This is a genomic window from Streptomyces tauricus, from assembly GCF_014650955.1.
Lineage (GTDB): Bacteria > Actinomycetota > Actinomycetes > Streptomycetales > Streptomycetaceae > Streptomyces > Streptomyces tauricus.
Window position 1 is genome coordinate 1 of sequence record NZ_BMVY01000018.1, and the last position, 165883, is coordinate 165883.

The 165883-nt window shown below is 68.6% G+C and carries 130 protein-coding genes and 21 pseudogenes; 74 read left to right on the plus strand and 77 right to left on the minus strand.

The genetic code is table 11. The features are described 5' to 3' along the window. Nucleotides 1–11394 (minus strand): non-ribosomal peptide synthetase (locus IE278_RS24880; protein ID WP_189775484.1); only part of this gene is annotated, 11394 nt, incomplete at its 3' end. A 373-nt stretch (nt 11395–11767) separates the two neighbouring features. Between IE278_RS24880 and IE278_RS24885 the strand changes: the two genes are divergently transcribed. The 10 genes and pseudogenes from IE278_RS24885 (at nt 11768) to IE278_RS24930 (ending at nt 22384) form a co-directional block, all read left to right on the plus strand. Continuing rightward, nucleotides 11768–11986 (plus strand): MbtH family protein, encoded by a 219-nt coding sequence (locus IE278_RS24885; RefSeq protein ID WP_281403190.1) that lies wholly within the window; start codon nt 11768–11770, stop codon nt 11984–11986. A gap of 104 nt (nt 11987–12090) precedes the next feature. Further along, a complete protein-coding gene (locus IE278_RS24890; protein ID WP_189775485.1) occupies nt 12091–13128 on the plus strand; it encodes a TauD/TfdA family dioxygenase in 1038 nt (345 codons plus the stop codon). A gap of 1 nt (nt 13129) precedes the next feature. Then, the gene (locus tag IE278_RS24895; protein WP_189775486.1) at nt 13130–14860 is read left to right on the plus strand and encodes a non-ribosomal peptide synthetase; all 1731 of its coding nucleotides are present in this window, start codon (nt 13130–13132) and stop codon (nt 14858–14860) included. A 10-nt stretch (nt 14861–14870) separates the two neighbouring features. Then, nucleotides 14871–15680 (plus strand): thioesterase II family protein, encoded by an 810-nt coding sequence (locus IE278_RS24900; protein WP_189775487.1) that lies wholly within the window; start codon nt 14871–14873, stop codon nt 15678–15680. After that, nucleotides 15677–16924 (plus strand): MFS transporter, encoded by a 1248-nt coding sequence (locus IE278_RS24905; protein ID WP_189775488.1) that lies wholly within the window; start codon nt 15677–15679, stop codon nt 16922–16924. The genes IE278_RS24900 and IE278_RS24905 overlap by 4 nt, the downstream gene beginning before the upstream one ends. Before the next feature lie 66 nt (nt 16925–16990). Beyond that, a complete protein-coding gene (alr, locus tag IE278_RS24910) occupies nt 16991–18247 on the plus strand; it encodes an alanine racemase (protein ID WP_189775489.1) in 1257 nt (418 codons plus the stop codon). 224 nt (nt 18248–18471) lie between these two features. Beyond that, nucleotides 18472–18618: pseudogene (locus IE278_RS24915) on the plus strand (IS256 family transposase); the annotation flags it as partial. A 220-nt stretch (nt 18619–18838) separates the two neighbouring features. Further along, nucleotides 18839–19837 carry an STM4015 family protein gene (locus IE278_RS24920; protein WP_189775490.1) on the plus strand — a complete coding sequence of 333 codons (999 nt, stop codon included), beginning with the start codon at nt 18839–18841 and terminating at the stop codon, nt 19835–19837. 169 nt (nt 19838–20006) lie between these two features. Beyond that, entirely contained in the window at nt 20007–20366 is a 360-nt protein-coding gene (locus IE278_RS24925; protein ID WP_189775491.1) for a hypothetical protein, read from the plus strand. Nucleotides 20367–21556: 1190 nt separating this feature from the next. Next, nucleotides 21557–22384: a septum formation family protein gene (locus IE278_RS24930; protein WP_246570585.1), complete on the plus strand. Its 828-nt coding sequence runs from the start codon at nt 21557–21559 to the stop codon at nt 22382–22384. Nucleotides 22385–22496: 112 nt separating this feature from the next. On the opposite strand, the gene IE278_RS24935 is transcribed toward IE278_RS24930, so the two are convergent. Further along, nucleotides 22497–23441, minus strand: a complete 945-nt coding sequence (locus IE278_RS24935) for an AraC family transcriptional regulator (protein ID WP_189775492.1) — start codon at nt 23439–23441, stop codon at nt 22497–22499. A gap of 80 nt (nt 23442–23521) precedes the next feature. On the opposite strand from IE278_RS24935, the gene IE278_RS24940 reads away from it, so the two are divergent. From IE278_RS24940 to IE278_RS24950, 3 genes and pseudogenes are all read left to right on the plus strand, one after another. Continuing rightward, nucleotides 23522–24367, plus strand: a complete 846-nt coding sequence (locus IE278_RS24940; protein ID WP_189775493.1) for an SDR family oxidoreductase — start codon at nt 23522–23524, stop codon at nt 24365–24367. Nucleotides 24368–25048: 681 nt separating this feature from the next. Further along, nucleotides 25049–25480: a DUF5980 family protein gene (locus IE278_RS24945; protein WP_189775494.1), complete on the plus strand. Its 432-nt coding sequence runs from the start codon at nt 25049–25051 to the stop codon at nt 25478–25480. Nucleotides 25481–26100: 620 nt separating this feature from the next. Continuing rightward, a pseudogene (locus tag IE278_RS24950) lies at nt 26101–27291 on the plus strand (SMI1/KNR4 family protein); the annotation flags it as partial. A gap of 195 nt (nt 27292–27486) precedes the next feature. Here the strand turns inward: IE278_RS24950 and IE278_RS24955 are convergent. Next, entirely contained in the window at nt 27487–28134 is a 648-nt protein-coding gene (locus IE278_RS24955; protein ID WP_189775593.1) for a TetR/AcrR family transcriptional regulator, read from the minus strand. Nucleotides 28135–28347: 213 nt separating this feature from the next. On the opposite strand from IE278_RS24955, the gene IE278_RS24960 reads away from it, so the two are divergent. After that, nucleotides 28348–29802, plus strand: coding sequence for an MFS transporter (locus IE278_RS24960; RefSeq protein ID WP_189775496.1), 1455 nt, complete (start codon nt 28348–28350; stop codon nt 29800–29802). Between the two features lie 616 nt (nt 29803–30418). Then, on the plus strand, nt 30419–32332 hold the full coding sequence (gene htpG / locus IE278_RS24965; RefSeq protein WP_189775497.1) for a molecular chaperone HtpG: 1914 nt from the start codon (nt 30419–30421) through the stop codon (nt 32330–32332). 145 nt (nt 32333–32477) lie between these two features. Here htpG and IE278_RS24970 read toward each other — a convergent pair whose 3' ends face one another. Beyond that, nucleotides 32478–33155: a class I SAM-dependent methyltransferase gene (locus IE278_RS24970; protein ID WP_189775498.1), complete on the minus strand. Its 678-nt coding sequence runs from the start codon at nt 33153–33155 to the stop codon at nt 32478–32480. Nucleotides 33156–34215: 1060 nt separating this feature from the next. On the opposite strand from IE278_RS24970, the gene IE278_RS24975 reads away from it, so the two are divergent. Then, nucleotides 34216–34554, plus strand: coding sequence for a helix-turn-helix domain-containing protein (locus tag IE278_RS24975; RefSeq protein WP_189775499.1), 339 nt, complete (start codon nt 34216–34218; stop codon nt 34552–34554). 207 nt (nt 34555–34761) lie between these two features. Here IE278_RS24975 and IE278_RS24980 read toward each other — a convergent pair whose 3' ends face one another. After that, a complete protein-coding gene (locus IE278_RS24980) occupies nt 34762–35304 on the minus strand; it encodes a phosphatase PAP2 family protein (RefSeq protein WP_246570587.1) in 543 nt (180 codons plus the stop codon). A gap of 225 nt (nt 35305–35529) precedes the next feature. Then, complete coding sequence (locus tag IE278_RS24985) at nt 35530–36345, minus strand: NAD(P)H-binding protein (RefSeq protein WP_189775501.1); 816 nt, start codon at nt 36343–36345, stop codon at nt 35530–35532. An 88-nt stretch (nt 36346–36433) separates the two neighbouring features. Between IE278_RS24985 and IE278_RS24990 the strand changes: the two genes are divergently transcribed. Next, nucleotides 36434–36856 carry a winged helix-turn-helix transcriptional regulator gene (locus IE278_RS24990; protein ID WP_189775502.1) on the plus strand — a complete coding sequence of 141 codons (423 nt, stop codon included), beginning with the start codon at nt 36434–36436 and terminating at the stop codon, nt 36854–36856. Nucleotides 36857–36969: 113 nt separating this feature from the next. Here the strand turns inward: IE278_RS24990 and IE278_RS24995 are convergent, their stop codons facing one another. The 6 genes and pseudogenes from IE278_RS24995 to IE278_RS25020 form a co-directional block, all read right to left on the minus strand. Continuing rightward, nucleotides 36970–37350: a nuclear transport factor 2 family protein gene (locus tag IE278_RS24995; protein ID WP_189775503.1), complete on the minus strand. Its 381-nt coding sequence runs from the start codon at nt 37348–37350 to the stop codon at nt 36970–36972. Continuing rightward, complete coding sequence (locus IE278_RS25000; RefSeq protein WP_189775504.1) at nt 37347–38240, minus strand: SIR2 family NAD-dependent protein deacylase; 894 nt, start codon at nt 38238–38240, stop codon at nt 37347–37349. The genes IE278_RS24995 and IE278_RS25000 overlap by 4 nt, the downstream gene beginning before the upstream one ends. Beyond that, a complete protein-coding gene (locus IE278_RS25005) occupies nt 38237–39226 on the minus strand; it encodes a protein-ADP-ribose hydrolase (RefSeq protein ID WP_189775505.1) in 990 nt (329 codons plus the stop codon). Before IE278_RS25005 ends, IE278_RS25000 begins: the two co-directional genes overlap by 4 nt. A 118-nt stretch (nt 39227–39344) precedes the next feature. Beyond that, nucleotides 39345–39557 (minus strand): annotated as a pseudogene (locus IE278_RS25010) (MoaF-related domain-containing protein); the annotation flags it as partial. A 36-nt stretch (nt 39558–39593) separates the two neighbouring features. After that, nucleotides 39594–40355 carry a nuclear transport factor 2 family protein gene (locus tag IE278_RS25015; RefSeq protein ID WP_189775507.1) on the minus strand — a complete coding sequence of 254 codons (762 nt, stop codon included), beginning with the start codon at nt 40353–40355 and terminating at the stop codon, nt 39594–39596. After that, nucleotides 40352–41041 carry a DsbA family protein gene (locus IE278_RS25020; protein WP_189775508.1) on the minus strand — a complete coding sequence of 230 codons (690 nt, stop codon included), beginning with the start codon at nt 41039–41041 and terminating at the stop codon, nt 40352–40354. The genes IE278_RS25015 and IE278_RS25020 overlap by 4 nt, the downstream gene beginning before the upstream one ends. A gap of 120 nt (nt 41042–41161) precedes the next feature. Between IE278_RS25020 and IE278_RS25025 the strand changes: the two genes are divergently transcribed. Further along, nucleotides 41162–42061, plus strand: coding sequence for a helix-turn-helix transcriptional regulator (locus IE278_RS25025; RefSeq protein WP_189775594.1), 900 nt, complete (start codon nt 41162–41164; stop codon nt 42059–42061). Between the two features lie 356 nt (nt 42062–42417). Then, complete coding sequence (locus tag IE278_RS42975) at nt 42418–42768, plus strand: transposase (protein WP_373312077.1); 351 nt, start codon at nt 42418–42420, stop codon at nt 42766–42768. A gap of 98 nt (nt 42769–42866) precedes the next feature. Here the strand turns inward: IE278_RS42975 and IE278_RS25035 are convergent, their stop codons facing one another. Both IE278_RS25035 and IE278_RS25040 read right to left on the minus strand, forming a co-directional pair. Beyond that, entirely contained in the window at nt 42867–43262 is a 396-nt protein-coding gene (locus IE278_RS25035; protein WP_189775509.1) for a PPOX class F420-dependent oxidoreductase, read from the minus strand. A gap of 217 nt (nt 43263–43479) precedes the next feature. Further along, a complete protein-coding gene (locus IE278_RS25040; RefSeq protein ID WP_189775510.1) occupies nt 43480–44634 on the minus strand; it encodes an epoxide hydrolase family protein in 1155 nt (384 codons plus the stop codon). Nucleotides 44635–44733: 99 nt separating this feature from the next. Here IE278_RS25040 and IE278_RS25045 point away from each other — a divergent pair, with 99 nt between their 5' ends. Next, complete coding sequence (locus IE278_RS25045; RefSeq protein ID WP_189775511.1) at nt 44734–45333, plus strand: TetR/AcrR family transcriptional regulator; 600 nt, start codon at nt 44734–44736, stop codon at nt 45331–45333. Nucleotides 45334–45900: 567 nt separating this feature from the next. Here IE278_RS25045 and IE278_RS25050 read toward each other — a convergent pair. The 3 genes from IE278_RS25050 to IE278_RS25060 form a co-directional block, all read right to left on the minus strand. Further along, nucleotides 45901–47010: an epoxide hydrolase family protein gene (locus IE278_RS25050; protein WP_189775512.1), complete on the minus strand. Its 1110-nt coding sequence runs from the start codon at nt 47008–47010 to the stop codon at nt 45901–45903. A 276-nt stretch (nt 47011–47286) separates the two neighbouring features. After that, nucleotides 47287–49041, minus strand: a complete 1755-nt coding sequence (locus IE278_RS25055) for an endo-1,4-beta-xylanase (RefSeq protein WP_189775513.1) — start codon at nt 49039–49041, stop codon at nt 47287–47289. Between the two features lie 228 nt (nt 49042–49269). Then, nucleotides 49270–50064 carry a MerR family transcriptional regulator gene (locus tag IE278_RS25060; protein WP_189775514.1) on the minus strand — a complete coding sequence of 265 codons (795 nt, stop codon included), beginning with the start codon at nt 50062–50064 and terminating at the stop codon, nt 49270–49272. Between the two features lie 78 nt (nt 50065–50142). Between IE278_RS25060 and IE278_RS25065 the strand changes: the two genes are divergently transcribed. Next, entirely contained in the window at nt 50143–50505 is a 363-nt protein-coding gene (locus IE278_RS25065) for a nuclear transport factor 2 family protein (protein WP_189775515.1), read from the plus strand. After that, entirely contained in the window at nt 50462–51298 is an 837-nt protein-coding gene (locus IE278_RS25070; RefSeq protein WP_189775516.1) for an SDR family oxidoreductase, read from the plus strand. The genes IE278_RS25065 and IE278_RS25070 overlap by 44 nt, the downstream gene beginning before the upstream one ends. A 411-nt stretch (nt 51299–51709) precedes the next feature. On the opposite strand, the gene IE278_RS25075 is transcribed toward IE278_RS25070, so the two are convergent. Next, a complete protein-coding gene (locus tag IE278_RS25075; protein ID WP_189775517.1) occupies nt 51710–52003 on the minus strand; it encodes a hypothetical protein in 294 nt (97 codons plus the stop codon). Between the two features lie 39 nt (nt 52004–52042). Next, nucleotides 52043–52525: a hypothetical protein gene (locus IE278_RS25080; protein ID WP_213089740.1), complete on the minus strand. Its 483-nt coding sequence runs from the start codon at nt 52523–52525 to the stop codon at nt 52043–52045. Between the two features lie 1202 nt (nt 52526–53727). On the opposite strand from IE278_RS25080, the pseudogene IE278_RS25085 reads away from it, so the two are divergent. Then, a pseudogene (locus IE278_RS25085) lies at nt 53728–54180 on the plus strand (transposase); the annotation flags it as partial. 157 nt (nt 54181–54337) lie between these two features. Next, on the plus strand, nt 54338–55009 hold the full coding sequence (locus tag IE278_RS25090) for a lytic polysaccharide monooxygenase auxiliary activity family 9 protein (protein WP_490859897.1): 672 nt from the start codon (nt 54338–54340) through the stop codon (nt 55007–55009). A 550-nt stretch (nt 55010–55559) separates the two neighbouring features. Here IE278_RS25090 and IE278_RS43235 read toward each other — a convergent pair. The 3 genes and pseudogenes from IE278_RS43235 to IE278_RS25100 form a co-directional block, all read right to left on the minus strand. After that, nucleotides 55560–55887: pseudogene (locus IE278_RS43235) on the minus strand (P-loop NTPase family protein); the annotation flags it as partial. A gap of 82 nt (nt 55888–55969) precedes the next feature. After that, on the minus strand, nt 55970–56197 hold the full coding sequence (locus IE278_RS25095; RefSeq protein WP_189775519.1) for a hypothetical protein: 228 nt from the start codon (nt 56195–56197) through the stop codon (nt 55970–55972). Between the two features lie 79 nt (nt 56198–56276). Next, nucleotides 56277–56603: a plasmid stabilization protein gene (locus tag IE278_RS25100; protein ID WP_189774761.1), complete on the minus strand. Its 327-nt coding sequence runs from the start codon at nt 56601–56603 to the stop codon at nt 56277–56279. A 903-nt stretch (nt 56604–57506) separates the two neighbouring features. On the opposite strand from IE278_RS25100, the gene IE278_RS25105 reads away from it, so the two are divergent. Further along, entirely contained in the window at nt 57507–58181 is a 675-nt protein-coding gene (locus tag IE278_RS25105) for a DUF6766 family protein (protein ID WP_189775597.1), read from the plus strand. 33 nt (nt 58182–58214) lie between these two features. Here IE278_RS25105 and IE278_RS43090 read toward each other — a convergent pair whose 3' ends face one another. Further along, entirely contained in the window at nt 58215–58553 is a 339-nt protein-coding gene (locus IE278_RS43090; RefSeq protein WP_308434936.1) for a transposase, read from the minus strand. Between the two features lie 1390 nt (nt 58554–59943). Between IE278_RS43090 and IE278_RS25115 the strand changes: the two genes are divergently transcribed. The 4 genes from IE278_RS25115 to IE278_RS25130 all read left to right on the plus strand — a co-directional run bounded on the left by IE278_RS25115 (nt 59944) and on the right by IE278_RS25130 (nt 71912). Then, nucleotides 59944–67494 (plus strand): non-ribosomal peptide synthetase, encoded by a 7551-nt coding sequence (locus tag IE278_RS25115; protein ID WP_189775520.1) that lies wholly within the window; start codon nt 59944–59946, stop codon nt 67492–67494. 127 nt (nt 67495–67621) lie between these two features. Beyond that, a complete protein-coding gene (locus tag IE278_RS25120) occupies nt 67622–69913 on the plus strand; it encodes an ABC transporter ATP-binding protein (RefSeq protein WP_246570599.1) in 2292 nt (763 codons plus the stop codon). 325 nt (nt 69914–70238) lie between these two features. Then, nucleotides 70239–70460, plus strand: coding sequence for an MbtH family protein (locus IE278_RS25125; protein ID WP_189775598.1), 222 nt, complete (start codon nt 70239–70241; stop codon nt 70458–70460). 165 nt (nt 70461–70625) lie between these two features. Next, nucleotides 70626–71912 carry an acyl-CoA dehydrogenase family protein gene (locus IE278_RS25130; protein WP_189775522.1) on the plus strand — a complete coding sequence of 429 codons (1287 nt, stop codon included), beginning with the start codon at nt 70626–70628 and terminating at the stop codon, nt 71910–71912. A 99-nt stretch (nt 71913–72011) separates the two neighbouring features. Here the strand turns inward: IE278_RS25130 and IE278_RS25135 are convergent, their stop codons facing one another. Further along, on the minus strand, nt 72012–72224 hold the full coding sequence (locus tag IE278_RS25135) for a hypothetical protein (protein WP_189775523.1): 213 nt from the start codon (nt 72222–72224) through the stop codon (nt 72012–72014). Nucleotides 72225–72420: 196 nt separating this feature from the next. Here IE278_RS25135 and IE278_RS25140 point away from each other — a divergent pair, with 196 nt between their 5' ends. Beyond that, nucleotides 72421–72705, plus strand: coding sequence for a DUF5132 domain-containing protein (locus IE278_RS25140; protein WP_246570606.1), 285 nt, complete (start codon nt 72421–72423; stop codon nt 72703–72705). A 191-nt stretch (nt 72706–72896) separates the two neighbouring features. Beyond that, nucleotides 72897–73466 carry a 2'-5' RNA ligase family protein gene (locus tag IE278_RS25145; protein WP_189775524.1) on the plus strand — a complete coding sequence of 190 codons (570 nt, stop codon included), beginning with the start codon at nt 72897–72899 and terminating at the stop codon, nt 73464–73466. Between the two features lie 279 nt (nt 73467–73745). Here IE278_RS25145 and IE278_RS25150 read toward each other — a convergent pair whose 3' ends face one another. The 4 genes from IE278_RS25150 to IE278_RS25165 form a co-directional block, all read right to left on the minus strand. Next, complete coding sequence (locus IE278_RS25150; protein ID WP_189775525.1) at nt 73746–74099, minus strand: DNA ligase-like domain-containing protein; 354 nt, start codon at nt 74097–74099, stop codon at nt 73746–73748. Nucleotides 74100–74249: 150 nt separating this feature from the next. After that, nucleotides 74250–75950: a tryptophan 2-C-methyltransferase gene (tsrT, locus tag IE278_RS25155; protein ID WP_189775526.1), complete on the minus strand. Its 1701-nt coding sequence runs from the start codon at nt 75948–75950 to the stop codon at nt 74250–74252. Then, on the minus strand, nt 75947–77311 hold the full coding sequence (locus IE278_RS25160; protein WP_189775527.1) for a tryptophanase: 1365 nt from the start codon (nt 77309–77311) through the stop codon (nt 75947–75949). The genes tsrT and IE278_RS25160 overlap by 4 nt, the downstream gene beginning before the upstream one ends. Nucleotides 77312–77490: 179 nt before the next feature. Next, nucleotides 77491–78810, minus strand: a complete 1320-nt coding sequence (locus IE278_RS25165; RefSeq protein WP_189775528.1) for an APC family permease — start codon at nt 78808–78810, stop codon at nt 77491–77493. A 57-nt stretch (nt 78811–78867) separates the two neighbouring features. Here IE278_RS25165 and IE278_RS42405 point away from each other — a divergent pair. Then, nucleotides 78868–79181: pseudogene (locus IE278_RS42405) on the plus strand (ATP-binding protein); the annotation flags it as partial. Here IE278_RS42405 and IE278_RS25170 read toward each other — a convergent pair. Both IE278_RS25170 and IE278_RS25175 read right to left on the minus strand, forming a co-directional pair. After that, complete coding sequence (locus IE278_RS25170; RefSeq protein WP_189775529.1) at nt 79126–79293, minus strand: acyl carrier protein; 168 nt, start codon at nt 79291–79293, stop codon at nt 79126–79128. The pseudogene IE278_RS42405 and the gene IE278_RS25170 overlap by 56 nt on opposite strands. 377 nt (nt 79294–79670) lie before the next feature. Further along, nucleotides 79671–80891 (minus strand): PP2C family protein-serine/threonine phosphatase, encoded by a 1221-nt coding sequence (locus IE278_RS25175; protein ID WP_189775600.1) that lies wholly within the window; start codon nt 80889–80891, stop codon nt 79671–79673. A 738-nt stretch (nt 80892–81629) separates the two neighbouring features. On the opposite strand from IE278_RS25175, the gene IE278_RS25180 reads away from it, so the two are divergent. Beyond that, on the plus strand, nt 81630–82085 hold the full coding sequence (locus tag IE278_RS25180; protein ID WP_189775530.1) for a hypothetical protein: 456 nt from the start codon (nt 81630–81632) through the stop codon (nt 82083–82085). Nucleotides 82086–82253: 168 nt separating this feature from the next. Then, nucleotides 82254–83048, plus strand: a complete 795-nt coding sequence (locus IE278_RS25185; RefSeq protein WP_246570608.1) for a hypothetical protein — start codon at nt 82254–82256, stop codon at nt 83046–83048. A gap of 116 nt (nt 83049–83164) precedes the next feature. On the opposite strand, the gene IE278_RS25190 is transcribed toward IE278_RS25185, so the two are convergent. The 4 genes from IE278_RS25190 to IE278_RS25205 form a co-directional block, all read right to left on the minus strand. Continuing rightward, nucleotides 83165–83518, minus strand: a complete 354-nt coding sequence (locus IE278_RS25190) for an STAS domain-containing protein (protein ID WP_189775531.1) — start codon at nt 83516–83518, stop codon at nt 83165–83167. Next, nucleotides 83515–84801: a PP2C family protein-serine/threonine phosphatase gene (locus tag IE278_RS25195; protein ID WP_189775532.1), complete on the minus strand. Its 1287-nt coding sequence runs from the start codon at nt 84799–84801 to the stop codon at nt 83515–83517. Before IE278_RS25195 ends, IE278_RS25190 begins: the two co-directional genes overlap by 4 nt. Next, the gene (locus tag IE278_RS25200) at nt 84801–85604 is read right to left on the minus strand and encodes an alpha/beta fold hydrolase (protein WP_189775533.1); all 804 of its coding nucleotides are present in this window, start codon (nt 85602–85604) and stop codon (nt 84801–84803) included. Before IE278_RS25200 ends, IE278_RS25195 begins: the two co-directional genes overlap by 1 nt. 351 nt (nt 85605–85955) lie before the next feature. Further along, the gene (locus tag IE278_RS25205; RefSeq protein WP_189775534.1) at nt 85956–86111 is read right to left on the minus strand and encodes a hypothetical protein; all 156 of its coding nucleotides are present in this window, start codon (nt 86109–86111) and stop codon (nt 85956–85958) included. An 82-nt stretch (nt 86112–86193) separates the two neighbouring features. Between IE278_RS25205 and IE278_RS25210 the strand changes: the two genes are divergently transcribed. Beyond that, nucleotides 86194–86349, plus strand: coding sequence for a hypothetical protein (locus IE278_RS25210; RefSeq protein WP_189775612.1), 156 nt, complete (start codon nt 86194–86196; stop codon nt 86347–86349). 468 nt (nt 86350–86817) lie between these two features. Here IE278_RS25210 and IE278_RS25215 read toward each other — a convergent pair whose 3' ends face one another. Next, nucleotides 86818–87183, minus strand: a complete 366-nt coding sequence (locus IE278_RS25215) for an STAS domain-containing protein (protein ID WP_246570610.1) — start codon at nt 87181–87183, stop codon at nt 86818–86820. 164 nt (nt 87184–87347) lie between these two features. On the opposite strand from IE278_RS25215, the pseudogene IE278_RS42410 reads away from it, so the two are divergent. Then, nucleotides 87348–87761 (plus strand): annotated as a pseudogene (locus IE278_RS42410) (ATP-binding protein); the annotation flags it as partial. 3 nt (nt 87762–87764) lie between these two features. On the opposite strand, the gene IE278_RS25225 reads toward IE278_RS42410, so the two are convergent. Further along, the gene (locus tag IE278_RS25225; RefSeq protein ID WP_189775613.1) at nt 87765–87953 is read right to left on the minus strand and encodes a hypothetical protein; all 189 of its coding nucleotides are present in this window, start codon (nt 87951–87953) and stop codon (nt 87765–87767) included. Between the two features lie 155 nt (nt 87954–88108). Next, the gene (locus IE278_RS25230) at nt 88109–88834 is read right to left on the minus strand and encodes a hypothetical protein (RefSeq protein WP_189775535.1); all 726 of its coding nucleotides are present in this window, start codon (nt 88832–88834) and stop codon (nt 88109–88111) included. Between the two features lie 661 nt (nt 88835–89495). On the opposite strand from IE278_RS25230, the gene IE278_RS25240 reads away from it, so the two are divergent. The 4 genes from IE278_RS25240 to IE278_RS25255 all read left to right on the plus strand — a co-directional run bounded on the left by IE278_RS25240 (nt 89496) and on the right by IE278_RS25255 (nt 93555). Beyond that, the gene (locus IE278_RS25240; RefSeq protein WP_189775602.1) at nt 89496–90251 is read left to right on the plus strand and encodes a response regulator transcription factor; all 756 of its coding nucleotides are present in this window, start codon (nt 89496–89498) and stop codon (nt 90249–90251) included. Next, nucleotides 90238–92313 (plus strand): sensor histidine kinase, encoded by a 2076-nt coding sequence (locus IE278_RS25245; protein WP_189775537.1) that lies wholly within the window; start codon nt 90238–90240, stop codon nt 92311–92313. The genes IE278_RS25240 and IE278_RS25245 overlap by 14 nt, the downstream gene beginning before the upstream one ends. Nucleotides 92314–92437: 124 nt before the next feature. Continuing rightward, a complete protein-coding gene (locus tag IE278_RS25250; RefSeq protein ID WP_189775538.1) occupies nt 92438–92830 on the plus strand; it encodes a hypothetical protein in 393 nt (130 codons plus the stop codon). Nucleotides 92831–92931: 101 nt separating this feature from the next. Next, the gene (locus IE278_RS25255) at nt 92932–93555 is read left to right on the plus strand and encodes a class F sortase (RefSeq protein WP_189775539.1); all 624 of its coding nucleotides are present in this window, start codon (nt 92932–92934) and stop codon (nt 93553–93555) included. Between the two features lie 726 nt (nt 93556–94281). Here IE278_RS25255 and IE278_RS25260 read toward each other — a convergent pair. After that, nucleotides 94282–95238 carry a quinone oxidoreductase family protein gene (locus IE278_RS25260; RefSeq protein ID WP_189775540.1) on the minus strand — a complete coding sequence of 319 codons (957 nt, stop codon included), beginning with the start codon at nt 95236–95238 and terminating at the stop codon, nt 94282–94284. 50 nt (nt 95239–95288) lie between these two features. On the opposite strand from IE278_RS25260, the gene IE278_RS25265 reads away from it, so the two are divergent. Next, on the plus strand, nt 95289–95870 hold the full coding sequence (locus tag IE278_RS25265; RefSeq protein WP_189775541.1) for a TetR/AcrR family transcriptional regulator: 582 nt from the start codon (nt 95289–95291) through the stop codon (nt 95868–95870). A 286-nt stretch (nt 95871–96156) separates the two neighbouring features. On the opposite strand, the gene IE278_RS25270 is transcribed toward IE278_RS25265, so the two are convergent. Next, complete coding sequence (locus IE278_RS25270; protein WP_246570612.1) at nt 96157–96486, minus strand: EthD domain-containing protein; 330 nt, start codon at nt 96484–96486, stop codon at nt 96157–96159. A 265-nt stretch (nt 96487–96751) separates the two neighbouring features. Here IE278_RS25270 and IE278_RS25275 point away from each other — a divergent pair, with 265 nt between their 5' ends. Beyond that, nucleotides 96752–97603, plus strand: coding sequence for a helix-turn-helix transcriptional regulator (locus tag IE278_RS25275; protein WP_189775543.1), 852 nt, complete (start codon nt 96752–96754; stop codon nt 97601–97603). Between the two features lie 713 nt (nt 97604–98316). Here the strand turns inward: IE278_RS25275 and IE278_RS25280 are convergent. Both IE278_RS25280 and IE278_RS25285 read right to left on the minus strand, forming a co-directional pair. Further along, nucleotides 98317–99123, minus strand: coding sequence for an SDR family NAD(P)-dependent oxidoreductase (locus IE278_RS25280; RefSeq protein ID WP_189775544.1), 807 nt, complete (start codon nt 99121–99123; stop codon nt 98317–98319). A gap of 126 nt (nt 99124–99249) precedes the next feature. Further along, nucleotides 99250–99999, minus strand: a complete 750-nt coding sequence (locus tag IE278_RS25285; protein ID WP_189775545.1) for an SDR family NAD(P)-dependent oxidoreductase — start codon at nt 99997–99999, stop codon at nt 99250–99252. A gap of 129 nt (nt 100000–100128) precedes the next feature. Here IE278_RS25285 and IE278_RS25290 point away from each other — a divergent pair, with 129 nt between their 5' ends. Continuing rightward, nucleotides 100129–101001, plus strand: a complete 873-nt coding sequence (locus IE278_RS25290) for a LysR family transcriptional regulator (protein WP_189775546.1) — start codon at nt 100129–100131, stop codon at nt 100999–101001. Nucleotides 101002–101157: 156 nt separating this feature from the next. On the opposite strand, the pseudogene IE278_RS43405 reads toward IE278_RS25290, so the two are convergent. The 5 genes and pseudogenes from IE278_RS43405 to IE278_RS25310 form a co-directional block, all read right to left on the minus strand. After that, nucleotides 101158–101320: pseudogene (locus IE278_RS43405) on the minus strand (IS701 family transposase); the annotation flags it as partial. Between the two features lie 60 nt (nt 101321–101380). Next, nucleotides 101381–101803: pseudogene (locus IE278_RS25295) on the minus strand (transposase); the annotation flags it as partial. Nucleotides 101804–102319: 516 nt separating this feature from the next. Further along, nucleotides 102320–102802: a hypothetical protein gene (locus IE278_RS25300; protein ID WP_189775547.1), complete on the minus strand. Its 483-nt coding sequence runs from the start codon at nt 102800–102802 to the stop codon at nt 102320–102322. Between the two features lie 181 nt (nt 102803–102983). Continuing rightward, nucleotides 102984–103256, minus strand: a pseudogene (locus tag IE278_RS25305) (ATP-dependent DNA ligase); the annotation flags it as partial. A gap of 252 nt (nt 103257–103508) precedes the next feature. Further along, complete coding sequence (locus tag IE278_RS25310) at nt 103509–103907, minus strand: hypothetical protein (protein ID WP_246570613.1); 399 nt, start codon at nt 103905–103907, stop codon at nt 103509–103511. 131 nt (nt 103908–104038) lie between these two features. Between IE278_RS25310 and IE278_RS25315 the strand changes: the two genes are divergently transcribed. After that, a complete protein-coding gene (locus IE278_RS25315; RefSeq protein ID WP_189775549.1) occupies nt 104039–105055 on the plus strand; it encodes an ArsR family transcriptional regulator in 1017 nt (338 codons plus the stop codon). Nucleotides 105056–105359: 304 nt separating this feature from the next. On the opposite strand, the pseudogene IE278_RS25320 reads toward IE278_RS25315, so the two are convergent. Next, nucleotides 105360–105622 (minus strand): annotated as a pseudogene (locus tag IE278_RS25320) (transposase); the annotation flags it as partial. Between IE278_RS25320 and IE278_RS42415 the strand changes: the two are divergent. Further along, nucleotides 105576–105914: pseudogene (locus IE278_RS42415) on the plus strand (hypothetical protein); the annotation flags it as partial. The pseudogenes IE278_RS25320 and IE278_RS42415 sit on opposite strands and share 47 nt — an antisense overlap. A 199-nt stretch (nt 105915–106113) precedes the next feature. Then, a complete protein-coding gene (locus tag IE278_RS25325) occupies nt 106114–106560 on the plus strand; it encodes a hypothetical protein (RefSeq protein ID WP_246570615.1) in 447 nt (148 codons plus the stop codon). A 1216-nt stretch (nt 106561–107776) separates the two neighbouring features. Here IE278_RS25325 and IE278_RS25330 read toward each other — a convergent pair. The 3 genes and pseudogenes from IE278_RS25330 to IE278_RS41970 all read right to left on the minus strand — a co-directional run. Beyond that, nucleotides 107777–108028: pseudogene (locus IE278_RS25330) on the minus strand (IS5/IS1182 family transposase); the annotation flags it as partial. A 59-nt stretch (nt 108029–108087) separates the two neighbouring features. After that, complete coding sequence (locus tag IE278_RS25335; protein WP_189775550.1) at nt 108088–108576, minus strand: NUDIX hydrolase; 489 nt, start codon at nt 108574–108576, stop codon at nt 108088–108090. Nucleotides 108577–108816: 240 nt separating this feature from the next. Continuing rightward, nucleotides 108817–109323: a DUF6193 family natural product biosynthesis protein gene (locus IE278_RS41970; protein ID WP_308434937.1), complete on the minus strand. Its 507-nt coding sequence runs from the start codon at nt 109321–109323 to the stop codon at nt 108817–108819. Between IE278_RS41970 and IE278_RS25340 the strand changes: the two are divergent. Both IE278_RS25340 and IE278_RS43410 read left to right on the plus strand, forming a co-directional pair. Continuing rightward, nucleotides 109208–109501: pseudogene (locus tag IE278_RS25340) on the plus strand (transposase); the annotation flags it as partial. The gene IE278_RS41970 and the pseudogene IE278_RS25340 sit on opposite strands and share 116 nt — an antisense overlap. After that, nucleotides 109501–110152: pseudogene (locus IE278_RS43410) on the plus strand (IS701 family transposase); the annotation flags it as partial. The pseudogenes IE278_RS25340 and IE278_RS43410, both read left to right, overlap by 1 nt. Before the next feature lie 131 nt (nt 110153–110283). Here IE278_RS43410 and IE278_RS25345 read toward each other — a convergent pair. Then, nucleotides 110284–110604, minus strand: coding sequence for a peptidase inhibitor family I36 protein (locus IE278_RS25345; protein ID WP_189775605.1), 321 nt, complete (start codon nt 110602–110604; stop codon nt 110284–110286). Between the two features lie 469 nt (nt 110605–111073). Between IE278_RS25345 and IE278_RS25350 the strand changes: the two genes are divergently transcribed. Continuing rightward, a complete protein-coding gene (locus tag IE278_RS25350; RefSeq protein WP_189775551.1) occupies nt 111074–111241 on the plus strand; it encodes a hypothetical protein in 168 nt (55 codons plus the stop codon). 110 nt (nt 111242–111351) lie between these two features. Here IE278_RS25350 and IE278_RS25355 read toward each other — a convergent pair whose 3' ends face one another. Then, nucleotides 111352–111633, minus strand: coding sequence for a transposase (locus tag IE278_RS25355; RefSeq protein ID WP_189775552.1), 282 nt, complete (start codon nt 111631–111633; stop codon nt 111352–111354). Nucleotides 111634–111685: 52 nt separating this feature from the next. Between IE278_RS25355 and IE278_RS25360 the strand changes: the two genes are divergently transcribed. Then, nucleotides 111686–111901 carry a hypothetical protein gene (locus IE278_RS25360; RefSeq protein ID WP_189775553.1) on the plus strand — a complete coding sequence of 72 codons (216 nt, stop codon included), beginning with the start codon at nt 111686–111688 and terminating at the stop codon, nt 111899–111901. Nucleotides 111902–111981: 80 nt separating this feature from the next. Here IE278_RS25360 and IE278_RS25365 read toward each other — a convergent pair whose 3' ends face one another. Beyond that, nucleotides 111982–112308, minus strand: a complete 327-nt coding sequence (locus tag IE278_RS25365; protein ID WP_189775554.1) for a hypothetical protein — start codon at nt 112306–112308, stop codon at nt 111982–111984. A gap of 170 nt (nt 112309–112478) precedes the next feature. After that, complete coding sequence (locus tag IE278_RS25370) at nt 112479–112631, minus strand: hypothetical protein (protein ID WP_189775555.1); 153 nt, start codon at nt 112629–112631, stop codon at nt 112479–112481. A gap of 762 nt (nt 112632–113393) precedes the next feature. Here IE278_RS25370 and IE278_RS43415 point away from each other — a divergent pair. Continuing rightward, nucleotides 113394–113613 (plus strand): annotated as a pseudogene (locus tag IE278_RS43415) (ATP-binding protein); the annotation flags it as partial. Between the two features lie 80 nt (nt 113614–113693). Continuing rightward, nucleotides 113694–114173 carry a hypothetical protein gene (locus tag IE278_RS25375; RefSeq protein ID WP_189775556.1) on the plus strand — a complete coding sequence of 160 codons (480 nt, stop codon included), beginning with the start codon at nt 113694–113696 and terminating at the stop codon, nt 114171–114173. 628 nt (nt 114174–114801) lie between these two features. Here the strand turns inward: IE278_RS25375 and IE278_RS25380 are convergent. After that, entirely contained in the window at nt 114802–116877 is a 2076-nt protein-coding gene (locus tag IE278_RS25380; RefSeq protein WP_189775557.1) for a glycoside hydrolase family 36 protein, read from the minus strand. A 427-nt stretch (nt 116878–117304) separates the two neighbouring features. Here IE278_RS25380 and IE278_RS25385 point away from each other — a divergent pair, with 427 nt between their 5' ends. The 7 genes from IE278_RS25385 (at nt 117305) to IE278_RS25415 (ending at nt 124970) form a co-directional block, all read left to right on the plus strand. Continuing rightward, nucleotides 117305–118093 (plus strand): GntR family transcriptional regulator, encoded by a 789-nt coding sequence (locus tag IE278_RS25385; protein ID WP_213089741.1) that lies wholly within the window; start codon nt 117305–117307, stop codon nt 118091–118093. Nucleotides 118094–118268: 175 nt separating this feature from the next. Further along, a complete protein-coding gene (locus tag IE278_RS25390; protein WP_189775558.1) occupies nt 118269–119564 on the plus strand; it encodes a D-tagatose-bisphosphate aldolase, class II, non-catalytic subunit in 1296 nt (431 codons plus the stop codon). After that, nucleotides 119561–120724 (plus strand): SIS domain-containing protein, encoded by a 1164-nt coding sequence (locus IE278_RS25395; protein WP_189775559.1) that lies wholly within the window; start codon nt 119561–119563, stop codon nt 120722–120724. Before IE278_RS25390 ends, IE278_RS25395 begins: the two co-directional genes overlap by 4 nt. Before the next feature lie 49 nt (nt 120725–120773). Further along, complete coding sequence (locus IE278_RS25400; protein ID WP_189775560.1) at nt 120774–121766, plus strand: BadF/BadG/BcrA/BcrD ATPase family protein; 993 nt, start codon at nt 120774–120776, stop codon at nt 121764–121766. Further along, nucleotides 121763–122713: a DMT family transporter gene (locus IE278_RS25405; RefSeq protein WP_189775561.1), complete on the plus strand. Its 951-nt coding sequence runs from the start codon at nt 121763–121765 to the stop codon at nt 122711–122713. Before IE278_RS25400 ends, IE278_RS25405 begins: the two co-directional genes overlap by 4 nt. A 95-nt stretch (nt 122714–122808) precedes the next feature. Further along, the gene (locus IE278_RS25410) at nt 122809–123660 is read left to right on the plus strand and encodes a class II fructose-bisphosphate aldolase (protein ID WP_189775562.1); all 852 of its coding nucleotides are present in this window, start codon (nt 122809–122811) and stop codon (nt 123658–123660) included. A 1148-nt stretch (nt 123661–124808) separates the two neighbouring features. Continuing rightward, the gene (locus tag IE278_RS25415; RefSeq protein WP_189775563.1) at nt 124809–124970 is read left to right on the plus strand and encodes a hypothetical protein; all 162 of its coding nucleotides are present in this window, start codon (nt 124809–124811) and stop codon (nt 124968–124970) included. A gap of 1133 nt (nt 124971–126103) precedes the next feature. On the opposite strand, the gene IE278_RS25420 is transcribed toward IE278_RS25415, so the two are convergent. Next, the gene (locus IE278_RS25420) at nt 126104–126691 is read right to left on the minus strand and encodes a TetR/AcrR family transcriptional regulator (protein ID WP_189775564.1); all 588 of its coding nucleotides are present in this window, start codon (nt 126689–126691) and stop codon (nt 126104–126106) included. Nucleotides 126692–126852: 161 nt separating this feature from the next. Between IE278_RS25420 and IE278_RS25425 the strand changes: the two genes are divergently transcribed. Next, nucleotides 126853–126993, plus strand: coding sequence for a hypothetical protein (locus tag IE278_RS25425; RefSeq protein ID WP_213089742.1), 141 nt, complete (start codon nt 126853–126855; stop codon nt 126991–126993). A gap of 650 nt (nt 126994–127643) precedes the next feature. On the opposite strand, the gene IE278_RS25430 is transcribed toward IE278_RS25425, so the two are convergent. The 8 genes from IE278_RS25430 to IE278_RS25465 form a co-directional block, all read right to left on the minus strand. Next, nucleotides 127644–128510, minus strand: coding sequence for an alpha/beta fold hydrolase (locus IE278_RS25430; protein WP_189775565.1), 867 nt, complete (start codon nt 128508–128510; stop codon nt 127644–127646). Between the two features lie 66 nt (nt 128511–128576). Beyond that, complete coding sequence (locus tag IE278_RS25435) at nt 128577–129572, minus strand: NADP-dependent oxidoreductase (RefSeq protein WP_189775566.1); 996 nt, start codon at nt 129570–129572, stop codon at nt 128577–128579. Nucleotides 129573–129856: 284 nt separating this feature from the next. Further along, nucleotides 129857–130174 (minus strand): SDR family oxidoreductase, encoded by a 318-nt coding sequence (locus tag IE278_RS25440; protein WP_308434938.1) that lies wholly within the window; start codon nt 130172–130174, stop codon nt 129857–129859. A gap of 140 nt (nt 130175–130314) precedes the next feature. Continuing rightward, nucleotides 130315–131361: a porin PorA family protein gene (locus IE278_RS25445; RefSeq protein WP_189775567.1), complete on the minus strand. Its 1047-nt coding sequence runs from the start codon at nt 131359–131361 to the stop codon at nt 130315–130317. 35 nt (nt 131362–131396) lie between these two features. After that, on the minus strand, nt 131397–131873 hold the full coding sequence (locus tag IE278_RS25450; protein WP_189775568.1) for a (2Fe-2S)-binding protein: 477 nt from the start codon (nt 131871–131873) through the stop codon (nt 131397–131399). A 24-nt stretch (nt 131874–131897) separates the two neighbouring features. Then, nucleotides 131898–134204, minus strand: coding sequence for a molybdopterin cofactor-binding domain-containing protein (locus IE278_RS25455; RefSeq protein ID WP_189775569.1), 2307 nt, complete (start codon nt 134202–134204; stop codon nt 131898–131900). Between the two features lie 250 nt (nt 134205–134454). Further along, a complete protein-coding gene (locus IE278_RS25460) occupies nt 134455–135678 on the minus strand; it encodes an oxygenase MpaB family protein (RefSeq protein WP_189775570.1) in 1224 nt (407 codons plus the stop codon). 309 nt (nt 135679–135987) lie between these two features. Next, complete coding sequence (locus IE278_RS25465; RefSeq protein ID WP_189775571.1) at nt 135988–137217, minus strand: oxygenase MpaB family protein; 1230 nt, start codon at nt 137215–137217, stop codon at nt 135988–135990. A 138-nt stretch (nt 137218–137355) separates the two neighbouring features. Between IE278_RS25465 and IE278_RS25470 the strand changes: the two genes are divergently transcribed. Beyond that, entirely contained in the window at nt 137356–138039 is a 684-nt protein-coding gene (locus IE278_RS25470; protein WP_189775572.1) for a TetR/AcrR family transcriptional regulator, read from the plus strand. Here IE278_RS25470 and IE278_RS43420 read toward each other — a convergent pair. Both IE278_RS43420 and IE278_RS41850 read right to left on the minus strand, forming a co-directional pair. Beyond that, a pseudogene (locus tag IE278_RS43420) lies at nt 138030–139545 on the minus strand (3-hydroxyacyl-CoA dehydrogenase family protein); the annotation flags it as partial. The gene IE278_RS25470 and the pseudogene IE278_RS43420 overlap by 10 nt on opposite strands. After that, nucleotides 139538–140361, minus strand: a pseudogene (locus tag IE278_RS41850) (thiolase family protein); the annotation flags it as partial. The pseudogenes IE278_RS43420 and IE278_RS41850, both read right to left, overlap by 8 nt. 278 nt (nt 140362–140639) lie before the next feature. On the opposite strand from IE278_RS41850, the gene IE278_RS25485 reads away from it, so the two are divergent. The 4 genes from IE278_RS25485 to IE278_RS25500 all read left to right on the plus strand — a co-directional run bounded on the left by IE278_RS25485 (nt 140640) and on the right by IE278_RS25500 (nt 145225). Next, nucleotides 140640–142457: an AMP-dependent synthetase/ligase gene (locus tag IE278_RS25485; RefSeq protein ID WP_189775574.1), complete on the plus strand. Its 1818-nt coding sequence runs from the start codon at nt 140640–140642 to the stop codon at nt 142455–142457. Between the two features lie 34 nt (nt 142458–142491). Then, nucleotides 142492–143112: a TetR/AcrR family transcriptional regulator gene (locus IE278_RS25490; protein WP_194709345.1), complete on the plus strand. Its 621-nt coding sequence runs from the start codon at nt 142492–142494 to the stop codon at nt 143110–143112. A gap of 212 nt (nt 143113–143324) precedes the next feature. Then, entirely contained in the window at nt 143325–143924 is a 600-nt protein-coding gene (locus tag IE278_RS42430; RefSeq protein ID WP_246570635.1) for an acyl-CoA dehydrogenase family protein, read from the plus strand. Between the two features lie 614 nt (nt 143925–144538). Further along, the gene (locus IE278_RS25500) at nt 144539–145225 is read left to right on the plus strand and encodes a hypothetical protein (protein ID WP_189775575.1); all 687 of its coding nucleotides are present in this window, start codon (nt 144539–144541) and stop codon (nt 145223–145225) included. Between the two features lie 35 nt (nt 145226–145260). On the opposite strand, the pseudogene IE278_RS25505 reads toward IE278_RS25500, so the two are convergent. The 7 genes and pseudogenes from IE278_RS25505 to IE278_RS25535 form a co-directional block, all read right to left on the minus strand. Then, nucleotides 145261–145679 (minus strand): annotated as a pseudogene (locus IE278_RS25505) (transposase); the annotation flags it as partial. 203 nt (nt 145680–145882) lie between these two features. Continuing rightward, the gene (locus IE278_RS25510; protein ID WP_189775577.1) at nt 145883–147142 is read right to left on the minus strand and encodes a cytochrome P450; all 1260 of its coding nucleotides are present in this window, start codon (nt 147140–147142) and stop codon (nt 145883–145885) included. Continuing rightward, nucleotides 147132–148262, minus strand: a complete 1131-nt coding sequence (locus IE278_RS25515; RefSeq protein WP_189775578.1) for a radical SAM family protein — start codon at nt 148260–148262, stop codon at nt 147132–147134. Before IE278_RS25515 ends, IE278_RS25510 begins: the two co-directional genes overlap by 11 nt. Nucleotides 148263–148305: 43 nt before the next feature. Then, a complete protein-coding gene (locus IE278_RS25520) occupies nt 148306–149013 on the minus strand; it encodes a WS/DGAT domain-containing protein (RefSeq protein ID WP_189775579.1) in 708 nt (235 codons plus the stop codon). Next, a complete protein-coding gene (locus tag IE278_RS43255) occupies nt 149010–149738 on the minus strand; it encodes a wax ester/triacylglycerol synthase domain-containing protein (RefSeq protein ID WP_189775580.1) in 729 nt (242 codons plus the stop codon). Before IE278_RS43255 ends, IE278_RS25520 begins: the two co-directional genes overlap by 4 nt. A 46-nt stretch (nt 149739–149784) precedes the next feature. Next, the gene (locus tag IE278_RS25530; protein ID WP_189775581.1) at nt 149785–150027 is read right to left on the minus strand and encodes a hypothetical protein; all 243 of its coding nucleotides are present in this window, start codon (nt 150025–150027) and stop codon (nt 149785–149787) included. Then, nucleotides 150024–150935, minus strand: a complete 912-nt coding sequence (locus IE278_RS25535) for an alpha/beta fold hydrolase (RefSeq protein WP_189775582.1) — start codon at nt 150933–150935, stop codon at nt 150024–150026. Before IE278_RS25535 ends, IE278_RS25530 begins: the two co-directional genes overlap by 4 nt. 832 nt (nt 150936–151767) lie before the next feature. Here IE278_RS25535 and IE278_RS25540 point away from each other — a divergent pair. From IE278_RS25540 to IE278_RS25550, 3 genes are all read left to right on the plus strand, one after another. Next, complete coding sequence (locus IE278_RS25540; protein WP_246570619.1) at nt 151768–153546, plus strand: fatty acyl-AMP ligase; 1779 nt, start codon at nt 151768–151770, stop codon at nt 153544–153546. Between the two features lie 180 nt (nt 153547–153726). After that, entirely contained in the window at nt 153727–154533 is an 807-nt protein-coding gene (locus IE278_RS25545; RefSeq protein WP_246570627.1) for a beta-ketoacyl-ACP synthase 3, read from the plus strand. 21 nt (nt 154534–154554) lie between these two features. Next, nucleotides 154555–154821 carry a hypothetical protein gene (locus IE278_RS25550; RefSeq protein ID WP_189775584.1) on the plus strand — a complete coding sequence of 89 codons (267 nt, stop codon included), beginning with the start codon at nt 154555–154557 and terminating at the stop codon, nt 154819–154821. A 342-nt stretch (nt 154822–155163) separates the two neighbouring features. Here IE278_RS25550 and IE278_RS25555 read toward each other — a convergent pair whose 3' ends face one another. Beyond that, nucleotides 155164–155538: an STAS domain-containing protein gene (locus tag IE278_RS25555; protein WP_189775585.1), complete on the minus strand. Its 375-nt coding sequence runs from the start codon at nt 155536–155538 to the stop codon at nt 155164–155166. A 524-nt stretch (nt 155539–156062) separates the two neighbouring features. Between IE278_RS25555 and IE278_RS43260 the strand changes: the two genes are divergently transcribed. The 5 genes from IE278_RS43260 (at nt 156063) to IE278_RS25580 (ending at nt 162491) form a co-directional block, all read left to right on the plus strand. Further along, the gene (locus tag IE278_RS43260; RefSeq protein WP_189775609.1) at nt 156063–156203 is read left to right on the plus strand and encodes a DUF418 domain-containing protein; all 141 of its coding nucleotides are present in this window, start codon (nt 156063–156065) and stop codon (nt 156201–156203) included. 192 nt (nt 156204–156395) lie between these two features. After that, nucleotides 156396–157409, plus strand: a complete 1014-nt coding sequence (locus tag IE278_RS25565; RefSeq protein WP_189775586.1) for a CHRD domain-containing protein — start codon at nt 156396–156398, stop codon at nt 157407–157409. 52 nt (nt 157410–157461) lie between these two features. Then, complete coding sequence (locus IE278_RS25570) at nt 157462–158433, plus strand: SCO0930 family lipoprotein (protein WP_189775587.1); 972 nt, start codon at nt 157462–157464, stop codon at nt 158431–158433. A 180-nt stretch (nt 158434–158613) separates the two neighbouring features. Beyond that, the gene (locus IE278_RS25575) at nt 158614–159144 is read left to right on the plus strand and encodes a sigma-70 family RNA polymerase sigma factor (RefSeq protein ID WP_189775588.1); all 531 of its coding nucleotides are present in this window, start codon (nt 158614–158616) and stop codon (nt 159142–159144) included. 392 nt (nt 159145–159536) lie between these two features. Next, the gene (locus IE278_RS25580; protein WP_246570629.1) at nt 159537–162491 is read left to right on the plus strand and encodes an AfsR/SARP family transcriptional regulator; all 2955 of its coding nucleotides are present in this window, start codon (nt 159537–159539) and stop codon (nt 162489–162491) included. Nucleotides 162492–162567: 76 nt separating this feature from the next. Here the strand turns inward: IE278_RS25580 and IE278_RS42435 are convergent. Continuing rightward, nucleotides 162568–162711, minus strand: a pseudogene (locus IE278_RS42435) (Rieske 2Fe-2S domain-containing protein); the annotation flags it as partial. Nucleotides 162712–163452: 741 nt separating this feature from the next. Here IE278_RS42435 and IE278_RS25590 point away from each other — a divergent pair. Then, nucleotides 163453–163746: a DUF1330 domain-containing protein gene (locus tag IE278_RS25590; RefSeq protein ID WP_189775589.1), complete on the plus strand. Its 294-nt coding sequence runs from the start codon at nt 163453–163455 to the stop codon at nt 163744–163746. Here the strand turns inward: IE278_RS25590 and IE278_RS43265 are convergent. Then, nucleotides 163727–164161, minus strand: a pseudogene (locus IE278_RS43265) (hypothetical protein); the annotation flags it as partial. The gene IE278_RS25590 and the pseudogene IE278_RS43265 sit on opposite strands and share 20 nt — an antisense overlap. Nucleotides 164162–164760: 599 nt before the next feature. Next, complete coding sequence (gene chvE / locus IE278_RS25600) at nt 164761–165882, minus strand: multiple monosaccharide ABC transporter substrate-binding protein (protein ID WP_373312079.1); 1122 nt, start codon at nt 165880–165882, stop codon at nt 164761–164763. Nucleotide 165883: the final 1 nt, after the last annotated feature.

Below are 165883 nucleotides of genomic sequence, written 5' to 3' on the forward strand. Positions count from 1 at the left end.
ACCACCGCGGTCGGCCGGGCGGCCGGGCGCGGGCAGCGCGCGCCGGTCGAGCTTGCCGTTCCGGGTGACGGGGATCGCCGGGATCTCAACCAGCGCCGACGGCACCAGGTGCGCCGGCAGCCGCCGCTCCAGCGACCGCCGCAGCGTGACCGTGTCGATCGCCCCGCCCGGTGGCGGGACGACGTAGCCGACCAGCCGGCGGTCGCCCGGCTCGTCCTCGCGGACGGTCACCGCGGCTGCGGTCACCCCCGGCTCCTCGCGCAGAGCCACCTCGACCTCGCCCGGCTCGATCCGGAACCCGCGGATCTTCACCTGGTCGTCCGTCCGGCCCAGGAACTCCAGCTCGGCGGCGGCGTTCCAGCGCACCAGGTCGCCGGTGCGGTACATCCGCGACCCGGGCGGCCCGTACGGGTCGGCGACGAACCGGGACGCGCTCAGTCCTTGCTGCCCCACATATCCGTTGGCCACCGTGGTGCCCGCCAGGTACAGCTCGCCGGTCACCCCGTCGGCCACCGGGCCCAGCCACTGGTCCAGGACGTACACGCGCACGTTCGCCATCGGCCGGCCGATCGGTACCTCGGGGGAGGACGGCGGCAGCTCTCGCCCGCGCCAGGCGATGACGACGATGCCGGTCTCGGTCGGTCCGTACTCGTTGTGCACGGTCAGGGCGCGGTTGCGGGCCAGCGCGCGGCGCAGCGACGCCGAGTGGGCCATGGCCTCGCCGGCCTGGACGATGTGTGTCAGCGGGGCCAGGTCGTCCTCGGTGCCGGGCAGCGCGTCGAGCAGTGCCTGCAGCGCGATGTTGGGCAGGTGCAGCTCGGTGACGGACCGGCGGCCGATCCAGGCGGCCAGCGCCTGTGGGTCGCGCCGTACTTCGTCGGGGCAGAGCACCAGGGTCGCGCCGGACACCAGCGCCGTGCACATCTCCTGGAGGGAGACGTCGAAGCCGGCGGCGGCGAACTGGGCGACCCGCCGCTCGCGCGGCATCAGGGCGCGGTACTCCTGGGCGAGCTTGTGCAGGGCGCGGTGCGGCACCAGGACGCCTTTGGGGCGGCCGGTAGAGCCCGAGGTGTAGATGATGTACGCGCTCTGCTCAGGGTGGCACGGCGCCGCGTCCTGGTCCTGGTCCGACTGTGCGGCCAGCGCCGCCGCCGTCCCGTCGTCGTCCAGCGCGATGCTCGGCACGCCGTTGAGCACCTGCGCGGGCCGCCCGGCGGTCAGGCAGAGCCGGGGCCGGGCGTCGTCGAGCAGGTACGCCAGCCGGTCGTCCGGGTACGCCGGGTCGAGCGGCAGGTAGGTGGCGCCGAGCTTCAGCAGCGCCGTCAGCGCCACGACCAGGTCCGGCGTGCGGGCCAGGTGGACACCGACCCGGTCCTCCGGCCGGATTCCGCGCTCGGCCAGCAGGCTCGCCAACCGGTTGGATCGGGCGTTGAGTTGACGGTACGTCAGGACGGTGGACTCGTCCTCGACCGCCGGCGCGTCGGGCGTCGTCCGGGCGCACTCCTCGATCATCGAGGCGACGGTCTGCTCCGGGTACACCGCCTCCGTGGCGTTGCGCTTGCCGAGCAGCTCGGCCCGCTCGTCCGGCGAGATGATGTCGATCTTCGACAGGGCGGCCTCGGGGTGCGCCAGGACGAAGTCGAGCACGGCCGTCCAGCGGGAGGTGATCCGCTCCACGGTCGCCGCGTCGAACAGCTCGGTGCGGTACTGGACCATCACGTCCAGGCCGCCCCGGTCCGGCCGCTCGCAGACGCTGAAGAACAGGTCGAACACCGAGTTCCCGGTGGGCGCCTCCTGCACCTCCAGCTCCATCCCGGGCAGCGTGAACCGCTCCACCGGACTGTTCTGCAGGAAGAACGCCACCTGGAACAGCGGGTGCCCCGACGCCGAGCGCTCCGGGTTCAGGCGCTCCACCACCTGGTGGAACGGCAGGTCCTGGTGCTCGTACGCGGCGATGCCGGTCTCCCGCGCCTGCGCGACCAGGTCGACGAACCGCGGGTCGCCCGAGGTGTCGGTCCGCATCACCAGGGTGTTGACGAAGAACCCGACCAGTTCCTCCAGTGCCTCGTCCGTGCGGCCCGCGATGCCGGTACCGATCGCGATGTCGGTGCCCGCGCCGTAGCGGGTGAGCAGCGCCGCCATGGCCGCCTGCAGCACCATGAACGTCGTCGCGCCCTGACTGCGGGCCAGCTCCGCCAGCCCCCGGTGCACCCGGGCGGGCACCTCCAGCCAGGTGGTTGCGCCCAGCTGCGAGGTCGCCGTATGCCGCGGCCGGTCGGTGGGGAAGCCCACCCCGTCCGGGAGCTCCGCAAGCTGCACCGCCCAGTACTCTAGCTGCCGGGTGTACTCGCTGTGCGGGTCGGAAGGATCGCCCAGCAACTGCCGCTGCCACAGCGTGTAGTCGGCGTACTCGACCGGCAGCGCCTCCCAGGCCGGCGCGATGCCGGAGCGCCGGGCCGTGTACGCCGTCACCAGGTCGCGGGCCAGCGGGCCCATCGACCAGCCGTCGGCGGCGATGTGGTGGATCAGGATCAGCAGCACGTGCTCGTGCGGACCGGTCCGGAAAAGCCACGTCCGGATCGGGATCTCGGCCGCCAGGTCGAAGGGGTGCCGGGCCGCCGCGGCGAGCCGGGCCGCGGACTGCGCGGCCGGCACCGTCTCCTCGGTGAAAGGCGCCGCGGCCTCGGCGGCCGGCCGCACATGCTGCTCGGGAACGCCGTCCAGCACCGGGAAGACCGTGCGCAGTGGCTCGTGCCGGGCCACCAGGTCGTCCACCGCTGCGCGCAGTGCCGCCGTGTCCAGGTCGCCGGTCATCCGGAACGCGAACGGCATGTTGTAGGTCGGCGACGGGCCTTCCAGGCTGTGCTCGAACCAGATGCGCTGCTGCGCGTGCGACAGCGGCAGCGTCGCCGGCCGCACCGCCTGCTCCAGCGCCGGCCTGGCTCGCGTCCTGCTGGTCAGGCGCTGGGCCAGGTCGGCGACGCTCGGTGCCTCGAACAGGGTCCGGACGGGGAGCTCCACGCCCAGCGCGGTGCGGACCCGGCTGACCAGCCGGGTGGCGAGCAGCGAGTGGCCGCCCAGGTCGAAGAAGCTGTCGTCGATGGTGATCCGGTCGACGCCCAGCACCTCCGTGAACAGGTCGCACAGCAGCGCTTCGCGGTCGTCGCGCGGGCTGCGCCCCGAGCCGTCGCCGGTGTATGTGGGTGCGGGCAGTGCCTGGCGGTCGACCTTGCCGTTGGTGGTCATCGGGATGGTGTCGATCAGCATCAGCACCGAGGGCACCAGGTACTGCGGCAGCCGCTCGGCGAGCCCGGCGCGCAGCGCCTTGATCAGTCGGCCCGCTGCCATCGTCCGGGTCGGTGTGTTGACCAGCGCGTCCGGGCGGGATTCGGCCTGCCACAGTCCGTCGAGCGGGGCGGTGGCCAGTTCGGCCGACAGCACCACCGCGTCGAACAGGTCGGCGCGGCCCCCGCAGTAGGTGGTGGCCACCGTCCGGCCGTTGGCGTCGCCCCAGGCGTGCAGCGACTCGGGGTCGAGCGCCTGCCCGGTGTCGGCCTGCGGGAGGTCCGCGAGCCGGGCCCCGGGCGCAGCGTCCTGCAGTGCCCGCAGGGTGTGCCACTCCGCCGCGGTCCGCTCGTTGAGCAGGCCGCGGATCCGGACGCCGCCGGTGTGCGCCGCGACGATCTCCTCGACGGCTGCCAGGCCGCCGCCCGGCCACCCCACCTCGGGCAGCCGCGCCAGCGGGTGCGAGGGCACGGGCGCCTTGTGCAGCGTCACGTCGTAGCGGTGCAGGGACATCTCGTTGCGGCCCAGGCCCCGCTTCAGCCGGACGTCGACCCCGGCGACGTCCGCGCGCCCGGTCAGTGCCGCGAAGAACCCGGGATCGACGACGAGTTCCCGCTCCAGGCGCAACGCCGCGTCGGCCGCCTCCAGTACCCGTGCCGCCTCGGCGTCCGCTCCGAAGCGCCCGGTTTGGAGCGCGACGTGGAAGGCGCGCAGCGACATCCGGTTGCGCACGTCGCCGACGAAGATCCGCCCGCCGGGCCGCAGCAGCGCCAGCGCGCCCTCCAGCACCCGCGTCAGGTAGTCGCCGGACGGGAAGTACTGGATCACGGAGTTGATCACGACGGTGTCGAAGTGTCCGGCGGGCAGGCCCTCGAAGTCGTCCGCGCCGCGGGTGGACAGGTGGGTGCGCCCGGCCCACTCGGTGTCGCGCAGCTGAAAGGTGAGCCGGTCGATCACCGAGGCGGAGAAGTCGGTGGCCCAGTAGGACTCCACGTGCGGCAGCAGTTCGCTGAGCAGCAGGCCGGTGCCGACGCCGATCTCCAGCACGTTGCCCGGCTCCAGTGCGAGGATCCGGCCGACGGTGGCGGCCTGCCATTCGCGCATCTCGGCCAGCGGGATCGGTGCGCCGGTGTAGGAGCTGTTCCAGCCGGAGAAGTCCGCGCCGAACCCGACGGCGTCCTCGTGCCCGTACAGCGACTCGTACGTCGCCTCCCAGTCGGCCACGAAGTCGCCCGGGTCGGTGTCCGCGTCCGGCATCGGCACCACGTAGCCGACCAGGCGGCGGTCGCCGGGGACGTCCTCGCGCACCACCACGGTGGCGGCCAGCACCGCCGGGTCCTCCCGCAGCACCGCCTCGACCTCGCCGGGCTCGATCCGGTGGCCGCGCAGCTTCACCTGGTCGTCGGCGCGGCCGATGAACTCCAGCTGCCCCCGCGCGGACCAGCGGACCACGTCCCCGGTCCGGTACATCCGTGACCCGGGCGGCCCGAACGGGTTCGCGACGAAGCGCTCGGCGGTCAGCGCGGCCCGCCCCAGGTAGCCGCGGGCCTGGCCCGCACCCGCGACGTACAGCTCGCCCGCGACGCCGTCGGCCACCGGCTCCAGCGCCCCGTCCAGGACATAGGCCCGGGTGTTGGCCAGCGGCCGGCCGACCGGGACGCCGGCATCGAGGTCGGCGTCCGCGTCGATGGGGAAGTGCAGGACGAACGTGGTGGTCTCGGTCGGCCCGTAGCCGTCGACGATCCGGACCTCGGGCGCCGCCGCCCGCACCAGTGCCACCGCCGAGGCAGGCACCACGTCGCCGCCCGACCAGATCTCGGTCAGGGTACGCAGCCGCTGCGGGTACTGCGCGGCGACCACCGTGAACAGCGCCGCCGTCATCCACGCGGCCGTCACACCGTACTCCTCGATGCACCCCGTCAGCACGGCCGGGTCGGCCGCGCCGGGCGGAGCGAGCACCACCGTGCCGCCCGAGCACAGCGGCACCCACAGCTCGTACGTGGAGGCGTCGAACACGTGCGGGGAGTGCGCCAGCACCCGGCTGTGCCCGCTGCCCCACGCCGGGTCCTGCACCAGCTCGGCGACGTTGCGGTGGGTCGTCGCGATGCCCTTGGGGCGGCCGGTGGAGCCGGAGGTGTACATCACGTAGGCCAGCTGGTCCGGCCGCACGACGGGCAGCGCGGCACCTGCGGCGGGGCCCTCCAGCGCCGAGACCAGGTCGGCGACCTGCGCGCCGGGTGCCAGCGCGGCGAGCCGCTCGACCGCGTCGGCGCCGGTGACGACGCACACCGGGCGCGCGTCGGCCATCACGTAGCCGATGTGGGCGTCCGGATGGCCGAGGTCGACCGGCAGGTACGCGGCCCCCGCCTTGAGGACGCCGAGCAGGACGGCGAGCAGCTCCGGCGAGCGGGGCAGGGCGACGGCGACCGGGTCCTCCGGCCGGGTGCCCCGGGCGAGCAGCCAGTTCGCCACCCGGTCGGCCCGCTCGTCCAGCTGCCGGTACGTCCACTGCCCGCCCTGAAAGACCAGCGCGACCGCGTCCGGGGCCCTGCGGACCTGCGCGGCGAACAGCTCGGTCAGCGGGGCGTCGCGCACCGGGTGGGCGGTGTCGTTGCGCGCGACCAGCAGCTCGGCGCGCTCGGCGGGGGCGAGCAGCGGCAGGCGGCTGAGCCGGGTCTGCGGCGCGGCCGCCGCCCCGGCCAGCATCCGCTGCCAGCGCTCGAACAGCCGGACCACGCCGGCCGCGTCGTACAGGTCGGTCGCGTAGTCGATGTTGCAGGTCACACCGGCCGGCCGGCCGGCCTCGTCGAACCGTTCGAACAGGTCGACGTGCAGGTCGAACTGGGTGCGGCCGGTCGGCGGCGCGTCGTAGGCGACGTCCAGGTCGGCCAGGGCGAAGTCGGGGGCCTTGTTGTTCTGCACCGCCAGGATGATCTGGAACAGCGGGTGGTGGGCGGCCGAGCGGCGCGGGTTGACCCGCTCCACCAGGTGGTCGAACGGCACATCCTGGTGCTCGTAGGCCACCAGGCAGGTTTCCCGGACCCGCCGCAGCAGTTCCGCGAAGGTCGGGTCGCCGCTGGTGTCGGTCCTGATCACCAGGGTGTTGACGAAAAACCCGACCAGGTCGTCCAGGCCGTTGTCGAGCCGGCCCGCGATCGGCGCGCCGACCGCGGTGTCCGTGCCCGCGCCCATCCTGGTCAGCAGCGCCGCCATCGCGGCCTGCACCACCATGAAGAGCGTCGCGCCCGCGCCCTGCGCCAGCGCCACCAGCTCCCGGTGCAGCTCGGCGGACAGCTCGAAGGTCTCCATCGAGCCCCGGTAGGAGGCCACCGCGGGCCGCGGCCGGCCGGTCGGGTAGGACACCACTTCCGGTAGCCCCGCCAGGTGCTCCGTCCAGTAGTTGACCTGCCGGGACATCACACTCGCCGGGTCGTCGCCGGCCCCCAGCGTCGCCAGTTGCCACAGCGTGTAGTCCGCGTACTGCACGGGCAGCGGGGCCCAGTCCGGCTCGCCGCCCGAGCGCCGCGCCGCGTACGCCGCCATCAGGTCCTCGGCCAGCGGCACCAGCGACCAGCCGTCGCCGGCGATGTGGTGGACGATCACCAGCAGCACGTGTCGCTGCGGCGCCACCTCGAACAGCCAGGCGCGCAAGGGGAGGTCGCGCGCCAGGTCGAAGGTGTGGGTGGAGACCGCCAGCAGTTCGCCCTCCAGGTCCGCGGCGTCCACCCGGCGGCGGTCGAGCTCGACGGACGCCTCCGCGGCCGGGACGATGCGTTGCTCCGCAGTGCCCTCGACGTCCGGGTAGACCGTCCGCAGCGACTCGTGACGGCGCACCAGGTCGCCGAGCGCGCTCTCCAGCGCGGCGCTGTCGAGCCGCCCGTCCAGGCGCAGCGCGAGCGGCATGTTGTACGTCGCCGACGGGCCCTGCAGGCGGTCCTGGAACCATAGGCGGCGCTGCGCGTACGACAGCGGGATGCGCTCCGGGCGGACCTGCGGAGTCAGTGGCTCGCGCGGCGGGGCGCTGTCGCGCAGCCGCTGGACGAGTTCGGCGACGGTCGGCGCCTCGAAGAGTTGACGCACTCGCAGTCTGGCGCCGGTGGTGGCGCGGATCCGGCTCAGCAGCCGGGTGGCGAGCAGCGAATGGCCGCCCATCGCGAAGAAGTTGTCGTCGATCGACACCCGGTCGGCGCCGAGCACCTCACCGAACAGCTGGCTCAGCAGCGCCTCCTGGCCGTCGCGCGGGGCCCGGCTGTCGCCCGTGAGGGCGTCCTGCGGTTGCGGCACGAACGCACCGGCCTCCGGGCCGGCGCCCGCGCCGGTGCGCGCCAGCAGCGCCGCCGGCTCCCACCCGCCGGGCGTGGGGAACGCGCCGACCCGGGTCGCCGGGTCGTCGGCGGCCTGCGCCAGGACCGCGACCCAGCCCTCCAGCAGGGAGCGGACGGACTGCGCCTCGAACAGGTCCAGGGCGTAGTGCGCCACCAGGCGGATGCCACCGGGCCGGCCGTCGTCGGTCCACGACTCGGTGACGTCGAAGTGCACGTCGGTCAGCAGCTTCCCGGTGGACAGGATCTGCGCGCAGACCTCAGCGCCCGCCACCCCGATCCGCGCGTCCGGTGTGTTCTGGAGCGTCAGACTGACCTGGTACAGCGGGTGGTGCGCGGTCGAGCGCACCGGGTTGAGCGCCTCCACCAACCGGTCGAACGGCAGGTCCTGGTGCTCGTCGGCGCCGATGCAGGTCTCCCGCACCCGCGCCAGCAGGTCGGTGAAGCGCGGGTCGTCCGCGGTGCTGGTGCGGATGACGAGGGTGTTGACGAAGAAGCCGACCAGGTCGTCGAGTTCGTCCTCGGTGCGGCCGGCCGCCATCGTGCCCACCGCCAGGTCGGTGCCTGCGCCGGCGCGGGTGAGCAGCACCGCCAGGCTCGCGTGCAGCACCATGAACAAGGTGGTGCCGGTGTGGCGGCCCAGCTCCGTCAGCCGCTCGTGCAGGTCGGTGGGGACGGTCAGCGGCAGCGTTGCGCTGTTCTGCGAGGCGACGGCCGGACGTGGACGGTCGGCGGGGAAGCCGACCCGGTCCGGCAGGTGGGCCAATTGTTCCTGCCAGTAACGCACTTGGCGGTGCAGCGGGGTGTCCGGCGCGTCCACCGCGCCGAGCCGGTCGCGCTGCCACAGCGTGTAGTCGGCGTACTGGACCGGCAGCGGCGCCCACTCGGGCGTCCGGCCCGCGCACCTGGCGGCGTAGGCGGCCGTCAGGTCGTCGGCGAGCGGCCGCATCGACCAGCCGTCGCCCGCGATGTGGTGGACCACCATCAGCAGCTGGCGCAGCTGCGGACCGGTCTCGAACAGCCAGGCCCGGAACGGGATCTGGGTGGCCAGGTCGAACTCCTGCCGGGCCGCGTACCGGACGGCCGCGTCCAGCTCGGCGGCCGGCAGGCGCATCTGCCGGACCAGGTCCTCGGCCGCCGGAGTGGCCACGATCCGCTGCTGCGGCATCCCGCTGTCGGCCACGAACACGGTGCGCAGGGCCTCGTGCCGCTCCACCACGTCACGCAGCGCCCCGATCAGCGCTGCGGTGTCGACCGGGCCGGTGATCCGGAAGCTGAACGGGATGTTGTACAGCGCCGACGGCCCGTTGAGCTGTTCGACGAACCACAGCCTCTGCTGCGCCAGGGACAGCGGCAGCGGGTCGGGGCGCTCCAGCGGTGTCAGCGGCGCGCGCCGCTGGCCGGCTCGTCCCCTGACCCGGGCGGCCAGCTCCGCGGCGGTGGGTGCGTCGAACAGGGTCCTGATCGATAGGTCCGCGTCGTACCGGGCCCGCAGCCGTCGCACCAGCCTGATGCCGTGCAGCGAGTTGCCGCCGAGGTCGAAGAAGCTGTCGTCGATACTCACTCGCTCCACGCCGAGCAGCTCGGCGAAGAGCGCGCACAGCTCCCGCTCGGCGGCGTCCCTCGGATCCCGGCCGCCCGCAACCGTGTACGTGGGCGCCGGCAGCGCCTTGCGGTCGACCTTCCCGTTCGGGCTGATCGGCAGCTCGTCCAGGACCACGATCGCGGAGGGCACCATCTGCTCGGGCAGCCAGGTGCGGATCCGCCGCCGCAGCGCCGCCGGATCGATCCCGGCGCCGGCCCGCGCGACCACGTAGCCCACCAGCCGCTGGTCGCCGGCGGCGTCCTTGCGGGCGAGGGCCACCGCCCGGGCCACCGACGGGTCCTCGCGCAGCACGGACTCGATCTCGCCGAGCTCGACCCGCACGCCGCGGATCTTGACCTGGTGGTCGATGCGTCCGACCAGCTCCACCAGCCCGTCGGGGTGGAACCTGGCCAGGTCGCCGGTGGCGTACAGGCGCTCCGCACGCACCGGGCCGTGCGACCACTCGAAGAACTTCGCCGCCGTCAGTTCCGGGTCGCCGTAGTACCCCTGGGCGACGCCCAGGCCCGCCATGTGGATCTCGCCCACCACGCCGACCGGGACCGGCTGCTTGGCCGCGTCCAGCACGTACAGCCGCTGGCCGGCCATCGGCCGTCCGAACGGGATGCTCGACCAGCCCGGCAGCGGCTTGCCCGCCAGGAACCAGGTGGAGGAGATGGACACCTCGGCGAACCCGCCGAAGACGTGCACCCGGATGCCCGGGGAGAGGGCCTCCAGGCGCTCGGGGAGGTCCGGCAGGCTCCAGTCGCCGCCCAGAATCACGGTGCGGATGCCGGTCCGGTCGCCGAGCGCGCGCACGTGCTCGACGTAGAGCTCCAGCAGGGCGGGCGCGGAGTTCCACACCGTGACGCCGTGCTGTCGCACCAGGTCGTGCCAGTGCGCCGGATCCTTGCTGCGGCCCGGGTCGGGGAAGACCACCGAGCCTCCGGCCACGGCGAGACCCAGCAGCTCGTAGACCGACATGTCGAAACTCGGCGAGGACAGCGCGATCACCCGGTCCGCGGGGCCGACCCCTGCGGTGGCACTGATGTCGGGCAGGTTGTTGACGACGCCCCGGTGCCGGATGGCGATGCCCTTGGGCCGGCCGGTGGAGCCGGAGGTGAAGATGATGTAGCAGAGGTCGTCCGGGCCGGTGACGTCCTCGGGGGCGTGGTCCGGCAGCCGCTCCAGCTCCGCGGCGTCCCGGTCCGTCAGTACCACCGGGATGTCGGTGCGCGGCAGCCGCGGCACCAGCGGCGTCTCGGTGACCAGGGCGTGGCAGTCGGCGGCGTTCATCATGTACGCCAGACGTTCCACGGGGTAGTCGGCGTCCATCGGGACGTACGCGGCGCCCGCCTTGAGGATGCCCAGGATCGCCACCATCAGGTCCGGTCCCCGCTCCAGGCACAACGCGACCCGGCCGCCCCGGCCGACGCCGAGTGCCCGCAGTCGGTGGGCGAGCCGGTTGGCGGCCCTGTCGACCCGGCCGGCGCTCCAGGCCGTGCCGCGGTGGATCAGCAGCACCCCGTCGGGGTCGGCCGCGACCCGTTCGGCGACGCACGCGTGAAGGGTGCGGTCGTGGTCGAACCCGGTCGGGGTGTCGTTCCAGTCGACCAGCATCCGCTGCTGCTCCGCGGCCGTGAGCAGCGGGACCTCGGTGAGCGGGCGCAGGCCCGGGTCGGCGACGCAGGCGGCCAGCAGGGTCGTCAGGTGCCCAAGGAGCCGCTCGACGGTTGCGTGGTCGAACGCGTCGGCGTCGAAGGCCACGTCCAGGTGGACCTGTGCGGCGGACTCCCGCACCTCGACCACCAGTTGGTGCTTCGACGGCTCGGCGGTCGCCGGTCGCAACACCGCGTCGGCGGCCAGGTGGCGCTCCTCGTCGACCTGCCGGCGCCCGGTCAGGCGGACGGTGCGCAGGAGGTCGGCGAAGGTGTCCTGGCGCCCGGGTGTGATCGCCAGCAGCTCGCCGGGCGCGCCGCCGAGCTCGATCAGCTCGGGGCCGTCGTACCGGGCCAGCACCGCCGCGAAGGCGGTTGTCAGCACGGAGAACAGGTCGGTTTCGTGGTCGGCAGCCAACGAGCGGGCGGCGTCGAGCAGTTCGGGGGCCAGTGCGCGGGTGGTGCTTCCCTCCCCGGAGGGCGGATTCGGTCCGTCCGCCCCCCTGGTGTCCTGCAGTGCGCGCGGAAGCCTCGGCAACCTGGGCATACGCCTCTTTCCGTCCTTCCCCGAAGTAGCGGCACAGGGCACGGCGCACCGACTCCGGGCACGCGCGACCGGCGTCACCGGGGCGTGGGGTCGGCGGCTGTCACCCGTCAGAAGTAAGTGGTCCGGCGTCAGAAGTAGGTGGTCCGGCCCCGGGCGCCGATGGGCACGCCACAGGCAGGTTCCGGCTGCCACGACCATTTCAAAGTAGGTGCCGGGTTCAAGATAATCAACACCCCATTTCACGCCCGACCAAACAGATCAAGCCGATCTCGGCACGGAGCCCCCGCCGCCTCCGAGAGGCGGTTGCCAGGCGATCAAAGCTGTGGTTATGGTGATGATCGAAAAGCAATATGCCGCTATGAGGACGGTTAATTTGACGAATCCTTTCGACAATGCGGAAGGCCAATACCTCGTGCTGACCAACACCGAGGGACAGCATTCGCTATGGCCCGCATTCGCCGACGTTCCCGCTGGCTGGAGCCTGGTTCACGGGCCGGAAGCGCGGGAGGAGTGCCTCGAATACATCGAGCGGAACTGGACCGACTTGCGCCCGAAATCGCTGATCGAGGCGCTACGCGGCGACGGCCGGTAATATGCGGCCGTTCGGATCGATGAACCCCGCACGTAAAGCGTCCACCAGCAATTCCACGCTCTCTTCATGCGATTTTCACAACTCCGGAAGAGGTTCGGCGTCAGATGACGAATGCCACCGGTCAAGGAATCGCGAGTCAGTTCGACAGCAGGCTCGACATCCAGCTCGAAGCCGGGGCCCCGCCGCTGGTGGTCACCCCTGAGCTGCCCGCACTCGCCGACGCGCTGGACTGGCTGCGCTCGGTCGACGACGATCTCCGCGCCGCCACCCGTACCCACGGGTCGCTGTACCTGCGCGGTCTGCCGGTGCGCGACGTGCAGGACTTCGGCGCCGTCCGCAACCTCCTCGTCCCGCAGCGCACCCCGTACCGGGAGAAGGCCACACCGCGGCACAGCTACGGCGACGACGTGTTCTCCTCCACCGACCTGCCGCCGGCCCAGCCCATCCGCATGCACAACGAGAACAGCTACACCCTGGACTTCCCGGGAACGCTGGTCTTCTGCTGCCTCACCGCCCCGGCGCAGGGCGGCGCCACTCCGGTCGCCGACTGCCGGGCGGTCCTGCGCGAACTGCCCGACCACCTGGTGCGCCGGATGCGTGCCACCGGCTGGGCGCTGCGGCGCAACTACTCCGACCTGGTCTCGCTGGACTGGCGCACCGCCTTCGCCGCCGACCACGCCGAACAGGTGGAGGCCTACTGCGCCGAGAACCTGATCGCCGCCCGCTGGAGCGGCGACGACCTGAGCACCAGTCAGGTCCGGGCCGGCATCATCACGCACCCGCACACCGGTGACGAAGTCTGGTTCAACCACATGGCGTTCTGGAACTCGTGGTCCCTGGACGAGGAGATCCGCGCATCCCTGGTCGACGAGTTCGGACCCGACGGCCTGCCCTTCGAGACGTCCTTCGGCGACGGCGAATCACTCACCGAGGACGACCTCGCCACCCTCAACGCCGCCTACGCCGCCGCCACCGTCCGGCGCTCCTGGCAGCCCGGCGACGTCATGGTCGTCGACAACATCCTCACCGCCCACGGCCGGGAGCCGTTCCGGGGCGAGCGCCGCATCGTCGTCGCCATGGGCGGTCCGGTCTCCGTCCGGGACTGCCTGCCCACCGTCGACGCCGAGGCGAGGTTCGTCTGAGATGACAGGCCGTCAGCACGTCACCGGTCACGACCCACTGGCCCGGTTCCTGCGGGCCGCCGCCGCCACGCCGGACCGCCCCGCCGTCCGCTTCCGCGGCGCCGGCGTCACCTTCGCCCAGCTCGCCGGCCGCGTCACCGCACTGGCAGGCGCCCTGCGCGAGCGCGGCGTACGCCGCGGCGACCACGTCGGCGTCTGCCTGGAGCGCGGCGTCGACCTCGTCACCGCGCTGCTCGCCGCCTGGAGCGCGGGCGCGGCCTACGTACCGCTCGACCCGCGCCACCCCGACGAGCGGATCGCCTTCCTGATCCGCGACTGCGGCCCGCGGCTGGTCGTCGCGGCCGACGACCGCCCGACCCGGCTCGCCGGCGTCGAGGTGATCGCCCCCTGCGCCGCCGGCCCCGCCACTGCGCCGGTGCCCGTGACCCCCGCCGACGCCGCCTACGTCATCTACACCTCCGGCTCCACCGGGGTGCCCAAGGGCGTCGTCGCGACCCGGGGCGGCGTGGCCTCCCTGCTGCACCGGCTCGAAGCCGTCGGCGCCTACCCCGACGAACACCGCGTGGTCGGCTGGAACGCCAGCGCGTCCTTCGACGCCTCCGTCCAGCAGTGGGCACGGATCTGCCGCGGCGACACCATCGTGGTCCTCGACGAGGAGGAGCGGCGCGACCCCGCCCGCTTCGGCGCCGCACTGGCCGCGTACGGGATCACCGACGTCGACGCCACCCCGTCCCACTGGGAGGCCGTGGAGTCCGGGATCACCAGCCCGTCACTGCGCCTGTTCCTCGGCGGCGAGCCGGTCTCCCCCGCGCTGTGGCGGCGACTGGCCGAGGCCGGGCGGCAGGGCCGCGTCGAGGCGTACAACCTGTACGGGCCGACCGAGTGCACCGTCGATTCCACCATCGCCCCGATCGAGGGCGACGAGCCGCACATCGGCCCGCCGCTGCCTGACGTCGAGGCCCACGTGCTGGACGACCGCCTGGTGAAGGTCCCGGTGGGCGTCACCGGCGAGCTTTACCTCGCCGGTGACGCCGTCGCCCGCGGCTACGCCGGCCGTCCCGGCCTGACCGCCGAACGCTTCGTCGCCGACCCGTTCGCCGGCGGCGGAGGCCGGATGTACCGCACCGGCGACGAAGTCCGGTGGCGGGCCGACGGCGCACTGGAGTTCGTCGGCCGGGCCGACCGCCAGGTCAAGGTGCGCGGCTTCCGGATCGAACCCGGCGAGATCGAGGCCGCCGTCGCCGCCTACCGGGAAGGCTGCGCCGCCGTCGTGGTCGCCCGCGCCGACGACCTGGTCGCGTACTGCGTCGGCGACGTCGACCTCGACGCGCTGCGCGCGCACCTGGCCGCACGGCTGCCGGCCCACCTGGTCCCCGCACGCCTGGTCCCGATCGCCGCGTTCCCGCTGACCGTCAACGGCAAAATCGACCTCGCCGGGCTGCCCGACCCCGACGCCGGCCGGACCGACGGGCGGCAGCCGGAGGGCAGGTACGAGGAGCTGGTCGCCGACGTGTGGGCGGACGTCCTCGGCCGGGACCGGGTCTTCGCCGACGACGACTTCTTCGCCCTCGGCGCCCACTCCCTGATGGCGATCCGCGTCGTGGCCCGGGTCAAGAAGGAGCTCGACACGGCCCTGTCCATCCGCGACGTCTACCGGCGGCCGCTGTTGCGGGACTTCGCCGAGTTCGTCCGGGCCACCCACGTCGGCGCGGCCGCGACGGCCGAGCGCTAGAGGAGAACACATGGCCAACCGCCCGGGGGCGGCCCGGCAAAACACCGCCGTGATCCGCCCGAAACAGCTCGACGACGCCGCCACCACCCTGGTCTGCCTGGGCTTCTGCGGCGGCGGCATCGGGCCCTACCACCCATGGGCCGGGGTCGTCGCACCGGACGTGGACCTCGCGCTGGTCTGCTACCCCGGCCGCGACGGCCGCTTCATGGAGGACTTCGCCACCACCTGGGACGAGCTCGCCGAGGACGCCACCCGCACCGTCGTCTCCGCCGTCGGCGACCGCCCCTACGTCCTGTTCGGCCACAGCATGGGCGGGTGGATGGCTTTCGACGTCGCCACCCGGCTGGAGGCCCGGGGCAGCTGCGTCCCCGACGCCCTGGTGGTGTCCTCGTGCAACGCCCCGGCCCGTGGCCTCACCCCGCGCGACATGTTCCCGGCCCGCCAGGACAGCGACGAGGACCTGATGACCTGGATGCGCACCCACGGGCTGGTCGCCGACCACGTGCTCGGCGACCCGGACCTGCTGGAGATGGCGGTGGAGATCATGCGCGCCGACATCGCCGTGCGCGACACCTTCCACCACAACGGCGCCCCGGGCGTCACCATGCCGGTGCAGTTCCTCGCCGGCGCCGACGACGCGGTGATCGAGGCCGACGCACCCGCACAGTGGAAGGAGCTGGCCCTTGGCTCCTACCGGCACGACCAGCTGCCCGGCGGACACTTCTACACCCCCGAGGTGTGGCGGACCCTGCCCACCCGCATCAGTGCGATCAACCTGGAGAAACGACCCAGGAAGGCCCCGGGAGTGCCCAGCCCATGACCGATCAGTTCACCGTGAAGGCCACCTACGGCCAGGTCTTCGCGGTCGCCCAGTTCCGTGCCGTCTTCGCCGGCCGGCTGCTCGGCGTCATGTCCGACACCCTGCGGGCCGTGGCACTCGCGGTGCTGGTGTACGACCGGACCGGCTCACCGCTGCTCACCGCGGTGACGATGACCATCAACTTCCTGCCGCAGGCCGCCGGCGGCCTGTTCCTCGCCGCGCTGGCGGACCGGTTCACCCCGCGCACCCTCATCAGCACCGGCTACGCCCTCCAGTGCGCGGTCGGGCTGCTGCTCGCGTTCGGGCACCTCCCGGTCGCCGCCAGCCTGGTCCTGGTCGCCGGCGTGGCCTGCCTGACCCCGGTCACCACCGGGGCCACGGCCAGGGTCCTCGCGGAAGCCCTCGCCGGCGACACCTACGTCCTGGGGCGCTCACTGTCCTACATCGTCGCGGTCTGCGCGCAGATGGTGGGCATGGCCGCCGGCGGGACGCTGGTGGTCTGGCTGGGCGTGGAGCGCACGATGCTGGTCACCGCCGGCGCGCACCTGGTCGCCGCGGTGATCAGCCGCCTGTTCCTGTCGCCCGCCCGGGCCGCCCCCGCGAACGCGCCGGCGAAGGCGCCCGCGACGGACGGCGGGTCGATCGTGCGCCGGACCCTGCGGGGCAACGCCGCGCTGGTCGCCAGCCCCGGTGTACTCAAGCTGATCATGGCGCAGTGCCTGCCCGCCGCCTACCTGGCCGCGGCGGGCAGCCTGATCATCCCCTACAGCGCACACCGCGGGTTCAGCCCCCAGCAGACCGGTGTCCTGCTGGCCACCACCTCGGTCGGCATGCTGATCGGTGACGTCGTCATCGGCCGGGCGTTCGCGCCCGCCACCCGGGAACGGCTGGTCCTGCCGCTGCTGCTGGTGATGGGCGCCCCCTCGCTCACGCTCGCCCTGGACCTGCCCTATCCGGCGGTCGCCGCCGCCTACGTCGTCACCGGCACCGGCTCCGCCTACCTGCTGGGCCTGCAGCGACGCTTCCTGGAAGCCGTTCCCACCGAACTCCAGGGCCAAGGCTTCGCGTTGCTGAACACCACCACCATGAGCATCCAAGGTGTCGGCCCCCTGGTGTTCGGCGTCTTCGCCGAGTTCGTGCCGGTCGGCGTCGCGATCGCGCTGACCGGAGTGGGCAGCGTGGCCACCACCCTGCTGCTGCGCGAAGCGGTCCGGCCGAGGCCGGTTGCGGCCGAGGCCGCCTGAGCACGCGCGACGCGGCGAAGGCAGAACAGCAGTCCGCCGACCGCTACCAATGCAATGGATGTGCCTATGGAGGCCCGGTCGACCGTTCCGCGTCGCCACCTCAGCGTGCTGGTGGACCTGTCGGCCGTCGCACACAACACACGCGTCGTGCGCCAGGCCGTCAACCGGCCTGCCACCGCCGTGATGGCCGTCGTCAAGGCCGACGCCTACGGGCACGGCGCGATCGACGTCGCCCGCACGGCGCTCGGCGCCGGGGCGACCTGGCTGGGCGTGTGCACCACGGCCGAAGCACTCGAACTGCGCCGGGCCGGCCTCGACGCCCCGATCCTCGCCTGGCAGCACAACTCGGCGCAGAGCATGCGCCTGGCCACGGCGGCCGGCGTGGACGTCTCGGCGCAGTCCGCCCGCACCCTGGCCTTCGCGGTCGACGCCGCACGAAGCACCGGACGCCCGGCCAGGGTCCACCTGGAGGTCGACACCGGGCTCGCCCGCGGCGGGGCGGCGCTCCAGCACTCGGCGGCCCTGCTGGACGCCGCAAAGGCCGCCCAGGACCGGGGCCTGATCAAGGTGGTCTCGGTGTGGTCGCACCTCTCCCACGGCGAAGTCCCGGGCCATCCCACGCTGGACGACCAGGCGAGGCTGCTCGACGACGTCCGGCGGCAGGCCGTCGACACCGGTCTCGACGTCCGACGCCACCTCGCCGGATCACTGCCGGCGCTCACCAGGCCCGACCTCCACCTCGACATGATCCGGACCGGCTCGGCCCTGTACGGCCTGCTGCCGTACACCGAGCGCCACCGTTTCGGCCTCCGGCCCGCCATGCGGGTCACCAGCCATGTCGCGCTGACCAAGCGGGTCGAAGCCGGGCAGGGCGTCTCCTACGAACACGACTGGGTCGCGCCGAGCGCGCTCAACCTGGCCCTGGTACCGGTCGGCTACGCCGACGGAATCCCGCGCTCCCTCAGCGGACGCCTCGCGGTCTGCATCCGCGGCCGCCGCTACCCCGTCGTCGGGCGCATCTGCATGGACCAGATGATGGTCAACTGCGGCGACGAGAAAATGGAGGAAGGAGAGGAGGTGGTCCTCATCGGCAGCGAGTCGGACGGCGACCCCACCATCCACGAATGGGCGCTCGCCATGAGCACCACCCCGTGCGAGGTCGCCACCTACTTCGATCGCCCGCACGTCAACCGGCAGACCGTGCCGGCGCCCGACCCTGGACGGGCTGAACCTGCCCACGAGGTGCGGGACGGTGCGTTCCGCCCTCCCGCCGGCAGCGTGTGCGGGGGCCCGGCCACGGCCGGGCCGGAACGGAAGAAGTAGGCCGTGGCACGTGGATCTGCCCAACCGGCCAGCTCCCGCGCCTGCTCCTCGCCCGGGTCCGCGAGCTCGGCCAGTTCCAGGACACGCGCTGCGCGACCGGGCAGCAGCACCAGCAACCCCCGGGCCGCCGACAGGACCTGCCGGTACAGCGCGGCGGCGCGGGCCGGGCCGGCGCCGTGCAGAGTGCCCGACGTCTTCCCGTACACCTCTCGAAGGTCGCGTAGCAGGCGGCATTGAAGTGCGTCTACATGGCGATCATGTCCCTCGACCCCACCGGCAAAGACCAGGCCCGCTGGACCATGCGCTGGAAGACCGCGCTGAACGCCTTCGACATCACCTTCGACGGCCGCCTCTCCGGAGCCCGTCAGTAGCCTCAACTAGCCCACCTTACGCTCGTTTGACAGTCCCCCGGTGCGTCCTGCTCGCGTGCCTGTACGCGCGGCTCGAAGCCGTCACCGTAGGGCCCTCAGGGGTGACCGGCGCCCTGGGAGGGTGAGCCTCGGCGTTGTCAGTTGCGGCTGGTAGAACTGCCGTGCAGAGCAAGGGCGCTGGACGCGCCGGATACCTCGTACGGCGGGAGCAGGCAGGCACATGCGAGTCAAGGACGACCACCTCACCGAGCTCTACGGGCTCCCCGCCTTCACGTTCCCCGAGGAGCGGGACGCGGCCGGCGTCGCGCTGCCCGAGGCCGACGCCGTGGCCTGGCGGATCGGATACGAGCGATGGACCAGCGGCGAGCGGTGGACGGACACCTTCGAGCGGCTGTGCGCGGCCGTGGACAGCGCGCGCATCCGCGCGCTGATCGTCGGCATCTGGGGAGACCCGGAGGACATCGAACCCGACGAGGTCATGAGGGCGTTCCTGGGCGCGCGGGACCGGCTGACCGGGCTGCGATCCCTCTATTTCGGCGACATCACCGACGAGGAGTGCCGGCTCTCCCAGATCGGCCAGACCGACGTCACGCCGCTGCTCGCGAGCTATCCGGCCCTGGAGGAGTTCTCGGTCCGGGCCGGCGAGTCCTACAACATGGAGGGGTTGCACCCGCTCAGGTTTCCCCGCATACGCCACGATGCGCTGCGCAGGCTCGTCGTCGAGAGCGCGGGGCTGCGCGGCCACGTCCTGCGCGGGGTGGGCGAGAGCGAGCTGCCCGCGCTGGAGCATCTCGAACTGTGGCTGGGGGCGCGCGAGGACGGGGGTGACGGCGAGATCGCCGACCTCGCGGGGATCCTGTCCGGACACCGGCTGCCGCGGCTGCGGAGCCTCGCCCTGCGTAACAGCGAGATGCAGGACGAGATAGCGGCGGCCGTGGGGGCCGCGCCCGTCGTAGCCGGCCTCGACGTGCTCGACCTGTCGCTCGGCACACTGACCGATACCGGCGCCGAGGCGCTCCTCGGCGGGCAGCCGCTGACCCATCTCAGGAAGCTCGACCTGCACCACAACTACCTGAGCGAGCCGATGAGACAACGTGTCCGGGACGCACTCGAACCGGCCGGCGTCGAAGTCGACCTCGACCCGTCCGACGCCGAGGCGGAAGAGGACGAGAACGGCGTGCCGGTGCCCAGCATCAGTGTGGGCCCGCTCACCTACTGACCATCCTCCCGGGCGCGCTACCGGCCCAGATCCGTCCGGCACCGCCCTGGCGTTCCGGCCAGTCCGGGCACCCCCGCCGGTTGCCAGCCGGTTCGGGTGGCCGCCCACCGGACGCTGCAGCTCTCCGTCGGGATCGCGGCGCTCAGGCTCAGGCAATCCGGAGCGTGCGGTGGCCAGCTATACGGAGCTTCAGGCATCTCTGCTCCTGGGGGACGTCATGCGGGTGCTCGACGAGCGCCCCGACACTCGTCGAGCAGGCCTTGAGGCGCTCGCCACGCACGATGCCGAGCAGGGATCCGAACTCTCACGGTCCTTGCTGGGCTACCTCTACAGATTCGGAGACGTGGCACGAGGACGGTCGAAGCGCTCAACGTTCACCCCGATACCCTCCGCTACCGGGTCCCGTAAGTCGATCGTTCTGAGTGGGATCAGCATCGACGACCGGGATCAGCGACTCGTCGCCATGCTCCAACTGCGCCTGGCCCTGAACGGCAAGGCCCTCACGAAGGCCCCCTTTCCGACCCTGTGAACAACACCGTGTCCTACATGGTCAGTTCAAGAAGACGGTTTGTAGCAGCAGAGGCTTGCGGCGAGACCGACGAAGGCCTGGGCGGGAGAGGTCGACCAGGCCCTGACCGGCGGGCAACTCAAGGATCTTCTGGTGCAGTCGGCCAAACGCCCGCCTACGACCAGATAGGGCTGAGTGAGTCGCGGTTGTCTGAAGACCGCATCCGAGGACTGCTCCATTGCCACCAGCTGTGTTCTCGTCGGAATCAGGCTTCGTATTCCACAAAACTGCTCAAGTCTGGCACCGGGTGCGGCAACCCGGTAGGAATGTTTCATGGCCGACCTGGACAGTTGGCCGCCTGAATGTCTGCAGACAGCGGGGGGCGTGATGCAGTGGTGGCAGTTTGCTGTGTTCGGGGCTGCCGGAGGTTTGAGTGTCGAACTGCTGGCCGTTTTTCGCGGATGCGCACAATGGCAGGCGGCGCGCCGTACCGCCAGCGGTCGCCGACGAGCCAGGCCGCCCGCCTTACGCAGGTATTTGGACACCACCGCTCACGGGTGCCTGGCGGTCCTGCGTTCCGCCATAGGAGCCGGTGCAGCCTTGCTCTTCGGAACCAGCGGGCAGATCAGTGGGGCCTACGCGGCGGTGGCCTTGGGAGTCTGTGCTCCGGCCATGCTCGCGCAACTAGGCGCCTCCCCGCAGATCGCAAGCCTCGTGGCGGGGCCCGTGGCACCCCCGTCCGCCGGCGGAGGCTCCGAGCAGGGCGGGACCACTGCACTAGAGGCGACCTCTGGCCGAGGCAGCCAGTGAAACCGAAACTGCAACGCCGAGTGCTGAGGCGCCTTCTTGGAGTTCCTGACATTCCCGGAGGCGACTGCCGCCCGCCCGCCCCCGCGCGGCAGTTTGAGCAATTCCCTTTGTATCGCCGGGTAGTAGCAGGTCTTTTCGGCGTCGATCTGAGTCGCCCTTTTGTTCGAGCGGGGAGTCGTCTGCCTCTCAGAACTGACCATCCGGCGGAGCCCGAAGAAACCCTGTTCGCGGAACTGCCGATTCCAAACCCGGATGGAATCGCGCTTCTCTCGAAGGGCGCTCACACAGAATCCAAGACCCCTGGCCCCCCTCTGGTGCCGGAGATTCTTCCGACCTCGCACCCCGAGATCGCGGAGGATGCTCCGTACAGCGGCCCTGAGATCGTGGAGCCCCCACGCGCTTTGCTTCTTCTTCCCCTCGGCGGGGCCGACGTACGGCGGGCCGTGGCGACAGGTGCGTTCGCGCTGGCCCTGGCGCTCGCAGGGGTCTTCACCGCTCTTTCAATGCATCGGTCGGACGAGGTGAAACCGTACGGACCGGCCCTCTCCCTCAACAGGCCTCTCACGAACGGTGACTGCGTCCACGTCAAGTGGCCGGGCACCCCGTTCACCGGCGAACCCGAACTCAAGATCGTGAAGTGCCTGAGCGGGAAGACCTACGGACAGGTGATGACAACCGTCATGGCCGCGACCGCCGCACAGGCCCGATCCGCCGGCCCCGGGCAGTGCGAGCGGCAGACCGAGAGGACCCGGGCCAAACTTGCCGACGTGCGCTCCTACGCCGTGGTCCCGACCAGGGCCGGTTTCGAGGCCGCAGGCCGGCGCACGGCGTGCCTGATCCTCGACGCTCGCGGCGCACCGCTGTACGGTCCGATCGGAAAGTTCCGCCCGCTCGGCATGCTGTTCAAAGACACCGCCACCATGCAGAAGCAGGACTGTCTCAGTAGGGTCTCCCCGAATGCCGCCAGGTTGGTCGCGTGCGCGGGTCCGCACGACGAGCAGGTGCTCGGGTTCCACCGCATGAGCGCGGACACGACCCATGCGCAGGCGCGAGAGCAGGCTACCGAGGCCTGTCAGGAGCACATGCCGCCCAGCGACTACGGCTACGACCCGACGCTCTACACGAGCTCCTCCTGGGTGGGCAGCAGCAGTTGGAACACCGGCGCTCACTTCGTGGTCTGCACGGTGACACGCAAGGACGGCGGCACCATGACGAAGAATGAACCCTAGGAGGTGCAAGGTCGCGGCAGTCAGCGGCTCTACGCAGCGGACGCGTTTCGGTTGAGGTGTTCACGGATCTGTTCGTCTCGCCTTCACGCTTTGCGGGACAGAACGGCGGGACTCATCCGGCCCGCCACTGCGTGGGTTCCGGGCTCCGGTGATCACTGGGGCGGGTGCCGCGCAGGCGTTTGAACGCCACGCTCAGCGCGAAGGCGTTGGCGTAGCCCACCTTCCTCGCGATCGTGTCCACCGTGTGGTCGGTGTTCCGCAGCAGGTCCGCGGCCAAGGTGATCCGCCAGTGCGCGAGGTAGGCCATCGGTGGTTCGCCGACCAGCGCGGTGAACCGCCGGGCGATTGCCGCTCGCGATACTCCCACCTCGCCTGCCAGGCCCGCCACTGTCCACGGCCGGGCGGGGGTGCCGTGCAGCAGCCGCAGCGCGGCACCCACGACCGGATCGTCCAGTGCGCGCCACCAGGCCGGGGCATCGGCCTGCGGGTTGTCGAACCAGCTGCGCAGCGCGGAGACCAGCATCAGGTCGAGCAGCCGGTCCAGCACCATCTGTTGTCCCGGTCGGTCTCCGGCGACCTCCTCGGCAACCATCTCCACCGACGGGTAAGGGCTGTGCTCGGCCGTCACCACCAGCACGGCGGGCAGGGCCTGCAGCAATCGTTCGCTGAGCTCTCCCCGGCGTTCGAAAGCCCCGCTGACCAGCACGGGAGCCCCCTCCGTTGGCGTTCCGCAGGTCCGGGCCGGCCCGGAGGAGTGCTCGATTCCCTCGGCCCTTGGGCAGTAGTCGGCGCTGGTCACCACCAGCGAGGGTACGGTCGCGGGGTTGTCGGCCACCGCGTAGGGCGTGTCACCGCGGACGACGGCGATGTCGCCGACGCCGATCGGCACCGGCTCGTGCCGGTCGGGAACGATCCAGGCTTGGCCGCGCAGCATCGTGGCCAGCGTCAGCGGGGCGCCACTGGCCATCCTCAGGGCCCAGGGCGGACGCATGACGGTCTGCCGGAACACGGCGCCACGCGCCCGTACCTCTGCCAACATCTCCGACACGGCGTCCATGCCCTCAGCGTAGACGCCTAGACATCAAGTGGAGCTTCCCAGCCATGGATCGTCTCTGCGCCCGCCGGTTGGCTGGAGTCATGTCTGAACTTCCAATTCTGGTAACCGGCGCAACAGGTAAGTCCGGCCGCCGCGTCGTCAGTCAACTACGGGCCAAGGGGCTGCCGGTTCGCGCGGCGGCCCGTCACGGCGAGTACATCTTCGACTGGACCGACAGCGGCACCTGGGATGCCGCTCTGGAGGGGGTGCGATCCATCTACATCGTGCAGTTGGACGGCACGAAGCTCGTTCGTCCGTTCATCGAGCGGGCGGCGCAGCATGGGGTGCGGCGGATCGTGCTGGCTTCGGGGCGTGGGATCGACGATCCGCACTACGCGAAGGACAGCAGCGGTGTCTTCGAGGGCATCGTCGACAGTGAGGCCGCCGTGCGGGGGAGTGGTCTGGAGTGGACTATCAGCAGGCCGGGCTGGTTTGCGCAGAACTTCAGTGAGGGCTTCTTCGCCGATGCCATCCACACCGGCGAGCTGCGGCTGCCCGCCGGCGACGGGGCCGCCAGTTTCGTCGATGCCGAGGACATCGCCGCAGTGGTGGTCGCTGCGCTGACCGAGGACCAGCACGCGGGCCAGATCTATGAGTTGTCCGGTCCCCGGGCGGTGACGCTGACCGAAGCGGTCGCCACGATCTCCGAGGCCACCGGCCGCGACATCCGCTACGTCCCGCTCTCCGTCGAGGGTTACGTCGCGGAACTTGTTCAGCAGGGGTTGCCGCGTACGGACGCCGAAGCCTTCGCGGACGTCATTGAGCCACTCAGGGAGGGGAGGGACGAATACGTCTCCGACGGCGTACAGCGTGCCCTTGGCCGCCCGCCGCGGACCTTCGTCGAATTCGCCAAGTCCACTGCTGCCGCCGGTGGTTGGCCAGCATGAACGTCTTACCGCAACCGGCGTGACCGGGCAGAGCCTGCAGTCGCCCAAGGCCGTCACCGCCCCTGCGCGGCTGCGGCCGTCGCCGCCTGAGCATCGCGCGCAGGGACAATCGCGCAGCACATGGCGACGAACCAGCAGATCGGCGAGCGGGGCTGGGCCGGCTGGACCCGGCGGACAACGGCATCGTCACAGTGACCACAGGTGTACCGGACGGAGCACGCTGGGAACTTCGTGATCGTCGCGGGTATGGAGGTATGGAACCGGATCCGGCGGAGGGGCCCCACTCGTACGACCGTGAGTTCCTCATCGATCGGCGGATATCGGCCAACGGTCAGCGGTGCCAGGACCGTTTTGGGTGACCGACGCTTCGCGGCCGGGCCCACAGACAGAATGAACGCCGGTTGGCGGTACGTGCGGTCGGCGGCGACCGCACTCATCGACGCGCCCGCGGCTGAGAGGGCGAGGCCCTGGTCGCCTTTGCTGCGCCGTACCTCCGGGCGGCGTTCCAGGTCAGTCCGAGCACGGCCGTGGGCACGGCCCGCTGCAGCATGGGTATTTGAGAGTGAAACCACCCTTGTTCGAAGCTGCTGCCCGGGTAACACTCGTGGGCGGCTGCCGGTCGACGAGTCGGCCGACAGACCCTTTCGTACTACCTCAGGCGCCCCCAACCAGGAGGTATCGATGAAGAAAAACCATCATGGGGCCGGGTTGCTCCTTGGTCTGTTATCGGCTCTCACCTTGATGCTCGTCGGCTCGTCCCCCGCCTCGGCCTCAACCTCGGCCTGGACGTTGGAGGCCGAAGGTCAGCGGATATGTGTCTCTCCGCAGTACGGGTGGCCCAACACCTACGCGTTCGCCCCCGTCACCGGAAGCTGGTCGAGTGTGATCCACCTTGAGGTCAGGAACCTGCCCTCAGGCTCGTCCAGCACGGGCGGCGCCATCTACCCCGGTACCAACCACCACCTCCCCGACGGCTCCCTCGTCATCAACGGCCTCGTCGGGCTGTCGTTCGCACCGGCACCGGCAGGCGAGTACACCGCCGAGATCTGGGCCACCGACGGCCGGCACACCGAGTCCGACCCCCTGCTGCTCGTCTTCCGCGACGGATGCTGAACCCCACGACACGGACATGAGCCATGGCGCCCGGACGGCCGGCACCGACGACCGGGCGCCACACCGTGGGTGCGGCTGAATCCGGTGCTGACCGGGCAGCCATCGATGAGTTCGGGATGACGCTGGCCGCGGCGCAGACCGCGGCCCAGGTGTACTGCGCCGCAGCGTTGTTCACACCGCTGAGGGGTGGCTGGCCGCCGAGTACACAAGCGCAGCGAAATGTCGTCGGCCGGCAGCGGATACAGGCAGATGTGCAGCTCGCTGCGCCCCTGCCGGAGCAGCTGGTTGCCGCGTACGGCAGCCGCCCGCCTCGGCGGCGCAAGCGGGCTGCGCGTTGGCGGGTGCGCTCGAGGACAGGCTGCTGCGATGGGCGGTGGTCACGGCGGTGCCCGCCCGGATCGCCGGCGGCAGCGGTGAAGGCATCGAGCCCGCGCTGCACACTCTCGCTTCAGGCAGCAGTTTGTGGGGTCCGCAGTGAACCCAGCTCGGGACGAGCCCGTCAAGGAACACTCGCCAGGTCGTACCTGTCGACGGTGCCGGTGCGAGCTGCACAGTGGCGCGTTGTCCTCCTGGTGGCGGCCCGCACGGCACTGTCAGTGGCGGATGGCAGCATCGGACGCATGACAGTCCCCGTAGCATTCGACTGGCGTCCCTTTCTGCTCAGATGGAGCGGAGAGTGGGCGGATTCCGTGCCGAGCGGCAAGGCGCTGAGCGCGGGCGACGAGGCCGCACGGCAGGGACGGTGGCTGGGATTCCCGCCCGCGTCCGAGGAGCTCATCGCGGCCATGGAGGAGCGTCTGGGACGACGAATGCCCCCTTCGTACCGGGAGTTCCTCAAGGTGAGCGACGGGTGGCGGCATGCCGGCGGCTTCGTGTCCCTGCTGGCGGGGACGACCGACGCGCACTGGCACGACAACGAGTCGGGCCTCGCCGAGATGTTCGAGGAATACCAGGACGAGGACGCCGGCCCTGAGGAACGGCAGGAGGCCGACATCTGGCGGCGCGGGCTGCAACTCGACGTTGAATCCGACATCACGTACGTCCTCCTGGACCCCGAGGACGTGGGGGAGGACGGTGAGTGGGCCGTGTACACGTGGGCGAGCTGGCGAGCGGAAGCGCCCGAACGATACACGAGCTTTTACGAGTTCATGCGCGACATGTTCCGGGAGTTCCACAGCCTGCACGCGCCGCCGGCCGACGAGGCCCCGGTGTTCGCCAATGACACCACACGAGAGATGGACGCCGTCGTGGAGCAGGCCCGTCTCGATGCGCTACGCGGCGACTGGGAACGAGCCGTGAAAGCACTGGATGAGGCCAGGGCGTACGGCAGACCCCGCGCCACCGGTCTGGGAGATCAGATACGCCGACTCCTCGGGCAGACCTACACCTTGTACTTCCAGGATTTGGTGACGGATCCGCAGTACGCGCCCGAGTTGCTGCCGGTGCTGGTGGCCGAGCATGCGGAGCATTCGTACCGGGACGACTCCACGCTGATGTTTCACCTGCGGGGGGCCGACGAAGAACTGGTGTCACTGGCGTACGCGACGTTGGAACAGGTGCGGGACGGTACGTACCGGTACAGGGCGGCCGGGCCGTTCGGGGAGGCGGTCGAGCGGGCACGGGAGCAGGCGCGACGGGCGGACACCGGCGCGGCATGGAACACGCTGCGGGACGCGCTGCCCTTGTGGGAGCCGCTGGGGCCGGATCATCTCGCGCCACTGGGCTGGGTGGCCGATCCCCTCCTCCGTCCGCTGCTGACACCGGAGCGGGGCCGCGAACTGCTGTCGATTCCACGCGGCCGGGAAAACGGGTGAAGCCCTGAAGCCCCGAACCTGGGCGGCGAGGCCCAGCTGGGCGTAGGCGTGCGCCAGGATGACGCAGTCGTCCGCCCCCCCCGTTGCGTGGAGCGTGCTCGGGTGCTGTCGGATGGGGCCCCGAGCTTCACTGCCCCAGCGCTGCGCGATGTGCGGCGGATGACTGGAGCGGCTGGTTCAGCAGTTTCGAGGTCAGCTTCCGGCTTGAAGGCGGAGGCCATCAAGGGTCAGGTCCAGAGCGGCGATGAACTGGTCTCGGTCGTCGTGCTCCGCGAACTCGTCGGCGATCTGGTGCACGAACGGGAAGTTCGTGGCGTCGAGTGAGCGCCATGTCTCGGCGAAGCGCTGGAGGAACGCGTCGCGGTCCACGGAACCGTCGAGCAGCTCCTGCGGTACTTCCATGCCCAGGTCCGCTGCCGTGCCGACCACGACGCCCGTGATCGCCGAGACGGCGTGGAACCGCTGCCGGGGTGTGAGGTCCAGGCGGAGGGTCTGCTCACCGAGCTTCTCGTACAACCGCAACGAATTGCCTTGGATGTCGGTGTTACGCATGAAGTAGGCCGACAGCCACGGCCGATCCGCGATCGCGTCGAACAGGGTGATGGCCATCGCGCGCAGGTCAGCGATCGGATCCTCGCTGTCGGGCTGTCCCTCGACGGCGGTCAGGACCCCGCCGATCGCGTGGTCGGTGGCGCGGTCGAGGAGTTCGTCCTTGTTCGAGACGTACCAGTAGATGGTGCCGACGCCCGTGCCGAGCCGGGTGGCGAGGGCGCGGAACGTCAGCGCCGATCCGCCTGCCTCGTCGAGCAGGGCCACGGCCGCGGTGAGGACGGCCTCCATCGAGTGCGAAGCGCGTCTGCGTCCTCGGGGAGGTCCTTCGGCGGAGCGTGTTCGCGGGGGTGTCATGGCTCTCATCCAATCACAGCTTGCGTGACATCGAACGGCGTTCTACGGTAGAACAACGTTCCATCATCGAACGACGTTCGTTCATCGAATCGCGTTCCACATCGGGCGTCGCCCGATGTGCGGCGACGCTCTGCAAGGAGGCCAGTCATGACCGCGACCACTGAGCCCGCAATCTCCCGTACCTATCCGTCGCTCCGCGCGGCATGGATCCCGCTGGCCGCACTCTGCCTGGCCTTCTTCGTCGAAATGGTCGACAACACGCTGCTGTCGATCGCGCTGCCCACGATCGGCCGTGATCTGGGCAGTGGCACCACCGCCCTGCAATGGGTCACCGGCGCCTATTCGCTGACGTTCGGCGGCCTCCTGCTGACGGCGGGATCCATAGCCGATCGCTTCGGACGCCGACGCGTGCTGCTGATCGGCCTCGCCGTGTTCGGCCTGCTGAGCCTGTGTGTCGTCGCCGTCGACTCCGCCGGGCAGCTCATCGCCCTGAGGGCCGGACTCGGCATCGCCGCCGCGGCCATGGCGCCCATCACCAACTCGCTCGTCTTCAGGTTGTTCGACGACCAGGCGCTGCGCATGCGTGCGATGACCTTGATGATCGTCGTCGGCATGTCCGGGTTCGTCCTCGGTCCTCTGCTGGGTGGTACCGCGCTCGCCCACGCCGGCTGGCAGTGGCTCCTGCTCGTCAACGCGCCGATCGCCTTGATCGCGGCCATCGGCGTGCGACTCGGCGTCGCCGCCGACAGGTCCGACGACCTGACCAAGGACCGGCTCGACCTGCCGGCCGCCGTCCTGAGCGTGCTCGCCATCGGCCTGGCGTGTTACACGCTGACCAGCGGTGTCGAGCACGGGTGGCTCTCCACCACCACGATCGTGTCGGGCCTCGGCGCCGTCGCTGCGGGTATCGCGTTCGTCCGGCACGAGCGCCGCAGCAAAGCACCCATGCTGGACCTCAAGATCTTTTCCAGTGGAACTGTCCGCGGCGCGGCCATCGCGCAGATCGGTACGTCCATCGCGATGGCGGGCGTGATGTTCGGGCTCATCCTCCACTTCCAGTACGCCTATGGGTGGAGCCCCGTTCGGGCAGGACTGGCGAACCTGCCGATCATCGTGACCATGATCGCCTCGACACCTCTGTCGGAGTGGCTCGCGAAGAGGTTCGGTCACCGGATCGCCTGCCTGGTCGGCGCGGCCTGTCTGGCCGGTGCGCTGGCCGGCCTCGCCTGGGGCGTCGACCACGGGTACGCGGCCATCGCCGTGTGCATGGTTGTGATGACCATCGGGCTGCGCACCGTCATGACGATCTGCGCCATCGCCCTGGTCGAGGCGATGCCGGAGAACCGCACCTCGATCGGCACGGCGCTCAACGACACCGCCCAGGAGGTCGGAACCAGCGTCGGCACGGCCGTGGTCGGCACCATGATCGCCGCCCTGGTCACCACCCGGCTGCCCGCAGGCGTGTGGAGCAGCAGCCTCGTGCACTCGTTCTTCCACGGCGAGCGGATCACCTACGCCGTACTGGCAGTGATCGTCGGTCTGGTCGCGGCGGGAGGCGCCGCCACCCTCACCGACTCGCGCTCCGCCGAAGAACCCGCCTGAGCAACCATCGGCGAAACCACTCAGAGCGGCAGAACCAGACAGCCCGAACCGGCGGACGCGGCGCGCGGACGGCGTGCGCCGCCTGAAGGCGAGCCCACGCACATCGCCGGAGCGGTGGTCTTGGTCTGGAGCCTCAGCCGGCATCGGCGCCGTGCCAGCCCGGGCGATCGCGCGCGGGTGTCCGAGTCCTCCGGCCGCCTCCAACGGAGGGAGGATCAAGGAGTCGGCCGCGGAACTCTCGGGCGCGATCGCGGTGCATTGCGCCGTCACCGACCGCGATCAGGTTGCTCACCCGACTCGCGCCCGAAGCGCACCCGGCCCGGGCCGCCCTGCACGCCCCTCTGTACGCCACCGACGCTGCCGAGCTCATCGGCACCTCGCGGGCTTCCGCCCCTGTCTCGATGACCGCCGCACAGCCCCGGGTACGTCCCGGACGCCCTCGACGACCCGCTCACAGCGTCAGTGACGGACGATGCCTGACCCCCATCACCGAGAGTTACCGGCACGCATGCGGCAGGGCCGGCTGCGAACCACGCCGCCGAGGCGGTGCGATCCACCCCGGCAGCGTCCCGTATTTTCATGAGGTTCCTGTTGATTCCCATGGAGAGGTCCCCGCATGGACAGCAGTGTCGAGACGCTGGAATTCCAGGCCGAGACACGCCAGTTGCTCCGACTGGTCATTCATTCGATCTACTCGAACAAGGACATCTTCCTGCGCGAGCTGATCTCGAACGCCTCGGACGCACTGGACAAGCTGCGGCTGGAATCGCTGACCGACTCCAGCCTCACCGACGTCGGCCCCGCCGACCTGCACATCTCGCTGGAGGCAGACAAGGACGCCCGCACACTCACCGTCCGTGACAACGGGATCGGCATGAGCCGGGACGATCTCGTGGAACTGATCGGCACGATCGCCAAGTCCGGCACCGCCGGCCTGATGGAGAAGATCAAGCAGTCCAAGGACGCGGCCACCGCCGAAAGCCTGATCGGGCAGTTCGGTGTCGGCTTCTACTCCGCCTTCATGGTCGCCGACAAGGTCACCCTGCTCACCCGGCGGGCAGGCACCGATATCGGCACCCGGTGGGAGTCCGACGGCGAGGGCGCCTACACGATCCAGAGTGTCGACGGCCTTCCCGTGGGCACCGCCGTCACCGTGCACCTCAAGTCCGCCGACAGCGAGGACGAGCTAGCCGACTACCTGTCCGAGGCGAAGATCCGCCAGATCGTCAAGCGGTACTCGGACTTCATCCGCTGGCCGATCCGGATGGCCGGCGAGCGCACTGACCCCGACGGATCCGCCGCCCCCGGTGGCGACACCCTCAACTCGATGAAGGCCCTGTGGGCGCGACCGCGCGCCGAGGTAACGCAGGAGGAGTACAACGAGTTCTACAAGCAGATCAGCCAGGACTGGCTCGACCCTGCCGAAACCATCCACATGCGCGCCGAAGGAACCTTCGAGTACGAGGCGCTCCTGTTCCTCCCCTCCCAGGCACCGTTCGACCTGTTCTCCCAGGAGACCAAGCGTGGGGTGCAGCTGTACGTCAAACGTGTGTTCATCATGGACGACTGCGAAGCGCTGATGCCGAACTACCTGCGCTTCGTCAAGGGCGTCGTGGACGCCCACGACCTGTCGTTGAACATCTCCCGCGAAATTCTGCAGCAGGACCGCCAGATCCGCGGCGTACGTCGACGCCTGGTCAAGAAGGTCCTCGGCGCGATCAAAACCATGCAGGCGAACGACGGCGAGCGCTACACGAAACTCTGGACGCAGTTCGGACGGGTGCTGAAGGAAGGACTGATCGAGGACACGGACAACATCGAGACGCTGCTGGAACTGGTGTCGGCCGCCTCCACGGACGATCCGCAGAAGACCACCACCCTGCGCGAGTACGTCGAGCGCATGAAGGACGGCCAGGAGGCGATCTACTACCTGACGGGCGAGACCCGCGCGGCGGTGGAGAACTCCCCCCACATGGAGGCTCTCGCAGCCAAGGGCTACGAGGTCCTGATCCTCACCGACCCCGTCGACGAGGTCTGGGCCGACCGGGTTCCGGCCTTCGACGGGCACCCTCTCCAGTCCATCGCCAAGGGCCAGGTAGACCTCGACGAGCCGGCCGAAGGGGACAGGTCCGCCGAACAGGCCCAGCGCGAGCAGGAGTACGCCGCCCTGCTGCCATGGCTGACCACCACGTTGTCCGAGTACGTCAAGCAGGTGCGCCTGTCGTCGCGTCTGACCACCTCGGCGGCCTGCATCGTCGGGGACGCCCACGACATGACCCCGACTCTGGAGAAGATGTACCGCGCGATGGGACAGCAGTTGCCTCCCGTCAAGCGGACCCTGGAACTCAATCCCGCACATCCGCTGATCACCGCTCTGCGTACGGCGCACGAGGCCAACGCCGACGATCCCGCGTTGGCGGAGATCGCCGAGGTCATCTACGGCAGCGCACTGCTCGCCGAAGGCGGCGATCTGCCCGATCCGGCGCGCTTCACCCGCCTGTTGAACGACCGACTGACCCACGCTCTGTAGCCCACGGACACGGCCGGGCGCAGTCCGCCGCCCGCTTCCTGCCTGTCGGCCCAGCACCCCGGCAAGGGGTGCTGGGCCGCGCAACGCTGTTATCCCATGCTCCATGCTGACCGGCGGGGCCGGATCGTCCCCGCGTACGGGGTCGTCAGCGCATTCGACGCGCCCGGAGCACCACGTCGTCGGTGTGGTGAGCGCCGGCGCCACCGTCAGGTGCCGTCCGTGGCCGCTGTTCGTCCACCTCCACCTTCCAGTCATCGTCGAACAGGGCGGCGACCATCGAGGGCCAGACGTAGTCGGCCGGGTCGAACTCGCTGTTGTCCGCCTGCGGGGCGTCCATCCCCGCATGATGCACGAGCAGCAGCACGCCGCCCGGGGCGACAGCCGCGAGCAGGGCTCGCTCGGCTGCGGCGTCGGGGGTGCGCAACAAGGCCGGGTACTGCGCGGAGACCAGGTCGAAGGAGGCCGACGGCAGCGCCGCTTCCTCCAGCGCGCCATGGACCCAGCGAATGGTGAGGCCCGCGTCCCGTGCGTGCCCCGCTGCCCGCTCCAGCGCCACTCCCGAGACTTCGAGCGCGGTGACGTCCCAGCCCTGGCGTGCCAGCCAGACGGCGTCCGCGCCCTCGCCGCAACCTACGTCGAGTACACGTCCGGGCGTGAGTGAGGCCACCTCAGTCACGAGTGCGCCGTTGGGCTGGCCGCTCCACAACTGCTGGCGGTCGGAGTACCGCTTGTCCCACTCCGCCCGTACCGCAGGATCTCCGGCGTATCCGTCGGAGGAGAAGGGAGTGTCGGACGCGGGCGATCGAGGGGTGTTGTCAGCCATGGCCCCACCGTCGTCCATCGCGTTCCGCTCACGCCACTGTTGTTGCCGTTCCGGCAAAGCGCTGTCCACGAGGCCGGCGTCAGGTCGGCCGTGTCTCTCCCTGGCCTGCCGGACGCGGGCATGGGGTGACGTCCAGCGTCTCGCGTGTGCCCCGCCTCGCGGAGTGACGCGGACAGGGCCGCTGGAACGGTGTGGCATTGGTGTCCCCAGCCCCGCGTCAGCGCTGCCGGTCTACCGGTCGGGGGGATCTCCAAGCTCGGGCTCTCGCCTCCGTCACTGTTCGAGGCCGATTAATCACCTACCGGATACACGAAAATCTACTCTGGCAAGAGTAGACATTGGGGTGTGGTCTGGGTATGGTTCTTCTCGTAGCCCAGAGAGACAGCAGGGCCTGGCAGAGATGAACTGCCGGTCAGCGGTATGTAGTTGCAGGATGCAGGACGGTACGGCGGTGGAGTTCCGAAGCCAGAGCGGTTGCAGGACGGTGACGGGACTGACGGCCGGACCGGGTGGCCCGCAGTGATCAGGGGTCACCGCGAGCAGGACCGCAGTCCGCGGTAGCAGTACCCGCAAGTGCGGGTCGCATGATCCAGCAGCGCAACAGCAGAGCAGTACCTCGGTAAAGGCGTCGGCTGCGGGCGCGCGTACCGGGAGGTTCGGCAGTGGGGTTCCAAGCCCAGAGTGGACGCAGGGCGGGCGACGGGGCTGGCTGCCGAAGGTGTGGCGCTGGTACAGGCCACCAGTAGTACGCAGTACCGGTAGGTCAGGTAGTTGATGCAGAGGGACGAACGGAGGAGCGAAGCGCCATCAGGATCGCCCGGGCGGACATCTTGAACCCGGGTACCGCAGGACATCGACAGTGAGGTGGTCTCCGGTCAAGCAACCGCGATCCGAGCATCCCCGGCAGCATGCAGGCCGGGCGTGCGGACACAGAAGGCCGGCGCAGAACCAGGGCCGGCAGATGGTGTAGCAGTAGTTCCTTCGGGGCCCTGGTGCCGTACGGCACCAGGGCCCCTCCACGCGTTCCGCAGCTTCCATGACTTTCGCAGATGAGGTGCATGTGACAGCAGATGAGTCCTTCGGCCGTCTCGATGACGACGACTACCCCGCCTACACCATGGGCCGGGCGGCCGACATACTCGGCACCACCCCCGGCTTCCTGCGCGCCCTCGGTGACGCCCGACTGATCACCCCGCTGCGCTCCGAGGGCGGCCACCGCCGCTACTCCCGCTACCAGTTGCGCATCGCCGCCCGCGCCCGGAAGCTCGTCGACCAGGGCACCCCCGTCGAAGCCGCCTGCCGCATCGTCATCCTTGAGGACCAGCTCGAAGAAGCCCGCCGTATCAACGCCGAACATCACCGTGCGGCACGCGAACCGCACACGGGGAAAGCGGCCTGAGCTCTCAAGCCGGCGCCTGTTCCTTCTAGAGCGGCTGCGGGCGCCAGGACGGCCTTGCGGGCTTTGGCTTGGTGCCGGGCTGTGAGCAGTGCGTCCTTTCGCCCTCGCCCGGCACCGTGGCTGTTGCAGCTGGCCGGACCGGTACCCTTCCCTCTTCCGCACCGTGTCCCTGCCGGAAGCTGTTCACCGTCATGCGGGACCTGCCGGTCAGCTCCACCAGCCCAGCACGAGCCGCGGAGCGCGGCGTACCAGCATGGCGACGGCCAGACCGATGGCGGCGCCGGCGGCGACGTCGCTGGGATAGTGCGCGCCGGACTGCACCCGCTCCACGGCCACCAGAGCGGTAGGCACCGCACACACCGCCCCGGCAGCAGGCCAGACAGCTGCGGTGGCCGCGGTGAACGCGACGGCGGCCGCGGTGTGCCCGGAAGGAAACGACGACGACTCGGGCCGGTCCTTGGCCTCGTCGTGCGGGAACCACTGCTCGGGGGGCCGTTCCCGGTCGACGAGTTGTTTGCACAGCCCATTGGAAACCAGCTGCGCCAGCACCATGGCCGACACTCCTGCTGTCGCCGCCGTCCGGCCGCGCCACCCACCGGCCGCCGCCATCACCGCCGCTGCACCGCACCACAGTTTCGTGCTCTCCGCAGCCTCTTCCACCGCTGACAGTGTCCGGTGCAGGAGGGGCGGGGTGCCGGCGGCGAGCCCTTTGGCCAGCTGCCGGTCTGTACTGCGGATTGCTGCCAGCATGCTCATAGCCTGCGAGTATCCCGAAGATCACCGCTCATGCCTGCCGGCCGACGGGCCAGATCCCGTACAGGCGGCGCACGTCCTTCGGGCGTCGTCACCGACGTCGGCACCACGTCTCACTGCGGCGATGGACGGCGACGTGCGAGATCGGTCGGGTGCGCCGCCGTTCGATCAGGCGCCGGCGGCCTTCTATGGACAGTGGCGCGTTGTGGTGAACCATCGGTGTCAGCGGGCGTCGGGGCGCAGCGCGGCCGCCGTGTCGGTGATGACAGTGAGTGGGTCGGCGAGCGGTCGGCCGAGCAGTTGGACGAGGTCGGGGGTGGTGTTGCCGAGGAATCCGTGGCGGACACCGGAGGCGATCGAGGCGAGCATGGGCGGTTGGAACGGCAGCAGGGTGTCATCGGCGAGGAGCCGGCCCCGGTACTCGCTGAGCCCGATCGAACGGTGAGTGACTCCGAGGCTTTCGGCGATGTCGGGCGCGGTGATCGGTTCGCCGACCAGGTCGTAGATCCTGCCTGCGTGCGCGGTCGGATCGCCGGCCACGACGGCTGCGGCTGCGGCCAGGTCTGCCCGCGCGACCGCGGAGAGCGCGCCGTCGCCGAACGCTGATTCCAGGCCGTCGGGGGTCCAGGTCAGCAGTGCGGCGAAGAGTTCGGCGTAGAGCCCGTTGCGCAGGATCGTCCAGTTGAGCCCGCTGGCCTTGATCAGGTGCTCGGTGGCCCGGTGGGCGAGCGCGAAGCCGAGGTGGTCACCGTCGCCGGTGAGGCTCGTGTAGACCACGTGGGTCACGCCGTCGCGCACCGCGGCGTCAAGCACTCGCTGGTGACGAGCGATGACCTGGTCGTCCTCGGCATACCCCGCCGAGACGAGGACCAGCGTCGAAACGCTCGTGAGGTCGTGAGTTGCAGGGTCGTCGAAGTCGAGGCGCCGTTGACCTTCGGCGGGTGATCGACTGGCGCCCAAGGCGGGCACGTTGTGCTCGGCCAGCTCCTGGAGGGTGAGGGAGGCGAGCTGTCCGTTCGCACCGGTAACCATGATCATTGTGGTTCTGTCTCCTACCGTGGTTCTCTTCAGTAACTACGGTGAGGATCCTCAACCGACTGCGGTCGGCTCACAAGGAGGCAGTTTCGTGTCACTGACGCACACCGAGGTAACCACTGGAGCCGCCGAGCTTGAGCCGTGCGGACAGCCGGACCACCCCGACTGCGGGATCAGAGACGTCCTCGACCGGGTCGGTGACAAGTGGTCGGTCCTGGTCATCGTGGAACTCGCCGGCGGCCCGCGACGCTTTCGGCAGCTCCAGCGCGCCATCGATGGAATCTCCCAGCGAATGCTGACCCTGACGGTGCGCAGGCTGGAGCGGGACGGACTGGTCCTTCGGACCGTCTATCCGACCGTGCCGGCCCAGGTCGACTACCGACTCACGGAGACCGGCGAGAGCCTCACCCACCTCGTCAAGGCGCTTGCCGACTGGTCGCTCGAACACCGGGCGGGCATCGCACGGGCACGCGAGTCCTACGACAGTGACCACCCTGAGAACGAGATCCGATGACCAGCGAAACGTCGTCAACCTCCTGACCCGCGACAGCTGGCGTTCTCCGCCCTTGTGTGGGGGTTTGCTGGTTGCGGGTGAGCGTTGCCGTGCGGCGCGGGCGAGGGCGAGGGTCAGAACATGGTGTTGTCGTTCTTGGAGGTGGGTGGGATCACCTGGAGGACGTCCCAGTGTTCGACGATCTTGCCGTTTGCGTCGAAGCGGAAGATGTCGATGCCGGCGTACTCCTCGTCGGGCCAGGTCTGGTGGCAGTGCAGGATCACGTGGTCGCCTTCGGCGAAGGCGCGCTTGACCTCCACCCGCTTGCCGGGGTACTCGGCGGCCATGCGCTCGAAGTAGTCGATGAACGCCTGCTTGCCGTCGCCGACGTGGGGGTTGTGCTGGATGTAGGTGTCGCCCGCGTACTGGTCGATGGCCTCGGCGGGTCGGCACTGGTTGAACATCAGGTCGTAGAAGGCCTGAGCCGTGGTCTTGTTCTTCGCCAGGTCGCTCATGATGCCGCCGTAGGGTCGGGTGCCGGGTGCGGCACGGTGAGTCGGTCGATGAGTCGGTCGAGCAGCCGGTCGGCCTCGGCCGGGACGGACAGGGTCCGGCCGGTGAGGTCGGCGGGGGTCTCGGGGTGGGTGGGGTTGACGCGTATGAGGCGTGCGCGGGGGAGCTGGCGGGTGAGGTTCTCGCCCGGCCATCGGATGACGCCAGGGGTGTTGAATCCGGCGCCGAACTCAAGGATGAGCAGACGGGTGTCCGCCGCGGTCACCAGCCAGTCCTGGAGGCGGCGGCCCGACGGGAGATAGGGGTCGTCGACGAACTCGGGGCCGATACGGACGTTGATCTCGACCTCGCCGCCGCAGTTCGGGCAGCTGGGCAGGGGACCGGTGACGGCGCCGGTGGCAGGGTCGTACGCGGCGAGGAGCTGTGCGACGAGGGGGCGGCTGTCGAAGGTGGTCGGGGTGCAGGGGGTCGTGCACTGGTAGCGGCCGTAGTCGCCCTGCGGGGTGAAGATCCGGTCGGGGTCGAAGCCGCCCCGGGTGAAGAGGGCGTCCACGTTGGACGTCATCACCCAGTGGTCCTTGTCGCCGACCAGGGACCACAGCTGCTGGTAGAGGGGGTTGGGTTCCGGGGAGAAGCGGATGTCGTCTATGTGGACGGCCCAGTAGCCCCACCACAGCTCGGGCGGCAGGGGGACGCCGACGAGGTAGCGGGAGCGCAGGCCGAGGCGGTGCAGGGCGGGGAAGAGTTCCCGGAAGCGGTCTTCGTCGCCGTAGTCGTACCCGGCGGCGGCGCTGAGTCCGGCGCCGGCGGTGATCAGGACGCGGTCGGCCTCGCCGAGCCAGGTGCGTACCGTTTCGGCGGCGGCTTCCAGGTCGAACGCGGGCTGGGTCATCGGGGCCGGGTCCCTTCGGTCAGTGCCTGGACGTAGGCGGCGAGATCGTCGTCCGCGTACACGTTGAAGATCACGCGGTCGAGCCGCCCGGGGTGCAGGTCGAGCCATTCGGCCACGGTGTCCAGGGCGATGCGGGCGGCGGGCGTCTTGGGGTAGCCGAAGACGCCGGTGCTGATGCCGCAGAACGCGACGCCGCGTATGCCGCCCACTTCGGCGGCGAGGTCGAGGCAGGCTCGGTAGGAGGCCGCCAGCGCCTGTTGGTGCTGCGGGAGCACGGGACCGTCGATGATCGGGCCGACGGTGTGCAGGACGTATCGGGCGGGCAGGTGGTAGCCGCGGGTGATCTTGGCGGTGCCGGTCGGTTCCGGATGGCCCTGCAGGGACATGATCGCGTGGCAGTCGTCGCGCAGGCGGGGGCCGGCCGCGGCGTGGAGGGCGTTGTCGATGCACGGGTGCATCGGCTGGAAGCATCCGAGCAGGGCACTGTTGGCGGCGTTCACGACGGCGTCCGCGCCGAGGGTGGTGAGGTCGCCCTGCCACAGCACCGTACGGTCTGCTGCCCGGTACGCGGCGTGGGGGAGTGTGTCGCGGACGGTGGGCAGCGAGGCCGCGTCGGTGGTGTCGCGTGCCAGGCGTTCACCGGCCAGAAGCGCGTCCAGGACGCGGGCGGCCCGAGTGGGCAGCGGGGCCGGTTGCCGGACCGTCAGCACGGCGCGCAGGAGCCGCCGGGCGGCGGCGTCGTCGATCCGGTCCGCCGAGCCGGGACGCAGCCCGGCCCTTGCTGCCGTCGGTTCGTCGGCCAACAGCCCGAGTGCCTCGCGGACCAGGTCGGCTGCCCGGTGGTCCGTGTCGTAGCCGGCATCGGGCGGGAACGGCTCGTCCAAGGCGATGGCGGCGCGGTAGGCGGGGAGCGGCAGCGAGGTCGGGGCCGGGGCCGGGGTCGGGGTCGGGGTCGGGGTCGGGGTCGGGGTCGGGGTCGGGTACACGGTGGCCCTCCGGACAGTGGGTACGTGGCGGGTCGAAGCTGAGACGGATCTGCTGAACGGCACGCCGCCGTGCCCCTCACCCGCAGTCGGCGGGGGCAGGGCGGCAGGTGAGGGCCCCTCAGGTGGCTTCGAGGGTTCCGGTGTGCAGTACGGCGACGCGGCCGTCGCCCGTCTCGTGGGCCCGGAAGGTGTGGACGGTCCGGGCGTTGAGGTTCATGAGGTGGGTGACCGTCATGCCGGAGTTCCCGGCCCGGCCGAGCATGAACGGGCCGGGGGCCACCTCGGCGGTGTGGAGGGTGACGGTCACCTCGGCGCCCTTGGCCGGGCTTTCTGGGGTCTCGAGGTTCCTGCTGGCGGTGCGCGACTCTCAGAACAGGTCGTTGCCGTGGGGCAGCTCGGCCGGGATGGGGGAGATGACGTCCCAGTGCTCGACGATCTTGCCGCCGTGGACGCGGAAGAGGTCGTAGTACGCGACGGGGACGCCGAACTCGCCCTCGGACTGGAGCAGAACGAACTCGCCCTCGGCGATGACCTTGTGGACGGTCTTGTAGACGAGGTTCTTACCCTGCTCGGCCCACTTCGCGGCAGCGGCGCCGAAGCCGTCGAGGCCGTCGGCGGCCTCCGGGTTGTGCTGGTTGTACGTCTCGGTGGAGATGTACTCGGTGAGCACCGAGTAGTCGGCGCCGACCAGGACCTTCTGCGCGAACTCGGCGACCAGGGCCCGGTTGGCCTCGGTCTGTTCGGGCGCGGTGACCTCGGCGGGGCCATCGGTCTGCGAGCGCCCGGAGGCGGTGCCGGTGACCATCGGGGTCAGCGCGTCCCAGTGCTCGGCAAGCTTGCCGTCGGCGTCGACGCGGAAGATGTCGAAGGCGACCAGCGGGTCGGGCCCGAAGCCGTGATACGTGCCGTGCAGGGCGACCAGGTCGCCGTCGGCGATCACTCGGGCGCTTTCGTAGCGGAAGCCTTCCGGCAGGCCCGCGACCAGCCGGCGCAAGGCCTCGGGGCCGTCGGCGGCCAGAGTGCTGTGCTGGGTGTAGCCGGCGGCGACCCAGCGGTCCACCGCGCCCGGGTCCTTCTGGCCGAACAGTTCGCCGGCCGCGGTCAGGACGGTGTTCTTGGCGTTGCTCATGACGATTCTCCTCGCAAGGGCATTTCATGGATGGGGACTTGGGGGATGGGCGTGGTCAGCCGCTGGTCGAGTGCGGAGGTCAGGGAGGCGGCGGTGGAGGCTGCGCCACCCAGCTGGTCGGCACCGTGCGCGGTGGCCAGCAGCAGTGTCGGGTAGCAGAGGACGCGCAGGCGGCGCACCGTGCGGAAGTCGGCGCGCGCCTGCGTCCGGCCGGCGGGGGAGGTGTATGCCGCGGTCACCGCGTCCACGTCCAGGCCGAGCTCGCCGGCTATGCCCCGGTAGACCTCTACGTCGGACAGGCTGCGGCCGTCGACGAACCACGCCCGCTGCAAGGCCTCGGCCGCGTCCAGTTCGCTGATTCCTGCCTGCTCGCGCAGCGCGGCCAGCCCCGCCGCCGCGTCGGTGGAGTCGAGCACGGTCGTCCCCCGCGACACGGCACGGTCGTAGCCCGTGCCGAAGGCGACTCCGGTCAGCCGCGTGATGGTGCCGCGTTCGGCCGGCAGGTGCGGATAGGCCGCCACCGGCAGCGCGCGGGCGCCGGTGTAGAGGCCGGCCGACACGACGCTGAGCCGGATGCGGTGAGCGTTGTCCTCGGCGAAGGCCCGCACAACGGGGCCGAAGCCGTAGCACCAGGCGCAGTACGCGTCGAAGGCGTACGTCAGGCAGGCCCGCTCCGACGAAAGCATCACACTCCTCCTCTCCTACCGCTCTCTTACTGCTTTCCGACATCGACCTGTGCCGGATGAGCTGACAGCTCCACGCTAGAGTCGCTGAACAGGCCGAATCGGATACGCTGGCGACTGATGATGGTCAAAAACCGACATGATGCCGACCGCCGCGGGATCAAGGAGATCTCCTTCGCGGCGCCCGTCGGCACCCCCGCCGGCGTCGAAGTGCTGCCCCTTGCCGACCTGCGCCACCGCGTATCGGTCGAGCGGCTCATGGCCCCCCAGCGTCCGGACTTCCACCACCTGATCACCCTCACCGGCGGAACCCTCTGGCACACGGTCGACTTCACCGCTTACGCCCTCGAACCCGGCTCCTGGCTGTGGGTCCGCCCCGGCCAGGTGCAGCAGTGGGGCGACCTCACCCACGCCGAGGGCACCCTGATCCTGTTCCGCCAGGACTTCCTCGATCCGGCCACCACCGCCGGCGCCCACGTGGAGGACCCGCACGCGCCGATCCTGCGCCGACCTCTGCCCGAGGACGCCCGGGCCCTTCGCCTGGCCGCCGACCATCTCGCCGCCGAGTTCCATGCCCTCGGACGCCTGCCCCTGGAGATCCACACCGCGGCCCTGCGCCACCTGCTGGCCGTCCTGGTCCTGCGCCTGGCCCACCTCACCGCACCGGTCGGCAGCCCCGCTCCCGAACCCGACACCATCTACCTGCGCTTCCGTGACGCGGTGGAAAGGGACTTCGCCCGCACCCGTCGGGTCGAGGACTACGCCGACGCGCTCGGCTACTCGGCCCGCACCCTCGCGCGCGCCACCCTCGCCTCAGTCGGCCTGGGCGCCAAGGAGTTCATCGACCGCCGCGTCGTCCTCGAAGCCAAGCGCCTCCTGGCCCACAGCGATCACAGTGCCGCCCGAATCGCCGACCGCCTCGGCTTCTCCAGCGCCACCCACTTCAGCAAGTACTTCCACCAGCGCACCGGCCAGACCCCGATCACTTTCCGCGAAACGGTCCGCGGGCACACCCCGAGGTGAGGCATCTGTCCGGCCGTGGCACCCCGCACGTTCCCGGCGAGGTAGACGACGTACAGACAGACCCTCCGGCCCGGCCGCCGTCCACGCCAGTCACTGCGCGGCGATGGCCGCGTCGGTGGTCGACGGGCACGGCGTCAGCGGCGCGGCCAGGCCGCGCTCGACAAAGAGCGCTTCAAGCGCTGTGCGCCGCCGCCGGCAGGCCCAGCCCGTCAGGTCGGTGTCGCCGTGGTGGAGCAGGGCGGGGGCGATGCAGTGCGCCGGTCACTGGCGCGCTGCCTCGGCCGCACCCTTTCCGCGGCGGGCCTGGCGCTGTTGCGGCCGAGCGAACGCCGGCCGTTCCGACTCCCGCGGCCATCGTGGACAGTCAGAGTGTGAGGGCCGGCGAACGCGGTGGCCCGCACGGGTACGACGGCGGCAAGAAGGTCAGCGGCATCAAGCGCCACCTGCTCGTCGATACCCGCTGCACCATCATGGAGGCCTGCGTGAGCCCGGCGGGCGTTGGCGATGATGGCGCGGCAGTGCTGTTCTCCTGGGCTGCCACCGGCATCATCGTGCAGGTCGTGCAGGTCGTGCAGGTCGTGCAGCGTCGCGACGGCGGATTCCGCTCGACTTGGACGAAGAGCCGCCTGTACGGCTGGACGGTCGAGCACAGCGACCACGTCCTGACGGCGCAGCACGCATACGACACGTGGTCGTCGGGACGGTAAGCCGTTTCTACCTGCGGTGCCGGTCCGGTAATTGGCGTGAGAGGCGAGTGAAGCCCCTGGGATGCCCGACACCGACGACCACCGGGGACACCGATGAATCAACGACGGGGTGTGTGCAGTTTGTCGACGCCGATGATCAGAGTGACACGCTGTTGGCTGCTGCCGCCGAACCCCGGATAAGGACGGCCCAGGTACTTGTGGGCCAGCTTGTCGATGTGCTCCCGGGCGCCCTCCGTGTCAGAGGCCGTGACATGGCCCCGGACCGCCCAGTAGCGGGACGGGGTGGTCGGGTCGGCCACAGCCACGGCGACACGAGGATCACGCTCGACATTGCGCATCTTCTGATGGGTGCTCACCGTGTTGATGACGATGTTCTCCCCATCCGTGTCCACCCAGGTCTGCGTGATCTGAGGAGAGCCGTCCGGCATGAGGGTGGTCAGGAAACACAGGGCTGGGGAGCGCAGCACCTCGAGCAGGTCATTCGGCAGAGGCATGATGAAGACGCCGCCTTCTCATTCATGGGTGTGGGTTCATGGGTGGGGAATCGCGTGACTGATCAACGGCTCTTGATCTGCCGTTCGGTATGACGTGTGGAAATCCGCGCGGGGCTGTCGGTTGCCGGCTGCGGTTGCCCGGACGGACCGCGCGGTGGATCGGCCGGGGCGCGGTGGCGCCGCCGCATGCCTCGCGGAGGGCGAGGGCCGGGCTGATTCATGCGCGGCGCAATGAGCGGAAGGTGGTGCGGATCTCGTCGGTCAGCACGGCAGGCTGTTCAAGAGCCGCGAAGTGTCCTCCGCGATCGAGTCGGCGGTAGTGCAGGACATGGGAGTAACGCTGCTCGATCCAACGGCGCGATGCCTGCACGGCCTCGCCGGGGAAGATGCTGAACCCGGCCGGCGTGGGGTTGGGCTCGGGTACGTCTCCCGGTTCACGGCGTGCCTCCCAGTACAGGCGTGCGGAGGAGGGGCCCGCGTTGGGCAGCCAGTACATCATGATGTCGTCCAGGATCTCGTCGCGCGGGACGACCGCCTCGGGGTTGCCCTCGCTGTCGGTGACGTCCTGGAAGAGGGTGTAGATCCGGGCGGCCAGTCCGACGGGTGAGTCGGCAAGGGAGTAACCGATGGACTGCGGCCGGGTGGCCTGCTCACGGGAGTAGCCGTCGAGCACGTTCCGGTAGTGCTCCGCCTTGTCCAGCATGAGTTGCTCGTCGGGTGTCGCCTCCTGGATCTCCTGGGCGGTGGGGAAGACCAGCGGCAGGTTGACGTGCATGCCGAGGAACCCCTCGGGTGCCTTGCGGCTGATCGCCTCGACGACCGCCGATCCCCAGTCGCCGCCCTGGGCGGCCCACTCGCGGTAGCCGAGGCGGTCCATGAGCTCGATCCAGGCAGCGGCTGTACGGGAAACACCCCACCCGGTGGCGGTCGGCTTGTCGGAGAAGCCGAAGCCGGGCATGGAGGGGATCACGACGTGGAAGGCGTCCTCGGCCCGGGCGCCGTGCGCGACGGGATCGGTCAGCCGCCCGACCATGTGGCGGAACTCCAGGACGGACCCGGGCCAGCCGTGGCACAGCAGGAGCGGCATTGCCGACGGCTCGGGCGAACGGGCGTGCAGGAAGTGCACGCCGACGCCGTCCAGCACGGTATGGAAGGACCCGATGTCGTTGATGTCCTTCTCGCAGCGGCGCCAGTCGTAGTCGGTGGCCCAGTGTGCGCAGAGTGCGCGGATGCGCTCCAGTTCCGGGCCCTGGTCGGGGCCGGTCTCGCGGTCCGGCCAGCGTGTATCGGCCAGCCGGCGGGCGAGTTGGTCGAGTTCCCGCTCGTCGACGGCGATCGGGAAGGCTTCGACCGCCGTGGGCAGCGTGGACATGAGGGTCTCCTTCTGGTGGTGCAGGTGGTGCTACCCAACCATGAAGTGGAATAGTTCTTCAACTTAAGAGGGTGGCTTCCACTTGATAGAGTCGGCCGCATGACCGAACGCCCCTTGCGCCGTGACGCCGAGCGCAACCGGCAGCGCCTGCTGGAGACGGCACGTGAGCTCATGGCCCGCGACGGGCTGCGGGTGCCGTACGAGGAGATCGCCCGCGCGGCCGGAAGCGGGATGGGCACCCTGTACCGCCGCTTCCCCGACCGCCAGGATCTCGTGGACGCCCTGTTCGCCGAGCACGTCGATGCCGTGGTCGCCCTTGCCCAGCAGGCGTGCCGGAGTGACGACCCGTGGAGCGGCCTCACCTGGTTCATGGAGCGGCAGTTCGAACTCGAAGCCGGCAACCGCGCCTTGGGTGAACTGCTGCGCGGCGACCAGCAGGGGACCGCCCGCCTGGCCCAGGGCTGTGCCCGCATCGCGGAACTGGCCGCGCAGCTCATCGAACGCGCGGTCGGCGCAGGCCAGTTGCCGCCGGGGGTGACCTCCGACGACCTCGAAGCCGTGCACCTCATGGTGGGCGCCGTGATGGACGCCTCACGGCAACAGGACCCCGACCGGTGGCGGCGCGCCCTGGCCGTGGCGCTGGCCGGACTGCGCCACGCCGACCTGCAACCAGACGGAGAACCCATGCGCTCTGCTTGACGCCGCTTGTCCGCGCTTCGCCACCGACCCGGCACGACACCGGGGTTCAACGGCGGCCGCTGCCGGGGTGAGTACGGCTTCCGGTGCGTGATACCGGCGGTCGTCAGGTAGCGGTGGGGAACTCCCGCCGGTCGGCCATCGACACCACAACCGTGAGCGATCGCGCGGCCTGTCCGCGCGATCGCAGGGCGGCCGCGCACTCCGTGGCCGGCCGCAGGGCCGCAGCGCGTACGTTCCTGCAGCCCGTCGGCCCCCCCGGGTCCAGGATGCGCACGGCGGCCTCTGCGGGCAGACCAGCCAGTTGTCCGCCGACGGCGTCAGGCTGGTGGGCGCCACCGAGATCGCCACCGGCATGGCCGCGTCGCAGGCCTGGAGCCCCGGCCCCGGCGCCACCAACACGCAGAGCGTCACCAGTGACCCGGACACCACCGGCCAAGTACGCAACTACACGACTGGCCCCTGGACCCAGGTCGACGACGACATGCGCTCCCGCACCGACGGCGAGATCATCGCGGACGCCGGACACCGGACACCCCGATGCCGGACCTCGTCACCGAGGAAGTGGAGTCATCCCGCGAAGCGGGCGAGATCGACTGCTGTTCGCACACCTGCCGCGTACTCTTTCGGGCGCTCCCACGCCGCGAAGTGGCCGCCGGCGGAGTACTCGGTCCAGGATCGGACGTCGAAGAACCGGGCCGCGAACTCACGAGGCGCGTTGACGAGATCCTTCGGGAAGATGGTGAAGGCAGTCGGCGCGCTGATACGGCCTGGTGGTTTCAGCCCGCTCTCCGCATACGGCGTGAATGAGGTGCCGATGGCGCCGGTGACCCAATACGCGGTGATCCAGGTGAGCAACTCATCACGGGTGAAGACGCTCTCCACGTTGCCACCGCAATCGGTCCACGTGTGCAGTTTCTCCAGGATCCACGCAGCCAGAGCCATGGGGGAGTCGCCGAGCCCGACTGCGAGTGTGGTGGGCTTGGTCGACTGTTCGTGCATGTAACCGCCTTCGGACGCTTGCCAGTGTCGGCCGTGCTGAATGTAGGCACGTTCCGCGTCGGTCAGGTCTTGCGGCGGATCAACCAGGAAGTGGTACTGGGAGACGTCGGTCAGGTGCAGGGCCGCGACCCGCTCAGGATAAGCAGCAGCCAGTGCCTCGGCCACGTCACACCCGACGTCACCGGCGGAGATCACGTAGCGGTTGTACCCCAGTTCTGCCATCGCATCGGCGATTACTTCCGCCATCGCGGGCGACGACATCCCGAGTTGCTCAACTGGTGCGGCGAAGGGGAAGCCGGGCAGAGCGGGGATGATCAGATTCAGGTCGGACAAGAGCGGAAGGAGCTTCCTGAACCGCAGAACCGAATCAGGCCAGCCATGGAGCAGCAGCACCGCGACCGGGTCGCTGCCGGCCGCTGTCAGATGCACGGCTCGAACGGGCGTCCTTTCCGCGCCCGTGAGCACCCAGGGCAGCGCGCGGATCTCGGCTTCATGTTCTCGCCAGTCATAGGAATCGGCCCAGTGATGGGCCAGTTCGGCCAGATACTCCAGGTCGACTCCACGCTGCCATCCATTGGCGAACGGGAGGGCCACCGGCCGAAATGCACGGAGTCGTGCGCGCAGGTCATCGAGAACCGCTGGTCCAACGGCGGCTGGGCTGTGTTCGGCGCTGGCCATGGAACCCTTTCCCTTTCGTAGGTCCTGTGTCTTGAGTAGCTCGACGGGTAGATCGTGACGGCACCGGTGTTGTCAACGCTGTCCTTCGTGAGAAAGCTGAAACCCGTCTGGACATCGCCGCCCCCGAGAGCTGCGACAGCCTCGTCGACCGCGTACTGACGACCGATCCGATAGCGCTGTTGCACTACGAGAGTTTGCACGCTCCCGTTCTTGAGATCATTGAATGGGTTCGGAGCCGGAACGTGACAGCCGCCCGTCATGCAGCTCCCCGATTCCTCACACCTCGTCAAAAGCCTCGAGCAGGCGCTCGTACGCCGGCTTCGGCCGCAGGGCCGCGTCCCACGGCAGGGAATCGGCCGTGCGCGGAGGATAGACCTTGGTGTCGGCGGTGGAACCGTACCGGTCGGTGAATCCCCATGTGGAGAACGATGTGCAGTTCGGCTCCTCCAGGCAGACCCGCAGCTTGCCCGCCATCTCATCAGCCTGGGTCTGCCGTCCGTCCTCCTCGTCCTCACCTATGGGGACGTCCATCTCCGACACCCGTGCCTGAACCCCGAGCCCCGCCAGATCCCGCACATGGCTGCGGAAGGTCTCCGGGTCGATGCGGTCGCCGGGTTCGTACTCATGGTTCTGGAAACCCACGCCGTCGATCGGTACGCCGCGTTCCTTGAGCCGCGTGACCAGATCGTAAAGGGCGTCCCACCGCTCGCCTTCCTCCTCGACCCCGTACTCGTTGAGGAACAGCCGTGCCTTCGGATCGGCCCGGTGGGCGGCCCTGAACGCCTCGTCGATGTACTCCTCGCCCATGGCCTCGAACCACGGGCTCTGCTCGGAGCGCAGACCGAGATCCCCGTTGGTGTAACTCTCCTCGTCGTCGGACATGGGCTCGTTGACCACATCCCATTCCGCGACCTTTCCCTTGAAGTGCCCGGCGACCATGGCGATGTGCCGGAGCATGGTCCGGCGCACCTCCTCGGGGTCGTCGTTCTCCCGCATCCAGTTGGGCAGAGCCTCGTGCCAGACGAGGGTGTGCGCGTGCACCTTCATGTCGTTCGCGCGGGCGAAGCGTACGAGTAGGTCCGCGTCGCGGAAGTCGTAGACGCCCCGGCGTGGGTGGAGGAACTGCGGCTTGAACGCGTTCTCCGGAGTGAGCATGGAGAACTGGCTCCCCGCGAGCGCCCGGTAGCGTGAGTCGGTGAGCAGCGGGTTCTCGGCCAGGGCGGTGCCGACGTCGAACGGCCGCCCCACGTCTGCGGCCCGCGCACGCAGCGAGTCGTCGGACTGCTCCTGGCGTAGCTGCGGCGCCTTGATCACGCGGAGCGAGTCACCGCTCTCTGCCCGCGCGGTCAGCCGCGTCAGACGCCATCCCTCGCGGCGCTCGTCTTCGCCCGCGTCCGCCTCCGCGTCCGCCTCCAGACCGAACCAGACAGTGCCCTCGGCGAACACCCCCGGGTCCTGCACGGTTCCCAGCCGCCGCCCGTCGGCTTCCACGCGGAAGGTGTCACCGATGCTCGACAAGGCGAGCGTTACCGTCCCGGAGCAGTCGCAGTCGAAATCCTTGGAGGTGGCCGGCTCATCGCCCTCGCCGTCCCATATCTGTACCTTCACTTGTCCGTCGGCGGTCACGCCGACGCGGAGTGAGGGACGCTCCTGCCGCCACTCGTCGTAGATGACCGGTACCCGTCCGTACAGCCGCAGCCATGAGCCGCCGGCATCGTCACCCACACCGGACATGCGCGCGGTGACGGTGAAGTCGCCACCGGACCTGAGATGCGGGCCGGCCAGGTTCAGCGGGGGGTTGGGCCGGCCGCCGGAGGAGTCCTGCTCCACGATGTGCCGATCCAATGCGCTGACCCGAAGGATGTCGTTCCGCGCGGTGGTGCCCGGCATCTGTGTCCAGTCGTGGTTCCGCAGCAGGTCTTCGTCGTTTCCGCCGCCCGCGCCTTCGCCCTGCCCCGTACACCCGGCCGCCACCGCCATGACGAGCGCCACGGCGGCCAGCCGCTGCCACGTCCCCCCACCAAGGTCCACGATCTCTCCCACTCTCTTGTTCGAGACGAGGTCAACGTCTCGAAACCGGGCCACAGTTCATCACACATGAGGTACGGCGGCCTTGTCAGCGATCATTCGCAGTTCTTAACGGTTCCCCACGACCAGACCAACGAGCAGACACGCCAACAGTCGGATGATCAACAACTTTTGTGGAGCCGGCAAGGCGTCGGCCCCGTCGTTGCAACACTCAGCACCGCACTGACCGCCTCAGGTGACGCGAAAGACCGGCCAGCCGATCTCGGTGCGCCAGGCAGCGGGATCGCTTGTGTCACGAGGGCCGACGACGTAGACCTCCCGCACCGGCCCGGCCACCGACATGGCGTTCTCCATCACCCAGGTCCCGAGTTTGCCGTACGTGACCTCGATGCCGTCGTGCTCGCCGGCGTGGGTGGTGACGACCAGTTCCGCGGCCGGCAGAGTCGCGGGGTGTACGCGTCCGCTGCGAGGTGGCGCAGCGGTCGGCAGGTAGACGACCGCGTGACCGCGCTCCTGCTCGAAGAGGGCGTTGTCGTAGCTGCCGCCCGGCGGTCCGGTCGCGGCGGCGCCGATGACCGCCTCCAATTCGGCCATCGCGCCCGCGTACCAGGTCGGGACGTCGCGATGCTCGACCACGGCCTCCACCGCCGCGACCGTCTGGGCGGGCTCCGCACGCAGCTCGACGTCGATCGGTGCGGGGTCGGGCTGGAGCAGCCGGCGCAGCGACACGACCGCAGCACGGGTGCGGTCGAGCACGTCCTCGAGGCGTTGCAGGTGGTCCGCGACCAGGGCCGCCCGGACACCGGGGTCGGGGGTTCGCAGGATCCGCTGCACATCGCTCAGGGGGACGTCGAGCTCGCGGAGCCGGTGGATGACCTGCGCGGTCGGAATCTGGTCGACGCCGTAGTAGCGGTAACCGGTGGTCTCGTCCACCACAGCAGGTTCCAGCAAGGCCGTCTCGTGATACCGACGCAGGGTCCGCACGCTCAAGTGGGTCAGCCGCGAGAACTCCCCGATGGTCAGCACGTTCTCATGCTAGACGCTCCCCCTGGGGGAGAGTTCACGGCTTGACCCTCCCGCGCCGTGAGGTCACACGGTGGACTCATGACACAGCACACCGATCTCCCGTCCGATCTGCTCCCGACCACCGTGCGTGAGTTCCTCGCCGCCCACGTCGTCCGTGACGCCGACACGGCCTCGTCGTTCCTCGCCGAGGATGCGGTGGTCGTCGACCAGGGCGAGACCGTCCGCGGCCGAGAGGAGGCCCACGCGTTCCTGCGGGACGCCGGGTCCGAGTTCGAGTACACCACCGAGCAGATCGGCGCTCACCGCGTCGATGACGCCCACTGGGTGGTGACCGTGCGGCTCGAGGGCACCTTCCCGGGGGGCGTCGCCGAGCTCGACTATCGGTTCGCGTTGCGGGATGACCTCGTCGCCGAACTCGTCATCGCCAACCACTCGGCCTGACCGAACCCGCGTCACCGACCGCGATCGCCTCGACGGTCGCCGGGCGCTGGTCACGGGCGGTTCGAAGGGCTCGGGCAAGGCCGTCGTGGAGAGACTGCGAGAGATGGGTGCCGACGTCTACGTGACGGCACGAACGATGCCCGACGGCTACGAGCAACCTGACCGATTCATCGAAGCGGACATATTGACGACAGAAGGCACCAACGCCGTGGCCGCTCGCATCGCAGAGGACGGCGGCACACTCGACATCCTGGTGCACGTCGTCGGAGGGGCGTCGACGCCGTCTGGTGGATTCGCGGTCATCACCAATGACCAGTGGCTCACCGAGCTGAACCTCAACCTCCTTGGAGCGGTGCGGCTGGACCGAGCTCTTCTCCCGGCAATGATCGGGTCCGGGTCGGGCGTGGTGCTGCACTTCACCTCGATCCAGCGTGAGCTGCCCCAATACGACGCGTCCTTGGCTTACGCGGCAGCGAAGGCCGCGCTGCGCACATACAGCAAGGGACTTGCCAATGAGCTCGCGCCGCGCGGCGTACGGGTCAACGCAATCAGCCCCGGCGGAATCGAAACCGAAGCGTACGAAAGATTCGTGGACCGGATCGCCGAGGGCAACGGACTCACCCGTGAATCAGCCAAGCAGACCATCTACGACTCCCTCGGAGGGGTACCCCTGGGACGATTCGCGAACACCGAGGAAATCGCGGACCTGGTCGGGTTCCTGGTCTCGGACCGCGCGTCGGCAATCGTAGGTGCCGAGTTCGTGATTGACGGCGGCACCGTCCCGACCGTCTGAGCCAGGCACCGGTTCCGATTAGCCACTCGCGAACAGCTCGATCTGACGACGGAACCCCTTCCTCACAAGGAGAATGCTCAGACGCTGCTTGACAACACCAAAAAGCGCGTCGACGACATCGTCGACGCGCTTCCGGCGCTCGTCCGGTCGTCGAGATCGCGCCACGCACCTCCAGACGCGTCATTTGCGTGCGCGCGCTCAGGCTGCCCCGCCGGATGGCGGGCCGCATGGGCCACGTGACGTGTATCGATGACCCGTGAGCTGGGGCAGGCAGACACTGAACCGTTTTCAACCTGGCGACGGGCCTGAGGCCGCCGGACCGTGGATCAGCGGGGCCGCAACTAAGCGAGTTACTCCGCTCACTTGGCTCCTCCAAGGTTTTCGTAGGTGTTGATCGTGCGCTGTGGGACGTCAGATGCGCAGGACGAGTTGGTGAAGAAGTCCGTGTCCGGCCCGGCCGTATGTCAGCCGCTCGAGTAACTTGATCTTGGTGTTGGCGCCTTCGGTGCGGGCCGGTGTGGTGGAACAGGATGAGGGCGGCGTCGACTGCGGCGCGGTCGCGCTCCAGATCGTTCGCGAAAGAGCATAGAAAGGGCAGGTCGGCAGCCCGGTTCGGGTGATCCAGGCCGTCAACTGTTCCGCGTTGGTCCGCTCGGGCGTGAACAGTGCGGCGAAGGCAGTGACCTGCACGGCCAGGGCGGTCATTTCGGGACAGGCGGCGGCGAGCTGCTCGCGCAGGAGGGATCACCTGTCGTCAAGACGGTTGGGGTGGCGGGTGAACAGCCCACTTACCTTGCGGGGCGACGAGGCGGCGTGAGCGGACTCCACGCCGCCCTGGTTGCTGTAGCGGACGAGAAGGTTGGCGCTGCCGGTGTAACCCTGCTCGCGAAGCTCTGCCAGCAGGTGCGTGACGGGAATGGCCGGGTCTTCGGTACGGCGTTGTCGAAGATGGTCGCGGTAGGGATCGACGAGGCAGGACCGAGAGACGGGGGCACGGATTACGCGGTCGGGCTCGCTGCGCCGTGCGGAACGCTTGACCGTGTTCCGTGTTACGTCCAGGCGGCGTGCGCACTCGAGCGTGCTGACGGCCCGGCCGAGCAGGCTATGGACCTGCTGCCACCGCTCGCGTATGGCCGGGTCTGCCTCGCGGATGGCCTGGGCGAAGCCGCCGGAGCCGTCCCGGCACACCGTCAGCAAACGGGCCCCGGCAGAGCCCGCGAGCGCCATCGCGACAGCTTCTACGAGCCGTTGCAGAGCTGCAGCCCTGCGCTGGTAGCGCTCCGGCACCCCTCGACCTGCTCGACGAACGTTGTCCGAATGCAGGCTGAGGTCTCCCAGTACAGGCGGCACACGGACACGACAATCGCCACCGGACTACCACCGATTTCCACGTCGGCGACACACTGGACATATCGACTGTGTTCCCAAACCGACTCGTGCCCACAGCTCGCGCGTCGGCGGGCGTCCGTGTGTCTCCGTCTACCCATCGCGATCTGACCGCTCTTGTCAGTCTGGGTGAAATGGCATGCTCATGGAACGGGGTTTTCACTGGGAATGACGAAGACATGAGTAACTGCCGTGAAGGAGGCTTTTCCTGGTAGCCGTCCACTACGGAGACGGCCATCGGGAGGGAGAACAGATGAGGTTACAGATAACCCGGCTGCGCGGGGCCATGGTGGCGGTCGTCGCTCTGGTCTGCGGACTCGTGTTCCAGGTCTGTATGGCAGGGGGCGCCAGCGCCGCGGGCACCGCCCAGGCACCGGCCACGGCGGCTGAAGTGTCGGCTTCGCTTTCGTCGGACGTGTCCCCCGCCTACTTGTCCTGTACGGTTCCGGCCGGCTACACCTACACCTCGGTTACGAACACCACGACCTGCTCCACCAGCGGCTTTGCCCCGCTCTACAACGTAGTGCAGCCCAGGACAGGCCTGTGGGCCTGCACCGTCCCACGGGGCTTCACTTACACCGCAACATCGAGCACCATCGTCTGCTCCACCAGCGGACTCAGCACCAGTTACCTTCTCCGGGCAGTCTGAGCGGCTGTTGTCGTTCCGAGCTTGAGGAGTGTTCGTCGAACGGGAGTCTCGGTCCGGTGATCGCTGCTGGCCGCGGGCATGAAGGCAGGGTCTCTTGGTAGCTCGGGGTTGCGAAGCCGACCGAGATCCAGGAGACCCTGCTGCCGCAGTGGTGCGTGCTCGCGCCGTGGAGTTCAACTCGGCGTCTGCGTCGTGTGATTGTGTGGCCCACGGATTCGGAAACGCAGCCAGTCATCCGGAGCGTGTTCGGCGGTATCCGTTGGACATGACGGACGCGCAGTGGGGCCAGGTCCGGTCGCTGTTACCGGTGCCCGGCCGGCTGCGCGGGCAGCCGGAGGTGCACCGTCACCGTGCGGTGTTGGACGCGATCCGCTACCTCGTCGACAAGCGTTGGGGGACGTTCATCGTCTTTGAGGACGAGGCCTGGTTCGGGATGACTGCGGCACGAGCTCGGACCTGGGGCCGACGCGGGCAGACACTGATGGTGCGGGTGCGCGGCCGGTCCTGGCGCCGTTACTCGGTCGCCGCTCTGTGCTGCTACCGGCCCGGCGAGTCCTCCCGGCTGCTCTACCGGCCGCGTCGCCATCACAAGTACCGCCAGGAGGTACGCAACAGTTTCGCCTGGACCGATCACCGCGACCTGATCGTGCGCGCCCACATCCAGCTCAAGGCCCCCATCGTCCTCATCTGGGACAATCTCAACACCCACCGAGCTGTCGGAATGCGCCAGTACGCCGTCGAGCACGACTGGCTCACCGTCGTGCAACTGCCCTCCCATGCACCGGAGCTGAACCTGGTGGAAGGCGTGTGGTCTCTGCTACGGCGCGGCCCGCTGGCCAACTTCGCTTCCGGCCCGAGCGGTTTGGACTCCCGGCTCCCAGTGGACTCCTTGCTCGCCGCCCGCCCCTGTCATCAACTCCGTTCGCTTCATTGACATTTCGCTCCGCATATGTACCGTTGGGAGCGCTCCCATGACAGTCTTGTAACTGGAAGGAGTCCCCCACATGCGCAACCAGAGTCCGTTAACCGGGCGTTCGCGGTCCCTCCGCCGGCCTCTCCAGGCGCTCGTCATGCTGTTCGCCTTGGTTGTTGGCGCACTGACCTGGTCGGCGCCCGCCCAGGCTCACGGCACCATCGTCGACCCCGCCTCCCGCGCGTACCAGTGCTGGAAGACGTGGGGCAGCAACCACACGAACCCGGCCATGCAGACCGAAGACCCCATGTGTTGGCAGGCCTTCCAGGCCAACCCTGACACCATGTGGAACTGGATGAGCGCGCTTCGCGACGGCCTCGGCGGCCAGTTCCAGGCGCAGACCCCCGACGGGACGCTCTGTAGCAACAACCTGTCGAGGAACGCCAGCCTGAACACGCCCGGGCAGTGGAAGACCACCACGGTCAGCAACAATTTCTCGGTCCACCTGTACGACCAGGCATCCCACGGTGCCGACTACTTCAAGGTCTACGTGAGCAAGCAGGGCTTCAACCCCCAGACCCAGACTCTGGGCTGGGGCAACCTCGACTTCATCACGCAGACCGGCCGCTTCGCCCCGGCGCAGGACATCACGTTCCCCATCCAGACCTCTGGCTACACCGGACACCACATCCTGTTCGTGATCTGGCAGGCATCGCACCTCGATCAGGCCTACATGTGGTGCAGCGACGTGAACTTCGGCTGAGCCGGGGAGCGCCACACAAGGTATCGGCCTTTGCTGGGCACCGGTAACCCACCGCCCGGCAGACCGAGCTCCGTCGGGGCAGGGACCCATTTGATCACCCTGCCCCCACGGAGCTTCCTGCACTTCCAGGGCGCATTTGAAGTGAGGTCACAGCGACTGCCATAGCAAGTTGAGTTGAACGGATGCGCTCAACCGACTCCGTGACCAGCCAGTCAACTCCCGTCGACAAGGTACGGTCGAGGACCATCTCGAAGAGATCGTCGAGAACGACACCGAGTTCGCGAACACGCTCACCGGGCTACTCCGGACTATTGACGAGGCGGGCGGTACCGCCCCCCCCGACGCGAGTGGAGGACTCGGGCGCCCTGACGCCGGGGCGCCGGCTGTACGTCGCCGCGCTCGCCTTCTCGCCGGACGGACGCACCCGGGCGCCAGGAGCGACGACCGCACGGTCGCCCTGTGGAACGTCCGCACCGGCGAGCGCCAGGGCACTCCGTTGACCGGACACACCGATACGGTCCGGGCCCTGACCTGCCGATTCGTTCAGGGTAATGTCGGCGGCGCCGATGACGGGTTCGAGGCCGCCGGCCAGCAGGTCAAGCTCCCGGTACCAGTCGCGCAACTGCGGCTCGCCGACACCGTTGGCGATCGGCTTGGTGAGGGAGGGTCTGCTTTCGGGCCGCGGTGGTCGGTCCGAAACGGGCGATCATCTCGCCGTAGTGGTCGGCGTACAGGATGCCTTCGACCACAACGTGGTAGCCACATCGAGGGCGTAACGGGTCGTCAGGTCGGTCAAACCGATGTTCGCTGCGCCGGGCCGGGCCAGGCCGGTCCCGCGCGCGCAGCACGATGCGGCGAAGATCGTCCTGGCCGGCCAGAGCCGGGCCGCGGCCGGACTTCTCGCGGATGCCCCCGCTGCCATCTCACCGAGTCGGCGCTGGAACTCGCGGCGAATGGTGGTCAGGACTCGTGCCGCTGGACGTCGTCCTGGGCGTTCTCGTTGGGGGTCAGGGCGTCGGCCGCCTCGCGGTCCTTGCCACGTCGCTCTCCGTCGTCCACTGTGGTCGTCTCGGCTTCCTCCACCGCGTGGAGAACCTCACCGGCCGCCGTCCTGGGCTGGTGGTGCTTCTTGTGCTCGTCCTGTGCCGGTTGGTGCCGGTGCCCGGCGTCGTGGTCATGGGTGGTCATGTGGTGGCTCCTCTCTGACGGCGCGTCCGCCGCCGGGGGCGGCGGGCTTGCCTGCGTGCTTCCTGATGACCGGTTTCGCTCAGCGGCCGAGGGCCTTGGACAGTTGCTGTTTGTTCATCGTCGAACGGCCGTCGATGCCGCGCTTCTTCGCCTCCGCGTACAACTGGTCCTTCGTCGGCCCCTGGGCACCGCTGTGGGAGCGCTCGCCGCCGCGCTGCGGGGCGGACTTCTTGTCCTGCGTGGATGTCTTGCTCGCCGTCTTCGACTCGCCGGAGCGTGCCCTCTCCTTGTTCACGGTGCGTGCCGCGATCTCCTTCGCGCGGCCGGTGGAGGTGCCGCGCTTCTCGGCGCTCTCCTTGATGTGCTCGTACTGACGCTCACGCTTCGCGTTGGAACCCTGCGGCATGACGTTCTCCTCACCGGACGCGGGTGCTTCGGACCGCATCCTCTCCTCGTTTCGATGGCCTTCCGCGTACCCGCGGTGCCACTTCTCATCCCGGGACGCGGATCGCTTCCATCAGATGCCGTGTTTCGGCGGGTGCGCCAGCAGATGGCAACCGAACGGATGAGAACGCCTTGAGCACGTCATCGTCATGGCGAGCCGAGACGCGGTCCCCGGGCTGTGCCCCACGGTCCACGGTCGCGTCCTGCCGGTGAGGCGTGTCTGACACCGTTTGGGGAAGGTGCGCCGCACGATGAACATCAGTCGTATCTCGCGAGAGGGGCTCAAGATGAGCGGACCCCGAAGGCACGTCGGACGAGTGTCGCTCCTTCTGGTCGCGCTGACGTGTCCTCTGGCTGCGTGCGGCAGTACCGACGGGCGTGAGGCGGACGTCTCCGCGGCGGCCACCTCCTTCGAACGAGCCCTGCGTGGCGGTGACCCGACAGCGGTGTGCGCGGCCCTGGCTCCACAGACACGGCGCGAGACGGAGGAGTCCGAGAGGAAGCCGTGCGCCGACGCGGTCGCGGGGCTGAACCTCCCGGCCGGAGAGCCTCTGGACGGCGTGGATGTCTACGGGCGTCAGGCGCGGGCTGTACTGGCTTCGGACACGCTGTTCCTGTCGCAGTTCCCGGACGGCTGGAAGATCGTGGCGGCAGGGTGCCGGCCCCGTTCTGGTCAGCCGTATCAGTGTGCAGTGAAGGGAGGCTGACGGATGCGCACCATGTTCACGTTGTGTCTGACCCTTGTGCTGGGCGGCCTGGCCTACTTCATCGTGGTGGGACTGATGCGGCGATGACAGGCTCCCCGCCGATGCCCGCACGCGAGGAACCCGATGACAATGAGCAGGCCACCGCGGGAAGACACGGCATGCGCCGGTTCCTGCGTGACAACGGCATAAGCCTCGGGTTCGGTGTCGCCTTCCTGCTGGCTCTTGCAGGACAAGCCATGGCAGGCTGGACGGAGTTCAACAATCAGCTCGCCACTGACGGACTCGCACAGATCGGCTTCCTCGGCTACCTGGCGTCGTCCGACTTCGCCGTGGACGTGACGGAGAACTGGCAGTCGGAATACCTGCAGTTCTTCCTCTACATCTTTGCCACGGTCTGGCTGCTGCAACGCGGCTCGCCCGAATCCAAGGAAATGGGCAAGGTGGGTCCCGAATCGGACCGCGACCAACGGATGGGCGCACACGCGGGCCCGGACTCACCCGGTTGGGCTGGTGTGGGCGGAGTGCGTCAGGTGCTGTTCTCCCGCTCGCTGGGTCTGATGATGGCGGCGCTCTTCCTTTTGTCCTGGTTGGCTCAGTCCATCGCGGGCGTGGCCGCCTACAACGAGCAGCAGCTGCGGCAGTTGCAGGCTCCGATCAGCTGGACGCAGTACATCGCGTCGGCGGACTTCTGGAGCCGCAGCCTGCAGAACTGGCAGTCCGAGCTTCTGGCCGTGGCCTCGATGGCCATCCTCTCCGTCTACCTCCGCCAGCGCGGCTCCCCGGAATCCAAACCCGTCGGAACTCCGCACACATCCACCGGTACCGAAGGATGAAATGCAGCAGGCCGTCGACAGGAGTGCCACAGGTCATACTTCCGCGGTGGGTGGAAGTCCGCTGAGGCGTTCGATGGTGACGGCGATGGACGTCAGAACGTGCTGGACGTCTGCCTTTTCCTGTCCGTGGTAGCGGCAGTGGGGCATGCCGTGTCCATGAGCGAACTCGTTGACCGTGCTCTCCACTCCGGAGCGGACCGCGCAACGGGCTTTCCACTGGGACGTCCGCTGCCCGTGCGGACGCGGAGTTGTAGGTCGCGGAGTTCGCGTGGGGGGAAACCCACGGTGCGGGTGCTGTGGACGGTAGGCGTGCAGCCGGATCGGGCGGGGCAGGGGCGGCCCTGGCTCTTGGTGAACCGGGCCACGACCCACGGCCGCGGTAGGGGAGGAGGCCGGGTAGAGGCCATCCCGGCCCTGGCTGACTTGTCCCTGGGGGGAGGTGACCTACTGGCGGTCGTAGTCGATGTGGAAGTCGTCCGGGCGAAGCCCTCGTTCCGGCGGTGCTGACGGGCGAGTTCGCTCCGCAGCGGCCCGGAGACGATGACCTGGTGTTCACGGGTGGCTTGTTCCCGTCCTGCCCCCGACATCGCCCGGGCGGCGCAGGCCAGGCGGCGCCTGGCCGTCCTCTGCCGCCGGGTCCTGAACAACACCGGACGCCGCCGACCACGTCGACCGCCTCGCCCAGGACCTCAGGCATACCCCCGAAGACCATCTGGACGTCGACGGCGCCTTGGTCTTCACCTGCCTGCTGCTTTTTGACCGATCACCCCGAAGGCGCCGGGTTCTGGTGGCAACTGGCCGCTGGAGCCGGCAACCGGGAGGTCGGCTACCACCTGCACCACCTGGCCCTCGGCGAGCATCGCGAAGCCCGGCACTGGCTCCACGAGGCCACCCACACCGTCCTCGACTCCGGAGCACCCGACAGACACTTCCTGACCTGCCTGGATGCGGTGGCGCACTACGTACGCAAGAACGGCTCCGCGGCTCCGGCCCCACGGGCGGCCTGGAGACAGAAGGCGACCACCTGGCCACACTCGCCCGCCGGGGCCACTCCCGTTCGCCTCGCACGCCGGCGCCGGCCACCTGCGCGGCCGGGCATGTGCTTCTGCGCGGGCCGCCCGAAACGGACGGGACGCCGGCGCTCAGAGTCCGCGACAGCCATGCTCGCGGCGGCCGGCGAGGAACGCTCGCAGGCGCGGCCGACACCTGTCGCCGAGGGCGTCGGACGAACCCTCCAGCGGTGTCATCGCCGTCCCGCCCGGGGCCGTGACCGGTGCGAGGAGGACATCACCGACGACCTCGGGGCCGCTCACGGCGACAGCAGGGTTCCCCCGCCGCCCGAAGCGGTACCGGGCCCGCCGACGGCTGACCACGTCCTCACCCGGGAAAGCCCGCATCCGATCCGGTTCCCTTGCTGTTCCGGCGCGGGGAAGAGCACACGTTCCCCGTGCTGCACGGGTCGTGCAGCCCAGCGCCCCGGGCCGGCCCGGCCCGGCCCGGCCCGGCAAGAGATGTACATGGTCTGACATGTCATTCCTTCGGGTGGCTCTCTTGCCCCAGGCGGTGGAATATGCCCACCGAATGGCACGATGGGAATCCGACACCGGCCCCGGCCAGGCCGATACGTCGTCCCCCACTGCACGCGGTGCCTTCCCGCGCCCCTATCCGGTCCCGCCCTTCACGCCGACTCCCTCAGCCACCGCGAGGGGCCGGTGGTCCGGGGCTGTGATCAAGGGGCCCTGGCACTACAGGAGGTTCCTCGTTGTCCCGTCATCAGCTGCCCGCCCAGCAGGGCTCCGGCCATGTGCCGGCCCTCGACGACGTGGCCGACCCGTCGGTCGAGATCCTGCCGCTGACCGCCGGCCAGCGCGAGGTCTGGCTCGCCGACCGGCACTCGCCCGACAGACGACCGGCGTTGCGTCTGGGGGAGTACCTGGAGATCCGCGGACCGGTCGAACCCGCCCCGTTCGAGGCGGCGCTGCGTCAGGTCGTGAGCGAGACCGACGCCCTGCGCGTGCGTCTCGTCCCCGGCGAGGACAAGCCTGTCCAAGTCCTGGACCCGGACCTGCCCTGGACGCTGTCCCTCGTCGACGTCGGAGACGAGGACGATCCCGAGGCAGCCGCCCGCGCATGGGTCCATGCCGATCTCGCCAGGCCCATGGACCTGGCCTCCGGGCCGTTGTTCAGCTACGCGCTGCTCCAGCTGGCACCGGACCGCTTCTGGTGGTACCACACCTACCACCACGGGGCCGTGGACGCCTTCGGATACGCCCTCGTGGCCCGGCGGGTGGCCGAGGTCTACACGGCACTGGTCCAGGGCCGGGAGGCCGCCCCCCGTTCCTTCGGGCCGCTGTCGGAGCTGGTCCAGGCCGACCGCGACTACCGTGCCTCTCCGGAACGGGACACCGACCGGGCCTACTGGACGCGGCAGTTGACCGGATGGACACGGGGCGACGAGCCGTCCCCCCGCCCCGGGGGCGCGGCCCACAGCGTCCCACCGATGCGGCGCGAGGCGTCCGCCGCCGGTCCGGTCCCCGTCCCGAGGACCGAGCTGCTCCCGCTGCTGGACCCGCAGCTGCTGAGGACCGCGGCCTCGCGCGCCGGCGTCTCCCGGTTCCGTTTCGTGTTCGCCGCCGTGGCGCTGTACACACACCGGCTGACGGGCGCGCGGGACGTCGTCATCGGACTGACCGTGGCCGGCCGGGTGGACCCCGTCTCCCGCACGACGCCGGGAATGCTGGCCAACGCTGTTCCCGTCCGGCTGGCGGTCCGGCCCGACATGCCGCTGAAAGAGCTGCTGGCGCAGGTCGACGTCCGGATGCGGGAAGCGGTGGAGCACCAGCGCTACCGCGGCGAGGACCTGCACCGGGACCTCGGCCTCACCCGCGGTGCGGGATCGGTGTTCTCGCCCGTGGTCAACCTCATCGGGTTCGACTACGACATCACGTTCGCCGGCCACCGCTGCGTCCCCCACAACCTCTCCTTCCCGCTCGGCTCCGATCTGATGATCATGGTCTGGGACCGCCGGGACGGCTCCGGCCCGCACATGCGACTCCACGCGGCACCCGGTGCGTACGACGAGACACACCTCGCGGACACCCAGCGGCGTCTGTCGCGCTTCCTGCGGGACATGGCGGACCTCGACCCCGAGTGCCGGGTCGCAGCGCTCGACGTGCTCTCGGAGGACGAGCGGCAGTCCCTCCTGAACAGGGGCGACCGGACCGACTCGGGTGTCCCCGGCGTTCCCCTGCCGACCCTGTTCGAGAACCAGGTACGCCGCACACCGGACGCCGACGCGGTCGTGGCCGGGAAGACCCGACTGAGCTACCGGGAATTGAACGTACGCGCGAACCGGTTCGCGCACGCACTGGCCGCCCGGGACATCGGGGCGGAGGACATCGTTGCCATCGCCCTGCCGCGGACACCGGAGTACGTCGTCGCCGTCCTCGGCGTACTCAAGGCCGGCGCCGCCTACCTCCCGGTGGACCCGGCATACCCGGCGGCGCGGAAGGAGTACATGCTCGCCGACGCGCGGCCCGCCCTGGTGCTGGACGACCCGCGGACCGTGGCGGTGCTGTCGCAGGGGCAACCGGACACCGACCCGGACAGGGCCGCGGACCCGCGCCTTCCGGCGTACGTCATCTACACCTCCGGCTCGACCGGACGGCCCAAGGGCGTGGTGGTGACCCACACCGGTATCGCCTCCATGGCCAAGGCACAGGTGGAGCGTTGGGGCATCCGCTCCGACAGCCGAATCCTCCAGTTCGCCTCACCCAGCTTTGACGCCTCCGTATGGGAGCTGTGCGCCGCCCTGCTGAACGGAGCCGCCCTGGTCCTCGTCCCCGGAGCCGACCCGCTGTCGGCGCTCAGCGACCCCGAAGCCGGCATCACCCACGCGACCGTCCCGCCGTCGGCACTGGCCGTCGTCACCGAGGTGGCCGACACCGTCTCGACACTGGTGGCGGCCGGCGAGGCGTGCCCGCCGGGGCTGGTGACGCGGTGGGCGCCGAACCGGCGCATGCTCAACGCCTACGGGCCGACGGAAACCACGATCTGCGCCACCGTGAGCGGGCCACTGACCCCCTCGGAACAGGTGCCGCCGATCGGTCGGCCGATCTGCGGCATGCGCGTCCACGTGCTCAACGACCTGCTGCAGCCGGTGCCCACCGGCGCGGCGGGAGAGCTGTACGTCGCCGGTACGGCACTGGCGCGCGGCTACCTGCGCCGCCCGGCGCTGACGGCCGCCCGGTTCGTGGCCGACCCCTACGGCCCGCCCGGGACACGCATGTACCGCACGGGTGACGTGGTGCGGTGGCGGGCGGACGGCGAGCTGGAGTACATCGGCCGCGCCGACCACCAGGTCAAGGTCCGCGGCTTCCGCATTGAGCCCGGAGAGGTGGAGGCCGCACTGGCCGGGTGCCCGGACGTGGTGCAGGCCGTGGTGCTCGCCCGGCCGGACCGGCGCCACGGGGATCTCCGGCTCATCGCCTACGTCGTGGCCGACGGGGACCGCGCACGGCCACGACCACTGCGCGAACGACTGCGCGGCAAGCTGCCCGACCACCTGGTGCCCTCGGCCTTCGTGATGCTCGACGAACTGCCGCTCACCCCGAACGGAAAACTGGACCGCGACGGGCTGCCCGATCCGGACGACGAGCCCGACGCCTCCGTCGCGCGGGCACCGCGCACCCCGCAGGAACAACTGCTGTGCGAGCTGTTCGCGGAAGTGCTGGGTCTGACCCGCATCGGTCCCGACGCGAACTTCTTCGACACCGGCGGACACTCGCTGCTCGCGATCCGCCTGGTGTCCCGGATCCGCGCCGTGCTCGGGGCGGACCTCGACCTGAGCCTGCTGTTCGAGGCTCCCACGGCCGCCCGCCTCGCGGCCCGCCTGGACGACGTGGAACTGCGACGCCCGCCCCTGACCGCGCAGGAACGACCGGACCCCGCGCCGGTGTCCTCCGCCCAGCGACGGCTGTGGTTCCTGCACCGTCTGGAAGGCCCGAGCGCCACCTACAACATTCCCCTGGTACACCGGCTGACCGGCGAACTCGACCGAGCGGCGCTGGAGGAGGCCCTGAGCGATCTGGTGGACCGGCACGAAAGCCTGCGCACGGTGTTCACCGACATCGACGGTGAGCCCTTCCAACGGATCATCGACTCGCCGTCGGCACGCCCGGCACTGCCCGTCGCGGAGGTGGACGACGAGGAGGCACTGCACGCCCGGCTGCTGGACACCGTCCGTTACCCGTTCGACCTGAGCCTCGAAACGCCGCTGCGTGCGGAGCTGTTCGCCCTGCGGCCCACCGAGCACATCCTGGCGGTCGCGATCCACCACATCGCCGCCGACGGCTGGTCCGTGGCCACCCTGGCCCGCGACCTGGCCACCGCATACGCCGCCCGGTGCGACGGCAAGCGGCCCACCTGGGAAGCCCTGCCGGTGCGGTACACCGATTACGCCCTGTGGCAGCGCCGACTGCTGGGCGACCCCGGCGACCCCGATGGACTCCTGCACCGCCAACTCGCCCACTGGACCTCCGCGCTGGCGAACCTCCCCGAGGAACTCCCGCTCCCCTACGACCGACCCCGCCCCGCCCTCGCCTCGTACAGCGGCGCACGTGTTTCCCTGCGGATCGACGCCGAACTGCACACCGCGCTCTCGGAGCTGGCACGCGGCTCGGGAGCAAGCCTCTTCATGGTGCTGCACGCAGGGCTGGCGGCACTGCTGACCAAGATGGGCGCGGGCACCGACATCCCCGTCGGCAGCGTGATCGCCGGACGCACCGACCAGGCCCTGGACGACGTGGTCGGGTTCTTCGTCAACACCCTCGTACTGCGCACCGACACCTCCGAGGACCCGGACTTCACGGAGCTGCTGAAACGGGTCCGTGGTACCGCACTGGAGGCGTACGCCCACCAGGACGTGCCCTTCGAACAGCTGGTGGAGACCCTCAACCCGCCCCGGTCGCCGGCCCGCCACCCGCTGTTCCAGGTCGCCCTCTCCCTCGACGTCGACGAAGCCGCGGTACTGGCGCTGCCCGGGCTGCGGACGTCCAGACTGCGCATCCCGACCGCCACAGCCAAGTTCGACCTGGACATCGGCGTCCACGAACAACGCTCCGCACAGGGCGATTGCCTCGGTCTGGACATCACCGTCGACTACGCCACCGACCTGTTCGACCCCGGCACCGTCGAGGACCTGGCAGCGCGCTGGGTGCGGCTGCTGGAAGCGGCCGTCCGCGACCCGTCCCGTCCGATGAGCCGCCTCGACGTGCTGACCGACGACGAGCGCCGCCTCCTCGCGGACCCCGACCACAGCACGAACACACAGCCGGCCGCGCGCACCGTCCCCGAGCTGTTCCACGAACAAGTGCGCGCCACCCCCGACGCCGTCGCCGTGGTGGCCGGCGACACCACGCTCACCTACGCCGAGCTGGACAGCCGGACCAACCGGCTCGCGCAGGCGCTGGCCGCTCGCGGCGTCGGCGCCGAGGACATCGTTGCCATCGCCCTGCCACGCTCCCGCGACCTCGTCCCGGCCCTCCTCGCCGTCCTCAAGGCCGGAGCCGCCTACCTGCCACTGGACCCCGACTACCCGGCCCGGCGCATCGAGGCCATGGTGGAGGACGCCCGGCCCGTGCTGCTCCTCACGGACTCCATCACCAGCGCGTCCGGCGGCTTCGGCACAGGGTTGCCCCGCCTGCTGCTGGACGCACCGGACACCGTGCGCGAACTGACGCGGCTGCCGGACACCGCCCCCGCGACGATGCTGTCTCCCGACCACCCGGCCTACGTGATCTACACCTCGGGGTCGACCGGCACACCCAAGGGAGTCGTCGCCCGGCACGCCGGCGTCGCCAACATCGCCACGCAGTACCGCAGCGAGGTGTTCGGACCGGCCGCCGAGCGCCTCGACGGGCGCCCCCTGCGCGTCGCCCTGACCGCCTCCGTCTCCTTCGACGCCTCCTGGGGCCAGCTGGCGGCCCTGATGCACGGCCACGAACTACACGTACCCGACGCCGCCACCTGGACGGACGCTGACCGGTTCGCGGCATGGCTCATCGACCACCGGATCGACACGGTCGACGTCACACCCTCGTACATGCGCGCGCTGGTCGACCGCTGCCTCTTCACCAACGGGCGATGGCGGCCCGGCGTGGCCGTGCTCGGCGGCGAGGAACTGCCCGAGCGGCTGTGGCGGGAACTACGCGCGGTGGACGGCCTGGCGGCCCACAACATGTACGGGCCGACCGAATGCACCGTGGACGCGGTACAGGCACGGCTGGACACCGCCGCGACCCCCGTCATCGGGCGGCCCGTCCCCGCCACCCGTGCCCATGTGCTGGATGCCGCACTGCGGCCGGTGCCACCCGGTGTGGCCGGCGAACTGTACGTCGCCGGTGTCGGACTGGCGCGCGGCTACCTGCGGCGCCCGGGCCTGACGGCCCAGCGCTTCGTGGCCGACCCGTACGGTCCGCCGGGGACGAGGATGTACCGCACCGGCGACCTGGCCCGCCGTCGCGCCGACGGACAACTCGTCTTCGTCGGGCGGGCGGACAGCCAGGTGAAGATCCGCGGGCACCGCATCGAACCGGGCGAGGTCGAAGCGGTCCTCGCCTCCCACCCCCGCATCGCACAGGCTGCGGTGATGCCCCACGTCCACCGGGGGGAGACCCACCTGGCCGCGTACGCCGTCCCGGCCGCCGGGGCCGAGAAGGCCGACCCGGGCGAACTGCGTTCCTTCCTCCGCGAACGCCTTCCCGCCTACCTGGTCCCTTCCGTGTTCCTGGTCCTGGACTCCCTGCCCCTGACCCCCAACGGCAAGCTGGACCGCGACGCACTGCCCGTCCCGGACCTCACCCCGGCCGCCGCAGCAGGCCGCGCGCCCAGCACACCCGAGGAACGGACGCTGTGCGAACTGTTCGCCGAAGTGCTGGACCTGCCCGCAGTGGGCCCGGACGACGACTTCTTCGCGCTGGGCGGGCACTCCCTGCTCGCCACCCGCCTGGCCGGCAGGATCGGCGAGACGCTGACCGTCCCCTTCAACCTGTCGGCGCTCCTGGAGGCACCGACACCGGCAGGACTGGCCCGGCGGCTCCACGCGGACGACCCGCACACGGTGACGTCGTACGTGCCGGACACGGAGGCGAAACTCAGTCCCGTCCTGCGCTTCGCCCCCCTCCCGCCCGCCACCGGTGACCCCCGCGACATCCTGCTGACCGGGGCCACGGGGTTCGTCGGGGCCTTCCTCGTGCCCGAGCTGCTGCACCGCACGTCGGCCCGCGTCCACTGCCTCGTCCGCGCGCGGACCGACGCGCAGGCACGCGAGCGGCTGGCCGAGGCCTGGCGCGGCTACGGCCTCACCGCCTCGCCGGACGATCCTCGCCTGGTGATCGTCCGCGGAGACCTGACCGCCTTCCGTCTCGGCCTCGATCCGGCTGGCTGGGACCAGTTGCGGGAGGCGATCGACACGATCGTCCACGGCGGCGCACACGTCCATCACCTCTCGCCGTACCCACGGCTGAAGCCGGCCAACGTAGAGGGCACGCGCACCCTTCTGCACCTGGCGGGTGAAGGACGGCCGAAGTCGTTCCACCACCTCTCGACCCTCGGGGTGTTCCGACTCGGCCCGAACTCCCGCCTGATCACGGAGCGTTCGCCGATCGACAGCGAACGGCACCCCTTCGGCAGGGGGTACGCGGCGAGCAAATGGGTGGCCGACCGGCTGGTGGAGCGTGCCTTCGACCGGGGTGCCGTCGGTGGCATCTACCGGCTCGGCCGTATCTGGGCCCACACCACCACGGGCGCCGTGAACCAGGACGACATGTTCTCCCGGTTGCTCACGAGCTGCGCGGCGCTCGGCTGCCATCCGGCGGACCCCGGACTGGACGAAGCCCTGCTTCCCGTGGACGTCCTCGCCGGCGGCCTGGTGGAACTCCTGCGTGACGGCGGTAGGACCGGGGGCGCACATCATCTCCACCACCCACGCAAGGTCACACCAGGAGCCTTCATGGCGGGGTACGACCGGATGCACGGAAGCCGCTCCGAAGAGGTCACGCTGACCGAGTGGTTGCGACGCCTGCGCCGCGCCGGTGAACGAGGGCACGACCTGCCGATCCTGCCCTACCAGGCACTGCTGGAGGAGTACGACCGGAACGCACCGGGTGTAGGGCAGCAGCCGACCCTCGAGTTCGGGAACGACCGGACCGTCGACCGGCTGCGACACCTGGGGGTGCCCCTCCCCGATATCGACGATGCCGCGATCCGCGGCTACTGGGGCTTCATCGGGCGGCCCCGGACGCCGCAGCAGTAGCCGTGCCAGTAGGGCCGTACGCCGACGGCAGTACGGCCACCGGAAACCAGTGATGGTGACGATGTCCTTGCTCGTAAGCCCACCCGCTCACACCCCGACGACCCGTCGTGCTCGTACGGGAGTGACGATGCGGCCCCGTTCGATCGTTCCCGGCCGCCAACGCTGGGAAGTCGACCATGTCCGCGGCAGCCCCGCCCTGGCCCGGCTGACCGAGGCGTCGCTGCGACGCGTCCCCGGCATCACCGAGGGACGCGTCAGCCCGGTCACCGGCCGGGTGCTGCTACGACACGACCGCACCCTCGGCCCCCGGGAGGCGGCGCAGGCGCTGCGCCGGGCGGTCGAGGCCGCCCGTGCGGCCTTGCGCGCGCACGCCGCGGAGCTGCGGACGGCAGCAAGCCGCCCGGACGCCGGTCCACGCCGCGGCCCAGTCCTGGAACGTCGCACGGCCGGACCCGGAAGCGGACGCTGGCTGCCGAAGGTGCTCGGGGCCGGCGGCGCGGTGGTCGCGGCCATCGCCGGCGGGCCGTTCCTCCTGAAGCTGCTCAGCCGACCGCTGCTCACCTTCGGACTGACGGCCGCGGCCACGGCAGGGATCGTCCGGCGGTCCTGGCGAAGATCCGACAGCGCACAGCGGGCGGCGGACGAGTCGGCGCCCCAAGGCCATGCCCTGCGCCGCATCGTCGGCCCGCACAAGCGGAAGTTCGCGCTGGCGGCGCTGCTGTCCGGGATCTCCCAGTTGGCGGAGATCGCGCTCTTCGCCCTCAGCCCCTCGATCGTGCTGCTGGTGGCCAAGGGGGGCAGCGCCACCCTTGCCGGGCTCGGCCTGGCCACCGTCACCGGACAGTTGTCCCTCCTGGCCGGCGCAGCCGGAGCGGCCTGCCTCGCCATGGCGGCCTCCGGGTACGCGTCCAGCGTCGTCTGGCGTCAGCTGGGGCAGGAGATCGAGGACGACTGGCGCATCCGCACGTACGAGCACATCCAGCGGGTGTCACCGGCCGGCCTGGAGCAGGAGCGGGTCAGTCGCGTCAACGCCGTCCTGTCCGAGGACATCAACCAGATCAGCACGTTCATCACGTCGAACATGAACGACGTGGTGCAGATGGCCACCAGCCTGGGCCTGCTGATCCCCGCGTTCCTGCTGCTGGCTCCGCAGATCGCCTGGGTCGCCTTCGTACCGATCCCGGTCGTGGCCTGGCTGTCCTTCCGCTTCCACGAACGCGCGATCGCCAGTCACGCGGCTTCCGACGAGCAACGGGCGCGGTTGTACGCCCGGTTGACCGAGAACCTCCATGCCCACGCGACGATCAAGTCCACGGTCACCGAACAGCACGAGATCGACCGCATCACGGAGCTGAACAGCGAATACAGCGAGGCCAGCCGCTCCACCGGCCGCACCTCGGCGATCCCGCCCCAGATCCTGCGCCTGGCCGGCGGTTCGGCCCTGGTCGGAACCGTGCTGCTGGGCGGACGGGCCGTGCTGCGGGGGACGCTGCCGACGGCGGCGTTCGGACCGCTGATCGAGTTGCCGGGCATCGCCATGCTGAAGCTGTCCAAACTGGGCAGCACCGCCGACCAGTACCAGCGCACCGTCACCGCCCTGGACCGGGTGGAACGGCTGCAACGCCTGCCTGTGGAGCCCACTGGCGAAGGCCGTCCGGTGTCAGCCCGCGAGGTGAAGGGAGAGATCGAACTGCGAAAAGTGACGTTCGCCTATCCAGGGCGGCCGCCCGCCCTTCGCGAGACGTCCCTGACCATTCCGCCCGGCCGGACCACCGCCATCGTGGGGGCCAGCGGCGCCGGCAAGACCACCATCGCCAAACTGCTCATGCGCTTCCACCACCCCGACCAGGGACAGGTACTGCTGGACGGGACCGACGTCAGCACCCTGGCCCTGCCGGACCTGCGCCGCGCGATCGGATATGTCACCCAGGAACCCTTCCTGTTCGACGCGACGATCGCGGACAACATCCGCTACGGCACCTTCCACGCGACGGACGACGAGCTTGCCGCCGCTGCCCGTACCGCCGGGGCGGACGCATTCATCGAGACCCTGCCCGAGCGTTACGCCACCAGGGTCGGTGAGCGGGGCGCGTCGCTGTCCGGGGGGCAGAAGCAGCGCATCGCGCTGGCAAGGACCATTCTGGCCGATCCACCCGTCATCGTCCTGGACGAAGCCACCTCCGCGATCGACAACGAGACCGAGGCGGTCATCCAGCAGGCCCTCCACGTGTTCGGAGTGGACAGGACCATGGTCGTCATCGCCCACCGGTTGTCCACCGTCCAGAACGCCGACCGCATCTATGCCATGAGTCCCGGGGGTCTGGTGGCCGAACAGGGGACGCACGAGGAACTCGTGGCTCATGGCGGCCTCTACAGCAAGCTGTGGAATCTGCAGGTCGGTCAACCGGTGCCCGCGTGACAGAACAGAAGTTTTGAAACGGTCCATTGATTCACCGTCGACCCGGCGAGCTTCCGACCGGTGAAAGACGTGTAATTCCTTCGGGTGGTGACGACCAGAATGATTTCGGATACGGGCGTCAACCTGCAACGATGGGTATTGAAACGAAATGAATGGAGCATGAGGTATTCCGATGACGATTCCGTATCCTACCGACGCACCGGTAATGATCAATGAAAGGCGATCGGGCTCCTGTGGGAGGTTTCAGGTGGCCGACGTCAATAATGAATCCGCGTATGCGGCAGAACCCGGTCGATGAGAGCGCAGGAGTGCCGATATGGCAGACATGGTCAATCCATTCGACGACGACGCGGCCCGGTTTCTCGTCCTGGTCAATGACGAGGGCCAACACTCGTTGTGGCCTTCCCTGGCAGATGTGCCCGCCGGCTGGGCAGTGGCGCATGCGCAGGGCTCCAGACAGGCATGCCTGGACTACATCGACAGAGCCTGGACGGACATGCGGCCACGCAGCCTCGCGGAAGCGGTGGACGGAGGCGGAGCGCCATAGCGCGCCCCGGCTCCGGTCAGCGGTACCCGCAGCCGAGTGCAGGCGCCGGGCCACCGGCGGCAACAGCGCCGTCACGCCCCCGAACGACGAGTCAGCCGGATCAGCCGGGCACTTCGGCTCGGAGTGCCACCTCACCCCTCAAGCCTTCCAGGACGGACACCAAACATGGATACCTCAGAAATCTGTGCCGTTCTCGCCCGCCATCCCGCTCTCGACGACTTCGCCGGCCAGGTCAGCGCGTTCCTCGACAGCCATCTCCCGGAGCCCATGACGGAGGAGACGCCTCGACCGCCCTGGCTGAGCCTGCGCAAGCACGCGGCGGAGGCCGGGCTGACCGCGCTCGATCTCGGCTGCGTGATCGCCGAATCAGGACGCGGCCCGATCCCTGGAAAACCCACAGAGCCCGCCGCGGTGGTTCCTCCCGGGGCTGAGCGAGTGGCGCAGGGCCTCGCGATGTTCCTGGCGGGACGACAGGACTGCGATGCGCGGGAGGTCTTCAGCTCGGGACACGGGGCCATGGCTCTGCGCTACGGCGGACCTGCCGTGGCGCGGACGGTCCGGGAGCGCGTCGTGCACGGTGGCGAACTGGCGGGCGTGGCCTCCAGCGAACCCCACTCGGGCTCCGACCTGCGTGGTCTGCGGACCGTAGCGGTCGACCACGGCGGCCATCTCGTCCTCTATGGCACGAAGGGGCTGGTCAGTCGGGTGGAGGAGGCCATCGGGTTCGTCGTCTTCTGCAAGGTGGTCGGGTCGGGCCGGGCCTCCCTGCTCCGAGGCGACGCCGACCTGCTGCGCGAGGTGCCGCTCTCGGCGGTCTGGGTCCCGATGGAGAGCGCGGGCATCTCGACCGAGACCGCCGCGCCGCTGGGGCTGCGCGGTTGGAGCCTGGGCTACCTGCACTTCGACGACGTGCGCGTCCCCAAGGACAACCTGCTCGGAGCACTCGGGGACGGCCGCCGGATCTTCGACGCGCATTTCTCGGGCTGGCGTCTGATGATGGCGCTGGTCTGCCTGGGGGCGGCCACCGCCGCCATCGAGGAGACGGTGACGCGTACGCGTCGGCGCAGTGTCGGCCGGACGGCACTGGCCGATGTCCCCTCCGTGGCTTCCCGGCTGGGCGCGGCGGCGGCCGAGGTTCAGGCGGCGACCGCCTGGTGCTTCTCTCTCCTGGAGCGGATGGAGCGGAATCCTACGGCCGCGGACGTGGCAGCGTGCTCCGCCGCCAAGGCCTTCGCCACCGACGCGGCCTACCGGGCCGTAGACATCGCGCTCCAACTCCACGGCAGCGACGGATACACCCTTTGCACCCCCATGGAGAAGCGGCTCCGGGACATCAGGGGACTTCGTATCGCTGACGGCCCCAACGACACCCTCTACAGCGTCCTCGCCCATTCCCTGCTGGCGGGTCCTCGGCAGGGACGGCCGCTGGTGGCGGCGCAGCGGCAGGCCTGACCGCCGCGCGGGGAGCCGAGACCGTCGAGGTTGCCGCGGCGGTCTCGGCCGAGCGCCCGATCACGACGGCGCCGTGCCCGCGGTCGGTGGGTTTCTTGTTCAGGCAATCTTGCTTCTGAGCATGGCGAGGTAGAAGGGAAGCTTTTGCACGGCCTTCCTGGGTACCGTATAGACCTCTACGCTTCCGCGGACGTGATCATTGATGATCAGCGTGGTCTCACCGTCTGCATGACGGACCTCGGCGGAATACAGGACCTCCTCACCGTCGGTAGTGCCATCGGGATTGATTTCCTCGGGCATGGGCTTCTCCACGCGAACTCCTGTCTCGCCTTCGGCCCAGACTTTTGCTATGGCCTACTTGTGATCAACGGTAGGTCAGGTGAAGTTCGGAAAGATCAAGGAAGTTGATGCCCTACCCGAAAGGGTGAACATGGTGTACCGCTCTGGTGGGGCGGTCATCGGGGGCGTTACGCTGAAATTATGAGAGCGATGTCGAAAAATTCGACACGTGATTTCTGGAAAGGTCTCACTGACTATGCTTATTCCCATTTTCCTGCTGGGAGCGGCTTCGGCGCCGCTGCTGAAGAAGGTCGTCCGGGGAACGGTGAAGTCCTCGGTGAAGCTGGCACTGGACGCCAAGCGCGTCGCCCACGGGCTGAACGAAGACCTGAACGACCTTGCCGCCGAGGCGGCAGCCGAGTCATTCGCCTCGGATTTGCAGGAAACCGCGACGGAAGTGCCGCACCAGGCGGTCAAGAAAACCCGTGCGGCGACGGCGACGGCGACTCCGTAACGACGAGTCGGCAGCGCGCCGCGCGCCCGCGGCGCCCCGGTCATCGCCGACGGCGGTCAGCAGGGCACCGGGCCTCGCATCCTGCCCGCGGACGCCCTCACGCCCGGGCGTGGATGCGGGCCGGCGCTCGCGGAGCTGATCGTAGTGACGCCTGGCAGACGTTGAGCCCTACACGGAAGACAGAGCACCTCATGGTCAGTGACAGCACAGCGAACGCCTTCATCTGTCTCAGGGTCCCCGACGGGTTGGTGGACGCCCTTGCCGACCTCCAGCAGCAGTGCCGAGACCGGGTCGACCCGCAGAACCGGGAGCACCTCCACATCACCCTGGGTTTTCTGCACGAGGCCGACGAGCGGAAGCTGGCCGACGCCCGCGCGCTGGTGTCCGACGGTAAGTGGGCGGCTCCGCTCATCCGCCTCACCGGGGAGGTGCGGCACGGCAGTTGGGCGCTGAAGAAGAACCCTGCCTACCGCTACGACGAGGAGACGGTGCAGAAGGGTGAACAGGTCCGCCTTGGCGTCGAGTACAGCGACGAACTGCGCCACATCCAGGAGGAGATCACCCAGGGTCTGGACATCGTCGAGAAAGACTTCTGGCCCCACGTCACCCTCGGGCTGGCCATGGAGGACTTCCCTCCCGCAGCGGTCGGTGACCTGCGGCTGCCCTCGGAGAGCGGGCCGGCTCCGAGCGTGGACGTGCAACAGGAAGCGTCGTCCGTCGAGTTCACCACGCTGATCAGTAAGGAACTACCGAGCAGGTGAAGACGAGCACGCGCGCCTGAAGCAGGGGGCCGTCGATCCGGGCACGCTCGCCAGCCGTTCATGAAGGTGCTGTCCGGGCTGACCCATAGCGCCTCCAAGAGCGGCATCGAGGGCGCGGACGCGCAGGGGACCAGTCTGACGGACCGGGCTGACCAGCGCCCTGATAAGCCCGGTCGGCCCAGCACTTGAGGTCATCGGCGGCGAGGGCAGCGGGAATGCCATGGGTCCGGGCCGCGATCAGGTCGTGCGTGGCTCCCGGCAGCGCGGCCGAGGCCCAGATCAGGCGCCCGGGTGGATCGGCGAGGACCTCAGGACGGTGGCGTCCGGTAGCTGCGCGGCGCCGGTCACGACCTCCGGGAACGTGGGCCTCATCTGGGTGCCGCGGCGTGAGCGCAGCGCGGCCTGGCCGATGTCGACGGACAGGCCGGCTCGGAAGCCGTCCCACTTCGGCTCCGCAGGGGTGTCGGCAAGCGGGGGCTGCCGGTCGGCGGGGTCCTGGTCGGTTTTCGAGCGTTGGTGCGGGCGGTGACGGTGACCAGGAGCGGTGGGCGTCGAGGTTGTTGGCGTAGTGCCTCGCGCCGGGCCGCCGTCCAGGCGCGGGCGCCGGAGTCCCAGGCTTCGGCGGGGGACCATGTGATCGATGACAGGCTGCCCGGCGTGGTGAGGGTGACGCCGTCGTAGTAGGGATCCCACTCACCCACCACGGCTTTGCAGCCTGCCTCGATGGCCGGTTCCACACGGGATGTGGCGATCAGCGCTCCGGAGCGCGTGGCCGGCGGAAGGTCAGACGATGCCGTGTCTGTCGGCTTCGGCGAGGATGGCGTCGCGTTCCCTCCACTTCGCCCAGAACGCGCCGTGGTATCCCATGGCGGTGAGCGTGGTGAGGAAGGGGTTGTCGGCGTAGTTGTTGTCGTCTTTGGAACTGCCGGGAGCGGTCGGCAGCATGACACGGGGGTAGTCGGCGGGGTCGATGTGGTCCCACATCAGCTCGACGGTGTGCAGCCAGCGTCCGGCGGGGTCGGCCATGGTGGCGGGGTCCTCGGGGAGACCGGTCGAGAAGTAGCACACCGGTCGGACGGTGCCGTCGGACTGGAACATGAACTGCCGCTCGTACTCCACGGGGGAGTGGCACTGGTCGGCGGTGCGCAGCACGATGGGTTCGGTGGCGCTGTCGGACTGCGTCCCGAGGACGTGCCGTACACCCGCGCTCTCGCGGGCGAGCCACTGGCCCAGCGGCTGGTAGGGGAAACAGCGCAACCCCAGACTGAACCCGGCCACGGTCGCGTCCAGTGCCAGTGTGCGGTCGATGGCCTCACGAAGGGTTTCCCAGGTCTCCCCTGGCATTCCGGCCAGGACCTCCACCATGGAGGCCATGCCGTACTGGTGGCACAGTTTCACCAGTTGCTCGGTGTCCGACCAGGTGTAGTAGCGAGTCCCCTTCTTGGTGACCTTCCAGCCCTCCAGCATGTCGTCGCGCACGTGGTCGGGTGCCACGTTCACGCCGGCGCATCCGGCCGCCGCCAGTAATTCGGCGAACTCCTCGTCGAAGGGCTTGGGCTGGGCGTAGATCCACAGCCGCAGTTTGTGCAGTGGGGAGTCGGGGGCGTTGTCCTTGCGGCGTACTACCTCGCGCAGTACGGCCTTGGTGTTCGCGATGGCGAGGTTGAACTCGGAGTCGGCGGTGTGCACGTCGCACACGCCCTGCTCCACCAGTTCGGTCAGCTCGTCGACGACCGCGGTAACGGACCGTTTGGCGAACGCCGTGCCCTTGGCGTCGGGTTCGACGCAGTGCGCGCAGGCGTAGGGACAGCCGCTCTTGGTGAGGATGTTGCCCAGGCCTCCGCGTTCGTAGTAGCCGAGGTTGTCGACTTTGAACCGGTTGCCCGAACGGCGTGTGTAGGCGGAGGCGGTATCGACCTGCCAGGCGCGCGGCTGTCCGGCGCCGACCTCACCCACCTTGCCCAGGGCGGGGTCGGGGTCGGGGGTGGGGACGCGGGTCACCCGGCCGTCGCCCTGGTTGATGAGCAGGCCCGCGACCGTGGCCGGGTCACCGCCGTGGGACAACCGGTGGGCGAGGTCCACCAGGATGAGTTCGCCCGGGCCTTTGACGCCGAAGTCCAGCCCGAAGTAGTCCACGCAGGCGAACGGCATGGTGGAGAACCCCACCCCGCCGCCCACCACGGGTGCCGGGGTCAGCGACCGGATCTTCCGTACGATCTGCCGGTGCTCGGGGAGGAAGACGCGCTGCTGCTGGGCGTAGAGGGTGTCGGTGTTGCGCACTGAGATGCCCACCAGCAGCGGCGACGGACGGGAGGTGAAGTACTCCTCGATGACCTGCGGCCAGGCGTCCCGTTCGAAGCACAGGTCCACGATCTCCACGGTGTAGCCGTGCTGCTCCAGCCGGGTGGTGAGGACGTCCAGCGCATACGGGGTGATCGGGGGGTGGACCTTGTTCGGGTTGATCAGGGTGATGAGGGTGCTCACTGGATGTCCCTGCCTTTCCCGAGGGGACTGAGCCTGGCGGTGAAGTGCCGCATCGGTGCCTGCGGTCCGGTGATCTCGAAGCCGGTCAGCTCCTCGGCCCGCCCTACCGCATCGCTGACGGACTCCACCACGTACTCCAGGTGCGAGCGGGTGTAGACGCGGCGGGGCAGCGCGAGTCGTACCAGCTCGTGCGGAGCCGGCTGGTCGTCATGGCCCAACGTGAGGGTGCCGAACTCCACCGTACGCACCCCCGCCGTCCGGTAGAGCTCGCAGACCAGCGCCACACCGGGGAACTCGGCCGGGGGAATGTGGGGCAGGAGCCGTCCGGCGTCGGCGTAGACGGCATGGCAGCCGGCCGGGCGCATTACGGGCAGGCCCGCTTCGGCCAGCGCGTCGGCGAACCACCGTGCGGTGTCGGCCCGGTAGGTGAGATAGGCGGGGTCGGTGACTTCCCGCAGTCCCTGGGCCAGGGCTTCCAGGTCGCGTCCCGCGAGTCCTCCGTATGTGGGGAACCCTTCCCAGGCGATCAGCAGTTCGCGGCAGCGCGCCGCCGTCTCCGTGTCGCGCAGGGCGATGAACCCGCCCGTGTTGGCCAGGCCGTCCTTTTTCAGCGAGGCCCAGCAGCCGTCCGCGAGGTCGAACATCGTACGGGCCACCTCGCGTGGACTGCGGCCTTCCTGACCGGGCTCCCGGGCAATGATCAGGTGGGCGTTCTCCGCGAAACGCGACGCGTCCAGGAGCAGCGGTACCCCGTACTTCTGGCACACCTCCTGCACGGACCGCAGATTGGCCAGCGATACCGGCTGGCCGCCGCCTCCGTTGTTGGTCACGGTCATGATGACCGCGCCCAGTTTCTCGCCGTCCGGGCCGGCCAGCAGTTCCCACAGCCGGTCGAGATCTATATTGCCCTTGAAGGGCGACTGGTCGGTGAGATCGGCGGCTTCGGGGCACGGCAGATCCACTGCCTTGCATTGCAGCATCTCGACGTTGGCGCGTGTGGAGTCGAAGTGCGTGTTCGCGGCGGTGATCTGCCCGGAACTCAGCAGTTCGGTGAAGAGAATCCGCTCGCCCGCGCGGCCCTGGTGAATGGGAATGATCTCCGGGAATCCGGTCAGGTCTTTCGCGGTCTGCTCGAACCGCTCATAGGACGAGGCCCCCGCATAGGACTCGTCCCCCATGAACAGGGATGACCACTGCGCGGACGACATCGCGGTCGTTCCGGAGTCGGTCAGCAGGTCGATCGTCACGTCGGAAGCACGCACCCGGAAGATGTTGTGGTCGGCCTCGTCCAGGATTTGCTGCCGCTTCTCGGGCGTGAGGAACGGAATCGGTTCCACGGCCTTGATGCGAAACGGTTCCATTACCGCACCCCATTCCACCGAATTGGTTCGCCGGAGGGGAGCCCGGACGGTATCAGGGAATTCATGCATACCGGTAAATTCTCCATACGACCGTACCCTCGATCGGTGCCGAGCACCTGTTGAGGAGTCCGCAGCCTGATGAGTCCGGGGCGACAGGCCCGGAGTGCCGGAAGGCAGGACTATGGGCGTCGCCGTGCCCGGGCCGCGGCCCAGGCGAGCAGTGCGCCGACGGCCAGCACGATCAGGCCCCGGACCCATACGTGGCCGTCCATCTGAGTGGCGAGCAGCACACACGATGCCGCGCCGAGCAGGGCGATCGTCGTCGGGGTCGTGAAGTGGTCATGCGCCACCGTGTCCTTGCGCAGTCGTAGAACGGCCGTGTTGACCAGGAAGAAGACGACGAGGAGCAGCAGTACGAGCGTCGAGGCGAGTGAGGCCAGGTCTCCCGTCAGCGCGAGCAGCAGCGAGAGCACGGTGGTCGTCGCGATAGCGGCCCAGGGAGTGCGTCGGCCGGGCAGCACCTTCGTCAGAAAATGTGGCAGCAGTTTGTCGCGGGCCATTCCGTATACCAGCCGGGAGGACATGATGCCGGTCAGCAGCGCGCCGTTGGCGACGGCGATCAGGGCGATCACGCTGAAGACCCGTGTCGGTACGCCGCCCGCCACCTCCACGACGGTGAGCAGCGGTCCGCTGGACTGCACGAGCGAGGTCGTACTCACCGCGGAACTCGCCGCGGCACCGACCAGCGCGTAGACCACGCCGGCGGTGGCCAGTGCGCAGAATAGGGCGCGTGGGTACGACCGCCGGGGATCGCGGGTCTCCTCGGCCACGTTGACGGATGTCTCGAAGCCGACGAAGGAGTAGAAGGCCAGGACGGATCCGCTCAGCATGGCGGCGGCCGGTGAGTTCTGGTCCGTTCCGAGCTGCGTCAGGCGGCCCACATCCCCGTCACCGCGCAGTGCCACCCAGGCACCGAGGCCGATGACCAGCACAAGGCCTCCGACCTCGATGACGGTCGCGGCCACGTTGGCCCGGGTCGATTCGCGGATCCCTCGGGCGTTGAGCAGGGCCAGGGCGCCGAGGAACAACACAGCCACCACGGCTACGGGCAACGAGAAGAAGACACCGAGGTAGTCACCGCCGAACCCGCGGGCGAGGGCGGCCACGGACACGACGCCCGCGGCCAGCATGCAGAAACCCGTGAAGAACCCGGCGAACGGGCCGTAGGCCAAAGTGGTGTAGTGCGAGGCACCGCCGGCCCGTGGGTATTTCGTGACGAGTTCAGCGTAGGAGGAGGCCGTCAACACGGCCAGACCGAGGGCCACGATCAGGGGGGCCCACACCGCGCCCCCGGATTCCGCTGCCACCTGCCCTACGAGCACGTAGACGCCGGCGCCCAGCACGTCACCCAGAATGAAGAAGTAGAGGACCGTCGTGGTCAGTGTGCGTTTGAGTGGTGTCCCGGGGAGTCCCGCATCGTCCTGTGCGCGGCTCTTCATACTCACCTGGCTCCATGTTGCGGTATCCAGAAATACGGTATTAATCCAGGATTATCTCTGTTGGTGGCCGCACGTGCGATGGACCTGACCCGGCTGGTCGTCAGCGAGTTGGTTACCTACGCCCGCAAGTACGCGCCCGGGCCGGTCATGATGGAACTGCGTGTTTCCAGGTCCGTGGTGGAGGTCGCCGTGTGGGACAGCGGTCCCGTCCTGCCGGTGCCAGGGCCGCCGATGCGGGCCGTGTGGGACAGCACGGCCTGGAGATCCTCATGGCCGTCTCCCAGGGGTTCGAGGTCTGGCGGGGGGATTGTTGGCTCAATGAGAATCCTCGACCGGGACATCGACGTCCCAGGGTTGTTCGACAGCGGTGAGGAGTTCGAGGATCTGCAGGGAGTCGCCACCGTTTCGGAAGAAATCGGTGTCCGAGGTGATGGAGTCGGTGTCCAGCATCTGCGCCCACAGCGCGACCAGTTCCTCGCCCACCCCTTCGTGGGCGGGGTGGTGTGAGCGATACCTCTGCGGTGCGGGGATGAAGTATGGCGAGCGCTGTGCGGTCGGTTTTGCCGGCGTCGATGAGGGGGATCGCATCGATCAGCGGAAGATCGAAGGCAGCATGAATGTCGGCAGGGTTTCTGCGAGGAAGTCCCTGAGGTCCGTCGTGGCTGGCTCTGCGGTGTTTTCGGAGTGGACGGGTAGTCGATCATGCCGGTTGTGGGTCCGCCCAGGTCAGGTGGGTCTTTCGTTTCGGACTTTCCTGGCGGGTTTGTGAGAACGGTGGGAGGCCCCGGCTGTCCTGCCCCCGTCTCGCTGCTCGCCGCCCTTCCGAGATGGTTGATGAGGCTGCCGCCACGCTCTGCCGGTCAGGGCGAAACGACACCCGACCCGGATGCGGTGGAGGCATCGGCGGGGCCGAGCCATTGGCAGATGAGGATGGTGGCGTCGTCCTGGAGCTGGCCGTCGTGGTAGTCGCGCAGTGCGTGGATGAGGCGGCGCAGTGTTTCGGGGACGGGTAGTCCGTCGGCGTGGTGGCGGATCAGGAAGTCGGTGAAGCGTTCCACGCCGAGTTCGGTGTCGCCGCTGCCGCGGGCTTCGGTGATGCCGTCGGTGTAGAACACGATGCGGTCGCCGGGTTCCAGCTGTTCCCGGCACAGGGCGGCTTCCAGGCCCAGGGCGGTGCCCATCGGGTGTGCGGGTCTGCAGTTCAGCTGGCTGCTCGAGCGGCCGGCACGGATGAGTACCGGCGGCATGTGGCCCCGGTTGACCCAGGTCAGGACTCCGGTGTCGGTGTCGAGGTCGGCCAGGATGCCGGTGACGTATCGCGTCTGGTGGTACTGCTTGAGCAGCGCGTCCTCGACGGCTTCGCCGATGTCGAGCAGGCTACCGCCCTGGCGGCGTGTGTTGCGGCAGGTACCCATGGCCAGGGCCGCGGTCAGGCCGGCGGCGGTGTCGTGGCCCATCGCGTCGAAGATCGATACGTGCACCACCGGTCCCGCGGTGGCGTAGTCGTAGGCGTCGCCACTGATGTGGTGGGCCGGCTCCATCGCGGCGGAGATCGCCACGCGGCTGTCGGAGTAGGTGGGAGGCGGCATCAGATGCCATTGCATCTCGGCGGCGATGTTCAGCGGTTGGGTGCGCATCAGCCGGGCGTAGGAGTCGCTGCTCTGCCGTTTGCTGACGATGATCAGTGCGATCAGGGAGGCGAGCAGTTCCATGTTCTCCCGCGTGCGCGCGTCATCGGCTCGCGTGGTCAGACGCAGTACGCCGAGGCGCTCGGTGCCGTTGAGCAAGGGCACCCACCACTGCCGTTCTCCAGGACCGGAGCGGCCGCCGCGCAGGATCTGCCCGTACTGGTAGGCGCGGCCGGGCAACGTGCCCTCGATCTTGATACCGGTCTCCTCGCCGCCGGCTTCCCTCGCGGCGTCCAGTCCCTGGCCGGTCAGCAGTTGCAGCACCTCACGCTGCAGGTCTGCCAGATAGATCAGTGCCTGGGTGAAACCCGCGGACGCCGCGTGCTCGGCCGTCTTGGCCGGCAGCCACTCGAGGGGTATCAGCTGGCTCGTGGCCAGCAGGCCGGCCAGCATCTCCCGGCTTCCACGGTCTTGATCATTCACAGGAGCTTCTCCCACCCCACAGCCCCAACCGAACCCCGGCACACCGCTGGGTAGAGGACAGACCTACTCACTCTAGCCGTCCTCGCATCGCAGACCAGCGGTGCCCAAGGGCCTCGCGCAGCCCAAGCTGCCCGGCAAAGGGGCCGCCTGGATCAGGGTGTGTGCCCGCGCCACATCCGCCGCGGTGATCGACGGCGTTGCGTCACCAGTTCACTGACCGCCAACACGACCATGCTCAACACGACCATGCTCACGCGCGGTCGGACAGTGGGGCCCGTACACGAACTGCAGCGTGCCAGGCACGCGCGGACCGCGTCGGCCCCGGCAAGAGGGCGAACGGATCATGCAGGGATAGCGGTGAGTTGCTGCGGTCACGCTCGCGGACGATCCCGCCGCAGACGTCTCCGGCCGCCGGCCCTGGCCGAGGTGGCAGCGAGCAAGGCGGTAGCCGAGCGCTGGACGCCCCTGGGCCCTCATCTCTGCTGCTCACTGTCGCCCTGGCCCTGGGATGGATGGGAGGGGGAGGGAGGCAGGGAACGGCGGTTGGGCGAGGGGACGGGGCGGTTCGCGTGTCCTGCCGGGCGGCACGGCGACCGTGCGGAAGGCCGGAGCCTGGCAGCGTCGTTTCAGAGGCGGTGTACTGGTGAAGAGGCAGTGTGCTGGCACTGCACTATTCATGCGGGGCGCCCAGTTTGCGAGCATGTACTCATGATTCGAGGGCGCATCATCGCGGAAAGCCTTCGGACTGGCGCGGACATCCGGCTGGCCGGACTCAGCCTTGTCCGCCTGGGCCGCCACGAGGTGTCCGTGTCGACTCTGCCGGCAGATGAAGGCGCCGACAGAGACGACCAGCATGGTGTGGTCGACGGTCAGCCCTGCACCTGGACCTTCGTGGACTTCGAGGGCGCCGACTGCCTCGCCGACGCCCTTGCCCATCTTCTCGCGAGATCCCTTGATCCGAACCATGGCTGGTGGGCCGACTTCACCGTCGACGCCAGCGAGCACGTGATCGTTTTCGCTGGGCGTTGGTTCCGCTACCGCATCGGCGATGAAGCAGGCAGAGCCGAAGCAGTTGCCTGGGGTCGAGCGGCGGGGGCTCCTGAGCATCAACGGCCTTCCCGAGGCTGCGCTTTTGACGGTCCTTGTCGTTCTCGAGCGGCTTGAGCGCCTGGGCGGCGGCGGTCCGGGTGGCCTTGGGCACCTCGTAGCCGTACCCGGAGGTGGTCCCGGTCACCGGGTGCCGTGGTGTCACCCGTGTGCCGTAACGCCTCTGCTGGGACCTAGGGTGCGGTGCAGGCTCGGAAGAGAGGGCCGGCCCGGCGCGGGAGGCCCGTGATCGTCGTCGCCCTGCTCGCCCTGTTCGCGGGCCTGGCCGCCAATCGCTGGCTGCGGCCACGTCTGCTGGACGTCGTGGACGACGAGGGCATGGCGGTCAAGGACCTGGTGGGCCCGCTGCTGACGATGACCGTCCTGCTGCTTTCCTTCGTCCTGGTCACCGCCAACGGCTCCTACGGGAAGGCTGAGAGCGCCTCGCGCGGTGAGGCCCGCGCCCTGGACCGCTCGTGGAGACCGCTGAATACGCGCCGCAGGCCGAACGGGCCCGGGTCCAGGCCGCCGCCGTCTGCTACAGCCGCGCGGTCCGCGTCCAGACATGGCCCGCCGTGGCCGACGGCAAAGGTCTTCTGGTTCGTGCTCGCCACCCTCGTCCTGACCGTCACAGCACTGGGAATCTGCGTGCCCAGACGGAAAAACCGCGGCCAGATCCTCACTCTCGTCGTGATCACCGCCCTGCTGACCACAGCCCTCGTCATCATCCGCGACGTCGACCGCCCCTTCGGCGGCGTCATCAACATCACACCCACCGCGATCACCGAAGCCGGACGCCAGGCCGAACGCGACTTCATCGCCAACCCACCCAGCCTCCGAACTCCCCTGCGACGCCGACGGAAACCGCCACCCCGCCTGAGCCCCGAACCGCACCTGGCTGCTCCCGGTGGCACGACTGCTGTCCGGTCTCACCTCCCGCGAGACCGGACACCTGCCAGTGGCTGCGGGCGCTCGGTACTGATCAGCGGGGTTTCCCACCGCAGGATCGGCAGTGTCACGGCGCCGCCGCCGAGCTTGTGAGCGGCGTCCTGTAGAAGTGGTGCTGGACACGGTGTCCGCGGCTTGCTCCCCCTGTCCGCGGGTGAAGCATGAAGGCGTTGTCCTGGCGCTACCTGGCCTACGCCGAGGTGTTTGGCTCAGTGGGCGGCTGAGCTGCGGGTGGTGGCCGTCGCGGCGTCCTGGTGAAGGGCAAAGACCTGGTCGAGGCCGACGATGCGCAGAATACGGGCGGTGTTTGCGGGGACCGCGGCCAGGGCTATGTGGCCGCCGCGTTCGATGGCCAGGCTCCGGGCCGACAGCAGGGCGCTGATCCCGCTGGAGTCGCAGAAGTCCAGATGGGCCAGGTCCAGGACCAGCAGCTGTCCCGCGGCAACAGTCAGGCCGTCTACGGCCTTGCGCAGTTCGGGTGCCGTCTCGTAGTCGAGGTCGCCGGTGATCTCCAGTACGGGACCGGTGTCGGCGTCGCGGGCGGTGATGGTCAGTGCGCTCATGTCAGGTCTGCGCTCGCAGGGGTGGGAGACGGGGCGGGCACGCCGAGGGCGAGCAGTGCGGTGTCGTCGTCGAGGCCGTTGCCGAAGGAGGTCAGCAGTCCGCTGAGGGCGGTGATCAGGTCCTTGGGGCCTGTCGGCGGCTGGGTGGCCGTGAAGGCGCGCAGGGCGTCCTCGCCGTACAGGGCGCGGTCGGGACCGGTACGGGCTTCGGTCAGGCCGTCGGTGTACAGCAGCAGAGTGTCGCCGGGCAGCAGCCGGGTGCGGGCGGCGGTGAAGGGCGCTCGGGGCAGAACGCCGATGAGGAGGCCGCCGGGGGTGGGGAGGTAGCCGGCGCTGCCGTCCGCACGCTGGATCAGCGCGGAAGGATGACCACCGGAAGCCAGATGCAGGTCGACGTGGCCGTCGTCGGCGGGGTGAAGGATGCCGAATATGGCCGTGCAGTACCGCCCGTCGCCGCTGGCGTAGCGCTCGTGCAGCACGGTGTTCAGCGTCGTCAGCACGGTGACCGGGTCGGCGTCGTGCAGGGCGGCAGCCCGCAGCGTGTAGCGGGCCAGCGAGGTGACGGCGGCGGCCTGGGGGCCCTTGCCGCACACGTCACCGAGGAAGAACGCCCACCGTCCGGTATCCAGGGGGAACAGGTCGTAGAAGTCTCCGCCCAGCAGATCCGGGGAGGCCGTGTGGTAGTAGGAGCCGGCTTCCAGGCCCGGCACCACAGGCAGTTCGGCGGGCAGCAGGCTCTGCTGGAGTACGGCGAGGGCCTCCTGGAGGCGGACGCGGTCGGCTTCGGACTGCCGGCGTGCTTCCTCGGCCGCCCGGCGCCCGCGCAGCAGCTCTGCCTCGTAGGCGCGGCGATCGCGGGCGTCGAAGACGGTGGTGCGAATCAGCAGCGGCTCACCGTCCTCGCTGGTCTTGACCTTCGAGGTCACCAGCGCCGGCATCCGCCCACCTGCGGCCTTGATGTCCAGGGCGATGCCGCTGATCTCGCCCTTCATCTGCAGCAGCGGTGCGAAGTGCGTCTCGTGGTAGAGCTTGCCGCCCACCGTGAGCAGATCGGTGAACCGCATCCGCCCCACCACCTCGGACCGGGCCAGGCCCAGCCAGTCCAGCAGCGTGGTGTTGATCTTCGCGATGGTGCCGTCCATCAGCGTCGACAGATACCCGCAGGGGGCCTGCTCGTACAGCTCCTCGGCACTGTCCTCCAGCAGCGAGGTGAACACCGCGTCCGTGGCGTCCGCGTCCTGCTTCCCACCGGGTTCGGGCTCCGACTGATCGATGCGGCACATCATCGGGCCGCTGCGAGGAAGTCGGTGATTGCCCCCGTGGTGGCCTGCGGCGCGCTCAGCTGCGGGCAGTGCCCCGTTGCTTCCAGCGTTACCAGCCGACTGCCCGGGATGACGTCGCGGACGTAGGCGCCGACCTCGCGGGGAGCGATCACGTCCTGCCTGCACTCCAGGATCAGCGTCGGCACCGTGACCGTCTCCAGGTCCTTGCGGCTGTCGGACAGAAACGTCGTGCGGGCGAAGACGCGGGCCATGTCCAGGTCGGTCGCGCAGAACGAGGCGGTCAGTTCCTGGCCCAGTTCCGGCCGGTCCGCATTGCCCATGATGACCGGGGCCATCGCCGCCGACCAGCCCAGATAGTTCGACTCCAGGGACTCCAGCAACTCGTCGATGTCCTCGGCGCTGAACCCGCCCCGGTAGCCGTCGTCGTCGATGTAGCGGGGTGAGGGCGCGACCATCACGAGACGGGAGATGCGCCGCGGTGCCTTCGCAGCCGCCAGAACCCCCACCATCGCGCTGACCGAATGCCCCACGAACGTCACATCTCGCAGGCCCAGCTCTTCACAGATTTCCATCACATCGAGCGCGTACCCCTCCAGGGAGCTGTAACGCCGCTCGTCCCAGGTCGACGGGTCCGCCCGGCCCGAGCCGACGTAGTCGAAGAGCACCACCTGGTAGTGCTCGGCCAGCGCGGGAGCCACCAGGCGCCACATGTTCTGGTCGCAGCCGAAGCCGTGCGCCAGCAGCAGCACCGGGCCGTCCGCACGGCCGGTGACGGTGACATTGTTCCTGCGACGGACATCCATACCCGGTAGTTTCCCATTCCCCAGCTCATGCGAGTCAGGGGCCTGGTGCCCGGCGCCTGCCAGGGCTACGACCGCGGCTCCGGTGCGCCGTGGGGGCCAAGAGACCGCACCGGCCCGGCGGCAGGCCCCGCTTGAGCGGCCGGCAAGCCCGTCCCGGACGGACATGGACGAGCGCCGGGGGAGCAGCCTGTGTGCCGCACCGCCGTCCGGGCGGGCCGTTGTACTTCGAGAAGATCGCCGCAGGCCGGCCCGGTACTCAGAGGTCCCACACGACGACACCCCAGGTCGCGGACATGGTGCCTTGTTCGGGGGCCGATGACGCGCGTTGGGACCTGGGTGGTCCAGGCCCGGTCAGCGGTTGAGGACCGCCTCGGCCGTGACGGCCACGTGCTGGGCCTGGATGTCGCGGCCCTTCTCGTTGGGGTGGCGTACCAGGGGATCGTCTGCGGGACGCCGACGGCGTCCCGCCCGCCCCGCTGTGTTCGAACGTGGCCGGTCCTGCGTCATCGTGCACCACCCTTCCCCTGGGCGTGCCGGGGACCCGTCGCCCATCCCGCCAGCCAGCCCGACCCATCGTGTCTTGAAGGCCGTGGACCCGGTTGACGCCGACCAGGTCGCCAAGCAGATCAGCCTCGACCAGGCACGCGAGGACCGGCTGACCGCGGAGGCGGTCAGCGACCGCATCCCTACGAGGTTCGGGCCCGGCGTGATCGGTCCGGCCGCCGCCCTCCGCCGCGCCTCCTGACCGTTCCCACCCACCGGCCACACCCGTGCCTGGAAGCGAGAAGCTGGTGCTGCTCCACTCGCCCGGCATGCTGGATCCCGCCTCGCTACCGCACTGGCCCTACGCCCACCCGGTGACGTCGTTTCACACGACGAAAGCCGCGATCGCTCGTTGTCTGGTGAAGACAGCGACGTACGGCACCGCTTCACGGCCCGCCCCGCAGACCCAGGGCGTGGTCCCCACAACGGTCCGCTTCGACCCGACCGAGGCTTGGGAGATCGACCACTGGCTCCTGGACCTGCGAGACCAGACCGGCGTCCGCTGGGACAAAGCCGCAGTGATCCGCGAGTTGCTGAGCATGGCCCGCACCCTGGCGCCGCACCTGCCCGGGCCACCTCCTGCACATTCCAGATCACACGCTTCCCTCCCGCAGTCGATGTCGTCCGGGGTTCTGGTGGGTGAGAGCGCTGCGATGGGGCGGCGGCGTGGTCAGTCGTGGAGGGCGTGTTCGAGGGTGGGGTGGCAGTCCATGAGCTGGTCCACGCCGACGATGCGCAGGACGCGCTGGACGGCTTGTTGGGCGCCGGCGATGCGCAGCCATCCCTGTGTGTCGTTCGCTTGCTGGTGGGTGGTGATGAGGATGTTGATGCCGCTGGAGTCCATGAAGGTGACATCGGTGAGGTCGGCCACGATCCGCAGCGGTGTCGTGCCGTCGGGGAAGCTCAGGGCGTCGGTGAGCAGGTGGGTGACGGGGTGGTCGATCTCGCCGTGCAGAGTGACGACTTGGATGCCGTTGATGGTGCTGTGGTCGACCGTCAGCCGGCTGGACGGCGCTGTGTCGTGGATCTCTGCCAAGGGTCTCTCACCTGCATTCGTTCGGGAGTTGGGGCACCGACACGATAGAGCGTCACGAATCTGCCCGGATGCTGCGGGGCACAACCGTTCGCCATCGGCTGGGCGTCCCGGAGAACATGCGAGGCGGGGCGCGGGGTACGCGCGCTGTGAAGATGAGGGAAGGGATGGTGGAGGCGGCGGGATCCGAGGGGGAGTTCGGCGTGGTGCCGGCGCCCGGCAGCGGTCCGAACCAGCAGGCGGTCGTCCTGGAGGGCGGCGGGCCGGTCATCGCTGCAGCTCTTCACCGCGCGGCCGGCTTCCTTGCCCGCGTCCGGGACGTGCACGGCCTTCCGGTGTCCGCGCGCACGATGGATCTGACCCAGCTGGTCGTCAGCGAACTGTTCGCCAACGCATACAAGTAGGCCCCGGGCCCGATCCTGCTGCGGCTGCGCATCGTCGGGAATCCGGTGGAAGTGGCGGTGCGGGACAGCGATCCGGTTCTGCCGGTGGCCCGGGCCGCTGATGGGGGCAGGGTCGGCCAGCACGGTCTGGAGGTCGTCATGGCGGTCGCTCAGGGTCTTGAGGTTCACCGGGAGCCGGCCTCAGTAGCGGCCGGCGGTGCGGAACGCCAGGACGGCGCAGGACGGCTCTTGCGTCCGCCGGGCGCTGTTGTCCGGTGTGAGAGCCGTGTCGGCGAGCACCATCAGGTGGCCGTCGGTCCGTGTGTCGGTGACGTCGTGTCCGAGTCGGGTGAGCAGTCCTGACAGGGCGGCCTTCACCAGCACCCGCATGCTGTTGTGATGTGCGGCGCAGTCGGTGTGCTGGCGCGTCAGTGAGGTGAAACTGGTCCGAGGCCGTCCAGCTGACCGCAACACCCGTAGGCGCTTCGGTCACGGTAGTCCCGGTATGCCGGCGACCGGCGGCGCTCCACGGACCGGCCGCGGAGTCATTCGAGATGCTCCATCCAGACGATCTCGTCGTAGCGCTCCACAGCGGTGTCCTCACGGTGGACCAGCCACAAGTACTCGAAGCCGCTGTCATGGTGGAGATGGGCGAAGAGCCTCCAGGAAGACGCCTTCCGCACTATTTCGTCAGTGAATTTCCAGTCCCAGTCGTCTTCGAGATCGATCATTTCGAGTTCCAACGGACCCGCAGATGCGATGTTGAGCATCACACCTCCGAGCTGCAGGGACCTGTCGGGAGCAAAATAACCGTCAGCCAACAGCTCCATGGGACCGTGACACCGCCGGTACTCGGCCATTGCTTCCTCAAGGGCGGGATGCATCGTCACGGGATGCTCACTGTCCTTGGCGTACGTGTACCACTCCGCGAGTGTCCACGCCGCATACGCGTGCAGCTCCCCGCTCTCCTCCGAATCCGTCAACTCGTCGGCGTAGGAACCCGGGAGCCACCGCGGTGACGCCCCGGGGTCCAGCACCAGAGAACCTGAACCGGGAAGCCCGAGCCCCAGGTCCAGGTGCCGTTCAGGAAGAGCGGCACAGTCGACAAAGACCACCATCTCTTCCTCGCGCTCCCACCTGCCGACCGGCTCACCCACCTTGTCCCTGTTGATCACCACGCATGGCCGCAGGCACCGCAGAATCTCATCGACGGCACCCTGCGAGACCCCGCTCGTGCGCGCGGCTTCCATGAATTCCTCACGACTCAGCATGCGGCACATCCTGGCAGGACCCACTGACAACCAGCCGGACGACCGACTCCCCAAGGGATCCCGGTGATTGGGCGGGACTTCCCCAGGGGGAAGTCCCGCGTCTTTTGGCGGCATGGCCTACGGCCGAGGGAACCTGGAGCCCGGCTGCGTGATCCACGGTGACCGCGGCAGCGAATACACCTCGACCCATTTTCGCGACCGAATAAGGGAGTTGGGACTACGGAACAGCTGCGGACGCACCGGCTCATGCTTCGACAACGCGGCCGCGGAGAGTTTCTGAGCCCTGCCCAAGGAAGAGATCGGCACCCGCATCTGGTCCGACCGGGCCGCCGCCCGCGCCGAAGTCTGCACCTTCACCGAGACCTTCCACAACCGCCGCCGCCTGCGCAAGCACACGACCTTCGGCCACCTCACCTCGGCCGAGACCAGGCAGCGGCATCGACACGCCCCCGCGGCATAACCGACGCGTGTCCAAGACCACGGGGAGACTTCATCGGGTGGGGCGACGCCCTCCTGGCCGAGTTGCTCCTCGACCGCACGGGACGCTTGACGGCAGCCCCGTACTCTCGCCTGTCCACCACCGAACCGCCGTCACGGTATGAACACTTCCGACCTCCTGACGTCGGCGGTCGCTACGATCTGCGGCGTGTGCGCAAACATTGTGGTCGCCGAAGACGACGCGAAGCAGGCCGAACTGGTGCGCCGTTACCTGGAGCACGAGGGTCACGCCGTCACGGTCGTCGAGGACGGCCGGACGGCTCTCGAGACGGTCCGGCACCAGGAACCCGACCTGGTCGTTCTCGACGTGATGATGCCCGGGGCCGACGGTCTCGACGTCGTACGGATCCTGCGCGCCGAACGCCGGGAGGTGCCGGTGCTGATGCTGACGGCCCGCAGCACCGAGGACGATCTGCTGCTCGGCCTCGACCTCGGTGCCGACGACTACATGACCAAGCCGTTCAGTCCGCGTGAACTCACCGCCCGGGTAAGGACTTTGCTTCGCCGCAACCGGTGCGGCCCCGATCTGGCTCCGGCGACCGTACCCGTCCCCGCTCCCGCCTCGGAGCCCGAAGCGGCCCCGGACGACGAGGTGTTGACGGTCGGCGTGCTCAGGGTCGATCCCTTGAGGCACGAGGTGTCGGTCGCCGGGACGCCCGTCGAGTGCACGCCCGGTGAGTTCCGTCTCCTCGCGGCGATGGCGGCCGAGCCCGACCGGGTCTTCACCAGGGCACGGCTTCTGGAAGAGCTGCACGGCTTCGACAAGTACATCAGCGGCCGGACCGTCGACGTGCACGTCATGAACCTGCGCAAGAAGATCGAGCGCGTCCCACGACGGCCGGCCCGCCTCCTCACCGTCTTCGGCGTCGGCTACAAACTCACGGACCCCGCGAAGAGCGTGCGCCATGCGTCGTCCTGACAGGGGAGGTGCGGCGGGGGCCGCCCGGCTGCCGCTGCGCAAGAGTCTGGCGGGGCGGCTGTTGACCGTGACGGCGCTGGTGGCCTCGTGCTCGGTCGCCGCGACCGCCTGGCTGGCCGTGCAGACGACCTCCGTCGCGATCCGCCAGGAGCAGGGGCAGAACCTCAAGTCCGACGCGAAGATCTACAACACCCTCCTCGGCTACGCGGCCACCCACCCCGACTGGGACGGCGTCGACACCACCGTGCGAGATCTGGCCCGGGAGTCCGGGCGCCGGATCGTGCTCACGACGCCGGGCCGACGCCCGTTCGTGGACTCGGCGAACTCGCGCTCAGCGGGCGGCGGTTCGTCCGACGATCTGCTCGCTCAACAGGCCTCGGCGGTCGTGGATCCACGCTCCGTCGACACCGTGCTGGTGCCCGACGCGGCCAAGGCCGGCGCCGACCGCGTCGATCCGCGGGCCGTGGGACCCTTCCGGCTGCCCGCGAAGGAACACGACGCACTGCGCAAGGCCGCCGTCGGGAGGGCGGAGTGCCTCAGCCGGATGGGTATCGCCGCCGACGTCGTCGAGAGCCCGGGCGGACGGCCCCGCGTCCAGTTCGTGAGCGACGAGACCGAGGGTGGGACCGACAGCGTCACCGACCGTGACATGGAGGCCAAGTGCTTTGCGTCCTACCCGGTCGGTCCCACCGCGACCGAGCGGAAGGCCCTGAGCGCCCTCAACCAACTGGCTGACGCCTGTCTGAAACGACAGGGTCGCACCGCCGTGAAACTGAACCTGGACCTGTCCTGGGACCGGAGTTACGCATACGGGCGGGACGACGCGGTCTCCGGCGCCGAGGACGGCCTCAGCGATCGGGAGGCGAAGGCCCTGGCAGCCAAGAAGGCGCAGGACGCCGCGACGGCCGAACGCAAAGCGGCTGCCGGCGGCGCACTCGACTACGCCCCCGCCGAGATCCGCGACAGCGCGTACGACCGGGCCGTGGCCAGCTGTGTCGAAAGCGCCCGCCGGGAACAGCTCACGGGCTATGTCGCCGAGCCCGCACTCCTGTTCATCGAAGGCCCCGGTGCCGCCGGCGTGCCTGGCTTCGACCTCTCCCGCGCCAACACCGCACGCATCGCCGGTGTCACCGCTCTGGTCCTCGCCCTCACCGTCGGCGCCTCGGTGCTCGCCGGAGCCAGGCTCGTACGCCCGTTGCACGCGCTCACCGGCGCCGCCCAGCGCATGCGGGAGGGCCTGGACGCGACGCCGGTGCCCGTGCCCGTCGTCTCCGACAATGAGATCGGACGGCTGACGGCGGCCTTCAACGACATGGCCGCGCACCGGGCCCGCCTGGAGGAGCAGCGCAAGGTGATGGTCAGCGATGTCGCCCATGAGCTGCGAACGCCGCTGAGCAACATCCGGGGCTGGCTGGAGGCGGCCCACGACGGACTGGCCGTGCCGGACCCCGCGTTCGTCTCCTCGCTCCTGGAGGAGGCGGTGCAGCTCCAGCACCTCATCAACGACCTCCAGGACCTGGGCGCGGCCGACGCGGGCGCCCTGCGGCTCCACCGGAAGCCGGTACGGATCGACGAGCTGCTCGGCCAGGTCGCCGCCGCGCACCAGGGGTTGGCGGAGACGGCGGGCGTCACCCTCACGGTCCTGACACCGCCGCCGGGCACCCCTCACCCGCCGCTCCTCGACGCCGACCCCGTACGGCTGCGGCAGACCGTCAGCAACCTGCTCTCCAACGCGGTGCGCCACACCCCGGCCGGCGGCACGGTGACCCTGCGCCGGTACGTCACCGACCCGGGGGACGAGCTGGCCGTGGAGGTGTCCGACACCGGCAGTGGCATTCCGGCGGGCGACCTCCCGTACGTGTTCGACCGTTTCTGGCGGGCGGAGAAGTCCCGCAATCGCAGCACCGGCGGCAGCGGCCTCGGCCTGGCGATCGTCCTCAAGCTCGCCGAGGCCCACGGCGGCACGGTGGACGTGGCCAGCACGGAGGGGGAGGGGGCCACCTTCACCCTGCGGCTGCCGACAGCCGAGTCACGGAAGCCGCAGGGCCCCGGTCGACCCTGATGGGATGACGACAGCGCTCTGACAGTTTCCTCACAAGTGGCCGTCAGGGTGAAGCCATGCCCGGAACCTGGTGCGGATCGGCAAACCAGGAACGACCAAGCCGGGCTGGAACTGGAGCCCTCACATGTCCCGCCGTCTCACCCTGCGCCCGCTGCGTATCGCTGTCCTGACCGGCGTCGCGGCCGGCGCGCTGCTCGTCCCGGCCACCGCGGCCTTCGCCAGCGATCCGACTCCGACGCCGGGCGCGACCGACTCGACCTCGGCCGACAAGGAGGCCCTGGCGAAGAAGAAGGCCGAGGATGCCAGGACGCTCAAGGAGGCCGAGGCCCGGAAGGCCGCTGAAGCCCGGAAGGCCGGAGGCAAGGACTACCCGCGTGGCGGTGTCGCCGCGGGAGAGGCCCCCGCCCAGGACGACAACACCGGCACGCTCATCGGTTCGGCCACCGGCGCGCTGCTGCTCGCGGGGGCCGGCACCTACGTACTGCGCCGCCGCACCACCGCCCGCCGCGAAGGCTGACCCGGCAGCACGACCTCTCGTACGAAACGGTGGCGCCGCCCTTCACCAGGCGGCGCCCTGTGCGTTCCGGCGAACCCTCGCACCCTGTTCTGGAGCCCGAGTTGCCCCCTGCACACCGTCCGGCCCTGCCCCGGGCCCGCCTCGCGACCCTCACCCTGTTGACCCTCGTCACCCTGCTCACCGGCTGTTCGTCCGGCCCCGACCCGACGGTCCGGGCCGCTCCGACCGCCCCCGCCGCCGCGTCGGGTGCTCCGAAGTCCGAGCGGCCTGCGGCCGACGCTCCGGCGGCCCCTGCCGAGGTGGCCGTTCCCTCCGTGGGGATCACCAGTTCGCTGATGGAGTTGGGCCTCAACACGGACCGGACGGTCCAGGTCCCGCCGGCCGAGGAGGGGATGACCGCGGGCTGGTACACGGGCGGTGCGGTGCCCGGTGAGATCGGCGCGGCCGTCATCATCGGCCACAACGACACCCGCTTCGGCGAGGCCGTCTTCCACGACCTGAAGAAGATCAAGGAGGGTGCGGACATCACCGTCACCGACAAGACGGGAAACACCGTCCACTTCACCGTCACGGCCACGGAGAGCGTCGCCAAGAACGCCTTCCCGACGGAGAAGGTCTACGGGCCGACCCAGGAACGTGCTCTACGGCTCATCACGTGCGACGGCGACTTCGACGCGCAGGGGCACCCTGTCGACAACCTCATCGTGTACGCGACAGCGAGCTGAGCGCCGTAGGGCGTGTCCGTTTCGCTCTCTCGTCACGAGTGACGTCCGCAGCTCGATCGTCAGCGGCCGGTTCCAGGAGCGCGCCGCTGAACGGTCGGTACGCGTCAGCCACGGCGCAGGCGAGAGCGGCGACTGCCTGGCGGCCGTCGCCGCTCTCGCCTGCGCCGCCAGCGAGCACCGCCGGGCGATGTGGATGCGTGGCGACGCCGTACTTGAGGAGCCGGCACGGAGCGGATCGAGGTCGTCGTCACTTCAAGGAAAGACCCAGCTCAGGATCGCCTACCCCTCATACTGACCGCCGGGACGACCGGCGGGATCGTCTCGCTCACCGAAGAGCGGCACATGCATCGGATGCAACTCCGCTCGGATACGGTGCCGGCGGGCGGGATGACGCCACCGGCCGGATGCGTCACGGGCGACGTCGACGCCGACTTCCACCACCCGTTCGGGTTGCACCAGCGTGACGGCCAGCTTTCCGGGCTGCCCCACCTGGCGGAGAACGACCAGCCTGTCCACGGATGTTCGTGCCGCTCCGGGGCGAGCAGACCGGCCACCGCGGCACCCGCTGTCCGGGCGAGACGGGCGGTGCGGCCGACGTAGTGACGACGGCCATCGGTGCCGTACCGACCCGAGCAGCAGCGTGTGAGGAGACGCCGGGCGGCCCCGGCGGCCGCCCCGCACCGTGCCTCACACCCCGCGCCCCGTGATGACGGCCTTCGGGCTCGGTCAGGGGACCAACAGTAGTTTCCCGGTGGTCGTACGTGACTCGATGTCTGCGTGGGCCCTCGCTGCATCGGCCAGCGGGTAGCGGCCGCCGATCCGGACGACCAGTTCGCCCCTCTCGACGAGCGCGAACAGCTCGGCCGTGCGCGCCGCGAGTTCCTCGGGGGTGCGGATATGGTCCTCAGTCACGCCGTAGGTGAGGCGGGTGCTGCGGGGGATGTCGTTCATCGCGATGGTCGGTACGTCACCGATCAGCGGCCCGTAGAACACCATCGTGCCGTGCGTGCGCAGTACCTTCAGTGATGCGGCGAAAGTGGTCGCGCCCGCACCGTCGAACACCACGTGCACCCCCTCGCCGCCGGTCAGCTTGCGCACCGGCTCGACGAACGCGTCACCGGAGGAGACCAGGACGTGGTCGGCACCCGCACCCGTGGCGTGCCTGGCCTTCTCCGGTCGCGACACCAGGCCGATCACGGTGCCGCCGCGGGCTTTGACGATCTGAGTGAGCATCATTCCGACCCCGCCGGCTGCCGCGTGCACGAGTGCGATTTCTCCCGCTCGCACCGGGTGGGACACGGTGGCGAAATGATGCGCGGTCAGGCCCTGCATGAGCACGGCCGCGGCCGTCTCGTCGTCAACGGCGTCGGGCACCGGGACGGCACCGCTCGCCGGGAGCACGATCTGCTCGGCATAACTGCCATGGCTATTGATCGTCAACCACGCGACACGATCACCCGGGGCGAACGCGTGCACGCCCTTGCCCGTCTCCGCCACCACGCCGACGCCTTCCGCGCCCGGCACCTCGGCCACCGCTTGTCTACGGATGGCGGTATCGAAGAAATTCACACCCGCCGCGCGGACGTCCACCAGGACTTCTCCCGGGCCCGGACGAGGTGCCGGCCGCTCGCGCAGCTCCAGCACCTCCGGTCCCCCTGCTTCCCTGACAACTATCGCTTTCATGGGGCCGAAGGTAGGTTCCAGAAATTGTACCTGCAAGTACACTTTGCGTGGTGACCACGAAAAAAGGCGCCGCGACCCGCCTGCGTATCGTCGAAGCCGCCGCAGCCGAGATCCGCGAACGCGGCACGAACGCCACCACCCTTGACGACGTGGGCCGGCGCAGCGGCACCGGCAAGGGGCAAATGTTCTATTACTTCCCCGAGGGTCGGGAACAGCTTCTGCTCGCGGTCGCCGAACTTGAAGCCGAGCGCGTCTTCGACGACCAGGAGCCGTACCTGAGCGAACTCACTTCTCGCGCGGCCTGGGAAGCGTGGCGCGACCTGATTGTCGAGCGCTACCGCGACCAAGGGCTGCACTGCCCGCTCGGGGTGCTGATCGCCGATGTAGGCCGGTACAGCCCGGCCGCGAGGGCCGTCACGGCGCAACTGGTGCGACGGTGGCAGGAGTGCGTCCGAACCGGTATCGAGGTCACGCAAGCGGCCGGCGAGGCCGACCCAGGCCTCGACGCCGACCGCACGGCCGCGGCTGTGATCGCTACGGTCCAGGGCGGTGTCACCGTCCTGCTCTCCACAGGTTCCGCGGAACATCTGGAGGCCGGGTTGAACCTCTGCCTCGACCGCCTGCTGTTGTGAACGCACGCTGACCGCCAGCGCGGAGGTCGCGCCCGCCAGAACCGCGCACGCGGTCAGCGCGAGCACGGCAACCAGAGCGTGCCGAGACCGAGGGCACCACGGTCACCGCGCTCATCACCGAGCATGCGCTCAATGCGGTCCGTTCCCCCCCGACGGGACGGTGTCGCGGAGGTCTTCCGTTCGTTTGTCGCCGATCACGCGGCCGCGTTCGACACGGCCTTCCCGGATGATGCGCCGGCCCTGCCCGGCTGTCGGTGGAGGCCGTGTCGAAGCCGGTGCCGGGCCCTCAGCCGACGACGACCTCCTCTTCGCAGATGATGCGTCCAAAGCTGTGCAGGTCGATGAAGTTCTCGTGGTCCGGGTCGACGGTCTTGAGGAAGTTCTCGCAGAAGTAGAACGCGTTGAGGTCGTCCATCGTGTCGAACCATGTCTCGACCACCGAGTCGTAGTCCGGTTCGGGACAGTTCGGCGCGGGGACGGGATACGACACCACGAAGCGGCGGATGCACTGCTTTGCCTCGGGGATGGACGTGAGGAGCGGCCTGTGGATGTTCCGCTGGTAGTGGGTGAACTCGTCATGAGTCATGCCCTCGCGACGCTTCAACGTGATGACCATTTTGATCATGATGCCTGTCCGTTGCTGTTCGATAAGTGAAGATTCGCCGGACCGATATCACCAGCCAGGGAATGCGCTGATACGCGCGCCGCGCGCCGTGACCAGTGGGATGCACACGACCGTTGATGTCAGGCTCCCGGCGGCGGGGACTGCGGTATCGGTGATCTGTGCGTTGTCCATGGCAGCAAGCCTGCGTCCGGTCGTGGAGCCGATCCAGGCACCGGCGGTACCTGGATCGGCTCCACGGCGGGACGCACACTGAGGTATGGACAGACGGGAGCTGGCCGGCTTTCTGCGTGGCAGGCGCGAGCGCATCACCCCTGCCGACGTGGGTCTGCCCGCCCGGCCGCGTCGGCGCACACCAGGGCTGCGCCGCGAGGAGGTGGCGCAGCTGGCGTTCATCTCGACGGAGTACTACACGCGTCTTGAGCAGGCCCGCGGCCCGCGCCCCTCACGCGAGGTACTCGCCGGCCTGGCCCGGGCCCTGCGCCTGTCGAATGCCGAGCGGGACCACCTGCACCACCTCGCCGGCGCGCCGTCCGGTTCGCCGGCCGGGCCCTCACGCGAAGTGCCGCTCAGCATCCTCGACCTGCTGCGGCGGCTGCCGCACACCGCGGCGATCGTACTCTCCGTGACCTACGAGGTGATCGCCTGGAACGATCTGGCCACCGCCCTCCTGGAGGACTTCTCCCCCCTGCCCCGGCGCGAGCGCAACCTCCTGCGCCGTGCCTACCTCGCACCGCCCTCGCGTGAGCGGCCGCTGTACGACCCGTTCGACGCGGAAGCGTTCGCCCGCGCCGCGGCCCGGCGCCTGCGTGCCGCCGCCGCCCGCTGCCCTGACGACGGCGAGGTGGCCACGCTGGTGGGGGACCTCCTGTCCGGCAGCGCGGAGTTCGCCCGCCTGTGGGCCGCGCACGACGTGCACCCCGAGCCCACCCTGCTCAAAACCGTCAACCACCCGCTGATCGGCCCCATCACCCTCAGCTGCACCTTCCTCGACATCCCCGACCAGGACCAGCAGATCGTGCTCTACACGGTCGAGCCCGGCTCTCCCGCAGAGCAGGCACTACGGCTGCTGTCGGTCATCGGAACACAGCGTATGGACATACCCGGCTGAGAAGTCCTGACGGAATGATCTTCGTGTGCCAAGGTGGAGGGGCGGGTGACCTCGTTCCCCAGCGCCTGACACTCAAGACGAGGCCAACGGGCACGCTGCGCCAGCCCGCCCGCCCCTGGGAGGTATCCCGGCAGGAGGGCGACCCGAAGACGTCCCCGGCCATCACCGCGCTCCGGGATGCCCTACAGGCGGCCCGCGCGGCCCGCCCCACGGCATCTTCGACGGACGGCCCCACACCACCGTCCTCGAACCGCAGACCTGCGCGCAGCGCGCCACAGTGATCCTGGCGCGCTTCACTGTGGACACCTGGCGGCGCCTGGTCCCGATGGCCGACCCCGCCCCGAAGCAGCGCCATCCCCAGCCGGGCCACTTCAACGTCGTCCAGCAGAGCGACGCCCATGAGAGGCAGGCGGTCCGGATGACCGACGCCGACGTCGTCAGCCGACCCAGGGGCTGTCCCGTAAATGATCTGCGATGTGGTCGGCGTTCGGCCGACCGTGGGCCTTCCCTCTCGTCCGGCGAGGCCCAGGCGTACACGGGCAATGCCCAGCGACGCGTTCGGGGCACCGGTCCTTTCGCGGTCACCAACCGCAGGATGACTCAGCCCCACCAAGAGGGGAAGACGTCCTCGGCCCGGCCGGTGCGAGTTCGATGCAAGGGATGCGCCCCGCTGGATTTCGCGGCGCGGGCCTATGGCCTCCGTCGAGGGTGTATCAGGTTCGCAGGCCTCCGGAGGCGGTGAGACGCTCTCCGGTGACCCATGCGGCCTCGTCGGAGGCGAAGAAGACCGCCACCTGTGCCAGATCTCTGGGCTGGCCGATACGGCCCAGTGGAGTGCGATCGATCATGCCCGTCTCGGCGTCGCTGCCGATGAAGCCGACCGCGTGGATACCCTCTGTCTCAACACCGCCTGGAGCCAGGGTGTTCACCCGGATACCGCGAGGGCCGAGCTCGGCGGCCAAGACGCGTGTCAAGGCGTCGATGGCCCCCTTCGTCGCGGCATACACCGCCATTCCCGGTACCGCGCGGGCGCTGTCCAGCGATCCGATGTTGATGATGGACCCACCGTCGGGCCCGAAGTACTTGAGAGCCTCTTGGATCGTACGGATCGGCCCGGTCAGGTTGACCGACAGCTGACGGTCGATCTCTTGCTGCGTGACGCTCTCCAGCGGCTGTGGGTAGTACACACCGGCATTGTTGACGAGAATGTCGAAGCGGCCGTAAGCATCCATGGTCTTGGCGAAGAGGCGTTCGACGTCCGCCGGCACCGATACATCCCCCTGCGCGGCGATTGCGCTCGCTCCTCGATCCTGGATGTCCCGCACCACTCGCTCGGCGTCAGCAGGGCTGGAGGCATAGTTGACCACGACCGACGCTCCGGCCGCAGCGAACTCCCGCGCGATACCCGCCCCGATGCCCTTGGACGCGCCCGTGACGAGCGCGACCTTTCCCGCCAGTCTCGCGTCGGCGTTCCTTCGCGGCGCTGCATCACCGTGGCGAACCCCTGGCCTACTTGCCATGCTTGTTGCTCCTGTCCATTGAGCGGATCACGGGTGGTGGCACGAGTCCTCGGTGCTGCCCGGGCAGAGGCAAACTGGTTACGGGCAGCCTCGCGCGCCCCTGATATGGGATGTGCGTGGCGATGGTCATACCTGCCCCATGCCGCCGTCGACGCAGAGTTCGGCCCCTGTCATGAAGCTGCTCTCGTCCGAGGCGAGGAACAGCGCCGCACTGGCGAGTTCCTCGGGGCGCCCGAGGCGTCCCAGGGGAACGTGTGCGGCCATCCCGGCTCGCAGGACCGCCGGGTCCTGCCCGAAGTACTCGGCCTGCCCGTCGATGATGGCTGTGTCGAACGGTCCTGGGGTCAGCACGTTGACCCGAAGGCCGCGGTCGCCGAACTCGGCCGCCCATACGCGCGCGTAGGAGCGCACTGCTGCCTTCGCGGCGCTGTAGGCAGTGGATCCGGGGAGACCCTTGAAGCCCTGGATCGAGCCCACCAGAATGATCGAGCCGCCGACCGGCATGAGGGGGAGCGCCGTCTGGACGGTGAACATCGTCCCGCGCGCGTTGATGCCGAACGTGCGCTCGAAGTGAGCCTCGGTCACGTCGCCGAAGTCAACCCGCTCGATCATGCCCGCGTTGGCGACGAGCACGTCAAGGCGCCCCCGGTCCCTGCGGATCGTCTCGATCAGACCGTCGAGATCGCTCGACGAGGTGGAGTCGGCGGCGACCGCCGTGACACGGCCTGCGATGGAAGCCACCGCGTCGTCGAGGACTTCCTTTCGCCGCCCCGTGATGTAGACGTGGGCACCTTCGGCAGCGAACCTCTCGGCGATCGCCAGGCCGAGGCCTGCTCCTCCGCCCGTGACCAGGGCGACCTTGTCGGCGAGACGCATTTTCTCTCCTTCACGTCGGTACACACATGCCGCTTGCGGTCCAGAAGGTAGTCATGCGCCAGGCATAGGCGCAAAGAGCCTCTTGGTATGTTCCCTATAGGAAGCTTCTATGTGACGAGGCGGTGCTGAATGAACGTGCGGCAGTACGAGTACGCGCTGGCTGTGGCCGAGGAGGGCAGCATCACGGTGGCGGCCGAGCGTCTGGGATTGACCCAGCCCTCTCTGTCTCAACAGATCGGCGCCTTGGAGAAGCAGGTTGGAGTGCGTCTGTTCACGCGGACCCGGCAGGGAATGACGCCGACGGTGGCGGGGCGGGCCTTCCTCGCGGAGGCAGAGATCGCCACCACCGCCTCCCGGCGCGCGTTCAGCGCGGCCCGCGCCGCCGACGGTGACCTGACAGGCGAGATGATCATCGCTGTCCACATGGGGCTCGGGACCCGCCAGCTCCCTCGCGCGCTCGGCGAGCTACGCCGTCGACACCCGCACCTGCAGGTCACGATCCACGAGGAACCCGATCCCGCGGACATGGAGCGGCTCGCACGCCAGGGCACCCTCGACATGCTCCTGGTGCACGACGTTCCACCGGGATGCACCTTCGACATCCACACGCTCGGTACGGAGTCGTACGTCGCCGTCCTACCGCAAGACCACCCGCTCCTTCGCCGGCACGAGCCGCTCCTCCTCCAAGACCTCGCCGCCGAGGGGTGGGTGCGCTATAAACGCACCAGCAAACTCGACGAATATCTGGCCGGCCTGCTCTCCGACCACGGGCTCGCTCCCTCAACGGTCGGCCGGGCCTCGCAGATCTCGACCGCGGTGAGGCTCGCCTCGGAAGGCCTGGGCGTTACCATCGCGCCGTCGTCCGCCGTCCCCGACGGCTTCGAACGGCTGACCCGCCCCCTGCACCCCGCCCTCTCGGCACCGGTGATAGCGGGCGTGCGGCGCACTCCGGGCCGGGCGGAGAGCGCGTTGCTGGACCAGCTGAACCGGCAACACTGGTAGCAACGACTTCATCAGCTGGCGACGCCTGTCCATCGCGGCTCTATGCCCCGGCTTCTCGGCTATGAGCACTCCGTTTTCTCGATGCCGATCACGTGTGAGTACACGATTTGCTCGACCAGTTCATCGAAGTGGTCAGTGCGTTCTGGCCGTAGGATCCTCCGGTGTCACCCGCGCTGCCGGCGAACCTCCGGCCAGGCAACGGGCGACCATCGCTTTTGCGAGGTCGCCCTTGGTGGCGAACTCCCGCAGGTCAGGAATCTTCGCGGCCCGGCAGCGATCCCCGATCTCCGGTCCATGCCTTGGTCAGGTACAACTCCCTGCCCCAATAGGACGGCGGCGGTTACCCGACACCGAGGAGCCGTTGCATGGCCCGTCACCGCTAGAGGTTGTCCCGAGTATGTGGTGAGCGCTGTCCGGTAAGGGCCATGTTGTGAAGGCGTGCGATGCCGAGGATGGCCTGGTGAACGCCGCTGCCCTTGAGGCAGCAGTCCCGCAGGATCTTCCAGATTTTCAGGCGGGACAGGGCGTGCTCGACGCGGGAGTGGGCCTCGCGGTGGATCTTGTTCTCGGCTTCCTGCTGCGGGTTCAGGGCTTCCTGCCCGCGTCGTCGACGGTGAGGAATGAGCAGACCGGTGCCTTGGTAGCCGCCATCGGCGATCACCGGGACGCCTCGGCAGGCGATGTCGACACCTGACTCGGTGAAGGTCCGGCAGTCGCTGCGGCTGCCGGGCAGGGGAGCACCGACGGCCACGATGAGGCGGCTGTTGGTGTCGATGACGACCTGCAGGTTCGTCGAGTAGCGGTAGCTCTCCCGGCAGCCGCTGGACCTCCCACAGACTCATGCCGCGCTCGTAGTGGTGGGTCGCGCACGCGTGGCGCAGCAGATGCGGGAACAGGTTGGTGACCGGCCCCGGCGGATACAGGCGCCCGGCCGCCTTCAGCACGCAGCAGAACGTGGCGGGCACGATCGCCGGCGCGATCGGCATGCTCAGATCCGCGACCATCGAGGGCAGCCGCTCGGAAGGGAACAGGGGCGCCAGCGGGTGTTCGGGATCGTCGCGGAACTGGCCGCGCACGTCCTCGATGTACCACCACAAAAGCTCGCGTCCCTGCTCGAACATGAAACGCCTCCCGCGGGCCCGAGCCGCGAGCACCCTTGCCCTGCCCCACGAAGCGGCCCCACTGACCGGCTTCCCAGTGCACGTCGGCCATGCCCACGCCGCACAGCTCGGCCGCCCGCACCCGGGACAGGTAGGCGAGCTTCGTCATCACATAGTCCCGGCAGGCCACCGCCCACTTACGGGCCTGCGGCAGCGCATCACGCCACCCGCCGAAGAACTCTCGCATCGCCAGCTGGGACGGCGGGATCCTCAGCCCGAAGTCCCCGCGGTGCCGGGGCTTGTTGAACGTATCGACTGGGCGACTCCAGCCGCGCTCCGAAGCGGCGCGCGATCTCACCGGCGAAACGCTGTTCGAGGAAGGTGCAGTACCCGTCGATGTTGTTGATCTTTGTGCGGACGGTGCCCCGAACTCGTTTGCCGGGGCCCGCGAAGTAGTGGTCGACGTGGCGGGATGTCAGTTCCCAGAGCACCAGGTCGTAGTGATCGCAGATCTCGGTCACCGGTTTCACCAGCTGATCGATCGACGACGGCATCAGCGCCTCGGCATGTCGTGCCCACTGGTACTCGGCCAGCGTGTCGAAGAAGTACGCCCGTTGATCCGCCGCACCACGGCCACCGGCTCGCTGCGACTGCAGCGTCAGCACTTCGGCCACGCCATGCACCGCCGAAAGCTTCTCCACGGGCGGATCAGCAGCAGGCAGGACTACGAGGCGCGGGGTTCCCGATTCCTCCACAGCAACGCGGATTACGAGCGTTACTGGCAGAATCTGGGAGTAACCGCTGAAATCTCATACGCTTGCGGTCCCTCGACCATGGGTCTGCGACCTGCTGACATGCTCCCCGAGGCTCCGCAGAGGCCCGTCAGGAACCCGTGCACGATCCGGTGACGAAGTAGGCCGGCCGCTCCTCCGCTGCGTGGGCTGTGTCGGCACCGCGCCGGGTGAGCCGGTTCTGCAACCGCTCGAACGCGAGGCGGCCCGCGGTGTCCCGTACGACCAGTTCGCCGTCCAGCGTGGTCGCGTCCGGCAACTGCGCGCCCCCGGCCGCCACCTCCGGACATGCGGCTGCCCTCTCGGTACCGCGCCTGGAACACAGCACCACCCGGCCCGCGCCGACGCGGACCATCGCCCGGAATCCTTCCCACTTCGGTTATGCGCTGTTGAGCTGTCCGCAGGGCATCGTCCGCCGTCATGTCGATCACAGGCGCCGACCGGATCACCATCAACTCTCGGCCGAGATCCCTGCGCCCCCGGCCCACGATCGGCAAGGACGCACGGCGAGCCCTGTAGAGGCCCGTGCGGAACAGGTCTTCTGCGGCAGATCACCGCATCCACCACCTGCCGGAGCTCCGGCGCAGACGACCGGCACCGGAGCCTCCTGGACGGGTCAGTACGCGGCGACTCCCTGGACGCCGGTGCTGCTGAACAGCAGCCAGAAATTGGTGCCGTCCCTGACGTCGGTGGCGGCCAGCCCCCAGGTGTTGGCATAGACCGTGCGCCAGCCGTTGCAGTAAGGGTCGCCGTTGGTGGGGTCGAAACAGGTCCGCACACTGACCGTCGTGGTCATCTTGACGTTGATGTCGTTGCAGTAGGACGTGGTGTACGTGGAACTGTAGGGAGGCCAGTGGCCGTTGGGGTCGGTGCCGTTGATGCTGTGACTGTGGTCGTAGCAGGCCAGTGCCTTGGCGGGTGCCGCAGCAGCCGGCGTGGCGGTTGCGGTGGTCAGCCCACCAACCGACAAGACGGCGACCGCCAGCACTCCCATGGTGCGCAAACGAGCACGCATACCTTCTCCCTCCCTTGGTGATCGGCAACATGCCGAGATCGACCCGAAACCAGCTTCCGGGCCCGCGCCGGTGCTGTCACCCTCGTTTGAACCAGGTGAAGAGTCGCAGGCAGCAGAGCCGAGGAGGAGGGATGCTGCGCTTCCACTTCACGGCGCAGGACCTGGCCAGGACCCGGGTGGCGGCCGCACCGCATCCGCTGTGGGAGATCGCCGTCAGTCTGCACCGATTCCAGACCCGTAAGGGACGCTGGGCCTACGCACACTGGTACCGGACTGCGTGCGGGCAACTGCGGGAGGCCGGCCTCGGCCCGATGGTGCACCAACTCCTTCTGCCGCTCTTCCCCCGCGCCAGCTACTTTCCCGATTTCCTCACTCCGGCCGAGGGCGCCGAAGGGTTGGAGGCGGGCCTGGACGCCGTGCTCGCAGCCCCTCCCCAGCGGGTGGCCCAGGAGACGAGAAGACTCGCCCGGACGATCCCGTCGCCGGACTGGGTGTCCAGGCTCACCGAGGGGGACATGCGCCGCCAGCTCGTCCAGGCGCTGCGCGCCTACCACCGCACCGTGATCGCCCCCCACGCAGACCACATCGCCGAACGCCTGCAAGCCGAACGGATCCGCCACGCCCAGGCACTGCTCAACCTCGGCACCGAAGCCCTGCTCGGCAACCTCGCGCCCACCCTCCGCTGGCACCACCCGGTACTGGAGATCGCCACCTATCCACATCACCGGGACATTCACCTCAACGGCAGAGGACTGCTCCTCATCCCCTCCTACTTCTGCTGGAAGGACCCCATCACCTTGGCCGACCCCGACCTCCCACCCGTGATCATGTACCCACTCCACCACGCACCCCAGCCAGCCCCGACCGCCAAGGGACAGCCCCTGCACGCCCTTCTCGGCCGAACCCGCGCCACCATCTTGCACGCCACTGCCACCGGAGCCACCACCACCGAAGCCGCCCGGCACGCCGGCGTCTCCACCGGAACCGCGACCCACCACACCACCGCGCTCCGCAACGCCGGACTGATCAGCAGCCACCGCCACGCCAACACAGTCCTGCACGTCCTCACCCCGCTGGGCGCCGCCCTCCTCGCCGGCGTCGCGGACCCTGACCGCAACGCACGGCAACCTCGCATTGCCCAGACTTGAAGCCGCCGGGATCGCACGTTGGAGATCAAGCGCCGCCCCGGACCGCCACGCGTACCCGACCCGGTCACCCTCCAGGGCCTCTCGCCAGCGTGGACAACACCTAGCCTCAGAACCTGAATCGAAAGGTGCTCACACGTAAGCGCTGGCCAGTGGGCGCTGCTGGTCTTTGCTCTCCAGCCGACACCGACATCGGGGGTCTTTGAGCCGGAGACGGCTTGATCTGCACTGTTACTGAAGTGCTGTCCCGTAACTGATCTTCGATGAGGCGTGGACGACATCGACCGTCGTTCGGCCCGATCGTCCATCCGGCGAGGGCGAGGTTGTGCAGGCGGGCGATGCCGCTCATGGCGTGGTGCACGCCGTCACCTCTGAGGCGGCAGTCGCGCAGTATCTTCCAGGACTTCATACGGGCGAAGACATCCTCGATGCGGCACGGGCCCCTTTGTGTAACTTGTTGTGTTCCTGCTTCCAGCCGGGGAGTTCCTCGCCTTTGCGGCGCCGGTGGGGCGTCACCAGGCCGGTGCCAGGGCAGCCACCATCGGCGATCGTCGTGGTGTTGCCGATGGCCCAGGACAGCGGAACTCGAGACGACCACCGCGGACTCTCGGCCCGGCGGCGACCCCTGCGGGTCTGGCTCAACCCGGAACACGCGCGACACCTGCTCCAGCTCGGCTACGAGCTGTGCTGGGCCACCACGTGGATGGACGAAGCCAACCAGTGGATCACCCCGGTGCTCGGCCTTCCCGAACTGCCCTTCGTCGACTTCGGCGCCGCCTTGTTTCATAGAACACCCCGACGGGGTCCACTGGAAGACCGGCCCCCGGGGGACTACGCCGACGGCCGCCCCTTCGCCTGGTTGTCACAAGCAAGGCACGCGGCTTGCCTTGCCACACGTGCTCATTCGGCAACCCTTCTGTCACCAGAAGTGAAGATCGACAGCCTCTGGCTTCCCGAGACGACATGCGGCGTCACTTCACCACAACCGCGTCCTGCTCCTGTGCGTCCTACTACTGAGTGCCGGCAGAAGTCGGCTACCCCGGGGGATCGGGACGCGAGTCATGCAGAAGTACGCGATCGTCCAGCACATCACACGGTTCTTCCGGCCCCCGCGTGGTGCACCACGGCAGCCGCCCACATTCGCCCGGCAATTGGTGGCGCTCTGGCTGTTCGCGCTTGCCTTGGGGGCGGGGCTCATCGCGATCGGCTGGGACGCCGAGTTCGGCATGGCGCTGCTGCTCCTCTTTTATGGCGACATCATCGACGGGGTGCGGTACCGCTGGACGGCCTCACTGGCAGCGGTAACAGTCCTATTGGCTGCCAGCCGGCTCACAGGAGCTGTTCTGCCCGGCTCCCTCAACGATGCCTGGGCGCACAGCGTGGGCTCGGCTGTCGGGATCACGCTCGGGTTGGCAGTGAGCGCCGCGATCACACGGCTTCCGGAACGCCAACCACATCGGCCTGCCGGGGGACACGACTCCGGGTTCAGCGGTCAAGACTCTCCGTAACGGGAGAGGGACCGCCGACCTCGGTGACAACAAGCTCGCCTTCGTGACACCTGTCGCGCTTCAGCTCAGCTCGGAGCCAAGATCTTTGCGGGACAGCCCTAACCTTGCAGCGGCCGCATCACCGACTGGGTTTCCTCATTTCCCACCCGAGTACGGGGCGGGGCGGGCATCCGCGGCACACAGCGGACGTGGCTCCTCCTCTTGTCGCGTTCGAAGCCTGACCGTGAGGAGAAGACATATGAGGTCCTGCCGACACGGCCCTGCGCACTGCTCGCCAGCGCGGTCTCCGTACTGTTCGCCGTCATCTCCGCGGCGAGCCCTCCGCCTTGTCGCCCGTCGGGTGGGGGAGTCGAGGTGATCGTATGATTTCCACGACTCGCAACTGACCGCCCTGTACCTGGCCTGCTCCCGACTCCATCTGGATATGGAGGACAGCACGGGGCCGGCATCACCGAGCCCGTCGTCGTCCGTCACGGAGACGATTGGTCGTACATGGTGCCCGAACAGTGGGACACCGCGGACGCACTGGAGCGGTTGCCCGCGGCGTTCACCGCCTCCCGGCCAGGCATCGCCTGCGAGCTGGCGCGGCTCAGGGAGGCAAAGCGCGCCACCCGGGGCTCCATCGACCAGGCTTTCGATCTGACGCGGTCGGAACTGGCGCCGCTTTTCCGGCCCGATCTGGCCACAGTTCGGGGCTGGGGCTCCGATTGCTCCGGCTTGAAGTGGCCCCGGCTTTCGTCTGCTGCGGCCTGCTTTCGCTGGGACGGCTGTGCTGGGCGACTCACTGTGGCAGAGAATGCTGGGCATGACGACTTGAAGAGCACCGGCCGGACGGCAGCACTGGTGCAAGGTCGGGACCTGGGACACGGTCTCCGACGGGGACCGTCGGCTCTGTGCCGCTGCGGAACGCCCGTCTGCTCGTACCAGTACCGACTCCATCCGCCAGAGTCCTCCATGTTCGAGCGGTGCATCGGACTCGCCTGGTGTTCCAGCTGCCGGATCTACTCCGGCAACATGGCGCATGTTCCGCGAAAGCGAGTTCTGGTCGATGTCCTTGCTTCGCTTCCTGGCGAACAACGGGAGAGGCTTGCACGTTCGGAGACACGGCTGATCGGGTTCCTGGACCGCCAGACCCGAAGCAGCGCGGATCATGGCCGCTCCCGTAACGATCTTCGAGTTGGGCGAGGGGGCGCCGGTTGACGTCCTTTCGGTTCGTCTATCCGGCGAGGGTGAGGTTGTGCAGTCGGGCGATTCCTAGGATGGCGTGGTGGACGCCGTCCCCCGTGAGCCAGCAGTCGCGTGGGACCTTCCCGCTCTTCATGCGGGCGAAGGTGCGCTCGACGCGGGCCCCGACCTGCTTGTGGGAGCGGTTGTCTTCCTCTTTCCAAGCCGGGGGTTCCTCGCCCTCGCGTCGACGGTGCGGAATGACGAGTCCGGTCCTTTGGCGGCCTCCGTCGGCGATGGTCATGACCATGACCACATCAACCACCGAACTGGCCAACGATCACGGCAAGCACCGTTGCAGTACTAGAGCCCGAACTCGCGCGTGAGCTGGGCGAGATAGGAGTCCAGGCGTTGAACACGCCCCGGGATGATTTCCCGGAGGTTCCACCAGCGGATGGCCTCTATCTCCTCGTTGGCCTGGAACTTTCGAATATCGGTGGTACGGCCTGCGAACAACGCCGCGTACTCAGCTCGCCGGTCGGGCGCGAGTACGAAGCCCGCGTAGCCGATGAACCGTAACGGTCCGTCGGGCTCTTGGCTGCTTTCCTCCAGTAACTCGCGTGTGGCCGCCTGGCGAGGGGATTCCCCTTTCTCCACACGCCCTCCGGGCAGCTCCCAGCCCTGGCGGAATCGATCGAAGACCATGAGGACCCGGTCGGCGTGCCAGATAGCGACCAATGCCGCCGGTAGCGGCGCGTCGCGTGGTGGCGCGCCTTCGGCCCCGCGTGTGAAGGAGACCAAGGCGTTGCCGCGATCATCGACTGCGAGCGGGGAGACTCTGGGGTGAGGCATCTCCCTAGGATTCCCCGTCCATCGCCGGGCAAGTCCGTCATGACGAATGAACGCCGCGACGTCCTGAGCGAGTCTCGGAACACTGGTTTTGCGGAAGCTCTCACCGCCGGTGTGAGGAAACCTCCGTTCGCGATTGACTGAGCCTGCGAGCAGAGCTCATGGCCTGCTGTGCCCCACACCGCGCCAGACCTTTGTGCGCCCGGCAGAGGTCAAAACTCAAGCTGAGCTTGTCTTTTGACCTCAATCCGATGGTGACTTCCGCGTTGTGGCTTCGTGAGCATTGAGTCCTTCCGGAGTTCCGGTGAATACCGGGCCACAGCGTGCTGGAAGGCGTCCGACCACCGTGGCGATGGCCTCCTGCGCTGTGGCAGCCGGGCCCACAGTCTCAGTGCGGAGAAGGCCGGAGAGCCAGTAGGTACCTTCGGCCGCGGGCTGGATATAGGGAACGTCCCAGCTCCACGGGACTGCCGTGCAGCGACTGAAGTGCAGCTCGCCCCTCCCCGTCCAGGGGAACAACTGCCACAGGTGCGGCTCCGCGTAGGCCGCTTCGAGGAGTTCGGCGCGTTGTACGACGCGCTCAACCACGGTCGCATCGACGTGGACAGGCTGCACAAAGCGCTGGTGATGCTGGGTCACCGCCCGGCAGGTCCGCCGCGTCGTGAACGACTTGACCGGCCAGGGCCAGAGGGAGGACGGCGACCCGGACATCCTGATCGTGCTCGACGCCGGCCACGACGCCCCGCGCATGGCCTACCTCCCTACCGGCCTGCCCATCGAGGTGCTCGGACGGATGCGCTCGGACCGGGTCATGCGCCGTCCGAGACCTACGCAACTGGAGTACACCCTGGCCTACCCCCAGGGAGGGCGGCCACCGAAGCACGGCAAGGAGTTCCGCTTCGACAAACCGGACACCTGGCCGGGACCGACCCGGAACATCCGGGGGACTGGACGCCGGTGGAGCGCCACTTCCGCGACGGACACATCGAAACCTGGTGGGCTGTTGATGCCCGCCTGGCCGGCTACGGCCCCGACTCTCCGTGCCGCCTGGTGGTGGCCACCACTGATCCGGGCGTGCTGCCGAGAAGGCACCTGGTTCCTGGCCACCAACCTGCCCCACCCCGACGCTCCGCACGCCGCCACCGGCCCGCACCCGCCGGCCGGTTTCGCTGAAATTATGCGGCTCTACGGGCTGCGGCCCTGGATCGAGCGGAGTTACAAGCAGATCAAGGACGAACTCGGCTGGGCCGATTTCCAAGTCCGCTCCGCCCGTGCCATCCGCCGTCACCAAACCCCCGTCAACTGCGCCTTCTCCTTCTGCTGGGACCGGTGGTTCGCACAGGCCGGACCCCTGGACGCCGCCGCGCCCGACCCGCGCCCTGACGACGGGCCGGAGAGGGGGCTCAACCGCACCCCACCAGCCCCAACAGCCCTGCTGGCCCGGGGCCTTACGGGCCGTCCGCTCCTGGCTCACCCCCGCCATCACCCTCAACCGGTGGTGGTAAGCCTGGACGGACAAGGACCCACCCTCCGAGCTCCAGGCCCTGATCGACTCGGTTGCCGCCGGACACGGTCTTGATTTCCACTGCCGGATTTAACGAACTACCGGTAACGGTCCTGGACGAGCATCTCCAGAACCTTGTCGCGTCCTTCCGGCGAAATCTCTGCTGCCCGTCTGCTGGACCCTTCGTCATAGCGTTGCAACGGTTTCTAACATTCGCCACGCCAGACGAGACTCTTCAGCTCCACTCCCGTCGGAAAGGAGAGCTTGTAATCGACGGGCCTCGGGTTGAAGTGCAGACACCTGTCCCAGGTACGGCCCTCGAAGACCCAGGTGGCCTGGATGTGATCAGATCCGGGGCTGGGAAAGCCGTTGTTCATGATGAAGCCCACCCGCAGTGACCCGGACCAGTTGCCCTCTGTCTTCAGAATCGTAGGACCGTGGTAGCCGTCGGACGACCAGGCGCAGACGTTTCCTGTGGGGCAGTCCGGAGGGCTGGGCTCGGCGGACGCGTTCGGCGCGATGGTGATGACACCGAGGACGGCGGCAGAGACGGCAAGGGCTGCGGAACTTCACTTGAGCATGGTGATCTCCCCGAGATGTGACTTGTGAACGGGCTTCGACTCCAGCGGCCTTGGCGGCTGAGAGGTCGCCTCGAGCCGACGCATCGAACGGTAGATCGCGTCAGAGATGTTGCGCCCCTGACAGATGTCACGAGCGCAGCCTCCGCAAACCCGGCAGTGGCTCCCGCCCGGCTCGTCGTTGCCGACCGGCGCGACAGCAGGTGTTCGCCTCGGTCGTCGAGGGCCACGCAGTGGTGCTGTTCCTTGCCGATGTCGACCCCGGCCCAGATCTTGAACATGGCCGCCTCCGTCAGCTGATTGTTCAGCGCTCCCGCGGACGGTCTCACCGGCGTTGTCCTACGCAGCGATCAAGTCGCTTATCCCCATGAGCGGTTGCGACCGGCACGGACTCCCGAGCGGCCAAGTTTTTTCAGCCATGACCAAGCGGGGCGTCGATGTGCGCACCCAGCTGCTCGCCCTCGTCGCAGGCCGCTCCCCGCTGTCGGTGCTCGGCGACGCCGAGCAGCAACGGCTTCAGGCGATGCTGACCAAAGCGCTCGCCGCGGGCCGCACCAGGTACCGCAAGCTCCCCTCAGCTGACTGATCAGTGCAGAACGACGTTCGTTCAGAGCCGTCGCGAGCGACGATGCAGTCGGCGAGTCGCGGCAGGCCGAGGCGGAGATCAGCACGTTTCTCGTGATTGCATCGCGCCGGTCACGGGCCCGTTGATCCCCCTTTTCGGCCGGTGGCGCCGGCGTGCTGGTGGGCGCGGACGCTGGTGGAGCCGATCTGGACGAGCCAGTCGATGTCGCCGGCCGCGTCCGCATGGGCCTGGATCTGCTGGAGAGCCCTCGTGAACACGCCGTCCAGCGCGTAGCGGAAGCGGGTGTAGACGGTCTGCCATGGGCCGTGGCGTTCCGGAAGGTCACGCCAGGAGATCCCGGTCCGGATCTTGTAGACCATCCCGTTGATGACCTGCTGGTCCGGCAGCGTCATGCACCACCTCGTACCGCACCGCGTCGGCCGCAACACCAGTCCTCTCCCACGGGTGAGGGCCTACGTCCGCCTCCAGCACGCCCAGCACGCCCAGCTCGCGCACGCCGCGCTGAGCGACCCGCGGCCGGAGTACCCGCACCTGGCCGCCCTGCCCGCACAGCCCCAGCGCCGAACCCGGCCTGAGCGTGCAGGGAGCCGAAAGCAGGACGGTGGCCGTCTGCAGGTCGTGCGGGCCGAGGGTGTCCATGGTTCAAAGACGGAGGCGTGATCGCCGTGCCCACTGCGCGCTGGTACCTGCCGGCCGCGTCCTGCGGTCGTGTATGGTCCCGGCGCGACGGCCTCGGACGGTCACCAGCAGGGAGTGCCGTCGTCCTCGCGCCAGGACACGTCCGTGACGTACATGGGTGAGGTGAAGTAACTACCCGAGTGCGCGGCGGCGCAGGACGTGAATTCCCGCGCGCCCTCTCCGTCCGCGATGCGCACGTACGTCATCGTGATGTCGCGGGATGTGTTGTTGTAGAAGATGCTCGCGGCGGAACTGCCCGACCACTCGGTCCCGGTCTCCAGCGACGGCGTCTGGTCGGTCTCCTCGTACCAGTAATCGGCCCAGGTGCAGAACGAACCCTGCGGGCAGTTGCCGGGGGACCAGGCCGAAGCGGTCGGCGCGGCGCTCATTACACCGAGGAAAGCTGCGGGTATGGCCGCCAGGGCAAGGGCCTTGAGGCGCATGGAACACTCCATTCCGTCAGGGGACGCTGGCACGCTAGGGGCGCGGAAGTTGAAACGTCAAGCGTCGAAATCCGGTCACTACATGCGCGCGCCAAAGGATGCCCGGCCCGATCGAGTCAGCGGGAGTTCGTTGCGTCGTCCTCGGCTGGGCCGGGGGTCGCCGTGCTGTCGGCGGCCTGGCCGGCGGCTCGTTCCGCGCGGAGTTCTTCGGCGACGTCGTAGGCCCGGCCCGGGTCGTAGACGGTGACCGAAGTGCCAGGGCTGTACATCGCGTTTGCCCGGGGCGTGCACCGATACATTTCGACGTCGCGTTGGGCCGCTATGCCGTCGACCTCGCCGACGGGTACCCCTCCACAGCTCCGCGGTGTGGGACCGGGTCCACCACTCGTCCGGACACAGGAAGTCCTGCTTGACCTCCGTCTGACGCTCCACCGCAACCTGAACCTGGCCGAGTTGCTCGGTCAACCAGTCGGTCAGCGCCTGTGCGTCGGCCCGAGAGAGCGGTGCGGACGTCGCCGGTTCGCACTCCACCGTCTCGCTGGGGGTATGCAACACCACCTTGATCGACCGTCGCTGTCCCGGACTGAGTCGCTCGATGACGACGGCTCGCTGCAGATCAGCCATCGCCATGGTCGAGGAACGCAGAAAGCGGGCGATCACGACCTGGGCCGGAGTTCCCAGGGGGCGGAGCTCGACCCACCGCACCGTCAGGGAGACCGTGACGTACATCATGGTCATGGCGAGCACGATCGCTGCGGCCACCGTGAGCGCCAACAGGCCCCAGAAACTGCCCCAGAGGAATGAGTTCCCCCAGATCACGGCGGGCACCAGAGCGGCCAGCAGAAGTGGGGCTGCGACCACCAGCGGGACCATGATGCTCCCGCCGAGCGCGGCGGCCAGCTCGCGGGTCGCGGTAGCCGGCGGCGGCCATCGGGTTGATTCACCGTCATGTGGTGGCGTGCAGAGAGCCGGCGGCGGGAGATGCAGATGGCGTAGGTGGACCGGACGGTGTCCATGCAGGTCAGACAGACCGGGCCGACGACCTCTACGAACTCGTCTCCGAGCGGCAGGGACGCTCGCTGATCATTACCACCAACAGGGTGCCCAGCGACTGGTATCCCTCTTCCCCAACCCCGTCGTCGCCGAATCCCTCCTGGACCGGCTCATCAGCACCACCCGTCAGATGAACATGGACGGCCCGGCTACTGTCCGAACAAGCGGCCCAGGAATACGGCCGACAAGGCGCACTAGGGTCCGCCGTCCCGGCTTCCCATGCCGACCTCTCAGAGGCATGAGTTGGCTTGTCAGAGGCATCCGCTACTTTGCGGACCATGGGAAAGTCAGGCGGATCATTGACGACCCGGTCCACGTCCACGGGGGAGCTGCACCAGCTCATGCGGGCAGCCGGGTTCACAGACATCGACGACACGGAGGCGTTGGCGGAGGGCTGGCGGGTCACCAACTTCGGCGACGCCGGACGGCGCAGCCTTGCGAACCTCGTCCAGGGAACGGGGGCACCGGCCGTCATGGTGTCCTTCCACGACAGCGATGTGGGCTTCATCGAGGCCCTCACGCCGGACGGCAACAGCTGGGAGGGCCTGCTCAACCGGGAGATGGCGGAGAGCTACGAGATACCTCTGGAGCACTTCCCCGTCGGACCCGCCGTGGCCGGAGCTCTCGCCTGGTCGGCCGCTGCCGGACTGACGCCCGACGAAGAAGCCATCCGGCATACGCTCACCGGGTCGGCTCTGTTCGCGGAAGAACTCTCCTCAGCCCTCCTGGCCGCCCTGGGGCTGCCCGGCGCAGCCTAGCCCTCCGGCCAGGACCTGGGGAATTACGTGAACTTACCCCCGGGGGAGTAACGCGGTTCTGGCCGCGATTCCGTGAATCCCCAGGTAGTCGTGCGACTGCGGCTGGCCTGGACGTCGCGTGCACTCCCGGTATGTGCGGCAGGCAGCTGAACGCCCTGTATGGGGCGGACGTTGGCGATCTGGCTCAGCGTGTTCCGGTTCTTCTGCGACCGGGCCCCATGCCGTCCGAGGACATTCGTCGAGCAGGTGCGGTGGCGCCCGAACAGGCGCCTCGGGTGCTGGGAGCCGAAGAGTTCGCCTTCCGGAAGGGCTGGCGTCACGGCACCGTCCTGGTCGACATCGAGGCGGCCCGGGTGGTGGACGTCGGCGCGGCACTGGTGAGCCCGACCGGAGTCCCGCACCGACCAAAGACATCGAACGTTCCTGAGTCCTGTGGAACGGCAGTGTGGCGCACCGGGGGAGCCGGAGGGATATTCCGTCACTCCCGGGCACAACGAGACCGTCTGAGAGGTCGGCTCATCCTGTTGGGTCATTCCTGAATGCGGCCTTGGCGTCATGGTGTCGGGTCACGCCAGGCATGGAACAACAGGATGCAACGACTTCTTGTCAAAGAGTGGTGCCCGGTCGGTCAGCCGATGGGCTCAGCCACGACGAGCTGGAACCGCTCGAAGGACAACTCCACCCTGTTGTGCTGAGCAGTGGCAGTTCCGAGTGACTTGCCGGTGAACGGGTCAGTCAGGCGGTACCGGGTGCGGCCCAGACCGCGCAGCTCGACCGTCCCGTCCCACTGGTCGGCGTAGAAGGCGTAGTGGAGGGTCCGCTTCTTGGTCACGACATGTGCCTCGGGCTTGTCGAAACCGATGTCGTACAGTTCACCGCGGTACTCGCCGGTGGGCAGCATGTTCTTCTCGTACAGCGACACCCACTTGCGCCACAGGACCTCCTTCTCCGGGGTGAGGTCGGTCGCCTTGTCCGGGGCTCCGGTTCCGGGAAGGGTGAACTTGGTCGACAGGACGGCTCCGACCCCGTAGGAGGACGCGAAGTCGTCGCCGTTGTCGCTCAGTTCGACATGGTCGCCGGCGTAGCTGCTGCCCGCGCCCATCAGCGCCTTCATCGACTTGCCCTTGCTCCGGACCTGGTAGGAGGACTCCGGGTCCGAGCCGGGGTACTGGTCGACGTAGGGCAGGTTGTGGAAGGCGAAGGCGGTGCCGCAGGGGCAGAGCTCGACGAGGGCGTCGGGGTTCGCCGCGTGCGCGGCTTCGTGGATCGCCTTCCAGAACCGGGCCACGCCCTCGGTGGATTCCTCGGGGCGGGCGTGCCGGTGCTCGGGGTTGTAGCAGGGCGCGACGCTGTTGAGGTGCTGGCCGTCGATCTTGAGCCCTTCGTACCCCCAGTCGCCGATGAACCTCTTCGCCTGCTCGACGAAGTAGTCCACAGTCGGCTGGTAGGCCGGGCAGAGCGTGTAGGCGTCCCACCAGGTGACGTCCTGCTTGTTGCCGTCGCGGTCCAGCAACAGCATGTCGGAGCGGTCCCGGATCAGGTTGCTGTCGGGGTCCGCGGCAAGCGGGGCCCACCATAGACGCGGTCGCAGGCCGGCGTCCCGTATCTCCTTGGTGAAGGCCCGCATGTCCGCCTCACCGCGCGGGAACTTCGCCGTGTCGATGTCCCAGTCGCCCTCGTTGGTCTGCCAGCCGTCGTCGAGCGCGGCCCAGCGCAGGCCGACCTCGTGTGCCTTCGGCAGCGCCGCGGTGATCTGCTCGGTGGTGAAGTTGCGCTCATAGCCCCAGGCGCACCAGATGGGCTCGAAGGCTGAGGCGGGAGCCTTGGGGGCGCGCTGGCCGATGTCGCCCATGTAGTCGCGGTACCGCTGGAGCGGAACGAAGTGGTCACCCGGGAGGGCGGTCAGGAACGTGGTGCTGGTGCTGAGCCGACGGCCCGGCTTCAGGACGCGGGCGGTGTCGTCCTGGATGGCGATGCTCGCTCCGGCGGGCGTTTTGCGGACCGGCATGCGCATGATCGTCGCCACGGGCTCGACGTGTCCGACGGAAAGGCCCGCGCCCCGGCGCCAGACGGTCGCCATCGGGGTGCCGCCGCCGTAGTCGGAGGAGTCCATCCCCAGCGAGTTCTCCTGAACGAAGCCGTCCTTCACCGGCGTCACCCAGTCGCGGCGGTCCGTGTACGTGGTGCCGGAGAAGGTGTAGAAGCCGCCGGGGGTCTCCAGGAGTTCGTGGGCTGCGTTGCGCCACCCGGTGACCTTCAGCACGGTGGAGGACCTGTTGGTGTAGGTCACCTTCATCACGATCATGCCGGCCAGACGCTCGAAGGAGATCAGTTCGAGCGTCTTGTGTACGCCTTCCTTGGACGTGCCCTCGATCGTCACGCGGACGCCCGCGCCGTGGCGGGTGTGCCGGATGGTGCGGGTGCGATGTCCGCGGTAGGCGAACACATCGATGGTCTTGTCGCCCACCAGCAGGGCTTCGCCGGCGTCGAAGCGAGTGAGGTCGACGCCCTGCAGCGCCACTCGGCTGCGCAGTTGGTCATCGAACTCCAGGGTGATGGAGGTGTCGCCGACGCCGACGAGGTCAGGATCCGAGTCCGGTGCGGCGGTCGCAGGTGAGGCGCCCACGGCCACGGCGGGGAAGGCGGCCAGGCCGGCACCCCCCAGCGCCACCTTCAGTACGCTTCGCCGGTTCATGTCCGTCATGTCGAACTCTCTTTCGGTCGTGCGTGCCCGCCTGGGGCAGCCGCCTTTTGTCCGTCGGGTATGGATCGTCAGAGCCGAGCATCGTGCTCGTGGCGAAGCGACCGTCCGCAGGGCTGCTCGATGCCTGGTCTGCTACCGGTTCCGCGGTGGGTCGGATGAGGTCGGGGGAGAGCAGGTCGTCCGCACGGGCATCACGAGGCGAGGTCGCCTCCGGCGGCAGTGCGCGGCCATCCTCGGTGAGCTGCGACAACGCTGCCTCCACTACCGGAGAGTGCCCGGAGCGCGGCGAAACGGAAGGTCGACCAGGGGCGATGCCCATCGCCGGGTGGCCTGCATCCAGAACGTAAGTGGTATTCGAGTGGCATGTCAACGGGTGGGCCGCTCGGACGAGGGGTCGCGCCGTCGGTCGGATTGGTATGTTTCTGGTATGACGGATGCGAGAACGCCGATGCCCAGAGGCCTGTTCGGGGACGACGTCCTCCCGCTGTACGAGCGCACAGCGACGCAGTTGCTCGACGACCTGCGCGCCGCTGCCGCCCGCCCCGGTGACCGGCTGCCCTCCGAGCGGGCTCTGGTCGACCGGTACGCCGTGTCGCGTGTGACGCTGCGGGCGGCCCTGGCGCAATTGGAGTCGCGGGGCATCGTGAGGCCGTCGTCGTCGCGCGGGTGGTTCGTCGCCGAGCTCGGTCTGCTCCCCGAGGCGCCCGCGGCGTCCGCCTCGGCGGGCCCGCAGGTCCAGGGGTTCGCCGATTACGCCCAGGCCAACGGCTTGACGACGGCCGGCAAGGTGCTCTCCGCCGCCGTCCGCCCGGCCACGGTGTATGAGGCCGAGCAACTCCGGATCGCTCCGGGCGCCGACCTCTTCGACCTTCACCGACTGCGTTTCCTGGACGGTCTGCTGGTCGTGCTCGAGCACAACCGGCTCCCGTTGGCGGCCTGCCCGGCCCTGGCCGAAACCGACTTCAACACGGCCTCGCTCTACGCCACCCTGCGCGCCGCCGACCCGCCGCAGCTGCCCCGCATCGCCGACTACTCGGTCGAGGCCCGCCACCCGACGCCACGGGAGATCGAGCTGTTCGAGATCGAGGAGACCATGCCGATGCTGGTCGCGACCCAGCTGACGTCGAACCAGGAATCACGCCCGATCGAACTGACGGTCCAGGTCTACCGGGGGGACCGCTACCGGTTCCGGGCCTCCATCACCAACCAGGCTTGAACGGTCACCAGCCGGTCTTGAAGGATCGCCGGGGATCGACCGCGGGCCATGGAATACCAGATGCATACCAGAATAAGACTGTTGACGACCCTAAATAAGACCAGTACTGTCCGAAACCAACCGCAGGCCATGCCAGCACATTGGCTTGAGAGGCGCGTTGAGTGAGGGGTTGGCAATGCAGAGCCCATTGAGCGAGGTGGTCCGGCGCCAGAAGGCCGGACAGCCGCAGGGCATCACCTCGGTGTGTTCGGCTCATCCGCTGGTCATCGAGGCAGCCGTGATGCAGGCACGGGACTCCGGCGGTCACGTCCTGGTGGAGGCGACCTCGAACCAGGTCGACCAGTACGGGGGTTACACGGGCATGCGGCCCGCGGATTTCCGCGAGCTCGTGGACGGCATCGCCGCCGAAAGCGGTATGCCACTGGACCGCGTGATCCTCGGAGGCGACCACCTGGGACCGAACCGGTGGCAGTCCCTGACGCCCGACGAGGCGATGGAGCGGGCCGACGCCCTGGTCGCCGCCTACGTGGCGGCGGACTTCACCAAGATCCACCTGGACTGCAGCTTCGCATGTGCCGGTGATCCCGTTCCGCTGACCGACGACGTGGTCGCCGAACGTGCGGCGCGGCTGATCCGGGTGGCCGAACAGGCGGCCGGCCCCGAGCGGGCCGAGCGGATCCGGTATGTGATCGGTACCGAGGTGCCCACGCCCGGCGGCGCGCACGAGACGCTCGGCGCTCTCGTCCCGACCACGCCCGAGGCAGCGCGCACCACGCTGGAGCAGCACCGCAAGGCGTTCGCCCGACATGGCATCGACGAGGTCTGGCCGCGTGTCATGGCCCTCGTCGTCCAGCCGGCCGTGGAGTTCGACCACCTTCAGGTCGTCGACTACCGGCGTGAGCTGACCGAGGTACTGCGCAAGGTCCTCGACGACGAGCCCACCATGGTCTACGAGGCCCACTCGACCGACTACCAGACCGCCGAGGCGCTCACCGCGCTGGTCGAGGACCACTGGGCGGTCCTCAAGGTGGGCCCCGGGCTGACCTTCGCCCTGCGCGAGGCGCTGTTCGCCCTCGCCGCGATCGAGGACGAACTGGTGCCGCCCGCCGAGCGGTCAGGGCTTGTGGAGGTCGTCGAGCAGCGGATGCTCGCCGAGCCGGCCACATGGGAGGGCTACTACCCGGGCGGCGCCGCCGAGCAGCGCCTCGCGCGCCGCTACAGCTACAGCGACCGGATGCGCTACTACTGGCCCGACCCCGAGATCGAAAAGGCCCAGGCCCGGCTGCTGGCCAACCTCTCGGCCGTGGACATCCCCCTGCCGCTGCTCAGCGCACATCTTCCGCTCCAGTACGCCCGTGTCCGCCACGGCGAGCTCGCCGCCCGGCCGCGCGACCTGGCTGTGGACCACGTCCGCGACGTTCTGCGCGACTACGACCGCGCCTGCCACCCGAACCAGAAGGAGCACGTGTGACCCCGCCCTTCGGCACGCTGTCCTCGGACGACGGCGCTGCCCACACCGTCCGCGAGATCGCCCAGCAGCCCGCGCTGTGGCGCGAGGTCGACAAGATCGTCACGGCCTCCCGGGACTCGCTGGACGCCTTCCTGCGTCCGCTCATCGCCCGCGGCGACCTGCGTGTGGTGCTCACCGGCGCCGGCACCTCCGCTTTTGCCGGCCAGGTGCTCCAGCCCGCCCTGGCCCGGCGGCTGAAGCGGCGCGTCGACGCGGTCCCCACCACGGACCTCGTCGCCGACCCCCACGGTTGTCTCGCCGAGGACGTGCCCACGCTGCTGGTCTCCTTCGCGCGGTCGGGTGACAGCCCCGAGTCCGTGGCCGCCACCACTCTGGCCGACCAGGTTCTCTCCGAGGTGCACCACCTCGTGATCACCTGCAACGAGCAGGGCCGCCTGGCGCGCGAACACGCTGAGCTGCCGAAGTCACACGTGCTGCTGATGCCGCCGGGGTCCAACGACCGCGGCTTCGCCATGACGTCGAGCTTCACGTGCATGACGCTCGCGGCGCTGCTCGCCCTGGGCGGCAGCGCCTACGACGGCGTCGCCGAACGCCTGGCCCGGGCAGCCGAGTCGATCACCGAGAGCAGCGCTGTCGACCGCACGGTCGGCGCCCTCCTGAAGAGCGAACCCGAGCGGATCGTCTTCCTCGGCAGCGGCCCGCTCAAAGGCCTCGCCGAGGAGTCGGCGCTGAAGGTGCTCGAACTCACCGGTGGGACGCTCATGGCCGTCGCGGAGTCCGCGCTGGGATTCAGGCACGGTCCCAAGGCGGTGCTCAACGCCCGTTCGGTCGCGGTGGTGTACATGTCGAACGACCCGTACACCCGCAAGTACGACCAGGACATCTATGCGGAGCTGTGCGGAAATCTGCCCGCCGGCAGTGTCGTCACGGTCTCCGCGGACTCCGGCGCGGGAACGCAGGGCTCAGGCGCCGACGCCTGGCCGCTGCCGGGCCTCGACGGCGTCGAGGATGTCGCCCTGGCGCTGTCCGCCGTGGTGTACGCCCAGCTCATCGCCCTGCGCGCCTCCCTGGCCCGGGGTCTGCGGCCTGACAACCCCTTCCCCTCGGGAGAGATCAACCGCGTGGTGCAGGGCGTGACCTTGCACTCCTTGCAGCACTGATCAAAAGCATCGACGGCGCGGATCGAGGGCGCCGGACGGAGGTACAACGATGTTCCTGGGTGTCGACGGTGGCGGTACGAAAACCGCCTTCTGCATGGTCGACCGGTCCGGACACGTCGTGGCGCGAGCGCAGGCGGCAAGTTCGTACTACTTCTCCCACGGAATCGAGCTGGTCGAACGTGTGCTCAAGGAAGGCGTCGAGGCCGTCTGCACGGCGGCCGATCTGGCCCCCGCCGACATCGAGTACGCCTTTTTCGGGCTGCCCGGCTACGGGGAGGCGGCCCGCGATCTGCCCGTCCTGAACGCGACCCCGCGAACGGTGCTTGGGCACGACCGCTACGCCTGCGACAACGACATGGTCTGCGGCTGGGCGGGTTCGCTGGGCGCGGTCGACGGCATCAACGTCATCAGCGGCACCGGTTCGATGACCTACGGCGAGCGGCTGGGCCAAGGCGTGCGCATCGGTGGCTGGAGCGAGATGTTCGGCGACGAGGGATCGGCGCACTGGATCGCGATCCGTGGCCTCAACGCCTTCTCGCGGATGGGTGATGGGCGGCTCCCCGAGGGCCCCCTGGCCGAGGTGCTGCGGCGCCACCTGCGTCTCGCGTCCGACCTCGACGTGATCGACGTCGTCCACAACCAGTGGCAGGGCGACCGGAGCCGGATCGCCGCGCTCAGCCGCTCGGTGGCCGAGGCGGCCTCACTGGGCGACACGGTCGCCGCACAGATCCTCACCGACGCAGGCCGGGAACTCGCCCTGCTCGTCGACGTCACCCGCGAACGGCTGGAGTTCGGCCCGGACGAGACCGTACCGGTCTCCTACTCCGGCGGCACCTTCGGCGCCCACATGGTTCTGGAGGCATTCACCTCCGGACTGAAAAATCGTCCTACCCACTACGAGCTGCGACACCCTCTCTACGAGCCTGTCGTAGGTGCCGCTCTGTACGCGGCGAAACTCGCTGGAACCCCGCTCGACCAGCCCGCGCTCGACGCGCTGCGCATGGCCTCCGGGACCCCTGCCTCAGGAGAGGACGACCGATGAACACAGGTACGAAGAGCTGGATCGTGTACGCGTCACTGCTGATCCTGTTCTGGGGTGTGTGGGGCGCCTTTTCGAGCGAGCCGAACAGCAGGTACGGCTATCCCAACGAGATGATCTACATCATCTGGGCCTGCACGATGCTCATCCCCGCGTACTTCGCGATGCGCGGCCACACCTTCGACCGCCGGCCGATCGCCGCGGTGTACGGACTGATCGCGGGACTGACCGGCGCAGGCGGACAGTTGCTGCTGTTCCAGGCGCTCGCCAACGGCCCGGCGTACCTGATCTTCCCCCTGGTCTCCCTCTCCCCGGTGGTCACCGTCATCATGGCGATGGCGCTGCTGCGTGAGCGGATCAACCGGCTCGCCCTCATAGGTGTCGTCGCGGCGCTGGCGGCGATCGTGTTGTTCAGCATTCCCAGCAGCAAGGACGACTCGAACTCGCACGGCCCATGGCTGCTGATGGCCATCGTGATCTGCGTCGCCTGGGGCGTGCAGGCATTCTGTATGCGCAAGGCCGCGGTGGTCGGGGTCAACGACGCGACGACCTTCGGCTGGATGACCATCAGCGGACTGCTGCTGGTGCCGGTGGCGTTCGTGATGATGGGCGATTTCCCCTCCGACGCCCCGTGGCAGGCGCCCGCGCTCACCGCGGTGACGCAGGTCCTCAACGCGGTCGGTGCGCTGTTCCTGGTCATGGCGTTCAGCCGGGGCAAGGCCACGGTGGTCGCCCCCGTCACCAACGCGCTGGCGCCGGTGCTGACCATCGTGCTGTCCCTGGCGGTCTACCAGAGGCTCCCCAACGTATGGGGCGCCCTCGGCATCGTGCTGGCCCTCGCCGGCTCCACCCTCATGGTCTACAGCGACGAGAAGAGCGGCGAGAGTTCCGTGGCCCCGGGGGCGGCGGACGACGGCGCGGACGTGAGAGCGGCCCCGCAGAAGTCCTGATCGTCCACACATCCCGCCCGGCCGAACCCCGTAGCGGTACGGGCCGACACCGGCCCGTACCCACCGAACCGACATGAAAGCGAGGGGACATCCTTATGCCCCTGGTTCCCACGCGTGACCTCGTCTCGAAGGCCGCCGCCGCAGGCCGGGCCGTCGCCGCGTTCAACGTGATCACGCTGGAGCACGCCGAGGCGATCATCGCCGGCGCAGCCGCGGCGGGCGCCCCGGGGGTGATCCTGCAGATCAGCGAGAACGCCATACGGTTCCACGGCGGCCGGCCCGGGCCGATCGCGCGGGCTGCGGCAGAGGTTGGCAAGGCCTGTGACGTCGACGTCGCACTGCACATGGACCATGTGACGGACATGGAGCTGCTGCGCACGGCGGCCGACGCGGGGTTCTCCTCCGTGATGTTCGACGCCGGGGCGCAGCCGTACGCCGACAACCTCGCCGCCACCCGCGCCGCGGTCCGGTGGGCCCACGGTGCCGGCCTGTGGCTGGAGGCCGAACTCGGCTATGTGGGCGGCAAGCCCGACGCCCCCGCGAGCGCCCACGCGGCCGGGGTACGCACCGACCCGCAGGAGGCGGAGCGCTATGTCGCGGACACCGGCGTGGACGCCCTGGCCGTCGCCGTCGGCAGCAGCCACGCGATGACCGAACGCTCCGCGACCCTGGACCACGCGCTCATCGAACGCCTGCGGAAGGCCGTCCCCGTACCTCTGGTGCTGCACGGTTCGTCGGGCGTCGGCGACGACGATCTGCGCCAAGCCGTACGGGCGGGCATTGTGAAGATCAACATCGGTACCGCTCTCAACGTCGCGTTCACCGGCGCGGTACGCGAGACGCTGGCGGAGCACCCCGACCTGACCGACCCCCGCCCCTACGTCGCCAAGGGCCGCGAGGCGATGGCGGAGACGGTCCGGGTCCTACTCGGTGTGGTGAGTGGCTGAGCGGGGCCGAAGCTTTGCCCGCACCTGATGTCGCCCAACGAGCCGGCGCACGGTAGCGGGTGAGACGTCGTGGACCTCAGCGGGGCTTGGTGATCACATCTGCCGTACCGAGGTAGGTCAGGTCCGCAGCCTGCTGATCACGGAGCCGGTGTGCGGCGCGAACGGGTTCACCTCGATGCGGCGAATGGACTGCCGTACGTCGTCTTCCAGGTCGGTGAAAGCTTCCGGAGACCAGGGCGGCCTGTCGTTCGCGCTTCGGGCTGGTGGTTTTTACCGGTTGAGATCGAGGTAGGGCACGCGGTGTGTTTCGTACGATTTGGGGGTTACAGGGGCCATGAGTGCGTCTGTTCCCGGGTGGAGTAGGTGGCGTGCGGCGTGGATGGCGGCGGCGATGCCTGCCGGCACGCCGTCTGCGCGCATGCGTGCCACGACCGGCATGGCCGGGTAGTCGAGATCCAGTGTGTGGATGGCTTCGAGCTGTCCTACGTGTTCTGCGAGACCTGGGTGCTCCGCGTCTGCTTCCAGGACGGACAGTACGGGTGCCCACAGGTGGGGATCTCGGCGCATCCACGGTGAGCTGCTCGTCCTGGGCGGGCCGGTGGCCGCCTCCACCGTGTGGGAGATCCTGAAGGATTCCGGGATCGACCCGACACCCGCGCATCGCAGTCCGCGGCGCGGCAAGAACGCTTGACGGGCCGCGGCGCGCTGCTGGCGACGTTGAGTTCGGCCCAGACGAACTGCAGCGGTATCGGCCGGCCCCGTCGGGCCGTACGCGCCGTTCACGTACTCGTAGACCTCATCTCGGCTGCACCACTGGGCGCAACCAGGGCCTGTTCAGTGCGGACCACAGCACGGTGAGCGCGGCATGTTCCGATGACCGTGGCGTGATGTCCGGTGCTGCTGCACCTGTACATCGTGAGTCGGCAGCAGCCGCAGGTCTCGACGCTGTGGTCACTGTCCGATGCCAGGCGCGTGGTGAAGGAGCTTGACGTTGATGATCCTTTTGGTGCCGCAGTGGAGCTTGCGAAGCAAGCCCACTACAAGATCAGCCTGAGGCGGATTGCTGACCTCGACGTCAGGTCGAAAGGGTCTCGCTGGCTCTGCGCACCACGAGGCTCCGCTGGTTGCCGGGTTCCTCCGGTTCGGCAATGGGGCTGACACGGCTGGTTAGGGTGCGCGGCGAGATGGTGCCGCAGGTCCTGGTGGCGGAATTGGTGGACGGCCCCGATCTGGCGCAGCACGAAGCGCCGTTCGTGGGTATCGGTGAGGAAGGCTGGGAGATCTCAGGGGAGTCGGCATCTCAGGGCTAGGTAAGCCCGTGTGAGGGCGTGGGGCCACCAGGCGGTGCGGCTGATGGCGGTCGCCGGTCCGACGGTGACGCCGGCGGTCCCGAGGGCAAGGGCATACGCGAGCCCGTAGGACGAGTGGGAGATGTTCCATCGGGTGGTCCGTACCAGGTGGCCTGCCCGGGGCGAGAGCCAGGTCACCCGACCCCAGGGCTGACACGGTGTAGATGCCGGTGAATCCGAGACCGGCTGCGACCGCTGTGATCGAGACCAGCCTGCGAAACGTGCTGTGGTCCTGAGCGAGTGATGTTGCGGGGTCTTGCGATGTGCCCTCGTCAGCGGGATGGACGTTCAGGCTTGCGGCAAGCCCGACACCGAGGCCGTACAGGGCGGCGTAGTAGATGTAGTTGCCAGGGTGGTCGGCGAGGGAGAAGTGCGCGCTGTTCAGCAGTGCGGGCATGGTGTCCATGAGGAGTAGGACGAGTCCGACGGCCGGGCCTGCGAGCAGGCCAAGAGCCAGCGCGCGTCCGTCGAAGGACCATCTCAGTGCGCTCGCCGGTGCGGGATTGTCGCTGATGCGGCGGGTGGCTGAGCTGAGCAGCCCTTCGGCCAGGGCGTACACGAGGGCGTTGACGCCAGCTGTTGCCAGAGCTGCGGTGGTGCCCAACCAGGCAGATGGGAACCATAGCGACAGGCCTGCTGCCAGGCCGGTCAGGCACATTTTCCAGTGCCAGGACCACGACTGGGCGGGCGTTCGAGTGGTGGGGCGGTCATCTACGACTGCCAGGTTGCCGGCAGCCCTACTGCCGCCCCGACCTGGCCATATGCACCGCGCACGACGCGGTAGGACGGCATCTTCACGTCGAAGGTGCCCTTGAAGTGTCGAATCGACCCACAAAGCCCTGACCGCAGCACATGGGCGTCGATCCGGAATCCTGCGGAGAGGGACTGTGCGACGGGGACTCGACGCCACGTAGGTGGGCATTTTCGGAATCTCAGCAGCGCCCGGTGGCGGTAGTCCTCCGGCCGGCCGCCCCACCCGTCCAGTCATGCCGGTATGGGTAGCAACGGCCGGATGACCTGTCCTTTGAGGATGAGGGCTGTGCCGCAGCCGAGGACCACCCGGATGGTCGCCTGGACCTGAGGCCGGCTGCGCTTCAGCGGGGCATCAGGACCTCAATCTTTCCCTGGATGTCCTGCATGATCTCCTCGACGCTCAAGGCGATGTTCACGCTCGCCGCCATGCTGAGGAACATCACGGCGGACACGATGTGTGCCAGCGTCGCGGCGTCGCGCTCTGCGACCCGATCGTCTCGGCGCAGCACGGCGGCGATGGCCTCCTCGGTCTGCACGACGATGGCGAGTGCTTCGCTGTGCCGGGGCTCCTCGGGGTCACCGAAGACCATCTCTCGCAGATAGGTGCGTCCGTTGTCGATCTGGATGCGGTTGCACTCGACGATCGGCCGGACGATCGCCAGCACCGCGTCCAGCACGCCTGGGACGGTCTCGGCGTCCGCCCGGCCCTGCTCGAGTGCTTCGGCGTACTTGGCGTTCTGCACGAGCAGGAGGAGTTCGCCCTTGGTCTTGGCATAGAGGAACAAGGTCCCGGTGCCGATGTCGGCCTTGTCCGCGATCTGCTGGGTCGTGACCTCATCGACGCCGTTTTCGGCGAACAGTTCACTGGCGGCAGCGACGATGCGGTCGAGCTTTTCCTGCTTGTTCCGCTCGCGCCGTCCGACAGGCATGGCGGTGCCCTCCTAGATTCTGACTGTAATCATTTATGATTGTACTTGGTATCGTGTGGGCGCGGATGCGGCTCCGTTCATTCTCCATCGCGGGGCGGCGTGTCGCTGCTCCATCCGTGCGTGGCCACGTACCTCGCATCCTCCTTGGAAAAAAGGAACCCATGCTCTCCCTCGATGGAGCAGTCGTCGTCACCGGCGGCAATGGCGGTATCGGCACCCACCTCGTCCAAGACGCCCTGATGAGATTGACGGGCGGGTCGGCGAAGGTGATCTTCGCGATCTGCGGTGAGGTGTGCTCGTAGTGGATGGTGCTGTACTCGCTCATGGCTGGCTCCGGCTACGGATTCGGATGTGTGACGGGTGCCAGACGGCGACAGCGGTGCGAAAGGGTGGGGAAGTGTGGTGCGGACGCATTGCTTCACAGAGAGCTGCTCGTTGACGAACTTCCGGAAGGTGCCGGCGCCGTCCCTGCGGCGCAGGTAGATCAGAGCGCGGGCACCGACCGGTTGTCCGGGGTCTGCGACGTCGTACCAGCGGAATGAGTTCGGCGGGCCGGCGTAGAGCAGGGCGCGGCGGAACACGTTGATCTCGTCGGCGTAGACCGGCTTCGTCTGCTCGCGCCCTTTCAGAGGTGCGAGCGCCGATTGGAGGGTGACTTCCGCGACGCCGTCGATCTTCCGGTCGGCGGGGATCGCAGTCCGGACCCCGTCGGTGGCCGGCCATCGGCCTGGGTTGTGCTCGGCGAGGTGGATCCCCCGTTACTCGTCAAGGCCCGGGGTGGCGAGATGATCCTTGAGTGCGGGCCCTTCCAGTGGTTCATGCCGGTCTGGCGGGGCTGGTCGGTGCGCACCCACAGCAGGATCGAGGAGACGAGAGGCTTCTCCACTTCCAGGGGCGTGACGGCCGGTGACGCGTTCATGACCTTGCCTTTCTCTTCCTGGACAAGCGGTTGTCATGGGGCGAGGAACTTGACCGCCACGGGGGCGAACCGGTCGTGGTACTGGAAGATGCCGCCGTGCCCGGAGTCGGGGTAGATGATCAGCTCACTGCCCTTGATGCGCAGGTGCAGGTCCTCCGACAGGACCGACGGCACCATGCGGTCGTTGTCGCCATTGGCGATCAGGGTGGGCTGCGTGATCGTCGACAGGTCGTCGGGTGCGGAGCGCCCCCACTTCTTGATCGCCTTCAGCTGCGTCTGGAACGCCTTGGTCTTGATCTCCGCGTCGCGGTCGACGGTGCGCTCCTTGAGCCGGTTGACGAACGCGCGCCCGGCGGCCTTGCCGGTGGCATTGCGGTTGAAGAACAGGAACTCCTTGGGGTCCGAACGGGTCAAGGTGGCGCGCAGGATGTCCCAGTACGTGATTCTGGCAACCTTGTCCATGTCCTTGCCGCCCTTGGGCCCGGTGCCGGTGAGGACCAGCTTGCGGACGAGCTCGGGGTGCTTCACCACCAGAGCCTGGGCGACCATGCCGCCAAGGGAGAAGGAGAAGACGTCGACCTTGTCGTACCCGAGCGCTCTGATGAAGGTGTAGGCGTCGTCGGCCATCGCCTCGACACTGTCCGGCACCTGACCGGTGGACGCCCCGGCACCGCGGTTGTCGAAGGCGATGACGTGACGGCCCTTCGCGATGGGATCGATGATGCGGGGGTCCCAGTTGTCCAGGGTCGCGGCGAGGTGGACGAAGAAGACGACGGGGATGCCGCCCTTCGGTCCCAGCTCGCGGTAGGCATAGGTGACGCCACCGGCACTGACGGTGCGGGCCGGAGTCTTCGCGTAGGAGGTGATGACGGCTTCGTTCGGGGTGTCGGTGCTGCTCATGACGGATTCTCCTTGCGTGTTCTGGGTCGCTGTGTGTTTCGTGTCGCCCGTCGCGGTTGGGGCAGGTCAGCCGCTGCCGATGACGGCCTTGCCGCGGATGCCGCCCTGGGACAGGGACTGCAGCGCCTGCGGGGTCTGGTCGAAGCCGACCACCTTTCCCACGACCGGACGCACCACGCCCTGGTCGACAAGAGTGGTGATCTGGCGGAGCTGGTCGCCGCTGGCGCGCATGAGCAGGAACTCATACGTCACCCCGAGCTTCTTCGCCTGCATGCGGATCTTGCGGCTCAGGGCGGCGACCGCCAGGCGCAGCAGCGGGTTCAGGCCGGCCTCGCGCGCGAAAGTGGGCTCCGGGGGACCGGCGATCCCGATGGCTTTGCCGCCGGGCTTGAGCACCCGCAGGGACTTCTCGAGAGTCTCCCCACCGAGGCTGTCCAGCACCAGGTCGTAGCCGGTCAGGAGCTGCTCGAAGTCCTGGGTGCGGTAATCGATCACCGTGTCCGCGCCGAGCGCGCGCACGAAGTCCGCGTTGGAAGCGCTGGCGGTCGTGGCGACGTGCGCGCCGAGGTGCGCGGCGAGCTGGATCGCGATCGAACCGACCCCGCCGGCGCCGGCATGAATGAGAACCTTCTGCCCGGGCCGCACCTTCCCGCGCTCCACCAGCGCCTGCCACGCCGTGAGCGCCACCAGCGGCAGCGAGCCGGCCTCATTCATGCTGATCGAGGCGGGCTTCAGCGCCAGGTCGCCCTCCGCGACGGCGATGCGTTCGGCAAAGGTGCCGATGCGGTCCTGGTCGGGCCGACCGTAGACCTCGTCTCCGGGCTTGAAGTCGCGAACCGCCGTCCCGACGCCGATGACAGTGCCCGCGACATCGTTGCCGAGGACCAGCGGCAGCTCGTAGGGCAGGATCTGCTTGAACTCACCGATGCGGATCTTCTCATCCAGTGGGTTCAGCCCGGCGGCCTCCATCCGGACCAGCACGTCGTGCTCCCCGACGGTGGGCTCGGGGACGTCCGCCTCCTGCAGCGGCTCCTTGTACTTGGTGACAACGAACGCTCTCATGGGGCGCCACTCCTAAAATTTGTCTGATTTATCGGTGTCTGCGATCTGATCGACCAACCCGGTGCGGCATACGGGGTCTCACCCCGCTCCATCAATCCGAGCACACTCAACTATGAGTGCACTCAGAAATAATGTCAAGGGAGGTCCCCATGGGAAGCGGTCACATGCCGATCGGGCGCCGCGAGAGGGCCGAATAGGACAGCGTCACCCGTTTCGGAGGGCCGTTGTGTGTGCTGGGGGCGGGGCCAGGGCCTCGTGTGGATCTGCTCGGTGCGCCCGGGTGGTCAGACCGCGGCCGAGTCGTCGACAGGCAGGACGGCGCCGTTGACGAACAAGGCGGCATCGGACGCCAGGAACGTGATCGCCGCGGCCTGTTCGTCCGCGCCGCCGAGGCAGCCGCTGTTCACGCCGATCAGAACTCTGATCAGGGCTGGCCCGATGCCGGCGGGGGCGGAATTCACGCGGATGCCGGTAGGCGGGGCGGGTGCGATGGCATGGGTGCGGATGCCCTGCTTGCGGCACGTCACGGCGAGGTTCTGATTCCGATGGTGACAGGATATGACGCCCAATACCTGCAGTAACGTGCGCTGCTCGGACCGCACGTCGACATCCGGGCGTGAGCGCGTTCCCAGGGCGGGAACCAGGGTCCGTTCGGGTGTCTGTATGGCTCAGCCAGGTCCGTTCTTCACGTGACTTTTCGCAATTACCGGAAGAGAGCCGCAGCCGATCATTTGACACATCTTCACGTGGTGGTGCTTTCCCCGAGAGCCGGTTTCTGCGATGCGGGGGCGTCCGGCCGGCGCGTCCTCCTTTGCAGGAGATGGATCAGGAGGAGTGCAGCGACGGCGAGCAGGACGAGTGGTGTCACGTCGGTCAGGAGGGTCAGCAGCAGCCCGGCCGAGTCGGCCTTGTCGCCGAGTTCCCTCACGCTCGCAGGCGTCACGCCGAACGTGAAGGAGGAAACCGGCATCAGAGATGTCGGTTCATCGCCGACGGTGGTGCTCGCCACGACGGTTCTGCTCACCGTCTGGTCGATGGCGATGCCGGTCTGCTGGTCGATGTAGGCGACCAGCGTCGAGCGGCCCTGGTAGGCGATCGGCACCGGGTTCGGCAGAGCGGACAGCGCTGCGGGGGTGAGACGGGCCCGGGCCGTGGAGCCGAGTTCGGGCCGCAGTTTCGTGACAAGCCGCTTCGGCAGGGCGGGCGGGAGCGGTTTGAGTACCGCGGGGTCCTTGACCGGGGCCGACACGGTGATCGTGTAGACGTTCACCGCACGGCCTTCACGTTTCGCGGTTCCGGTGTAGCGGATCGGCACGATCGAGCGGGTCAGCGAGTCGTAGTACCTGTAGGAGTTGTCCTGCGCGGCATCCGGGGGGAAGGCGGAGCTCAGCGCTCCGCGCGACGGTTCCACGGACTTCGAGGCCGGCGGTGACGTTCCCCGTCTGCTCTCTCTGTCGAGGGCGTACGTCTTGACGCTGGGTAGAGACTGCTTGCCGAGGTGGATCGTCGTGGCGTCCTTGAGCACGGCTGTGTCGCCGTGGGTGGAGGTGACCTGTAGTCGGCGGTCGACGGTGATGGGGATGCCCGACTTGAGTGCGTGGGCGGTGTCTCCGAACTGCAGGGCCTTGCTGTCCAGCATCATGGCCTCACCCGCGTAGTGCACCGTCGGGTCGGTGTCATCGGGCAGCTTCGTGGCGTTCGGGGCGAGGACGAAGCGGACGACTGTCGCGACAGCGACCAGGACGACGGCCACGGTGATGAGCACGGTCGACGAACGATGAGCGGACACGAATTCCTCCTTTCCTGTTCTGGGCACGGTTTCGGTCACATGTTCTCGGCGCCGGCTCTGATCGCTTCACGGATACGGGGGTAGGTGCCACAGCGGCAGATGTTGCGGATGCCGTCCAGGTCGGCCTCGGTGACCGAACGGCCTTCCTCCTTGACGCGGCGGACCAGGGCGACGGCGGCCATGATCTGGCCGGGCTGGCAGTAGCCGCACTGGGCCACGTCCTGGTCGAGCCATGCCTCCTGCATCGGGTGGAGGTCCGCTCCCACCGTGGCCGGTAGCCCTTCGATGGTGGTGACTTCGTCGGACGGCCGCAGATCGCCCACGGGAATGGCGCACGGGTTGGCGGCCCTGCCGTTGAGGTGGCTCGTGCAGGCTTTGCAGACGTTGATGCCACAGCCGTACTTCGGTCCGGTGACGCCGAGGATGTCGCGAAGGACCCACAGCAGCCGCTCGTCGTCCGCGGCGTCGACGGTGACCTGCTCGCCGTTGAGGCGGAACGTGTGCTCAGGCATGGAAACTCTCGCTCTCGACGCACATCAGCGGACATGGTTCAAGCCGTCGGTGGGTGACGCGGGGACGGGTGGGACGGTGGGTTTGGGTGTGAAGGAGAGGGTGCCGTGATTGATGGGGAAGTCGGTGGGCATGGCTCCGGTGGCACGGCCGTACGCACAGGCGACCGCGGCCATCGACGCGGCCACGCCGAGTTCTCCGGCACCGCCGGGCTCACCGGTACCGGTCGGCATGATGACGACCTTCAGCTCGGGTGGTGTGTTCCATTGCCGGGTGTAGAAGTAGTTGTCCCAACTGGCCTCCAGGAAATGTCCGTCGCGCAGGTGCAGGCTGGAGGTCAGGGTCAGCGCGATGCCGTCCATGAGACAGCCCATCATCTGAGCTTCCAGACCACGCGGGTTGACCGCGAGGCCGACATCCACGGCGATGACCGCTCTGGTGACGCGAGGGCCGGCGACACCGTCGCGGATGGGGCGGTCGACCGTCTGCGGGCGGCAGTCGAGCTCCACCAGCACCGCGCTGGCGGCGTGGTACTCGGAGTGGAAGGCGATGCCCTGAGCCGTACCGGCCGGCATGCTCCGGCCCCAGTTCCCGACCTCGGCGACCTTGTCCAGCACCGCGCGGGAGCGGTCGTCCCGCAGGAAGTCGTGCCGGAATCGGTAGGGGTCCTTGCCCATCCTGGCGGCGATTTGATCGATGAGGAGTTCCCGGGTACAGGTGACGTCGGGGGAGTAGACGTTGCGCATGCTGCCGGTGTTGAAGCCCTTGTCGGTCTCGCTCAGGAGGCGGCTGTTGGAGCCGAAGTTGTACGGCATCGACTGGGAGAGCTGGAAGAAGAGCTCCGAGAATCCGATGTCGCCCACCGGAAGTCTCGCCGCCAGGGCTGTGAAGATCTCTCCCAGGCCGTGGCCGAGATCCGTGGAGACGCTGGTGTGCCGCTGGGTATAGCTGAGAACGGTGTTGCCGAGGTAGGCGATCAGCGCACGGGAGATCGCCATGGGATGGGTGCGGCCCTGGCGGGAGTCGTCAGCGCGATGCCACATGAGCCTGACCGGTTTGCCGATCTTCCGGGAGACCTCGACCGCCTCCAACGCGGCGTCGAAGAAGAGTTTGCGGCCGAAGGAACCGCCTCCCTCGGTGACATGGACGGTCACCGAACGCAGCGGCAGACCGAGCTTGGCGGCGATGGCCTCCCTCGCGACGATGGGTGCCTTCAGGCTCGACCAGATCTCGGCACGGTCGGGGCGGACGTCGGCTATCGCGCAGTTCGGCTCCAGTGCGCTGTTGCTGCGGAAGCGGAAGGTAAACCTGCCTTCCACGCACGGCGTCAGCGGCGGAAGTCCGAGGGGCAGTTCGGCCGCTCGCAGTTCCTCCAGCACCACATCGTCGGACTTGCCTTCCGCGCTCCCCGCCCTCCACGACACCTTCAAGGCGCGTACGGCGTCGATACACCGTCCGAAGGTGGCCGCGCGCACCGCCACCCCGGTCGACACCACGACGACGTCGGTGACACCGGGCATGGAGCGGATCGAGGGCAGGTTGGACACCGATCCGACCTTGCCGTTGATCGTCGGCGGACGGCACACCATGGTTGGCATGGCGTCCGGGACGTCCAGGTCCAGCGTGAACTTCTTGCGTCCGGTGACTGCGGCGAGGGCGTCTACGCGGCCGTGCGGTTTTCCGATGACAGTGAACTGTTCGCGCCGCTTGAGGTCCACAGCCACTTGTTCGGTCCGTACGCTCGCGGCCCTTTCGGACAACGTCCCGATGTCGGCTCTCCGGTTGCCGGGGCCGGTGACGACTCCCGCCTTCAGAGCCAGTTCGCCGACCGGGGCTCCCCAGTCGGCGGCCGCCACCTGGAGCAGCCGACTGCGGGCGATGGCGGCGGCGATACGGATCGGGGTGTACGTCGAGAACGTCGTGTTCGATCCGCCGGTGAGCTGGTTGAACAGCAGTTCCGGCCGTGCGTCGGCCAGGGTGACGCGCACCCGTTCCAGGGGCACATCGAGTTCCTCGGCGATCAGCATGGCAGTCGACGTGGTGATGCCCTGTCCCACCTCGGCACGCGGCAACGCGAAGGACACGGTGCCGTCCTTGTTCACCTCGACCGTGATCAGACCGGAGGTCGGCAGGGCCGCCGCGGTCATCACGTCGTTGAGATCGATCAGTTCGGTGATCTCCGGTGAGGGAATGTCCGCCCGCGCTCCGGGCGCGGAGACGAGTTCCGCCGCGGCCGTCAGCGTCGGAGCGGCCAGCACGTAACCGAGGAACCGGCGTCTGGCGAGGGGTGCCGGGCCGGCTCCCTGCCGTGCCGAGCGATCAGTACCTGTCACGGACGGCCTCCCCACGTGTATCGCGGGTTCGGCGGATGGCTGTCCGTGGACGGCAGCCCGGCGTAGAACGCCCGGGTCGTCCCATCACTGTGCAGTGTCGTCATCGTTCCATCTCGGGTTCATGGTCGGGGAGTTCAGCTGACGGGCCCGGGTGGCACGGGCCGTCGTAGTGAGTACGGACGGGGCGTGGGGCTGCCGCGGTGGTACGCCGCTGATGACGTGCCCCCGCGCCGGGCATGCCGGACGTCACTCAGGAGGGGCGGTTGGTGTCGGGGATCTCAAGGTGGATGCCGCGTCCTTCGGCGAGGAAGAGCAGGACGAACTTGCGGATGGCCTCTTCCACGGCCCAGGCCGCCTGGGGGACCAGCGGCAGGGGGATGAGTCCTTCGCGGAAGGCCACCAGCAGCGGCCAGGCGGCGGCGATCAGCGGCTGCCAGAAAGGTTCCCTGTCCAGTCCGATCAGGTCGCCGGTCCGGTCGCCGAGTGTGTACCTGCCGAAGGCGTTGATCAGGGGCCGGGTGAGACCGGCGTCGAGCTCGGCGACGATGTCGAGGAGGACGTCGGTCAGTTCCTTCCCCTCGGGGGTGGCGGCGAGCCGGGGATCGAGAACCTGTGCGGCCTGAGCGTTGGCCTCGTTCCAGGAGGCGGGTATGTACTCGTCCTGGACGCCGAGCATGTGCGCGGTGACCTGCCACACGTGCAGGAAGCCGTCGGACTCGGTGGAGCTGACCGGAACCCTCCAGTCGATCAGCTTGCGCATGACAAACGTGGAGAGACTGTGCCAGGTGACCATGATGTCGGCCTGGCTGATGGGGATCGTCTGCCCGCCGCTGGTCTGGGACCAGCCCGGGGACTGTGGCAGCAGGTGCCGTACGGCGGCGTGCACCAGCCGGGTCTTCACGGCGGTCACGATCATTCCACCCTGCGGCTGGTAGGCGTCCAGGTCCCCGACGTCGTACCCGAGCTGGGCGGTCTTGGCGATGCGGTCCTTCATGTCCGCACCGCCCTTGGAGTAGTAGACGGCGCGCGCCTCCCGGGGAATGGCGGTGCTCATCAGTCCGCTGCCCAGTCCGTACAGGGCGCCCGCGTAGATGCCCTTCTTCTTGGTGAACTGGGCCGCGGCGTCGAGCTTGCGCCGGTCCGTCCAGGACGGGAGCTGGCGGGCCCTCTCCATGAAGTCGCGCAGGTCCGCGGGGAGTCCGGCCGGCAGCGGCTGGTCGTTGCGGGTCCACTTGCGCAGCACCTCGTTGGCTTTGGCCGTGTCCCCGCGTTCGATCACGGCGGCCAACACCGGGTCGGCCTCCTCGTCCCAGACCCATTCCGGGTCGAGTCCCGCGCCCTTGCCCGCCACCGAACCGCTCGGCGCCCACGTCCACAGGGACCGTGCGCCCGCAGGTGTCGCCGCCCCCAGTGCTCCGAGCGCTCCGAGTGCTCCGCCTGTGATCAACATTCTGCGCCTGCTGAGTTCGTCCATTGCTCTGAACTCCTCCTTGATTCCTGCTGATGCTCGCTACGGGGTGAGAGGGGTGTGCTGCGTCTTCCCGCGTGAGGGCCGGCCCCGGATGTCGGTACGGGCGGCGGCGGGCCCTCACGCGTTCGGGTGTCGAGCGGGTCTTCACGCTGGTGCGCGAACCCCCTACGTCCTGTGTGGCGTCGGGATCTGCGGGACGGTGTCCTGCCCGCTTCCGCCGCACCGCTCGGACGCTTCTGTGTCCAGTCGCGTGCGTCTGCCGTCTGCCGCCTGCCGATCCGGAGTCGTTGCGCGCGCGGGTGCCGTCTCTCCTCAACCGGGGCGGTTGGTCTCGGGGATCTCGATGTGCGTTCCCTGGCCCTTGGTGAGGTAGAACAGGATGTACTTGCGGGCTGCCTCGTCGATCGTCCAGGCAAGCGGCGGCACCATCGGCAGCGGTATCAGCTTCTCGCGGAAGGCGACCAGCTTCGGCCAGGCGGTCTCTATCGCCCTCTCCCAGAACGGCTCACGAGGGATGCCGTCCCAGTCGGCGACCTGGTCACCGACCAGGTACCGGGCGAGCGCGTTGACGAGCGGACGGTCGATGCCGCCGGGACTGGTCTGCTCGGCGAGCTGGCGCAGTAGGATGTCGGTGAGTTCGACACCTTCGCGCGTGGGGGCGAGGACCGGGTCGAGGACCTGGTCGGACTGCGAGTTGGCCGCGTCCCAGGTGGCGGGGATGTACTCGTCCCGGATGCCGAGCAGATGTGCGGTCACCTGCCACACATGCAGATAGGCCACCGATTCGGCCGACGTGATGGGTACTTTCCACCCAAGCATCTTCCGCATGGCATAGGTGGGCAGGCTGTGCCAGGTGACCAGCATGTCCTGCTGGCTGATCGGGATCCGCTGGCCACCGCTGGTCTGCTCCCAGCCCGGGGACCGCGGCAGCAGGTGGCGTACGGCGGCGTGGACCAGGCGGGTCTTGACGGCTTGTACGATGACGTCGCCGTCGGGCCGGTACGCGTTCAGGTCCCCGACGGCGAAGCCGAGCATGCTCGTCTTGGCGACACGGTCCTCCATGTCGGCGCCGCCCTTGGAGTAGTACACGGCGCGTGCCTCGCGGGGGATGGCGGTGCTCAGCATGCCGCCTCCCACTCCGTTGAGCAGGTTGAGGTAGAGGCCCCTGGACTTGTTGAAGGCGGCCGCTAACTCAAGTTTGCCCCGGTCCGCCCAGGACGGGAGCTGGCGGGCCCTCTCCATGAAGTCGCGCAGGTCCGCGGGGAGTCCGGCCGGCAGCGGCTGGTCGTTGCGCTTCCAGGTGCGCAGCGTTTCGTTGGCCTTCGGTACGTCGCCGCGTTGGATCACGGCGGCGACCAATTGGTCGACCTCTTCGTCCCAGACCCATTCCGGGTCGAGTCCCGCTCCCTTGCCCGCCACCGAACCGCTCGGCGCCCACGTCCACAGGGACCGTGCGTGGGTCGGCGACGCCATGCTCAGCGCTCCGAACGCTCCCAGAGCCCCGCTCGCGAACAACATCCTGCGCCTGCTGAGTCCTTCCATTGCTTCGAACTCCTCCTTGAGTTCTCCAACACCACTGCGTGGGTTGGTACGATGAAACGCTTTATGATTCTGTGTTTCATCAGGGGAGCACATGTGCGATGCGAACGCCATAGGCTGTACCGAATCAGGGAGGCGCATATGGAACCCGTCCTGTCGGCTGCCAGGCGGCCTTCCGGTACTCCGTCCGTGTTGGAGATCGCGTTCACCGAGGCCGTCGACGGTGCCGACCGGGACGACGAGACGTCGGCTCGCCTGCTCGACGCCGCCTATGAGCAGTTCTGCCGCATGGGCATCAAACGTTCGACCATGACGGACGTGGCGCGGCAGGCCGGTGTCTCTCGGATCACCGTCTACCGTCGCTTCGCCACCAAGGACCAGCTGGTCGAGCAGGTCGTACGGCGCGAGTTCCGGCGCTACTTCGACCGTTTCATCGAGGACGTCCGCGATGCCGAGACCGTCGCCGACCGGGTTGTCCTGGGGTTCGCGAGCTCGTTGCGGGCCGTTCGCCGCAACCCTCTCATCGGCGGTCTCATCGCCGCCGAACCGGACGCCCTCGTGCCGTCCATGACCAGTGACGAGGGCCGCACGCTGAGCGTGGTGCAGCAGTTCGTCGCGTCACGGCTGCGCCAGGAACAGTCGGTGGGCAACCTCTCCGGCGACGTGGACGTGGACATGCTGGCCGAGATGATGGTCCGGGTGTCCGCGTCGTTCCTGATCATCCCGAGCCATGTGCTCGACCTCGACGACCAGGAGCAGGTACGCGCGGCGGCACGGCAGTTCCTCGTCCCGATGCTCGGTCCACCGCACTCGCCTCACCCGTAGCGTTCGCCTTTCTCTGCCATCGTCACCAGGGATGCCGGCGGTTCGAACCGCTTCCTGTACCGTCCGGCCAGCTCCCTGGACCGGACGACGAAGCCGTGGAGCCCGCCGGGACAACCGTTGACGTACTGCAGGACCCCGCCGGTCCACGGGGGAAAGCCGCTGCCCGGAAGGGAACCGATGTTGGCGTCGGGCACCGAGCGGAGCACGCCTTCGTCGAGGCATCGGACCGCGTCCAGCGCTTCGGCGAAGAGCATCCGCTCCTTCATGTCCTCGAGCGGGATCTCACGTCCCCCTGCGGTGAAGTGCTCGTACAAGCCGCGCCACAGTCCTGTCCGCCGACCGTCGATGTACTCGTAGAACCCTGCGCCCGCGGAGCGCCCGCTCCGCCCGGATTCGTCGATCATGCGGTCCACGACCGGTCCCGAACCGTGCGGGTGCCACTGTCCCGTCTCGGCCAGCACCGCGGCCTTGGTCTCCTCCCGGGATCTTCCGCGGCAGGGTCAGGGTCAGTTCGTCCAGCAGCTGTGGTGGCGGCGCGGGACAACCCGCCTGTTAGCCGGCCTGTTCGACCGAGGCGGGAGGCAGGCCCTCACCGACGATGGCTACCGCCTCGTCGATGAACTCGGATATCACCCGGCTCGTGAGGAAGCCCCGGCCGTCGTTGACGACGACGGGCGTCTTGCCGATCTGGTGCGCTGTGTCGATGGCCTTCGCCAGGGTGCGCTCGCTGGTCTTCTCCCCGGTGATGATCTCCAGCAGGGGCACCTTGTCGGACCCCAGTACGGCGTCCGGCACGACGACGTTTGTCAACGGGGAGAAGAAGTGCGGGCCGATGAAGTCCTCCGAACGCCTGACGTCCTTCGCCGGCCCGGTGACGGGCCAGGGTGGAGGTGTCGGACCCCAGTACGGCGTCCGGCACGACGACGTCCTCGATCTCACGAAAGACCCGCAGCTTGAGGTCCGGGTCCTCGATGACGGCTTCGATCACGAGATCGCACCCGGTGAGGTCCGCGGGATCGGCGGTCGGCATGATGTGCGCGAGGATCTCGTCGGCTTCCGCCCGGGAGAGCCGACCGCGCGCCACGGCTTTGGCGAGGAGCTGCTCGGAGTAGCCCATGCCCGTCATCGCTGCCTCGCAGGAGCGTCCTTGAGGACTACGGGCATGCCGCCGCGGGCACAGGAGTACGCGATCCCGGCACCCATCATGCCGGCGCCCAGAACACCCACCCGGTGTGCGGTGTGGTGGGGATGGCCCTCGGGACGGCTGCCACCGGACATAGTGGGCAGCAAGTCGTAGAAGAAAGCCTGCATCATGTTGGTCGAGACTTGACCCCGTCATGAGTTCGACGAGGTAACCGGTCTCGATCTTCTGTCCGCGTCGAGGTCGACCTGCGAGCTTTCCACGGCCGCGTCGAGGATGTCGCGCGGTGCCCGCAGGTTGCTCCCCTTCAGCTGCTTGCGCAGGTGCGCCGGGAGGGTCGGCAGCATTGTCGCGACCTTGGGATGCCCGTTCCGTGCCGACCAGGACCAGGGCCGCACCATCCACGATGCCAAAGGAGTTGCCCGGTGTGTGGACGTGCTCGATGCGCTCCAGTCGGTGGTACTTCTGCAGGGCCACCGTGTCGAAGTCCGCCATCGCGCCGATGCCGGTGAACGAGGGCTTCAGTTTGCCGAGCGTCGCTGTCGTCGTCTCGGGGCGCGGGTGCTCGTCCTGGGCGAGCACCGTGGCACCGTTGCGGTCTGGGACCGGAACCATGGATTTCGCGAAGTAACCGCCGGACCACACGTGCGCGGCCCGCTTCTGGGACCGGACGGCGTACGCGTCCACGTCCTCGCGCGAGAAACCGTCGATGGTCGCGATCAGGTCGGCACCGATGCCCTGCGGCACGAAGTACGTGTCGAACGCGGTCTCCGGATTCGCGGCCATGGGGCCGCCGTCGCTGCCCATCGGCACACGTGACATGGACTCCACACCGCCCGCGATCATCAGCTGCTCCCCACCTGAACGCACCTTCTGCGCGGCCGTGTTCACCGCCTCCAGGCTTGAGGCGCAGAACCGGTTGAGCTGGACGCCGGCCACCTGGTCCGGTAGTCCAGACGCCAGCGCCGCCGCTTTGGCGATGTTCATGCCTTGGTCTCCGACCGGGGAGACCATGCCGAGTACGACGTTGTCGAGCCGCTCCGGATCCAGCTCCGGGTGGCGGCGGCGCAGTTCCCCGATCAGGCTCGTCACCAGTGACAACGGTTTGACGTGGTCAGCGAACCCCACTTGCCCCGGCCGCGCGGGGTGCGGATCGCGTCGTAGATGAATGCTTCGGCCACGGTTCTTGCGCTTCCTCTCCGACGGCGGGCGATTCCCCACCGGTCCGGGCACTCTCGGTGCCGATGACTCTGATGGAGACAAGTAAGAGGCTCTATTGGCCATGTATCAACAGAGTGAGCAGCCGTCAAAAAACGTGTACGGGCAGCTGGTTGCCGACATTGGCGCGGCCCGGGCGGCGATGGATATCGCCTGCGGTCCTATCTGTTGACTCAAAGCCAAGAGCGGTTCACTGTGGGGACCGCCCAGGAATCCGCTCACGTGATGGAGGGAGCCCGCCGTGGCCACAGCAGAGCAGCTGTACGAGTCCGTCGAGGGGCTGACGATCCCCGCACTACTGCGTCGCAACGCCCAGCGGTTCGCCGAGCGTCCGGCGCTGACTACTGGTATCGGTCCGGATGCCGGAACGCTGTCGTGGTCGCAGTTGCGCGCGGAGGTCGCCGCTCTCACCCGCGGTCTCACCGCCCTCGGGCTCAAACGGGGCGACCGCATGCTTGTCGCGATGTCCAAGCGGGCCGAGCACTGGGTTACCGATCTGGCCGCGATCCACGTCGGCGTCCTGCCGTGCAGCACGTACGACACGCTGAGCACCGAGCAGATCGGAGCCGTGGCCCGTCACAGCGCGGCCACCATCCTCGTCCTTGAGGGCAAGGAGCAGCTGGAGCGCTGGCAGCCGATCCTGCAGGATCAGCCGAATCTGCGCGCCGTCGTCGTCCTCGACTGGGACGCCGCGCCGCCGCATGACCCGCGTTTGGTCAGTTACGCCGCCGTCCGCGGCGCGGTACCGCCCGATGACGCCGCTTTCGAGGCGCTCACGGACGCCGTCACCCCCGACCAGCCGCTGGCCCTGGTGTACACCTCGGGCACGACCGGTGCCCCGAAGGGCGTGGTGCTCTCGCACCGCAACGTGATCCACGAGTCCCTGATGCAGGACCAGCTCGTCCCCGTACCGGAGCATCCGAGGTCGGTCGCGTACCTGCCGCTGGCACACATCGCCGAGCGGGTGCTCGGGATCTACATGCCGATCTGCAACGCGGGCCACGTCACGATATGCCCGGAACCCGACCAGTTCCTGTCCGCACTGCTCACGGTGCGCCCGCAGGGCCTCTTCGGAGTCCCCAGGGTGTGGGAGAAGCTCGCAGCCGGCCTGAAGGCGAGGCTGGCGACCCTTGACGAACAGCAGAGCGAGGCGGTGGCGCAGGCCCAGAAGATCGCTCTTGAGGTGTATCGCCTTCGTTCCGAGGGCAAGGACATACCGATCGGGCTCGTCGAGCCGCTGGAGCAGCTTGACGAGCAGGTGATGAGGCCCCTGCGAAAGGCCGTCGGACTCGAAGACTGCCGCAGGGCTTTCAGCGGCGCGGCCCCGATTCCCGCCGCGGTCCTGGAGTTCCTGGCGAGTGTGGGACTGCCGGTGTACGAGGTGTGGGGACTGAGTGAGACCACCGGCGCGGCGACGGTCAGCACACCCGAGGTGTTCTCGCTCGGCTCGGTCGGCCGGGCCGGGCCGGGGATCGAGGTGCGGGAGGCCGGTGACGGTGAACTCCTCGTCCGCGGCCCTGTCGTGTTCCTCGGCTATCTGCAGGCCGATGGCCGCATCGAGAGCGCGACCGACGCCGAGGGCTGGCTGCCCACCGGCGATGTCGGAACGGTCGACTCACGAGGGCTGGTCACCATCACCGACCGCAAAAAGGAGATCATCATCACCGACGCCGGCAAGAACATCGCCCCGACCAGGATCGAAACCCTGCTGAGGGCGCATCCACTGGTCGCTCAGGCCGTCGCGATCGGTGACCGACGGCGCTACGTCACCGCCCTGCTGGTGCTCGACGAGGACATGGCGCCGGCCTGGGCCAGGGCGAACGGGATCGACGGGTGCGACCTGGAAGCGCTGTCCCGCCACCCGGTGGTGCTGTCGGCCCTGGACGAGGCGGTTGCCGAGGCGAACGCGGTGCTCTCCCGCGCGGAGCAGGTGAAGAAGCATCTTGTGCTGGCCGGTCCCTGGACTGCCGAGAGCGGTGAGCTGACGCCCAAACTGAGCTTGCGGCGCCGTGCCATCGACGAACTGCACGCCGCCACGATCAAGTCGATGTACACGTAAGGCAGACACACCGGCACGAAGGAGAAATGATCACATGGGCGTTCAGCGCGAAGCTCAGCGACGCCGGATGGAGCCGGACGCCCGGCGCGCCGAGATACTCGGTGTCGCACGCAGACTGTTCGGCGCCAACAGCTACACCACGGTGTCCATCGCGGACATCGCCGCCGAGGCCGGTGTGGCGCGTGCTCTGGTCAGCCACTACTTCGGCAGCAAGCGGCAACTCTACCTGGAGGTCGTCCGGCAGATGATGGTCGTCCCGGCCTCCGTCTCCGAGCGGCTCCCGCCGACCACGGCCGAGGAGCGCGTGTCGATCTGCGTCGACCGCTGGCTCGAAGTCGTGGACCGCAACCGGGACATGTGGCTGTCCGCGATCGGCCTGGAAGCTCTGGGCAACGATCCGGAGATCGACCAGATCATGCTCGAAGCCGACGAGATCGCCACCGACCGTGTTCTTGAGGCGGCGATGATGACGGACGTCACCGAGGGCCGGCAGAAGCTGCGGGCGATGGTCCGCGCCCACAGCAGCATGCTGAAGGCCGCCTCCCGCGAATGGCTGGTGCGCGGCACCCTCAGCCGCAGCGACCTGCACGTGATGCTGACCCGCACCGTGCTCCACCTGGTCGACACCGTCTTCCCCGCCTTGCGGGACGAGTGAGAACCCCTCTACGGCAGAACACCCTTACGGCGAAACATCTTTACGGCCCCTGCCGAAGGAAGAGAGCGTCATGCCCCGAGTCCTGTCAGACGAACGACGTGATCTGCTCAAGACGATCGCCGCTTTCCGCTGTCGCGTGCGGAACGAGGGAGCAGCGCGACAAACGGACCGCAGGCGGCCAGGAACAGCACAACCAGAAGCTGTACAAGAAGATGGCCGCGCTGGGCGGGCTCGGCACAGCGATCCCGGAGGAGTACGGAGGCGCGGGTCGGGGGTTGACGGACCTCTGCCTGTTCCTCCAGGAATCCCCCTACGGACTGGCGCCCATCAGCGGCTACGGGCCGACTGTCATCTCGGCCGCGGCCTACGAGAACTTCGGCACCGAGGTGCAGAAGCGCACCGTACTCGAAGGTGTGGTCGAGGGCCGGGTCGAGGCCGTCTCGATGTCGGAACCCGGCCCCGGCTCCGAGGTGGGCTGGAGAAGCGCCTGGGGGTGCGCGTGGTGGAACGCCAAGGCCGGACCATCGCACTACCGAGGCAGGGCAGGCATTGCTGCCCGAAGCCCGAGCGGTGCTCGCGGCGGTCGACCGGCTGCGGCGCGTCGCCGACGCGCAGCTGCGGCAGGTCTCCAAACGACTTGTCGTAGGAACCGTGGGAGCCGAGGCGTCCCTGCCGCATACCCGTGCCGTACGCGGCCTGCTGCAAGACCGGCACCCCAGGACAACCGTGCAACTGGTCAACCTCGGTTTCGGCGATCGCATGTCCGCCCTGGCGCAGCAGGAGGCCGACGTGGTTTCCTGCGCCCGCGGTGACGGACGACATCGAACTGCACCACCTGGCCACCGAGCCGCGAGTGGCCTGCCTCTGCGCCGATCACCCCTTGGCGATCCAGCCCCAACTCACCCTGGCCCAGCTCTCCGGCATCCCGGTCGTCGGCATGCCTGCGCAGGTTCCGCGGCTGTGGTGGGACTTCCGGGCGGTCGATCCCGCCCCGACGGCAGCCGCGTTCACTACGGTCCGGTCGTCACCGACATGGAGTCGTTGGTGCACACGGTGGCCGCCGGAGAAGCGATGTGTTTTCTGCCGACGGCCGCCCGTGAGTATTTTCCACGCCCGGGCATCAGACACATCGACAACGGCTTACCGATCGTTTGACCGCCTTGGTTTGTTCTACGTCCTGCCTGTGCCGACAGCGGAGGGCGAGATGCGCCAGGCGCGACTAACTCGTCAACTGAAGTGCAAAGTCACAGTTCACACGTGTGGGTGATGACAGGCGGCTGGTTCAGCGGGACGCTCGGCCAAAAGCCCAGTGGGAGCCCGGTCGTTGAGCGCGGCCGGGCCTCGTGCCGTCAGGCGGCCCCTGGCGACGGTGTCCTGATTCAATCTGCAGGCTGTAGTAGGCGACCTTGAGGCAGGGTGGTGTCCGGTGGCAGTGGCAGAGCTGTTCGTCGCGGACGAGATCGTGTCCCGGCTGTCGGAGAATGCCCGCCGTCAGGCAGCGTTCCACTTACACAAGCGGGACTGCCAGACCTGTGGAGCACCACTTGGTGATCAAGCGCCTGCGCTTGCCGTCGACGACTGTGGTCCACTCCTGAGCCTAACCCTCAGTCATCAGGACTGCCGCCCCTCGGGCTGGTACGAGTTCCGTTCACTCGTGGTGGGCGCACATCTGTCGTGGACCAGCCGGTCCTTCACCCTGCCGGCGGATGAAAGAAGCGACCGTGCCCCTCGGGCGATGTTCATCGTCTGCCCGCATCTGGAAGCGGTACATCTGGACAGGAGCGACGACGACTGGAGCGTGAACACCGAACGGCATTGGCGGGCCCGCGGCTTCCGCCCGGTGGGCCGCGAATTGGTCGTCGACAACTGGGTGGCCGACCAGGCCCCGCCCCGCGCCCGGCTCATCGGATCCACCATCCATATCGATGCTGGCTTGGATGGCCAGTGGTTCTCGTTGGCGGACTTGGACACCGTCAGAGCGTGCCGTTCACAGGGCGGGCTGCTGCTGGGTATTTCCACCACGTGTGAGCCGACCTCCGTCACCGGCCCCAACGACATTCTGCGTTACGGGATCGCAGGGCACATCTTCCTCGGCTGGGTGCCACTGTCCTGAGCCCAGCCAGGGCCGGTCCTGCAGAGAGCGATCGCAGTAGCCGATTGCCGTGTGAGTTCGCCGTCGGGCCGTCGACGGTTGGCTGGAGGACTGAAGGAGAGAAGGGGGCACCTGGGAGTCGATCGCGCATCGCGTTGCGTCCAGTCCAGGCCGCCCTGAGCACCGAGTTCGTCCAAAACCAGGGCGGTGCAGCTTGGCCCGCACCCGGGCCTTCGGTCCACACGGTGAACCGGCGGAAGGCGGTCACGCCCGACAGTGCGAAGCCCGGTGGCAGCTGGTTCCAGGTGCATTCCGAAGCTGGTCACGAAGATAATCGCGGCCAGCACCTCCTGGTCGTCCTCACCGACAACGTCCACCGCCTTGCGGGCGAACCGGCGGCGCCGGCGGCACCACCCGCTGTAACAACTACCAGCGGGTTTTCCGGTGCCATCCGTTCGACAAGCGCAGCAGTCATCACTCCGGACTGCCGCAAGATCACAGCAACTGAAATGGCGTCGAAGAGTCTGCCGTCGTGTGGCCGACGGGAGCGGCCCTGTAGACCGGGAGCGGCGCTGTAGACCCTGTAGACCACAGGGACCAGCCGGATCCTGCCCGGGCGGGCAGCAGCACGTGCGCCATCGCAGGCACTGCTGCCCTGGACGGCATCGCGCCGTGAGGTCAACGTCGGCGCGCCCCGGGACGGCTGTTGAGATGGGCCGGGAGCCGTGCGGGGCCGTACAGAACGCGTGATGGCCTGGCCACCCGGCCGGCCGCCGGTGTCGCGTCAGGGTAGTACTCGAAGAAGCGACGCAATACGGTCTGTGTTTCCGCGCGGGCGAGAGTCGCGCCGAGGCAGTAGTGGATACCCGCCCCGAAGTCGAGGTGCCGACTCGGCCCTGGCCGGTTCACCTCGAAATCATCGGGGCGTTCGAAGGCGGCGGGATCCCTGTTGGCGCCGGCCAGAAGAACGACCACCGGTGTTCCCGCCGTCACCTTGTGGCCGTCCACGTCGGTGGTGGCGCGGGCTCGGCGTACCACGTACTGGACGGGCGAGGAATGGCGCAGGGTCTCCTCCACGACGGCGGCCCAGTTCCCGGCGGCCTCTTCTCTCCGGCGGGGTTCTTGCAGCAGGGCGTGAAGAGCGTTGCCGATGAGGTTGACGGTGGTGACGAACCCGGCCAGGAGCATCATGCCGCAGGTGGCGATGACGTCTCGCTCGCTCAGGAGGCCGGGACAGCGTTCGGTCAGACCGGTCAGGAGCCCCTCGGTGCTCCGCCCGGCCGAGGCATGCAGCCGGAAATACTGTGTCATCTCGGTGTAGACCCGTTGGAGGCGGTGGAAGTCGGCGCGGGTTCTCGGTCCGTCGAGGAGAGCGGCGACGTGTCTGCCCCATCGGGTGATGAGCGGCATGTCCACCACGGGAAGCCCCAGCAGGCGGCAGACGGTGGTGACGGGCACGGGTTCGGCGAGCGTGCTGACGAGGTCGACACTGCCCTGGCCGGCGAGACCTCGCAGGCGAGCGTCGATGTCTTCCTCCAGGTGCTCGGTGACCTTCTGCAGCCGGTCCCGGGAGAACCATGGCGCGACGACGGCACGGAGTTCGGTGTGCCGGGGTGGGTCGAGGGAGAAGAACGCCTCGTCGAGCGGGTGGACGAGATCCTCGGTGACGTGGCCGCCGTTTTGTCCGGAGACCATGGTCGGGACGGTTCCGAAGTCACCGCTGCGCAGGATGGCGTTGGCCGTCGTCCAGGTGGCGGTGAACAGCAGGCCGCGCCGGCTGCGGACCAGCGGGCCCCGGGCACGGACGGCCGCATAGGACGCGTAGCCCTCCGCGCCGGGGCGCAGCCGCAGGATGTGAGCTCCGAGGTCGCCGCGCAGGTCATCCTGGAGGAGCCGGATCCGGGTGGCCAGGAGAGCCAGCGCAGTGTCATTCGCCATCGGCGTCCGACGTTTCCTGCGTACGGTGCCCGGAGGGCCGATAGGGGGACCAGTAGTACTGGCGGTAGAAGCTCTCCGCCATCTCCACCCAGGTACGCAGCTGCTCTGTGCTGTCCAGGAAGTGGTGCATGTTGACCAGCATCCAGCTCCACATGGCCTGGCTGTCCCGGCAGCCACTGCAGTTCCCGGAGGTGCAGCAGAACTGGACGGTGTGGTCGGCCCGGTAGGTGTTGAACCCCCGTAGTACGGGGTTTCCGTTCTTGAGCCGGTCGGTGTGCGCTTCGTGGTCGACGCTGACGCTGGGGCAGGTGTCGTAGCCGAAGGTTCCCCAGTGGGTACGGCCCCGGATCAGCGCGTTGAAGTAGTACGGATGGCCGATCACCGTGTCCGGGTAGGTCTCCCACACGCGGGTCATTTCGGCCAGCAGCCGGTCGCCCTCCTGGAGCGCGGTGGGGTCGTCGGAGCCGTAGTCGCTGTAGAAGCCGAACACGACCTGGTTGCCGTTGTCCTGGATCGCGCGCACGGTCGGTTCGAGGTGGGAGAGTCCCGGCTCGCTCACGGTGTAGACCCAGGTCACACGCGGGTCGTTCCGGTATGCCCCTAGCCCGAGGTCGAACAGGCCGGTGATCGGCTGTCCGTTGGGCCGGTGTCCGCGTAGTGCGTCGTCGATGGGACCGCCGCCCCACAAGGACACCAAGACCTGGATGTTCTCGAACCCGTCGTAGGGGACGGGCCTCGTTCCGTTGGTGACGACTGACACGTAGGGGAACGTCTCCACGAAGACGGAGATGCGGTCGGGTACCAGTGCCGGTTCTCCGCCGATGAGCAGGACATTGGTGGTTCCGCCGGCGTGCAGCTGCTGGGCGAACGTTCGCAGGGTGTCCAGGTCGCGGACTTCCTCGGCGGCCTTGTCCATGTCGTGCTCGAAGAACCAGCACCCTTTGCAGCGCAGGTTGCAGGCGTTCGTGATGAAGACCTCCGCGCTGCGGACGCTCGCAGAGAATTCCTTGACCGCCTCCAGGCGGTCCTGCAGTTCTTGGTCGGAGCGGGTCAGTTCCTTCACACGTTCCAGCACACGGTGTCGGCTGGGACGGAGCTCGACGTCGAGAGTTCGTGTCATGCCGTTCTTCCTTTCGGTGCTTTGGTGAGGTGAGTGCTTTCGGTCAGGAGGAGGCGAGCCGGAGCAGTTCCTGGGTGTTCCGGAGCAGAAGATCGGCGAAAGCGGGCAGGTCGGACACTGCTGCCGGGTCCAGATGGACGTTCAGGGTGCACGTGGTGTCGTGGGACATGAGTGAGGAGATACATCCGCTGTTTCCCCGTGGCCCGAAGGCGAGGCAGGAGATGATCTCCGCACCGGCGACATAGGCCGGCCGCAGGACACCGGGCATGCTGCTGGGCACGACGTCGATGGCCGCGGACATCCGTCGTACGAACGCGGAGAGCAGCGGCGGCGGAACGAGAGGCAGGAAGTCGGCCAGTGCCGGCAGGACCTGCACCATGCCGGACGAGCGCGAGTCCCGCAGGAACTGGTGCACCGTACGAATCCGGGTGCCCAGGTCCTTGCTGGTCAACGGCGCCGCGAGGAAGGCCACCCCCACCATGTTGTTCTCTGTGTGCCCCTTGTTCTTTCTGAGGTCGACGGGCACGGCCATCGAAAGAGTTCCGTGACTGACGCCGCGGTGACGGTGGTAGTCGGCATACGTGGCCAGCAGGATCGCGATGTACGAGGAGGTCACCGAAGCGCCCACGCTTTTTCCTGCGGCCTTGAACTGTTCGAGCGGCATCTCGATCGATTCGTACCGACGCTCCAGCGAGCGTCCTGCCAACAAGGGCGACGGGGTGGGGATTTCGACGCGGCGCAGTTCGCTCAACGCCGTATGGAGGGTCCCGGAGACGCGTGCCGGGTGCAGTGCCTGACGCCCGAGTGCGGATGCGGCATGGGCCCAGGCGGTGATAGCGCGACGCGACAGCGAACGCGAACCGTGCAGTTGGGCACGGGCTTGCGACATCCAGGTGTGTCATCCGGTGCGGTCCGGGGGCGCTGCAGTGGAAGGACGGACGCTCCGGACGACCTCTTCGGGCTGCGGCGCGATGAGGGAAGAACGGCGAGCATCGCTTCCCGTAGTCCGCCGCCGTCGGTGATGCAATGGTGGATTTTGATCACCAGGGCCGCTCGGTCCTCCTCCAACTCCTCCACCAGCACGATCCGCCACGGGGGACGCGCGGGGTCGAAGGGGGACGCGCCCACACGTTCCGCCAGATCGAGGAGTTCCCTGCGACCGCCGGGTGAGGGCAACCGGATCCGCTCCAGGTGATGGTGGACATCGAAGGCCGGGTCCTCCTGCCAGGCGGCCCATCCCCATTGCCAGGGGGCGTCGACAACTCGTGTTCTCAACCGGGGAAGCACCCGGGTGACATCGTCGAAGCAGGCCAGCAGTCTGTCCCAGCGCGGTGCGTGTTCCAGGATCCACACCAGCACCGCGTGCGAGCGCAGAGCCTCATGTGTATCGAGACGCCAGAACGCGGTCTCCAGTCCGTTCAGTGTGGCCATCGCCTCCCAACCGGGGAGCTGCTCGGCGTGCGTGTCAGCAGGCATATCCACCTTCAGGACAGTCAAGGACGACCACCCGCGGAGCGGTCCGTCAGACAAAAGGGGGGATGTTCATATCGGTGGTGACGGAGGCGAACGGAGTACCCGGTTCGGCACCGCCGGCCCGGATGGCCCAGTGCATGAGCAGGTGCGGGAGGGCGTTGAAGGCCGTGCTGCCGAGCTCTCGCTCGAACTCTTCGCGGTGAGCGGGGTGCGTGGAGGCCCGGATCTCGTCGATGGTTGCGGGCAACTCGACGAGTTCGCCTTCGCACAGGGCCTTCAGCAGCGGGTTCACTTCGTCTTTCCCGCACCGGACGCCGCCGGCTCCTCCTGCTCGTCGGTCCCTTGACGCCCGCTGTTCAGGAAGGGACGGACAACCTTGAGGAATTCGTCCGCAGCCTCCAGTTGAGGACAGTGGCCCGTCGCCATCAGACGGCGACTTCCCTGCGGGAGAAGCGAAGCGGAGGCGGCCTGCCAGGCAGGGACCACGAAGTCGAGGATTCCCCAGACCACCAGAGAAGGCATGGGGAGGTGGGGCAACTTGGGCCTCAGGTCGTAGCGCTGGCCGAAGGGTGTCAGCGCATTCGCGACCACGGCGAGGGTCGTGCTGATGTACTGGGGACTTTCTGCTCGCTTGACCTGGTCCACATACCACAGCGGTGGGATGTTCCAAGGCCGGGATGTGGCGCCCAGCGCGCAGGTGATGGTATTGATCAGCGCGGCACCCGGCAGCATGCTGGCCGCGAAGGCCGCACGGCGCAGCACAGGGTATGCGGCCAGAGTCTGAACGGGGTTGGCGCTGCGGCCCAGTCCGCCGGGTGCCACCAGGACCAGGCGATTGATGTGATTTTCCTCGACGAGGGCCAGATGAATGGCAATCATTCCCCCGAAGGAATGGCCGATGACGGAATAGTCCTTGAGGCCGATGGCGGTGACGAATGCCTCGACGAAGGCCGTGTACCGGGCCGGCGTGTGTTCGTCGAGAGGCGGTGTCCTGCCGAAACCGGGCATGTCGAGGGCGATCACATGATGGGTGGCGGCCAGTTGGGGTATCACCGCGATCCAGTCGAAGGATCCGCTCGCGTCTCCGTGCAGCAGAAGGAGGTCCGGGCCGGTCCCGGCTTCCAAGTAGACGGTGGTGCGCCCTTCGGTCTGCGTCTGACGTTCGTGGATGCCATGAGGTGGGGGGGTGTAGGTGGACACGTTTGTCTCTTTTCTCTCCGGCGAGGCATCCGGTTCGAAATCACAGCTCAGACGTAGTGCGCATCAAATCCAGGGACGTGTGCGGCGGAAACCCGCGCAAGCCGGTGGCCAGGTGATATTCAGAATCGCTAAGCGGTTTATCAACAGTCAACGGCGATGGGCGCGCCGCGCAAGGGGAAGTGAGGGGGCGGGCGAAGCGTGGCGGCGAGAAATCGAGCGCTGATGCGCCCGCGCGACCGGCGCCTCTGCCCCCGCGTGACGTCGTGCCGGTCCAGGTCGTACTAGCCCTGGCGGCAGTGGTGCATACCTGGAACAAGGGAAGAAGCCAATAGCCCTTACTGGGAGAATGATTTCTGTGCACGGCGCGCACGGCGTGAGCGCCGTCGCCATGTGTGCCTCGCACTCCGGTGTGCTTTAGCCAGCAGAGCTCGCAGTGCGCCCCCGGAGTGCGGTGACGGCGCGCGGGAATCAGCTCGTGCTACCGCTTCGTCTCTTCCGCCCCGTGCAATTCGTCACCGACCGAGGAAAGATGAAGCAGCGCTCGTAGGCGTCTCCTGTCCTCGGCGGCCCCACCTCAGGTTTGATCGAGAAACCTGGATCCGGCCTGCAGTCAGGGATTCGCCCTTCCGCAGTTCCGGCCGGCGCCCCATGACATCCGTGGCCAGGAACGCAGCGACACTTCGGGAAAATCGTGGCTCCGACCGTGTGTTGAGGTCATCCAAACGGTCGGGCGCTCTCGATTCCCCGTGTGCCTACCGCATCAGTTCTTCGTCAGGAGGACAGCTTGGTAATGGACCGGAATCCCAGAACGACCGCCGTGTACGCCAGGACGGTGACGGACCTCTTGCACGAGCAGGTCGACACCCGGCCCGACGAGATCGCCTACGTGTTCCTACGCAACGGTGAAGATAACGCCGACTCGATGACTTACCGGCAGCTCGATACCGCGGCGAACGCGCGGGCGGCCGGTCTGCTCACGAAAGGGCTGTCGGGCGGCCGAGTGCTGTTGATGTATCCGGCCGGGCTGGAGTTCGTTCGGGCGTTACTGGGCTGCATGCAGGGCCGAGTCGTCGCGGCGCCCGTGCAGGTGCCCAGTCGGCGGGAACACCTCCGTAAGATCCGGCGGATCGCCCAGGACGCCGACACCTCCGTCGTGCTGACCACCACACGGATCAAGGCAGAGGTCGAGCAGCGCTTCACCGACGCGCCGGAATTGGCGCCGCTGACTCTCATACCCACCGACAGCACCGACTTGTCCGCGATCACCGACCAGTCCGTCACCGCGCCTGCGCCGGGCGACATCGCGCTGCTGCAGTACACCTCGGGGTCGACGGGAGATCCCAAGGGCGTCATGATCCGGCACGAGAACTTCGTGGCCAACGCGGCGCAGACCGATCAGTCGCGCCCGCTGACGCCCGAGGGCCGGGTGGTCAGCTGGCTGCCGCACTTCCACGACATGGGCCTGATGTTCGGAATCGTGTTGCCGCTGTACGCGGGTGTTCCCTCGTACATCATGGCCCCGGAGGCGTTCATCCGTCGTCCGGCCCGATGGCTGGAGGCCGTCGCCCGCATCGGGGCCACCCACAGCGTCGCACCCAGCTTCGCCTATGAGATGTGCGCTCAAGCAGATCTGCGCGGTGACATGTCGGAGGTCGGCGACCTGTCACGGTGGCGCTTCGCCGGTAACGGCGCCGAACCGGTGCGCCAGGCCGCGATCGAGGCGTTCTGTGCCGCCTTCAAGCCCTACGGGTTCGACCGGCGCGCGATGTGTCCGGGATACGGGCTGGCCGAGAACACTCTGACCGCGACCCTCACTCCGGACCGGAGGCCCCCCACTGTCGGGTGGATTTCCCTTGAGGCCCTGCGCGCCGGACGTGTCGAACCGGCGGCTCCCTCCACACCTGGGGCCTACTCGGTGGTCAGCTGCGGACTCCCCTTACCGGGCACGGATCTGCTGATCGTCGATCCGGTCACCCGGCACCCGGTGGGCGAGGGGCGGGTAGGAGAGATCTGGGTGACCGGACCGTCGGTGGCCGCCGGTTACCGGGGGCGGCCACAGGACAGCGAAGAGGTCTTCCGCGCCCAGCCGGCACAGGACACCGGGCCCCCCTCCCTTCTCCCGCAGACCGGCCCCACCCGCGGCTATCTGCGCACCGGCGATCTGGGTTATCTACAAGGCGGAGAGCTCTACATCACCGGCCGCCTGAAAGACGTCATTGTCCGCCAGGGACAGAACCACTACCCCCAGGACATCGAACTGACCGCTGAACAAGCGGTGCCAGGGCTGCATCTGAACTGCGCGGTGGCATTCTCCGTGGACGACGGACAGCGCGAGCAGCTGATTGTGGTGGTCGAGATCGACGGCAGAGTACTGCGAGATCCAGGCCTCGACGCTGTGCGCGACCAGGTCCACCAGGCGATTCACGAGACACATCGGCTACCGGTCCACGAAGTGGTGGTCGTGCGCCGTGGAGCGCTCCTGAAGACCTCCAGCGGCAAGATCCAGCGTCAAGCCTGCAAACAAGCCTATTTGAAAGGCCGCTTGGTGGCGCTCAACTCCCCCTCCCCCTCCATGGCGGCGCGGCCCTTGGGGCAAGAGGCGCAGGAGTGACGTTCCATACACGCCCGTCACGCGGCGGTGCCCGGATCGCCGGAGTCGGGGCCTATCGACCCTCCCGTGAGGTGAGGAACGACGAAATAAGTGGACGCATCAAGGCCAGCCCTCAGTGGATAGGGCGCCGTTGTGGAGTCACCACACGCCGCTTCGCAGCCGAACACGAGTCCGTCCGCCATGGCAGTCGAGGCCGGTCGCCGAGCACTGGCCCAGGGCGACGTCAAGTCCGCCGACCTCGGTCTGGTGTTGCTGGCGACCACGTCCTTCACCGAACAGACACCAGCTGCGGCCCCATGGGTCGCCCAATTCCTGGGAGCTCCATCGGCGGGTGCCTTCGACCTCAACGCAGCCTGCGCGGGATTCAGTTACGCGCTCGCCCAAGCGAACTCCCTCGTGCGTGCCGGTGAGGTCGACAGTGTTCTGGTCGTCGGCTCGGAACGAATGAGCGACCTGATCGATTCCTCCGACCCGGACACCGCGTTTCTCTTCGCGGACGGTGCCGGGGCCGCCGTGGTCGTCTCCGCAGACTCTCCTGGCTTCGGCCCGGTGGTGTGGGGCGCTGATGGCCACCGGCACCGTTCCGGCACCTACAGTTCCTGGCCGGCAAAAGCCTCGTCTGACACGACTCGTTCGGTTCTGCGCATGTCCGGTCTGGAATCGTACCGCTGGGCGGCAACCCGCTTGCCGGAAGTCGCCCGGCAGGCCGTCGAGGCGGCGGGAGTGCAACTCGACGACATAGCGGCCTTCATCCCGCACCAGGCCAATCTCCGCATCATCAATGCCGTGGCCTCCTCGCTGTCCTTGAGTCCTGACACGGTCGTGGCCAAGACCATCACCCACAGCGGCAATACCTCGGCCGCGTCCATTCCTCTTGCCATGGACGACCTACTGACCCGGAGAGCCGTCCGCAGCGGCGACCTCGCGCTGCTTCTAGGGTTCGGCGCCGACCTTGCCTATGCCGCGCAGGTCGTCGAACTCCCGTGATGCAACGATCTACGAGGCGTTATGGGAGACGGCGCTGGCCTGCTGTCAGCGGTCTATCCCGCCCGGCCGCCGTGCGAGGGCCGGGCGGCGAGGCTGGAGCAGGAGAACACCTACCGGATCATGCTCGCGGGGAGCGTGTCGGGTAAACAGGGGAAGAAGTGCTCGGAGGGCTTCATGTGGACCGTTTCGAAGCCCGGCACGCAGTCCAAAGTGGTGGTCCAGCTCGACAGGACCGACACGGCGCACGGCGTCGAGTTCACCTTCGAGAAGGTCACCTCCAGCCGGTGACCGGCCAACGGGCACCGCTTCCTGTTACAGACCCTCGAACACTCCCGATCGCGTACCAAGGCGAGTGACCGCGGGGCGAACGATTCAGGCCGTGCAGGAAAAGAGCCACCCTGCTTGCAGGGTGGCAGGTCCTGGAAGCGCCGCACGACGGCATGGAAGCAGCGCCGCACAGAGCAACTCCTGGGGACCGGTGACGCGGGCGCGCGATCGCGGCAGCAGACGTCACCGTGCAGCGCCTGCCCGTCACGCGGATGTGGCCGTCCGGTGGGCCGGCATCGTTGACAGCGGTCTCGTCGGCCACCCAGACCGGTCGGCGGCCAGGGGCTGGCGGTGTGGTCGCGTTCAGGCGGTGAGGGCGTCGTCGAGGGTGGGGTGGCAGTCGATGACGGTGTCGAGTCCGACGATTGCAGGACGCGTAGGACGGCTTCCCTGGGCGCCGGCGATGCGCAGCCATCCTCCGGCCCGGGTCGCGGCCTGGTAGGCGGCGACCAGGACGGTGATGCCGCTGGAGTCCATGAAGGTCACCTGGGTGAGATCGAGCACCGTGCGCGCAGATGCGGAAGCGGCCGTGCCGTCAGGGGGCAGGAGTGCCTGCAGGAAGGGCTCTTTGCCGGTGTGGTCGATCTCGCCGCGCAGGACGATCACGCGGATGCCGTCGAGGGTGATGTGGTCGATCGACAGCCGGCTGGACCGGGTCGCTCCGTGGGTGTCTGTCACCGTTTCCTCGACTGCGCTCTCAAGGGGGCGTGTAGGGATCCGCCACGATAGGCGCTGCGATCCTGCCCGCTGCCTCCGGCTACAACCATTCACCGGCGGGCGGCGTCTGCGCTAGACATTCGAGTGGTCGCATCGGGTACGCGTACAGCCTGGACACGGGGACATGCAAGGTGGAGCTGATGGGACCGGTGCCCGGCATGGAGGACCCCGCACGACCGGGGGACGAGTTCGGACCGCTGATCCTGGGGCATCGATCCTGGGTGATGGCAGGCGGCGTGTTCGTTGGACTCGATGGCTCGTGGTGGTGTGTCTCTCGGTGGTTGCCGGGGATCCACAGCTTGACCACATCCCGTCCAGCGGGTCGGGTGTCCTGCCTGACGTTGCTGCATGCCGACATGACAGTGACCGTCAGGTGCGCGCTCACGAAGCCGGCAGGCCGGCAACGGCAGTTGGCTGGTGCGTGCACCGACGGCCGGAGGTCGCTCTGAAAGTGGTTTCCAGCGCCGTGTGCCCCCGGCACCACACTGGGGCACCTCAGCGACCTGATCAGTTGCCTCGTCCCGTACGCGGTCCAGTTCGTCGTCAGTCGGTGGCGGCCGCGGCGCATCCGGTACGGCCCAGTCGCATGGCTGCCGCGTACGGTGACGTCGGCGCGGAGGCCATGAGGGTTCCGGTGCCGCCGTCGCGGTCCTCGGCCGGAACCCGGGGAGGAGCCGGCGGCTGCCGAATTGGCTCCGGCCGGTTCCAGGAATGTCTCAGGACTGTCACCGGGTGACCCGGAGCGCACGAGTATCCCGTGTCTCAGGTGTCGGACCGCGGACCCACCCGCGGTGACACCCACGGGGAGGCAGAACCTCATGAACAGCAAGCGTTTCGCACTGATCACCACGTCCGCCCTGACCGGCGCCCTGATGCTGACCGCCTGCAACGGCGACGACATCGACGCGGGCGGGGCGGCCCACGAGTCTGCGGGCGGACACGCGTCGGCGGACTCCGCGCAGGCCGCGGGGGCGATCGGCCGCTACGGCAAGGACGCGGCCGGGGCCACGTTCTTCGCCTCGGTCCTCACCGGTGACAACGAGGTGCCGGTCAAGGGCAAGCCGGCAGTCGGTGACAAGGACGGCCGCGCCGTGGCGCTCATGCGCGTCCAGGGCCAGGACGTGTCCTTCGCGCTGGCGTGGAGCGGTACGGACACTCCGACCCTGGCGCACCTGCACCAGGGCGGGCGGGGAGTCAACGGCGATGTGAGGATCCCGTTCTTCACCGAGAAGCTCAAGGACGGCAGCAAGCACGTCTACGGCACCGTGAAGGTGAAGGACGCCGCGCTGCTGCGTGACATCAAGGCCCACCCCGAGAAGTTCTACTTCAACCTGCACACCGGCGAGTTCCCCGGTGGCGCCGTCCGCGGCCAGGCGTTCGCCCTCCCCGGCCGTGTCGATCTGCCGGGCACGATCCGGGACTCGGCCCTGCGCGGGGTCGTCAGCGGGTCCCAGGTCTACGCCTGCACCAAGCAGCCCGACGGCACCTACGCGTTCACCCAGGACAACGTCGAAGCCACCCTCCAGGGCGACATCGACCACACCTTCGCCAAGCCCGGCCCCGCGGGGCCTCCGCAGTGGATCGCGCCCGACGGCTCCTCAGTCACCGGAAGCGTCCTCAACAAGTTCGACAACGGCCAGGGCAACATCCCCGAGCTCATCCTGCAGGCGACGCAGACAGGCGCGGACAAGGGGCTCCTGGCCAAGACGCGGACCGTCCTGCGGCTCAACACCGAAGGCGGCGTGGCCCCGGCCGGCAACTGCGACGCCGGTACCCACCCCACGGCCAAGGTGCCCTACACCGCCGACTACCTCTTCCTCGCCACCCAGTAGCACCTTGGCACCTCGGGGTGGGGTGCCGCGTACGGACGAAGCGAGGAAGGTCATGAACACGTACAGCCGCACGTACAGTCTCGTGCACAACGCCATGCATCTGCACGGGAACCAGCGGAGGACCGCTTTCGCCGCGGGGGCCGTGGTGCTCGCCCTGGCACTGTCCGCCTGCGGCGCCGACCGGCCCGGCGAGGGGGGTGCGACGCAGGCTCAGGCCGGGGAGAAGCCGTCGGGGAAGTTCGAGCTGGAGGTGGTCAAGGAGTCGGCGGTGCCCCTGAGCTCCGAGGGCATCTCCGTTCGCCGGGACGCGGAACTCGGCTCTGTCGTGGTCGACTCGAAGGGCAGCACCGTGTACGTCTCCAGGGCGGACGAAAGCCGTCCCGGCAAGTCGAGTTGCACGGACGCGTGCGCGATGACCTGGCTGCCGGTCCCCGCGCGGGAACCGGCAGCCGCCCAGGGGGTGGCGCAGGATCTGCTGGGCTCGATCACCCGTGCCGACGGGGTCGAGCAGATGACCATCGCCGGCAGGCCTCTCTACACCTACGCTCCCGGCAAAAAGGGTGACACGGCTGGGCAGGGCATCAAGGACACTTGGTACGCCGCGGCTCCGGACGGCACGAGAACGGGCACCGAGCGGCCCGCCCTGGGCGTCCTGAACAGCCCCGGGCTCGGCCGGGTGCTGCAGGACAGGAACGGCCGGACGCTGTACCTGTTCACGAAGGACACGCCCTGGCCGATGAAGACGGCCTGTGACGCGAAGTGCCTGGAGAAGTGGACACCCAGCGAGCCCGTCACGGCGGCGGACGCGAAGGCCGCGGGGCTTGACCCCCGGGTTCTGTTCCCGTTCAGCACTCCGGGCGGAGGCCGGCAGGAGTCCTTCAACTGCTGGCCCGCGTACACCTTCAAGGGCGACAAGAAGCCCGGGGACACCAACGGACAGGGCGTGGGAGGGGTGTGGTTCGCGATCAAGGCGGACATCCCCCGGGGCGACCGCGGAAGGACCGTGCCCGCGGCGAAGGGGTGAGGACACGGGATGACGGGGGAAAGTGACGGCCGCGGTGGCCCGCTCGTCACTTTTTCGGCACTGGCCCTTGCCTACGGTCGGTCCCGAAACCAGATCCCTCCCGTGTGTTTCCGCGTCCGGACAGTCCCCCGCCTGTCCGGACGGAGCACCGGTGCGAAAGAGAACCAGGAACAAGCCACCATGACGCTACTCGCGGGCACCGCTCCATCGACGACCTCGCCGGCTCCCGACCTCGTGGACGGCCTGGTGGAGCAGCACAGGGACGCACTCCTCGCCTACGCGCACAGACTGCTCTCGGACCACCATCTCGCCGAGGACATCGTCCAGGAGACGTTCGTCAAGGCGTGGCATCACGCCGACAGACTCCTCAGCCGGGAAGGTTCCGTACGCGGCTGGCTGTTCAAGGTCGCGCGGAACCTGATCATCGACCGGTCGCGAAGTGCCTACGCCCGGCACGAGACGGTGACCACCGAGAGCGGGGACCCGGCGCAGGAGGACCACACCGAACCGGCACACGCGGCCATGGAGGCTGTTTCCCTGCTGCGGGGCGTTTCGGCGGACCACCGGAAGGTGCTCGTCTACCTCTACATCTACGGATGCAGCGTGGAGGAGACCGCACGCATCCTGGACGTCCCGTCGGGCACGGTGAGGTCACGTCGTCACCTGGCGCTGCGCGCTCTGCGCAACCGGCTCCCGTCCGCGGGGAACTGACCTGGCACCGCTCCCGAACACACGCTGATACGTACCGAAGGGCCCCACTCGTGCGAGTGGGGCCCTTCGGCGTACGGGCCCACGGAAAGCCGGACTTGACCGCCGAGCGCGATTTCTTCTCGACTGGCCGCAAATGGCCGAGTCCGGCGTCCACCCGACCGGGTCGTGCAGAGTGTGAGGCGCGGTCGCCCGTCGGCGGCCCACGGTGTCGGGGAGGCCGCCCGATGTCGGGATCACGTACGGAGTGTCTCCGGTCCGTCACCGCCGTACCACGGGGAGGCAACCGGGTGAGAGCCTGAGGATCTTGCTCCGTACCTGTGCGTAAGCGGCGTACTTCGCGCCCTCGGCAGGGGCAGTAAGCACCGGACGATCACCTGTAGGGAGAACCAGAAGTGAGTCCCGAGAACGAGTCCACGGCGGACGTCGCACTGCGCTTCTCGGTGCTCGGGCCTCTCAGGGCCTGGCGGCACGCGACGGAGCTCAGCCTGGGCCCACCGAAGCAGCGGTTGTTGCTGGCACTGCTTCTGGTGCGGTCGGACCGGCCGGTACCGCTGCACCAGATAGTCGACGCCTTATGGGACGAGGATCCGCCGGAGCACGCGGTCAACGTCGTCCACCGGCACATCGGTGCGCTGAGGAGGCTGCTCGAACCGGAGCTGACCGGCAGAACCGGGGCCCGTGTCCTGGTGCGCGCGGCCGGTGGCTACCGGCTGAACACCGAGGACGAGGCACTGGATCTGCTGAGGTTCCGGAGACTGCGGGACGCGGCGCAGACCGCCTCGGCCGCGGGGCGGCCCGCGGAAGCCACCGGCCTGTTCGTCCGGGCGCTCTCCCTGTGGCTGGGGCGGACCGCGGAAGGGCTTCCCCGTACGGCGTATTCCCACGCGGTCTTCGCAGGAATCGACGCCGAGTATCCGCACGCGGCCAGGGACGCCGCTGACGCGGCGCTGGCCGCGGGCGACACGTCCAGGGTGTTCCCGCTGGTCAGGCGGGCGGCCGAGAGCGAACCGTTGAACGAGTGCCTCCAGGCGCGGCTCGTCCTCGTCCTCGCCGCCGAAGGGCTGGCGGCTCAGGCCCTGGACCACTACCAGGTCGTCCGGTCCCGGCTCACGAGCGAACTGGGTGTCGATCCCGGTTCCGAACTGCGCGAGGCCCAGATCCGCGTGCTGCGCGGCACCGTCGTACCGACGAGGACGTCCCGCTCCGGCGATCCGAAGGCCGCGGACACCAGCGGCGCATCCTCCCCAGGTGGGAGCCGGGGTGCGAGTCCGGGGGCCGGCCCGGGGGCGACCCCCCGGGTACGTCCTGCCCAACTCCCCGCAGACCTGCACGCGTTCACCGGCAGGAGAGCCGAACTCGACTGGATGCGTGACCTGCTGCCGGCCGACGGCGGCACGCCGGCCACCGTCGTCATCAGCGCGATCGGCGGCGCGCCGGGCGTGGGGAAGACCACGCTCGCTCTGCACTGGGCCCACAGCAACACCCGGCACTTTCCCGACGGACAGCTGTACGTCAATCTGCGCGGATACGACCCGGCGGGAGTCGCGCTCACGCCGTCGGCCGCGATCTGCTACTTCCTGGAAGCCCTCGGCGTACCGGCGGAGGACATCCCGCCGAGCCTCGACGGCCAGGCCGCCCTGTACCGCAGCATGCTGGCCGGACGGCGTGTGCTTGTGGTCCTCGACAACGCCCGCAGCGCCGAACAGGTACGTCCTCTGCTGCCGGGGACACCGACGTGCGTCACGGTGATCACCAGTCGGGAGCAGTTGTACGGACTCGTCGCCGCCAACGGAGCGCGTTCCCTGCGCCTGGACATCCTGACCGTCACCGAATCCATCGAGTTCATGACGAAGCGGCTGGGCGCGGCGCGCGTCACCGCCGACCGGCAGGCGGCGGTCCGCATCGCCGAGCAGTGCGGCCGGCTGCCCCTCGCCCTGGCGATCGTGTGTGCGCGTGCGGAGGGCCACCCGTCCGCACCGCTCGCGGACATCGCCGCGGAGCTGGCGGAGAGCCGCGACGACCTCGGCGTCTTCGCCGTCGGTGACCCGGCCACCGACACCCGAGCGGTCTTCTCCTGGTCGTACCGCACGCTGACTCCGGCGGCGGCCGGGCTCTTCCGGCTGCTGTGGTTGTGTCCGCCCCACGACGTCTCCGCGCAGGCCGTGGCGAGCCTCGCGGGGCTGACGACCGCACAGACGCGCCCTGTGCTGTCCGAGCTCACCCGGGCCAGCCTGTGGACCGAGCCCGCGCCCGGTCTCTACGGCTCGCACGAACTGCTGCGGACCTTCAGCCAGGAGCTCTCCCTGGCCGAGGACCCGCCCGAAGCCCGTGAGGACGCCCGCCGCCGGCTCTTCGACCACTACCTGCACAGCGCGCGCGGCGCGGCCACCCAGCTGTACACGCATCGGGAACCTCTCCCGCTGCCCGACGCCGCCCCCGGCACGCAGGTCCTGTCGTTCAGCGACACGGACAGCGCGGCGAAGTGGCTCGTGCGGGAGATGCCGGCGCTGGAGGCGGTGATCACCCGGGACAGCGGTCACGGCACGGGCGCGCACGCCTGGCGCATGGCGGCGACCCTGGAACTCGTCCTCGACCGGCGTGGGCGCCGTGAGGAACAGATCGAGCTGCACACCACGGCACTCGCCGGCGCGCAGCGGCTCGGAGAGACACTGGGCGAGGCCCACATGCATCGTGTTCTCGGCTTCGCCCACGTCCGGACGAACGACCACGCGCGGGGAGCCGCGCACCTGGAACGGGCGTTGGAACTGTTCACCGACCTGGGTGATGTCCCCTTCACGGCGCTGACCCACCGGTACCTGGCGTTCTTGGCGAACGTCCGGCAGGACCACCGCGAGGCACTGGCGCAGTACAAGATCGCCTGCGCCCTGTACACGAGGACACGGGCTTACGTCGGCATCGCGAGCGTCACCAACGAAGTGGCCTGGACCCGCCTGCTCCTGCACGAGTACGAGGAGTCGCTGGGGGACTGCCGCCGCGCCGTCCGCATCGCGCACAGGTCCGGCAACAGGAACATCGAGGCGGCGGCCTGGGACACCATGGGTGTCGCGCACCACCGCCTCGGACAGCACGACGAGGCGCTGGAGGCCTTCGACCACGCGCTCACCCACTACCGCGCCCTCAACGACGCCTCGCTGATCGCCGACACCCTCGTCCACCGCGGTGAAGCACTCGCCGTCACGTCCCCGCAGGAGGCCCGCCGGGCGTGGAACGAGGCACTCGCGATACTCGACGTCCTCGGCCACACCGACGCCGACAGGCTGCGCGAACTGCTGGAGGAACACGACGAGGTTCCTTCAAGGAGCGGGCCGGTCACCATCAACATCTGAGGACGGGCGGGCCGGCCCCCATCCCCCCGGCTCCACGCCCGCGGCCGGGCCCCTGCCCCTCACGTACCACCGTCTGCACGCACGCACTCGCCGTGTCGTACGTGAAGCCGTGGTGCCCGCAGACGATCCGGTCGCCGTCGAGCCCGCTGACGAACAACGGACAGCGGCGGTGCACACACCGGTCGTGCAGCGCGACGGCCCGGCCGTCGTCCTCGGTCCGCTCTGGCCGGCCTGGCTGGAGACCAGGGCCCGGCGTGCTGCTGCCCTCAGCGGAGGAGGCCCACGCCGCAGCCCTGACTGCCCAAGAGCAGCAACTGATCAATCACAACCGGGGACGCATCCTGACCGGCGCCGGAGAGGAGGCCGAACAAAGCTCAAGGACCTCGCCGCGCCCCAGGGAACCGACAACCGCATGGTCAACCCCTCCATCCCGGGCACCGGAAACCGGATCTGCGCCCTTGAACTCCTTGCAGGGGCCAGCGGCATCAGCACAGGCGCACGATGACCCCACCCGTGGTCATGGTGAGCAGGTGAAGCAGTCCTTCGCAGGGTTCCCCAGCGCCGTTCAGTTTGCTCGGGGCCAGGGGGACGCAGAGGGCCACGCACTGGTTGTCGCCACCACGACCGCCGGCGTCTCTCCGGACCCGCCGCTATTGACCGTGGCCGTCAAGAACAGCCTTCGGTCGCTCCCAAGAGCGAGATGTCGATCGCCATGAGTTTCAACTACACCGTCCGCAGCGTCGGGTTTTCCCTGGCTAGCGCCATCGGCGGCCGTATCCTCGCTGAGGGGCCGCCCCTTTCCCGGCAACAGCGCCTACACCACCATGGCGCTGGTCGGCATCGGCGCCACGACGATCACGACGCCGGCAAGCCTGGCGCTCGCCCGCCGACGCTCGACCGAGACCAACCCGTAAGCCAGATGGGCTCATCCCCGCACTGGCATCCCACCACTGGAGGTTCCATGCCCAAGGGCTACTGGGTCAGCGCGTATCGCACCGTTTCAGACCCTGAGAAGCTGGCTGCTTACAGCGAGCTGGCCACTGCGGCCGTCGAGGCCGGGGGCGGTCGGGTCCTCGCCCGTGGCGGTCGGGTCGTGGCGCATGACGCCGGAATCGCCGAGCGCACCGTCCTGATCGAGTTCGACAGCTTCGAGCAGGCCGTCGCGGCGCACGAGAGTGCGGCCTACCAGGAGGCGTTGGTCGCTCTCTCGGACGGCGTCGAGCGCGACTTCCGTATCATCGAAGGCATCGACTGACATAGACCCAGGTGGACCTTCGCTGAAGTTCACCGAGTATGTGTTGTCCTCTTCGGGCAGGAGCCACAGCTACTGGACCTGCCCGTCGAGGTCGAAAGTCGCCAGAGTGGCCTGGGGGGGGGAGTGCCGGAGTATCCGGCATCCATCCGCCCGAGGGCACGAGACTTGACCTGTACGCCACCACTGCTGCTTGTGCTCTGCCGCTCAAGTCCAGCTTGGTCATCGGGCGGTTGAGGTGAGTGTCGCGGTCCGCGGACTGCTGGCCGGCGGCCTGGCGGGCGTACGCCTCGATGAGGAGGCGGGTGACACTGGGCGCGAAGAGCGCGTCACCACCGGCGAACGAGGCCACCACGGCGAGCAGCAGTTCGGGGCCGGAGTCCTTGAGGAGGAACCCACAGGCTCCGTCGCGCAGCGCCGCCGAGTGCTGGCGGCTGGTGGCTGGCGGAGTCACAGTTCATAGCTCTCGCGCGTACGCAGGAACCAGTGGCCTTGTGCTGTCGCGCTGGATGGTGTGCAGGTTGTGCGGACTGCACGGAGCTCCTGAGGGGTGGTGAGCGTGATCCGGGCGTTGTTGCCCACGAGTTGAGAGTTGAGCGCAGATCGGCATGGCCATGTTCGCGAGGCATTCACCTCGCGTCCTTTCTGCACAGGACTCAACTTGTGACGACCACGTCCCGGACAGGGGTCCGGTTCTCACAGGGGCGTTGACCAGGGACTCGTCATATGACGGAACGAGCCCCTGTCCGGGCATCGGCGGGCTTCCCGAGGGCAGGCGATGGATGCTTGTTCAGTGTCTTTCTTCGGCGATCCACCCTTCCCACATCCCTGTGATCAACAAGGTGTTCTCTCCCCGCCCCCGAAGAATTCGCCCGCTGCGCACGCCTGGTCGCGACGGTCGAGGCGGCGCAGTCGAACGGGATCAGCGCTGTGACGTTCGAAGGCGAGATGCTCGACGAGGCCCATGTTCACACGGCAGGCTTCTATTCGAACGACGTGGAGGCGCCGGTCGCTCTGCTATTTGAGATCATCCGCTGTGTAGTATCCATCTTCGATGAGCGCTTCCACATAATTAGACTTGTCCACGTTGACCGGGGGCAGCAGGTAGGCGGGGACCACCTTCTCCAGATTGTTGTAACTCTTCGTGTCGTTTATTTCGGGTTTTTTATTATTGAGTTTTGCGTCGACCATGTTGGCGGTCACTTTGGCAAGTTTCCGCAGGTCTTTGTAGACGGTCTCTGTCTGTTGCCCTGCTATGATCGACTTCACTGAGGCGAGTTCGGCGTCCTGACCCGTGATGACCGGCCAGGGTTTTGTTTTCGAACCGTAGGCATCTGACTTGAGTGCGGATATGATGCCGATGGAGATGCCGTCGTAGGGCGAGAGTATCGCGTCGACCTTGCCGTTTTTGTAGGACGAGGTGAGGATGTCCTCCATGCGCTTCTGCGCGGTGGCACCGTCCCATCGGAGAGTGGTTATCTGATTGAGGTCGGTCTGGCCGGACTTGACGACAAGCTGTTTCTTGTCGATGTAGGGCTGCAGAACCTTCATCGCGCCGTTGAAGAAATATCGCGTATTGTTGTCGTCGTTCGAACCCGCGAAGAGCTCAATATTGTATTTCTTCTCGGATCCATCTTCCAGCCCAAGCTTCTTGGCGATGTATCCGCCTTGCAGTTCGCCCACCTTCTCGTTGTCGAAGGAAGCGTAGTAGTCCACGTTCTTGGTGCCCAGGATGAGCCGGTCGTAGGCGATTACCGAAATGTCGGCGTCGGCGGCCTGCTGGGTCACGTTGTTCAAGGATTTGTTGTCTATGGCCGCGATGACCAATGCCTTGACGCCCTGCGTGATCAAGTTCTCGATCTGAGAAACTTGCTGATCAGGGTCGTCTTCACCGAAAACTAGTTTTACTTTGTACCCCTTCGCCTCCAGTTCCTTCTTGAGGTTCGCGCCGTCGGCTATCCAGCGCTCGGAGGACTTCGTCGGCATCGCGACGCCGATGGTGGCTCCCTTGGCGTTGTCCTCATCGTCTCCGTTGTCGTTCTGTCCGCAAGCCGAGAAAGCTAAAGCGAGAAGCACTACTGAGAGCTCGTAACACGATCTTGTTGAGGTGCGCTGGTTGGGCGTGACCGGTTTGACGATT

What these genes read in the sequence shown, in the direction of transcription:
- IE278_RS24905 (WP_189775488.1), top strand. Translation starts at nt 15,677, where the DNA reads ATGACCGATCAGTTCACCGTGAAGGCCACCTACGGCCAGGTCTTCGCG.
- IE278_RS24895 (WP_189775486.1), top strand. Translation starts at nt 13,130, where the DNA reads ATGACAGGCCGTCAGCACGTCACCGGTCACGACCCACTGGCCCGGTTC.
- IE278_RS25190 (WP_189775531.1), bottom strand. Translation starts at nt 83,518, where the DNA reads ATGAGCGCACTGACCATCACCGCCCGCGACGCCGACACCGGTCCCGTA.
- IE278_RS43255 (WP_189775580.1), bottom strand. Translation starts at nt 149,738, where the DNA reads ATGCCTGCTGACACGCACGCCGAGCAGCTCCCCGGTTGGGAGGCGATG.
- IE278_RS25420 (WP_189775564.1), bottom strand. Translation starts at nt 126,691, where the DNA reads ATGCCTGTCGGACGGCGCGAGCGGAACAAGCAGGAAAAGCTCGACCGC.
- IE278_RS24960 (WP_189775496.1), top strand. Translation starts at nt 28,348, where the DNA reads ATGACCGCGACCACTGAGCCCGCAATCTCCCGTACCTATCCGTCGCTC.
- IE278_RS25080 (WP_213089740.1), bottom strand. Translation starts at nt 52,525, where the DNA reads ATGGCGCTCGCGGGCTCTGCCGGGGCCCGTTTGCTGACGGTGTGCCGG.
- IE278_RS25075 (WP_189775517.1), bottom strand. Translation starts at nt 52,003, where the DNA reads ATGACCGCCCTGGCCGTGCAGGTCACTGCCTTCGCCGCACTGTTCACG.
- IE278_RS25205 (WP_189775534.1), bottom strand. Translation starts at nt 86,111, where the DNA reads ATGACGCAGGACCGGCCACGTTCGAACACAGCGGGGCGGGCGGGACGC.
- IE278_RS25130 (WP_189775522.1), top strand. Translation starts at nt 70,626, where the DNA reads ATGGATACCTCAGAAATCTGTGCCGTTCTCGCCCGCCATCCCGCTCTC.
- IE278_RS25230 (WP_189775535.1), bottom strand. Translation starts at nt 88,834, where the DNA reads ATGCTGAGTCGTGAGGAATTCATGGAAGCCGCGCGCACGAGCGGGGTC.
- htpG (WP_189775497.1), top strand. Translation starts at nt 30,419, where the DNA reads ATGGACAGCAGTGTCGAGACGCTGGAATTCCAGGCCGAGACACGCCAG.
- IE278_RS24935 (WP_189775492.1), bottom strand. Translation starts at nt 23,441, where the DNA reads ATGGACGCCGTGTCGGAGATGTTGGCAGAGGTACGGGCGCGTGGCGCC.
- IE278_RS24970 (WP_189775498.1), bottom strand. Translation starts at nt 33,155, where the DNA reads ATGGCTGACAACACCCCTCGATCGCCCGCGTCCGACACTCCCTTCTCC.
- IE278_RS25040 (WP_189775510.1), bottom strand. Translation starts at nt 44,634, where the DNA reads ATGTCCACGCTGCCCACGGCGGTCGAAGCCTTCCCGATCGCCGTCGAC.
- IE278_RS24980 (WP_246570587.1), bottom strand. Translation starts at nt 35,304, where the DNA reads ATGCTGGCAGCAATCCGCAGTACAGACCGGCAGCTGGCCAAAGGGCTC.
- IE278_RS25435 (WP_189775566.1), bottom strand. Translation starts at nt 129,572, where the DNA reads ATGAGAGCGTTCGTTGTCACCAAGTACAAGGAGCCGCTGCAGGAGGCG.
- IE278_RS24985 (WP_189775501.1), bottom strand. Translation starts at nt 36,345, where the DNA reads ATGATCATGGTTACCGGTGCGAACGGACAGCTCGCCTCCCTCACCCTC.
- IE278_RS25385 (WP_213089741.1), top strand. Translation starts at nt 117,305, where the DNA reads ATGACGGATGCGAGAACGCCGATGCCCAGAGGCCTGTTCGGGGACGAC.
- IE278_RS25590 (WP_189775589.1), top strand. Translation starts at nt 163,453, where the DNA reads ATGCCCAAGGGCTACTGGGTCAGCGCGTATCGCACCGTTTCAGACCCT.
- IE278_RS25390 (WP_189775558.1), top strand. Translation starts at nt 118,269, where the DNA reads ATGCAGAGCCCATTGAGCGAGGTGGTCCGGCGCCAGAAGGCCGGACAG.
- IE278_RS25375 (WP_189775556.1), top strand. Translation starts at nt 113,694, where the DNA reads ATGGGAAAGTCAGGCGGATCATTGACGACCCGGTCCACGTCCACGGGG.
- IE278_RS25275 (WP_189775543.1), top strand. Translation starts at nt 96,752, where the DNA reads ATGGACAGACGGGAGCTGGCCGGCTTTCTGCGTGGCAGGCGCGAGCGC.
- IE278_RS25100 (WP_189774761.1), bottom strand. Translation starts at nt 56,603, where the DNA reads ATGCCGCAGGGTTCCAACGCGAAGCGTGAGCGTCAGTACGAGCACATC.
- IE278_RS25400 (WP_189775560.1), top strand. Translation starts at nt 120,774, where the DNA reads ATGTTCCTGGGTGTCGACGGTGGCGGTACGAAAACCGCCTTCTGCATG.
- IE278_RS25325 (WP_246570615.1), top strand. Translation starts at nt 106,114, where the DNA reads ATGCAGAAGTACGCGATCGTCCAGCACATCACACGGTTCTTCCGGCCC.
- IE278_RS25365 (WP_189775554.1), bottom strand. Translation starts at nt 112,308, where the DNA reads ATGAGCGCCGCGCCGACCGCTTCGGCCTGGTCCCCCGGCAACTGCCCG.
- IE278_RS25175 (WP_189775600.1), bottom strand. Translation starts at nt 80,891, where the DNA reads ATGCTGGCCGGCCTGCTGGCCACGAGCCAGCTGATACCCCTCGAGTGG.
- IE278_RS25015 (WP_189775507.1), bottom strand. Translation starts at nt 40,355, where the DNA reads ATGAGCAACGCCAAGAACACCGTCCTGACCGCGGCCGGCGAACTGTTC.
- IE278_RS25350 (WP_189775551.1), top strand. Translation starts at nt 111,074, where the DNA reads ATGACCAAGCGGGGCGTCGATGTGCGCACCCAGCTGCTCGCCCTCGTC.
- IE278_RS25000 (WP_189775504.1), bottom strand. Translation starts at nt 38,240, where the DNA reads ATGACCCAGCCCGCGTTCGACCTGGAAGCCGCCGCCGAAACGGTACGC.
- IE278_RS25050 (WP_189775512.1), bottom strand. Translation starts at nt 47,010, where the DNA reads ATGGCCAGCGCCGAACACAGCCCAGCCGCCGTTGGACCAGCGGTTCTC.
- IE278_RS25025 (WP_189775594.1), top strand. Translation starts at nt 41,162, where the DNA reads ATGGTCAAAAACCGACATGATGCCGACCGCCGCGGGATCAAGGAGATC.
- IE278_RS24900 (WP_189775487.1), top strand. Translation starts at nt 14,871, where the DNA reads ATGGCCAACCGCCCGGGGGCGGCCCGGCAAAACACCGCCGTGATCCGC.
- IE278_RS25355 (WP_189775552.1), bottom strand. Translation starts at nt 111,633, where the DNA reads ATGACGCTGCCGGACCAGCAGGTCATCAACGGGATGGTCTACAAGATC.
- IE278_RS25545 (WP_246570627.1), top strand. Translation starts at nt 153,727, where the DNA reads ATGGCAGTCGAGGCCGGTCGCCGAGCACTGGCCCAGGGCGACGTCAAG.
- IE278_RS25290 (WP_189775546.1), top strand. Translation starts at nt 100,129, where the DNA reads ATGAACGTGCGGCAGTACGAGTACGCGCTGGCTGTGGCCGAGGAGGGC.
- IE278_RS25260 (WP_189775540.1), bottom strand. Translation starts at nt 95,238, where the DNA reads ATGAAAGCGATAGTTGTCAGGGAAGCAGGGGGACCGGAGGTGCTGGAG.
- IE278_RS25065 (WP_189775515.1), top strand. Translation starts at nt 50,143, where the DNA reads ATGACACAGCACACCGATCTCCCGTCCGATCTGCTCCCGACCACCGTG.
- IE278_RS25450 (WP_189775568.1), bottom strand. Translation starts at nt 131,873, where the DNA reads ATGCCTGAGCACACGTTCCGCCTCAACGGCGAGCAGGTCACCGTCGAC.
- IE278_RS25250 (WP_189775538.1), top strand. Translation starts at nt 92,438, where the DNA reads ATGTCCCGCCGTCTCACCCTGCGCCCGCTGCGTATCGCTGTCCTGACC.
- IE278_RS25570 (WP_189775587.1), top strand. Translation starts at nt 157,462, where the DNA reads ATGAACACGTACAGCCGCACGTACAGTCTCGTGCACAACGCCATGCAT.
- IE278_RS25460 (WP_189775570.1), bottom strand. Translation starts at nt 135,678, where the DNA reads ATGGACGAACTCAGCAGGCGCAGAATGTTGATCACAGGCGGAGCACTC.
- IE278_RS25315 (WP_189775549.1), top strand. Translation starts at nt 104,039, where the DNA reads ATGCTGCGCTTCCACTTCACGGCGCAGGACCTGGCCAGGACCCGGGTG.
- IE278_RS24995 (WP_189775503.1), bottom strand. Translation starts at nt 37,350, where the DNA reads ATGAGCGACCTGGCGAAGAACAAGACCACGGCTCAGGCCTTCTACGAC.
- IE278_RS25195 (WP_189775532.1), bottom strand. Translation starts at nt 84,801, where the DNA reads ATGTGCCGCATCGATCAGTCGGAGCCCGAACCCGGTGGGAAGCAGGAC.
- IE278_RS25200 (WP_189775533.1), bottom strand. Translation starts at nt 85,604, where the DNA reads ATGGATGTCCGTCGCAGGAACAATGTCACCGTCACCGGCCGTGCGGAC.
- IE278_RS25045 (WP_189775511.1), top strand. Translation starts at nt 44,734, where the DNA reads ATGACCGAACGCCCCTTGCGCCGTGACGCCGAGCGCAACCGGCAGCGC.
- IE278_RS25150 (WP_189775525.1), bottom strand. Translation starts at nt 74,099, where the DNA reads ATGGTCCCCCGCCGAAGCCTGGGACTCCGGCGCCCGCGCCTGGACGGC.
- IE278_RS25035 (WP_189775509.1), bottom strand. Translation starts at nt 43,262, where the DNA reads ATGCCTCTGCCGAATGACCTGCTCGAGGTGCTGCGCTCCCCAGCCCTG.
- IE278_RS25020 (WP_189775508.1), bottom strand. Translation starts at nt 41,041, where the DNA reads ATGCTTTCGTCGGAGCGGGCCTGCCTGACGTACGCCTTCGACGCGTAC.
- IE278_RS25515 (WP_189775578.1), bottom strand. Translation starts at nt 148,262, where the DNA reads ATGACACGAACTCTCGACGTCGAGCTCCGTCCCAGCCGACACCGTGTG.
- IE278_RS25405 (WP_189775561.1), top strand. Translation starts at nt 121,763, where the DNA reads ATGAACACAGGTACGAAGAGCTGGATCGTGTACGCGTCACTGCTGATC.
- IE278_RS25410 (WP_189775562.1), top strand. Translation starts at nt 122,809, where the DNA reads ATGCCCCTGGTTCCCACGCGTGACCTCGTCTCGAAGGCCGCCGCCGCA.
- IE278_RS25470 (WP_189775572.1), top strand. Translation starts at nt 137,356, where the DNA reads ATGGAACCCGTCCTGTCGGCTGCCAGGCGGCCTTCCGGTACTCCGTCC.
- IE278_RS25575 (WP_189775588.1), top strand. Translation starts at nt 158,614, where the DNA reads ATGACGCTACTCGCGGGCACCGCTCCATCGACGACCTCGCCGGCTCCC.
- IE278_RS25245 (WP_189775537.1), top strand. Translation starts at nt 90,238, where the DNA reads ATGCGTCGTCCTGACAGGGGAGGTGCGGCGGGGGCCGCCCGGCTGCCG.
- IE278_RS24945 (WP_189775494.1), top strand. Translation starts at nt 25,049, where the DNA reads ATGAAGAAAAACCATCATGGGGCCGGGTTGCTCCTTGGTCTGTTATCG.
- IE278_RS25270 (WP_246570612.1), bottom strand. Translation starts at nt 96,486, where the DNA reads ATGGTCATCACGTTGAAGCGTCGCGAGGGCATGACTCATGACGAGTTC.
- IE278_RS25430 (WP_189775565.1), bottom strand. Translation starts at nt 128,510, where the DNA reads ATGAGCAGCACCGACACCCCGAACGAAGCCGTCATCACCTCCTACGCG.
- IE278_RS24955 (WP_189775593.1), bottom strand. Translation starts at nt 28,134, where the DNA reads ATGGAGGCCGTCCTCACCGCGGCCGTGGCCCTGCTCGACGAGGCAGGC.
- IE278_RS25565 (WP_189775586.1), top strand. Translation starts at nt 156,396, where the DNA reads ATGAACAGCAAGCGTTTCGCACTGATCACCACGTCCGCCCTGACCGGC.
- IE278_RS25465 (WP_189775571.1), bottom strand. Translation starts at nt 137,217, where the DNA reads ATGGAAGGACTCAGCAGGCGCAGGATGTTGTTCGCGAGCGGGGCTCTG.
- IE278_RS25280 (WP_189775544.1), bottom strand. Translation starts at nt 99,123, where the DNA reads ATGGCAAGTAGGCCAGGGGTTCGCCACGGTGATGCAGCGCCGCGAAGG.
- IE278_RS25160 (WP_189775527.1), bottom strand. Translation starts at nt 77,311, where the DNA reads ATGGAACCGTTTCGCATCAAGGCCGTGGAACCGATTCCGTTCCTCACG.
- IE278_RS25490 (WP_194709345.1), top strand. Translation starts at nt 142,492, where the DNA reads ATGGGCGTTCAGCGCGAAGCTCAGCGACGCCGGATGGAGCCGGACGCC.
- IE278_RS25225 (WP_189775613.1), bottom strand. Translation starts at nt 87,953, where the DNA reads ATGCGGGTGCTGGTGAAGGCCGCCCTGTCAGGACTGCTCACCCGACTC.
- IE278_RS25285 (WP_189775545.1), bottom strand. Translation starts at nt 99,999, where the DNA reads ATGCGTCTCGCCGACAAGGTCGCCCTGGTCACGGGCGGAGGAGCAGGC.
- IE278_RS25095 (WP_189775519.1), bottom strand. Translation starts at nt 56,197, where the DNA reads ATGACCACCCATGACCACGACGCCGGGCACCGGCACCAACCGGCACAG.
- IE278_RS25165 (WP_189775528.1), bottom strand. Translation starts at nt 78,810, where the DNA reads ATGAAGAGCCGCGCACAGGACGATGCGGGACTCCCCGGGACACCACTC.
- IE278_RS25105 (WP_189775597.1), top strand. Translation starts at nt 57,507, where the DNA reads ATGCGCCGGTTCCTGCGTGACAACGGCATAAGCCTCGGGTTCGGTGTC.
- IE278_RS25415 (WP_189775563.1), top strand. Translation starts at nt 124,809, where the DNA reads ATGGGGCTGACACGGCTGGTTAGGGTGCGCGGCGAGATGGTGCCGCAG.
- IE278_RS25425 (WP_213089742.1), top strand. Translation starts at nt 126,853, where the DNA reads ATGCTCTCCCTCGATGGAGCAGTCGTCGTCACCGGCGGCAATGGCGGT.
- IE278_RS24890 (WP_189775485.1), top strand. Translation starts at nt 12,091, where the DNA reads ATGACGAATGCCACCGGTCAAGGAATCGCGAGTCAGTTCGACAGCAGG.
- IE278_RS24940 (WP_189775493.1), top strand. Translation starts at nt 23,522, where the DNA reads ATGTCTGAACTTCCAATTCTGGTAACCGGCGCAACAGGTAAGTCCGGC.
- IE278_RS25145 (WP_189775524.1), top strand. Translation starts at nt 72,897, where the DNA reads ATGGTCAGTGACAGCACAGCGAACGCCTTCATCTGTCTCAGGGTCCCC.
- alr (WP_189775489.1), top strand. Translation starts at nt 16,991, where the DNA reads ATGGAGGCCCGGTCGACCGTTCCGCGTCGCCACCTCAGCGTGCTGGTG.
- IE278_RS25380 (WP_189775557.1), bottom strand. Translation starts at nt 116,877, where the DNA reads ATGACGGACATGAACCGGCGAAGCGTACTGAAGGTGGCGCTGGGGGGT.
- IE278_RS25310 (WP_246570613.1), bottom strand. Translation starts at nt 103,907, where the DNA reads ATGCGTGCTCGTTTGCGCACCATGGGAGTGCTGGCGGTCGCCGTCTTG.
- IE278_RS25120 (WP_246570599.1), top strand. Translation starts at nt 67,622, where the DNA reads ATGCGGCCCCGTTCGATCGTTCCCGGCCGCCAACGCTGGGAAGTCGAC.
- IE278_RS25070 (WP_189775516.1), top strand. Translation starts at nt 50,462, where the DNA reads ATGACCTCGTCGCCGAACTCGTCATCGCCAACCACTCGGCCTGACCGA.
- IE278_RS25510 (WP_189775577.1), bottom strand. Translation starts at nt 147,142, where the DNA reads ATGGCGAATGACACTGCGCTGGCTCTCCTGGCCACCCGGATCCGGCTC.
- IE278_RS24920 (WP_189775490.1), top strand. Translation starts at nt 18,839, where the DNA reads ATGCGAGTCAAGGACGACCACCTCACCGAGCTCTACGGGCTCCCCGCC.
- IE278_RS25125 (WP_189775598.1), top strand. Translation starts at nt 70,239, where the DNA reads ATGGTCAATCCATTCGACGACGACGCGGCCCGGTTTCTCGTCCTGGTC.
- IE278_RS25335 (WP_189775550.1), bottom strand. Translation starts at nt 108,576, where the DNA reads ATGCCTCACCCCAGAGTCTCCCCGCTCGCAGTCGATGATCGCGGCAAC.
- IE278_RS42430 (WP_246570635.1), top strand. Translation starts at nt 143,325, where the DNA reads ATGGCCGCGCTGGGCGGGCTCGGCACAGCGATCCCGGAGGAGTACGGA.
- IE278_RS41970 (WP_308434937.1), bottom strand. Translation starts at nt 109,323, where the DNA reads ATGCGCGGGGCGTCGTGGCCGGCGTCGAGCACGATCAGGATGTCCGGG.
- IE278_RS25180 (WP_189775530.1), top strand. Translation starts at nt 81,630, where the DNA reads ATGATTCGAGGGCGCATCATCGCGGAAAGCCTTCGGACTGGCGCGGAC.
- IE278_RS25090 (WP_490859897.1), top strand. Translation starts at nt 54,338, where the DNA reads ATGCGCAACCAGAGTCCGTTAACCGGGCGTTCGCGGTCCCTCCGCCGG.
- IE278_RS25550 (WP_189775584.1), top strand. Translation starts at nt 154,555, where the DNA reads ATGGGAGACGGCGCTGGCCTGCTGTCAGCGGTCTATCCCGCCCGGCCG.
- IE278_RS25370 (WP_189775555.1), bottom strand. Translation starts at nt 112,631, where the DNA reads ATGTACAGCCCTGGCACTTCGGTCACCGTCTACGACCCGGGCCGGGCC.